This is a genomic window from Stenotrophomonas sp. Steno-C18 (assembly GCF_056393195.1).
Map to the genome: position 1 here is coordinate 56544 of NZ_JBWJOX010000003.1, position 230686 is coordinate 287229.

The 230686-nt window shown below is 68.0% G+C and carries 199 protein-coding genes, 1 other RNA gene, 1 pseudogene and 1 riboswitch (2 of these 202 only partly in view); of the genes and pseudogenes, 102 read left to right on the forward strand and 99 right to left on the reverse strand.

What is annotated here, in order from left to right:
• On the reverse strand, positions 1-31 hold the 5' portion of the coding sequence (gene gap / locus AC06FE_RS07570; RefSeq protein WP_192287497.1) for a type I glyceraldehyde-3-phosphate dehydrogenase. The gene continues 971 nt to the left of window position 1, outside the view; only the first 31 of its 1002 coding nucleotides appear in the window; it begins with the start codon at positions 29-31; its stop codon lies off the left edge, out of view.
• A 211-nt stretch (positions 32-242) separates the two neighbouring features.
• On the opposite strand from gap, the gene AC06FE_RS07575 reads away from it, so the two are divergent.
• Positions 243-887 (forward strand): OmpW/AlkL family protein, encoded by a 645-nt coding sequence (locus AC06FE_RS07575; RefSeq protein WP_132865437.1) that lies wholly within the window; start codon positions 243-245, stop codon positions 885-887.
• A gap of 105 nt (positions 888-992) precedes the next feature.
• Positions 993-1811 (forward strand): S1/P1 nuclease, encoded by an 819-nt coding sequence (locus AC06FE_RS07580; protein WP_313251966.1) that lies wholly within the window; start codon positions 993-995, stop codon positions 1809-1811.
• A 48-nt stretch (positions 1812-1859) separates the two neighbouring features.
• Here the strand turns inward: AC06FE_RS07580 and AC06FE_RS07585 are convergent, their stop codons facing one another.
• The 3 genes from AC06FE_RS07585 to AC06FE_RS07595 are packed head-to-tail and all read right to left on the reverse strand — an operon-like array spanning position 1860 to position 4325.
• Entirely contained in the window at positions 1860-2429 is a 570-nt protein-coding gene (locus tag AC06FE_RS07585) for a hypothetical protein (RefSeq protein ID WP_478072703.1), read from the reverse strand.
• Positions 2430-2431: 2 nt separating this feature from the next.
• On the reverse strand, positions 2432-3967 hold the full coding sequence (locus AC06FE_RS07590) for a TonB family protein (RefSeq protein WP_478072704.1): 1536 nt from the start codon (positions 3965-3967) through the stop codon (positions 2432-2434).
• Positions 3954-4325 carry a BlaI/MecI/CopY family transcriptional regulator gene (locus AC06FE_RS07595; protein WP_132866204.1) on the reverse strand — a complete coding sequence of 124 codons (372 nt, stop codon included), beginning with the start codon at positions 4323-4325 and terminating at the stop codon, positions 3954-3956. Before AC06FE_RS07595 ends, AC06FE_RS07590 begins: the two co-directional genes overlap by 14 nt.
• A gap of 121 nt (positions 4326-4446) precedes the next feature.
• Here AC06FE_RS07595 and AC06FE_RS07600 point away from each other — a divergent pair, with 121 nt between their 5' ends.
• The 4 genes from AC06FE_RS07600 to AC06FE_RS07615 all read left to right on the forward strand — a co-directional run bounded on the left by AC06FE_RS07600 (position 4447) and on the right by AC06FE_RS07615 (position 12166).
• On the forward strand, positions 4447-6405 hold the full coding sequence (locus AC06FE_RS07600; protein WP_478072705.1) for an acetyl-CoA hydrolase/transferase C-terminal domain-containing protein: 1959 nt from the start codon (positions 4447-4449) through the stop codon (positions 6403-6405).
• A gap of 300 nt (positions 6406-6705) precedes the next feature.
• Positions 6706-8436 (forward strand): M10 family metallopeptidase C-terminal domain-containing protein, encoded by a 1731-nt coding sequence (locus tag AC06FE_RS07605; RefSeq protein ID WP_478072706.1) that lies wholly within the window; start codon positions 6706-6708, stop codon positions 8434-8436.
• Positions 8437-8622: 186 nt separating this feature from the next.
• On the forward strand, positions 8623-10752 hold the full coding sequence (locus tag AC06FE_RS07610; RefSeq protein ID WP_478072707.1) for a type I secretion system permease/ATPase: 2130 nt from the start codon (positions 8623-8625) through the stop codon (positions 10750-10752).
• Between the two features lie 10 nt (positions 10753-10762).
• On the forward strand, positions 10763-12166 hold the full coding sequence (locus AC06FE_RS07615; RefSeq protein WP_478072709.1) for an HlyD family type I secretion periplasmic adaptor subunit: 1404 nt from the start codon (positions 10763-10765) through the stop codon (positions 12164-12166).
• A gap of 55 nt (positions 12167-12221) precedes the next feature.
• On the opposite strand, the gene AC06FE_RS07620 is transcribed toward AC06FE_RS07615, so the two are convergent.
• The 14 genes from AC06FE_RS07620 to AC06FE_RS07685 all read right to left on the reverse strand — a co-directional run bounded on the left by AC06FE_RS07620 (position 12222) and on the right by AC06FE_RS07685 (position 28629).
• Entirely contained in the window at positions 12222-12617 is a 396-nt protein-coding gene (locus AC06FE_RS07620) for a hypothetical protein (RefSeq protein WP_478072710.1), read from the reverse strand.
• Positions 12618-13023: 406 nt separating this feature from the next.
• Positions 13024-15030 (reverse strand): transketolase, encoded by a 2007-nt coding sequence (tkt, locus tag AC06FE_RS07625; RefSeq protein ID WP_478072711.1) that lies wholly within the window; start codon positions 15028-15030, stop codon positions 13024-13026.
• A gap of 171 nt (positions 15031-15201) precedes the next feature.
• A complete protein-coding gene (locus tag AC06FE_RS07630; protein ID WP_478072712.1) occupies positions 15202-16509 on the reverse strand; it encodes a dicarboxylate/amino acid:cation symporter in 1308 nt (435 codons plus the stop codon).
• A gap of 56 nt (positions 16510-16565) precedes the next feature.
• Positions 16566-18209, reverse strand: a complete 1644-nt coding sequence (locus AC06FE_RS07635; RefSeq protein WP_478072713.1) for a BatD family protein — start codon at positions 18207-18209, stop codon at positions 16566-16568.
• A 35-nt stretch (positions 18210-18244) separates the two neighbouring features.
• Positions 18245-20143 carry a VWA domain-containing protein gene (locus tag AC06FE_RS07640; protein WP_478072714.1) on the reverse strand — a complete coding sequence of 633 codons (1899 nt, stop codon included), beginning with the start codon at positions 20141-20143 and terminating at the stop codon, positions 18245-18247.
• Positions 20140-21141, reverse strand: a complete 1002-nt coding sequence (locus tag AC06FE_RS07645; protein ID WP_478072715.1) for a vWA domain-containing protein — start codon at positions 21139-21141, stop codon at positions 20140-20142. The genes AC06FE_RS07640 and AC06FE_RS07645 overlap by 4 nt, the downstream gene beginning before the upstream one ends.
• The gene (locus tag AC06FE_RS07650) at positions 21141-21596 is read right to left on the reverse strand and encodes a DUF4381 domain-containing protein (RefSeq protein WP_478072883.1); all 456 of its coding nucleotides are present in this window, start codon (positions 21594-21596) and stop codon (positions 21141-21143) included. Before AC06FE_RS07650 ends, AC06FE_RS07645 begins: the two co-directional genes overlap by 1 nt.
• Positions 21593-22519, reverse strand: coding sequence for a DUF58 domain-containing protein (locus tag AC06FE_RS07655; RefSeq protein ID WP_478072716.1), 927 nt, complete (start codon positions 22517-22519; stop codon positions 21593-21595). The genes AC06FE_RS07650 and AC06FE_RS07655 overlap by 4 nt, the downstream gene beginning before the upstream one ends.
• Positions 22520-22587: 68 nt before the next feature.
• A complete protein-coding gene (locus tag AC06FE_RS07660; RefSeq protein ID WP_192287512.1) occupies positions 22588-23607 on the reverse strand; it encodes an AAA family ATPase in 1020 nt (339 codons plus the stop codon).
• A gap of 97 nt (positions 23608-23704) precedes the next feature.
• Positions 23705-25594 carry a type IV pilus secretin PilQ gene (locus AC06FE_RS07665; protein ID WP_192287513.1) on the reverse strand — a complete coding sequence of 630 codons (1890 nt, stop codon included), beginning with the start codon at positions 25592-25594 and terminating at the stop codon, positions 23705-23707.
• Between the two features lie 19 nt (positions 25595-25613).
• Entirely contained in the window at positions 25614-26144 is a 531-nt protein-coding gene (locus AC06FE_RS07670; RefSeq protein WP_132865454.1) for a pilus assembly protein PilP, read from the reverse strand.
• Between the two features lie 3 nt (positions 26145-26147).
• Positions 26148-26819 carry a type IV pilus inner membrane component PilO gene (locus AC06FE_RS07675; RefSeq protein ID WP_243694036.1) on the reverse strand — a complete coding sequence of 224 codons (672 nt, stop codon included), beginning with the start codon at positions 26817-26819 and terminating at the stop codon, positions 26148-26150.
• Positions 26816-27571 (reverse strand): PilN domain-containing protein, encoded by a 756-nt coding sequence (locus AC06FE_RS07680; protein WP_192287515.1) that lies wholly within the window; start codon positions 27569-27571, stop codon positions 26816-26818. The genes AC06FE_RS07675 and AC06FE_RS07680 overlap by 4 nt, the downstream gene beginning before the upstream one ends.
• Positions 27571-28629, reverse strand: coding sequence for a pilus assembly protein PilM (locus AC06FE_RS07685; RefSeq protein WP_132865456.1), 1059 nt, complete (start codon positions 28627-28629; stop codon positions 27571-27573). Before AC06FE_RS07685 ends, AC06FE_RS07680 begins: the two co-directional genes overlap by 1 nt.
• A 213-nt stretch (positions 28630-28842) precedes the next feature.
• Between AC06FE_RS07685 and AC06FE_RS07690 the strand changes: the two genes are divergently transcribed.
• Positions 28843-31275: a penicillin-binding protein 1A gene (locus AC06FE_RS07690; RefSeq protein WP_478072717.1), complete on the forward strand. Its 2433-nt coding sequence runs from the start codon at positions 28843-28845 to the stop codon at positions 31273-31275.
• A gap of 77 nt (positions 31276-31352) precedes the next feature.
• Complete coding sequence (locus tag AC06FE_RS07695; RefSeq protein ID WP_478072718.1) at positions 31353-31973, forward strand: hypothetical protein; 621 nt, start codon at positions 31353-31355, stop codon at positions 31971-31973.
• Positions 31974-32222: 249 nt separating this feature from the next.
• Here the strand turns inward: AC06FE_RS07695 and AC06FE_RS07700 are convergent, their stop codons facing one another.
• The 7 genes from AC06FE_RS07700 to AC06FE_RS07730 all read right to left on the reverse strand — a co-directional run bounded on the left by AC06FE_RS07700 (position 32223) and on the right by AC06FE_RS07730 (position 42336).
• Entirely contained in the window at positions 32223-33497 is a 1275-nt protein-coding gene (locus AC06FE_RS07700) for a citrate synthase (protein WP_132865459.1), read from the reverse strand.
• A gap of 296 nt (positions 33498-33793) precedes the next feature.
• Positions 33794-34036 (reverse strand): type B 50S ribosomal protein L31, encoded by a 243-nt coding sequence (locus tag AC06FE_RS07705; RefSeq protein WP_132865460.1) that lies wholly within the window; start codon positions 34034-34036, stop codon positions 33794-33796.
• Positions 34037-34122: 86 nt separating this feature from the next.
• A complete protein-coding gene (locus AC06FE_RS07710; RefSeq protein WP_192287519.1) occupies positions 34123-35058 on the reverse strand; it encodes a nucleoside hydrolase in 936 nt (311 codons plus the stop codon).
• A 64-nt stretch (positions 35059-35122) separates the two neighbouring features.
• Entirely contained in the window at positions 35123-37228 is a 2106-nt protein-coding gene (gene recG / locus AC06FE_RS07715) for an ATP-dependent DNA helicase RecG (RefSeq protein ID WP_478072719.1), read from the reverse strand.
• A gap of 198 nt (positions 37229-37426) precedes the next feature.
• The gene (locus AC06FE_RS07720) at positions 37427-39844 is read right to left on the reverse strand and encodes a TonB-dependent receptor (RefSeq protein ID WP_478072720.1); all 2418 of its coding nucleotides are present in this window, start codon (positions 39842-39844) and stop codon (positions 37427-37429) included.
• Positions 39845-39900: 56 nt separating this feature from the next.
• A complete protein-coding gene (locus AC06FE_RS07725) occupies positions 39901-41091 on the reverse strand; it encodes an SO2930 family diheme c-type cytochrome (protein ID WP_478072721.1) in 1191 nt (396 codons plus the stop codon).
• Positions 41092-41100: 9 nt separating this feature from the next.
• Positions 41101-42336 (reverse strand): parallel beta-helix domain-containing protein, encoded by a 1236-nt coding sequence (locus tag AC06FE_RS07730; RefSeq protein ID WP_478072722.1) that lies wholly within the window; start codon positions 42334-42336, stop codon positions 41101-41103.
• A gap of 119 nt (positions 42337-42455) precedes the next feature.
• On the opposite strand from AC06FE_RS07730, the gene AC06FE_RS07735 reads away from it, so the two are divergent.
• On the forward strand, positions 42456-43487 hold the full coding sequence (locus AC06FE_RS07735; RefSeq protein ID WP_313252005.1) for an AraC family transcriptional regulator: 1032 nt from the start codon (positions 42456-42458) through the stop codon (positions 43485-43487).
• Between the two features lie 33 nt (positions 43488-43520).
• Here AC06FE_RS07735 and AC06FE_RS07740 read toward each other — a convergent pair whose 3' ends face one another.
• From AC06FE_RS07740 to AC06FE_RS07760, 5 genes are all read right to left on the reverse strand, one after another.
• Positions 43521-43904: a RidA family protein gene (locus AC06FE_RS07740; protein ID WP_132865465.1), complete on the reverse strand. Its 384-nt coding sequence runs from the start codon at positions 43902-43904 to the stop codon at positions 43521-43523.
• A gap of 720 nt (positions 43905-44624) precedes the next feature.
• Entirely contained in the window at positions 44625-46784 is a 2160-nt protein-coding gene (locus AC06FE_RS07745) for a RelA/SpoT family protein (RefSeq protein WP_132865466.1), read from the reverse strand.
• Positions 46785-46891: 107 nt separating this feature from the next.
• The gene (gene rpoZ / locus AC06FE_RS07750; protein WP_132865467.1) at positions 46892-47191 is read right to left on the reverse strand and encodes a DNA-directed RNA polymerase subunit omega; all 300 of its coding nucleotides are present in this window, start codon (positions 47189-47191) and stop codon (positions 46892-46894) included.
• A 123-nt stretch (positions 47192-47314) separates the two neighbouring features.
• Complete coding sequence (gene gmk / locus AC06FE_RS07755) at positions 47315-47935, reverse strand: guanylate kinase (RefSeq protein WP_313252010.1); 621 nt, start codon at positions 47933-47935, stop codon at positions 47315-47317.
• 132 nt (positions 47936-48067) lie between these two features.
• Positions 48068-48928 carry a YicC/YloC family endoribonuclease gene (locus AC06FE_RS07760; protein WP_132865469.1) on the reverse strand — a complete coding sequence of 287 codons (861 nt, stop codon included), beginning with the start codon at positions 48926-48928 and terminating at the stop codon, positions 48068-48070.
• A gap of 110 nt (positions 48929-49038) precedes the next feature.
• Between AC06FE_RS07760 and rph the strand changes: the two genes are divergently transcribed.
• The 8 genes from rph (at position 49039) to pepQ (ending at position 56774) form a co-directional block, all read left to right on the forward strand.
• On the forward strand, positions 49039-49767 hold the full coding sequence (rph, locus tag AC06FE_RS07765) for a ribonuclease PH (protein WP_192287526.1): 729 nt from the start codon (positions 49039-49041) through the stop codon (positions 49765-49767).
• On the forward strand, positions 49764-50153 hold the full coding sequence (locus tag AC06FE_RS07770) for a VOC family protein (protein WP_478072723.1): 390 nt from the start codon (positions 49764-49766) through the stop codon (positions 50151-50153). Before rph ends, AC06FE_RS07770 begins: the two co-directional genes overlap by 4 nt.
• Positions 50150-50749, forward strand: a complete 600-nt coding sequence (rdgB, locus tag AC06FE_RS07775; protein WP_478072724.1) for an RdgB/HAM1 family non-canonical purine NTP pyrophosphatase — start codon at positions 50150-50152, stop codon at positions 50747-50749. The genes AC06FE_RS07770 and rdgB overlap by 4 nt, the downstream gene beginning before the upstream one ends.
• A gap of 11 nt (positions 50750-50760) precedes the next feature.
• On the forward strand, positions 50761-51261 hold the full coding sequence (locus AC06FE_RS07780) for a hypothetical protein (RefSeq protein ID WP_478072725.1): 501 nt from the start codon (positions 50761-50763) through the stop codon (positions 51259-51261).
• Between the two features lie 41 nt (positions 51262-51302).
• Positions 51303-52532 (forward strand): radical SAM family heme chaperone HemW, encoded by a 1230-nt coding sequence (gene hemW / locus AC06FE_RS07785; RefSeq protein ID WP_446540075.1) that lies wholly within the window; start codon positions 51303-51305, stop codon positions 52530-52532.
• Between the two features lie 75 nt (positions 52533-52607).
• Positions 52608-55022: a DUF1631 domain-containing protein gene (locus AC06FE_RS07790; RefSeq protein ID WP_313252019.1), complete on the forward strand. Its 2415-nt coding sequence runs from the start codon at positions 52608-52610 to the stop codon at positions 55020-55022.
• Positions 55019-55366 (forward strand): PilZ domain-containing protein, encoded by a 348-nt coding sequence (locus AC06FE_RS07795; protein WP_192287532.1) that lies wholly within the window; start codon positions 55019-55021, stop codon positions 55364-55366. Before AC06FE_RS07790 ends, AC06FE_RS07795 begins: the two co-directional genes overlap by 4 nt.
• Positions 55367-55448: 82 nt before the next feature.
• Positions 55449-56774: a Xaa-Pro dipeptidase gene (gene pepQ, locus AC06FE_RS07800; protein WP_478072726.1), complete on the forward strand. Its 1326-nt coding sequence runs from the start codon at positions 55449-55451 to the stop codon at positions 56772-56774.
• Between the two features lie 140 nt (positions 56775-56914).
• Here the strand turns inward: pepQ and AC06FE_RS07805 are convergent, their stop codons facing one another.
• From AC06FE_RS07805 to AC06FE_RS07815, 3 genes are all read right to left on the reverse strand, one after another.
• Positions 56915-58900: an MGH1-like glycoside hydrolase domain-containing protein gene (locus AC06FE_RS07805; RefSeq protein ID WP_478072727.1), complete on the reverse strand. Its 1986-nt coding sequence runs from the start codon at positions 58898-58900 to the stop codon at positions 56915-56917.
• Positions 58901-59011: 111 nt separating this feature from the next.
• The gene (gene pepP, locus AC06FE_RS07810) at positions 59012-60337 is read right to left on the reverse strand and encodes a Xaa-Pro aminopeptidase (RefSeq protein ID WP_132865479.1); all 1326 of its coding nucleotides are present in this window, start codon (positions 60335-60337) and stop codon (positions 59012-59014) included.
• 8 nt (positions 60338-60345) lie between these two features.
• On the reverse strand, positions 60346-60891 hold the full coding sequence (locus AC06FE_RS07815; protein WP_192287535.1) for a YecA/YgfB family protein: 546 nt from the start codon (positions 60889-60891) through the stop codon (positions 60346-60348).
• Positions 60892-61018: 127 nt separating this feature from the next.
• On the opposite strand from AC06FE_RS07815, the gene AC06FE_RS07820 reads away from it, so the two are divergent.
• From AC06FE_RS07820 to AC06FE_RS07855, 8 genes are all read left to right on the forward strand, one after another.
• Positions 61019-61240, forward strand: coding sequence for a TIGR02449 family protein (locus AC06FE_RS07820; protein ID WP_132866209.1), 222 nt, complete (start codon positions 61019-61021; stop codon positions 61238-61240).
• Positions 61237-61536: a cell division protein ZapA gene (locus AC06FE_RS07825; protein ID WP_132865481.1), complete on the forward strand. Its 300-nt coding sequence runs from the start codon at positions 61237-61239 to the stop codon at positions 61534-61536. The genes AC06FE_RS07820 and AC06FE_RS07825 overlap by 4 nt, the downstream gene beginning before the upstream one ends.
• A gap of 85 nt (positions 61537-61621) precedes the next feature.
• Positions 61622-61806, forward strand: a non-coding RNA gene (ssrS, locus tag AC06FE_RS07830) — 6S RNA.
• Positions 61807-62005: 199 nt separating this feature from the next.
• Positions 62006-62596 (forward strand): 5-formyltetrahydrofolate cyclo-ligase, encoded by a 591-nt coding sequence (locus AC06FE_RS07835; protein WP_132865482.1) that lies wholly within the window; start codon positions 62006-62008, stop codon positions 62594-62596.
• Entirely contained in the window at positions 62593-63075 is a 483-nt protein-coding gene (locus AC06FE_RS07840; protein ID WP_132865483.1) for an EVE domain-containing protein, read from the forward strand. Before AC06FE_RS07835 ends, AC06FE_RS07840 begins: the two co-directional genes overlap by 4 nt.
• 139 nt (positions 63076-63214) lie before the next feature.
• Positions 63215-63862, forward strand: coding sequence for a ribose-5-phosphate isomerase RpiA (gene rpiA, locus AC06FE_RS07845; RefSeq protein ID WP_132865484.1), 648 nt, complete (start codon positions 63215-63217; stop codon positions 63860-63862).
• Between the two features lie 79 nt (positions 63863-63941).
• On the forward strand, positions 63942-64394 hold the full coding sequence (locus AC06FE_RS07850) for a DUF192 domain-containing protein (RefSeq protein ID WP_132865485.1): 453 nt from the start codon (positions 63942-63944) through the stop codon (positions 64392-64394).
• Positions 64395-64448: 54 nt separating this feature from the next.
• On the forward strand, positions 64449-65297 hold the full coding sequence (locus AC06FE_RS07855) for a SirB1 family protein (RefSeq protein WP_192287537.1): 849 nt from the start codon (positions 64449-64451) through the stop codon (positions 65295-65297).
• 155 nt (positions 65298-65452) lie between these two features.
• Here the strand turns inward: AC06FE_RS07855 and AC06FE_RS07860 are convergent, their stop codons facing one another.
• Positions 65453-65644 carry a rubredoxin gene (locus AC06FE_RS07860; protein ID WP_132865487.1) on the reverse strand — a complete coding sequence of 64 codons (192 nt, stop codon included), beginning with the start codon at positions 65642-65644 and terminating at the stop codon, positions 65453-65455.
• A gap of 68 nt (positions 65645-65712) precedes the next feature.
• Between AC06FE_RS07860 and thiE the strand changes: the two genes are divergently transcribed.
• Positions 65713-66342, forward strand: a complete 630-nt coding sequence (gene thiE / locus AC06FE_RS07865; protein WP_446540070.1) for a thiamine phosphate synthase — start codon at positions 65713-65715, stop codon at positions 66340-66342.
• Between the two features lie 186 nt (positions 66343-66528).
• Entirely contained in the window at positions 66529-67821 is a 1293-nt protein-coding gene (gene hemL / locus AC06FE_RS07870) for a glutamate-1-semialdehyde 2,1-aminomutase (protein WP_192287539.1), read from the forward strand.
• 219 nt (positions 67822-68040) lie between these two features.
• Here hemL and azu read toward each other — a convergent pair whose 3' ends face one another.
• On the reverse strand, positions 68041-68433 hold the full coding sequence (gene azu / locus AC06FE_RS07875; protein WP_478072884.1) for an azurin: 393 nt from the start codon (positions 68431-68433) through the stop codon (positions 68041-68043).
• Between the two features lie 194 nt (positions 68434-68627).
• Between azu and AC06FE_RS07880 the strand changes: the two genes are divergently transcribed.
• Entirely contained in the window at positions 68628-69221 is a 594-nt protein-coding gene (locus AC06FE_RS07880; RefSeq protein WP_478072728.1) for an HAD-IA family hydrolase, read from the forward strand.
• A 50-nt stretch (positions 69222-69271) separates the two neighbouring features.
• Here AC06FE_RS07880 and AC06FE_RS07885 read toward each other — a convergent pair whose 3' ends face one another.
• Positions 69272-75406 carry an autotransporter domain-containing protein gene (locus tag AC06FE_RS07885; protein WP_478072729.1) on the reverse strand — a complete coding sequence of 2045 codons (6135 nt, stop codon included), beginning with the start codon at positions 75404-75406 and terminating at the stop codon, positions 69272-69274.
• A gap of 465 nt (positions 75407-75871) precedes the next feature.
• Entirely contained in the window at positions 75872-77098 is a 1227-nt protein-coding gene (locus tag AC06FE_RS07890; protein WP_478072730.1) for an acetylornithine transaminase, read from the reverse strand.
• A 69-nt stretch (positions 77099-77167) separates the two neighbouring features.
• Between AC06FE_RS07890 and AC06FE_RS07895 the strand changes: the two genes are divergently transcribed.
• Positions 77168-78031: an ion transporter gene (locus AC06FE_RS07895; protein ID WP_192287544.1), complete on the forward strand. Its 864-nt coding sequence runs from the start codon at positions 77168-77170 to the stop codon at positions 78029-78031.
• Between the two features lie 44 nt (positions 78032-78075).
• Here the strand turns inward: AC06FE_RS07895 and AC06FE_RS07900 are convergent, their stop codons facing one another.
• Complete coding sequence (locus AC06FE_RS07900; protein ID WP_478072731.1) at positions 78076-78894, reverse strand: SDR family oxidoreductase; 819 nt, start codon at positions 78892-78894, stop codon at positions 78076-78078.
• Between the two features lie 118 nt (positions 78895-79012).
• Between AC06FE_RS07900 and AC06FE_RS07905 the strand changes: the two genes are divergently transcribed.
• Positions 79013-79693 carry a hypothetical protein gene (locus AC06FE_RS07905; protein ID WP_478072732.1) on the forward strand — a complete coding sequence of 227 codons (681 nt, stop codon included), beginning with the start codon at positions 79013-79015 and terminating at the stop codon, positions 79691-79693.
• Between the two features lie 58 nt (positions 79694-79751).
• Here AC06FE_RS07905 and AC06FE_RS07910 read toward each other — a convergent pair whose 3' ends face one another.
• Positions 79752-80414 carry a phosphotransferase gene (locus AC06FE_RS07910; RefSeq protein WP_478072733.1) on the reverse strand — a complete coding sequence of 221 codons (663 nt, stop codon included), beginning with the start codon at positions 80412-80414 and terminating at the stop codon, positions 79752-79754.
• A 126-nt stretch (positions 80415-80540) separates the two neighbouring features.
• Here AC06FE_RS07910 and AC06FE_RS07915 point away from each other — a divergent pair, with 126 nt between their 5' ends.
• Positions 80541-82550 carry a bifunctional DedA family/phosphatase PAP2 family protein gene (locus AC06FE_RS07915; RefSeq protein WP_313252046.1) on the forward strand — a complete coding sequence of 670 codons (2010 nt, stop codon included), beginning with the start codon at positions 80541-80543 and terminating at the stop codon, positions 82548-82550.
• A gap of 57 nt (positions 82551-82607) precedes the next feature.
• Here AC06FE_RS07915 and AC06FE_RS07920 read toward each other — a convergent pair whose 3' ends face one another.
• From AC06FE_RS07920 to AC06FE_RS07955, 8 genes and pseudogenes are all read right to left on the reverse strand, one after another.
• The gene (locus AC06FE_RS07920; protein WP_132865498.1) at positions 82608-83216 is read right to left on the reverse strand and encodes an LON peptidase substrate-binding domain-containing protein; all 609 of its coding nucleotides are present in this window, start codon (positions 83214-83216) and stop codon (positions 82608-82610) included.
• A gap of 80 nt (positions 83217-83296) precedes the next feature.
• On the reverse strand, positions 83297-84661 hold the full coding sequence (locus AC06FE_RS07925) for a DcaP family trimeric outer membrane transporter (RefSeq protein WP_478072734.1): 1365 nt from the start codon (positions 84659-84661) through the stop codon (positions 83297-83299).
• A 198-nt stretch (positions 84662-84859) separates the two neighbouring features.
• Positions 84860-85648 carry a 2-oxo-3-hexenedioate decarboxylase gene (gene dmpH, locus AC06FE_RS07930; protein ID WP_192287549.1) on the reverse strand — a complete coding sequence of 263 codons (789 nt, stop codon included), beginning with the start codon at positions 85646-85648 and terminating at the stop codon, positions 84860-84862.
• Positions 85645-86685, reverse strand: coding sequence for a 4-hydroxy-2-oxovalerate aldolase (gene dmpG / locus AC06FE_RS07935; RefSeq protein ID WP_478072735.1), 1041 nt, complete (start codon positions 86683-86685; stop codon positions 85645-85647). The genes dmpH and dmpG overlap by 4 nt, the downstream gene beginning before the upstream one ends.
• Positions 86686-86695: 10 nt before the next feature.
• Positions 86696-87634 (reverse strand): acetaldehyde dehydrogenase (acetylating), encoded by a 939-nt coding sequence (locus AC06FE_RS07940; protein ID WP_313252053.1) that lies wholly within the window; start codon positions 87632-87634, stop codon positions 86696-86698.
• A 40-nt stretch (positions 87635-87674) separates the two neighbouring features.
• On the reverse strand, positions 87675-88472 hold the full coding sequence (locus AC06FE_RS07945) for a fumarylacetoacetate hydrolase family protein (protein WP_478072736.1): 798 nt from the start codon (positions 88470-88472) through the stop codon (positions 87675-87677).
• Positions 88469-88672, reverse strand: a pseudogene (locus AC06FE_RS07950) (tautomerase family protein); the annotation flags it as partial. The gene AC06FE_RS07945 and the pseudogene AC06FE_RS07950, both read right to left, overlap by 4 nt.
• A gap of 19 nt (positions 88673-88691) precedes the next feature.
• Positions 88692-89957 carry an MFS transporter gene (locus AC06FE_RS07955; RefSeq protein WP_192287554.1) on the reverse strand — a complete coding sequence of 422 codons (1266 nt, stop codon included), beginning with the start codon at positions 89955-89957 and terminating at the stop codon, positions 88692-88694.
• A gap of 149 nt (positions 89958-90106) precedes the next feature.
• On the opposite strand from AC06FE_RS07955, the gene AC06FE_RS07960 reads away from it, so the two are divergent.
• Positions 90107-90775 (forward strand): hypothetical protein, encoded by a 669-nt coding sequence (locus AC06FE_RS07960; RefSeq protein WP_192287555.1) that lies wholly within the window; start codon positions 90107-90109, stop codon positions 90773-90775.
• A 62-nt stretch (positions 90776-90837) separates the two neighbouring features.
• Positions 90838-91683, forward strand: a complete 846-nt coding sequence (locus AC06FE_RS07965; protein ID WP_132865507.1) for an IclR family transcriptional regulator — start codon at positions 90838-90840, stop codon at positions 91681-91683.
• A 308-nt stretch (positions 91684-91991) separates the two neighbouring features.
• Here the strand turns inward: AC06FE_RS07965 and mpl are convergent, their stop codons facing one another.
• Both mpl and AC06FE_RS07975 read right to left on the reverse strand, forming a co-directional pair.
• Entirely contained in the window at positions 91992-93455 is a 1464-nt protein-coding gene (mpl, locus tag AC06FE_RS07970) for a UDP-N-acetylmuramate:L-alanyl-gamma-D-glutamyl-meso-diaminopimelate ligase (protein ID WP_313252059.1), read from the reverse strand.
• Between the two features lie 313 nt (positions 93456-93768).
• A complete protein-coding gene (locus tag AC06FE_RS07975) occupies positions 93769-94332 on the reverse strand; it encodes an adenylate kinase (protein WP_132865509.1) in 564 nt (187 codons plus the stop codon).
• A gap of 141 nt (positions 94333-94473) precedes the next feature.
• Between AC06FE_RS07975 and AC06FE_RS07980 the strand changes: the two genes are divergently transcribed.
• A complete protein-coding gene (locus AC06FE_RS07980; RefSeq protein WP_478072737.1) occupies positions 94474-95730 on the forward strand; it encodes a 6-phosphofructokinase in 1257 nt (418 codons plus the stop codon).
• A gap of 5 nt (positions 95731-95735) precedes the next feature.
• Positions 95736-96341, forward strand: a complete 606-nt coding sequence (locus AC06FE_RS07985; protein ID WP_478072738.1) for a YiiX family permuted papain-like enzyme — start codon at positions 95736-95738, stop codon at positions 96339-96341.
• Positions 96342-96389: 48 nt separating this feature from the next.
• Here the strand turns inward: AC06FE_RS07985 and AC06FE_RS07990 are convergent, their stop codons facing one another.
• Positions 96390-96896 carry a hypothetical protein gene (locus AC06FE_RS07990; RefSeq protein WP_225591804.1) on the reverse strand — a complete coding sequence of 169 codons (507 nt, stop codon included), beginning with the start codon at positions 96894-96896 and terminating at the stop codon, positions 96390-96392.
• Between the two features lie 243 nt (positions 96897-97139).
• Between AC06FE_RS07990 and AC06FE_RS07995 the strand changes: the two genes are divergently transcribed.
• Positions 97140-99167, forward strand: a complete 2028-nt coding sequence (locus tag AC06FE_RS07995) for a sodium-translocating pyrophosphatase (protein ID WP_478072739.1) — start codon at positions 97140-97142, stop codon at positions 99165-99167.
• Between the two features lie 257 nt (positions 99168-99424).
• Here the strand turns inward: AC06FE_RS07995 and AC06FE_RS08000 are convergent, their stop codons facing one another.
• Positions 99425-99826 carry a YbaN family protein gene (locus AC06FE_RS08000; RefSeq protein ID WP_313252590.1) on the reverse strand — a complete coding sequence of 134 codons (402 nt, stop codon included), beginning with the start codon at positions 99824-99826 and terminating at the stop codon, positions 99425-99427.
• Positions 99827-99869: 43 nt separating this feature from the next.
• On the reverse strand, positions 99870-100460 hold the full coding sequence (locus AC06FE_RS08005) for a biliverdin-producing heme oxygenase (RefSeq protein WP_446540053.1): 591 nt from the start codon (positions 100458-100460) through the stop codon (positions 99870-99872).
• Between the two features lie 279 nt (positions 100461-100739).
• Here AC06FE_RS08005 and ppa point away from each other — a divergent pair, with 279 nt between their 5' ends.
• Both ppa and AC06FE_RS08015 read left to right on the forward strand, forming a co-directional pair.
• A complete protein-coding gene (ppa, locus tag AC06FE_RS08010; RefSeq protein ID WP_132865514.1) occupies positions 100740-101285 on the forward strand; it encodes an inorganic diphosphatase in 546 nt (181 codons plus the stop codon).
• A gap of 175 nt (positions 101286-101460) precedes the next feature.
• Positions 101461-102576, forward strand: coding sequence for an HDOD domain-containing protein (locus AC06FE_RS08015; protein WP_192287562.1), 1116 nt, complete (start codon positions 101461-101463; stop codon positions 102574-102576).
• 195 nt (positions 102577-102771) lie between these two features.
• On the opposite strand, the gene AC06FE_RS08020 is transcribed toward AC06FE_RS08015, so the two are convergent.
• From AC06FE_RS08020 to thiC, 6 genes are all read right to left on the reverse strand, one after another.
• Positions 102772-105639 carry a TonB-dependent receptor domain-containing protein gene (locus AC06FE_RS08020; protein WP_478072740.1) on the reverse strand — a complete coding sequence of 956 codons (2868 nt, stop codon included), beginning with the start codon at positions 105637-105639 and terminating at the stop codon, positions 102772-102774.
• Positions 105640-105699: 60 nt separating this feature from the next.
• On the reverse strand, positions 105700-106602 hold the full coding sequence (locus tag AC06FE_RS08025; protein ID WP_478072741.1) for a helix-turn-helix domain-containing protein: 903 nt from the start codon (positions 106600-106602) through the stop codon (positions 105700-105702).
• A gap of 116 nt (positions 106603-106718) precedes the next feature.
• Complete coding sequence (locus AC06FE_RS08030) at positions 106719-109049, reverse strand: winged helix-turn-helix domain-containing protein (protein ID WP_478072742.1); 2331 nt, start codon at positions 109047-109049, stop codon at positions 106719-106721.
• A 253-nt stretch (positions 109050-109302) separates the two neighbouring features.
• Positions 109303-110016 carry an ion channel gene (locus AC06FE_RS08035; protein ID WP_192287564.1) on the reverse strand — a complete coding sequence of 238 codons (714 nt, stop codon included), beginning with the start codon at positions 110014-110016 and terminating at the stop codon, positions 109303-109305.
• Between the two features lie 12 nt (positions 110017-110028).
• Complete coding sequence (locus AC06FE_RS08040) at positions 110029-110604, reverse strand: DUF4136 domain-containing protein (RefSeq protein WP_192287565.1); 576 nt, start codon at positions 110602-110604, stop codon at positions 110029-110031.
• Positions 110605-110711: 107 nt separating this feature from the next.
• On the reverse strand, positions 110712-112586 hold the full coding sequence (gene thiC / locus AC06FE_RS08045) for a phosphomethylpyrimidine synthase ThiC (protein WP_478072743.1): 1875 nt from the start codon (positions 112584-112586) through the stop codon (positions 110712-110714).
• Between the two features lie 116 nt (positions 112587-112702).
• Positions 112703-112804: riboswitch (TPP riboswitch) on the reverse strand.
• Positions 112805-113022: 218 nt separating this feature from the next.
• Between thiC and AC06FE_RS08050 the strand changes: the two genes are divergently transcribed.
• Positions 113023-114600, forward strand: a complete 1578-nt coding sequence (locus tag AC06FE_RS08050) for a BCCT family transporter (RefSeq protein WP_192287567.1) — start codon at positions 113023-113025, stop codon at positions 114598-114600.
• Between the two features lie 194 nt (positions 114601-114794).
• Here AC06FE_RS08050 and ggt read toward each other — a convergent pair whose 3' ends face one another.
• Positions 114795-116501, reverse strand: a complete 1707-nt coding sequence (gene ggt / locus AC06FE_RS08055) for a gamma-glutamyltransferase (protein WP_478072744.1) — start codon at positions 116499-116501, stop codon at positions 114795-114797.
• Between the two features lie 152 nt (positions 116502-116653).
• On the opposite strand from ggt, the gene AC06FE_RS08060 reads away from it, so the two are divergent.
• The 15 genes from AC06FE_RS08060 to AC06FE_RS08130 all read left to right on the forward strand — a co-directional run bounded on the left by AC06FE_RS08060 (position 116654) and on the right by AC06FE_RS08130 (position 133994).
• Entirely contained in the window at positions 116654-117448 is a 795-nt protein-coding gene (locus tag AC06FE_RS08060; RefSeq protein ID WP_192287569.1) for a prepilin-type N-terminal cleavage/methylation domain-containing protein, read from the forward strand.
• 4 nt (positions 117449-117452) lie between these two features.
• Entirely contained in the window at positions 117453-118007 is a 555-nt protein-coding gene (locus AC06FE_RS08065) for a hypothetical protein (protein WP_192287570.1), read from the forward strand.
• Positions 118004-119383: a hypothetical protein gene (locus AC06FE_RS08070; RefSeq protein WP_478072745.1), complete on the forward strand. Its 1380-nt coding sequence runs from the start codon at positions 118004-118006 to the stop codon at positions 119381-119383. The genes AC06FE_RS08065 and AC06FE_RS08070 overlap by 4 nt, the downstream gene beginning before the upstream one ends.
• Positions 119380-119904, forward strand: coding sequence for a hypothetical protein (locus tag AC06FE_RS08075; protein WP_132865525.1), 525 nt, complete (start codon positions 119380-119382; stop codon positions 119902-119904). The genes AC06FE_RS08070 and AC06FE_RS08075 overlap by 4 nt, the downstream gene beginning before the upstream one ends.
• A complete protein-coding gene (locus AC06FE_RS08080) occupies positions 119901-120494 on the forward strand; it encodes a hypothetical protein (protein ID WP_478072746.1) in 594 nt (197 codons plus the stop codon). Before AC06FE_RS08075 ends, AC06FE_RS08080 begins: the two co-directional genes overlap by 4 nt.
• Before the next feature lies 1 nt (position 120495).
• Positions 120496-121278 (forward strand): type II secretion system protein, encoded by a 783-nt coding sequence (locus AC06FE_RS08085; protein WP_478072747.1) that lies wholly within the window; start codon positions 120496-120498, stop codon positions 121276-121278.
• A 73-nt stretch (positions 121279-121351) separates the two neighbouring features.
• On the forward strand, positions 121352-123040 hold the full coding sequence (gene mshL, locus AC06FE_RS08090; RefSeq protein WP_225591806.1) for a pilus (MSHA type) biogenesis protein MshL: 1689 nt from the start codon (positions 121352-121354) through the stop codon (positions 123038-123040).
• Positions 123037-123915, forward strand: a complete 879-nt coding sequence (locus AC06FE_RS08095; protein WP_478072748.1) for a tetratricopeptide repeat protein — start codon at positions 123037-123039, stop codon at positions 123913-123915. The genes mshL and AC06FE_RS08095 overlap by 4 nt, the downstream gene beginning before the upstream one ends.
• Positions 123912-125321, forward strand: coding sequence for an ExeA family protein (locus AC06FE_RS08100; protein WP_478072749.1), 1410 nt, complete (start codon positions 123912-123914; stop codon positions 125319-125321). The genes AC06FE_RS08095 and AC06FE_RS08100 overlap by 4 nt, the downstream gene beginning before the upstream one ends.
• Entirely contained in the window at positions 125308-127023 is a 1716-nt protein-coding gene (locus tag AC06FE_RS08105; RefSeq protein WP_192287576.1) for a GspE/PulE family protein, read from the forward strand. Before AC06FE_RS08100 ends, AC06FE_RS08105 begins: the two co-directional genes overlap by 14 nt.
• On the forward strand, positions 127020-128276 hold the full coding sequence (locus AC06FE_RS08110) for a type II secretion system F family protein (protein ID WP_313252092.1): 1257 nt from the start codon (positions 127020-127022) through the stop codon (positions 128274-128276). The genes AC06FE_RS08105 and AC06FE_RS08110 overlap by 4 nt, the downstream gene beginning before the upstream one ends.
• A 14-nt stretch (positions 128277-128290) precedes the next feature.
• A complete protein-coding gene (locus AC06FE_RS08115) occupies positions 128291-128971 on the forward strand; it encodes a type II secretion system protein (protein WP_192287578.1) in 681 nt (226 codons plus the stop codon).
• A 15-nt stretch (positions 128972-128986) separates the two neighbouring features.
• Positions 128987-131599, forward strand: coding sequence for a hypothetical protein (locus AC06FE_RS08120; protein WP_478072750.1), 2613 nt, complete (start codon positions 128987-128989; stop codon positions 131597-131599).
• On the forward strand, positions 131596-132687 hold the full coding sequence (locus tag AC06FE_RS08125) for a type II secretion system protein (protein ID WP_313252096.1): 1092 nt from the start codon (positions 131596-131598) through the stop codon (positions 132685-132687). The genes AC06FE_RS08120 and AC06FE_RS08125 overlap by 4 nt, the downstream gene beginning before the upstream one ends.
• Positions 132684-133994 (forward strand): type II secretion system protein, encoded by a 1311-nt coding sequence (locus tag AC06FE_RS08130; protein WP_478072751.1) that lies wholly within the window; start codon positions 132684-132686, stop codon positions 133992-133994. The genes AC06FE_RS08125 and AC06FE_RS08130 overlap by 4 nt, the downstream gene beginning before the upstream one ends.
• A gap of 93 nt (positions 133995-134087) precedes the next feature.
• Here AC06FE_RS08130 and AC06FE_RS08135 read toward each other — a convergent pair whose 3' ends face one another.
• Complete coding sequence (locus AC06FE_RS08135; protein WP_478072752.1) at positions 134088-134936, reverse strand: AfsR/SARP family transcriptional regulator; 849 nt, start codon at positions 134934-134936, stop codon at positions 134088-134090.
• A gap of 638 nt (positions 134937-135574) precedes the next feature.
• On the opposite strand from AC06FE_RS08135, the gene ilvC reads away from it, so the two are divergent.
• The 9 genes from ilvC to gdhA all read left to right on the forward strand — a co-directional run bounded on the left by ilvC (position 135575) and on the right by gdhA (position 146089).
• A complete protein-coding gene (ilvC, locus tag AC06FE_RS08140) occupies positions 135575-136549 on the forward strand; it encodes a ketol-acid reductoisomerase (protein WP_192287583.1) in 975 nt (324 codons plus the stop codon).
• A gap of 42 nt (positions 136550-136591) precedes the next feature.
• Positions 136592-138319 (forward strand): acetolactate synthase 2 catalytic subunit, encoded by a 1728-nt coding sequence (gene ilvG / locus AC06FE_RS08145; protein WP_132865538.1) that lies wholly within the window; start codon positions 136592-136594, stop codon positions 138317-138319.
• Positions 138303-138554, forward strand: coding sequence for an ACT domain-containing protein (locus tag AC06FE_RS08150; RefSeq protein ID WP_132865539.1), 252 nt, complete (start codon positions 138303-138305; stop codon positions 138552-138554). Before ilvG ends, AC06FE_RS08150 begins: the two co-directional genes overlap by 17 nt.
• A 207-nt stretch (positions 138555-138761) precedes the next feature.
• Positions 138762-139811 carry a threonine dehydratase gene (locus tag AC06FE_RS08155; protein WP_478072885.1) on the forward strand — a complete coding sequence of 350 codons (1050 nt, stop codon included), beginning with the start codon at positions 138762-138764 and terminating at the stop codon, positions 139809-139811.
• Complete coding sequence (locus AC06FE_RS08160; protein ID WP_446540036.1) at positions 139808-141361, forward strand: 2-isopropylmalate synthase; 1554 nt, start codon at positions 139808-139810, stop codon at positions 141359-141361. Before AC06FE_RS08155 ends, AC06FE_RS08160 begins: the two co-directional genes overlap by 4 nt.
• A 38-nt stretch (positions 141362-141399) precedes the next feature.
• On the forward strand, positions 141400-142818 hold the full coding sequence (gene leuC, locus AC06FE_RS08165) for a 3-isopropylmalate dehydratase large subunit (protein ID WP_478072753.1): 1419 nt from the start codon (positions 141400-141402) through the stop codon (positions 142816-142818).
• On the forward strand, positions 142818-143396 hold the full coding sequence (leuD, locus tag AC06FE_RS08170) for a 3-isopropylmalate dehydratase small subunit (RefSeq protein ID WP_446540034.1): 579 nt from the start codon (positions 142818-142820) through the stop codon (positions 143394-143396). Before leuC ends, leuD begins: the two co-directional genes overlap by 1 nt.
• Positions 143397-143561: 165 nt before the next feature.
• Positions 143562-144623 (forward strand): 3-isopropylmalate dehydrogenase, encoded by a 1062-nt coding sequence (leuB, locus tag AC06FE_RS08175; RefSeq protein WP_478072754.1) that lies wholly within the window; start codon positions 143562-143564, stop codon positions 144621-144623.
• A 116-nt stretch (positions 144624-144739) separates the two neighbouring features.
• Positions 144740-146089, forward strand: coding sequence for an NADP-specific glutamate dehydrogenase (gdhA, locus tag AC06FE_RS08180; RefSeq protein ID WP_478072755.1), 1350 nt, complete (start codon positions 144740-144742; stop codon positions 146087-146089).
• Between the two features lie 51 nt (positions 146090-146140).
• On the opposite strand, the gene AC06FE_RS08185 is transcribed toward gdhA, so the two are convergent.
• The 3 genes from AC06FE_RS08185 to AC06FE_RS08195 all read right to left on the reverse strand — a co-directional run bounded on the left by AC06FE_RS08185 (position 146141) and on the right by AC06FE_RS08195 (position 153476).
• A complete protein-coding gene (locus AC06FE_RS08185; RefSeq protein ID WP_478072756.1) occupies positions 146141-149083 on the reverse strand; it encodes a diguanylate cyclase in 2943 nt (980 codons plus the stop codon).
• A 97-nt stretch (positions 149084-149180) separates the two neighbouring features.
• The gene (locus AC06FE_RS08190) at positions 149181-152342 is read right to left on the reverse strand and encodes an efflux RND transporter permease subunit (protein WP_478072757.1); all 3162 of its coding nucleotides are present in this window, start codon (positions 152340-152342) and stop codon (positions 149181-149183) included.
• A 3-nt stretch (positions 152343-152345) separates the two neighbouring features.
• Positions 152346-153476: an efflux RND transporter periplasmic adaptor subunit gene (locus AC06FE_RS08195; protein WP_478072758.1), complete on the reverse strand. Its 1131-nt coding sequence runs from the start codon at positions 153474-153476 to the stop codon at positions 152346-152348.
• A gap of 111 nt (positions 153477-153587) precedes the next feature.
• Here AC06FE_RS08195 and AC06FE_RS08200 point away from each other — a divergent pair, with 111 nt between their 5' ends.
• The 3 genes from AC06FE_RS08200 (at position 153588) to AC06FE_RS08210 (ending at position 156416) form a co-directional block, all read left to right on the forward strand.
• Positions 153588-154250 carry a TetR/AcrR family transcriptional regulator gene (locus AC06FE_RS08200; protein ID WP_132865549.1) on the forward strand — a complete coding sequence of 221 codons (663 nt, stop codon included), beginning with the start codon at positions 153588-153590 and terminating at the stop codon, positions 154248-154250.
• A gap of 148 nt (positions 154251-154398) precedes the next feature.
• Positions 154399-155046 carry a protein-L-isoaspartate O-methyltransferase family protein gene (locus tag AC06FE_RS08205; RefSeq protein WP_132865550.1) on the forward strand — a complete coding sequence of 216 codons (648 nt, stop codon included), beginning with the start codon at positions 154399-154401 and terminating at the stop codon, positions 155044-155046.
• A 20-nt stretch (positions 155047-155066) separates the two neighbouring features.
• Positions 155067-156416, forward strand: coding sequence for a TolC family outer membrane protein (locus AC06FE_RS08210; RefSeq protein WP_132865551.1), 1350 nt, complete (start codon positions 155067-155069; stop codon positions 156414-156416).
• A gap of 73 nt (positions 156417-156489) precedes the next feature.
• Here AC06FE_RS08210 and waaA read toward each other — a convergent pair whose 3' ends face one another.
• A complete protein-coding gene (gene waaA, locus AC06FE_RS08215; RefSeq protein WP_478072759.1) occupies positions 156490-157785 on the reverse strand; it encodes a lipid IV(A) 3-deoxy-D-manno-octulosonic acid transferase in 1296 nt (431 codons plus the stop codon).
• Positions 157786-157807: 22 nt separating this feature from the next.
• Between waaA and AC06FE_RS08220 the strand changes: the two genes are divergently transcribed.
• Both AC06FE_RS08220 and AC06FE_RS08225 read left to right on the forward strand, forming a co-directional pair.
• Positions 157808-157966, forward strand: a complete 159-nt coding sequence (locus AC06FE_RS08220; protein WP_478072760.1) for a hypothetical protein — start codon at positions 157808-157810, stop codon at positions 157964-157966.
• 14 nt (positions 157967-157980) lie between these two features.
• Positions 157981-158910: an LpxL/LpxP family Kdo(2)-lipid IV(A) lauroyl/palmitoleoyl acyltransferase gene (locus tag AC06FE_RS08225; RefSeq protein WP_313252125.1), complete on the forward strand. Its 930-nt coding sequence runs from the start codon at positions 157981-157983 to the stop codon at positions 158908-158910.
• Positions 158911-158994: 84 nt separating this feature from the next.
• Here AC06FE_RS08225 and AC06FE_RS08230 read toward each other — a convergent pair whose 3' ends face one another.
• From AC06FE_RS08230 to AC06FE_RS08255, 6 genes are all read right to left on the reverse strand, one after another.
• Positions 158995-160299, reverse strand: a complete 1305-nt coding sequence (locus tag AC06FE_RS08230; RefSeq protein ID WP_478072761.1) for an O-antigen ligase family protein — start codon at positions 160297-160299, stop codon at positions 158995-158997.
• Positions 160280-161392, reverse strand: coding sequence for a glycosyltransferase (locus tag AC06FE_RS08235; protein ID WP_478072762.1), 1113 nt, complete (start codon positions 161390-161392; stop codon positions 160280-160282). The genes AC06FE_RS08230 and AC06FE_RS08235 overlap by 20 nt, the downstream gene beginning before the upstream one ends.
• Before the next feature lie 8 nt (positions 161393-161400).
• Positions 161401-161598, reverse strand: a complete 198-nt coding sequence (locus AC06FE_RS08240; RefSeq protein WP_132865556.1) for a zinc-finger domain-containing protein — start codon at positions 161596-161598, stop codon at positions 161401-161403.
• Positions 161599-161632: 34 nt separating this feature from the next.
• Entirely contained in the window at positions 161633-163768 is a 2136-nt protein-coding gene (locus AC06FE_RS08245; RefSeq protein WP_478072763.1) for a peptidase domain-containing ABC transporter, read from the reverse strand.
• Positions 163769-163798: 30 nt separating this feature from the next.
• On the reverse strand, positions 163799-166552 hold the full coding sequence (locus tag AC06FE_RS08250) for a M16 family metallopeptidase (protein ID WP_478072764.1): 2754 nt from the start codon (positions 166550-166552) through the stop codon (positions 163799-163801).
• A gap of 199 nt (positions 166553-166751) precedes the next feature.
• Complete coding sequence (locus AC06FE_RS08255) at positions 166752-167996, reverse strand: HlyD family secretion protein (protein WP_478072765.1); 1245 nt, start codon at positions 167994-167996, stop codon at positions 166752-166754.
• A gap of 278 nt (positions 167997-168274) precedes the next feature.
• Between AC06FE_RS08255 and AC06FE_RS08260 the strand changes: the two genes are divergently transcribed.
• Positions 168275-168640 (forward strand): helix-turn-helix transcriptional regulator, encoded by a 366-nt coding sequence (locus tag AC06FE_RS08260; protein ID WP_132865560.1) that lies wholly within the window; start codon positions 168275-168277, stop codon positions 168638-168640.
• 92 nt (positions 168641-168732) lie between these two features.
• Here AC06FE_RS08260 and AC06FE_RS08265 read toward each other — a convergent pair whose 3' ends face one another.
• Complete coding sequence (locus tag AC06FE_RS08265) at positions 168733-171024, reverse strand: NADP-dependent malic enzyme (protein ID WP_132865561.1); 2292 nt, start codon at positions 171022-171024, stop codon at positions 168733-168735.
• A 233-nt stretch (positions 171025-171257) separates the two neighbouring features.
• Positions 171258-172580: a dicarboxylate/amino acid:cation symporter gene (locus AC06FE_RS08270; RefSeq protein ID WP_132865562.1), complete on the reverse strand. Its 1323-nt coding sequence runs from the start codon at positions 172578-172580 to the stop codon at positions 171258-171260.
• A 283-nt stretch (positions 172581-172863) separates the two neighbouring features.
• On the opposite strand from AC06FE_RS08270, the gene AC06FE_RS08275 reads away from it, so the two are divergent.
• Positions 172864-175515, forward strand: a complete 2652-nt coding sequence (locus AC06FE_RS08275; RefSeq protein WP_478072886.1) for a hybrid sensor histidine kinase/response regulator — start codon at positions 172864-172866, stop codon at positions 175513-175515.
• 15 nt (positions 175516-175530) lie between these two features.
• Here the strand turns inward: AC06FE_RS08275 and AC06FE_RS08280 are convergent, their stop codons facing one another.
• The gene (locus AC06FE_RS08280) at positions 175531-176190 is read right to left on the reverse strand and encodes a response regulator (RefSeq protein WP_478072766.1); all 660 of its coding nucleotides are present in this window, start codon (positions 176188-176190) and stop codon (positions 175531-175533) included.
• 119 nt (positions 176191-176309) lie between these two features.
• Here AC06FE_RS08280 and AC06FE_RS08285 point away from each other — a divergent pair, with 119 nt between their 5' ends.
• The 8 genes from AC06FE_RS08285 (at position 176310) to AC06FE_RS08320 (ending at position 185609) form a co-directional block, all read left to right on the forward strand.
• Positions 176310-177455: an OprO/OprP family phosphate-selective porin gene (locus tag AC06FE_RS08285; protein ID WP_478072767.1), complete on the forward strand. Its 1146-nt coding sequence runs from the start codon at positions 176310-176312 to the stop codon at positions 177453-177455.
• A gap of 111 nt (positions 177456-177566) precedes the next feature.
• A complete protein-coding gene (locus tag AC06FE_RS08290) occupies positions 177567-178835 on the forward strand; it encodes an amino acid deaminase (protein WP_478072768.1) in 1269 nt (422 codons plus the stop codon).
• Positions 178836-178861: 26 nt separating this feature from the next.
• Positions 178862-180217: a GntT/GntP/DsdX family permease gene (locus tag AC06FE_RS08295; protein WP_132865567.1), complete on the forward strand. Its 1356-nt coding sequence runs from the start codon at positions 178862-178864 to the stop codon at positions 180215-180217.
• Between the two features lie 3 nt (positions 180218-180220).
• Positions 180221-181096, forward strand: a complete 876-nt coding sequence (locus tag AC06FE_RS08300; RefSeq protein WP_132865568.1) for a MurR/RpiR family transcriptional regulator — start codon at positions 180221-180223, stop codon at positions 181094-181096.
• Between the two features lie 3 nt (positions 181097-181099).
• Positions 181100-182536 carry an N-acyl-D-amino-acid deacylase family protein gene (locus AC06FE_RS08305; RefSeq protein ID WP_478072769.1) on the forward strand — a complete coding sequence of 479 codons (1437 nt, stop codon included), beginning with the start codon at positions 181100-181102 and terminating at the stop codon, positions 182534-182536.
• A 25-nt stretch (positions 182537-182561) separates the two neighbouring features.
• Positions 182562-182957, forward strand: a complete 396-nt coding sequence (locus AC06FE_RS08310) for a RidA family protein (RefSeq protein WP_192287605.1) — start codon at positions 182562-182564, stop codon at positions 182955-182957.
• 119 nt (positions 182958-183076) lie between these two features.
• On the forward strand, positions 183077-184282 hold the full coding sequence (gltS, locus tag AC06FE_RS08315) for a sodium/glutamate symporter (protein WP_192287606.1): 1206 nt from the start codon (positions 183077-183079) through the stop codon (positions 184280-184282).
• An 88-nt stretch (positions 184283-184370) separates the two neighbouring features.
• A complete protein-coding gene (locus AC06FE_RS08320; RefSeq protein WP_478072770.1) occupies positions 184371-185609 on the forward strand; it encodes an FAD-dependent oxidoreductase in 1239 nt (412 codons plus the stop codon).
• Between the two features lie 6 nt (positions 185610-185615).
• Here AC06FE_RS08320 and AC06FE_RS08325 read toward each other — a convergent pair whose 3' ends face one another.
• The gene (locus tag AC06FE_RS08325; RefSeq protein ID WP_225591809.1) at positions 185616-186887 is read right to left on the reverse strand and encodes a flavohemoglobin expression-modulating QEGLA motif protein; all 1272 of its coding nucleotides are present in this window, start codon (positions 186885-186887) and stop codon (positions 185616-185618) included.
• A gap of 23 nt (positions 186888-186910) precedes the next feature.
• A complete protein-coding gene (rsgA, locus tag AC06FE_RS08330; protein ID WP_192287608.1) occupies positions 186911-188008 on the reverse strand; it encodes a ribosome small subunit-dependent GTPase A in 1098 nt (365 codons plus the stop codon).
• 253 nt (positions 188009-188261) lie between these two features.
• On the opposite strand from rsgA, the gene AC06FE_RS08335 reads away from it, so the two are divergent.
• The 4 genes from AC06FE_RS08335 (at position 188262) to AC06FE_RS08350 (ending at position 191317) form a co-directional block, all read left to right on the forward strand.
• On the forward strand, positions 188262-189542 hold the full coding sequence (locus AC06FE_RS08335; RefSeq protein ID WP_192287609.1) for a pyridoxal phosphate-dependent aminotransferase: 1281 nt from the start codon (positions 188262-188264) through the stop codon (positions 189540-189542).
• A gap of 14 nt (positions 189543-189556) precedes the next feature.
• The gene (locus AC06FE_RS08340) at positions 189557-190204 is read left to right on the forward strand and encodes an SGNH/GDSL hydrolase family protein (RefSeq protein WP_313252594.1); all 648 of its coding nucleotides are present in this window, start codon (positions 189557-189559) and stop codon (positions 190202-190204) included.
• A gap of 23 nt (positions 190205-190227) precedes the next feature.
• Positions 190228-190899 carry a class I SAM-dependent methyltransferase gene (locus tag AC06FE_RS08345; protein ID WP_192287931.1) on the forward strand — a complete coding sequence of 224 codons (672 nt, stop codon included), beginning with the start codon at positions 190228-190230 and terminating at the stop codon, positions 190897-190899.
• An 82-nt stretch (positions 190900-190981) separates the two neighbouring features.
• Positions 190982-191317, forward strand: coding sequence for a DUF6172 family protein (locus AC06FE_RS08350; protein WP_192287611.1), 336 nt, complete (start codon positions 190982-190984; stop codon positions 191315-191317).
• A gap of 54 nt (positions 191318-191371) precedes the next feature.
• Here AC06FE_RS08350 and AC06FE_RS08355 read toward each other — a convergent pair whose 3' ends face one another.
• Positions 191372-192640, reverse strand: a complete 1269-nt coding sequence (locus tag AC06FE_RS08355; RefSeq protein ID WP_478072771.1) for a DEAD/DEAH box helicase — start codon at positions 192638-192640, stop codon at positions 191372-191374.
• Positions 192641-192674: 34 nt separating this feature from the next.
• Entirely contained in the window at positions 192675-193454 is a 780-nt protein-coding gene (locus AC06FE_RS08360) for a polysaccharide deacetylase family protein (RefSeq protein WP_446540014.1), read from the reverse strand.
• A 62-nt stretch (positions 193455-193516) separates the two neighbouring features.
• Between AC06FE_RS08360 and grxD the strand changes: the two genes are divergently transcribed.
• Positions 193517-194443: a Grx4 family monothiol glutaredoxin gene (gene grxD / locus AC06FE_RS08365; RefSeq protein WP_192287614.1), complete on the forward strand. Its 927-nt coding sequence runs from the start codon at positions 193517-193519 to the stop codon at positions 194441-194443.
• Between the two features lie 73 nt (positions 194444-194516).
• On the opposite strand, the gene AC06FE_RS08370 is transcribed toward grxD, so the two are convergent.
• Positions 194517-195056, reverse strand: coding sequence for a DUF924 family protein (locus tag AC06FE_RS08370; RefSeq protein WP_132865580.1), 540 nt, complete (start codon positions 195054-195056; stop codon positions 194517-194519).
• A gap of 244 nt (positions 195057-195300) precedes the next feature.
• Here AC06FE_RS08370 and AC06FE_RS08375 point away from each other — a divergent pair, with 244 nt between their 5' ends.
• The 3 genes from AC06FE_RS08375 to AC06FE_RS08385 all read left to right on the forward strand — a co-directional run bounded on the left by AC06FE_RS08375 (position 195301) and on the right by AC06FE_RS08385 (position 197326).
• The gene (locus AC06FE_RS08375; RefSeq protein WP_192287615.1) at positions 195301-196245 is read left to right on the forward strand and encodes a DegV family protein; all 945 of its coding nucleotides are present in this window, start codon (positions 195301-195303) and stop codon (positions 196243-196245) included.
• A 70-nt stretch (positions 196246-196315) separates the two neighbouring features.
• Positions 196316-196651: a hypothetical protein gene (locus AC06FE_RS08380; RefSeq protein WP_132865584.1), complete on the forward strand. Its 336-nt coding sequence runs from the start codon at positions 196316-196318 to the stop codon at positions 196649-196651.
• A 3-nt stretch (positions 196652-196654) separates the two neighbouring features.
• A complete protein-coding gene (locus AC06FE_RS08385) occupies positions 196655-197326 on the forward strand; it encodes a Dph6-related ATP pyrophosphatase (RefSeq protein ID WP_478072772.1) in 672 nt (223 codons plus the stop codon).
• A gap of 52 nt (positions 197327-197378) precedes the next feature.
• Here the strand turns inward: AC06FE_RS08385 and AC06FE_RS08390 are convergent, their stop codons facing one another.
• The 6 genes from AC06FE_RS08390 to AC06FE_RS08415 form a co-directional block, all read right to left on the reverse strand.
• Entirely contained in the window at positions 197379-198809 is a 1431-nt protein-coding gene (locus AC06FE_RS08390) for a GGDEF domain-containing protein (RefSeq protein WP_192287617.1), read from the reverse strand.
• Between the two features lie 136 nt (positions 198810-198945).
• On the reverse strand, positions 198946-199782 hold the full coding sequence (fghA, locus tag AC06FE_RS08395) for an S-formylglutathione hydrolase (protein ID WP_192287618.1): 837 nt from the start codon (positions 199780-199782) through the stop codon (positions 198946-198948).
• 1 nt (position 199783) lies between these two features.
• Entirely contained in the window at positions 199784-200113 is a 330-nt protein-coding gene (locus AC06FE_RS08400) for a hypothetical protein (RefSeq protein WP_478072773.1), read from the reverse strand.
• Between the two features lie 10 nt (positions 200114-200123).
• Complete coding sequence (locus AC06FE_RS08405) at positions 200124-201233, reverse strand: S-(hydroxymethyl)glutathione dehydrogenase/class III alcohol dehydrogenase (RefSeq protein WP_313252172.1); 1110 nt, start codon at positions 201231-201233, stop codon at positions 200124-200126.
• A gap of 60 nt (positions 201234-201293) precedes the next feature.
• The gene (locus tag AC06FE_RS08410) at positions 201294-201569 is read right to left on the reverse strand and encodes a metal/formaldehyde-sensitive transcriptional repressor (RefSeq protein ID WP_192287621.1); all 276 of its coding nucleotides are present in this window, start codon (positions 201567-201569) and stop codon (positions 201294-201296) included.
• 135 nt (positions 201570-201704) lie between these two features.
• Positions 201705-201920 (reverse strand): DUF4287 domain-containing protein, encoded by a 216-nt coding sequence (locus AC06FE_RS08415; RefSeq protein ID WP_478072774.1) that lies wholly within the window; start codon positions 201918-201920, stop codon positions 201705-201707.
• Positions 201921-202404: 484 nt separating this feature from the next.
• Between AC06FE_RS08415 and AC06FE_RS08420 the strand changes: the two genes are divergently transcribed.
• From AC06FE_RS08420 to AC06FE_RS08435, 4 genes are all read left to right on the forward strand, one after another.
• Entirely contained in the window at positions 202405-203076 is a 672-nt protein-coding gene (locus AC06FE_RS08420; RefSeq protein WP_313252597.1) for a class I SAM-dependent methyltransferase, read from the forward strand.
• Positions 203073-203396: a YkgJ family cysteine cluster protein gene (locus tag AC06FE_RS08425; RefSeq protein WP_132865593.1), complete on the forward strand. Its 324-nt coding sequence runs from the start codon at positions 203073-203075 to the stop codon at positions 203394-203396. The genes AC06FE_RS08420 and AC06FE_RS08425 overlap by 4 nt, the downstream gene beginning before the upstream one ends.
• A gap of 10 nt (positions 203397-203406) precedes the next feature.
• Complete coding sequence (locus tag AC06FE_RS08430; protein WP_192287953.1) at positions 203407-203676, forward strand: hypothetical protein; 270 nt, start codon at positions 203407-203409, stop codon at positions 203674-203676.
• A 117-nt stretch (positions 203677-203793) separates the two neighbouring features.
• Positions 203794-204153, forward strand: coding sequence for a hypothetical protein (locus AC06FE_RS08435; protein ID WP_478072775.1), 360 nt, complete (start codon positions 203794-203796; stop codon positions 204151-204153).
• Positions 204154-204247: 94 nt separating this feature from the next.
• On the opposite strand, the gene AC06FE_RS08440 is transcribed toward AC06FE_RS08435, so the two are convergent.
• A complete protein-coding gene (locus tag AC06FE_RS08440) occupies positions 204248-204535 on the reverse strand; it encodes a putative quinol monooxygenase (protein WP_478072776.1) in 288 nt (95 codons plus the stop codon).
• 253 nt (positions 204536-204788) lie between these two features.
• Here AC06FE_RS08440 and AC06FE_RS08445 point away from each other — a divergent pair, with 253 nt between their 5' ends.
• On the forward strand, positions 204789-206357 hold the full coding sequence (locus AC06FE_RS08445; protein WP_478072777.1) for a winged helix-turn-helix domain-containing protein: 1569 nt from the start codon (positions 204789-204791) through the stop codon (positions 206355-206357).
• Here the strand turns inward: AC06FE_RS08445 and AC06FE_RS08450 are convergent.
• Positions 206341-207450, reverse strand: coding sequence for a serine hydrolase domain-containing protein (locus AC06FE_RS08450; RefSeq protein ID WP_478072778.1), 1110 nt, complete (start codon positions 207448-207450; stop codon positions 206341-206343). The genes AC06FE_RS08445 and AC06FE_RS08450 overlap by 17 nt on opposite strands.
• 124 nt (positions 207451-207574) lie before the next feature.
• A complete protein-coding gene (locus AC06FE_RS08455; RefSeq protein WP_478072779.1) occupies positions 207575-208123 on the reverse strand; it encodes a cysteine hydrolase family protein in 549 nt (182 codons plus the stop codon).
• A gap of 101 nt (positions 208124-208224) precedes the next feature.
• Between AC06FE_RS08455 and AC06FE_RS08460 the strand changes: the two genes are divergently transcribed.
• Positions 208225-209199: a GlxA family transcriptional regulator gene (locus AC06FE_RS08460; RefSeq protein WP_478072780.1), complete on the forward strand. Its 975-nt coding sequence runs from the start codon at positions 208225-208227 to the stop codon at positions 209197-209199.
• A gap of 5 nt (positions 209200-209204) precedes the next feature.
• On the opposite strand, the gene AC06FE_RS08465 is transcribed toward AC06FE_RS08460, so the two are convergent.
• A complete protein-coding gene (locus AC06FE_RS08465; protein WP_478072781.1) occupies positions 209205-209528 on the reverse strand; it encodes an ArsR/SmtB family transcription factor in 324 nt (107 codons plus the stop codon).
• Between the two features lie 48 nt (positions 209529-209576).
• Here AC06FE_RS08465 and AC06FE_RS08470 point away from each other — a divergent pair, with 48 nt between their 5' ends.
• Together AC06FE_RS08470 and AC06FE_RS08475 are read left to right on the forward strand one after the other, a co-directional pair.
• The gene (locus AC06FE_RS08470) at positions 209577-210071 is read left to right on the forward strand and encodes an SRPBCC domain-containing protein (RefSeq protein WP_478072782.1); all 495 of its coding nucleotides are present in this window, start codon (positions 209577-209579) and stop codon (positions 210069-210071) included.
• An 18-nt stretch (positions 210072-210089) separates the two neighbouring features.
• On the forward strand, positions 210090-210452 hold the full coding sequence (locus tag AC06FE_RS08475; RefSeq protein ID WP_132865603.1) for a VOC family protein: 363 nt from the start codon (positions 210090-210092) through the stop codon (positions 210450-210452).
• 33 nt (positions 210453-210485) lie between these two features.
• Here AC06FE_RS08475 and AC06FE_RS08480 read toward each other — a convergent pair whose 3' ends face one another.
• Together AC06FE_RS08480 and AC06FE_RS08485 are read right to left on the reverse strand one after the other, a co-directional pair.
• A complete protein-coding gene (locus AC06FE_RS08480) occupies positions 210486-211187 on the reverse strand; it encodes a LytR/AlgR family response regulator transcription factor (protein WP_478072783.1) in 702 nt (233 codons plus the stop codon).
• Entirely contained in the window at positions 211175-212884 is a 1710-nt protein-coding gene (locus AC06FE_RS08485) for a histidine kinase (RefSeq protein ID WP_478072784.1), read from the reverse strand. The genes AC06FE_RS08480 and AC06FE_RS08485 overlap by 13 nt, the downstream gene beginning before the upstream one ends.
• A gap of 179 nt (positions 212885-213063) precedes the next feature.
• On the opposite strand from AC06FE_RS08485, the gene AC06FE_RS08490 reads away from it, so the two are divergent.
• A complete protein-coding gene (locus AC06FE_RS08490; RefSeq protein ID WP_478072785.1) occupies positions 213064-214566 on the forward strand; it encodes an alpha/beta fold hydrolase in 1503 nt (500 codons plus the stop codon).
• A gap of 83 nt (positions 214567-214649) precedes the next feature.
• On the opposite strand, the gene AC06FE_RS08495 is transcribed toward AC06FE_RS08490, so the two are convergent.
• Both AC06FE_RS08495 and bla read right to left on the reverse strand, forming a co-directional pair.
• Entirely contained in the window at positions 214650-216350 is a 1701-nt protein-coding gene (locus AC06FE_RS08495; protein WP_478072786.1) for a serine hydrolase domain-containing protein, read from the reverse strand.
• Between the two features lie 185 nt (positions 216351-216535).
• Positions 216536-217396 carry a subclass B3 metallo-beta-lactamase gene (gene bla, locus AC06FE_RS08500; protein ID WP_478072787.1) on the reverse strand — a complete coding sequence of 287 codons (861 nt, stop codon included), beginning with the start codon at positions 217394-217396 and terminating at the stop codon, positions 216536-216538.
• 239 nt (positions 217397-217635) lie between these two features.
• On the opposite strand from bla, the gene AC06FE_RS08505 reads away from it, so the two are divergent.
• Positions 217636-219318: a tetratricopeptide repeat protein gene (locus tag AC06FE_RS08505; RefSeq protein ID WP_478072788.1), complete on the forward strand. Its 1683-nt coding sequence runs from the start codon at positions 217636-217638 to the stop codon at positions 219316-219318.
• Positions 219319-219496: 178 nt separating this feature from the next.
• Here the strand turns inward: AC06FE_RS08505 and AC06FE_RS08510 are convergent, their stop codons facing one another.
• The gene (locus tag AC06FE_RS08510) at positions 219497-219883 is read right to left on the reverse strand and encodes an H-NS histone family protein (RefSeq protein ID WP_478072887.1); all 387 of its coding nucleotides are present in this window, start codon (positions 219881-219883) and stop codon (positions 219497-219499) included.
• A 149-nt stretch (positions 219884-220032) separates the two neighbouring features.
• Positions 220033-220914 (reverse strand): LysR substrate-binding domain-containing protein, encoded by an 882-nt coding sequence (locus AC06FE_RS08515; protein ID WP_132865611.1) that lies wholly within the window; start codon positions 220912-220914, stop codon positions 220033-220035.
• A gap of 167 nt (positions 220915-221081) precedes the next feature.
• Here AC06FE_RS08515 and AC06FE_RS08520 point away from each other — a divergent pair, with 167 nt between their 5' ends.
• Positions 221082-221711: an ankyrin repeat domain-containing protein gene (locus tag AC06FE_RS08520; RefSeq protein ID WP_313252598.1), complete on the forward strand. Its 630-nt coding sequence runs from the start codon at positions 221082-221084 to the stop codon at positions 221709-221711.
• Positions 221712-221760: 49 nt separating this feature from the next.
• On the forward strand, positions 221761-223215 hold the full coding sequence (locus AC06FE_RS08525; RefSeq protein WP_478072789.1) for an amidohydrolase family protein: 1455 nt from the start codon (positions 221761-221763) through the stop codon (positions 223213-223215).
• A gap of 95 nt (positions 223216-223310) precedes the next feature.
• Here the strand turns inward: AC06FE_RS08525 and AC06FE_RS08530 are convergent, their stop codons facing one another.
• The 5 genes from AC06FE_RS08530 to cyoA all read right to left on the reverse strand — a co-directional run bounded on the left by AC06FE_RS08530 (position 223311) and on the right by cyoA (position 227933).
• A complete protein-coding gene (locus AC06FE_RS08530) occupies positions 223311-224006 on the reverse strand; it encodes an SCO family protein (protein WP_478072790.1) in 696 nt (231 codons plus the stop codon).
• 78 nt (positions 224007-224084) lie between these two features.
• Positions 224085-224417, reverse strand: coding sequence for a cytochrome o ubiquinol oxidase subunit IV (gene cyoD, locus AC06FE_RS08535; protein ID WP_132865615.1), 333 nt, complete (start codon positions 224415-224417; stop codon positions 224085-224087).
• A gap of 2 nt (positions 224418-224419) precedes the next feature.
• Positions 224420-225040, reverse strand: a complete 621-nt coding sequence (gene cyoC / locus AC06FE_RS08540) for a cytochrome o ubiquinol oxidase subunit III (protein WP_478072888.1) — start codon at positions 225038-225040, stop codon at positions 224420-224422.
• A gap of 5 nt (positions 225041-225045) precedes the next feature.
• Positions 225046-227028, reverse strand: a complete 1983-nt coding sequence (gene cyoB / locus AC06FE_RS08545) for a cytochrome o ubiquinol oxidase subunit I (RefSeq protein WP_478072791.1) — start codon at positions 227026-227028, stop codon at positions 225046-225048.
• Between the two features lie 5 nt (positions 227029-227033).
• Positions 227034-227933 (reverse strand): ubiquinol oxidase subunit II, encoded by a 900-nt coding sequence (gene cyoA, locus AC06FE_RS08550; protein ID WP_478072792.1) that lies wholly within the window; start codon positions 227931-227933, stop codon positions 227034-227036.
• Between the two features lie 185 nt (positions 227934-228118).
• Between cyoA and AC06FE_RS08555 the strand changes: the two genes are divergently transcribed.
• From AC06FE_RS08555 to AC06FE_RS08570, 4 genes are all read left to right on the forward strand, one after another.
• Entirely contained in the window at positions 228119-229531 is a 1413-nt protein-coding gene (locus tag AC06FE_RS08555) for an aminotransferase-like domain-containing protein (protein ID WP_478072793.1), read from the forward strand.
• Between the two features lie 70 nt (positions 229532-229601).
• The gene (locus tag AC06FE_RS08560; protein WP_478072794.1) at positions 229602-229865 is read left to right on the forward strand and encodes a hypothetical protein; all 264 of its coding nucleotides are present in this window, start codon (positions 229602-229604) and stop codon (positions 229863-229865) included.
• Positions 229862-230467, forward strand: coding sequence for a DUF6436 domain-containing protein (locus tag AC06FE_RS08565; RefSeq protein ID WP_478072795.1), 606 nt, complete (start codon positions 229862-229864; stop codon positions 230465-230467). Before AC06FE_RS08560 ends, AC06FE_RS08565 begins: the two co-directional genes overlap by 4 nt.
• 195 nt (positions 230468-230662) lie before the next feature.
• A protein-coding gene (locus tag AC06FE_RS08570; RefSeq protein WP_478072796.1) for an aminotransferase-like domain-containing protein crosses the window boundary here: on the forward strand, positions 230663-230686 show its 5' portion. 1338 nt of this gene lie beyond the right edge of the window; only the first 24 of its 1362 coding nucleotides appear in the window; its start codon is at positions 230663-230665; its stop codon lies beyond the right edge, outside the window.

Below are 230686 nucleotides of genomic sequence, written 5' to 3' on the forward strand. Positions count from 1 at the left end.
CGAAACCGTTGATGCCGACCTTGATTGCCATGTTCACAAGCTCCTGCAGCCGCAAGCCCGTTGCGGCGGGGGTTGAAAGGGGCCGCCATTCTAACAGGTGCGGCCCCCCGGCCGTGGCGCTGCGGGGAGCGCGGCCAGATGACCGCCAGCTGAGTGCAAACGGCTGTTTGATCAGGATCAAAGCGCCTCGGCGGTGCGCCCCGGACACTGGCGCCACCTCCACCACGTAACGGAATTACAACATGCGCAAGACCTCCGCCCTGTTGCTCTCCGGCCTGGCCGCCGCCATGGCCCTGGCCGCCGCTCCCGCCATGGCCCAGTCCAAGGGTGACTGGACGCTGGGCGTCGGCGTGCACGCCGTCGACCCGAAGTCCGATGCCGGTGACCTCAACGGCGCCGCCCTGGGCCTGGGCGCCCTGCCGACCAAGGTCGACAGCAGCGTCCGCCCGACCGTCACCTTCGAGTACTTCGTCGCCGACAACGTGGGCATCGAAGTGCTGGGCGCCCTGCCGTTCAAGCACGAAATCAGCATCGACGGCGTCGGCAAGGTCGGCGAGACCAAGCAGCTGCCGCCGGTCGTCTCGCTGCAGTACCACTTCGCCAACAGCAGCAAGGTCACCCCGTTCGTTGGCCTGGGCGTGAACTACACCAAGTTCTTCAGCACCGACAGCAAGGGTGCCCTGGCCGGCACCAAGCTGAAGCTGGAGGACTCCTGGGGCCTGGCCGCGCACGCCGGCCTGGACTTCGCCTTGAGCGAGAAGGGCGCGCTGCGCGTGGACCTGCGCTGGGCCGACATCGACTCCAAGGTCAAGGTCAACGGCAACACGCTGGGGACCGCCAAGGTCGACCCGCTGGTCTACGGCATGGCCTACGTCTTCAAGTTCTGAGCCACACCGGAACCTGCCGTACCCACGCCCTCCCGGCCTTGCCGGGAGGGCGTTCTGCCATGAACGGCATGCTGCCCGGCCATCGGCTGCCGCTAGAATGCGCCGATGAACAAGCCGTACCGACTCTCCGTTTCCCTCCTGGCTGTCGCCTTCACCGCCCTGCTGCCCGGCCACGCCCTTGCCTGGGGCGCACAAGGCCATCGACTGGTCGCGCGCGTGGCCGAAACCCGCCTGGACCCGCAGGCCAGGGCCGAGGTGGATCGCCTGCTGGCCACCGAACCCGGCGCCACGCTGTCCAGCATCGCCCCGTGGGCCGATGACCTGCGTTCGCAGGACCCCGGCCTGGGCCGCCGCTCGGCCGGCTGGCACTACATCAACATGGCCGAGGAAGGCTGCGACTACGACCCGCCCAAGCACTGCCCGAACGGCAACTGCGTGGTCGAAGCACTCAAGGCGCAGTCGCAGATCCTGGCCGACCCGAGCAAGTCCGACGCCGAGCGCCTGCAGGCGCTGAAGTTCGTCGTGCACCTGGCCGGCGACGTGCACCAGCCCATGCATGCCGGCTACGGCCATGACCGCGGTGGCAACACCTATCAGTTGCAGTTCAACGGACGCGGCACCAACCTGCATTCGGTGTGGGACAGCGGCATGTTCTACCCGCTGCAGTTGAACGACGACCAGTTCCTGGAGCGGCTTGAAGCCCTGCCCGCCCCGCGCGACGTCGGGCGCCCGCAACTGCAGCGCGATGCCACGCGCTGGGCCGAGCAGTCCTGCAGGCTGGCCACCCGCAAGGGCGTGTACCCGGACACCCGCAAGGTCGGCGAGGAGTACGCCGCCACCTGGCGCCCCGTGGCCGAAGCGCAGGTCCGCCTGGCCGGCGAACGCCTGGCGGCCCTGTTGAACGACCTGCTCGACAGGCACTGATCACCAGTGCCCGTTCCCCGGCGGCCGCCCGCCGCCGGGAACATCGCCTCAGCGCACGCCCGACTGGCTGCGCACCACCGTCCTGCCTTCGATCACCTCAAAGGTGAAGGCATAGGCCAAGGTCACCGGCACTTCCTCGATGCGCGTCGCGCCGCTGCAGTCATCCGCCGCACGCGGCGATACACCGGCGGGAAAGTGGCACCGTGCCGCCGGCACGAACGTCCACCGCGCGGTGGCGGCCTGGGCCGCCTGCAACAACCTCTGGTTGGCGGGATCGGCACCCGCCGCGCAGGCCGAATGGCCCAGCAGTGGCTCACTGCGCTGCACCTGTCCAGTGGCATCCAGGATCACCTGCACGCACACCGTGGTGGCCGGCAGTGACGGTTGCCGTGGATCCTGCGGCAGCTGCGGCGACGGCACCTGCACCGGTCGGGGCATGCGGAAGCCCTCGCTCGCCGCCAGCGTATAGGCATTGACTGACCCACCTGCCGCGCCGCTTTCCGGTACCAGCAGCCGCCGGTCGACGCTGTAGCTCGACGCTTCACGTTCCTGGACGACCGCGTGGCCAGCACAGCCGGACAGCACCAGCGCCAGTACGGCACCTCTCCCCCCACGCATGCTCAGCCCTCCGTCGCGTCGTCGGTGTGGGTCACCTCTTCGTCGAGGTCAAACCAGATCGGCACGCGCACCTTGCCGGCAACCGCCAGCCCGTCCCGGCGCGCCGGGGTGAAGCGCCATTGCCGAGCGGCCGCGATCGAGGCCGCATCGAATACGCCTTGCGGTCGCGACTGCACCACCGTGACGTCCGTGGCCGTGCCATCGGCCGCCACCTCGATCTCCAGCACGACCTTGCCACTGATGCCCTGATCCATCGCATCCAGCGGATAGGAGGGCGGCGCCTGCTGCTTGCTGATCACCACCACCTCGGCATCCCTGGCCGTCGCCACCGGAGAAGCGCGCATTTCCAGCGCCCATACCGAACGGCCGTCCGGCGTGGAGACCTGGATGCCAGCGGGCACCTCGGCGTTCATCAACAGCATCGGCGAGGACACCAGCACGCCATCGGCCTTCAGGCTCCCGCTCAGGCGCAGCAACTTCCCCTCCGGTTGCAGGGTGAATTCGCCGATCCAACCCACGCCCTTCTCCGAGGTCATGCGGAATGAGAACGGCTGTCCCAGTGGCTGGCGCAGCTCAAAGGTCTGCCGCGTGCCATCGAGCGTGGCGGTCACCACCACGCCATACAACGACAGCGGCGCCGCCTCCGTGCTGCGCGCCGGCTGTGCCGCCCATGCCGCATACCCCAGGCCCGAGGCCAACAGCGCCGACACCACCAGCATCGTCGCCCATTGCTTCTTTCCGGGTACAGGTCGCTTCAGCATGGCAATGCGCTCCTTCAATGGATGGTGGTCGTGCCAATGGCAACCCACAGGCAACGGGGACAACGCCAGCCCGGTTTTCAGCATGGCGTTGCCGTAGCTGCGACGTGCGCCACGGCTGCCGGCGATGACGCGCTCGTCGCAGGAAAACTCCTGGTCCTCGCGACAGCGCCGCACGGCCAGTGGCAACAGCGGGTTGAACCAGTACAGGCAGCGCAGCGCGGCCCACAATGCGTTGATGAGGATGTCGCCGCGGCGCAGGTGCACCTGCTCATGGCGGACCACCAGCTGCTGTTCAAACCGCTCGTAACGGCGCTCGAAGTCCGCCGGCAGCACGATGCGCGGCCGCAGCACGCCCATCGCGGCCGGCAGGCCGACAGCCCCCTGCGCCTGCCACAGGCCGTCACCGCGGCGCTCGACCGGCCCAAGCCCACGCAGGAAGCGCCGCTGCTGCACCCACAGCCCGGCCGCCATGCACAGCACGCCGGCGGCCCACACGAGCAACCACGCAACCGGACCAAGTGCCGCTTGGACCGGCGCCGCCAGCACCTGGGTGACCGGCCCCACCATCGCCGCTGGCAGCATCGGCGTTGCCACGACCTGCGGCGCAGGCAGCAGCACCGCTCCCAACGCCACCGGCACCGCCAGCCACAGCAGATACGCCGCGCTGGCCCCCAGCCAGCGGCGCACCGGTCCGCGCAATGCCAGCACCAGCAGCATCGCCGCACTGCTGGACAGCGTGGTCTTCAGCAGCACCTGCAGCAGCTCAACGCTGTTCATCGTCCAACTCCTCCAGCAGGCGGCGCAGTTCGGCCACGTCCTCGGTGCTGAGCTTGCGGTGCTGGCTGAAATGCGCGACCAGCGGCGCGACGCGACCATCGAACAGGCGATCGATCAGGCTGCGGCTCTCTTCCTGCACCCATGCATCGCGCTGCACGAGCGGCGAGTACAGGTAACGTCGCCCCTCCTTCTCGGCGGCGATGGCGCCCTTGTTGAGCAGGCGGTTGAGCAGTGTCTTCACCGTGGCCTCGGCCCAGTCGTTGCCACCGGGCAGGCGCGCCATCACCTCATCTGCCGAGAGCGGGTGGTCACCCCACAGCACCTGCATCACCACTGCTTCGGCCTCGCTGATCCGGATCATCGTTTACGCCTGTAAATTTTATTCGATTACACGAGTAAACGAATCCCCTGTCAAGCGTCCACAGGGAGATTCAGGCCCTGCGTGCTGTAATGCAGCCGACCACGCAGGAACCGTGCCCATGCCGCAACACCTGACCGATCTGGATGCTGCCGTCGACTGGCTGCTGGCCCGTGTGGACGGCCCCCTGCGCATCGCCGCGCCGCTGGCATTGGGCAAACCGCATCGCCTGCTCAACCAGCTCTATGCACGCATCGAGAACGATGCCGCGCGCCCGCTGCAGCTGTACACCGCGTTGTCGTTGAATCCGCCGATGGCCAAGGGTGATGGGCTGGAGGCGCGCTTCATGCGTCCGTTCGTCGAGCGCCACTTCGGCACGGATTTCCCGCGTTTGGCCTACGCCGATGCGATCCGCCGCGACGCCCTGCCCGCCCATGTGCAGGTGGAGGAGTTCTACATGCAGTCCGGCGCCCTGCTCGGTTCGCGGCAGGCCCAGTGCGGCTACACCAGCCTCAACTACACCCATGCCGCCGACGCGGTGGCACAGCGCGCACCGCATGTCATCGTGCAGAAGGTGGCATTCCGCGAAGGCAACCGGCGGCTGTCGCTGTCCTGCAACAACGACATCACCCAGGACACGCTGGACGCCATCGCCCGCCGCGGCCTGCCGCGCCCCCTGCTCATCGCCGAAGTGGACCCGCAACTGCCCTGGCTGGGCGGCAGCGCCACGGTGGCCCCGGACTTCTTCGACCTGGTGGTGGTCCCGCCGGGGCCGTATCCGCAACTGTTCGGGTTGCCACGACAACCGGTGAGCGATGCCGACTACGCCATCGGCCTGTACGCCAGTGCCCTGGTGCGCGACGGCGGCACCCTGCAGATCGGCATTGGCACCCTGGCCGACGCGCTCAGCCATGCACTGGTCCTGCGGCATACCGACAACGCACGCTACCGGGCCATCATCGACGCGTTGGACCCGTCACTGGCCACGCACCCGCTGGTACGCGAAGCCGGGGGCCTGGAACCGTTCGAAGTCGGCCTGTATGGCTGCAGCGAGATGCTCAACGAGGGCTTCCGCGTACTGGTGCAACGTGGCGTGATCCGGCGCAAGGTGCATGAGGACCTGGCATTGATGCAGCGCCTGGCCAATGGCAGCGCCTACACCGCCGACCATGCGACCCTCGCGGCGGAAGGCGAGTACCTGCACGGTGCCTTCTACCTCGGCTCGCCGGAGTTCTACGACTGGCTTCGGCACCTGCCCGAAGAGGAGTGCCGGGCGATCGGCATGCGCCGCATCAGCGAGATCAACCAGCTCTATGGCGGCAATGAGGCACTGGAACAGCTGCAGCGCCGCGACGCGCGCTTCTTCAACTCCTGCATGATGGCCACCGCCCTGGGGGCAGCAGTGTCCGACGCACTGGAGGACGGCCGCGTGGTATCCGGCGTGGGCGGCCAGTACAACTTCGTGGCGATGGCCCACGCGCTGCCGGACGCGCGCAGCGTGCTGATGTTCCGCGCCGTCCGCGAGGAGGCCGGGAAGCCGGCCTCCAACGTGCGCTGGAACTATGGGCACACCACCATCCCACGTCATCTGCGCGACGTATTCGTCAATGAGTACGGCATCGCCGACCTGCGCCACCGCACCGACGAGGACTGCGTGATCGCCATGGCAGGGATCACGGATGCGGCGTTCCAACCCGCACTGCTCGAACAGGCCAAGGCCAGCGGCAAGCTGGCCACGGACTTCACCGCGCCGCCATCGTGGCGGCGCAATCGTGGCGATACCCTCGCTGCGGTGCTGGCGCCGTTCCGCGCCGATGGCGGCCTGCCGGACTATCCGTTGGGCAGCGATTTCACCGCCATCGAACAAGACCTGCTGCGCGCATTGACCTGGCTCAAGGCCAGCACCGCCACCCCCAAGGCCAAGCTGCGCACCGTCATGGCAGCGATGGCCCAGGCCACCGGCGACAACGATGCGATGTACCTGCAGCGGATGGGATTGGACACGCCCGGCACACTCGGCGACCGACTCAACGCACGACTGCTGCGGCTGGGACTGGCCCGCACGCTGCGCGCGGGTTGATGCCACGCGGTACCGTCGGGGGATTACCGTCGCTGCCGGCATCCCGGTGAGCTGAAGCGCAACACCATCGTCCCGGGACAGGCCATTCCAGACGTTTCCCATGGCATTGGCATGCCCGCAGGCATTCCATGGAGGTCGTGGCGCCGCCCCGTCGGTGGCCTCATCTGTACCGGACGCCCCATGCCCACCTCATCGTGACCCGACACCCGGGCATGCAGGTCGCCGGCAATCCGCAGGCCCTCATCCCGCCCTGCGCCTGCGGGGCGCGATGAAGGCGCATATCACGCAAGGAGATCCGCCATGTCCCTCGGCATCGAGAAGACCGTCGCATCCGGCATCAACGCTATCGACACGCTCATTTCCTACCGTCAGTGGAGCCTGGACGCGAGCCGCACCATTACCTGGACCATCACCCAGGCCGATGCGGTCTTCTCCAGCGACCCCTACGGCATCCGCGGCGAGCTGCCCTACTTCCGCGCGATTGATCGCGCCGCCGACATCGCGGTCATCAACCAGGCGATGTCGATCTACAGCAGCATCCTGGACATCAACTTCCAGTATGTGGATGAACGTACCGAGGGAGAGGCGGTGGTCCGTTTCAATGCCCATGCTGCCCCCTTTGGTGAGTATGCAGGGGGCGGCTGGGCCTACGGCCCCTACAGCCACTCGTGGGGTGGTGATGTCTGGACCTCCTGGCATACCGGCTACAACATGGAATTCACCCTGCACGAAATGGGCCATGTCCTCGGGCTGGACCACCCTGGGCATATCACTGGCCTCCCAGTCGCAGGCTTCACTACGCTGCAGCCCGTCATGTCCTACAGCGGCGGCCGGCCCACTGTGATGCTGGATGCCGCCGGGAACTACATCGGACGAGCCAGCACCGATAACCTTGGCATCTACGACATCGCCGCATTGCAGTATCTGTACGGCGCCAACATGACGCACAACAATACCGACACGGTCTATGCCTTCACCCCCGATGCCGGTTTCTACACCACACTATGGGACGGCGGCGGCACCGACACGCTGGACCTGTCAGCGTTCTCGCTGGGCGCGCAGATCAACCTTGCCGAAGGCAGCTACAGCTCCATCACCTACGCCACGCCCGCCGGCGTCAGCTCGCCCCTGCTCTACACCGGTAAGGACTGCATCGGTATCGCCTATGGCACCGTCATCGAAAATGCGATCGGCACGCGCGGTGACGACCTGATCCACGGCAACGCCGCCAACAACGCGCTGCATGGCGGTGACGGCAATGATGCCCTGTATGGCCATGACGGAGATGACCTGTTGGCTGGCGGCGCCGGCAACGACATCCTGGATGGCGGCACCGGCGCGGACCGCATGGTCGGCGGTTCCGGCAATGACGTCTACTACGTGGACAACATCAATGATGTCGTCATCGAAGAGGTGAACGGCGGCATCGACACGCTCTACACGACCGCTGACAATGGCAATGCGCGCGCATACGCCAATGTCGAGAATTTCCATCTGGTCGATACCGGCATTACTCGCGCTTTCGTCGGCAACGTGCTGGACAACAGCATCGTTGGCACATCGGCCAAGGACTACCTGATGGGCCATGACGGCGATGACACCCTCATCGGCGGCAAGGGCAATGACGTGCTGTACGGAGGACGCGGCAGCGACACCTTCATCTTCAATCGTGGCGACGGCAGGGATACCCTCATGCCCGGTGAGTTCGATCCCGACGATGTGGATACGCTCCGCTTCGGAAAGGATGTCTCCGCCAATCAGCTCTGGTTCGAACGCGCCCGTGGGACCGACAATCTGACCATCCGGATCATCGGCACCAACGACTCGGTGAAGGTTTCCAGCTACTTCACCCAGAAAGACGCCATCCTTGACCGGGTGCAGGATTCCGTCGGACGTGTACTCGACATCGCCGGCATCGACCGGCTGGTGCAGGCCATGGCCGCGTTCTCGCCCCCTCCCCTGGGCCAGACCACGCTCCCGGCGAACCAGCAGCAGGCGTTGGCACCGGTGCTGGCTGCCGCCTGGGCCTGACCATCGCATCGACGACGATCACTGTTCAACCGTAGTCCAGACACTTCCCATGGCCGGGCATTGCCCGGCCGCTTTATCCATGGAAGGCAGCATCACATGCGCGACAGCCGTCGTGTCACGGACCCTGCGTCCGTCGCACCACCGTGCAGCCGCGCAACTCCATGATGCGTCTGACAGGAAGGCAATGTGACCCCGCCGCACCCCGCTCCACCGTCCGACAGTGGCCTGGCCTGCCTGGTGACGCTGGCGAGGTTTCACCAGATCCCCGCAAACGCCGAGCAGCTGCGCCACGACTTCGGCGAAGGAGATACGCCGCTGGACATGCCTGCCTTGCTGCAGGCTGCCCGCGCCCTGGGAATGCGCACCCGGCGACTCACGGTACCCGTCGAACGATTGCCGCGCATGCCGCTTCCGGCGATCGGCATGGATGCCCGGCATGGATGCTTCATCCTCGCCCGCGCCGACGAGGACAAGGTACTGATCCAGCGCCCGGGAGCCGAGCAGCCGGAGGTGATGCCACTGGCAGCCCTGCGGACGTACTGGTCTGGCACCTTGATCCTGCTGCAACCCCGGGGTGCCAACGGCCGAGTCACGCAGCGCTTCGGCCTGCGTTGGTTCCTGCCTGCCCTGCACAGGCACCGCGGTATCCTGCTCGAAGTACTTGCCGCCAGCCTGTTCCTGCAGGTCTTCGCGCTGATCACACCGCTGTTCTTCCAGGTGGTGATGGACAAGGTGCTCGCGCACCAGGGCCTGTCCACCCTCAACGTGCTGATGTTCGGCCTGCTCGCGGTGGTGGTGTTCGAAAGCGTGCTCAGCGGGCTGCGCGGCTATGTCTCGGCGCACACCGCCAGCCGCATTGATGTCACGCTGGGCTCACGCCTGTACCGGCACCTCGTCCATCTGCCGCTGGCCTACTTCCAGGCACGCCGGGTCGGTGACTCGGTGGCACGGGTGCGCGAGCTGGAGAACATCCGCAGCTTCCTCACCGGCAGCAGCATCACCCTGGTGATCGATGTGCTGTTCTGTGCGGTCTTCCTGGCGGTCATGTTGATGTACAGCCCTGTCCTGACGCTCGTCGTCATCGGATCACTGCCACTCTACCTGCTGCTGGCGCTGGCCATCACGCCGCTGCTGCGCACGCAGCTGCATGAAACCTTTGGTCGCGGCGCGGAGAACCAGGCGTTCCTGGTCGAATCCCTGACCGGCATCACCACGCTCAAGGCACTGGCCGTCGAACCCCAGGCCAGGCGCCGCTGGGACACGCAACTGGCGGCCTACGTAGGCGCCAGCTTCCGGACCCAGGTGCTCTCGACCCTGGCCAATGAATCGGCCGGCCTGATCGGCAAACTGGTGACCGTGCTGACCCTGTGGCTGGGCGCTCGGCAGGTGATTGATGGCCACCTCTCCGTCGGCCAACTGATCGCCTTCAACATGCTCGCTGGGCGCATCGCCCAGCCGGTCATGCGGCTGGCGCAACTCTGGCCGAACTTCCAGCAGACCCGTCTGTCGATGCAACGGCTGGGGGACATCCTAGACGCGCCCACCGAATCGGCGGCGACCGGGCGCAACGTGCTGCCGGCCCTGCGTGGCGGCGTTGAGTTCCATCAGGTGCATTTCCGCTACCGTCCCGATGGTCCAGCCGTATTGCACGATTTCAGCCTGCAGGTCGCCCCCGGCGAGGTGATCGGCATCGTCGGCAGCTCCGGCTCGGGCAAGAGCACCCTGGCGCGCCTGCTGCAACGCCTGCATGTCCCGGAGCAGGGGCGCATCACGGTCGATGGCATTGACCTGGCCTTGACCGAGGCCAGCTCGCTGCGCCGTCAGATGGGCGTGGTCCTCCAGGAAAACATGCTGTTCCACCGCAGCGTGCGCGACAACATCGCGCTGACCGACCCTGGTGCATCACTGGATACCGTCGTCCACGCGGCACGACTTGCCGGCGCGCATGACTTCATCCTCGACCTTCCCGAAGGCTACGACACCGTGGTCGGCGAGCAAGGTGCTTCGTTGTCCGGCGGCCAGCGCCAACGCGTGGCCATCGCCCGCGCCCTGTTGCGCAATCCCCGCATCCTGATCTTCGATGAGGCCACCAGCGCACTGGACTACGAGTCCGAACGGCTGATCCAGGCAAACATGCGCCAGATCTGCGCCGGCCGCACCGTGCTGATCATCGCCCATCGCCTGTCGACCGTGCGCAATGCCGATCGCATCATCGTCCTGGAACGCGGGCGGCTGGTCGAACACGGCAACCCTGCGCAGCTGCTGGCCAGGCCGGACAGCCGCTACGCCCAGCTGCACCGGATGCAGCAGGGATGAGCCGCGCAGCATGAAGCCGTATACCGTCCTCCGTCACCGGCTGCATGTTCTGCTGCAGCACTTCCTGGCTCGTCGCCACGCGCGCAACCAGCGGGCGGACCTGGCTTTCCTTCCTGCCGTCCAGGCCCTGCAGGAGATGCCGATCCACCCCGCCCCGCGCTGCATCCAGTGGCTGATCATGGCCTTCGCATTGAGTGCCCTGGCCTGGTCGATGCTCGCACGCCTGGACGTGGTGGCCATCGCCGAGGGCCGCATCGTCTCCAGCGACCAAAGCAAGCTCATCCAGTCACATGAAGTGGCGGTGGTGAAAGCCATTCATGCCCACGACGGCCAGACGGTGCGGGCCGGCGACGTGCTGATCGAGCTCGATGCCAGCCAGACCACGGCCGACAAGGATAGGCTCAGCAATGATCGCGATGACGCGCAGTTGGACGCCGCACGCGCACGCATCCTGCTCGAAGCCATTGACCAGCAGCACCCACCGACCGACATCACCTCGCTGCTCCCGCAGGCAAGCCCGGAACAACGCTCGGCGGCCAATGCCTGGCTGCAGAGCCAGTACCACGAACTGCGCAGCGAGCTGGCCCAGAGTGAAGCGGTGATCACCCGCCGCAGCGCGGAGATCCGCGCCGCGCAGGTATCGGCCAATGCACTGGCGCAGATGCTGCCCATGACCCAGCGCATCACCGCCGACTACGCCAAGCTTGCCGGTGAAGGCCTGGTCTCCAAGCACCACTACCTGAGCAAGCAACAGGAGCAACTGGAGCAGGAGCGCCAGCTGGCCGAGCGCCGCAGCCATATCGTCGAGCTCAGCGCCTCGCACCAGGAGGCGCTTGAACGTCACCGCGGCACGCTCTCCCGGTACCGTCGCAGCGTGCACGACCTGCTGAACCAGAACGAGCGCCGCACCACCACCTTGCAGCAGGAACTGATCAAGGCCGAACGGCGCGACATGCTGACCCGCCTGACCGCCCCCGTGGACGGCACCGTGCAGCAACTGTCCGTGCATACCGCCGGCGGCGTGGTGACCGCGGCACAACCCCTGATGGTCATCGTTCCCAGCAACCAGCCGCTGGAAGTCGAGGCGCGCCTGCATAACCGTGACGTCGGCTTCGTGCGTGCCGGCCAAGCGGTGTCGGTGAAGGTGGAGACCTTCAACTTCACCCGCTACGGCATCCTGCACGGCACCGTGCTCAACGTCTCGCGCGATGCCATCGACGACGCCCGCCAGGGACCGCTGTACAGCCTGCGCATCGCCCTGCACGAAAGCCACGTGCGGGTAGGCCAGGAGAACGTACCGCTGGCACCGGGCATGTCCATCCGGGCCGAAGTGCGTACCGACCGGCAACGGGTGATCGACTACTTCCTCAGCCCGTTCAAGCGGCACGCCAGCGAAAGCCTGCGCGAGCGCTGAACGGCATCGAAGCTACGGGGTCACCAACTCACCAGCACGCCCGTCACCGGAGGGTTCACCCCTTGCTGCGGCGCCTGCCGCGATAGATCAGGAACGGCCAGAACGCAGCCATCGCGCCACCCAGCACGCTGACAAGCAGGCGCCGCAGCAAGCTGACATCGCTGCTCCATGCCATGCCGATCAGCATCAGGCCAAACACGATCATCGGCCCACCGATGAACACCAGGGCGAACGCGCGCATGCGGCTGCTGGCGGCCGGCTCCTGCAACTTGCCGATGACGTCGGTGGTGGCGAAATGGATCTGCAGCGGATCGGTGGTCGAACGTATCTGTACGTCAGCCACGTCCTGACGCGCCTGCACCGGCTGGTTCAGATCGATTTCGCGCGCGGTGGGTCCCAACAGTTGGTCGATGTTGGTACGTCCCACCAGTTCCTTCCGTTTGTCATCCATGCGTTGTTGTCCGTGTCATCGCCCAAGCCAAGCATGACAGGCCCCTGCCGTCGCCGCACCCTGCCACTCGGTCGCCCAGGCGATCGAGGTGGCCTGGAGGCGGCTGGCAGGCCCCACGTCTGCGTATTGCATCGGCACGGCAGGCAGCACATCACCACCACGTCGCATCGCGCTTGCCATTTATCCGCCTTTGATCCTGCACCTGCTGCGGCCCCGAGCGCCATTCACTCTCCGGAAGGATTCGTGGGGCGCTTCCGCTGCCCCTGCAGGGGCAGCGGAAGCAACGACGACGCAAAGGAGGAAGGCTTGGAAGTACGCGGCCATCCCTGCGCGTGACGCTGCAGGGCTGCAGATACGCAAAGGCCGGGTTTCCCCGGCCTTTGCTCCACCTCAGCTACAGCGTCGCTCAGTTCGCGACCTGCGCCTTGGCGGCGGCCACCACCGCGTCGACGGTGATGCCGAAGTGCTGGTACAGCTTGTCCGCCGGGGCCGAGGCACCGAAGCTATCCAGGCCAACCACCGCACCGTCCAGGCCCACGTACTGGCGCCAGAAACCGGTGACACCGGCTTCCACCGCCACGCGTGCGCGCACCGCGTTCGGCAGCACCGATTCACGGTAGGCCGCGTCCTGGCGGTCGAACACGTTGGTCGAAGGCATCGACACCACGCGGGCCTTGAGGCCGGCCGCTTCCAGCTCGGCCTTGGCGGCCATGGCCAGGCCCACTTCCGAACCGGTGCCGATCAGGATCACGTCCGGGGTACCGGCAGCATCGGCGAGCACGTAGCCACCCCGCTCGATCTGCTGGACCTGCTCGGCACTGCGCTGCTGCGGGGCCAGGTTCTGGCGGCTGAAGATCAGGCAGCTCGGGCCGTCCTTGCGCACGATGGCCGCCTTCCAGCTGACAGCGGACTCAGCGGCGTCGCACGGGCGCCACACATCGTTGTTGGGGATGTAACGCAGCGAGGACACGTGCTCGACCGGCTGGTGGGTCGGGCCATCTTCGCCCAGGCCGATGGAGTCGTGGGTGAACACGTGGATGACGTGCGCCGGGATCAGCGCGCTCATGCGCAGCGCATTGCGGGCGTAGTCGCTGAACACCAGGAAGGTGGCGTCGAACGGCAGGAAACCGCCGTGCAGGGCCAGACCGTTGGCGATGGCGCTCATGCCGAACTCACGCACGCCGTAGTGCACGTAGTTCGCCTGCGGGTCTTCGCCGACCACGGTCTGCGCGCCCTTCCACAGGGTCAGGTTGGAACCGGCTAGGTCGGCCGAGCCACCGATGATTTCCGGCAGCAGCGGCGCGAAGGCCTGGATCGCATTCTGCGAGGCCTTGCGCGAGGCGATGTTCGGCGCTTCAGCCTGCACCTGGGCGATGTAGGCATCGGCCTTGGCGATGAAGTCGTCCGGCAGCTCGCCGTGCGAACGGCGGGTCAGCTCTTCGGCCTGTTCCGGGAACTGTGCGGCGTACTTGTCGAACAGCTGTTCCCACTCGGCCTGGCGCAGCGTGCCGGTGCCACCTGCACGCCAGCCGGCGTAGATGGCTTCCGGGATTTCGAACGGGCCATACGGCCAGTCCAGTGCCTTGCGGGTGGCTTCCAGTTCGTCCTTGCCCAGCGGTGCGCCGTGGCTGGATTCCTGGCCGGCCTTGTTCGGCGAGCCGAAGCCAATGGTGGTCTTGCAGCAGATCAGGGTCGGCTTGTCGAACTGCGACAGCGCCGCATCGATACCGGCCTTGATGCTTTCCGGATCGTGGCCGTCCACGTCGCGCACCACGTTCCAGCCGTAGGCCTCGAAACGTTCCGGGGTGTTGTCGGTGAACCAGCCTTCCACTTCACCGTCGATGGAGATGTTGTTGTCGTCCCAGAAGCAGACCAGCTTGCCCAGGCCCCAGGTGCCGGCCAGCGACGCGGCTTCGTGCGAGATGCCTTCCATCAGGCAGCCATCGCCCATGAACACCCAGGTGCGGTGGTCGACGACTTCGAATTCCGGGCGGTTGTAGCGCTGCGCCAGCAGCTTCTCGGCCAGCGCGAAGCCCACGGCATTGGCGAAACCCTGGCCCAGCGGGCCGGTGGTGGTTTCCACGCCCGGGGTTTCATGACGCTCCGGGTGGCCGGCGGTCTTGCTGCCCAGCTGGCGGAAGGCCTTGAGCTGCTCGATCGGCAAGTCGTAGCCGCTCAGGTGCAGCAGCGCGTACTGCAGCATCGAGCCGTGGCCGTTGGACAGCACGAAGCGGTCACGGTTGAACCACTTCGGGTTGTTCGGGTTGTGGCGGAGATAGTCGTTCCAAAGCACTTCGGCGATATCGGCCATGCCCATCGGCATGCCGGGGTGACCGGACTTGGCGGCTTCGACTGCATCGGCGGCGAGGAAACGAATGGCATTCGCCAACTGGCGGCGGGTGGGCTGCGTCATGGTTCGTCGGAATCGGGAGGCTCCCGCGGAACTGCGGGCGGCCTATTGTCCCACAAGCCACCGCCCGGATCAGGCCGCATTCCCTGCCTTCACGCATCGCAAAGCACCTGCCCATGGCAAGACGGCCACCCTGTTCAGGATGGCCGTCGCCTGGATACCGTGGGTGCCCGCTCAGCCTTGCGGCGGCGGCGCCGGCTCGGTCCCGTCCTGGCTCTCGCCACGCGCCACCAGGGTGGTCAGGGCCAGGTCGCCGGTCACGTTGAGCGCGGTGCGGCACATGTCCAGGAAGTGGTTCACGCCCAGGATCAGGCCGATGCCGACCGGGTTGACGCCGACCATGGCACAGATCAGTGCCACCACCGGCAGCGAACCGGACGGCACACCGGCAGTGCCGATGCCGCCCAGGATGCAGACCACCATCACCATGAACTGCTGGCCGATGCTCAGGTCCACGCCGAAGAACTGCGCCAGGAAGATCACCGTCACGCCCTCGAACAGCGCCGTACCGTTCTGGTTGGCGGTGGCACCGACGGTCAGCACGAAGCGCGAGACCTTGTGCGGCAGGCCCATCTGGTCGGCCACGCGCATCGCGGTCGGCAGGGTTGCATTGGACGAGGCCGTGGAGAACGCCATCAGCGTCGCTTCCTGGGTTTCACGGAAGAACGCCATCGGTGAACGGCCGGCCAGCTTCACCGCAACGCCATAGCTGATGAACATGTGCACGGCCAACGCCAGCACCACCACGCCCACATAGGCCCCGAGCTTGACCAGCAGGCCGAAGCCGAAGATGGCCGCCAGGTTGAACATGAAGCAGGCCACCGCGTACGGGGCCAGGCGGATGACCAGGTTGATCAGGGTCATCGAGATTTCGAACAGGCCCTCGATCGCCTTGCGCAGCGTTGCCACCTTCTCCGCCGGCGACAGCACCATGCCCACGCCCAGCATCAGCGCGAAGAACATCAGCGACAGGATCTTGCCGTTGTCGGAGGCGGCCTCCAGCACGTTGTTCGGCACGATCGACAGCAGCATTTCCATGCCCTTGGGCTGGGAGCCGACACCGGCCACGATCTCCTTGCTGCGCTCGGCGTTCTCGGCCAGCAGCTGCGCGGCGACGCTCGGATCGACACCGGCGCCAGGCTTGAGCAGGTTGACCAGCACCAGGCCGATCAGCACTGCCAGGCCCGACAGCACGATGGTGTAAGCCAGCGACTTCCAGCCGATGCGGCCGAGCGAGCGGATGTCGCCCATCTCGGACACGCCCATCACCAGCGCCGAGAAGATCAGCGGCACGATCAGCATGAAAATCAGGCTCAGGAACAGGCCCGACACCGGCGTGGTGAGGTACGAGGTCACCCAATGCACCCATTCCGCACCCGGCGATACCAGGTGCACGATCAGGCCCAACAACAGGCCAACACCGAAGCCAATCCCGATCTTCCAGTGGAACGGCAGCTTGCCGGCAGTTGCTGGGTTGGTCATACGCGGATTCCCCTTGGTCAGTGAAGCAGCTTAGCAGACGCCTCCACGGCGCCTTTTCAGCTTTGTCCCGGATAGAGAGGGTCCAGGAGCGGTTTTTCCGCCACTTTGCCGGCATCGCGCCAACGCGGTCCCGCACGGAAGGCCTCGCGCAGCTGTGCCCGGGCCTGGCTGACATCGCCCTGGCCTGCCCAGCGCGCCCGTTGCATCCGCTCCAGCGCCTGACGTTGCCCGGCGTCGCCAAGGCGGGCCAGCACCGCATCCAGGTCCCGCACACCGGCCATCGCCGCGAGGATCTGCACCACTTCGTCCAGGCCACCGGCATCCAACGCACGCCGCAGGTCGGCCTGGCTGTAGGCGGGCGCGGCAGTGCTGGTCGTTCCGGACACGCCCGGGCGCCGCTCCCGCGCCGGTGCGTCGCGACGGCGCGACAGCCCCCAGATCAGCGTCACCAGCCACAGCAGCGCGAAACCCGCCGCCAGCGCCGGCCACAACCAGTCACGCTGACCGGCCGCCGCCAGTGCCAGGTCCGTGCCCTTCAGCGCCGGCGAACCGACCGCCACCTGCGCCACCGGCGGGGGCTGCACGCCACCGCTGCCCTGCTCGACCTGCAACTGCAGGTCCGGCAACGCGGTCACCTGCGCCTGGCCGGCCCGCACGTCCCACCACCCCAGCCTGATGCCCGGCACCGTCAACGGGCCGGTCTGCTGTGGCACCACCGAGTAACGGCGGGTCAACTTCAACTGCGGGCTGCCGCCGACGAAGCTCTCGTCGTACTGCGGCGGCTCGGCGAACACCTGCGCGGCATCGCCCAGCGATGGCACCGGCAGGTCCGGGAACTGCGCCTTGGTCACGCCGGTAGCAGTGGCCTCGACCACGATGTTGGCCGCTTCACCGGTACGAGCGCTGTTGGGTGCCGTGGTGTAACGCAGCTGCAGGCTCTTCAGCGGCAACCACGGTTGCGATGCATTGGCCGGGACCGCCCGGACCTGCAGGGTCTGGTCCGGGGCACGTGCGCTGAGCTGGCCACTGTCGCGGCCGAGGAAATCATCGAAGAACCCGCCCACGCCCTGCCCGCTGAAGCGCGCGCCGGGCACCTGCAACGCCCCGCTGCGCTCGGGCACCAGCATGAAGCGGCGTTCGACCACGTTGTAGCGACGTCCGCCGATATCGCGGGTGGAGGTGGCATCCTCGCCCACGCGTTGCAACGAGGCACCGGCCGGGGTGTCGAGTACCAGCTCGCCGGACGCCAGCTGCGTGGCGAAGTACAGCCGCACCACCACGCCCACGGTCTGCTGCACGTAGGGCTGGGTGTCGTCCACGGTGGTCTCGACGAAGGCCAGCGCGTTGCTGTCACGGGTGGCCAGCGGTGCCTGCGCGACCACCAGCCGCAATGGCGCGGTCTGCGCATTGCCCACCCGCAGCGCCGGGATCTGCAGCTCGCCATTGCGGCGTGGCGACAACGCGACCGAGAACAACGCACTGCTGCTGACCGTTCCGTTGCTCATCTGCATCTGGCGGTTGGTGTTCTGCCGGCTCAGGTCGAACTCGGCCCGCAACGGGCCGTAGTCCGGCTGTCCGGACTGGTCGGTCTCGATGTTGAGGATGACCGTTTCCCCCAGGCTGATGCTTTCGCGGTCCAGCCAGGCGCGGGTCTGTGCCTGTGCCATGCCCATGCACGTGAGCAGCAGCCACAGTGCCATCCAACCCCTGCAGCAGAGCCGCCCGATCTTCGTCTTCATCGCTGTTCCCGCATCCGTCGCTCGTACTCGAGCTGGAATTTCGCCTTCAACAGATTGCCCGGCTCATCCGGCACGCGCTGCATCCAGGCGTCCAGCGCCTGCTGGCGCTCGCGCTGCTCCGGCGTCATCGCCGCGCGCGCCGCCGCGGCGGCACGCTCACCTTCACGCGCAGCGTCGGCCTGCTGGCGCATCGCCTGGGCCATGCGCTCGCGCTGCGCCGCATCGGCCTGCTGCTGCGCGCCGCCGTTCTCCGCATCCAGCGGCTGCTGCGGTTGCGCCTGACCGCTGCCGCCCTGGTCCCGCCGCTGCTGGCCGTCCCTTCCCTGCTGTCCCTGCCGGGAGCCATCCTGCGGCTGTTGTTGATCGGACGGTGATTGCCGCCCCTGCCCTTGCTGTTGTGAGCGAGGGTCATTGCCATTCTGCCGCGGCTGCTGCCCGGGGTTGTCCTGCTGCTGTTGCCCGGATTGCTGCTGCCCCGACTGTTGTTGTCCTGACTGCTGTTGTCCGGATTGCTGCTGCCCTTGCCGGTCCTGTTGATTCGGCTTGCCCTGCTGGCCTTGTTGACCCTGCTGGCCACGCCGTTTGCGCGCTGCATCCACCGCCTGGCGGTTGGCCACCGCATCCGGCATCCCCGGATGCAACTGCAGGGCGCGGTCATAGGCCTTGATTGCATCGTCGTACTTGCCCTGTCGGGCCAACGCATTGCCCAGGTTGTACCACCCCTGGTCGGTATCGATGCCTTCGAAGCGCTTCTGCGCCGTACCGAAATCACCTGCGCGATAGGCATCCACGCCATCGTTCAAGCGCTGGTGCTGGCGCTGGTCGGCACGCTGCCACAGGGTGCCCGGCTCGACGGCCGCGCGTACCGGCGTGGCCGCATGCGCCGGCTGCAACGTCGGCAGCAGCAGGCACAGCACGACCGCCGCAGCTCCCTGTCGCGGACGCCGGAATGCCAATGCCCCCAGCACCAGCAGCGGCAGCAACAACCAGTAGCCTTCGTCCTGCCAGGAGGTTCCCTGCGGCACCTGCCCGCGTTCGGCCTTGCCCACCTGCGGTTCCAACACATCCAACGCCTGCAGGTCCGCATCCGTGGGCGCGATGCGCCGGTAGCTGCCGCCACCGGCGGCGGCCAACGCATGCAGCGAGGTCTCTTCCAGGTGCGCGTGTTCGATCTCGCCGCGCACGTCACGGTAGGACGCGCCCTGCAGGCTGCCCAGGCCCAGTACCGACACCCGATACCCCGCCGCCCGCAGCGGTGCTGCCGCGGCCAGCGCAGCGCCGTCGGCATGATCGGTGAGCACCAGCACGTCGCCCTGGTGGGCCCCGGACTGCTTCAGCAACGTGCCGGCCCAGGCCAATGCCTTGTCCAGCTTCTGTCCATCCACCGGCATCACTTCCGGCGTCAATGCGTCCAGGAACAGGGCGACATTGGCAGCGTCATCGGTCAACGGCGCCACCGTGAACGGCTCCCATGCATAGGCCACCAGCGCCACCTCGCCTCCCTTGCGCTCACGCAGCAGGGTGGCCAGCTTGGCCCGCGCCTGCAACAGGCGCGAGGGCGGCAGGTCGGGCGTGCGGATGCTGCTGGACAGGTCCAGCAGGATCACCAGCGGTGTCTTCGATTCCCACAGCGGCTGTTCCACCTGGCGCCAGCTCGGGCCTGCCAGTGCCAGCACTGCCAGCAACAGCCCAAGCAGCAATGCCAGCGTTCCCCAGCCGCCACCCCGCGCCTTGCCGCCGGTAGTCACATGCGGCAACAGGTGTGGATCCACGGCGTCATGCCAACGCGCGTGGCGACGGCGGCGGTACCATCGCGCCAGCATCGCCAGTGGCAGCAACAACAGGGCCCACAACCAATCCGGGCGGACGAAGTGCAGTGCGTCGAGCAGGTTCATGCGCGCAGCCCCCGCCAGGCCAGGCCCAACACGCCCAGCACCAGCGCACAGGCCAACGGCCACGGATAACGTTCGATGCGCGGGCGCACCGCGGGGCCCACGCTCTTGATCGGCTCCAACCGGTCCAGTTCGGCATAGATGCCAGCCAGTTCATCGGTATCGCGTGCGCGGAAGAAACGGCCGCCGGTTTCGCTCGCCACCTGGGTCAAGGTGGCTTCATCGACCTGGTCGTCGCCGCCGGCCAGTTGCACGCCGAACAACGACATCCCGCCGGTACCACCAAACGCCACCGTGTAGACGCGGACCCCTTCGGCCTTGGCCAGCTCGGCAGCCTTCAACGGCTCGAGCACGCCGGCGGTGTTGACGCCATCGGTCAGCACGATCAATACCCGCTGTCCTTCGGGCTGTTCGCGCAGGCGCTTGACCGCCAGCCCGATCGCATCGCCCAGCGCCGTCTCACGACCGGCCAGGCCGACCACGCTGTCGCGCAGCTGCTCGCGCACGGTGGCACGATCGGCCGTCAGCGGCGTCAACGCATAGGCCTGCTGGCCGAACACCACCAGGCCGATCCGGTCACCTTCGCGGCGGTCCAGGAAGTCGGCCAGCACCGCCTTCGCGGCGGTTAGACGATCAACCACGCGCCCACCCAGTTGCATGTCCGCTTCGCTCATGCTGCCGGACAGGTCCACCGCCAACATCATCTGCCGCCCCTCGCGCGGCGGCTCGACCGGCTCACCCAACTGCTGCGGACGCGCGGCAGCCGCACACAGGCACAGCCATGCCAGCCACAACAGCACGCCGGCAAACCACGCTCCGGCACTGGACGAGGACGCCTGCAACTGCAACCGGGCAGGGTCATACGGCACCCGCAACGCAGGAGCCTGGCTGTCGCGCAGCGGCCACCAGCGCATCAGCACCGGCAAGGGCAGCATTAGCCAAAGCCAGGGCCAGGCGAACGGCGGCAACCATCCGGCGACCAGATCGAGCCACTGCTGCATCAACGTTTCCCTTCCATCAGTTCCAGGAAACGCGCGCGGGCAAGGGCACGTACCTGCTCCACGCCCTGCACGTCCACCTGCGGGCGGTATGCCCCCTCCAGCAGGAGGCGGCCCTCGCCGTCACTGAACTCCCGCCCCTGACGGCCATCCAGGAACCTCAGCCAGGCTTCGCCCTGCAACTGTGCGGCACGGGCATCCGCGCGGCGCGCGGCCCGGCGCAACAGGTCCGATATCGCCGCCAGGCGTACCGGCCCCTCCAGCGCGGCGGCGACCTGTCCGTCGAACAGGGCCAGCCAGCGCCGGCGGCGGCGACGGCGCAGCCACAACAGTCCGGCCACGACCACGGTCACGACCAGAACCGCACCAATGACCATCCACCAGCCCGGTGGAAGTGGCCACCAGGACGGCGCGGCGGGAAGATGCACGTCCCGCAACGGCAGTTTCGCGGCCATCAGTACGCCCCCTGTGCGCTGGCACCCAGCCATGCGTCGCTGGCCTGGTCCGACGCCAGCGGTGTCACCCGCACGCGTCGCCCCGGCAACTGCCGCAGCAATGTCTCCATCGGCCCGACCAACGCCTCATGCCACGACTGGCGCACGCCTTCGGCAGCCAGGTCGAAACGCATCCGTCCCGCCGGCGTCGCGACCGGCAACAGGCAATGGGGCGGATCGGTTTCGAGTCGGTCCACCAACAGGATCAACTGGACCTCCACGTGCATCGACAGCGCCGACCATACCGCTGCCGGGACCGCCAGGGCGCTTGCCGGGTCAGCCAGGACGACGGCCCGTGCCCCCGGGTGCAGGACGCGCGCGGCGCGCTCCAACGCCAATTGCAGCCCCGCGTCGTCGGCGGGCGGCTCGGCGTACCAGCGCACCAGCGCATCCAGCACGCGCAACACACCGCGCGTACCACCGGCGGGCGGAACCAGGGGTTGCTGCCGGGCACCACGCAACGCTGCAAGCCGGTCACCGTCGCGCATGGCCGACCACGCCGCGACCGCGCCGGCACGCGCCGCCTGCACCGACTTGAAGCGCACGCGGGTACCGAAATACAAGGCCGCCGACGTATCGGCGATCACCAACGTCACCCGTTCGCGCTCGGTCTGGAACGTCTTGGTATGGGTGGCATCGGTGCGCGCGGTCAGCTTCCAGTCGATATGACGGGCATCGTCTCCGGCCACGTACTCGCGCGACTCGGCGTATTCCATGCCACGCCCACGCATGCTCGATGCCGCGCGGCCGCTGACCGCATAGCGACCGCGCCGCGCCTGCCGCCCCTGCACGCCGGCCTGGCGCAGGGCGATCAGCTCCGGCAGCGTCGGGCGCAGGCCGGCGCCAATCGCCGGCTCCCGTGTGGATTCCCTCGCCGGAGCGCTCATCGTCCGCCCCCGCTCAGGATGCCCGGACCATGGGCGCATCGATCCTGTCCATCACCTGCGGCCATGGCTCAGGGCAACGGCACGCTGTCGAGCAGCGCGGCGACCAGGCGCTCGCCATCCCAGCCTTCGGCAGCAGCCTCGTAGCTGGGCAGCACACGGTGGCGCAGCACGTCCGGGGCAACCGCGCGGATATCGTCCGGGGTGACGAAGTCGCGGCCAGCCAACCACGCCCGGGCCCGAGCGCAACGCTCCAGGGCAATGGAACCGCGCGGGCTGGCACCCCAGGCAATGCGCCGTGCCAACGCCGCGTCGTATGCACTGGCATCGCGCGAGGCCAGCACCAGCGCCACCAGGTAACGTTCCAGCTGCGGCGCCATGTGCAATTCCAACACCGCACGGCGTGCCTGCTCGATCTTCTCCAGCGACAGCTTGCGCGCAGGTGCGGCCTTGGGCTGCATCGCCTGCAGGGCACGCTCCCGCGCCAGGCGCAGGATCTCGGTCTCGGCGCTGGCATCGGGGTAACCGATGCGCACATGCATCAGGAAACGGTCCAGCTGCGCCTCCGGCAGCGGGAACGTACCTTCCTGCTCGATTGGATTCTGGGTCGCCATGACCAGGAACACCTGCGGCAGCGCATAGGTGTTGCGACCCACGGTCACCTGCCGCTCGCCCATGGCCTCCAGCAGCGCCGACTGCACCTTGGCCGGCGCGCGGTTGATCTCGTCGGCCAGCAGGATGGGATGGAAGATCGGCCCGGCCTGGAATTCGAAACGCCCTTCCTGGGCGCGCCAGATATCGGTACCGGTCAGGTCGGCCGGCAGCAGGTCCGGGGTGAACTGGATACGCGCGAAGCTGGCATCCACGCGCGAGGCCAAGGCCCGGATCGCGGTGGTCTTGGCCAGGCCCGGCGCGCCCTCCACCAACAGGTGGCCGTCGGCCAGCAGCGCGATCAACAGGCGGTCGATCAGCAGTGACTGGCCGACGATCTCGGCGGCCAGTGCATCGCGCAGCGCGGTGAATTCCTCGTGCAGGGCGCTGGTCACGACCGCTGCGGTGGTCTCGTTGGGCAATTCGGGAGGCAGGTTCATAGGCGCAGTTTGACTGATCCGGCGTGAAATGGTTCCAACAATGGCCAACAACGAAAAAGGGCCGCTTGCGCGGCCCCTTTTCCAAGTGCGGTGAAGATCAGTTCGCGGCCTTGGCCACGCGCAGGATCTTCGGCGTCACGAACACCAGCAGCTCAGCCTTCTCCTTGCTGGTACCGCGCTTCTTGAACAGGTTGCCCAGGAACGGGATATCGCCCAGGAACGGCACCTTGCTCACGCTGCTGCGGTCGGAGAACTCATACACGCCACCGATCACCACGGTCTGGCCATCCTCGACCAGCACGGCGGTATTGATCTCGCGACGGTTGATCGACGGGACCACGCCGTAGCCGTCCAGCTCCAGGAGTTCGTCAACCTCGTCCTTCTTGACGTTCATGTTCAGGAACACACGGTTGTCCATGGTGATCGTCGGGGTCACCTTCAGCTCCAGCAGCACTTCCTTGAACTGGACGCTGGGAGTGGCCGCGGTACCCGCGGTGCCACCGGTGATGGTGACGTAGCCGATTTCCTTACCCTGCTTGATCACGCCTTCACGCTGGTTGGCGGTGACGATGCGCGGATTGGAAATGACTTCGCCACGTCCTTCTTCCTGCAATGCGGACAACTCCAGATCCAAGTTGAAGTTCGCGCCCAGCAACGTGTAGGCCAGGCTCGGCTTGCTGGTACCCGTGGTGAAGCTGCCGGCCGGCAGATTCACGTTGAGCCCGCGCCCCGCGTTGCCGCCCCCGCTTGCACCGCTTCCGATCGTGGCGGTGTTGTCGCCATTGTTGTAATCACGCGTGCCGCCGATGCCGAACTTGGCACCCAGGTCACGTGCAAACGTATCCGAAGCAATGACGATCCGCCCCTCGATCAGCACCTGATCCACCGGACGGTCGATCACGTTGATCAGCTCACGCATCTGCGCGACCTTCTTCGGGATGTCGCTGATCATCAGGGTGTTGGTGCGTTCATCGGCCACCAGACGGCCACGCGGTGACAGGAAGCCATTCTCCTGCGTCCCGTTACCCGCCCCGCCGCTGTTGCCACCGTTCGAGCTACCGATTCCCTTGGCCTCGGTCAGCGCCTTGAAGATGGCTTCGGCGCTGTGGTAGTTGATCTGCACGTAATCGGTGATCAGGTCCTCGCGGTTCTCGATGGCGATACGCGCGTCTTCCTTGTCCTGCTCGAACTTGGCCAGCTCCGGCTGCGGCGCCACCCAGACCACGCCGCCGTCACGACGCTTGTCCAGACCCTTGGCGCGCAGGACGATGTCCAGCGCTTGATCCCACGGCACGTTGACCAGGCGCAAGGTCACGTTGCCCTGCACGGTGTCCGAGGCGACCACGTTGAGGTTGGACTCCTCGGCGATCAGCTGCAGGACCGTGCGCACCGGCACGTCCTGGAAGTTGAAGGTCACCGGACGGCCGCTGTAGCCGCGTGCCGCCACGGTCGCCGCCGCCTGCGCCACGGTCCTGGAGGTCACCGCACCGGTGGCGACATCCTCCTTGCGCGGCGTGATCTCGACCACGTACTCGTTGCCGGTCTGGTAGGCCAGCGATTCATACGGACCATTCGTGCTCAGCACCAGTTGCGAACCATGCCCGGAGGGCTTGGCGTCGATGCGCTGGACCGGTGTCGCGAAGTCGGTGACGTTGAGCGGACGCTGCAGTTCGGCCGGCAGTACCGCGTTGCCAACGTCCACCACGACGTTGCCGCCCTGGTTGCGCAGGTCCGGGCTGGCTCCCTGGCCATCGAACTGCAGGATCAGGCGACCCGCGCCGTCATTACCCCGCTTGAAGTCGATCTTGGTCACGGAAACCGCGGACGTCGCCTGCTGCATGCCGGTGGCCATGCCACCTGCTGCCACCGGCGGCGTGGCCGCGAACGAAGAGCCGCACACCGCAGCCAACGCCACTCCCAGGGCGCAGACGCGGACCAGTGCATGGCGCCGGATGGGACGCAGGCTCAGGGCTTTGGTAAAAGTCATCGTGCTATCCCCTAATCAATCAACGATCGTCCAGTGCGAGCGAGGCTGGACGTTCCAGCCAACCGCCAGCACCGTCCGGCACCAGTTCAATCAGTTCAATCCCGTCTTCGCGCACCGCCGTGACACGGCCATCGCTCTGGCCCATGTACACCCCCGGGCGCACGCGATAGGTGACCTTGTCCGGCCCCATCACCAGGGCAACGATGCCGTTGCCCCCGCCGATGGTGCCGACCATGTCGAGACTGTCCAGCGGATACGCCTCCAGCGGCTCCTTGCGACGGTTCGGATCCGGGCGCAGCTGGTTGCCGCCATCAGCGGACACCCACGCATCACTGAACGGATCGCGCAAGCCCTGCGCGGCGTACTCAAACGTTTCGAACTGCTGCATCACCGGCAGCGGCTCCAGCGGCTCGGCAGGACGTGCACGCACATCCGCCACCCACCTCTCGAGATTCGGCGCCTCACCAGGCGTGCTGCTGATGCCTCGGGCGCAACCGGCCAGGGCCAGCACGCACAGTGCGCCAAGCATGAAGGAAGAAGTCCTGCTCATCGCTTACCTGCCCCCCTTCTTCTTGCCCTTCTCAGCCTCGGCGGCCAGCCGTTCCTGCTCCTCGAGCTCGGTGTCGTCAAGGTAGCGGTAGGTCTTGACCGTACCGGACAACTCCAATGCCCCACCGGGACTGATCACGCCGCTGCCACCCTTGGGTTTCAGGTTGATGTCATGCATGGTCAGGATCACCACGCGCGGCAACGAGGCCACGCCACTGACGAACGCACCGAACTGGTGGTAACTACCGACCAGGCGCAAGGCGATCGGCTTCTCGGCGTAGAACTCCTTCACCGACTCCGCACCCGGCTGGAACAGCTCGTTGTTCAGGCCGCTGGACAGCGCGGTCTGCGACACGTCGATGATCAGGTCCGGCATCTCGGTCTTGCTGGGCAACTGCCGCAGCATCTGCTGCAGCACCTGCTCCATCTGCGCCAACTGCTGCTTCAGCGGCTCGAGATTGGCAGCACGCTGCTGCTCCTTCTCGAAATCGCCGCGCAGGGTACTCTCGCGGCTTTCCAGCGTCGCCAGCTCCTCGCGCTGTCCACTGACCACCAACAGGTAGGCCAGGATCAGGATCAGGAAGGCCAACACCGCGCAGAACACCATCTTCGCGTTGCGCGGCCAATTGCCGATGTTGTTGAAATCCAGGTCTTTGGCGTTGAACTTCTTGCTCACGAGCGGGCCTCCTTCGGAGCAGGGGCAGCCGCCGGAGCGGTCTCGGCCTTCGGCTTGTCTGCCGCGGGTGCGGCAGCCGGCGCGGGGGCTGCTGCCGGTGCGCTGGTCGCTTCCGGGGCGGCCGGCGCAGTGCCTGCCGCGGCGCCACTGGCCTCCACGCCCGTCACCTGCGCCGGATTGGTCTCACCCGGGGCGGGCAGCTTCACACGCAGGGTGAACACGTACGGCAGGGACTTGATATCCACGCCGACGCCACCGCCCTGCTGGGCACGTGCCTCGATGATCGACAGTTCCGGATTGGTCATCCAGCCGGAACCTTCCAGATTGCGCATGTAGGTACTGACGCGCGCATTCGACTGGGTCCGACCTTCCAGGGTCAGCATCTCGCCTTCCTGCTTCAACGCGGTGAGCACCACGCCGTCCGGAATCGTGCGCACCAGCGAATCGAACAGGTGCACCATCTGCGAACGCTTGCCCTGCAGCTCCTCGATCACCGCCTTGCGGGCCAGCAATCGCGCCTTCTGCTTGTCCAGCCGCTCGATTTCCTTGTTCTGCTCCTTGACCTTGGTGATCTCGGCTTCAAGGAACGCGTTGCGGTCATTCTGTCCGCTGATCTGCTGGCTGTAGTAGAACCACAACAGGCCGGACAGGACCACACCGGCCAGCGCGGCGAAGCCGAGCATGCCGTAGAACTCACGCTGCCGTTGCTTGCGACGCTCCTCGCGCCACGGCAGAAGATTGATCCGTGCCATCAGTCGAACCCCCTCATGGCCAGACCGGTCGCGATCATCAGCGCAGGTGCATCCTGGGCCAGTGCGTGTGCCTGCACCTTCGGGCCCAGGGTCATCTGCGACAGCGGGTTGGCCACCGATGTCGCAACGCCCAGCTGCTCTTCAACCATCGTCGGCAGGCCCGGCAACGCGGCACAACCGCCGGCCAGGACCACATGATCGACGCGGTTGAACTCGCTGCCGGCATAGAAGAACTGCAACAGGCGGCTGATCTGCTGCACCGTCGCTTCCTTGAACGGCTCCAGCACCTCGACCTCGTAGCTTTCCGGCAAGCCGCCCTGGCGCTTGGCCAGACCGGCTTCCTCGTAGCTCAGCCCGTAGCGGCGCATCACCTCATCGGTCAGCTGCTTGCCGCCGAAGACCTGCTCGCGGCTGTACAGGCTGCGGCCGCTGCGCAACACGTTGAGGGTGGTCATGGTCGCGCCGATGTCCACCAGGGCCACCACCGCGTCACTGCCCACCGCCAACTCACTGGCCACCAGCGCGTACGCGTTCTCGATGGCGAAGGCCTCCACGTCCATGACCTTGGCGGTCAGGCCGCCAAGTTCCAGCGCGGACTGGCGCAGCTCGACGTTCTCCGAGCGCGACGCGGCCAGCAGCACCTGCACCATCTCGGGATTGTTGGGCACCGCGCCGATCACCTCGAAATCGAGGTTCACTTCGTCGATCGGGTACGGGATGTAGTTCACCGCCTCCAGCTCGACCTGCGCCTCCAGCTCGTCCTCGTCCAGGTCGGCCGGCATCGGGATCACCTTGGTGATCACGGCCGAACCGGCCACGGCAGCCGCAGCGCTCTTGGCCTTGCTGCCTGAACGGGCGACGGCGCGACGAATGGCTTCGCCAACCGCCTCGACTTCGACGATGTTCTTCTCGACCACCGCATTCGGCGGAAGAGGTTCCACGGCGTAGTGTTCCACGCGGAAACGATTACCGCTGCGGGAAAGCTGTAGCAGCTTCACCGCAGTAGAACTGATGTCGACGCCAATGATTGGCGCCTGACTTTTTGGGATAAGCCCCACGGATTCTCCCCTGCCGACGGGCACTTGGACGCAAGTGTTGCGTCCGCGCATTAATAACGGATTTTTCTGAAATGGCAACCATCCCGGGCACGAGACGCGATCCGCATCACACGCTCCGAAGACCCCCTTTGCACTCCCCAAGGATCCGGCCCCAGCCGTTCCCCTGCGTAATCTATACTCTGCGGCCACAAAAACCGCAATTGGGACCTTTGGATGGCACGTTTCCGTCGCTGGCTGCGCTGGCTGCTGGCCCTGTTCGTCGCCTTCGCCCTGATCGGGGTGATCGCCGCCGGAGCGCTCTATTACGTTGTCTCCTCCAAGCTGCCCGACGTCCAGTCGCTGCGTGACGTCGAGCTCCAGGAGCCGATGTATGTCTATGACAGCGAAGGGAAATTGATGGCGGTCTTCGGTGAGACCCGGCGCTATCCCATCCAGATGAAGGACGTCCCCGAGCGCCTGAAGCAGGCGTTCCTGGCCACCGAGGACGCCCGCTTCTACCAGCATGACGGCGTCGACTACAAAGGCGTGGGCCGCGCGATCTGGCTGCTGGCCACCACCGACGCCAAGCGCGTGCCCGGCGGCTCGACCATCACCCAGCAGGTCGCCCGCCAGTTCTTCCTGAGCTCGGAGTACAGCTACACCCGCAAGCTGGCCGAGATCCTGCTGGCCCGCAAGATCGAAAGCGAGCTGAGCAAGGACGAGATCTTCGAGCTTTACCTGAACAAGAGCTTCTTCGGCAATCGCGCCTATGGCATCGGTGCCGCGGCCGAGTACTACTACGGCAAGAAGCTCAACGAACTGGACCTGGATGAGATGGCCTCGCTGGCCGGCATCCCCAAGTTCCCGTCCAGCGGCAACCCGATCAGCAACCCCGAGCGCGCGCGCCAGCGCCGTGACAACTACGTGCTGCAGCGCATGGCCGAGTTGCACTTCATCAGCCAGGCCGAAGCCGACGCGGCCAAGGCCGTGCCGATGCATGCCGCCCCGCATGAGCCGCCGGTGGAGGTCTACGCGCCCTACGTGGCCGAAATGGTCCGCCAGGAGATGATCGCCAAGTACGGCGGCGACGTGCTCAACAAGGGCTACCACGTCACCACGACCATCAATGGCACCTGGCAGGAAGCAGCCAACATCGCCGTGCGCGATGGCCTGATGCTGTATGACCATCGCCATGGCTGGCACGGCGTCGAGCAGCATTTCGATGTCGCCGCCGATGCCGATGCCGCCACCCTCGCCCGCCAGATCGCCGGCATTCCGGCCCAGGCCGGCCTGCTGCCGGCGGTGGTCTCGGCCACGCATGCCGACGGTGGCATCAGCGTGGTGCTGGCCGACCGCACCGAACTGACCCTGCCGGCAGCCGCCAGCCGCTGGACCAACCGCACCCCGGCCAAGCTGGCCACCCGCGGCGACCTGATCCGCGTGCGCGCGGGCAGCAAGGAAGGCGAGTGGCTGATCGACCAGCTCCCACGCGGCCAGGCCGCACTGGTGTCGCTGGACGCCGAGAGCGGCGCGCTGCGCGCCCTGGTCGGTGGCTTCAGCTTCGCCGGCAACAAGTTCAACCGCGCCACCCAGGCCCGCCGCCAGCCCGGCTCGAGCTTCAAGCCGTTCATCTACGCCGCCTCGTTCGACAAGGGCTTCAACCCGGCCTCGATCGTGCTCGACGCACCGGTGGTGTTCCGCGACCGCCGCGGCAAGACCTGGCAGCCGCAGAACGACGGCGGCGGCTTCCGTGGCCCGATGCGCCTGCGCGAGGCACTGGTGCAGTCGCGCAACCTGGTCTCGGTGCGCCTGCTCGACAGCATCGGCGTGGACTATGCGCGCAAGTACATCAGCGAGTTCGGCTTCCAGGAAGCCGAGCTGCCGCCGAACCTGTCGATGTCGCTGGGCACGGCCTCGGTGACGCCGCTGTCGGTGGCGCGCGGCTACGCCGTGTTCGCCAACGGTGGCTCGCGCGTGGATACCTGGGTGATCGATGAGGTCAAGGACCGCGACGGCACCGTGATCTTCAAGGAGAACCCGGCCATGGCCTGCCGCGGCTGCGGCGGCCTCTCCGGCCCGGGCGCCGCGCCGGTCGCGCAGGTGGTGGACGGCTTCAATTTCGGTGCCGAAGCCGCCCCTGCCCCCGCCCCGAAGCCCGACAGCGCCACGCCCGACGCGGTCCAACCGCCGAAGCCGGTCAACCCGGATGCACGCACCGCGCCGCGCGCCATCGACGAACGCACCGCCTACCAGCTGGTATCAATGATGCGTGACGTGGTCCAGCGCGGTACCGGCACTGCGGCCAAGGTCCTGGGCCGCGAGGACGTCGGCGGCAAGACCGGCTCGACCAACGACCACCGCGACGCCTGGTTCTCCGGCTTCGGTGGCCCGTTCGCCACCACCGTGTGGGTGGGCCGCGATGACTTCCGCTCGCTGGGGTACCGCGAATACGGTGGCAAGGCCGCCCTGCCGATCTGGATCGACTACATGCGCGTGGCCCTGAAGGATGCGCCGATCGCGCGCAATGACCCCCCGTCGGGCATGGTGCAGGCCACGCTCAACGGCGCCACAGAATGGGTCAAGAACGAGGACCTGGACCGCATGCAGGAGTTCGACTTCGAGCAGCAGGACCAGAGCGCCGACGACGCCGCGTTCGACATCTTCTGACGCATTGCCGCAGGCGGCGGGACGCACACCCCGCCGCCTGCCTACAATCGGGCCGCACCCACCGGGAGGAGCCCGCGATGCCATCACCCCCACAGAGCGCCCAGCGCAACGCACGTGGCCGCCAGCGGATCGCCCAGGAAGCCGCGCGCCTGATCGCCGAGAGCGGCATCCAGGACTTCGAACACGCACGCCGCAAGGCCGCCAGCCGGCTGGGCATCCACGAAGAAGTACTGTGGCCACGCCTGGCCGATGTCGAGCAGGCGCTGCGCGAGCACCAGCGCCTGTTCGCCTCCACCACCCAGCCGGGCGCGCTGCGGCAACGGCGTGCATCGGCGCTGCAGGCGATGCAGTTCCTGCAGGCGTTCCAGCCGCGCCTGGCCGGCCCGGTACTGACCGGCCTGGCCGGTGACAGCAGCCCGGTCATCCTGCACCTGCACTGCGACGACGCCGAGGCCGTGCAGCACTTCCTGCATGACCAGAAGATTCCCGCCGAGGCACGCGCGTGGCCGCTGCAGCTGGCCGGGCATGCCTCGCGCCAGCATTACCCGGGGTGGGAGTTCGCCGCTGATGGGATTGCCTTCGAGCTGGTGATCCTGCCCGAGGACGCGGTGCGGCAACCGCCAGTATCCGGCGATGACGGCAAACCCCTGCCGCGTGCCACGCTGGCCCAGCTGCGCCAGCTGCTGGCCGACGAGTAGGAGCGCCCTGGGGCGCAAAACCGGAAACCTGCCGGCGCCGGTAATCCCGCGCTCGAGGAACGCCTGGTTCCCGGCAGTGCGTCAGCGGATGCCGTTTCTGCTTCGCCGCTGAAGCCGCTCCTACCGGGACCCCTCGTTGTAGAAGCGCCCGCGGGCGCGAAGCTGGAACGCCCGGCACCCCGGAACACAAAGGCCCCGCATTGCGGGGCCTTTGTCGTCATGGTGCGGCGCATTGCTGCGCCGGTGCCATTACTTGTAGTCGCGCACGTCGTGGCCGGTGTAGACCTGGCGCGGACGGCCGATCTTCATTTCCGGGTCGACCTGCTGTTCCAGCCAATGCGACACCCAGCCGGCGGTGCGGCCGAGGGCGAACATGACGGTGAACATCTCGGTCGGGATCTGCAGCGCCTTGTAGATGATGCCGCTGTAGAAATCGACGTTCGGGTACAGCTTGCGGGCGACGAAGTACTCGTCCTGCAGCGCGGCCTGTTCCAGCTTGACGGCCACGTCCAGCAGCGGATCCTGCACGCCCAGCTGCTTGAGCACCTTGCTGGTCATCTCGCCGATGACCTTGGCGCGCGGGTCGAAGTTCTTGTAGACGCGGTGGCCGAAGCCCATCAGGCGGAAGCCGGAGGTCTTGTCCTTGGCCTTGACCACGGCGGACTCGACGTTGTCGGCGGTGCCGATCTCTTCCAGCATCTTCAGCACGGCTTCGTTGGCGCCGCCGTGTGCCGGGCCCCACAGCGCGGTGACGCCAGCGGCGACCGAGGCGTACGGGTTGGCGCCGGTGGAACCGACCAGACGCACGGTCGAGGTCGAGGCGTTCTGCTCATGGTCGGCGTGCAGGATGAACAGCAGGTCCAGCGCCTTGACCACGTCCTGGTTCAGGTCGTACTTGCCATCGGCCGACTCGAAGGTCTGCTTCAGGAAGCGGCTGACGTAATCCAGCGAGGTGTCCGGGGTGTTGGCCGGCAGGCCCTTGCCATGGCGGTAGATCAGGGCCGACAGGGTCGGCACCTTGGCGATCAGGCGCACGGCGGCCTGGCGGCGCTGCTCGGCGTCGGCCAGGTCCAGCGAGTCGTGGTACTTGGCCGAGAGCTGCGCGATCGAGGCAGCCAGGATCGCCATCGGATGGGCATCCTTGGCGAAGCTGCCGATCAGCGTGTTGATCGAGGCGTCAACGCCGGCTTCGGCGGTGAGTTCGGCTTCGAAGGCCTTCAGCTGGGCGGCGTCCGGGCGCTCGCCATTGATCAGCAGGTAGGCGACTTCGACGAAGCTGGACTTCTCGGCCAGCTGTTCGATCGGGTAACCGCGGTACAGCAGCACGCCATTGTCGCCATCGATGTAGGTGATGGCCGACTTGCAGCTGGCGGTGGCGGTGTAGCCCGAGTCGTAGGTGAAGAGACCGGTTTCCTTGGTCAGCTTCGAGATATCGACACAGTTATTGCCCAGAACGGGTTTGACGACAGGCAGAACGACCGACTTGTCGCCGGCGTTGAGCGTGACCTGATCAAGATCGGACACAGTGTGCGCTCCTCAAGTGGAAGGCGCCGACCATGGATCAGAGAGGTGACCGTGGCCAGACGCGTGAAGGAAATCCGCAGCTTTTCATGCTGTTTCCGGCTGCGGTTGCCACTATTATCGCACAGCAGCAATTCCAGATTGCGCAGACGAAAGTCTTATAGCAGCCCCGGCAATGCGACACAGCGTTATCGGCAATGTCAGTCGGATTGAGCATCGATTCAGCAAGCTGCAGACAGCACAAAACATCGGCCACGCAATGCGCGGCCGATGTTTGTGTGCGTACAACAACAACCAGATTAGCGGGCGTAGCGCTTCTGGAACTTGTCGATACGACCGCTGGTGTCGATGACCTTGTGCTTGCCCGTGTAGAACGGGTGCGAGGCCGAGGAAATTTCGACCTTGATCAGCGGGTAATCTTCACCATCTTCCCACTTGACCGTCTCCTTGGAGGACATGGTCGAACGGGTCAGGAACTTGAAGTCGGAGGTGACGTCGTGGAAAACGACGTTGTGGTAATCGGGATGGATATCGGCCTTCATGGGCTCGCACCGTGTGGGCTGGTGGTCAAGAGCGGCATTATAGTCCCGGCTTGCCTCGGGAGCAAGCCGGGAATTCAACCCGGGTTTCAGGCGCCCAGGGCGCGCTGCACCTGGGCTTCGAACCGCGCCTGGTCGTAGCCGACCAGCAAGGTGGTGTTGTCCGGCGCGCCGGTCTGGCGGTTCCAGTCCACCACGGTCGCACCGCGGGTCCGCGCACCGGTCAGCTCGATCGACAGCGGGCGCTGCTCGAGCTGCGTGGCGCCGTCGGGCTGCAGCGCCCATGCCATGGCCAGGGCATCGGCGGCATACCAGTGCTCGCCGCGGCTGTCTTCCGACCACAGACGCGTCTTGCGCGAGATCAGTTCATAGAAGCGCGCCTTGTCCGAATCGGCGGCCAGCCACGTCTCCACGCTCCGGTGCAGCATGCCGTGGGCGATCGTGGCTTCCCAGTCGGCCACTTCGATATGCGGGAAGCTGGTGAACACGATGTGCGCCGCTTCCGGATCGAAGGCGATGTTGAACTCGGCCACCGGGGTGATGTTGCCGTGACCATTGATGGCACCGCCCATCACCAGGAAGCGCTTCACGCGCTGCGGCAGGGTCGGGTCCAGCTTCAGCGCCAGCGCGATGTTGGTCAGCGGGCCCAGCGCCACCAGCAGCAGCTCGCCGGCGTACTGGTGCGACAGGCGCAGGATCGCCAGCGCGGCATGCTCGGCCTGGACCTGGCATGCGGCATGCGGCAGGTCGACGTCGCCAAAACCATCGCGGCCATGCACGTGGGCGGCGTCCTCGGCCGGGTAGACCAGCGGGTCGGGCGTGCCGGCAAACACCGGCACGTCTTCACGGCCAGCCACTTCGCACAGCTTCAACGCATTGCGCACGGTGTACTCGAGCCCGACGTTGCCGGCCGCTACCGTCAGACCGATCACCTCGTGGCGTTCGTCGGCAAAGGCCATCAACAGCGCCAGCGCGTCGTCCACACCCGGATCGGTATCAATCAGCAACGGTATCTTCTTGCTCATCTTCTGCTTCACTTTGGTTGGCAATGGAGTCTGTCATCTCCTCCATGACAGGGGAAGCACGCGATCAGGCCGATGCGTAGCGCACCGCGCCACCGATCCAGCGCCGGACCACCCGGTCGGCCAGGTCCGGCGACTGCGCCAGCAGGCGCTCGGCCAGGTCGTGAACCGCCGGCAACATGCCCGCATCGCGCGCCAGGTCGGCCACGCGGAACGCGGCCAGGCCGGTCTGGCGGGTGCCCAGCAGTTCGCCGGGACCGCGCAGCTCCAGGTCCTTCTCGGCGATCAGGAAGCCGTCGGCGGTGTGGCGCATGGTTTCAAGCCGTTCCCGCGCCATGTTCGACAGCGGCGCCTGGTACATCAGCACGCAGCTGGAGGCGGTGGCCCCGCGCCCCACCCGCCCGCGCAGCTGGTGCAACTGGGCCAGGCCCAGCCGCTCGGCGTTCTCGATGATCATCAGCGAGGCATTGGGCACGTCCACGCCGACCTCGATCACGGTGGTGGCCACCAACAGGTCGGTCCCGGCGGACTTGAAGGCACGCATGGCCGCCTGCTTCTCGGCCGCCTTCATGCGCCCGTGCACCAGCCCGATGCGCAGTTCCGGCAACTGCGCCGACAGCGCCTCGAAGGTGGCCTGCGCGGCAGTGGCAACGACCTCGTCGCTTTCGTCGATCAACGTGCACACCCAATACACCTGGCGCCCCTGCTGGCAGGCGACACGGATGCGCTCGACCAGCTCGGGACGACGTTCGGCGCTGATCACGATGGTCTGCACCGGCGTGCGCCCGGGGGGCAGCTCGTCGATGGCCGAGACATCCAGGTCCGAATACGCGGCCATGGCCAGCGTGCGCGGGATGGGGGTGGCGGTCATCACCAGCTGGTGCGGCACGACGCCGGCGCTGGCGCCCTTGTCGCGCAGGGCCAGGCGCTGGTGCACGCCGAAGCGGTGCTGCTCGTCGACGATGGCCAGCGCTAGGTCGTTGAACACCACGTTGTCCTGCATCAATGCATGCGTGCCGACCACCACCTGCGCGTGCCCGGAGGCGACGTCCTCCAGCACCTTGTTGCGCGCCTTGCCGGTGACCTTGCCGGCCAGCCACGCGACGCGCACGCCCAACGGCTCCAGCCAGCCACGCAGGTTGGCCAGATGCTGTTCGGCCAGCAGTTCGGTCGGCGCGGCCAGCGCCACCTGCTTGCCGCGTTCCACCGCCAGCATCGCCGCCAGCGCGGCGACCACGGTCTTGCCCGAGCCGACATCACCCTGCACCAGCCGCAACATCGGGTGGGCCCGCGCCAGATCCTTGCGGATCTCGTCGAACACGCGCTGCTGGGCACCGGTCAGCTTGAACGGCAAGGCGTCGAGCAAAGCCTTGACCAGCCCATCACGGCCACGCAGCGACGGCGCGCGATGCTGCTGCAGGGCGATGCGCTGGCGCCGCAGGCTCAGGTGATGGGCCAGCAGTTCCTCCATCGCCAGGCGACGCTGCGCCGGATGCGTCCCGGCGGCCAATGCGGCGATGTCGGCCGTGGCCGGCGGGCGGTGCATGGTCAGCAGGGCGTCGCGTAGCGATGGCAGGTTCAGGCCGGCCAGCAGATCGGCCGGCAGCAGTTCCAGCCGTGCGTCCTCCGGCAGGCGATCCAGCGCCTGCCCGATCAGCTTGCGCAGGCCGGCCGGACCGATGCCTTCCACCGCCGGATATACCGGGTCCAGCGCTTCGCCCAGCCCGGCCTCCTCGGCGTCGCCGAGTACCCGATAGCTGGGATGGACGATTTCCAGCCCGTGCTGCCCGGGGCGCGGCGTGCCATAGCAACGCAGCCGCGTGCCGACGCTGAACTGCGCCACCTGCGCGGCGCGGAAATGGAAGAAGCGCAGCACCAGCGTGCCGCCAGAATCATCGCCGATGGCCACGCGCAGCATCGGCCGGTAGCGGAAACCACGCTCCACCGCCTCCACCCTGCCCTCCACCTGCGCGGCCAGGCCCGCCTTCAACGCGCGGATCGGCAGCAGCGTGGTGCGGTCCTCGTAGCGCAGCGGCAGGTGCAGCCACAGGTCCTGCAGCGTGGTCAGCCCCCGCGCCTCCAGCTTGGCGGCCACCCGCGGTCCGACGCCGGCAAGGCGGCTGAGCGGTTCGGTGGACAGGTCAAGGGATACGGCGTCACGACGGGCAGACATGTGACAAGGATGCCGTCATGTGCCCAAAACAGAAACCCCGGCCGCGGTGGGCGCCGGGGTTTCCTTCCCCTTGCAGCGTTGGAAGTCCGAGGTGAAAGGTGGGATGAGGGCTGTGTCTGGGCGCCTTCGGGGGACCTGCCTGTCCCCCTGCCCTCATCCCGGCCCTTCTCCCGTGCACGGGAGAAGGGCTTGGAACGCCTAGAACTTCACGGTCATTTCCAGACCGTAGGTGCGCGGATCGGTGATGGTCGCGCCGACCACGCCCAGCGGGCCACGGCCGTAGGTGTTCAGGCCGCGCACGTACTGCTTGTCGAACACATTGTTGGCGTACACCGCCCAGTTGAAGTGGCCCAGCGGCGAGGTCCAGGCGATGCGTGCATCCGTGCGTTGCCGCGATTGGCCCACGTTGAGCAGCCTGCTGATGCCGCAGTCACCCTGCAGGTCGGAGGCCTCGTTGCAACGCTGTGCGCCGCGGTACGCCTGCCGGACCGAGAAGCGCAGCTGGCCGTTGCCACCGAGATCAGCCTGGTATGCGGCACCGGCCGAAGCGGTGAAGCGCGGTTCGCCGGTCGGCTCGCCGTCCAGGTCGACCCCCTCGGGCGTCACGTAGTTCTTATACTTGGAGTCGATCCACTCGGCCTGCGCATCCAGGCTGAAGGCATCGGTGACTTTCCAGCGCATGTCGAAGTCCACGCCGGTCGCCTCCAGGTCACCGGTGTCGAAGACGTAGCGCGGGATATCGACCGGGTTGTTCGGGTCCGGGTCGACCAGGCGGATGGCCTGGCGGTTGTCATAGCGGTAGTGGAAGACCGAGGCGTTGTACGAGAAGCGGGCGAAGCTCTGCTTGATGCCCATCTCCAGGTTCCACACGTCCTCGTTCTCGAACGCCGGGCCGATCTGCAGCGCGTTGAAGCCACCGGCCTTGTAGCCCTTGGCCAGCGACGCGAACACCATGGTGTCGTCATTGACGTGGTAGTCGATGACGAAGCGCGGGCTCCAGTCGCTCCAGCGCTTCTTGTCGCGGACCAGCTTGCCCTTGTTGACCATCGCCGGCGCATCGATGAAGGCCATGTCGAAGGTCAGCAGTTCACGGGTGATCGGAACGCCCATGCCGGCCAGCGCCTGGAAGAAGCCCAGCGCCTCCAGCGTGTCCAGCTTGGCCTCCAGGCCGGGCGCGTTGCGCGGCGTGTTGAGCCAGGTGAAGTCCTTCTCGTCGCGCGTGTAGCGCAGGCCGAAGGTCAGGTTGAGGCGGTCGGTGGCCTTCCAGATCACGTCACCGAACACCGCATAGGACGTGGTGTCGAGCGTGTTGAGGAAGCGCTCGTTCCACTTTTCGCCCACCAGCGAGATCGGGATGCCGTTCATCTGCGCCAGCATCGAGGTGAAGCCGAACAGGCTGCCGTCGGGCGTGGGGGCGATGCCCATGTTGCGGACGATGTTGTCCACCGCCTCGGTGTTGGTATTGACCTCGCTGGTCTGGCGCGCGTCCTCGTTGAAGTAGCTGGCGCCGGCCACCCAGTCGATGTGGTCGTTGCTGCCGGAGAACTTGAACTCCTGGTAGAAGGTCTCGTTGCTCTCGGTGTTCTTCGAGTCCACGTACAGGTCGGCGCGGTTGGTCCCGTCCTCCTCGGTGTGGTTTGTCGAGTCGTACTTGCGCCAGGAACTGGTCGAGGTGAAATTGCCCCAGGCCAGCGCATGGTCGACGATCAGGGTCACGCCATCGAACGTGCGCCATTCGGCATTGTCGGCATCGCTGTAGGTCTTGACCTTGCGCGGGTCCAGGTAGTCGTTGGGATCCACTGGCACGGTGGGGCGTGCCGGGTAGTCCGGCAGGGCCACGATGCCGGTGGTGACGCGGCCATTCTGGTCCAGGCTTTCATGGTCCCAGGTGATGTAGGCGGTGGTGTTGTCGCCAAAGCGCGACTGCCAGGCCGCGCGCGTGGCCCAGACATTGTCCCCGCCCAGGTCCTTGCCGGTGGCACCGTCCTGGAACCAGCCATCGCTGGTATTGATCAGGGCGTTGAAGCGCAGCGCCGAGTTGTCACCGGTGGGAATGTTCCACATCGCATCGGCGTACTTCTTGCCGTAGTTGCCGACCCGCACCGTCGCGCGCGCTTCCACGTCGGCCTGTGGCCGGCGGGTGATCAGCGAGATCGCACCGGCGGCGGTGTTGCGGCCGAACAGCGTGCCCTGCGGGCCCTTCAGTACTTCGATGCGCTCAACGTCGACGAACGGCAACAGCACCCCGCCGCCGCGCCCCCCGTACACGCCGTCGACGAAGATGCCCACGGCCGGATCGGTGCCGATGCCGAAATCGTCGGTTTCCACGCCGCGCAGCCGGAACGAAGGCTGGGTCGGCTGTACCGCATCGATCACCAGGCCCGGCACGAAGGCGTCGATGTCACCCAGGTTCTCGGCGGCCACGTCGCTGAGCAGGTTCTGGTCGACCACCTGCAGGGCGATCGGTACGTCCTGGATCTCCTGCTGGCGGCTCTGCGCGGTGACCGTGATCCGGTCCAGCGTGGTCGCCGCGTCCTCCGTCGCCGATTGCGCCATGGCCGTACCGGCCGTCCCCAGCACCACCAGCCCGGCCATCGCCCGCTGCAGCCCTGTCACCAGACTCCGTTGTTTCACTCGCATCGCCTCTCTCCCAGCAGTGGGTGAAACCGACCTCAACCGGCCGGCGGTCCCGTCGTGTTGACCGGCCCCGCGCCGGCCGTCGTATCGCAACTACCTTCAAGCCCATTGATCCATTGCCGGATCAATGCCAGACCTTCCTTGTGCACCACCGCCCTGCCCAGCTCCGGCATCATCACCGCCGGATCGTCGCTGTCCATGCGGAAGGCGATGATCGAGGCATCGGCGTCACCGGGCAGCACGTCATACAACCGGTTGCCGGTGCCCTTGCCGGCGGCGATGGGCTGCTTGCACAGGCCGAGTTTCAGGTGATCGCGGGTGGGCGCGTCCAGCCACAGCCCGGAGGTGATCGCCGGGCCGGTGCGGCTGTGGCAATGCCCGCAGTTCACGTCCAGATAGGCGCGTGCACGCGCATCCAGCGATGCCTGCGGATCGGTGGCATCGGCGGCCCGTGGTGCCTGCGCCGGGGCCGGCGCGCCCTGCAGGTAACCCACCCGTGCCAGGTGCGCCAACTGGTTCTCGCGCCCCCCGGCGTAGTCGAAGTCACGGTTGAGGTTCCGGGCCTTGGGACCGATCGGCAGCAACTTGCGCGACCGGTTGTCGGTGATGTGGCAGCCGCCGCATTGATTCTGGTCCGGGACCTGGTAGCTCAGCGCCTCGCGCGCGCCGGCCGCGTCCACCAGCTCCAGTTCAACCGTATCGCCGGTGCGCTTGAGCGTGGCAACGGTCTGCTCGCGGTTCCATACATATGGCAACGCCACCCAGCCCTGTTGGCGATGCACCAGCAGCCGCGTTTCGATCAGGCGCACCCTGGACAGGTCCAGTGCCTCACCCTGCAACGAGGACTGCGAGGGCGGCGTGCGCGCCACCGCCATGGCATCAGCGCCGTCCCCTTCCGGCAGCGGGTAGTAGAACGTCTTGCTGAGGATGGTGCCGACCGGGAAATCGAAGGCATTCTCCGGCTGATAGCCGGCGGCCTTTCCTTCCGGCATCCACACCGTGCGCAGCTTGTGCGCGTAATCGCTGAACAACGGGGTGTTCAGGTCATACGGCACCACCCCGTCATTGAGTCGCAGCTTGCCCCCCTCGACCCGCAGCACGTGCCACTGGTCCAGCGTCGCAGGCTGGCCCTCGTCGAAGAAATGCACCGCCGGCTTGCCGCTGCACCCCACCAGGGCCAGCAGTACGCCGATCATCATGCCTACCCGCACACGCATCGCACGCATCGGTCGTCCTCAACCCCGCTTCAGGTCGATTGCCGGCAGGCGCGGCAATTCGCAATCGAACGGCTTGAGGTCCTTGCTCGGATTCTTGTAGCCCCCGGGGCCATCGGCGTTGATCACGCCGTTGACGTCGCGCAGGCAGATCTGCGGGCCCATCCGGACCCCGTCGACCACCCGGTTGGCATTGAAGTAGCCATCCCACAACACGTCCGGGAAGTTGCCGGTCAGGCCGAAGGTGGCGACCTTCAGCGCCTTCAGGTCCAGGCCATCGGGGGAATCACCGCCGCCGGACAGCGTGTTGTTGTGGATGTAGATGCGCTCGGGGTAGGGGTCGAAGCTGGCCGACGCGCTGCTGTCCTTGTAGCCGGTGGAATAGACGCTGGAGACGATGATGTTGGCGGTGGCGTTGTCGCGTATCTCGTTGTCGAACACCTCGATGTCATCGTTGGAATTGATGACCACCCCCGAACCGGCCGGCACGCTGGCCACCGGCGTGCCCTTGGCACCGAAGTTGGCGTGGTTGTTGGCGATGACCTTGTTGTTGAACACGCGGATGTTGGCGCCCTGCTGCGACAGCCCGGGCATGTTGAACACCAGGATGCCGCCGGTGTTGCCGGTGGCCACGTTGTTGTAGACATCGGCGTTGCGGGTGTTCTCCACCTCGATGCCGGCCACGTTCTGCTCGGCGCGGCTGTCGCGCACGATCACCCCGTCGGACTGGCCGATGTAGATGCCCGCATCGGATGCACCGATGGAGATGGTGTTCTCGATCAGCACGTCCTTGGTCAGCACCGGGTAGATGCCGTAGGCACCGTTCTTGGTGCTCGGCCCGCCGGTCCACTGCACCTTGATGCCGCGGATGGTGATGTGCTCGGACTCGCTGATCTTCAGGCCGTCGCCCCTGGAGTCCTCGATGGTGAGGTTCTCGATGGTGAAGTTGTCACCATTGACCAGCAGCCCTTCGGCACCGGCCTTCTGCCCCTTGAAGCTGAGCACGGTCTTGTCCATGCCGGCGCCGCGCAGGGTCACCCCATCGGCGCGCAGGGTCAGGCTGCGCTCGAACTGGTGCCGGCCGGCCGGGATCTCGATCACGTCCCCGGGCTTGGCGTCGAGCAGGCGTTCCTGCAGGCTGGCCGCAAATGCCCCATCGGCGGCGGCCACGGCCGGACCCGGCTCGGCCTGCTTCTGGCAACCGGACGCCAGCACCGCCACTGCGGCTGCCACCGCCCATTTATTGCTGCGCTGCATGATTCGGCCTCCCATACGCCGCCAGATGTTGCCGCAGTCTGGCTTTCAGCCAGTGTTCACGCGAAGGGCAGGAGCGGCATACTTGGGGGGGCAAAGCGGACAAGCTGGAGGGAGCTTCGATGCATCGCAGATCCGGGGACCGGCTGGCCATCGCCGATGTCCCCACCAACATGCTGTGTGGCCTGTTGCTGATGGGCCGCGAACTGGGCGTCAACAGCGAGAGCTGGCTGGCCGGCCTGCGCCTGAGCGTCACGCAGCTGGACGACCCGCGCACGCGCATTTCCTACCGGCAGGCGATCGAGGTCATCCGCCGCGCCCTGCCCACGCTTCCCATCGACGGCGTCGGACTGGCGATGGGCAGCAGCCAGAACGGCGGCAACTTCGGCCTGCTCGGGCTGGCGATGAAGACCGCGCGCACTTTCGGCGATGCGGTGCGCATCGGCCTGGACTACCAGCGCAACCTGGGCCCATTGATGACATTGAGCCTGCATGAGCACGATGCCCAGACCCTGGCACTGGTGGCCACCGCGCCGGAGGAATCACATGACCTGTTGCCATTCCTGTGCGAGGAGTTGTTCTCCAGCGTGCTGATGCTGGGCCGTGAACTGGCCGGCGAGCGCTTCAGTCCGCTCTGGATGGAGCTGGGTTATCCCGCGCCCGGCTACGCGGCCCAGTACGCAACGCTGTTCCGCTGCGAGGTCCGCTTCGAGCAGGCGCGGCATGCGGTGTTGCTCGACCGGCGCTGGATGGACCTGCCTTTCGCCAGCTACAACCCGGTGACCTCGCAGCAGGCCCTGGCGTTGTGCCATGGCCAGCTCGCCAGCCTGTCGATGCGCGGCGAGACCACCGCGGCGGTGGAGCGGCTGCTGCGCCCGCAGTTGCGGGACAACCCGCAGATGAGCGATGTGGCCCTGGCCCTGCACCTGAGCGAACGCACGTTGCGCCGGCAGTTGGCCGAGGAGGAAACCTCCTTCAGCGAGGTACACGACCGCATCCGCACCGAACGGGCCCTGGAACTGCTGCAGGATCCCGAACTGGGCATCGCCGCGATCGGCAACCAGCTCGGCTTCAACGACGCGCGTGAGTTCCGTCGCGCCTTCAAGCGTTGGACCGGGCAGACGCCGAGCCAGACCCGGCGTCCCCTGGCCTGAGGGCCTGCACGCAGGCCCCCGCTGGCCGCTGGATTACTCCAGCACCATGATGGCGTCGACTTCGAACGCGGCGCCCTTCGGCAGGCCCGACACTTCGATGGTCGAACGGGCCGGGAACGGCGCCTGGAAGTACTCCTGCATCACCGCGTTGACCTTGGCGAACTCGCCCAGGTCGGTCAGGTACAGGCCCAGGCGCACCATCTTGTCCAGCGAACCGCCGGCTTCCTCGGCCACGGCCTTGAGGTTGTCGAACGCACGACGGGCCTGTGCGGTCACGTCGCCGGCGACGATGTCACCGGTGGCCGGGTCCAGCGGGATCTGGCCGGAGAAGTAGACGGTGTTGCCGGCACGCACGGCCTGCGAGTACGGGCCGATGGCGGCCGGGGCGTTGGCGGTGTTGATGATCTGGCGGGACATGGGCAGCTCCACATGGGAAAAAGGTCGGCCATTGTAACGTCGGCCCATGACGGCCCACTCATCACCCGCGCAATGGCCGGTTCATGCACATGGACAATTCTTCACCACACGCTGCAGAGCCTTGCAGCGCAAGGGCCGTGCACGCTTATCCACAGGTTCCACCCGGGGTGCCGCACACGCGTTGTGGAAAAAAGCCGCTCCGGCCCGCATCCGCCGCGCGTGGCACGGTGCTACCGGTGGGCGGGATGCCGCGCAGGCGGAGGTGGAGCCCCCTGGCCAAACCAATTTGACGCGCGATGCTGAGGACGCCGGGATTGCGCCCCTGCCTATGGCGTCGTCCGGCTGGACAAATCTTCACCACACGTTGCGAAGCCTTGGGACACAAGGGCTGCGCACCCTTATCCACAAGTTCTCCGTGCAGTGCCGCACACCGGTTGTGGAAAAGCGGTTCGGGCCTGCATTCGCCACGCACGGCTCGGCGCTACCGGCGCATGGTGACCACGCAGGCCGGGCTGGACAAATCTTCACCACACGTTGCGAAGCCTTGGGGCACAAGGGCTGCGCGCCCTTATCCACAAGTTCTCCGTGCAGTGCCGCACACCGGTTGTGGAAAAGCGCTTCCGGCCTGCATTCGCCAATGCATGACCCGGCGCTAACGGCATATGAGGGCTGCATGGAAGGGATGCGCTCCCCGCCACGCTTGCCCAGGCCAAGCGCCGACTACTGCCGGCGCACTGCCTGCACCACCTGCAACCGACGCAGGCGACGCATCACTTCGGCCAGGTGGTTGCGGTCACGGACCTGGATGTTGAAGCACAGCACCGCCGCGTTGAAGTCGCGGTCCAGGTAATCCACGCGCTCGATGTTGGAGTGGCTCTGCGCGATGGCCGCGGCCAGCTGCGCCAGCACGCCGGTGCCGTTCTCCACTTCTACCACCAGCGCGGTGTCGTAGTCGCCCACCACGTTGGTGTCCCAGCCGATCGGCACCCAGCGCTCGGGCGACTTGCGCAGCTCGGCCAGGTTCGGACAGTCCAGCCGGTGCACCACGATGCCCTTGCCGGCGGTGTGGTAACCCATGATGTCGTCGCCCGGGATCGGCTGGCAGCAGCCGGCAAAGCTGACCACGCCACGCTCGCTGCCGTTGATCAGGATCTTCTCCTGGCGGCGGCTCGGCGCATTGCCACCGCGCAGCTCGGCGTAGGACATCAGTGCCTGCGCGGCCTGGGTGGGCATCCAGTTGCCCAGCGCCACGTCGGCCAGGAAAGCCTCCAGGCGCGGATAACGCTGCTCGGCCAGGAACGCATCCAGGCGGCCCTTGGGCAGGCGCTCGATCGAGCTGTCCATCGCTTCCAGCGCGCGGTCGAGCATGCTGTGCCCCAGTTGCACCGCGTCCTCGTGCTCGAGCTGCTTGAGCTGGTGGCGGATGGCGGTACGTGCCTTGCTGCTGACCACGAATTCCAGCCATTGCGGCTTGGGCGAGGCCGAGCGCGCGGTGATGATCTCCACCGTCTGCCCGCTGACCAGGCGCGTGCGCAGCGGCACCAGTTTCTTGTCCACGCGCGAAGCCACCGCGCGGTTGCCCACGTCGGTATGCACCGCATAGGCGAAGTCCAGCGCGGTGGAATTGCGCGGCAGCGCCAGGATCTTGCCCTTGGGCGTGAACAGGTAGACCTCGTCCGGGAACAGGTCGACCTTGACGTTGTCCAGGAACTCCAGCGACGAACCGGCGGTGCGCTGGGAGTCGATCAGCTCCACGATCCACGCGTGCGCGCGGCTCTGCGCGCTGTTGGGGCTGTCGCCACCGAACTTGTAGGTCCAGTGCGCGGCCACGCCGCGCTCGGCGATCAGGTCCATCTCCTCGGTGCGGATCTGTACCTCGATCGGCGAGCCGTACGGCCCGAACAGCACGGTGTGCAGCGATTGGTAGCCGTTGGCCTTGGGGATGGCGATGAAGTCGCGGAAGCGCCCGTCCAGCGGCTTGAACGCGGCATGCACCGCGCCCAGCGCGTGGTAACAGTTGGGCACGTTGCGCACGACCAAGCGGAAGCCGAACACGTCCATCACCTGGTCGAAGGTTTTGTTCTCCTCGCGCATCTTGGTGTAGATGCTCCAGGGCGTCTTGATGCGGCTGATCAGGCGGTGCTCCAGCCCTTCGCGCGCCAGCCGCTGCGACAACTGCACCTCCACCTGCGCCATCGCCTCGCGGCGGACCACCGGCTGGCTGCGGATGTGCTTTTCGATGATGGCATGGCGCCACGGGTACAGCGCGCGGAAGCCCAGGTTCTGCAGCTCGGACTTGATCAGGTTCATGCCCAGGCGCTGGGCGATGGGCGCGTAGATGTCCAGCGTCTCGGTGGCGATGCGGCGGCGCGCCTCGGCACTCTGCGCGCCCAGGGTGCGCATGTTGTGCAGGCGGTCGGCCAGCTTGATCATGATCACGCGCAGGTCGCGCGACATCGCCAGCAGCATCTTGCGGAAGCTCTCGGCGGCCGCTTCCTGGCGGTCGCGGAACTTGAGCTTGTCCAGCTTGGTGACACCGTCCACCAGGTCGGCCACGGCCTGCCCGAACTCGCCGGCCAGTTCCGCGGCGGTGAGCGGGGTGTCCTCGATGGTGTCGTGCAGGATCGCGGCGATCAGCGTTTCCACGTCCAGGCCGAGCTCGGCCAGGATGCGCGCGACGGCGACCGGATGGGTGATGTAGGGCTCGCCGGACTTGCGGGTCTGGCCCGCGTGCGCGGTCGCGCCCACTTCCCAGGCGCGACGCAGCAACGGCAGCTGCTCGGCGGGCAGGTAGCTGGCTGCGCGTTCGAGTTGGAGTACGTAGTCAGGTACCGCCCCGCCCGCGGGCGTGGCTACCTGGGCGGAAGGGCCTGGGTTCATGGCGGAAGACTATGCCAGCAGGCGATCTTCGGCAAACCCGGAATGCAGAACAGCCCGCACGGGGCGGGCTGTCCGATGTACTGCAGCGATGCGCTTGATCGAGCCGATCAATCGTCGTTCTTGGACATGTCTTCGTCGGCGACCACTTCGGCGGCGGCCCACTCCAGCGCTTCGCGCTCCACGCGCTCACGCTCGGCCTTCTCGACTTCCTCGATCAGCTCGTTGTCGATACGGCGGGCGGCGATTTCGCGCAGCGCCAGCACGGTCGGCTTGTCCTCGGTCTCGCTGTTGTCGATCGTCGCCTGGACACCATTGGCCAGCTGACGGGCGCGCTTGGACGCCATGATGACCAGCTCGAAACGGTTGTTAACGACTTCCAGGCAATCTTCTACGGTGATGCGGGCCATGCGGGCTCCCGGCGACCTGCACGGCCGCTCGAACGAATGAGGGAAAGGGGAGCGATTGTAGAGGCCCGGCCGCCCGGAAATCAAGCCGACGGCTGAACAGCCCCTTGTGAATCAATCGCTTGCTCAGTTTTCAGGGGCCAGCAGGGAGGCGATCAGGTCGGCATTTCGCCGCTGCTGGGGCTCCAGCCGCAACCGGCTGGCGGCGAAGATCGCGCACATCTCGCCCACGGCGGTGTCGAAATCCTCGTTGACGATGACGTAGTCGAACTCGTCGTAATGCAGCATCTCCTCGCGGGCGGCGGCCAGACGCTGGGCCATCACCGCCTCGCTGTCCTGGCCGCGCTTGCGCATGCGCTCGTCCAGCGCCTGGCGCGATGGCGGCAGGATGAACACGCTGACCGCACCCGGTACCTTCTGCCGCACCTGGCGTGCGCCCTGCCAATCGATCTCCAGCAGCACGTCCTTGCCGGCGGCCAGCTGCGGCTCGACCGACTGACGGGCGGTTCCCTTCCAGTCGCCATGCACCCGCGCGTGCTCGAAGAAGTCGCCTTCACCGATCATCCGCTCGAACTCGGCGGCGCTGACGAAGTGGTAGTGCTTGCCGTTCTCCTCGCCCGGGCGCATGGCCCGCGAGGTGAAGGAGATGGACAGGGAGATCTGCGGGTCGCGCGCCAGGGTGGCGTTGACGATGCTGCTTTTGCCGGCCCCGGACGGGGCGGCGACGATATAGAGGGTGCCACGCATGGAAGGGTGGGCCAGCGTCGGAATGGCCCGGCATTGTAACGGGACGGGCCGTTTCGTGCCGAACGCGCCCTGCCGGGGACGCCGATTCCGGCTGCCGTGCCGAGCAGGGCCCGGCACGGCTGGACCGGCATGTCACTCGATGTTCTGGACCTGCTCGCGGATCTGGTCGATCAACACCTTCAGCTCGACCGAGGCGTTGGAGGTGCGGCTGTCCACCGACTTGGAGCCCATCGTGTTGGACTCGCGGTTGAACTCCTGCAGCAGGAAGTCCAGGCGACGGCCGACCGGCTCGCGCTGGCGCAGGATGCGGCGGATCTCGGCGATGTGGCTGCCCAGCCGGTCCAGCTCCTCGTCCACGTCCAGCTTCTGCAGCCACAGCACCAGTTCCTGCTCGGCGCGGCCCGGGTCCATCGGGTGCGGCAGGTCGGCCAGGCGTGCGGCCAGCTTGGCGCGCTGGCCTTCACGGATCACCGGGATCAGCTCGCGCACCTCGGCGGCGATGCGCTCGATGCTGTCCACGCGCTCGCTGATCGCCGTGGCCAGCTTGTCGCCTTCACGCTCCCGGGCCTGCACGAAGCCATTGATCACCTCGTCCAGCAGCGCCATGGCCTCGGCCTGCAGCGCGGTGGTGTCGGTGGCCTCGGTACGCAGCACGCCCGGGTACTGCAGCAGCTCGGTGAACTCGACCCGCAGGTTCGGGAAGCTCGAATGCAGCCGGACCGCCAGGTCTCCCAACTGCTTCACCAGCACCTCGTTGACCGTCAGCGAGGTCGCCGCCTCCGGGCTGCGCAGGCGCATGACCAGGTCCAGCTTGCCGCGGCTGATGCGGCCGGACACGCGCTCGCGCAGCTGCGGCTCCAGCGCGCGCAGCTCCTCGGGCAACCGTACCCCGACTTCGAGGAAACGGTGGTTGACCGAGCGCAGCTCGCAGCCCAGGGTGCCCCAGGGCGTGACGCGTTCGCCGCCGGCATAGGCGGTCATGCTTCGAATCATGTGGAATTCCGGTGCGTTGCAAAGGGCGAATGGTACCCTAGGCGCCCCCGGACGCCGGCCCGTCGGCCGCCCGGGCGCCCCATTGAATACCCCTGTCATCCGGACCTTTCATGACCTTTTCCCGTCCCAGCGGCCGCCAGGCCGATCAGCTGCGCACCGTCACCATCGAACGCGCCTTCACCCGCCATGCCGAAGGTTCGGTGCTGGTGAGCTTCGGCGACACCCGCGTGCTGTGCACCGCCAGCGTCGAGAACCGCGTGCCCGGCTTCCTGCGTGGCAAGGGCGAAGGCTGGGTGACCGCCGAGTACGGCATGCTGCCCCGCTCCACCCATACCCGCTCCGACCGCGAAGCGGCACGTGGCAAGCAGGGCGGCCGCACCCTGGAAATCCAGCGCCTGATCGGCCGCACGCTGCGCGCCTGCATCGACCGCAATGCGCTGGGCGAACGCACCATCACCCTGGACTGCGACGTGCTGCAGGCCGATGGCGGCACCCGCACGGCGGCCATCACGGGTGCCTACGTGGCACTGGTGGACGCGGTCAACCTGCTGCTCAAGCGCGGTGACATCAAGCGCAACCCGCTGTTCGGCGCGGTGGCCGCGGTCTCGGTCGGCGTCTACAAGGGCCAGCCGGTACTGGACCTGGACTACGCCGAGGACAGCGACTGCGATACCGACATGAATGTCGTGATGAACGACGGCGGCGGCTTCATCGAGCTGCAGGGCACCGCCGAGGGCCATGCCTTCCGCCGTGACGAGCTGGACGCGCTGCTGGTGCTGGCCGAAAAAGGCATCCGCGAATTGTTCGAGGCCCAGCAGGCGGCACTGGCCCAGGCATGAGCCGGCGCATCGCCCTGGTCACGCTGGTGGTGGCCGACTACGACGAGGCCATCGCCTGGTACACCGGCAAGCTGGGCTTCCAGCTGCTGGAGGACATCGACCAGGGCCGCAAGCGCTGGGTGGTGGTCGGGCCGGCTGACGGTAGCTCCGCCGCGCTGTTGCTGGCCCGCGCCAGTGACGCCGAACAGCACAGCCGCATCGGCAACCAGACCGGTGGCCGGGTCGCCTTTTTCCTGAACACCGACGACTTCCGGCGCGATCACGCCGCCATGACCGAGCGCGGCGTGCAATTCCTCGAGGCCCCGCGCGAGGAGCCCTATGCCACCGTCGCGGTGTTCCGCGACCTGTACGGCAACACCTGGGACTTGTTGGAGCCCAAGCAATGAAACTGGTACTGGCCAGCGGCAACGCCGGCAAACTGAAGGAACTGCAGGCCATGCTCGACGCGCTGCCGCTGCAGATCGTGCCGCAGCGCGAGCTGGGCGTGGACGATGTGCCGGAGACCGGCCTGACCTTCGTCGAGAACGCGCTGATCAAGGCGCGTCACGCCTGCGCGGTGACCGGACTGCCGGCGTTGGCCGACGACTCCGGCCTGATTGTCGATGCACTGGACGGCGCCCCCGGCCTGTACAGCGCACGCTATGCCGGCAGCCCGACCGACGATGCCGCCAACAATGCCAAGCTGCTCGACGCCCTGCGTGATGTCCCGGCCGAACGTCGCAGCGCCCGCTTCTACGCGGTGATCGTGCTGCTGCGCCACGCCAACGACCCGCAGCCACTGATCTGCGAAGGCAGCTGGGAAGGCCGCATCATCGATGAACTGCGTGGCACCCACGGCTTCGGCTACAACCCGGTGTTCCTGGATGAGGAACTGGGCCTGACCGCTGCGGAAATGCAGCCGGAGCAGAAGAACGGCCGCAGCCACCGTGCCAAGGCGCTGCAGCAGCTCAAGCAGCAGCTGGCCCGGGTCAGGCTCGACTGAGGTCACGGCGGATGACGGTGCGTCGCTACCGGCCCCGGCTGGGACTCGTGCAACTGTTGGCGATGCTTGGCGGCATCACCGGGGCGATCCTGGGCGGCGTGCTGGCCTACAACGGCGAACAGCCGTGGTGGGCACCGCCGCTGTGGGCGTCGGGCTGCGCACTGGTCATCACGCTGATCGGCGCGCCGATCATCTGGCAGCGCGTGGTCCTGGATGAAGCCGCCGGGCACCTGCGTTACCACAACATCGGCACCCTGCACCGATGGCGGCAGGTCCGGCTCCACGACGTGCTTGAAGTCCGCTACGACGATTTCGCCGACCAGCGCAGGGCCATGGTCTCCGGCCTGCTGCTGTATATGCGCAACGGCAGCCGCCCGGCCTACCACCGGCTGATGGACAACGATGCGGGAAGCGACCGAGGCGCCTCGCCGATGTTCCATGACATCACCGCGGCCGTGCTGCGCGCGCAGCCACGCTCACTGGTCGATCCGATCCTGCTGGACAGGCGCTGACCCGCCTCGCCCCCGCCCCCTCATTCCCGCCTGACCTGCCCATGTCGCACTCCCACGCCCATTGCCACCACGCGCCCGGTGAATCCTGTTCGGGCGACCACGGCCACGCTGCCGGCCCGCAGCTGGTGCCACCACCGTTGTCGCTGTACGTGCACCTGCCCTGGTGCGTGCGCAAGTGCCCGTACTGCGATTTCAACTCGCACGCGGGCAAGGGCGCGCTGCCGTTCGATGCCTACATCGACGCGCTGATCCGCGACCTGGACCAGGACCTGCCACTGGTCTGGGGCCGGGTGGTCAGCAGCGTGTTCTTCGGCGGCGGCACGCCCAGCCTGTTCCCGCCCGAAGCGATCGATCGTTTCCTGCAGGAGGCCAGCGCACGGCTGCGTTTCGCGCCGAACCTGGAAGTGACGCTGGAGACCAACCCCGGCACCGCCGAGCACGGCCGCTTCGACCGCTACCGCGCGGCCGGCGTGAACCGCATCAGCTTCGGCATCCAGACCTTCAACGATGACGCGCTCAAACGCCTGGGCCGCATCCACGACAGCAACGAGGCCGAACGCGCGGTGAAGCTGGCCCAGGACGCCGGCTACACCAACTTCAACATCGACCTGATGTACGCGCTGCCGGAGCAGACCCTGGCCCAGGCCGAGCATGACCTGGAGCGCGCCTTCGCGCTGGACCCCACGCACATCTCGCATTACCAGCTGACGCTGGAGCCGAACACGGTGTTCTTCGCCCGGCCGCCGCAGGGCATCCCCGACGAGGACAGTGCCTGGGACATCCAGGAGCACTGCCAGGCACTGCTGGCCCAGGCCGGCTACGGCCAGTACGAGGTCAGCGCCTATGCCCGGCCCGGCTACCAGTGCGCGCACAACCTCAACTACTGGCGCTTCGGCGACTACCTGGGCATCGGTGCCGGTGCCCACGGCAAGATCAGCTCCGGCGCCGGGCAGCACGTGCTGCGCCGCTGGAAGCACAAGCATCCGCAGGCCTTCATGGACAGCGCCGGCACCCCGGCCAGCATCGGCGGTGACGACATGATCAGCCCCGAGCGGCTGCCGTTCGAGTACATGCTCAACCTGCTGCGCCTGCACGAAGGCTTCACCCTGCGCGATTTCACGTCCCGCACCGGGCTGCCCGCCGCCGCGCTGCAACCTGCGCTGGCAATCGCCGGCGACCGCGGCTGGCTGGCGATGGAGGGCGACCGCCTGCTCCCGACCGAGCTGGGCCGGCGTTTCACCAACGACGTGGTGGAGCTGTTCCTGCCCTGATCGTAAGAACCAAAGTGGCGAAGCTGTCACCAAAATGATAGAAAGCGCGGTCTAACGGGGGCAGAACACACCACGATGTCAGGGACCGCATCCAGTTCGTCCAGTCAGGCGCCTGCCCGGATCGCAGACGCGCCGGTCCCCGCCCGCGTCCGCCAGTTGCTCGAAGCCGTCTGGCAGGCCGCCGACGACGTCCTGCGCACGCCCCTGCAGCTGTGCATGGTGGAGCTGGAACGTGCGCTGTTCCAGCATGCCGAGAAGGCCCGCAACAGCCAGATCCAGTCGGACATCTACGCCCAGATGCGCACGCTGCGCGAGCAGGCCCCGCAGTTCCCGGGCCTGTTCCTGGATGCCCTGGCCGGGCAGCTGGCCAGCTTCAGGGATGCCCCGCAACCGATCGGCAACACCCAGGCCACGGCGTTCAAGACCATGACCCTGGTCGAGGACACCGACATCGACCGCGACATCGTGCTGCACGAGATGGCCCGCCGCGAAGGCACCCGCGGCATCACCGCCCTGCAGCTGCTCGGGCAGCGCTTCGCGGTGCTCGCCGCGCAACCGGCCTTCGACATCGAGCGGCTACCCACCGGCCCGTATGCGCTGTGCCGCGCCCTGCGCGAGGCCGGCGAGCGGCTGCAGCTCAACCTGGAAAGCCAGCTGGCGTTGTACCAGGTGTTCGAACGCCAGGTCATGGACCGCCATACCGAGCTGGCCGACCGCCTCAACATCCTGTTCGCGCGCGAAGGCGTGCTGCCCGGGCTGGTCTACCGCCCGTACCTGGTCCGCCCCTCCGCGCCGCGCGGCAACGCCCCCGCCGGCAGGGACACCGGCAACGGCCTGGGCCCGGGCAGCCGTTCGGCCGGACAGGGCCCGCTGACCAGTTGGCAGGGCCAGGCCCCGGCGGCCTCCTGGGCCAGCAGCCTGTCGCAGGAACTGCAGCTGCCGGGCGGCCTCGCCGGTGCCGCCGCCGGTGCTGCCTCGGCGCCTGCGGTTTCCGGGGGGGGCACTGGTGGCGGCTCCGATGCCGCCGCTCCGGCCGGCAACCCGGTGCTGTCGGGCCTGCACAACCTGCTGGATGCCGCCCGCCATGGCGTGGCCGGCGGCGCGGTCGGTTCCGCCAGCGCGGTGCCATCGGCCCTGGCGACCGGCGGCAGCACCGAGGGCTCGCATGCCGTGGCCGTGCCGAGCAGCGCCGTGATGGACCTGCTTGGCAAGCTGCAGAGCGCCGCGGCCGGCAACCGCCGCAGCATCGGCGACATCCACGGCGCGCTGCTGTCACAGATCAAGGCCGAACACGGCCCGACCGCGGCACTGTCCTCGCAGGACACCGACACGCTGGACCTGCTGGGCATGCTGTTCACCCAGATCCAGCGCGAGGTGCGCAGCGACGGCCCGGCCACCGGCCTGCTCACCCAGCTGCAGGTGCCGCTGCTGCGCGCGGCCATCAGCGACGCCAGCTTCTTCCAGCGCGACCAGCACCCCGCGCGCGAGCTGCTCAATGCCGTGGCCGAGTCCGGCGCGGTGTGGCTCAGCGACGACGACAGCGACCCGGTACTGCTGCAGAAGCTCAACGAATCGGTCGCCACGGTGGTCAATGACTACCAGGGCGACGAAACCGTCTTCACCGAGGCCAACGAGCGCATCCAGACCCACCTTCGCGCCGCCGCCCGGCGCGCCGAGGTCACCGAGCGCCGCCAGGTCGAGGCCGCGCGCGGCAAGGAGCGGCTGGAGGCCGCCAAGCAGCTGGCCAGCCGCACCATTGAGGACGTCTGCGCCAACAGCAACCCGCCCAAGTTCGTGCAGACCCTGTTGCGCAAGGCATGGTCGGACGTATTGACCCTCACCCTGCTGCGCCAGGGCGAGCAGTCGGAGGAATGGAAGCAGCGCGAGCAGTCCACGCGCCGCATCAGCGAGATCACCGCGCTGAAGTCCGGCACCCCGGACATCACCTTCGGCGACGAGATCGAGCAGTCGCTGCAGCAGGTCGGCTACCACCGCGACGAGGCCGGCGCGATTGCCCGCCGCCTGTCCTCGCCCGGCGGCGAGGACGACATCACCTCCAAGACCGAGCTGACCGCCAAGCTCAAGGCGCGCTCGCGCCTGGGCGAGGCCGGCGACCGTGACGAGGACGAGGAGCGCCGCCGCAAGGAGCAGCCCGAGCGCACCCCGGCCGAGGAAACCCATTACCGGCAGCTGCGCACCCTGCCCTTCGGCACCTGGTTCGAGTTCGTGGTCAACCAGCAGGGTGACAGCCGCCGCCAGCGCCTGTCCTGGTACAGCCTGATCACCGACAACGCCCTGTTCGTGAACCAGCGCGGCCAGAAGATCGCCGAGCTCTCGCTCGATGCGATGGCCCGGCTGATGGCCAAGGGCCAGTTGCGCATGGTCACCGAGGACCGCGGCCGCCTGATCGACCGCGCCTGGCAGGCCACCCTGCGTACCCTGCGTTCGCTGGCCGGCAAGGCCCCTGCCGCTGCGGAGGAAAACGCATGATCACCGAAACCCGCCGCGCCCCCCGCATGCCGGTGCCGGAACTGGTGCCGGTCCGCGACATGATGACCGACGGCGTGATCGGCCGGCTCAGCAACATCTCCGAAAGCGGCATGCTGCTGATCGCCTCCGGCCCGCTGCAGGACGACGCGCTCTACCAGCTGCAGTTCACCATTCCTGACGGGCGCGGCGGCCAGCACCAGATCGATGCCGGCGTGCACCTGCTCTGGCGCGAGCCGGCGCACGCCCCGGAACAATCCTGGGCCGGTTTCCGCTTCCTGACCATGGACAAGGCCCAGCGCGAACAGCTGGTGCACTGGATCGAAAGCAACCTGCCGAAGGCCTGAGTGACGAAAACGGCACAGCAGCCGTGGGCCGATTGCGGCAGAATCGTGGCCCCGCATCACGTCATCCAAGCGAGCCACCGCGATGAACCAGCACGATTCCGCCGCCCTGTATTCCGACCATCTGGGCGTGCTCATGCGCCGCGCCGATGAGGCACTGGCGCGCGGCGGCTTCGATCACCTGGTCGTCCCCAGCGGCACCCTGCACTACCAGGCCTTCGACGACCGCGACTACCCGTACGCGGTGAACCCGTTGTTCAAGACCTGGCTGCCGCAGACCCGGCTGCCCTGCAGCTGGCTGGTGTACACCCCCGGCAAGCGGCCGACGCTGGTGTTCTTCCAGCCCTTCGACTATTGGCACGTGGTCCCGGATGCCCCCAGCGGCTGGTGGGTCGAGCACTTCGACATCCACATCATCCGCAAGCCGGAGGATGCGCTGCCGCTGCTGCCCAGGGACCCGGCCCGCTGCGCGATCATCGGCGAAGCGCAGAGCGCGCTGGGCGGCTTCGTGCCGAACAACCCGGAAGCGGTGATCCATTACCTGGACTGGTACCGCGCCTACAAGACCCCCTACGAAGTCGCGCTGATGCGCCAGGCCCAGGTGCTTGCCGTGCGCGGCCACAAGGCCGCCGAGGCCGCGTTCCGCGCCGGCGCCAGCGAATTCGGCATCCACATGGCCTACTGCAGTGCGGTCGGCCAGGACAGCAACGAACTGCCCTACGGCAACATCGTCGCGCTCAATGAGCATGCCGCGGTGCTGCACTACACCGAGCTGGGCCGCGTCGCCCCGCAGCCGCTGCGCAGCTTCCTGATCGATGCCGGTGCCTCCGCGCATGGCTACGCCAGTGACATCACACGCACCTACGCCGCCGCCGGCCATGACGAATTCCAGGCCTTGATCGATGCCGTCGACGCCGCGCAGCGGAAGATGTGCGCGGCCGTGCGCAACGGCTTCGACTACAAGCAACTGCATGTGGATGCACACCTGTCGCTGATGGGCATCCTGAAGGACTTCGGCGTCATCAACGTCTCACCGGAAGCCGCACTGGCCACCGGCGTCAGCGCCGCGTTCTTCCCGCATGGCATCGGCCACCTGATCGGCGCCCAGGTACATGACGTGGCCGGTTTCGCCGCCGGCGACCACGGCGGCCGCGTCGAGCGTCCGGCCGGCCACCCTTACCTGCGCATGACCCGTGTGCTGGCGCCGGGCATGGTGGTGACCATCGAGCCGGGGCTGTACTTCATCGACATGCTGCTGGACGAGGTGAAGCAGGCCGGCAACGCAGCCAGCGTGAACTGGGAGCGCGTGGACTTCTTCCGCCCCTACGGTGGCATCCGCATCGAGGACGAGGTGCTGTGCACCGAGGGCGAGGCCGACAACCTGACCCGCCCGGTGTTCGCCGCCGCCTGATCGGTCACGGCAGCGATGCCGTCCACCGCAGGGACAGGAAGCGCCGCGATCGCGGCGCTTCCTTTTTCACCTGAACGAGGCGCCGACGTCTGCCCTCATCTTCGACGACGGGGCGCGCCAGGCAGGCCCGCCGCCCACCCTCACTCGCGTCCCACGCCCAGCAGCCACAGGTAACTCGCCGCCGACCAGCTGAAGTTGCGCGCCTGGTAGCCCTTGCCGGTGGTCGGGTCGTAGTTCTCGTACATCGGCGCCTGCGCATCCAGCCCCTCGGCATTCAACAGCAGGCGTGCGGTCAGCTGGTCGGCCTCGCGCACGTGGCCATGGCGGCGCAGGGCTTCGACTCCGAATCGCGCCTGGTCCAGCCACAGCGGCCCGCGCCAGTAGCCCTTGATCGGCGAGAAGCGCGGATCATCGGCCGCCAGCGTGGGCAGCGGCATCGGCGTGGCGAAACGCTTCGGATCCAGCATCGTGGCGATCACCCCACGCGCCTGTGCATCACTGGCCAGCCCCGCCCACAACGGCGTCCAGCCCTCCGAGCCGAACACCCGGATATGCGCACCACTGCCCAGCCGCGCATCGAAGAACCAGCCCGCCTCGGCATCGTGGAAGCGCGCACCGATGCGCTGCTTCATCGCCTCGGCATCACGCAGCCAGGCATCGCGTTCGTCCGGCTTGCCCAGCACGCCGGCCAATGCCGCCAGGTCCAGCTTCTCGCGATAGAGATAGGCGTTGAGGTCGACCGACTCCTGGTCCAGCGACCAGGCGTTCTCGCCGTTGCGCAGCATCTTCGCGTCATCGAAGCGCACCGCGTTGTCCATGCCGCTTTCCCACGCGGCGGCCAAGCGGGTGCCGTCGGTGGCACCGAATTCGGCCAGGCCGTTGTGGTCGTGGTCGCGCTCGGCGAACCACCAATGGTGATAGCGCACCAGCTTGTCGTACATCTCGGCGACGAAACCGGCATCGCCGGTGGCACGGTGGATTTCCAGCGTCGCCCAGGCAGCCAGCGGCGGCTTGGTGTTGCGCCAGTTGTTCTCCTTCGCATCGAGGTAGACGCTGTCGGCGACCATGCCGTTGGCGGCCTGGTAGTCGAACATCGCGCGCATCTGGTCACGCGCCAGGTCCGGTGCGAAATGGGCCAGCGCGACCGCGTGCTTCCACGAATCCCATGCCCAGAAGCCGTTGAAGTAATCGGCCGAGTAGGAGGGAATCACCCCGTCGTGGCGCAGGTCGCCGCGCGCCGCGCGCCAGTTGCCGATCAGGGTCTGCACGGCCTTCAGCGCGATGCGCTGCGCGGTCGCATCCGGCACGCCCGGCACGTGGCTGGGTTTGATCGCCTGCAGGTAGCCGTTCCAGCGCGCGCGGTTGCGTGACCAGGCGGCGTCGGCGTCGACCTCGACGGCCGGTCCCGGCCCTGCCGACAACTGCTGTTCCAGCACCAGCACCAGTGGCTTCGCCGCCTCCAGCTGCACCGGCTGGCTCGACGCGAAGACGACCTGGTTGCGCGCCTGCCGTGGCAGCAGCTGCACAACGTCCTGGTGCAGGCGGGTCAGCACGGTCTCGGCGCTGCCGGCGAACGTCTGCGTCACCGCACCGGAATGCAGCACGAGCCGATCCCCCGGCGCCAGCATCGCTTCGTTCTCCACCGCCACGTCCAACGCGCGCGAGGTCGACGATTCCAGCTCGATGCGCACCAGCGCGCGCTGCGCATCGGCGAAGAACAGGGTCTGCCGCAGTTGCAGGCCCTGGCCCTGGAAATGGCGCTGCAGGTAGCCCGGCCCGGCTTGGCTGCCGACTTCGCGCAGCGTGATCACCGCGCCGCCTCCGGGCGGGGCCAGCGTCACCTGCGCGAGCCGCCGTCCCGCCCAGCGCCCGGCGCCGATGCTGTGCACGAAGGGCCCGGAGAAACCACTGCCGGCGTCGCTGGCAAGCGGCAGGCTGTAGCCATGCCAGGCGCCGGCATCGAAGAAGATGTTGAAGCCGCGATCGGCCGCACTGGCCGGCGTGCCATGCATGTCCAGCACATCGACGGCGGCATCGGCCACCGGCGGTGCCGCAACGGCTGGCCCGGAAAGTGCAAGGATCAATGCCGCGGCCAGCAGCCGGCGCAGGTGTGTGGTGGCACTCATCGGTTGTCCCCCGTGGATCGAACCGGGGAGTCTAAGCGTTCGGCCACGCAGGCGGCAGCGACGGCTTCCGCAACTTCGCAGGGCCATGCTCCCCATGGCCCTGGCGCGGCCTCAACGTCGCGCCATGAACGCTTCGATCTCCTCGGCGCTGCGCTCCAGCGCACCGGTCAGCACGTGGTGCCCCGCTGCGGTGATCAGCACATCGTCCTCGATGCGGATGCCGATGCCGCGCCAGCGCGGCTCCACGTCGCGATCGTCCGGCGAGATGTACAGGCCCGGCTCGATCGTGAACACCATGCCCGGTTCCAGCAGGCGCGACTCGCCGGCCACCCGGTAGTCGCCCACGTCGTGCACGTCCAGCCCCAGCCAGTGCCCGGTCTTGTGCCGGTAGAAGCGCTGGTAATGGCGCTCGATGATGTTCTCTTCCAGGTCGCCCTTGAGCAGCCCCAGCCGCAGCAGCCCCTCGGTCAGCACCTCCACCGCGGCCAGGTGGCCTTCCTCGTAGGCGATGCCCGGCCGCGCCTGCTCCAGCGCCGCCGCCTGCGCGGACAGCACCAGCTCGTGCAGCAGGCGCTGCTCCGTGCTGAAGCGGCCGTTGACCGGGAACGTGCGGGTGATGTCGCTGGCGTAACCGCGGAACTCGGCGCCGGCGTCGATCAGCACCAGGTCGCCCTCGCGGCTGCCGCCGTTGTTGTCGCGGTAGTGCAGCACGCAGCCGTTGGCACCGGCACCGACGATGCTGTTGTACGCCGGCCACGCATCACTGGCGCGGAACTCGCGTTCCAGCTCGGCCTGCAGTTCGTACTCGTGGATGCCCGGGCGGGCGACGCGCATCGCGGCACGGTGGGCCCGCACGCTGATGTCCGCCGCGGTCTGCATCAGCGCGATCTCGTCGTCGGACTTGTACAGGCGTTGCTCGTGCAGCAGGTGGCCCAGCTCCAGGAATTCGTGCGGCGGCTGCGCGCCGTGCCGCACCTGCGAGCGCACCCGGTTCACCCAGCCGATCAGCTTCAGGTCGAAGTCCGCGTCGCGGCCAAAGTGGTAGTACACCCGCGAGCGGCCTTCCAGCAGGCCCGGCAGGATTTCGTCCAGGTCCTCGATGGGATAGGCGTCGTCCATCCCGTAGCGCGATACCGCGCCGTCCTGGCCGGCACGCGGGCCGTCCCACGCTTCGCGGTCCGGGTCGCGCTCGCGGCAGAACAGGATGCTCTCGCCGTGGCGACGCCCCGGGATCAGCACCAGCACCGCCTCCGGCTCCTGGAACCCGCTCAGGTACCAGAAGTCCGAATCCTGCCGGTACGGATAGAACGTATCGTGGCTGCGCACGCGCTCGGGGGCGGCGGGCAGCACCAGGATGGCGTCATCGCCGGCCGCTTCCATCAGCTGGCGACGGCGGCGGGCGTACTCGGCGGGGGTGATCCCGGACAGGCGCTTCATGCCGCTCCTCAGTTCAGGCGCTGGCGGTGCCGCGAGCCCATCACGCAGTCGCCGTGCAGCAGCAGCGCCGCCACGCGCACGAACTCCTCGATCTCGGCCAGCGCGTCCTCGTCCTCGTCGGCGCTGTCGAACTGGTCACTGGAGGACTGCGCCAGGCGTGCCAAGTCCTGCAGGGCCTCTTCACCCTCCTCGCTCAGCGCCGGGCGCTTGCCCGAGGCCAGGCCAAAACCGCCCAGGAACGCGCGGCACCATTCGAACAGGGCATCGGTGCGCACCTGCAGCGGGGCCGAGGCGTCGGCCAGGACCAGCTCGAAGGCGAAGTCGCGGTCTTCCAGCTGCGCCACGGTGGCCTGTCGCAACCGGTCCAGCACGCTGCCCGGCTCCAGTGCCGGCAGGTTGTCGTCGGCCAGCACCTTGGCCGGCCAGTCCGGCAGGTCATCACCGCCGGCGGCAAGCCAGCCGGCCAGCGCGCCGTGGAGTTCGGCCGGGGAAGCACCCAGGCCCAGCGACTGGCTGGCCTGGAGGATGTCGTTGACGACAGGAAGATCGGTCATGTCACGGGTCTGTAAAGCGGGAAAAGGATCGCCACCACGCCGTGCGCGGCAGCGGCTGCACAGTGTAGCAACCACGCGGTGTTGCCCTCCTTGACCGGCCCCTGCCTGCATGCCTATCGTGCCGACCATGGATGCCTTCGATCCCGCCGGCCAACTGGTCGCCCTCGCCGCCCGCCTCGAGCTGCTGCTCGAGCGCAACCAGCGGCTGGCCGACGAGAACCGCAGCCTGCGCCAACAGCAGGAGCAGCTGATCGCCGAGCGCTCGCAGTTGCTGACCAAGAACGAACAGGCCCGCTCGCGGGTGGAAGCCATGATCACCCGCCTCAAGTCGCTGGAGCAGCACACGTGAGCCAGAACGAGCCGGTCAGCGTCCGCCTCCTTGACCGTGAGTACACCGTCGGCGTGGAGCCGGACGAACGCGACAGCCTTGCCGCCGCCGCGCGCATGCTCGACCAGAAGATGCGCGAGATCCGCGGCAGCAACCGCATGGCGGCGGTCGACCGCGTGGCGGTGCTGGCCGCGCTCAACCTGGCCCATGAACTGCAGCAGGTGCGCGACGAGCAGGCTGCCCAGCAGCAGCGTTTCCAGAGCGCGCTGAACGATCTGAACCGGCGCCTGGACATCGCCATCGACAACGCCCGTTGAACAGTCTGAGCGGCTAAGCCAGATGAACTCGCCGGACGGGCAAAAAGACTGCCCCCGCGCACGCAACCCCGCTATACTGGCCCCGCGTTCTCTGCTGTGAACGACGGCGTGTGCAAACATTCGCCTTGTCCCTTAATGACGACCACGGGGGCGCGACGGAGCCGGGTGTGCAAGTCCGCCTTGTAGCGGGAAGCCCGATGGCCCCCCAACGCTCCCACTTGAACCCCGGGTTCAAGGTCGTTTCGCACGCATCGTCACCGCGGAGAATGCAATATTCCAGAACGGCGCCCAATGGGCGCCGTTCTTTTTTGTCCTTCTCCCACCGGGAGAAGGTGCCCGGAGGGCGGATGAGGGTGCGGGAAGAACCCGGTGAGACCAGCTGCATGAGGCTGCGCCATTGCCCTCTCCCCAACCCCTCTCCCGCCTGCGGGAGAGGGGCTTCAGGTCCTGATTCCGATACCCTGTGTCGATGACTGACGATCCTCGCCAACGGCTGCGCCAACAGCTGCGCCAGCGCCGCCGTGATATTCCCGCCGCCGACCGCATCGCCGCCGCCGAAGCACTGGCCGCGCACCTGCTTGCCCTGCCCTTTGCCCACGCCAGCGGCCATGTCGCAGGCTACTGGGCGATGGATGGGGAAATCGCGCTGCACCGCTGGCAGATGCAGTTGCCGCCGCAGCAGACCTACTGCCTGCCGGTACTGCACGGCAAACGGCTGCGCTTTGCGCCGTGGCGGCCCGGGCAGCCACTGGTCAGCAACCGCTATGGCATTCCCGAGCCCGCCGTGGACCCTTCCACGGCGCTGCACCCGGAAGAAATGGCGCTGGTCGTTGCGCCGCTGGTGGGCTTTGATCCGCACGGCCGGCGGCTGGGGATGGGGGGCGGCTGGTATGATCGCAGCTTCGCATTCCGGCAGCGCCAGGCCGCGCCGCCGTGGTTGGTCGGGGTTGGTTTTTCCGCCCAGCAGGTGCCGTCGCTGCCGGTCGAGGACTGGGACGTGGCGGTCGATGCGATCTGTACCGAGCAGGCCACTCTCTACCCGGAACCGTTGAACGCATGACCGCCCGCAAGCGCTACTGGCTGATGAAGTCCGAACCGGACGCCTTTTCCATCGATGACCTGCAGCGCGTGGGCACCGAACCGTGGAATGGCGTGCGCAACTACCAAGCGCGCAATTTCATGCGCGATGGGATGAAGGTCGGCGACGGCATCCTGTTCTACCACTCCAATACCAAGGTGCCGGGCATCGTCGGCCTGGCCACGGTGGCCAGCGAGGCCTACCCGGACGACACCCAGTTCGACCCCAAATCCGATTACCACGACCCCAAGAGCACGCGCGAGGAACCGCGCTGGATGCTGGTGGACGTGGCCTTCGAGCGCAAGCTGGCGCAGGTGATCGCGCTGGACGAGATCAAGCTGCATGCCGACGAACTGGGCGAAGGCTTTCCGCTGACCGCCAAGGGCAACCGGCTGTCGGTGTTCCCGGTCACCGCCGCGCAGTGGAAGCGCCTGCTGTCGCTGGAAAAGAAATCAAGCTGACCCCGTAGGAGCGGCCTCGGCCGCGAAGCATGCGCTGTTCCCGCTGCGGGTATGCATGCAAGCGTTGGCGACACCGGCTTCGCGGGCAAGCCCGCTCCTACCCGCTCCACGCATTCCTCCAACTCCATCGAGTCCCACCATGTCCGAAGCCAAGCGCCTGGCCGCCGAAAAAGCCATCGAGTACGTCCAGAAGGGAATGATCGTCGGTGTCGGTACCGGCTCCACCGTCGCCTACTTCATCGAGGCACTGGCCCGCATCAAGGACCAGATCGAAGGCGCGGTATCCAGTTCGGACCAGAGCACCGCCCTGCTCAAGGGCCACGGCATCGAGGTGCTGGACCTGAACCACACCGGCGGCCTGTCGCTGTACGTGGACGGCGCCGACGAGTGCGACGGCAACAAGAACCTGATCAAGGGCGGTGGTGCCGCGCTGACCCGCGAGAAGATCATCGCCGAGGCCAGCAAGCAGTTCGTCTGCATCGTCGACCCGAGCAAGCAGGTCAAGGTGCTGGGCAAGTTCCCGCTGCCGGTGGAAGTGATCCCGATGGCACGCAGCCTGGTCGCCCGCGAGATCATGGCCCTGACCGGCGGCCAGCCGGTGTGGCGCGACGGCGTGGTCACCGACAACGGCAACCTGATCCTGGACATCCACAACCTGTCCATCACCGATCCGGTCAAGCTGGAACAGCAGCTCAACCAGATCCCGGGCGTGGTCACCGTGGGCCTGTTCGCGCGCCGGCCGGCCGACGTGGTGATCGTCGGCGGCGAACCGCCGCAGGTGCTTTGACCTTATGCGGGGCCCGGGGACAGGCCACGGCCGTCCCTCGCCCCGCACTGCCACCCACTCCTTCCCGACAGAGCCTTCCATGTCCCTACTGCGCTCCCTGTTGCTGCTCTCCCTGCTGACCCTCGCCGGCTGCGCCAGCGCCGATGGCAAGCATTGGGTGGAACTGGCCGGTACCCGTTACCAGGTGGAACTGGCCCAGAACGATGAAACCCGCGCCCGCGGCCTGATGTTCCGCGACCAGATGGATACCGGCAGCGGCATGCTGTTCATCCATGACTTCGAGGAACCACAGGCGTACTGGATGAAGAACACCCGCATCCCGCTGGACATCCTGTACTTCGACAGCCAGCGCCGCCTGGTCAGCCAGCAGCGCGACGTGCCGCCGTGCTCGGCCGGCGACATGTGCCCGCCCTACCCCAGCTTCAAGCCGGCCCGCTACGTGCTGGAGCTGAATGCAGGCCAGGCTGCCCGGTTGAAGCTGGAGGATGGCGCCGAGCTGACCTTCGGCCCGGGCATCCCCAAGGCGGATTGAACCGTCCCGGCGCCCGGCCTTGAACCGGCCGGGCTTTGCCCACAGTCTTGGGGCATGTCTGATACACGCATCACCCTTCCGCACTGGGACGAGCTGGCCACCTTGGCCGATGACGCCCTGCCACTGCTGCCGACCGCGCTGCTGATTGCCCGTGACGAGTATCCCGAGCTGGATCCGGCCGCCTACGAGCGCCTGCTGCAGGCCCATGCCGACCACCTGCGCGTGGAGGTGGACGCCACTCGCGAGTGGCCGCTGAAGATCGCCGCCATCAACCACCACCTGTTCAACGAGGTGGGCTACAGCGGCAACAACGACGAGTACTACGACCCGCGCAACAGCTACCTCAACGAGGTGTTCGAGCGGCGCCTGGGCAACCCGATCTCCTTGGCGATGGTACAAATCGAGGTCGCGCGCCGGCTGGGCCTGCCGCTGGAAGGCATTTCCTTCCCCGGCCATTTCCTGGTGCGGCTGCCGGTGGATGACGGCGTGCTGATCATGGACCCGTTCAACGGCGGTCGCCCGCTCGGCGTGGATGAACTGCGCGAGCGGGCGCGCACCAACCTGGGCGGGCAGGCACCGGACGACAGCGTGCTGGCGCAGATCCTGGACCCGGCCCCGCACCGCGCGATCCTGATGCGCATGCTGCGCAACCTGTATGGCGTGTACGCCGAGCGCGGGGAATGGGACCGCGCCGCGCGCAGTGCCGACCGCGTCCTCAAGCTGGCCCCCGAACAGGCCGATGCGGTACGCGACCGTGGCCTGGCCTACCTGCAGTTGGAACACCTGGCCGGCGCCCGCGCCGACCTGGCGCGCTACCTGAAGATGGAACCGGAGGCCAGTGACGCGGCCAGCATCCGCGACCGCCTGGTCGAGCTGGGCGGCGAGCGCCCCAAACTGCACTGATCCCGCAGGAGCGGCCTCGGCCGCGAAGCCGGTACCGCCCCGGAGCTGCAAGCAACGCCAACCCTCCCGAGGAGGTTACCTGCGACCCGCAGGCCCGCGCCTGCCGTCACCGGAGCCACCGCCGGCTCCGCGGCCAAGGTCGCCCCTGCCGGGGCTCAGTCCAGCTCGACCATCTCGAAGTCGTCCTTGGTCACGCCGCAGTCCGGGCAGGTCCAGGTGTCGGGCACGTCCTCCCAGCGCGTGCCCGGGGCGATGCCCTCTTCCGGCAGCCCATCGGCCTCACGGTAGATGAAACCGCAGACGACGCACATCCAGTTGCGGAAGGTGGAGGCCGTGGCATCAGACATCGGGGATAATCGCCGCAATGAGAAACGGCGTTGATTGTCACACTCCCGCCGCCGTACCGGTAGCCATCATGTCCCCAGCTTCTCCCGCCGCCCGCGGCGTGTACCTGATCACCCCCGACGAAACCGACAGCGCGCGCCTGCTCGCGCGCGTGCAGCCACTGCTGGCCGGCACCACCTGGCTGCAGTACCGCAACAAGGCGGTGGATGGCCCGACCCGGCTGGCCCAGGCCACGGCATTGCAGGCGCTGTGCAGCGCGGCCGGGGTGCCGCTGATCATCAACGACGATGCGGCGCTGGCGCAGCAGGTCGGTGCCGCCGGCGTGCACCTGGGCGAGGACGATGGCGACATCGCCGCGGCCCGCGCCCTGCTCGGGCCGCAGGCCATCATCGGCGCCTCCTGCTACGACGAACTGGCCCTGGCCGAACGTGCCGTGCAGGCCGGGGCCAGCTACGTCGCCTTCGGCGCATTCTTCCCCAGCCGCAGCAAGGTCACTCCCCGCCGCGCAAGCACCGACCTGCTGCGACAAAGCGCCGCACTGGGCGTGCCGCGGGTGGCGATCGGTGGGCTGACCCCGGACAATGCAAGGCCCGTTGTCGAAGCCGGTGCGGACCTGCTCGCGATCATCAGCGGCGTGTTCGCCGAGGATGATCCGGTGGCTGCGTTGCAGGCGTACCGGCGCTGTTTCCACACTGATTGAATTCACCTGACAGCTGAAAGGCACGGCTTTTCCCTTCTCCCGTCGGCGGGAGAAGGTGCCCCGAAGGGGCGGATGAGGGGAGCTTTTTGCGCCTGGAAGCCCCCTCCCCCCCCTCTCCCGCAAGCGGGAGAGGGGCTTTGAATCCGCGCGCTTCAACGCTGTTGGAACCTTACAGAGGAGTTACCCATGAACCACGCCCAATCCCACGCCCTGTTCGCGCGCGCCCAGACGCTGCTGCCAGGTGGTGTCAATTCACCGGTGCGCGCGTTCAAGTCGGTCGGCGGTGAACCGTTCTTCGTGGAACGCGCCGACGGCGCCTACCTGCATGACGTCGATGGCAACCGCTACATCGATTACGTCGGCTCATGGGGCCCGATGATCGTCGGCCACAACCATCCGGCCGTGCGCGACGCCGTGCAGCAGGCCATCGGCAATGGCTTGTCGTTCGGTGCGCCGTGCCCCGCCGAAGTGACCATGGCCGAGACCATCACCGCGCTGGTGCCGTCGTGCGAGATGGTGCGCATGGTCAACTCCGGTACCGAAGCCACCTTGTCGGCCATTCGACTGGCACGTGGCGCCACCGGCCGCAACAAGATCGTGAAGTTCGAGGGCTGCTACCACGGCCATGGCGATTCGTTCCTGGTCAAGGCCGGCAGCGGCATGCTGACCCTGGGCGTGCCGACCTCACCGGGCGTGCCGGCCGGGCTGAGCGAACTCACCCTCACCCTGCCCTACAACGATTTCGAGGCGGCCACCACGCTGTTCGAACAGCAGGGCACGGACATCGCCGGCCTGATCATCGAACCGGTGGTCGGCAACGCCAACTGCATCCCACCGCGCGATGGCTACCTGCAGCACCTGCGCGCACTGTGTACGCAGTACGGCGCGCTGCTGATCTTCGACGAAGTGATGACCGGCTTCCGCGTCGCCCTGGGCGGTGCGCAGGCGCATTACGGCATCACCCCGGACCTGACCACCTTCGGCAAGATCATCGGCGGCGGCATGCCGGTGGGCGCGTATGGCGGCCGTCGCGAATTGTTGTCGCAGATCGCCCCGGCCGGCCCGATCTACCAGGCCGGCACGCTCAGCGGCAATCCGGTGGCGATGGCGGCTGGTTTGGCGATGTTGCAGCTGATCCAGGAACCCGGCTTCCATGACCGCCTCACTGCGGCCACCGCCAAGCTGTGCGATGGGCTGGAAGCGGCTGCGCGCGATGCCGGTGTTTCGGTCACCACCAATCGCGTCGGCGCGATGTTCGGCCTGTTCTTCACCGATGAGAAGGTGGAAACGTATGCGCAGGCCACTGCCTGCGACATCCCGGCGTTCAACCGCTTCTTCCACGCGATGCTGGAGCGTGGTGTGTTCCTGGCACCGTCGGCGTACGAAGCCGGCTTCCTGTCCAGCGCGCACGATGATGCGGTGATCGAGGCCACGCTGGTTGCAGCGCGCGAGGCGTTCAAGGTGGTGGCAGCGGGCTGAGCCTGCGGCACGATCTGCAGATAGAAAGGCGAAAGCCCTCCCTCATCCGCCCTGCGGGCACCTTCTCCCGCGTGCGGGAGAAGGGCTTGGTCTATCGCGAACTGAAATCGTGCAGCATCCCTGGCGCTCACGCTGCCCCCATCCCTTCTCCCGTCTACGGGAGAAGGTGCCCGCAGGGCGGATGAGGGCCGCTCCACGTGTGCTGCTACCACAGCCCGCTCAGCCGAAAACGAGCTTGCCCTTCATCAGTCCCCAATGCCCCGGGAACGAGCAGAAGAAGGTGTAGTCCCCCCCGCGCGCCAATTTGCTGGTCGGGAAGCGCACCCGGGTGGTCTGGCCACCACCGATCACCGGCGTGAACGCGATCACCCGCGCATCGTTCTTCGGCAGATAACTGTCGGCCAACGTCGCGCGCATGCCGGCCGTGGCCACCGGCTGGAAGTCCGGCGTACGGGTCAGCACCCAGTTGTGGCCCATCGCCGTGGCGCCCAGCTTGCCGGTGTGGCGCAGCGTCAGGTCGACCTGGGTGCAATCGGCGGCAACACGGATTTCCGGCAACGAGAACTGCATGCGGTCATTGCCCTCGATGGTCACCGCACAGGTGCGGGCCATGGCGGGTGCGGCGGGCAACAGGACCGCAAGGGCCAACAGCAGGGAATAACGCTTCAAGCACAACTCCGTGAATACGTGGGTTGCGGTGATTCTAGGCAAGCTGCGCGGATGGCACCTGCGACGGGATGTCGCAGGGATGCAGGAACCGGCGCGCGCGTCGATACTTCCCCTCCATCCCACCTGCCCCCGCCTTGATGCCTGCTCCCCATGCACTGCTGCTCGACTTCGATGGCCTGCTGGCCGACTACGACCACCGTCGGTTCCTGCAGGTGCTGGCAACCGCCGCGGGCGTCGAATCACCGCAACTGGATGCCGTGCTGCGCGGACAATCGTTGGAACTTGCCCATGCCCGCGGTGCATTGGCCGGCGGGGCATTGCTGGAGGCGCTGAACGATGCACTGGGCAGCACGCTGCAGGCCAAGGACTGGCTGGCCGCACGCCGAGCGGCGAGCACGCCGCGGCGTGACTGCATTGCCCTGCTCGGTCGCATTCCAGCCCACGTGCGCGTTGCGGTCCTGACCAACAATGGCGCGCTGACGTTGCCGCTCATCGCGCAACTGCTGCCGGACATCCGGGTGCTGGGCAGCGCCCAACTAGGTATGCGCAAGCCTGATCCCGCCACCTATCAAGCCGCCTGCGACATGCTCGGCTGCCCGCCGTCGCGCACGTTGCTCGTGGATCACTTGTTCCGCAACGTGCAGGGCGCGCGTGCGGCAGGCCTGCTGGCCGATACCGCCTATCACGCGCAGTCGTTGCGGCGGCTGTTGCAGCGCCACCGCCTGCTCTGAACGGCATCGCTGGCTGATCGCGCCGGCCACCGCCGGCGCGATCCTACGCATCACGGCAAGGGCGTCCCGCTCCCGCTACCGGACGCCGTACACGTCGCCGCGTCGCCATGGCAGCGACGACGTGCGCCATCGCCGACGCCGAGCTCATCGCCTTCGCCGAACATCGGCACGCTGGCACCCTGCTGGCCGAACCGCACCTGCAGGCCAATGCTATTGCTGCGCATCGCATTGCGGCCCTGCTCGTGCCCGAGCAGCAGCGAGAACATCCAGCCGCTGTCCAGCTGCAGGTCCATCCCCGCCCCCAGCGCCAGCATGTCGTCGTTGTAGCTGCGCATCGCCAGCACGTAATCGGAGCCCTGCGGCCGCTGCACGTAGTTCATCGCGACATCACCGCGGTTCTCCAATGCGCTGCGGTACTCGATGCTCCAGTACGGACGCCAGTTCAGCCGCTCGCGCTTGAAGCTCAGGCTGCCTTCCAGGCCCACCGCCAAGGCACTGTTGTCCACGCGCTGGCGGCCATAGTCCAGGTCGTAGATGCCCAGCCCATGCTCGCGGTAGCCATCCAGGGTCGCGCGGTGGCCGTCGTAGCGGCCATACCCGGTCACGCTCATGCCGTTGGCATGGCGATGCTCATAGCCGACCGTCAGTGACCCGAACCACTGGTCTCCCTTGCGCGAGGCCTGTGCGCTGGCATTGGCCGGCTCGCTCCAGCGGGTCAGGTCGAAGTCCAGCCGGCCGTTGGCCAGCAGGCCGTCCACGAACAGGTGCTCGCCCAGCCGCCACAGCCCATAGGCCGCCAGCGAAAGCTGGTCGGCATCGGCCTTGGAAGGGCTGCCATCGAAGTCGGTGCCCTGCCGGCCCCAACTGCCGGCCATGCCGAACAACAGGTTCTCGCCCACCGCGCGGTCGGCGCCGAGAGTGATGCCGCCGGTGTCGAAATCGAAGCCACCGCCCGCGCGCCCGTTGCGGCCAACCTTGCCGAAGGTGGCGGTACCGGCCAGCCACAGCCCCCAGCCCTGCGGCAAGGCCGGCAGCGCCGCCTCCGCCGCCTGGCCGACCGGCAGGGTCAGGCCCGAGGACTGCTGGCTGCCCGCATAGGCCAGCGCGAAGTTGAAGTTGCTGGCGTTGGTACCGCTGCGTACCTGGCGCAGGCGCGCGCGGATGTTGTCTCCCTGCACCTGGGCAAAGCGCACGCTGGCATCGACCTGCGCCTGCAAGCCACCACTGACCTGCCCGTCATGGGTCGGATCGGGGCGAGCATTGACGGTCAGCTGCAGCTGCACCGTGGCCGCGGCGAAGTTGTTGGTCGCCGCCTGGGTCGCCACCAGCACGGTGGTGCCCTCACCGACCAGGGTGACGGTACGCCCGCTGATCGTGGCCACCGCCGGGTTGCTGCTGGCATAGCTGAAGGCACCGGGACTGCTGCTATGCGGTGCCGGCAGTTCGAAGGCATCCTCGCCCTGGGTCCGGGTCAGGTCGCCCAGCCAGGACAGCTGCGGCGTCCCCACCGCGATGTTCACGTCCAGCCGGACCTGCGTGGCCGCCTGGTACATCGCGTTGCCGGCCTGGTCGGCGGTCAGCCCGCAGGTGCCGGCAGCGAGCATCGTCACCGTCGTCCCGCTGACCGTGCACACCGCCGGCGTGCTGGAGGCGAAGCTGACCGGGTTGCCCGAACCGCCCCCGTTGGCGCCCAGGGTGAAGCTGCCGCCCTGCACGTAGACCGGTTCGGCCGGCGTGGCGACGAAGGCGGAGATCACCTGCGCGCCGGCCTGCACCTGGAAATGATAGGCCTGCACACCGGTGAAGCCGTTCGCGTCGGTGACCTGCACGCTGAAGTCGTAGTTTCCGGCCGCGCTGGGCTCACCTTCGATGCGGCCGGACTCGAGCAGCGTCAGGCCCGGCGGCAACGCGCCGCTGGACAGACTGAAGCGGTACGGGCGGGTCCCCCCGCTGGCACCGAGCTGCTGCTGGTAGCCCACGTCGGCGGTGGCCGGCGGCAGTGCCGGGTCCAGCTGCAGGCTGGGCGCTGCCACCACCAGCGTGTAGTGGCGGGTCACGGAGAACGGACCGGCGCCGGTGCTGCTGTCGGTGACGGTGATGTCAAAGCCAAAGCTGCCCGCGCCGGTGGGCACGCCGGACAACTCACCATCGGCCGACAGGACCAGACCGGTAGGCAATGTGCTGGCCGCATAGGTGTACGGCGCCGTACCGCCACTGGCGGTCACGCGCTGCGTGTAGGCGTTGGACGCGGTGGCCGCTGCCAGGCTGGTCGGGCCCAGTTCCAGGGGCGGCACGCTCACGGTCAGGCTGACCCGCGCCGGCGCGGAGGTTCCGCCGGGGCCGGTGGCGACATAGGTGAAGGTGTCCGGGCCCGAATAACCGGGTGCGGGCACGTAGCTGACTACATCGCCGGCGATGCTGGCGGTGCCGTGCTGCGGTGCGGTGGAGATGGCGATCGCGGCGTGCACGCCGGTGATCGAGGACGCCAGATCGATCGGTGTACCCGGGCTCTGATACGGCACCATCACCGCCCTGTCCGCAGCAACCGGCGCGGCGGGGGTGGCGACGGTCAGGCTTACCGTGGCGATGTTGGACGTGCCACCGGTCCCGGTGGCCGTAAAGGTGAAGCTGTCCGTGCCGAAGTAGCCGGCCGTGGGCGTGTAGGTCACCACATCGCCAGCGACGCTGGTGGTGCCATGTGCCGCCGCGCTGCCGATCGCGATGCTGTGGTGCGTGCCGGTGATCGCGCCGGAGAGGTCGATCGCCGTGCCGGTGCTGTTGTACGGCACCGTGACGCCGGTCGTGTCCGCGGCCACCGGCTTGTCGATGAAGGTGTAGGTGGCGTTGCTGGTACTGGCCTGGCCGTTCACCGCGACGGTCACCGCAACCGGGCCGCTGCCGGCCGCCGGTGTGGTGACCGTCAGCGAGGTGGCCGACGCTGCCGTGACGGTGCCGTTGCCGGCGCCGCCGAAACTGACCAGGTTGTTGCCCGGCGTCGTGCTGAAACCGGTGCCACTGATCGTGACCACCTGGCTGGCCGGACCGGCATTGGGCGAGATGGTGCTGACCGTCGGCACGACGGCGAAGCTGTTGCCGATCGTCGACTGCGTGGTCGGATAGCCGCTGGGCGTGAACGCGCCCAGCACGAACCCCATGGCGGAACCCGCCGTGGTCCCGTTGTAGCCGAAGGTGACGGTGCAGCTGCCCGCCGGCACCACCACATTGGTGAGCTGCACGGTGTTCATGCTCGGCACCGATGCGGAGCCGACCAGGCAGCTCCCCCCCGGTACCGCGGGAATCCGCGAGACGAGCACCGGCGAAGTAAGCAGCACGCTGAAGGCGGGGCTGCTCGATGCATTCGGATTGGTGAAGGTGATCGTGACCTGTCCGGCCGCGCCGACACCGATCTGACCGGGTGAGAAATCGACCGCTGCGGCGATGCCGCCGGCCGCACCGATGTTGATGCTGTGCTGGGCCTGCGCGGCCGCGTTCCAGTTGCTGTCGCCCGCCTGGTTGGCGTTGATCATGCAGGTGCCGACAGCAGTGAAGGTCAGCGTGCCGCCCGCAAGCACGCAGCCACTGCTGCCTGCAGCCAGCGACACCGTCGGCGTCAATCCCGAACTTGCCACCGCGGTCACGCTGTAGGGCGCCCCGCCCACCTGCACCAGGCTGGGCAGCGATGGCATGAAGCCGACCGTCTGGTTGCCCTTGGCGATCGTCACGCTGACGATCGCGCCGACCGCGATGGCGGATGGAGCCTGGCTGTCGGTGACCCGGAGCTGATAGGCGAAGCTGCCGGCGACGGTCGGCGTGCCCGACACCAGTCCGGTCGACATGTTGAGCGAGGTGCCCGGCACCAACGCGCCGGCGTTCAGCGCATAGGTATAGGGCGCGGCACCGCCGGTTGCCACATTGCTCTGGCTGTAGTTGTCCCCCACGCGCGGAGCGGACGCCGCGCCGGCGTTGAGCACCAGGTTCGCCGGCGTCACCGTGAAACTCCGCACGACGTCAGCCGCAGGGGCCCAGCCGGCATCGCCGTCCTGGCTGGCGATGATCGAGCAGGTACCCGGCTGCAGCAGGGTCACCGAGGTACCGACGACCGAGCAGACCCCCATCGTGATCGAGGTGAAACCGACCGTGAGACCCGAGGATGCGGTGGCCGACAGCGCCAGCGGCGAGGCGCTGAGCGAGACATTGGGCAGCGCATTGAACGTGATCGTCTGGCTGCCCTGGGCCACGCTGACACTGTAGGACTGCACCCGGCTGTAGGGGCCGCCACTGCCGGCGCTGGAAGCGTCGGTGACGGTGATGTCGAAGTTGTAGGTTCCGGCGACGGTCGGCGTACCCGACAGCGTGCCGTCCGCCAGGGTCAGGCCCGGCGGAACCGCGCCGGACGTTCGCGCATACACGTAGGGCGTGGTGCCGCCGTTGGCGGTGAAGGTCTGCGAATAGGCGACACCGGCAGCGCCACCCGGCAACGCGCCGGACGCCGGCGACAGGCTCAGCACCGGCGCGGCGATCGTCAGCGACAGCGCGCCGGTGGTCTGCGAGAAGGGCCCGATGCCGAGCGTGCTGTCGGTCACCGTGGCGGTGAAGTTGAAGGTACCGCTGGCCGCCGGCGTGCCACTGATCGTGCAGTCGGTGTTGAGCTGGGTGCCCGCGGGCAGCGCGCCCGTGGCCAACAGGTTCGAGCAGTTGTAGGGCGCCCTGCCACCGGACGTGCTGATCTGCACGCCCGACAGCGCGACGCCCCGTGTCCCGTTGCCGATCAACGTCGAGGACAGCACCGGGTTGCTGACCGGCACGGTGACCGTGGCCGGAGCGGAGGTACCACTCGAGTTGGTCGCGGTGAAGGTGAAGCTGTCATTGCCGCGGAAGCCGATCGGCGCGAAGTACATCACCAGCCCCGCCGGATCGACCGCCACCGAGCCCCCCTGCGCGGTGGTGGTGGAGCCGACGGCATAGTTTGTCGGCGCGTGGGTGGCATGGCCGGCCAGGCTGAGCGGCACGCCGCTGGCGTTGTAGGTCACCGCCGCGGACGTGAACGAACTTGCGACCGGTACGTCCAGGTAGCTGTACTGGTTCGCGCCACTGGTCGCACTGGTACCGCCCGGTGTGGTCACCGTGACGTGATAGTTGCCGACCAGGTTGGCCGGCGCGGTGGCGGTGATCTGTGTGTTGCTGTTGATGGTGTAGCTGGCAGCGGCCCCACCAAACCACACCGCACCGGTTCCCGGAGCGGCAGCGAAACCGCTGCCGATGATGGTCACCGTGGTGCCGCCGACGCTTGGCCCGGAGGCGGGCGACACCGTGGTCACCGTGGGCGCGGCGACATACGTGTACATGTTCGCGGTAGCGGGCGCGCTGGCGCCACCCGGCGTGCTCACCCTGATGTTGTAGGTACCGGGCGCATTGGCTGGCGCGATGGCGGTGATCTGCGTGTTGCTGTTGATGATGTAGATGGCAGTGGCACCACCAAACTGCACCGCGCCCGTTGCCGGCGCGGCAGAGAAACCGGTACCGGTGAGGATCACCGTGTCACCGCCAACGGTCGGACCGGCGGTGGAGGACACCGCGGTCACGGTCGGCGCGGGCACATACGTGTACTGGTCCCCGAAGTGGGTCGTGCTGGTTCCGTTGGGCGTGGTGACGGTGATGTCGTAGGTGCCCGCTGCGTTCGCCGGGGAGGTGGCGTTGATCGACGTGTCGCTGTTGATGACATAGCCGGCCGTGCTGGCGCCGAATTTCACCGCCCCGGTCAGGTTGGCAGCAGCGAAGCCGCTGCCCACGATGCTCACCGTCATGCCGCCCCCCGTCGGCCCCGCATTGGGCGCCACCGACTGGATCACCGGCAGCGACATCACCGAAATGGTGAACGCCTTCTCGTAAGTGGCGTTCTGCGAATTGGTGCTGCGGACGCGGACGCTCTTCTGCGTCCCTGGGGTGAACGTCGATGGATTGTTGGCCAGCAGGCTGTTGCCGGAGATCTGGAAGGCCGGGTTGTCGGTGTCGCCCGCCCCCGTCACCAGCGTGTACGTGAAGGTCTCGCCCACCCCCGCATCACTGGTGGAGAACGTTCCCACCGTCGCATTGAAGCCGCCTCCGACGCCCACGGACTGGTTGCTGAGCTGGATGTCGGTGGGCACGGCATGGGCCAGCTGCGGGACGCACAGCAGCAGCGCCAATACCAGCGCGACGCACCCTCCCGTCAGCCCATGCGCGCGGCCATATGCATGGCGAGCCGATTCCGGCTGCCATGCCGCCAACCAACGCGCAACCGTTCCGCTCCCTGCCAAGAGCCGACTCGCCTGATGCATACAATTTCCCCCTGTTGACAACCACACCCGAAGACGGCCCACCCAGCGGGTGCCCGACCATGAGAACGCTCTTATCCAATCAACCGTAGAAACCGGGGAAATCCAATCACGCTCCTCCCGGGGGAGCGGAAGCTGCCAGCGGCATGCCCCATCGGCTCGAATCCGCCAAGCCAGCCAATACATCGGCCTGACCCGGCCGCACTGTAGTGCATCCGGGTTCTCGCCATTGCCTGCCCAACCGAGCGCCCCCGCTCGTAAGTGGGCAAGAAAAAGGCAGGGTGCATCGCACCCTGCCCTCACTCAACGTGGCTGCACCCGGTCGCCCGGGCGCCCTCAGCGCCCCGCCATGTAGGCCGCAATCGCCTCACGCACGCGCTTGAGGCCTTCGGCGACCTCCTCGTCGGTGATGTTCAACGCCGGCACGAAGCGCAGCACGCTGGTGCCGGCCTGCAGGATCAGCACCTGCTTCTCGGCGGCCAGGTCCAGCAGCGCGCCGATGTCGGCCACGTACTCGGGCTTGAGCACCGCGCCGATCATCAGGCCCATGCCGCGCACCTGCTCGAACACGCCGAATTCTTCGCCGATGGCCTCCAGCCCGGCCTTCAGCGCGGCCGACTGGCGCACCACGTTGGCCTTGATCTCGTCGGAGGACAGCTTGCGCAGCGCCACGCGGGCGACCGCCGCAGCCAGCGGGTTGCCGCCGAAGGTGCTGCCGTGCGCGCCCACGCCCATCACCTCGGCCACCTTCGGGCCGGCCAGCATCGCGCCGACCGGGAAGCCACAGCCCAGCGCCTTGGCCAGGGTGACGATGTCCGGGGTGACGCCCCAGTTCCAATGCGCGAACAGTTCACCGGTGCGGCCCATGCCGACCTGGATCTCGTCCAGCACCAGCAGTGCGTCGTGCTGGTCGCACAGCTCGCGGGCACGGCGCATGAACTCGGCGCTGGCCGGCATCACGCCGCCTTCCCCCTGCACCGGCTCGAACATCACCGCGGCCACGTCGCCGCCGGCCATCGCCGCTTCCAGCGCGGCCACGTCGTTGAAGTCCACGTAACGGAAGCCGCCGGGCAGCGGCTCATAGCCTTCCTGGTACTTGGGCTGGGCGGTGGCGGTCACCGTGGCCAGGGTGCGGCCATGGAAGCTGCCACGGAAAGTGACGATGAAGCGTTTGTCCGGCGCACGGCCCTGCGCGGTGGCCCACTTGCGCACCAGCTTGATCGCCACTTCGTTGGCCTCGGCGCCGGAATTGCACAGGAATACGCGCTTGGCAAAACGCGAGGCCTCCACCAGCTCCTGCGCCAGGTGCAGCGGCGGCTCGCTGTAGAACATGTTGCTGGTGTGCCAGAGCTTGTCGGCCTGCGCGAACAGGGCCGCCTTCAGGTCGGCGTCGTTGTGGCCCAGGCTGCACACCGCGATGCCGGCCGCCAGGTCGATGAACTCCCGCCTCTGCGTATCCCAGACCCGCGCGCCCTGGCCACGCTCCAGCACCAGCTGGCGCGGACGGTAGACCGGAAGGTAGTAGTTGGACAGGGACAACAGCGGTTCAGCGGCGGCAGTCATGGCGTTCCGGAGGGGTGGGTGTGAAAGCCGCATTGTCCCCCATTCCACGGGCTGCGGCACAATGTACGGATGCGCCTGTTTTCTGCCCCCCAACTGAACCCCGCCAGCGAGTCCGGCTGGCGCCGCCGCTGGTTCGACATCATCCACCGCACCGACACCCCGCCTTCGCGCCGGTTCGACCTGCTGCTGGTCTGGGCCATCCTGGCCAGCGTGCTGGTGGTGATGGTCGACAGCGTGCAACGCATCCACGTGGCCTGGGCCAGCTGGTTCTACGTGGTCGAGTGGGGGTTCACCCTGCTGTTCACCGCCGAGTACGTGCTGCGCCTGCTGGTGGTGCGGCGGCCGCTGCGCTATGCGTTCAGCATCTGGGGGATCATCGACCTGCTGGCGATCCTGCCCTCGTACATCTCCTTCTTCGTGCCCGGCGCGCAGAGCCTGCTGGTGGTGCGCGTGCTGCGCCTGCTGCGGGTGTTCCGCATCCTCAAGCTGACCCGCTACATCGAGGAAAGCGGCGTGCTGATGCTGGCGTTGTGGCGCAGCCGGCGCAAGATCCTGCTGTTCCTGTCGATGGTGGTCACCATCGCGATCATCGCCGGCGCCCTGATGTACGTGATCGAGGGGCCGGCCTACGGCTTCAGCAACATCCCGACCAGCATGTACTGGGCGGTGGTGACGATGGCGACGGTGGGTTTCGGCGACATCGTCCCGCACACCACGCTCGGCCGCTTCATCACCTCGGCGTTGATCCTGGTCGGTTACAGCATCCTGGCTGTACCGACCGGCATCTACACCGCCGAACTGGCCGGCACCATGCTGCGCGAGCGTCGCCAGGACACCCGCGGCTGCGTGGTCTGCGGCCATGAGGGCCACGAGGCCAAGGCCCACTACTGCAACCGCTGCGGGCATGAGCTGCCCGAGCCGCTGGAGCCCTGAGCACCTACCGTGCTTCACGGCCGAGGCCGCGCCTGCGGGGTTGCTCAGTCGAGGAACAGGTCCGGCAACAGCGGCCTGGACGGGTCCACCGCATAGCCGGACAGGTCGGTGACACCGGCCTCGGCCAGCACTTCATCGTCGATCAGGAACTTCCCGGTCAAGCCGGCCGCCGGACGGGTCAGCACCGCGTGCGCGGCATCGGCCAGGATCTCCGGGCGGCGGCAGCCGGCCGGGTCCACGCCGGGAATCATGTTGATCGCGTCGGTGGCGATGATGGTGCGCGGCCACAGCGCGTTGACCGCCACGCCCTGCGGGCCGAACTCACCGGCCAGGCCCAGGGTGACGAAGCTCATGCCCATCTTGGCCAGCGTGTAGGCGGTATGCGGCGCCCACCACTTCGGGTCCAGGCTCGGCGGCGGCGCAAGCGTCAGGATATGCGGGTTCGGGGCCTTGAGCAGGTGCGGCAAGCAGGCCTGCGCGCACAGGAAACTGCCGCGTGCGTTGACCTGCTGCATCAGATCGAAGCGCTTCATCGGCGTGTCCAGCGCACCGCGCAGCCAGATCGCCGAGGCGTTGTTGACGAGGATGTCGATGCCACCAAAGGCATCCACGGTGGCGGCCACCGCCGCGTTGACCTGGTCCTCCTCGCGGATGTCGCACTTCAGCGCCAGCCCCTGGCCACCGGCGGCAGTCACCGCCTCGGCGGCGCTGTGGATGGTGCCCGGCAGCTTGGGGTTGGGCACCGCCGACTTGGCGGCGATGGCCACGTTGGCACCGTCGCGCGCAGCACGCAGTGCAATGGCCAGGCCGATGCCCCGCGAGGCGCCGGTGATGAAAAGGGTCTTGCCTTGCAGGCTGCTCATGCGCACTCCAACGGGTAGGAAACCTCCCGCATTATGCCGGTGCATCATGCCTGCGGTTCGACACTTTGCGTTCATGCATCATGCCGATACTGGTGCGGCATTCTCCCCCTGAGATCCAATGATGAAAACGCTGTACCGCACCACCCCGCTGCTGCTCGTGCTCGCCCTTGCCGCCTGCCAGAACCGGCAATCGGCCGGCGAAGTCCCGCCGGTGGTGCACGATGTCACCGCACACACCACCGGGCTGGGCAGCACCGGCGGCAAGCTGGACGCCAGCGCGGTGTGGGATGGGTCGCTTGATGCCTGCCGCAACGCTGCAACCGCCAGCGATACCTGCCTGATCGACACCCTTCGCAAGGGCGGCGCCTCGGCCGCCGCACTCATCGCCGCGCGCAATCTGGCCGCGCAGGACAATCCGGGATATGTCAGCGCCTGGCAGAGCGTGGAAGGCGTGGGCGTGGCGACGCTGGAGTTCCCGTTCCGCGCCAACACCAACGAAGGCACCTGGCTGGTTGACGCCAGCGGCCGGACCGTCGACGTGGACCGGGACGTGCTGGACGACAACACCCGCAGCCTGCCTGAATACAAGGCGTTCATCACCGGGCACCCGGACGCGGTCCCGTTCGCGCCGGCCATCGCCAGCGGCAGCGATGCACTGCCCGACGGCGGCGTGCGCCTGCGTTACCGCACGCCGCTGCGCAGCTGCCACGCCTGTGCCGACGAGGGCATGCTGACCATCGGCTACGACTTCGACGCCAAGCGGAATTTCAGGGGCAGGCAGTTGGTCGAGCTGCGCTGAGTCCCTTCCGGGCACCGGTGCCGGCCACGCCGGCCGGTGCCCCGTCCCTCGCTGCGGTTCAAGGCTTCGGCCCCTGCCCTTCGTTGTCTTCCCAGTGCAGGATGCGCCGGGTGACGAAGCGGTACACCGGCTTGCCGGTGGCGAACCACAGTTCGCGCACCCAGGAATGGCGCTTGAGCAGCCGCCGCTCCACCGGCGTCAACGCCGCGCCGCAGTACATGCGCTTGTGCTTGAGCAGGTGGCGCAGGTCCTCGCGGGCCAGCAGCCGCATCCAGCGCGAGCGCGGGTTGCCGCAGACCGCCAGCTGGAAGTCGATCAACGCCGGCGAGCCATCCTCGCGCACCAGCCAGTTGGCCTCCTTGGCCAGGTCGTTGTGGGCGATGCCCTGGCGGTGCACGCGCTGCAGCAGGCGCCGCGCGGCGCGGAAATAGGCCAGGTCACCTCGGGGCGGGCGCTGGTACATGGCCGCCCCCTCCATGTAGCTGCGGTCCAGCCAGCGGCCGTCCCAGCCGAGCAGGCGCGGCGTGGCCTCCATGCCATCCAGCCTGGCCAACGCCCGCGCCTCGCGCCGGGCCAGCCACCAGGCCGGCAGGCGCAGCCACGGCGGCGTGGCCCCGAGGTCACGGCGGACAAAGCGGCCGTGCTCCCCGTCGACCAGCAGGATACGGCCGAAACTGTCGGCTTTCAGCGTAGTGAAGGTGTCAGGCGAAGAGTCCAGCATGCCCCCATTCTAGTGGCCTGCCGGGCTTTCATTCACCGACACGGCAGGTGAACGACCCGCCGCCACGCCAATGGAACCTGCAACGGAAGCAGCGGTCTGAACGGGCCCTGCCACTATAATCGCCCGATGAATTCTTCCTGGATCGACGCCACGCTTGCGTGGATCGCCGCTCATCCGGTTTTGGCCGGTGCCGCGATTTTCGCCATCGCCTTCTGTGACTCGGTAATCATCCTCGGCACCATCGTGCCGGCGTTGCCGCTGATGATCGCGGTGGGCGTGCTCATCGGCATGGGCGAGCTGTCCGGTCCCTACGCGATCGCCTGCGCCACGCTGGGCGCGTTCGCCGCCGATGGCCTGAGCTACTGGGTCGGCCGTCGCTGGGGCGACCGGCTGCGCGGCGTCTGGCCGGTCAGCCGCTACCCGCAGCTGCTTGACCGCGGCGAGCTGATGTTCCGCCGCAACGCCTTCAAGAGCATCCTGGTGGCGCGCTACGTGGGCGCGATCCGCCCGTTCGTGCCAGCCATCGCCGGCATGGCGAACATGCCCTTCCGCAACTACCTCAAGGCCAGCGGCATCGCCTGCCTGTCCTGGGCGGTGCTGTTCCTGCTGCCCGGCTGGGCGCTGGGCCAGGCCTACGACGCGGTGGCGGCGGTCGCCGGCAGCCTGTTCCTGGTGCTGGCCCTGCTCGGCGCGATGCTGGGCCTGGTCTGGGCCATCGTGCTGTACAGCTACCGCTGGTCGGCCGCGCGCATGGACGGTTGGCTGGCGCGCGTGCTGGCCTGGTCGCAGCGCCACCCGCAGTTGCTGGGCCGTTCGCTGACCGACCTGTTCGACCCCAAGCGGCGTGAATCGGTGCCGCTGGCGATGCTCGCCCTGATGCTGCTACTGCTCGGCTGGGGCTGGTTCGTGCTGCTGATGGTGGTGGTCGCGCATGGCGAACCGCTGGCGCTGGACCTGGCCGTGCACAAGCTGATGCTGGCCCTGCGCAACCCGCTGGCCGACTATCCGATGGCCGCGCTGGCCTCGCTGGGCGACTGGCAGGTACTGCTGCCGGCCATCGGCGCGGCCATGGGCTACCTGGCCTGGCGCCGGCGCTGGATGGCGGTGGTGCATTGGCTGGCGGCGCTGGCCTTCGGCCTGGCCCTGACCAAGCTGCTGGGCGCCACGGTGGACGTGGTCCGCCCGCCCTCGGCCAGCAGTGGCTTCGGCTTCCCGTCGGTGGCGGTGACCATGGCCACGATCACCTTCGGCTTCTTCGCCGTGCTGATCGGCCGTGAGCTACCCGGCCGCACCCGCGTCTGGCCGTACCTGCTCTCCGGCGTGGTGGTCACCGCGATTGGCTTTGCCCGCATCTACCTGGGCGCACACTGGCTCAGCGACGTCATCGGCGGCATGTTGTTCGGCATCTTCTGGCTGTTGTTGCTGGGCGTGGCCTACCGCCGCCGCTTCAACCGTTCGTTCTGGGTCAAGCCGGTGGCCTGGCTGTTCTACGGCGTGTTCGTGCTGGCCGGCTTCTGGTATGCACCGCGCAACGTGCCGGCCAAACTGGCCAAGTTCGAGCCGGTGGCCGCCGCGCCGCAATCGATGGTGTCAACGCATTGGTGGCAGGACGGCTGGCGCGAGCTGCCGGCCCGTCGCAACGAGTTCGATGACGACCAGCGCTGGCCGCTGGACGTGCAGGTCGCCGGCCCGTTGGCACCCCTGCAGCAACAGCTGGAGCGCAAGGGCTGGACCGTGCAGCCGCAGGCCGGCTGGCAGCAGGCGCTGGCGATGCTGGAGCAGAAAGCCTCGCCGCAGGACGTGCCGGTGCTGCCGGCCACCCTGGACAGCAACGTCGAGGCACTGCTGTTGCTGCACCCGGGCACGCGACCGGACGAGGTCTATGCGCTGCGGCTGTGGCCTTCGGCCGTACGCCTGGAGCCGGGGCAAGCCCAGGTCTGGCTGGGCAGCGCGCAGACGCTGCGCTTCCAGCGCCACCTGAAGCTGTTCGGCATGTGGCGCCCGCTGCGCGGCGTGGATCCCGCGCTGGATACGCTCAAGCAGTCGCTCGACGGCATGCCCAACCAGCAGCAGGTGCAGCCGGAAACCGGCCTGCCGTTGCTGATGATCCGCAGCCAGGAAACACCGGCGCCGTAACAGCGGTGATGCCCGCGGCGCCGGATCCGGCAACGTGGATGGAGCTCCTGGCGGAGGTCAGAGATCCTGTTCCTGCGGGATGTCGAAGCCGGGGATCCATTCGAGCAGGCGCTCCAGGCGCCGGTGCGGATCGTCTTCGTGCAGCAGCATCACCCGCTGCTGCTCCTGCAACGGCAACAGTTCCGCCAATCGCCAGCCCACCCAGGCCGCCTGGTCGAACTGTGCCGGGCCGGCCGAGGCATACTCACCGCCCGCCTGTTCAAGAATGCGTTCGAGCAGGATGCCGAGCAGCGCATGCTCCGGCTGCAGTTCATCGTCGCTGTCACGCTCGCGCCATTCCACCTCGGCCACGACCAGGCCGTTGTCACGCACGCGCGTCTGCCGCACGTGGAAGCGACGACCGCCACGCAGGCGCAGCACCAGGACGCCATCGGCACCCACGTCGAAATCCTCGACCAGGGCTTCCACGCCCCACGCGGCGGGCGTTGCCGGCGTGCCGACCTCCTCGCCCTCCAGGATCAGGCAGACGCCGAACGTGCCGCCCTTGCGCCCGCATTCGCGTACCAGGTCCAGGTAACGCGCCTCGAACACGCGCAACCCCAGCGAGGCACCCGGCAACAGCGTCGAATGCAAGGGAAACAGCGGCAGGCTTTGCGTGGCAGTCATCGGCAACAGAAACGGCGGACCGGGGCTGATGGTACCCCAGCCCGCCGTGGGCCATCGTCGCAGGCGCCGGCAGGACGCCGTCAGAAGTTGTACTTCACGTGCGTGTGCACGCGGTTCATGTCGCCCTTCTCGCCATTCTCCAGGCGACGCTGCGCATGGCTCAGCTCCACGCCCAGGTCCAGCTTGGGGAATGGCGAATAGATCAGGTTGGCGCGCACCGACTGCGCCTTGTCGGTGACTTCATAGCCGGTCCAGGCCGTGTCGTTGTCGAGCACGGCGACCGAATAGACCAGGTTGCCGCGCAGCTTGGGCGAGAACGCGTGGCGCCACGCGGCGAAGCCACCGTAGCCGTCCATCGCGTGCAGGCGTCCTTCCTCATCCAGCACGGTGTCGCTGCCCAGCGCGAAGCCGAGGTAACGGCCCACACCGGCACCGCCACTGACCATGTAACGCAGGTCGTCATTGGCCCCCATGTTGAACTTGCCCGACACGCTCAGGGCACCGCCGCTTTCGTTGTGCCCGTCGTAGCGGAAGTTGCGCAGCAGCGCGGCAACGGTGAAGTGGCCCCAATCACCGCGGGTGAGCCAGCGCGCGGTCAGGTCGGGCATCACGTCGGTGCTGCTGTTGATGCGCGCGCCCTTGCCGCCGAACGGGGTGATCGTGGTCTGCGGGTTCTCCGCCGAGAACGACCACGCGCCGCGGGTGTAACGCAGCTGTGCCTGGCGCGAGAAGATGGTGCCTTCCGACGGACCGGTGAAGTCCACCGTGTCCGGCAGCGCCGCCACGTCCTGGAAGTTGGACCAGGTCTGGCCGGCCAGCCAGTTGTTCCAGCTCACGTAGGCCTGGCGCAGGGTGAGCGCGTAGGTGTTGGTGATGACCTCGTTGCCGGCGAAGGCGTTGCTGCCACCGCCGTACATGTCCGCCTCGATGTAGGCCTTGAGCTTGTCGCCGCGCTCGGTGGTGGTATCGGCACCGAGCCAGAAGCGCGAGAACTGTGCATGCACGTCGGTATAGCTGGCGCTGCGCCCCTTGCCATCGACCGCCACCGGCGTGGCACCGGGGAAGTAGAACAGGCGCCCGGCCGAGCCGTCGGCGATCTCGCCGTCACTGGTACGGGTGTACATCGAATCGAGCTTGATGAAACCGCCGAAGGAGAACTTCGTGCCTGGCATCGCGTTGGGCATCACGACGGCCGGCGCCGCCGGTGCGGCAACGCGGGTGGCGTCGAGCGTTGTCGCCGTCGGCGCCGTAGCGGCATTGGCATTGGCAGCATCACGCTGCTGGTAGGCCTGCAGCATGTCGCGCATCTGCTGCATCTCCTGCTCCAACTGCGCCATGCGTGCCTCCATGGCCTGCGCATCCATGGCCTGCGCCAGCGCGCTCAGCGGCATCGCCGCCAGTACCGCCGTGGTGGCCAGGGCGGCCAGTTTCTTGTTACCGATCATCGTTTTCCCCTCCCAGGGCAACAGGACACCGTTCCGGCGCCCGGTGGGCCGCCGGTCATGAAGAACGTCGTTTTCTTGCCATGGCCGTCCGGGCAGACCGAACGGCGTTCAGCGCGTCATTCCCGCCTGCGCGGGAGTGACGTGATACGGGCAGGCAGGCGTGGCTGACGCCTCAACGGCTGCCCGGCCTTCGGGCCCTCACACAAACCGCATCGCCGTCGTACCCATGCCATCGGCGCGTACCAGCACGTTGTCACCAGCAGCCACCGCAACCGCTGCGGTGATCGCGCCGGACAGCACCACGCTGCCGGCCGGCAGCGCCTGGCCGCGCTCGGCCAGCATGTTGACCAGCATCGCCACCGCCTCGGCCGGATTGCCGAGCACCGCGGCGCCGGCGCCGACCTCGACCACCTGGCCGTTCTTCTCCATCACCACGCCGAGCGTCTCCAGGTCCAGGCCCTGCACCGCCGTCGGGCGCGAGCCCAGCACGTAACGCGCGGCCGAGGTGTTGTCGGCGATCACGCTGGGCAGGTCGAAACGGAAATTCTCGTAGCGCGAGTCGATCAGCTCGATCGCCGGCACCACGTAATCGGTGGCCGCCAGTACCTGGGCGACGTCGCACCCGGGCCCGGTCAGGTCCTCGCGCATGACGAAGGCGATCTCGGCCTCTACCTTCGGGTGGATCAGGCGCGCGGTGTCGACCACCGCGCCGTCGTCCACGGCATTGTCAGCGCCGAGGAAGCCGTAGATCGGCGTGTCCACGCCCATCTGCTGCATCTTCGGCTTCGAGGTCAGGCCCATCTTCATGCCGACGATGCGTATGCCAGCTGCCTGCTTGATGCCGCGCAGGCATTCCTGGATGTCGTACGCCGCGTTGACGTCGATCTGCGGATGCGCATCGGTGATTCGGGTCACCTCGCGCACTTCCTGCTCGGCGGCCAGCAACTGCAGGGCGCAGTTTTCGATGATGGAGCGATCCAGCGTCATGCCTGTGCCTCCTGCGGTTGCTCGCCGCGCGCACGCAGCATGTCCAGCGCGACGTCCACGATCATGTCTTCCTGGCCACCGACCATGCGGCGCTTGCCCAGCTCGACCAGGATGTCAGCGGTTTTCAGGCCAAAACGCGCGGACGCGATCTCGGCGTGGCGCAGGAAGCTCGAATAGACGCCGGCATAGCCCAGCGCCAGGGTTTCGCGGTCCACCCGCACCGGGCGGTCCTGCAGCGGACGCACGATGTCGTCAGCCGCATCCATCAGCGTGTACAGCTTGCAGCCGTGGTTCCAGCCCATGCGCTCGGCGGCGGCGATGAACACTTCCAGCGGCGCGTTGCCGGCGCCGGCGCCCATACCGGCGAGGCTGGCATCAATGCGGATCGCGCCCGCTTCGACCGCAGCGATGGAGTTGGCCACGCCCAGCGACAGGTTGTGGTGTGCATGAATGCCGATCTGGGTATCCGGCTGCAGCGCCTCGCGCAGCGCGCCGACCCGGTCACGCACATCATTCATGTTCAATGCGCCACCGGAATCGACCACGTACACGCAGGACGCGCCGTAGCTTTCCATCTTCTTCGCCTCCACCGCCAGCGCCTGCGGCGTGGTCATGTGGCTCATCATCAGGAAGCCGACCGCATCCATGCCCAGTGCATTGGCCGCTTCGATGTGCTGGCGCGAGATGTCGGCCTCGGTGCAATGCGTGGCCACCCGCACGATGCGCGCGCCGGCGGCATGGGCGTTCTTCAGGTCATGCACGGTGCCGATGCCGGGCAGCAGCAGCGTGGCGATCTTCGCGTGCGAGACCGAATCGGCCGCGGCCTCGATCCACTCGATGTCGCTGTGCGCGCCGAAGCCGTAGTTGAACGAGGAACCCTGCAGGCCGTCCCCATGGGCGACCTCGATCGAATCGACCCGGGCCTGGTCCAGCGCGGTGGCGATCGCGCGCACCTGTTCCAGGCTGTAGCGATGGCCCACGGCGTGCGAGCCGTCACGCAGGGTGACGTCGGAGATGTAGAGCTTGTTGGCGGTCATGTTCATGTCCTCACGCCGCTGCACGCGCGGCCAGCACCGAGGCGGCCATGCGCTCCCCGGTGGCCAGCGCGGCCGACGTCATGATGTCCAGGTTGCCGGCATAGGCCGGCAGGTAGTGCGCGGCGCCTTCCACTTCCAGGAAGATCGAGGTCTTCAGGCCGGTGCTCGGGCCCACGCCCGGCACGTTGACCGGCTCGTCGATGAGCTCGAACTGCACCTGCTGCTTGAGCCGGTAGCCCGGCACGTAGGCGGCCACGCGTGCGGCCATCCCGGTGACGGCCGCTTCAATGAGGGCGGTGTCGACCACCTCGCTGAGCACGTACACGGTATCGCGCATCAGCAGCGGCGGCTCGGCCGGGTTGAGCACGATGATGGCCTTGCCGACCTGCGCACCGCCCACGCTCTCGATCGCGCGCGAGGTGGTCTCGGTGAACTCGTCGATGTTGGCGCGCGTGCCCGGGCCGGCACTCCTGCTGGAGATGCTGGCCACGATCTCGGCGTAGGCGACCTTGGCCACCGACGCGACCGCCGCCACCATCGGGATGGTGGCCTGGCCACCGCAGGTGACCATGTTGACGTTGGCCGCCTCGATGTTGTCCTCCAGGTTCACGGTCGGCACGCAGTACGGGCCGATCGCCGCCGGCGTCAGGTCAACCACGCGGATGCCCGGCTTGGCCGCGCGCAGCAGCGCGTCGTTGGCCACGTGCGCCGAAGCCGAGGTCGCATCGAACACGATGTCGATGTCGGCGAACAGGTCCGATTCGATCAACCCGGCCACGCCGCTGGAAATGGTCGCCACGCCCATGCGCGCCGCACGCGCCAGGCCGTCGGACGCCGGGTCGATGCCGACCAGTGCCGCCATCTGCAATTGCTTGCCGTGGCGCAGGATCTTGATCATCAAGTCGGTGCCGATGTTGCCGGGACCGATGATGGCCGCTTTCAGGGTCATGCAGAACTCCTGTCGTTCAAGGTGGGGGAGGAAGCAGGCGTCATGCAAAGCGGATCTCGGCGCTGCCCAGCGCGCCGACGCGCACGCGCATGTGGTCACCGGCGTTCACCGGGATCAGCGGCACCAGCGCGCCGGACAGGATCACCTCGCCCGCCTTCAGCGGCGTGCCGAGACGGCCGAGCGTGTTGGCCAGCCACGCCACGCAGTTGACCGGCGAGCCCAGCGCGGCGGCACCGGCGCCGGTGGCCACCAGCTCGCCGTTCTTCTCCACCACCATGCCCAGCGTGCCCAGGTCCAGGTTCTTCGGCGGCACCCGCAGTTCGCCGAGCACGTAGGCCGCGGCCGAGGCGTTGTCGGCCACGGTGTCGGTGATGCCGATGCGCCAGTCGCGGATGCGCGAATCGACGATCTCGAAGCACACCGACAATGCGTCGGTGGCGGCGAGCACGTCGTGGTGGGTGATGCCCGGCCCAACCAGGTCACGCTTGAGGTGGAAGGCGATCTCGCCCTCGGCACGTGGCGCGATCATGCCGGCGGTGGACAGCACGCCACCGTTGGCGACCTGCATGCGATCGGTGAGGAAGCCGAAGTCCGGCTGGTCTACCTTCAGCATGCGCTGCACCGCCACCGAGGTGGCGCCGATCTTCTTGCCGACCACGCGCTCGCCATCGGCAAGACGGCGCGCCAGCAGGTCGTTGGAGATCGCATAGGCATCGCCCAGCGACAACCCGGCGATGCGCTCGCTCAGCGGCTCCACCGCCACGCCGCTGCGCAGCGCGGCGTGCAGTTCGGCACCGTGCCGCGCGATGGCGTCGGCACCCAGGGACACAGCACTCATGCCTTCACTTCCTTCGCATCGCTCTTGAGCACGTCGCCGACCGCGAAACGCTGCGGCGGCACTTCGTTGACCATCACCCGGATCGCACTCATCGGCGCCTCCAGCTCGGCATGCGCCACCTGCGCCACGGCGCGGATGAAACGCTGCACTTTCTCTTCGTCACGACCCTGTACCAGGGTCACCTGGATGATCGGCATGGGGTTACTCCTGCGGTTGCAATCAGGTCAGCTCGGCGCCCTTGGTCTCGGGCAGGAACAGCAGCACGATCACCGCGGCCAGCCCGAAGAACCCGGCAGTGGCCATCAGTCCGCTGGCCACGCCGTAGCTGTTGGCCAGGAACCCGATCAGCGCCGGTGCGATGGCGGCGATGGCGCGGCCGCCGTTGTAGACGAAGCCCTGCGCGGTGGCGCGCACGGTGGTCGGGAACATCTCGGCGAAGGTCGGCGCGAAGCCGCTGTAGAAGCCGGTGCCGAAGTAGGCCACGACGATGCCGAATGCCATCAGCGCCATCGGCGACTTGATCATCACGAACACCGGCACGGTCAGCGCCGAGCACACGAAGAACAGCATGAAGGCCTTCTTGCGGCCGATCGCGTCGGCGATGTAGCCGAAGGTGACGAAGCCGAATGCCGCACCCACCTGCATGATCACGATCCAGATCGTCGACTTGACCATGTCCAGGCCCGGGCCGCCGTCGGCGACCGGCGTGGCCAGGTAGGTCGGGATCCAGGTGAACAAGCCCCAGTAGCCGCACATCGCCGCGGTGACGAAGGCCAGGCCGACCAGGGTGCTGCGCGCATGCGCGCCGAACAGCTGGCCCATGGTCTGGCCGAAGCTCAACCGCTGGGCCTGGTTGACCCAGATCTCCGGCTCCTTGACGTGGCGGCGCACGTAGAACGCCAGCAGCGCCGGCAGCAGGCCGACCACGAACACCCAGCGCCAACCCAGCGTCGGCACCACCAGCGCGGCGACGATCGCCGCGGCGGCGTAGCCGGAGGCGAACGCGCTCTGGATCCAGGCCAGGATCTTGCCGCGGTGCTGTGCCGGCCAGCTTTCGCTCACCAGCGCCGAACCGGCGGACCACTCACCACCGACGCCCAGGCCGACGATGATCCGGAACAGCATCAGCTGGCCGAGCGTATCGGACAGGCCGCACAGCGCGGTGCCGATCGAGTAGCAGATGATGCTCAGCATCATCGACTTGGCGCGGCCCATGCGGTCGGCCAGGTAGCCGAACACCAGCCCGCCGAACGCGGTGGCCAGCAACGTGGCCGACATCACCATGCCGGCCTGCGACTTGTCGAAACCCAGGTCCGCACTGACGTGCTTGAGCACCATCGCGAACAGCATCAGGTCCATCACATCCAGCATCCAGCCCAGGTAGGCCGAACGGAACGTGCCCCACTGCTGCTTGCTGGCCCCCTGCCACCAGCGGCCGCTGCTGGCGGCCGGTACCTCTTGGATCGTTGAACCACGCTGCGCCATTGGCTTCCCCTCCGGAATCTTGGCTGATACGAAAGTATCGGTGAACGATACTGCGAGCACAAAGTAACTCACTTTTCTCGAAAATGGAACATGACAAACGTTTTCGTCTCGATATACGATACCTGCGTCGTAACAAACGCGAGATTCCGATGTCCGAGCTGATCCTCCGCCTCCACGAAGACCACCTGCCGGCCGGCTGCCCGCCGGTCTATCTGCCCGCCGGCCCCCGTGCGCTGTACGTGCGCGAAGGTGGCCTGATGGTTGAGTCCCCACAGGACGCACAGTCCCTTGACCCGGCCCAGGCGCGGGTAGGCCAGGAGCCGCTGACCCTGCTCAGCGGCGAGCAGGACACCGTGCTGTGGCGCTGGGATCTGACCGATGCGCGCCAGCCAGCGGGCGCCCTGCCCTCGGCCCCGGCCACCCGCAGCGAGCTCAAGCTGGAAGCGCCGATCACGCTGGATGCGCGCTTTGAGTGGCTGATGCGTTGCGATCGCGTTGATTTCCCGAAGGGCGGCGTTGCCCTCACCCACGTCCACCAGGGCCCGGGCATCCGCATCTGCGACTACGGCAGGATCAGCATCGAGACGCTGGGCCAGCGCCACGATCACCCGGCCGGCCACGCCTGGTTCGAGCTGGGCCATGCACCGGTGCTGGCGCCGACCACCGAGGACGAGGAAACCCGCTTCATCCGCTGTTTCCTGCTGCCGCGCCAGCTCAAGGGGCGCAGTTCGATCCGCTACGTGCGCCCGGAGGACGCCGCCGCGCAGAAGACCCAGCGGTACAAGGTTTTCGCAGAGCGATACATCGACCTGCCATAATCGGCACATGGGCGCGGCGTCCCGAGGCCGCGTCCACCCCGCCACCGCCGAACAGGTAGCCGATGCCCCGCAACACCGCGCCCGACAACAAGGATTTGCCCCATGCCGCCCCCGGCGTGGACGCCCAGGACGACACCGCCGAGCAGGGCCTGCCTACCGCCATTGTTTCGCTGAAGGTGATCGAGGCCCTGGCCTCGGCCCCGAACGGGCTGGGCGTCACCCGCCTGGCGCAACTGCTCGGCATGCCCAAGGCGCGCGTGCACCGGCACCTGAGCGTGCTGCGCGAGCATGGCTACGTCGACCAGGATCCGGATACCAACCAGTACCGCGTCGGCTGGCAGATGTTCCTGCTGGGTCGTGCCTGCACCAGCCGCTTCGACGTGATGAGCCTGGCCAAGCCGATCCTGGAACACCTGCGTGACCAGGTCGGCCAGACCGTGGTGATCTCCACGTTCTCCGACAACGAAGTGGTGGTGATCGACCTGCTGCGCGGCACCGCGCCGGTGGAAATCAGCCTGCGCCCCGGTACCCGCTTCCATCACAACAGTGTGGCGCAGGGCAAGATCGCCCTGGCCTACGGTGCGGAGAAGCTGCGCCGCGCCTATCTGGCGCAGGCGCTGCCGGCCAGCACCCGGCACACCATCGTCGACCCCGACCGGCTCGCCGCCGAGATCGAGCTGGTGCGCAGGCGCGGCTGGGCCGATGCGCCGGAAGAGCTGTACATCGGCATCAATGCGCTGGCCGCACCACTGATGCAGGCCAATGGCGAATTGTTCGGCACGCTGGCCATCGTCGGCTCCATCCACTACCTGCCCAGCACGCCGGACCCGGCGCACGTGCAGGCGCTGCTGGAAGCAGCCGCGCAGATTTCGGCAGCGATGGGCTACAACGGCAAACCGGCACGCTGAAGCCGCCACCACTGTTTTTCAAGGCGCGCGGCGGTTGCAGGAGCGGCGTACGCCGCGAAGCTGACAATGGCCAACGCTGCACAGAAATCTGCAATTGCTGGGCACGTGCGTGACCGATGCCGCCCCGACATCGCAGCTGAAACCGCTTCTACAAAAGAAGCCGCTCCCTCGTAGGAGCGGCCTTGGCCGCGAAGCTGGTGATACCCAGACAATGGCACCAACCGCAATCCCAGGATTGCCAACCTCATGCCGCATCCACCGGTACCGGCTTCGCGGCGTACGCCGCTCCTGCATTGAACCGCGCGATATCAGCCGTTCTGCAGTTGCGCCAGGAACCGGCGCGGCGCGCCGTCGAAGCCACCGTTGGACATGAACACCACGTGGTCGCCGTCGCCTGCCACGCGCCCCAACTGCGCCAGCAATGCATCGGTATCGGCCACCGCCTGCGCCTCACCGCGTACCGCGGCGATCACCCTGGCTGCATCCCAAGGCAGCTCGGGGCGCGCCAGGAACACCACCGCATCGGCGATATCCAGCGACGGCGCCAGGGCGTCCGCGTGCGCGCCCAGCCGCATCGAATTGCTGCGCGGTTCCATCGCCACCACGATGCGCGCAGCGCCAACCTTGGCGCGCAGGCCTTCCAGCGTGGTGTGGATCGCGGTGGGGTGATGGGCGAAATCATCGTAGATGGTGACCCCGTGCGCCTGTCCGATCACTTCCATGCGTCGCTTGACGCTGTGGAAGCGCGCCAACGCCGGCGCGACAGCGGCCACATCCACGCCCACCGCATGCGCGGCGGCCAGTGCGGCCAGCCCGTTGAGTACGTTGTGGCGGCCCAGCAGCGGCCATTCCACCGTCGCCACCGCCACGCCACGGTGCAGCACCGTGAATGCGCTGCCATCCTGGTTGACCAGACGCGCGCTCCATTCCAGCGCGGGATCGAAGCCGAACCGTTCCACCGGCGTCCAGCAGCCCATCGCCAGCACCTCGGCCAGGCGGGCATCCTCGCCGTTGACGATCAACCGCCCATTGCCGGGCACGGTGCGCACCAGGTGGTGGAACTGGCGCTGGATCGCCGCCACGTCCGGGAAGATGTCGGCGTGGTCGAACTCCAGGTTGTTGAGGATCGCCACCCGCGGACGGTAGTGGACGAACTTGCTGCGCTTGTCGAAGAAGGCGGTGTCGTACTCGTCGGCCTCCACCACGAACAGCGGTCGATCCGAAAGCGCCGACGCGTTGCTCCCTTCCCCCTCCGGGGGAAGGGGGTGCGCAGCGCCGGATGGGGGTACGGCATCACTCCCCGCCCGGGGAAGCTCGCGCCCCAACCGCGCCGACACCCCGAAATCCTCCGCTACGCCGCCAATCAGGAAGCCCGGCGCGCGCCCGGCGGCCTGCAGCAGGAACGACAGGATGGTGGTGGTGGTGGTCTTGCCGTGGGTGCCGGCCACCGCCAGCGTGTCGCGGCCAGGCAGCACGTTCTCGGCCAGCCACTGCGCCCCGGAGGTGTAGCGCCGGCCCGCATCCAGTACCGCTTCGACCGCCGGGTTGCCGCGCGAGAGCGCATTGCCGACCACGACCTCGTCGCAATCCCCTGCGATATTGCCGGGCAGATAGCCCTGCGACAGCGTGATGCCCAGCGTTTCCAGCTGGGTGGACATCGGCGGGTAGACCGCCTGGTCGCTGCCTTCCACCTGATGACCGAGTTCGCGTGCCAAGGCGGCCACGCCGCCCATGAAAGTGCCGGCAATGCCGAGGATATGGATCTTGCTCATCCGCCGATTGTCGCCGATGCGCTTGCGAACGGGTATCTGCGTAGGAGATACCGAAGCGTATGTAAGGGAATCCCCGATACCGTCACATCGGCTTCATCCGCACAATACATGACGCCAGCCGCAGTATCCCTCAGGTCCTACTCCCCAAGAGGCCATCCCCAGGGAGCTCATGCTGCGGGGCTCTGAGCAAGCTCATCTGCTGGCCCCTGCAAACGGAAACGCCCGGATCCTCACGGATCCGGGCGTTTCTGTAGGGGCGCACCGCGGCGGCGGGGCCCTGCGGCTGCGGCGGCAGGCGCCGCAGCCACCTGGGTCAGCGCTTGATCGCGGCCAGGATGCGGGCCAGCACTTCGTCCAGCGCACCCACGCCGTCGACGCGGGCCAGGGTGCCCTTGGCAGCGTAGAAGTCGATCACCGGCGCGGTGGAATCGTTGTAGACCTGCAGGCGCTGGCGCACCGATTCCGGGTTGTCGTCGGCGCGGCCCTGCTCCTTGGCGCGGCCAGCGATGCGCTCGACCAGCAGCTCGGTCGGCACGTCCAGCTGCACGATCGCGTCCAGCGGCTGGTTCAGCCTGGCCAGCAGTTCACCCAGCGCATTGGCCTGGGCCACGTTGCGCGGGTAGCCATCGAGGATGAAACCCTTGGCGGTGTCGGCCTGGGACAGGCGCGATTCCAGCATGCCCAGCAGGATGTCGTCGGACACCAGGTTGCCAGCGTCCATCACGGCCTTGGCCTGCTTGCCCAGCTCCGTGCCGGCGGCCACTTCGGCGCGCAGCAGGTCACCGGTGGAAATGTGCGGAACCTGCAGTTGTTCCTTCAGGCTCGTCGCCTGCGTGCCCTTGCCCGAACCGGGCGGTCCCAACAGAACCAATCGCATTCCTGACTCCCATATGTTTGAGGAAACGGGACGGACAGCGGCGTTAGACTCCATGGGCCGATTCACGCTGCACCGCAATATGTGCAGCTTACCGCATCCGGCCAATGTCCCGGAATGTCCCCCGTCCAGAGAGTATCCACCATGTCCCAAGGCACCCTGCTGTACGCCCAGTCCGGCGGCGTCACCGCCGTCATCAACGCCACCGCCTCTGCCGTCATCAGCGAAGCAAGGGCAAGGAAAATCAAGGTGTTGGCAGCGCGCAACGGCATCCTGGGCGCGTTGCGCGAAGAGCTGATCGACACCTCGAAGGAGTCGGCGGCCAGCATCGCCGCGCTCGCCCATACGCCGGGCGGTGCATTTGGATCGTGCCGCTACAAGCTCAAATCGCTGGAGGCCGACCGCGCCAGGTACGAGCGCCTGCTGGAGGTGTTCAAGGCGCATGACGTGCGCTGGTTCCTCTACAACGGCGGCAATGATTCGGCCGATACCGCGCTGAAGGTGTCGCAGCTGGCCAAGGAGTACGGCTACCCGCTCACCTGCGTGGGCGTACCCAAGACCATCGACAACGACCTGGCCGTGACCGACACCTGCCCGGGCTTCGGCTCGGCGGCCAAGTACACCGCGGTATCGGTGCGCGAGGCGGCGCTGGACGTGGCGGCGATGGCCGAGACCTCCACCCGCGTGTTCATCTACGAAGCCATGGGCCGCCACGCCGGCTGGCTGGCCGCTGCCGCCGGGCTGGCCGGCGAGAGCGCCGACGACGCGCCGCACATCATCCTGCTGCCCGAGCGCGCCTACGAGGAAGCCACCTTCCTGGCCAAGGTGAAGCAGGTGGTGGCCAAGGTGGGTTACTGCGTGGTGGTGGCCAGCGAAGGCATCCACACCGCCGATGGCCAGTTCGTCGCCGATGCCGGCGGTGCCAAGGATTCGTTCGGGCACACCCAGTTGGGCGGCGTCGCCTCGTACCTAGCGGGGCGGGTCAAGGCCGAGCTCGGCTACAAGGTGCACTGGACCCTGCCCGACTACCTGCAGCGTTCGGCCCGCCACATCGCCTCCAGGACCGACTGGGAGCAGGCACAGGCGGTCGGCAAGGCCGCGGTGCAGTTCGCGCTGAAGGGACAGAACTCGGTGATGCCGGTGATCGTGCGCACCGCCGACGCGCCGTACCGCTGGAAGATCGAGGCCGCGCCGCTGTCCAAGGTGGCCAACCACGAGAAGAAGATGCCGGCCGGCTTCATCCGCAAGGACGGCTTCGGCATCACCGAGAAGGCACGCCGCTACCTGCAGCCGCTGATCCGTGGCGAAGCACCGCTGCCTTACGGCCGCGATGGACTGCCCAAGTACGTGACGCTGAAGAACGTGGCCGTCGCGAAGAAGCTGCCGGGCTGGGAAGGCTGATCACGATGTATCCGCGCCTGGGCCTGTGGGCGTTGCTGGTGCTGCCGGCGTGGTGGGCGCAGCCGGCATCGGCCTACACGCCGCAGGACGGCGACATCGTGTTCCATACCTCGACCTCGCGCCAAAGCGTGGCGGTGCAGGCCGCCACGCATTCGCCGTACAGCCACATGGGCATCGTGCTGTTGCGCGGCGGTGCCCCATACGTGCTGGAAGCCGTGCAGCCGGTGCGCTACACGCCACTGCAGGCCTGGCTGGACCGTGGCAGGCACGGCCACTATGTGATCAAGCGGCCCGCCACGCCTCTGGACGCCAACGCCAAGGCTCGCCTGCATGCCGCGGCCACGCCCTATCTCGGCAAGCCTTACGACCTCACTTTCGAGTGGTCCGACCAGCGCATCTACTGCTCGGAGCTGGTGTGGAAGCTGTACCGCGATGCCGCCGGCATCGGCCTGGCACCGCTGGCGCGGCTGGACAGCTTCGACCTGCAGGCACCGGCCGTGCAGGCCAAGCTGCGCGAACGCTATGGCGCGAACATCCCACGGGGCGAACCGGTGATTTCGCCGGCGGCCATCTTCGCCTCGCCCCTGCTGGTCACCGTGGACCAGCGCTGAGGCCCGGGCGTCCCGCCGGTTGAAACCGATGGGCGCCCTTCAACGCGTTCAGCGCGTGCAGGCGGCGCCTTCCATCGACAACCTGGCCGAGTACGCCGGCAGCGCCGCCAAACGGCCCGCTGCGGCCTGGGCCTTGGCATCCTCCAGGTAGACGCGGTTCTGGCCCTGGCCATCCAGCGCCACGCGCTGCCCGGCCGGCTTGCGCCAGACCTCGATCAACGCCTGCTGTGTGCTGCAGGCCGCCGAGGGCACGCGCACCACTTCGTTGAGCTTCCAGCCGGCCGCCTCGCTCGGCGTGACCTTGCCCGCATCCAGGAACACCGCGCGGGCCTGGCACTGCGGGTTGGTACGCACCAACTGCATGTCATAGGGCTGCGCCGCGGTGCCGGTGAAGCGGCCTTCGATGCGGGTACAGGCTTCGGGAATCTGGCGCACGGTATGCACCGCACCCACCGCCTGCGCCGCGGCCGCCGGCCGCTCGATCTCCGGCGTGGGCAACGCCGCCAACGCGGTCAGGGGCAGCAGGGCCAGCAACACGGGGGCGATGGCTTTCATCGGGCAACTCCACAAGACGGACGCCGCACGTTGCCACTGTCGCGCTGAACGGGCAGGCAAACGCGGCCATGGCTAGCGGCGGAGACAGCTGGCAGTCATACTCGGCCGGCCTCAGGAGTGTTTGAACACAGCGACACGTACCACAGCCGCAGCGCGGCCCGGGTCTGTTCCAGTGCTTCGATCTACCCGGCGTGTCCCCGCTTCATCCACAGCTGGATGGCATCCACCAACGCTGGAGGGGTCATGCTCGAACAGTACGGTCTTGTGCTCTCGCTGGTCTGCGCCGCCGTCGCCATCATCTACGGCATCATCTCGGCCCAATGGGTACTGCGGCAGCCTGCCGGCAATGCCCGCATGCAGGAAATCGCCGCTGCCATCCAGGAAGGCGCGCGGGCCTACCTCAACCGCCAGTACCTGACCATCGCCATCGCCGGCGTGGTGCTGTTCGTGCTGGTCGGCTTCTTCCTCAGCTGGTACACCGCCATTGGCTTCGCGGTGGGCGCGGTGTTGTCCGGCGCGGCCGGCTACATCGGCATGAACGTGTCGGTGCGCGCCAACGTGCGTACCGCCGAGGCCGCACGCAACGGCATGAGCGCGGCGATGGACGTGGCGTTCCGCGGCGGCGCGATCACCGGCATGCTGGTGGTCGGGCTGGGCCTGCTCGGCGTGGCCGGCTACTACCTGATCCTGCAGCGGCTGGGCCTGAGCCAGGCCGACAACCTGCATGCGCTGGTCGGGCTGGCGTTCGGCAGTTCGCTGATCTCGATCTTCGCGCGACTGGGCGGTGGCATCTTCACCAAGGGCGCCGACGTGGGCGCGGACCTGGTCGGCAAGGTCGAGGCCGGCATCCCCGAGGACGACCCGCGCAACCCGGCGGTGATCGCCGACAACGTCGGCGACAACGTCGGCGACTGCGCCGGCATGGCCGCCGACCTGTTCGAGACCTATGCGGTGACGGTGATCGCCACGATGCTGCTCGGTGGGCTGATGGTGGCCGAGGTCGGGCGCAATGCGGTGCTGTACCCGCTGGTGCTGGGCGGGGTGTCGATCATCGCCTCGATCATCGGTGCGTTCTTCGTCAAGGTGAAATCCGGCGGCTCGATCATGGGCGCGCTGTACAAGGGCGTGATCGTCTCCGGCGTGCTGGCCGCCATCGCCTTCTGGCCGGTGACCACGCAGCTGATGGCCGATTCCCGCCATGGCGCCACCAACCTGTACCTGTGCGCGCTGATCGGGCTGGTGCTGACCGGTTTGATCGTGTGGATCACCGAGTACTACACCGGCACCCAGTACAAACCGGTGCGGCACGTGGCGCAGGCCTCGACCACTGGCCATGGCACCAACATCATCGCCGGCCTCGGCGTATCGATGAAGTCGACCGCGCTGCCGGTGATCGCCGTGTGCGCGGCGATCTGGGGCGCCTTCCACTTCGGCGGTCTGTACGGCATCGCCATCGCCGCCACCGCGATGCTGTCGATGGCCGGCATGATCGTCGCGCTCGATGCCTACGGGCCGATCACCGACAACGCCGGCGGCATCGCCGAGATGGCCGAGCTTCCCGCCGACATCCGCGACATCACCGACCCGCTGGACGCGGTGGGCAACACCACCAAGGCGGTGACCAAGGGCTATGCGATCGGTTCGGCGGCACTGGCCGCGCTGGTGCTGTTCGCCGACTACACGCACAACCTGCAGGCCGCGCATCCAACCGAGGTGTTCACCTTCGACCTGTCCGACCACACGGTGATCATCGGCCTGCTGATCGGCGGCCTGATCCCCTACCTGTTCGGCGCGATGGCGATGGAGGCGGTGGGCCGTGCGGCCGGTGCGGTGGTGGAGGAAGTGCGCCGCCAGTTCCGTGACATCCCCGGGATCATGCAGGGCACCGGCAAACCGCAGTACGACAAGGCGGTGGACATGCTGACCCGCTCGGCGATCAAGGAGATGATCGTGCCCTCGCTGCTGCCGGTCGCGGTGCCGGTGGTGGTGGGCCTGCTGCTCGGCCCGAAGGCGCTGGGTGGCCTGCTGATCGGCACCATCGTCACCGGCCTGTTCGTCGCCATCTCGATGACCACCGGCGGCGGCGCCTGGGACAACGCCAAGAAGTACATCGAGGATGGACACTTCGGCGGCAAGGGCAGCGAGGCACACAAGGCGGCGGTGACCGGCGACACCGTCGGTGATCCGTACAAGGACACCGCCGGGCCGGCCATCAACCCCCTCATAAAAATCATCAATATTGTCGCGCTGCTGTTGGTGCCATTGCTGTAGTCGAAGCCGACTGCGCATGGCACCTTCGCCCTTCCCCCGTTCACGGGGGAAGGGAACGGGATGGGGGGCGCCGAAGGCGCAGATCAAGATCATCAACATCGTGGCGCTGTTGCTGGTGCCGTTGCTTTGATGCACATCGCGTGACCGGCGGCGTCACCCTTCCCCCGCCCGGGGGAAGGGTGGCTGGCCTTGCACGCAGGGAGTCCGCCTGGCTTCATTCCAGCGCGGAATCTTCGGTCACACGGTGTGCGGCCCGCTCATCCCGGGTGATCGCGGCGCGGTTCGGCCAGGTGCGCGTCTTCCTGCGGTCGCGGCCGCGACAGCACGTAGGCGGCACTGGCAACGAAGAACAGGCCCACGCCCAACGCCAGCTTCCAGTCCGGGTGGGCGCCGATGAAGAACAGCACATAGCCCAGTGCCATGCCCCCGCCGGCAAAGCACTTGCCCTTGCGGCTGATCGCGCCGTGCTCCTTCCACTGCCGCAGCGGACCCCCGTAGCGCGGGTGGTTGAGCAGCCAGGCCTCCAAGCGCGGCGAGGAACGCGAGAAACACCACACCGCCAGGATCAGGAAGATCGTGGTCGGCATCACCGGCAGCAAGGCCCCGATGATGCCCAGCGCGACCATCAACCAACCCACGCAGAACCAGAACCAGCGGATCATCGCTGGCTCTCCGGCACGGCGGGCCTGGCCCGGGGGTTGGTCACACGAACTCCTCCTCGACATACCCGCGCACCGTACGGAACGCGGCATTTGCACCTTCGATGGCCTCCGCTTCCTGCCCGGCAGTCAGCGGCACCGCATCCAGTGCCGCGGTGAACTGCCGCCAGTGACGGGCCGCACCGTCCGGGTGCGCCGCCAGGTGGCTGGCACCGAACCGCGCGCCCAGCCCCAGCTTGGCGGCCATCTTGAACAGAATGGTACCGCCCAGGTTGGAGCCTTCGGCGACATACAGCCACCCCAGTGCGTGCGGCAGGTCGACAGCGGCGGGCAGCGCCGTGGGTGCGGCCGCCGGCAGGCCCTGCTCCAGATCGCCCAGGTCCTGGGCGATCTGCTCCAGCCGGCAACGCTCGGCCAACCCGGGCAGCAGCGCTACCAGCGCCGGCACCGCGTACAGCGCCTGGATGTCACGGTGGAAGCGGTACTGCACGCGCACGAAGCGGGCAAACCGCGCACGGCTGGCGAAGATGTCCTCGGCCATGATCCGCTTGTCCAGCGAATCATGCGTGCCGTGGGTCGCGGCCTTCAGGCGTTGGCTGCGGGTCGGGAAGGCAGGGGTTTCGGTCGTGTTCATGGCGCGCGGAGGGGTAGCGGTGGGGTTCGCCTTCGCCTGCGGCACAGGCGCGGCCTCGCGGGGGAAAAGCCAGGGCCGGAAGATCGGCCGCGCACGGCCGGTAGCCGCCGTTGTCCGGCATTCCAGGCGCCGGGCGATCCTCCTGCCGGCAGGCTGGCAAGCATATCGCAAACGATAATGCTTCCCATGCGCAAATAATCCTTGCCTTTGGTGCGCCGCAATAGCCGTGCGCGTAGAATGGCCCTCTTTTTCAACCAAACACGATTCGGAGTCAGCGCAATGGGCCTGAAACTGGTCTCCCCGGGCAAGAACCCGCCGGAAGAAATCAACGTCATCGTCGAGATCCCGAAGGATTCGGAGCCGGTGAAGTACGAGATGGACAAGGAAAGCGGCGCGATCTTCGTCGACCGCATCCTCTCCACCCCGATGCGCTACCCGTGCAACTACGGCTTCGTGCCGCAGACCCTGTGCGGCGACGGCGACCCGGCCGACGTGCTGGTGGTCCTGCCGCTGCCGCTGGTGCCGGGTTCGGTGGTCCGCTGCCGCCCGGTCGGCGTGCTGAAGATGACCGACGAGGCCGGCAGCGACGAGAAGATCCTCGCCGTGCCGGTGGCCAAGATCTTCAATGGCTACGCCCACGTGGAAGACATCAACCAGGTGTCCAGCCACTGGCTGGAGCGCATCGGCCACTTCTTCGAGCACTACAAGGACCTGGAAAAGGGCAAGTGGGTCAAGATCGAAGGCTGGGGCGACGCCGCCGAAGCCAAGAAGATCCTGGTCGACGCCCACCAGACCTTCCTGGCCAAGCAGGAACAGGAAGGCTGATCCACGCCGCGGGCGGGGCCACGTTCCGGCCCGCCCGCAGCGACTGCGATCACGTTTCTCCGGCGTCGCGCATGACCCGTCGCCAGCGATTCGCTACATTTACAGGCCGGTTGATCCGGCCTGTTTCCGTTCTGCCCGTTCGTCGTAATCGCGTGTTTTGCCAAGGGGAAGTGTCTTGCGAATCCTGTTAGTCGGTGGCGAAGCCACGCTGTCGGCCGAGTTGCTCGAGTACATCGGCGATCTGGGCGACGAGTGGGAGGTGCAGTCGGTCCCCGATGGCAGTGCCGCGATAGTGGCGGTTTCCTCGGCGACCATCGACGCGATCATCGTCGCCCCGACCCTGAACGACCTGTCCCCGGCGACCCTGCTCGGCCAGATCCGCACCCTGCGTCCGGAAACCATCCGCATCGCCCTGATCGAGGGCGGCGAGAACCAGCGCGTGCCGTCGGCCCGCATCATCGGCCTGGCCCACCGCTTCCTGCCGCTGCCGCTGGCCCCAGAAATGCTGCTCGAGGCGCTTACCAGCCTGGAAGAGCTGCGCGAGCTGCTGGACAGCCCGCGCCTGCGTGCGGCGATCGGCCGCATCGAGAAGCTGCCCTCGCCCCCGCACCTGTACCTGAGCCTGATGCATGCGCTGGAGGACGACGACGAGAGCAACGCAGCCGACATCGCCAAGCTGGTCTCGGCCGACCCGGCCATCGCCGCCAAGGTGCTGCAGCTGTCCAACTCGGCGTTCTTCAACAACGGCCGCGCGATCTCCGACCTGCGTGGCGCGGTGACGCGGCTGGGCCTGTCCACCCTACGTGACCTGGTGCTGGCCAGCGAGGTCTTCGCCCTGCCCGGCGCGTCCAGCGCCGAGCGCAACGCGCTGCAGACGCGCGCCCTGCTCGCCTCGCGGCTGGCGGCCAGGATGCTGCCCCAGTCCAGCGCCGAGCTGGGCGCCACCGCCGCGCTGCTGGCCGACATCGGCCAGTTGCTGCCGGGCGTGCGTGACGAACACCTGCCGCTCGAATCCGGCGATGACCGCCCCGGCCACGCCGAGGCCGGCGCCTACCTGCTGGGCCTGTGGGGCCTGCCGATGCCGATCATCGAGGCCGTGGCCTTCCAGCTGCAGCCGCTGCGCTCGAACGTACGCAGCTTCTGGGTCGCCGGTGCCGTGCACGTGGCCACCGCGCTGGCCGCCGGCCGCGAGGTCGACGAACAGTACCTGGCGCGCGTGGGCGTGCTGCCCAAGCTGGAGCAATGGCGCGAGATGGCCGACGGCATGATGGGGCTGACGCTGGAGGCGTGAGCTTCCCCGTTGGTGTGGTGAACGACGGCCGCCTCGTGCGGCCGTTTTTCTTGGGCGTCCGCCGGCAGGCCACCCACATGCCGGCGTCCACGACAGCCCGCGCCGGGTGCGTGCCCCGCGCCGCGCCATCGCAGGCAAAGAAAAAGGGTGGGCCTTGCGGCCCACCCTTTCCTTGTTTCACAGGGCTTCGATGGATCAGAAGCGCTGGGTGTACTTCATGTAGACGAAGCGACCGATGTCGAAGCCACCGTAGTACGAGAAGCTCGAGTTCGGCTGGCTGTACATGACCGGACCTTCGTGGTTGAACACGTTGTTCGCGCCCAGCGAGATGGTGGCATCCCACGGAGCATTGTAACGCACCTGCACGTCGTGGAAGGTGTTCGAGCCCAGCTGACGGGTCGGCTGTGCCAGCGTGTACGACGAGCTGAAGTCCGGCATGTTGCACTCCGGGCCACCGTCCATGTCGTACGAGCAGGCTTCCTTCATGCCCGAGTAGTAACGCACGCCCCAGTTCACGCCGAAGTTGCCGTAGCTCCAATCGACGTTCAGGTTCGAACGCACGCGGAAGTTGCCCGCCCAACCGGTGGACTGCTCGATCGGGGTTTCGGCTTCGTTGTCGCGCTTGTACTCGAGGTAATCGACGTAGGTGGTCTTCCAGTCGATGACGAAGTTACCGATCGCCAGTTCCGGCAGGCGGTACTTGACGCCCAGGTCGTAACCTGCGGTTTCCTGGTAGCCGCCGTTGATCAGCGTACGGGTCACGTCCACCACCTGGCCATTGGTACGGCCCGAGGTGCCACGGCTGAAGCGGTCACAGGCCGAATCGATGCCCAGCACGTAGCACTGGTTCAGGATCGAGGTCACCGACTCGGCGGCGATCACGTCGTCGATGCGGATCTTCCACCAGTCCAGGCTGACGTCCAGGCCCTGCACGAAGTTCGGGCTGTACACGAAGCCGGCAGTCCAGGTCTTGGAGGTTTCCGGCTTCAGCTCAGCATTGGAACCGGACTCGAAGGCGCTGTAGGACTGGGTGCCCGGGCCGGTCGACAGGGCGCCGCCGGAGGTGATCTGACGGAAGTCAGCACCCAGGCCAGCGGCCTGGCAGGCAGCTGCCACGGACGGGTTGCGCACGGCTGCGCCGAAGCTGCTGTCGCACGGATCGGTGTAGCTGTCGAAGGTCTGCGAGACGCCGCCGTACATGTTGGAGATGTTCGGCGCACGGAAGCCCGTGGCGTAGGTGGCGCAGACCAGCAGGTCGTCGATCGGCTTCCACTTCAGGCCGAACTTCGAGTTGATGGTGTCACCGAAGGTGTTGTAGTCCGAGTAGCGACCCGCCAGGTCCAGGGACAGTTCCTTGGCGAACGCCATGTCGGCCAGGATCGGCACGTTCATTTCGAGGTAGAACTCGTCCAGCTCGTAGTCGCCCTTGGTCGGGGCGCCGGCCAGGCTGGTGCTCAGGCCCGACTGCAGCATCGCGTCCGGGTTGTACTCGCCGCTTTCCTCGCGGTGCTCGTAACCTGCCGCGAAGGCCAGGTCACCGGCCGGCAGGGTGAACAGCGAGCCGGACAGGTTGGCGCTCAGCACCTTGGTGGTGTTGGTGTAGGTGTCGTGGCTCGGCAGGAACAGGTAGTCCTGCAGCGCCTTGTTGCCTGCCAGGCTGCCGATGCCGGCTTCGCCGTAGCCCAGCAGCGGGTTCCACGGGGTGCAACCAGCGATCACCTTGGCTTCGGTACCGCAGTAGGCGACGCCGTCCTTGATGAACGACGGGCCGACAGCGTTGGCGACGTTCGGCGTGAACAGGTCACCGGTACCGGTCTTGACGCCCTTGTTCTGGTTGTAGACGTAGCCGACGTCCCAGTCGAAGTACTTGTCGGCGAACTCGAACGAGCCTTCCAGGCCTGCGCTGAAGCGGAAGGTCTCCTGCTCGGACTCGGTCTGGCGCGGCATTTCCGAGGTACGACGGATGAAGTGTGCTTCTTCGCCCAGCGGGTTGAAGGCGCTGTCAGCCGACATCGGGGTGTCGAAACGCTCGGACTGGTACGGATAACCGGCGATCTGCGAGGTGGCCGTGCGCTTGGTGTACAGGGCGCTGGCGGTGGCGCGGATGTTCTCGGTCACATCGAAGTTGCCGTTGGCAAAGACCGAACGACGCTTCAGCTTGTTCTGCAGCCACATCTCCGAGCTCGGGTTGCTGTAGTCAGCCAGGCCGAAGTCGTGGAAATCAGCCAGCGTGTCGCCAGCCGCACCCGGGTTCTTGACGTACCAGAGGTCGTCGTCGTTCGGGTCGATCAGCACGCCCTTGTTGGTCGCGGCCGACCAGCCGTTGGCGCCTTCTGCCTCGTTCGGGAACGGGTGCCACTGGCCATTGCCGTAGCGGCTGTAGCGACGGTCCTTGGCGGCAACCGGCTTCTCCGAGCTGTACTCGGCGCCGAAGGTCAGCGAACCGCGTTCACCGGTCTGGCCGTAGACGAAGTTGTAGGTTTCCTTGTCGCCGTCGCCCTGGCCGTACTGGCCGCGGTAGACGCTGGCTTCCAGGCCGTCGAAGTTCTTGCGGGTGATGATGTTGATCACGCCGGCGATGGCGTCGGAGCCGTAGATGGCCGATGCGCCGTCGGTCAGCACTTCAATGCGCTCGACCACCGAGGTCGGGATCGAAGCCAAGTCGGAGTAACCGCCGGTGCTGGTGCCCATACGCTTGCCGTCGAGCAGCACCAGGGTGCGCTCCGGGCCGAGGTTGCGCAGGTCAACGTACTGGCCACCCACTTCCTCGCCAGAGGTCAGGGCGTCAGCGCGGCTGATGGCCGGCGAACCGGTGGCAGCCAGGTTCTGCACGATGTCGGCGACGCTGGTGAAGCCCTGCTTCTCGATGTCGGCGCGCTGCAGCGCGATGACCGGCTGGGCGGTCTCCATGCTGGCCTGGCGGATGCGCGAACCGGTGACTTCCAGGCGGTCCAGGGTGGTGGCACCGGCGGCATCCTGAGCGGAAGCGAAGGCAGGCGTCAGGGCAATGGCGATGCCGGCCGGGAGCAAACCCAGCCGCACTGCGGAATTACGAAGCTTCATCAATCTCTCCAAGGAAGCAAATAACAACAACGTTAGTGGTGTGTTAAACACCCCTGAACGTTACGATTGCATCGCCCCGATTGATTTGCGCGAGCCGCCCTTAAACTTTGCCGAATCTGGCCTCAACGCTTCGCGCATGTCGCGGTAGTGCGTGGCCGAGGTGCCGAAGCGGGCGCGGAATGCGCGCGCGAAACTGCAACAGTTGTCAAAGCCACTGGCTGATGCAACTTCGCCGACCATCATGTCGGTATCGCGCAACAGCATCGCGGCACGCTCCAGTCGCAACCGCGCCGACAGCGACTGCGGGCTTTCCTCGTACAGGCTCTGGAAGGTCTTGGACAGGTACCAGCTGGAGAAGTTGGTCAGTTCGGCCAGCTCGCCGATGCGTACCACGCGGTGGCTGTTGCCCTCCAGGTACATGCGCGCACGCTGCATGCGGCCGAACACCTGGCGCTTGCGCATGCGTGAACGGCCGGGGCAACGCTGCACCGTCACCGACAGCTCGCGCTGCAGCGAGGCCAGGTGCAACAGCAGCGGCCGCAGCTGGTGGATGGTGGCACCGGCGCCCTGGGCCTCGCGCCACAGGCGCAATGCCAGCCGCGCCTCGGCATGGCTCATGCGGCCACGGCCGGTGTAGACGCTGCAGTCGGCCAGCGTACCCAGCATGCGCAGGGCATCGGCATCCAGGCTCACACCGATGCACACGCCGTCACGGCCGGCCTGGATCAGCGGACGGGACTCCTTCTCGAAGGCAATCCATTCACGTTGGTGCAGACGGAACTTGCCTTCCTTGGACTCCACCCATGCGGTGCCACGCAGCTGCATCCATACGGTGAACACGGTGCCGGAGGTCTGCAGGCTGCCCAGCCGCGCGACGCCCACGCAGTTCGGGCGCGGCCCGTCATCGACATGCCTGTCGAACGTCACCGATTGCCCGCGATCCACCCAGGTCACCTGCCGCATGCTGCTCACCATCTGTTTGCCTTCAATGGGCGATGGTTTTGCCAACTCTGGCGGCGAAGGTCAGGAAGATCCTGCGAGATTGCTCCGAAATTATCCGGAAGCGACTTCCGAAAGAATCACGAAGGATGTTTTCCCAACCACGGCAACCACTTGGCCACGCCCATCAGCCGCCGCGGCGGGCGCCTGGGGACCGGCATCACGCCGATATCGGCGCCGTCGGCGACTGCCAGCGCGACGAAGGCGGCACTGCCATCGGGCGCCAGGCTCAAGCCGTTGCCGGAGCTGTAGCGCACGGCGTCCAGGCACTGGCTGAGCCCGTTGGCACCGGGGTTGATCGCATCCAGCCGGGTGGCGCATCGCGGCCCGATGTTCAGGTACTGCACCGTGCCGTTGTCGGCCACCGCCCAGGTCCGGTAACGCCAGCGCGTCGGCACCTCGCGATTCACCGGCCGGGCACTGCTCAAGGCCAGGCTTGAATCCACCTGCCACAGGCCGGGACTGCCCAAGCGGGTGAACAACACCTGCCCACCGGTCTTATCGACCCGCACCTGGGACACGCCCTCCAGCGCCGCCAAGCGCTTCCAGGGCGTCTGCGTGCGATCGAACAGGGCCAGCACCATGCGGTCATTGGCGGCACGCTCGACCACCAACACCGTGCCGGGCTGCCGTCCATAGACGGCCTGCAACGGCTCGCTCACCGGCACGGGCAACTTGCTCCACTGCCCTTCCTCCGGGATCACCTCGTAGATGCCGGGCAGGCCCTGCGCGTCACGCCCGGTGACCAGCAGGTGGCGGGCATCGGCGGACCAATCCATCGGCTGGCGCGCCTCGGGCCGGAAACCATCGATCATTTCCAGCGAATCAGGTGCCTCCAACCGCGCCCACCACAATGCGAACGCACCGGAACGGTCCGAGGTGAAAGCCAGCTGGCGGCCATCGGGCGACACCATCGGCTGGCCATCGCGACCGGAGGAAGCGAACAGCCGCTGCGGCTCGCCGCCAGCCACGCCCAGCGGGAAACGGAACAACCCGTACTGCGGCTGGTCGCGCATGAAGGCCAGGTTGCTGCCCTGGCGCGAGACCGAGGGACTCTGCGCATCGCCGATGCCCAGGTCGCGCAGCAGGCGGGTGCCCAGGTCCAGCCCGAACAGGCGCGACTCGCTGTCCACGCGCCGGCCGAATACCATCTCGCTGGAAGTCAGCCACGCCCAGCCGCGGATCTCGGCGGCTTCCTCGGTGAGGCGCTCGGCGTTGCTGCCGTCGGCGTCCATCACCCACAGATCGCCCACCTGCGGATTGCGCACGAAACCGATGCGCTTGCCGTCGGGCGAGTAGCGCGGTGCGTAATCAAAGTCGTCACCGGACATCGCATAGGAGAACGACGTCCAACGCCCGGATGCCAGCTCCAGCGTGCGGATACCGCGGCTGGCCTGGCTGCCGGTCATCGATCCGAAGATCAGGCTGCGCCCGTCCGGTGCCCAGTCGAAGCTGAGCATCTCGGTGCCGTCGCAACGGGTCACGCGGCGCGCGGTTCCGCCGGTGGCGGGCATCACCAGTACTTCGCAGCCACCATCGGCGAGAAAGCGCGCGAAGGCGATTTCCCGTCCATCCGGCGACCACGCCGGGAAACGGTCCGAACCGCCTTCCGGCGGCGTGACCAGCTGCACCGGCGTCGCGGTGCCGGTGCTCTGCACCCACAGGCTCGAAAGCCCATCGCTTTCCTTGGCGAACACCACCAGCGCGCCGTCCGGCGACAGGTCCGGATGGGTTTCGAACGCCGACGTCGAGGTGATCAAGCGGTACGGGCGCTCGGGACTGCCCAGCACCCGCGTACCACTGACGGTTTCCTGCGGTGCCGGCGGCTCCGGCTGCTTCCACAGCAGCCAGGCCATCACCAGCGTGCTGGCCAACAGCAGTACGCCCACGCCACCCAACACGTAGCGCCGCACCACCCGTCGTTGTGGCGACCGCGCCGGAGCCGGCCTGGCGGCAGCCTCGTCCTGTACCGCGGCGACGGGTTCGACGACCGCAGGCTGCGACGCATCATCCGACGCCTCCGCGTCCACCACCGCCGCGTCAGCGTCGGCATCCTCCCAGGCAACCGGCACCAGCAAGCGGTAACCGGTCTTGGAAATCGTCTCGATGTAGGCCGCGCCTTCGCCATCGACCGCGGCCGATGCAAACGCCTTGCGCAGCTGGGTGATCGCCTGGGTCAGCACGTCGTTGGTCGGCATGGTGTCCGGCCACACTTCGGCGAACAGCTCATCGCGTGTGACCACCTGGCCGGCACGACGTGCCAGCGCCAGCAATACGCCGATGCTCTTGGGGGTAAGTCGCTGCACCTTGCGTGCATCCGGCGGATGCACCTCGCGTGAGGACAACACCACCAGACACTCGCCAATGCGAAGCCGATCACCGGCAGGCTTCTCGTTGTCGATTGTTTGCATCGGGATCAGGGTCAAAGCCGTCTTGGACACCATTCCTGTGTCCGGTTGAACGACCCGGGGGAGAGTCGACCAACCGCCAGATTCCGCAAATGGCTGCAACGGAAAGCGCAAAAGTTCAAACGGGTGCGAATACTACTCTAAGCAAGTTAACGGTGTGCCCCCACATCGACGACATCAGGCTCTCTCTCGCCGACGAATCCACATAATCCGTTACAGAATTCGCGCCGCAAGGCGCGATTTTTTTAGCTGGCGTTCAGCCTTTTCGCGCCTTGCTGATGGTCAGCCCGACCAGTCGCGAAACCACCAGAGCCACGTACATCACGCCTGAAAACTGCTCCAGCATCACCAACGCGCGTGCCTGCGGATGCACCGGCGTGACGTCGCTGAGCCCGACCCCGGACAACAAACTGAAGCTCAGATAAAGCAGCTCCACCCAGCTGCGTATTTCCCCCTCGCTGCTGGCGATGAAACTGCCCGGATACCACTGCTGGCAAACTGAATAGGCGAACGCAAACGCCCATGCCAACAGCGTGAATGTCGCACCCGCGGCGAACAGTTCGTCCCGCGTGACTTCATGGTCCTGCAACATGTAGGCGATGAGGCTGCAGGTCGTATAGAAGTACAGCAGGCATTCGAGCACCTGCGAGGTGGTGGTGAACGCGTGCCGCTGCAGCACCGCACCGGCCACCGAGAACACCACCGCCGGGATCGCCAGCGTCAACGCCATCCAGATGCCCAGCGGGCTGCGTCGCACCACCCACACCGACAGGCCGAGCACCGCCATGCCAAACGCGTTGAACAGCACGCGGCCGGCGGTCATGTGCTCCATCGCCGGGTACAGCAGCACGCCCAGCAGCTGCACCGCCAGCAGCCACGCCGACGGATGCCGGCGGGCCAACGCCAGCCAGCGCAGGTGCGCGCGTACGCGCAGGCCTTCCGGCCGCGCTCCCTCCGGACCGACGCTCATCGAGGGCGATCCTCAGCGCGCGGCGCGGTACGGGTATTGCGCGAAGATTGCCGCGACCGCCGCATCGATCTGCGCGCCACGCTTGTCCGGAGTGCTGCGGCCCACCGTACCCACCGCCACGCCTTCCCAGACCAGGCGGTTGCGCTGCACGTCGACCACGTCCACGTTGAGCGTGCCCTCGGTGTACTGGTGCACGTCGGTGCGGTCGCGCCAGTACGGCACGGCCACGTAGCCGCGTGCGCGGTAGCTGTAGTAGTAGTCGTAGTCCACCTGCGGCATCGTGGTCACCCGCGTCTTGTCCTGCAGGTAGGCATTGAGGTTGACCCACAGGTCGGGCTTGGCTTCGTCGAGCACATAGCCACGCGCCTGCATCTGTGCCTGCACCGCCGCACGGATGCGATTGCTGGTGATGGTGGTGTAGCCGTTCTGTTCCAACGCCAGCGGCGAGTAGAACGCAAAGCTGCGGTAGCGGCCGAAGTCGCCGCTGGGATCGGCCTGGCTGCTGACCCGGGGCGTGCTGGCACAGGCCGCCAGCAACGAGGACAGCAACAGCACCGTGATGAGCCGGAACGCATTGCGAAGCTTCATGGCGACCTCCCCTGCGATGGACGGCTGCACGCTACCACGACCGCCGCCCCATCCGCGTCAACCCTGCCCCGGGAAGCCGGCGGGCTCCCCGGGAGCGGAACCGGCGGTCAATCCGGCCGGTACACCTGCGCGCCCTGTTCGCGGAACTGCGCCGACTTCTCGGCCATGCCCGCTTCCAGCGCGCGCGCCTCGTCCACGCCCTGTTCGGCGGCGTAATCACGCACGTCCTGGGTGATCTTCATCGAGCAGAAATGCGGGCCGCACATCGAACAGAAGTGGGCCAGCTTGTGGACGTCCTTGGGCAGGGTTTCGTCGTGGAATTCCCTGGCTTTCTCCGGATCCAGGCCGAGGTGGAACTGGTCCTCCCAACGGAACTCGAAGCGCGCCTTGGACAGCGCGTTGTCGCGCACCTGCGCGCCCGGGTGACCCTTGGCCAGGTCGGCCGCGTGCGCGGCGATCTTGTAGGCCATGATGCCGTCGCGCACGTCCTGGCGGTTGGGCAGGCCCAGGTGTTCCTTGGGCGTCACGTAGCACAGCATCGCCGTGCCGTACCAACCGATCATCGCCGCGCCGATGGCGCTGGTGATGTGGTCGTAGCCCGGCGCGATGTCGGTGGTCAGCGGGCCGAGCGTGTAGAACGGCGCTTCGCCGCACTCGTGCAGCTGCTTGTCCATGTTCTGCTTGATCAGGTGCATCGGCACGTGGCCCGGACCTTCGATGATGGTCTGCACGTCATGCTTCCAGGCGATTTTGGTCAATTCGCCCAACGCTTCCAGCTCGCCGAACTGCGCCGCGTCGTTGGCATCGGCGATGCAGCCCGGGCGCAGGCCATCACCGAGGCTGAAGGACACGTCATAGGCCTTCATGATCTCGCAGATGTCCTCGAAGTGCGTGTAGAGGAAGTTCTCCTTGTGGTGCGCCAGGCACCACTTGGCCATGATCGAACCACCACGCGAGACGATGCCGGTGACGCGCTTGGCAGTGAGCGGCACATGACGCAGCAACACGCCGGCATGGATGGTGAAGTAATCCACGCCCTGCTCGGCCTGTTCGATCAGGGTGTCGCGGAAGATTTCCCAGTTGAGTTCTTCGGCACGGCCATCCACCTTTTCCAATGCCTGGTAGATCGGCACGGTACCGATCGGCACCGGGGAATTGCGGATGATCCACTCGCGGGTTTCGTGGATGTGCTTGCCGGTGGACAGGTCCATCACCGTGTCGCCGCCCCAGCGGATCGCCCACACCAGCTTCTCCACTTCCTCGGCGATACCCGAGGACACCGCGCTGTTGCCGATGTTGGCGTTGATCTTGGTCAGGAAGTTGCGGCCGATGATCATCGGCTCGCTTTCCGGGTGGTTGATGTTGTTGGGCAGCACGGCGCGCCCACGCGCGATCTCGTCACGCACGAATTCCGGGGTGATGACCTTCTGGATGTCGGCGCCGAAGCTCTGCCCCGGGTGCTGCGCGAGCAGGCCGGCATCACGTACCGCCTCCAACTGCTGGTTCTCGCGGATGGCGACGAACTCCATCTCCGGGGTGATGATGCCGCGGCGCGCGTAATGCATCTGGGTGACGTTGGCACCGCCAATGGCACGACGCGGCAGCACGCGTGCCGGGAAACGCACGGCATCGAGCCTGGCATTGCCTTCGCGCGAACGCCCGAACGCCGAGCTCAGGCCCGGCAGCTGCCCGGTATCGCCACGCTCCTGGATCCAGCGTGCGCGCAGTGGCGCCAGCCCGGCGGCCAGGTCGATGCGCGCCTGCGGATCGGTGTACGGGCCGGAGGTGTCGTACACCGTGATCGGCGGGTTCTCCTCGCCGCCGAACAACGTGGGCGTGCGCGTCTGTGCGATCTCGCGCATCGGCACCTGCAGGTCGGCCCGCGAACCGGGCACGAAGATCTTGCGCGAGCCGGGGATCGGCTGGGTCACGGATTCGGAGAGTTGCTGGGCCTGCTGCTGCAGGCTGGGCTGGGCGTTCATCGGCATTCGTCCTGGTCAAGCCGCACCGGGAGGTGCGGGCCATGCGAGGGATTCGCATGACGGAACGAAGCGAAGGCGCACGCCGATGGCGGTTGTCCCCTGTGAACGGAACGCATGCCGTGGCACACGAAGCTTCCCTACGCCGGTATGAGCCGGATCAGGTTCGAAGGGTATGTCTCAACCGTGGCCCGATGGCCGCGGTACCCCCGCTTCGGGCGGCATTAGACCACAAAGCGGTGCCACCTGGCCCGGTGCGCCGCGTCATCGCCTGCTAACGGAATCGTGACGTGCCGTTCAGTAACATCCCGCCCGGTGCGATGCCCTGCTGGCCGCGCCACGGTGCTCGTCCACCTTTCCCTGCCCGGCCCTGGCGCCGGCCCTCGCTGCAAGCCCCGGCTCGCTCCCCTCAATCGCTCTTGATCGGAGACGCTCCTTCATGGTGTTTCGTGTTTCCATCGCACTGGTCGCCGTACTGGTGCTCCTGGCCGGCATTGCGCCCGGCCCCTTCAACGACGTGGTCCAGGCCACGCTGACGCACGTCGTGCGCGGCGCGGGCTGGATGTACCTGTTGATCGTGTTCCTCACCCTGACCTTCCTGCTGTACCTGGCGTTCGGCCGCTTCGGCAACCTGCGCATCGGCGGCGAGGACGCCGAGCCGGACTTCTCGCGCGCCAGCTGGCTGTCGATGCTGTTCGCCGCCGGCATGGGCATCGGCCTGGTGTTCTGGGGCGCGGCCGAGCCGATCTCGCACTTCGTCACCCCGCCGGAAGGGCTGCCGCCACAAGGCATGGACGCGGCGCGTGCCTCGATGCGCTACGCGTTCTTCCACTGGGGCCTGCACCCGTGGGCGATCTACGCGCTGATCGGGCTGGCGATGGCCTGGTTCCAGTACAACCGCAATGGCCGGGGGCTGATCAGCGACATGCTGCAACCGGTGATCGGCCGCCATCACCGCGGCGCGTTCGGCAAGCTGGTGAACATCGCCGCGGTGGTGGCCACCGCGATCGGCGTCGCCACCACGCTGGGCTTTGGCACCATCCAGATCTCGGCCGGCCTGCAGCGCGTGTTCGGCATCACCGCCGATGTCCCGCTGCAGATGACGGTGATCGCGGTCGCCTTCGTGCTGTACATGATCTCCACCACCAGCGGCGTGGAGCGCGGCATCAAGTGGCTGTCCAACTTCAACCTGGCTCTGGCCGCGCTGCTGTTGGCCGCGGTGCTGGTGCTGGGCCCCACCGGCTTCATCTTCGACACCTTCACCACCACGCTGGGCTCCTACCTCAACCAGCTGGTGACGATGAGCCTGCGCATGTCGCCATTCTCCGGCAGCACCTGGGTGGCCGACTGGACCATCTTCTACTGGGCCTGGTGGATTGCCTGGGCGCCGTTCGTCGGCGCCTTCATCGCGCGGGTGTCACGCGGCCGCAGCGTGCGCGAGTTCGTGGTCGGGGTGGTGCTGGCACCGACCGTGCTCGGCTTCCTGTGGTTCTCGGTGTTCGGTGGCACCGCGCTGTGGTCGCAGCTGTTCGGCCACGCCGACCTGGTGCAGGCGCTGGGCAACGGCTACGAGACGGTGCTGTTCACCCTGTTCGACAGCCTGCCCGGTTCGCTGCTGCTGTCGTGCCTGGCACTGGTGCTGCTGATGATCTTCTTCGTCACCTCGGCCGACTCGGCGGTGCTGGTGTTGGCCAGCATGTCCACCGACGAGGCCGGCGACCCGCCGCTGTCACGCAAGCTGGTGTGGGGCGTGGCGGTGGCGCTGATCGCCGCGGTGCTGCTGCTGGCCGGCGGGCTGGACGCACTGCAGGGCATGATCACCATCGCCGCGTTGCCGTTCGCGCTGCTGATGGTGCTGGTGATGGTGTCGCTGTACCGCGTGCTGGACGCCGAGTCCAACCGCCAGCGGCGGCTGGCGCAGCGCGGACGGCACCTGATCGAGGCCTGGATCGAACGCGAGCAGGCCGCGCAGGAGGATGCACGCGCGGAAGCCGCGCGGAACGTGGGCGGGGATTGAGGCAAGGGCCTTACCCCTCCCCGACCCTCCCCTTCGCCTGTGGCGAAAGGGAGGGGGCGAAGCAGGAGCAGAAGCGGAGCGCAGGCGACACAGGGAGCTTTCAGCTCCTGGCTCTTGGCTCTTCCCCCTCCTTTTCGCCGCAGGCGAAGGGGAGGACCGGGGAGGGCTGCTTCTGCTTCCCCGAACAGCCCAGCTCAGTACCCGGCCGCCTGCCCGTCCTTGCGGCTCTCGGAAGCGCCGTAGTACACGCCGCTCTCCGGATCCCGCATGATCGCCTGGTAGCCGCCATACGGACCATCGGCGAACGTCACCCGGTGTCCCCTGCGCATCAGGCTGCGCACGGTTTCCCAACTGAAGCCGGTCTCCAGGTTCACTTCCCCACCGTCGCTCATCGCCGTGCCCTGCCCGGTCGGTTCGCTGGAGCCTTCGTGCTGGATGCGCGGCGCATCGCCGGCTTCCTGCAGGTTCATGCCGAAGTCCACCAGGTTCATCACGATCTGCGCATGCCCCTGCGGCTGCATCGCCCCGCCCATCACGCCGAAGCTGGCAAACGGCTTGCCGTCCTTGGTGATGAACGCCGGGATGATGGTCTGGAACGGCCGCTTGCCCGGCGCGTAGCCGTTGGGATGGTCCTTCTGCAGCACGAACATCTCGCCGCGATCCTGCAGGATGAAACCCAGCCCCGGCGGGGCCATGCCGCTGCCCATGCCGCGGTAGTTGGACTGGATCAACGACACCATCATGCCGTCGGCATCGGCCACGGTCATGTAGATGGTGTCGCCCTGCTCCAGTTGCTTCGGCGTGCCCGGCTGGACTTCCTTCAACGCCTTGTCCATCGAGATCAGCGCACGCCGCTGCGCCGCATAGTCCTTGGACACCAGGCGTGCCACCGGTGCCGGCGCGAACGCCGGATCGGCGTAGAAGCGCGCACGGTCGGCGAAGGCCAGTTTCTTGGCCTCGACGAACAGGTGGATATGCTCGGGTGATCCGAACGGGATCTTCGAGAAGTCGTAGCCTTCCAGGATGTTGAGGATCTGCAGCGCGGCGATGCCCTGGCTGTTGGGCGGCAGCTCCCACACGTCATAACCCCGGTAGTTGCTGCTCACCGGCTCGACCCATTCACCGTGGTGCGCGGCCATGTCCTCGTAGCTGAGGAAACCATCGTTGGCCTTGAAGTAATCGCCAATGGTGCGGGCGATGTCACCCTTGTAGAACGCATCGCGGCCACCGTCGGCGATCTGCTGCAGGGTGTTGGCGAGATTGGGGTTGCGCCACATCTCGCCCTTGCGCGGCGCATGGCCATTGACCGTGAACTGCTCGGTGAAGCCGGGGTACTGCGACAGCCGTGGTACCGAGCGGTCCCAGTAGTAGGCGATCACCTCGGCCACCGGATGGCCGTCGCGCGCATAGCGGATGGCCGGGGCCAGGTTGTCGGCCATCGGCGTGCGGCCAAAGCGCTCGTGCAGCGCGAACCAGCCATCGACCGCACCGGGCACCGATACCGGCAGCGGCCCGGTGGCCGGGATTTCCTTCAACCCGCGGCGCTGCAACTCGGCCAGCGTCAGCGAACGCGGCGAGCGCCCGGAACCGTTGTAGCCGTACAGGCGCTGCGTCTTCGGATCCCAGACGATGGCGAACAGGTCGCCGCCCACACCGTTGCCGGTGGGCTCCATCAGGCCCAATGCGGCATTGGCGGCGATGGCCGCGTCCACCGCCGAACCGCCGCCCTTCATCACGTCCAGCGCGATCTGGGTAGCCAACGGTTGCGAGGTGGCTGCCATGGCATGCGGCGCGATGACTTCCGAGCGCGTGGCGAATGCGTGACCGGTGACACGGTCGGCGGCGGACGCCGCGCACAACGAGACGGATGAGACCGCCAGGAACAGGATGGGACGCAGCATCGGCGGGCTCCGGTGGGATGGTCCGGCGAAAGTAGCCCACCGCGCTGTCTTACGCACGTCTTACGCCCGCACCGTATCTAGCTCCTCCGAAACAAACCCGTCGCCCTGCATGGCCACGGCGGCATCCGGTTCTTCCAAAAGGGGCTCTTCCAATGCAAATGCGATCCAAGCGCCATCAGGGCGGCTTCACTCTGGTCGAGATGGCCGTGGTCCTGGTCATCATCGGCGTGATCATCGGCGCGGTGATGATCGGCCGCGACGTGCAGCGCAACGCCGAATACACGCGCATCAAGCAGAAGTTCGTCGACCAATGGGTGGTGGCCTACAACAGCTACCACCAGCGCTTCGGTGCTCCGGTGGGTGACAACCAGGCCGCGCCGCGCCTGATGGTCGCCGGCAAGGAGTACGACATCGACATGGCCAACAACACCGCCAGCAAGGGCGCGATCTGCAATGGCTCGGCCTCGACCAAGAGCGACCAGCCGGTGACCGCCGCCTCGCAGGACGGCGACAAGCTGCGCGACTTCATGCGTGGCGCCGGCATCAGCCTGCCGCCGGGCCGCGGCGAGGGCTTCGAGGACCGCTACGTCTACCTGGACACCAACGGCAACCCGCAGGAAATCCAGGTCTGCTTCCAGTGGAACCCGGCCGAGACCGCCTCCGGCGCCGGCAACGTGATGGTCATCTCCGGCCTGACCCCGGACCTGGCCCGCTCGCTGGACCAGATGATCGACGGCAAGCCCGACCCGCAATCCGGCGCGTTCCGCCAAGTGGGCCTGAACAAGCGCAGCGTGGGCAGCAACGCCGACGCCGAGAGCATGGAGTGGAAGGGCAACAACACCAACAAGGCCGGCTCGGCCGGCGCGGCCAACTCCAACGTCGCCGGTGGCGGTGATGACACCGACCAGGTCATCACGCTGGTCGCCCATTACAAGATGAACCAGTAAATCCATGGACATCGCCTCCCTGCTGGGCCGGCTGCGCCGGTCCCGACGTCTCTCCCTGATGATCTTCGCGGTGACGTTGCTGGCACTCGTGGCCACGGCCGTGTGGTTCATCTCCGCACGCAGCAGCCTGGCCCGTGCCTACGACCAGCTCAGCACCCGCAACGAGCTGCTGTCGCAGGCGCGGATGGCCCAGCAGGAGGCGCAACTGAAGGTCGACAACGCCGGCTCCGCCCGCCAGCTGCTGGAGCAGCTGGAAGGGTTGGGGATGGAGCCCACCGGCTGGGGCGAGCGCCTGATCAACCTCAACCAGACCCAGCTCTCGCGCATGGATGCCGACGCCCTGCTGGGCGGCATTGCTCCCAGCCCCGACCGCATCTTCGGTGCGGACGTGTTCGAGCTGTCGGTGACCGACCCGACCGAAGGACTGTTCCACCTGCCCACCACGTTGTCCGACCGCCCGCCGGCGCCGTTGTCGCTGACCCTGCGCGGCAGCCTGCTGTTCCGCACCGCCGGTGGCCCGCTGCCGCCCCAGAGCACGCCGGGAGGCGCGCAGCCATGAGCATGCAGAACATCGTCCAGTTGCCCGGGCGCTGGCTGACCTTCGACCAGGACCGCGTGACCGTCAGCGACACCCGTCCGCGCCTGGAAGGGCCGGCCTGGCTGTTCGCCGAATTCGAAGGAGGCAACAGCGGCGTGATGTCGCTGGAAGGCAGTTCGGCGCACGCCGTCGCGCTGATCGAGAAGCGCCTGCGCGCCGATGGCCTGATCGACGGCGAAGGCAAGATCCTGATCCACAAGAACCGCTCGATGGGCGCGGGCTACCAGACCCTGTTCACGGCGGTGCCGCTGGATACCTGGCAGCAGACCTATGCCTGGGCCGAAGCGCAGCCGGACCATTGCCTGGTGGTGCCGCTCACCTCGCTGATGTGGCGCACGCTCAAGGCCGGCGATGGCCTGGTCGTGCACAGCGGACGGCAGATGAGCGTGCTGGCGCTGCGCAAGCACGACATCATCCACCGCGCCTCGATGGCCTACAGCGAGGACGCCTCGGACCTGTCGATGACCGCCGGCGCGCTGGCCCAGCAGGTGGCCGACGACCTGTCGCGCAACGACGAGGAAAGCGAACCGCTGCAGTTCCGCTGGTGCTCGTTGTTCGTGCCGGCGACCGAACCGGGCCAGGCCCCGGCCAACCAGCAGCTGGCCGAGATCTTCGCGGTCAACACCGGCTGCCAGGTCAAGCAGGTGCCGATGCAGGTCTACCACGATGCGGAAGGCCAGGCGTGGTCCAGTGGCATCGCGTGGATGGCCGCACAGGCGTCGCCGCGCGATGCGGTCAACCCCACCGCCAGCCGTGCGGCCTACCTGGCCGAATGGGCGCTGCCGCTGGCATCGGCGGCCTCGCTGCTGATCGCCATCGCGCTCGGCACGCTTGGCACACGCTGGATGCTCGCCGCGCACGACGCCAACGAGCGCAGCGAAACGATCAGCCAGGAGATCGCCTCGCTCGAGGAGCAGGCCCGCCAGCTGTCCGGCAAGGCCGCCATGCCGCCGGGGTTCGATGCCGCCATGCAGTTCGTCAACAAGGCCAAGACCCTCACCGACGGATTGGATCCGGTCACCGGGCTGGAGTCGATACGCCTGGCCGCGCAGGACGAGGTCCGCGTCCTGCGCGTGCGCGTGGAACAACCCGCACCGGGGCAGGCCACCGCCGCGCCGCGCACCCTGCGCGTGGACGGCATGGTCGACGCCGACCGCGGCACGCCGGGCATGCAGATCGCCACCTTCGTCGAGCGGTTGCGCCGCGAAGGCTTCGACCCCGAGCCGCTGGATCCGCAGTCCGGCGGTGCCACGCGCGCCGGTGGCGGCGTCTTCTCCTACCTGCTCAAGCGCCCCACCCCGGCCGGCACCGACACCGCCACGGAGCCCACCACGTGAAGAAGAAATACATCGCAATGACGGCCCTGTGCTGCTGGCTGGGGGTCTCCGGCTGGTTGGCCTCGATGGTCGTGGCCAAACCGGCGGTGTTGTTCATGGGCAACAACGCCGAGGAAAGCCCGGAAACCGCACGGCTGCGCGCCTCGATCCAGCGCAACCGGCAGGTGCTGGACATGGCCAGCACGCTGCGCCCGCAACCGCGCTTCGAAAGCGCCGGGCTGATCGCCGTTCCCGAACAGGCCGCGCCCGGCAGCCTGCCCGGCGGCGCAGGCGCCGCCGCTGCCGCCGCGGTGCTGCCGGTCGCGCCGGCGTCCCTGTCACTGGTGGTCACCGCGGGCGGACGCTCCACCGCCGTCATCAATGGCACGCCGGTCCGCCAGGGCTCGCGCCTGGAGGACGGCACCCGGGTGCTTGCCATCGGCAACAACTGGGCGCGCGTGCGTGATGCCGCCGGCAACGTGAGCACGCTGCGCGTGCGCCACATCGGCCAGGCGCCGGACGCCAGCGAGGGCAGCCTGTGAACGCCCACCTCAAGATCGTTTTCGTCGCAGGGGTGGCCATCCTGATCGGCGCCGCGCTCGTGCTGGCACTGCGCAAGGGTGAGCCCGCGGCTCCGCCGGCGCCCGCGCCGGCCGCCGTCGTCGATGCGGCACCGGCACCGGCAGCGCCCACGCCGCCCCCGGCCGATGCCGCGCCCGCGCCGTGGGAAACCGGCCCGGCCCTGCCGACGGCGGCGGCACCCGCCACCGCGGCGATGCGCGTGCCGCCCCCGCCGACGTCCCCGGACGCACAGATGCGCACCGCCATCGCGCAGATGGAGCGGCAGATGGCGCAGAACGAGGCGCAGGCCCACGCCATGCTGCGCCAGCTGAACACCGCGCAGGCCACCGGCAGCCTGCCGCCGGGAATGAACGTCGAAGCGGCGCGCACCAACATCCAGATCGCGTTGAAGGCGCAGCAGCTGGGCCGCGAGATGGTCGCGCTCAGCCAGCAGCCCGATTCGCCGGCGCGCCAGCAGCGCATGAACCAGATCAGCACCGAACTGATCGCGCTGCGCGAAGGGCTGCGCTACGACGTCAACACGCCCGCCGCGGCGAAGGCAGCGCCCTGACATGCGCAACCTCCGCCGACAACGCGGATTCAACCTGCTCGAGCTGACGGTCGTGGTGGGCGTGCTTGCCCTGCTGACCAGCGCGGCGACGGGCACGTATGAGATGTTCCAGCAGTCCCGCAGCCATACCGCCAGCCGCGCGCAACTGGGTCAGGCCCGCCTGGCGCTGCGCGCCTTCACCCTCCGCAACAAGCGCCTGCCCTGCCCGGACAGCAGCCCGCAGGGCGACGCCGGGCGCGAGAACGGCGGGGCCAGTGGCTGCGCCGCGGGACTCACGGTTGGCTGGCTGCCATACGAAAGCCTGGGCCTGGCCCTGCCCGACCGCAACGCGCGCATCCGCTACGCGGTCCACCGCAGCAGCACGGCGGACCTGGCCAGGCCGTCCGCGGCCAGCGCCGAGTTCAGTGACCAGGACGGATCGGGCGGGCTGCTGGCCGCGCTTGCGCGGGCCGCGCAGGCCACGCCCGTCACCGCGTTGCCGTTCTACAAACTGCCCACCGCCAACGTCGCCTACCCGACCGAAACCCCGTCGAGCCCGGACCTTCCCTGCGATGGGGGGGGCGAAACCGTCAACCCTGCCTACGCGCTGATCGCCCCGGGAATGGACATGGACCAGTCCTCGGGCAACGCGCCCGGCTTCGACACGATGAACAACGCCATCGCCCGCGGGACCGCCCTGTGCATGGCGCCGCCGGAACGGCCATCGAGCTTCCGCTACGACGACCAGGTCCTGGCCGAGTCGAGCACCACGCTGCTCGGCTGGCTGACCTCCCTTGAACGATAAGCAACCGATCCCGCATACCTCCGAGGCCTTGGAAATGACTAGCTGCCACCGCAGAAACCCCCACCAGCCGCAGTTGCGCCATCTTCCCCGGCTGCTGGCCGGCGGCATCGGCTCGCTGATGCTGGCGGCATGCACCAACATGCCGCCGCGCAGCGTGCAGGACCTGCCACCGGTGGAGCACAAGGCACTGGAACGCACCAGCACCGCGCTGGCCGAAGAGTCGGCCAAGTTCCTCGAGGCCCAGGACAAGCGCCTGGCCAGCCTCGAGCACAAGGGCACCCGCACGCCCACCACCACGCCACTGGCACCGGTCTACGACCCGCTGGAGCACAGCGTGGTCAGCATCAGCATGTTCGATGCCGACGTCGGCCAGCTGCTGTGGGCGCTGGCCGGCGAGCTGAAGATGAACCTGATCGTGGACCCCAGGGTACTGGAGCAGAAGCAGCGCTCCAGCCTGCAGCTGAGCAATGTCTCCGCGCGCGAGGTGTTCAACCACATCCTGGATGCGTTCGACCTGCATGGCGAACTGCGCGGCGGTGCACTGGTGGTCAGCCAGACCAAGGAGCGCATCTTCAACGTGGACATGCTCAACTCGGTGACCTCGCTGGAGCTCAACAGCGGTGGTGACGTGTTCGGTGCCGGCATGCAGGGCGAGGGCGGCGCGGGCCAGTCCCTGCGGGGCTCGCTGTCGATGAGCGGCAGCGTCGGCAAGGACAACGACCCCTACAAGCAACTGGCCGCCGCGCTGGACGTGATCCTGGACGCGGACAAGAGCAAGCAGGCGCCCGCCCCCACCGCACCGGACCAGCCCAAGCCGCCGGCGGTCGCCAGCTACAACCTGGATGCCGGCAGCGGCACCCTGTTCGTGCGCGCCCGCCCCTCGCAGATGCGCGCCGTCGAGCAGCTGATCGAACACAACAAGCAGAAGCTGCGCCGGCAGGTGCTGGTCGAGGCACAGATCCTGGACGTCTCGCTCAATGACAGCAGCAACTACGGCGTGGACTGGAACCTGCTGCGCGACCGCGTCGCCGGCATCTACGGCGACACCGCCGCCACCATCCTGCCCGATGCCAACACGCCGCTGTCCTACGACGGCCTGACCCGGCTGGGCCAGCAACCGCGCACCATCACCTTCCCCAACCAGACCCTGGGCTCCAGCCTCGGCCGGGCGATGGGCCTGAGCTACACCACCGACACGTTCTCGGCGGCGGTCAACGTGCTGCGCGGCTTCGGCAACGTCAAGGTGCTGTCCAACCCCAGCGTGCGCGTGCGCAACGGCAGCCCGGCCTACCTGAGCGTGGGCACCAACATCCGCTACGTCACCAAGTCCACCAGCAACTTCTCCAACACCGGCGGCAGCGGCGGCTCCTACAACCAGTCCACCGACATCCAGACCGACTCGCTGTTCTCCGGCGTGGTGATCGGCGTGGCACCGATGATCCACGAGAACGGCAGCGTCGAGCTGCTGGTGCACCCGATGCAGACCGAGGTCGATGCCAGCAGCCTGACCCTGCGCGAGTTCCCCAACGGCAACGCGGTCACGCTGCCGCAGGTCAACGTCAAGGGCATCACCACCACCTTGAACCTGCGCGACGGCGACACCGTGATGCTCGGCGGCCTGATCGACCAGAACGCCTCGCTCGATGACAAGGGCATCCCCGGCCTGTCCGACGTGCCGGTGTTCGGCCGCATGTTCGGCTCGCGTGCCAAGACCCACACCACCCGCGAACTGGTGCTGGTACTGCGGGTGAAAGTGCTGTGAGCCTGATCTACGACGCATTGCGCCAGAACGGCACGGCGTCGCCCCAGGCCACGGCCACGCCGGTAGCACGGGCCCGCGGCGGCGGCCGGCGCACCGGCTACCTCTGGCTGGGCGCGACCGGCAGCATGCTGCTCGGCTATGCGCTGGTGCATGCGCTCTCCGGCAATGCCGCGCCGCCGGCGGCCGCCACCGCGACACGGGCACCACTGGCCGCGCCTGCCGCAGCGCCGGCAACAGCATCGGTGACGGTACCGGTTGCGGTCGCAGCGCCGGCACCGGTTGCCGCGACCGCGCCCATCCCCCCTTTGCCGCCACTGGCAACGCGGGACACCACCCGCACGTCGGCAGCGCCCGTCGCCGGCAGCGACGTGCCCGCGCCGGCAACGCCCGCCCCACGCCTGGCCACCACGCCGTCCGGGCAGGAGGTGGTGCACGTGCAGTCGCAGCAGATGAACATCACCGTCAGCACCCGCCGGCCGGCCCGCGACGCCGCCCCTGCGGCGGACACCAGCGCCCGGATTCCCGATGCACTGGCCTCGCTGCAGCGCGCTGTCGCGCAGGGCGACGCCGCTGCCATCGAGCAGCAACTGCAGGCGTTGCGCCAGCTGCTTCCCGCCGACAGCCTGACCCTGCTGCGCAACGAAGCCTGGGTTGCACACAACCGCGGCGACCTGGTCACCGCCGAGGACCGCTACCGGCAGATCCTGTCGCGGGTCCCGGAGGACACCCAGGCCGGGGTCAACCTCGCGCTGCTGGAAGCCGGACGCGGCCAGACCGACGTCGCGCAGGGCCGGCTGCTACGCCTGGCAGCGGAGAACGGCGACTCCAGCGTCATCGCCCAGGCGCTGGCCCAGATCCGTGGAACGCCGCAATGAACCCGGCCACCCGCCAGCACCTGCAGCAGCTGGGCCTGGACCGCTCGCCGTTCCCGCCCACGCCCGACAGTGCCGCCTACTTCCAGACCGATGCGCTGGAGCGCGAGCTGGTCGAGGCAACGCATTGCCTGCGCACGCGCTCGGGTTTCGTGCTGCTCACCGGCGAGGTCGGCACCGGCAAGACCACTTTCCTGCGCCGCCTGATGTCCACGCTGGAACGCGAGGACATGGTGGTGTCGCTGGTGTTCAACACCTACCTGCAGGGCAATGACCTGCTGGCGGCGGTGCTGCGTGACTTCGGCCTGCCCGCCGAGGGCAGTGCCGCGGACAACATCGATCGCCTCAACCGCTTCCTGCTCGAGCGCTGGCAGCGCCAGACCACCTGCGTGCTGCTGATCGACGATGCCCAGAACCTGGACATCGAAAGCCTGGAACTGCTGCGCCTGCTCACCTGCCTGGAGTCGGGGCAGGAGAAGCTGTTGCAGATCGTGCTGGCCGGCCAACCGGAATTGCTGCAGGTGCTGGCGCAACCGGCGATCCGCCAGCTCAGCAGCCGCATCAGCAAACACGCCCAGCTCTGCGCCCTGGCCCGCGACCGCACCGGCGACTACGTGCGGTTCCGGCTGGACAGCGCCGGTGCCGACGGCGCCATCGCGCTCGATGAAGCGGCGATCACCGCCCTGCACCGCGCCAGCAACGGCAACCCACGCCATATCCACCAGATCATGGACCGCTGCCTGTATGGCCTGTATGGCCAGGCCGCCGGTCCACGCCGGATCGATGCCGCGCTGATCCGCACCGCCGCCGCCGAAGCCGGTGTGCAGCGCCGCGCGCGCGCACGTCGCTACCCCCTGGCACTGGCGGCATCGCTGGGCGGGCTGCTGGCCGTGGGGGGGCTGGTCCTGTCACTGCGTCCGGGCGACACCCATGCCGAGCCGGCATCGACGGTGACATCGGCATCGCCCGCAGCGGCCAGCGCCGCAACCGCGCCCCCACCGCAGCACTGCCTTGCACGCCTGGGTGACGGCGCACGGCGCCAGGTCCAGGTGCCTTCCGGCGCTGCCCCCTACCTGCGCCAGCACGACGACCTGTGCGTGCAAGCCACCGCGCAGGGCGCACTGGTCACCTTCGTGCCGCGTTTGCCCGACGCCGACCTGCTGCAACAGCAACCCAATACCCGCCTGCAACAGTTGCAGTACCGCCTGCGGCAGCAGGGGCACTACGACGGCCAGCTCGATGGCCGCTTCGGCCCGCTGACGCAGCGGGCGCTGCGCCGCATGCAGCAGCACAACGCCCTGCCGGCAACCGGGACCCCGGATGCACTGACCCTGCACCTGCTGGCCCTTCCCGCCGCGCACGCCGACTCCCCGAACGACATGGATCCTTCCCGCAATGGCCACGGTTGATTCCCGCATCCCCTCCGCCTCCGCCAGCTCCACGCAGGGACTGGTCAGCCTCGAACAGGCCAAGCTCGGCGTGCTGCTCAACGAGCAGGGGCTGCTGGACCCCATCCAGCTGCTGTACGCCCGCCAGAAGAACCTGGTCGAGCAGACCAGCTTCGGCCGCTTGCTGATCCGCCACGGCCTGGCCAATGAATCGGACATCGTGCGCACCCATGCCGGCATGCTCGGCATCGAGTTCACCCAGGTTGAAACCCTGCCGGTGGCCGAGCCACAGATCCTGGCCATGTTCAACCGCGAGCTGTGCCAGATGCGGCAGTTCCTGCCACTGCGCCGCGACGGCGAGCAACTGGAGGTGCTGCTCGGCGATGCCGACCCCACCGCGGTGGCGCAGCTCGTGCTGCAACGCTGCGGCCTGCGCTGCCGCTTCCTGCAGGGCGAGTACGGCAAGGTCGCGCGGCTGATCCGGCAAACCTACTACTTCGCGCAGAACCCGATCGAGGCGCTGCTGGAGAAGGAGATCCGCCGCCTCGCCACCGACAACGACCACGCCTACAGCCCGGAGAAGCTGCTGGACTACCTGCTGCACCTGGCCGTGCGCGAACGCACCACCGACATCCACATTTCCCCGTCCGAGCACAGCCTGCACGTGCTGTTCCGCGTCGATGGCGTGCTGCGCCCGATGTGGGCCATGCCCAACTCGCTCAGCCGCCTGCTGGGCTACATCAAGCTCGCTTCGGAAATGGACATCTCCGAGCAGCGCCGCCCGCAGGACGGCAGCTTCCGCGCCACCGTGCTGGACTCGGCGCTGACGGTGCGCGTGTCCACCCTGATCACCGAATCCGGCGAGCGCATGGTGATGCGCCTGCTGCCCGAGCACAGCGACCTGGCCGGGCTGGAGGAACTGGGTTTCTTCGCCGAGGACGTGGCCCTGCTCGAACGCCTGTTCGCCAAGCCGGCCGGGCTGATCCTGATCACCGGCCCCACCGGCTCGGGCAAGAGCTCCTCGCTGCACGCCGCGCTGCGCATGCAGTCGCTGATCGAGCGCAATGTGCTGACCGTCGAGGACCCCATCGAGTACCGCGTGCCCGGTGCCGGCCAGACCGAGGTCAACCGCCGCGCCGGCTACGAGTTCGGCTCGGCCCTGCGCCACTTCCTGCGCCATGACCCGGACGTGATCCTGCTCGGCGAAATGCGCGACGCCGAAACCGCGCAGGCGGCGGTGGAGGCGGCGGCCACCGGCCACCTGGTGCTGTCCACCCTGCACGTCACCACCGTGTTCGGCGTGGTGCCCCGCCTGCGCCCGCTCGGCCTGGAAGCGCAGGTCATCGCCGACAACCTGCTGGCCGTGGTGAACCAGCGCCTGGTCCGCCAGGTCTGCCCTTTCTGTGCCACGGACGTGCCGTTCACCGACAAGGAGTGCGCATGGCTGGAGCTGCCCGTGGGCAGCAGCGGCCGGCGTGGCGGCGGCTGCGACCGCTGCCGCGGCAGCGGCTACTACGGGCGCCTGCCGGTCTACGACATCATGGTGGTCGACGAACCGCTGGCCAACGGCATCGCCGATGACGTCAGCCGCGAGACCCTGCGCGGGCTGGCGATGGGCGCCGGCTTCAAGGGCATCGAACAGGTCGCGCGCGCGCGCGTCATCGCCGGCCAGACCACCAGCGAGGAAGTCCTGCGCGTGGTCGGCGTGGGCCCGGCGCCATGAACGTCTACTACTACCGGCTGCTGCTCTCCAACGGCCGCGTGCGCGCCGGCGTGACCCAGCTGGCGGTCGAGCACGACGCCTCCGCGCGCCTGTGGCTGGAGAAGAACTTCGATGCGGTGGTGCTCAAGCTGTATCGCTTCCCCGGCTGGCTGGCCGAGACCCAGCGCTCGCTCACCCACCTGATCAAGCCCAGCATCAAGCCGGTGGAACTGGCCGGCATGCTGCGCGACCTGGCGGTGATGACCAGCAGCGGCATCCCGGTGATGGAGGCGCTGCGTGCGGTGGCCAACGAGATCAGCACCGGCCGCGTGTCCAATCCGGCCCGGCTGGCACGCCGGCTGCTGGACGAACTGGATGCCGGCGCCTCGCTGAGCGATGCATTCGGCCGCTATCCCGACGCCTTCCCGGAAACCGTCCGCAACCTGGTCATGATCGGCGACGAGACCGGCTCCATGGACAGGATGCTGATGGAGGCCGCCGACCACGTCGAGCGCATCTCGCGGATGACCGCCGATACCCGCCAGGCGCTGATCTACCCGGCGTTCGTGTTCTCGGCCATCTTCGCCGCCGGCGGCTTCTGGATCTACTACGTCATTCCCAACCTGTCCGACCTCTTCAAGCAGATGAACGCCAAGCTGCCGCCGCTCACCATCTGGGTGATACGCAGCTCGGAGTGGCTGATCGGGCACATCGTGATGATCCTGGCCGGGCTGGCCGCGCTGGCGTTCGTGCTGTGGGTCACCTGGCGCTACAGCCGCCGCTTCCGCCGCGCCATCCACTACACGCTGCACCGGCTGCCGATCGCCAAGACCATCATGTTCTCCTCCGGCCTGGCCTTCTTCACCGAGTACATGGCGCTGCTGATCCGCGCCGGCGTGGACATGGTCAGCAGCCTGCAGGTGATGGAGCGCGCCATGCGCGACGAGTACTACCGCGACCGCATCATCGCGATCCGGCAGGTCCTGGAGCGCGGCGACCGGGTGTCCTCGGCGATGCGCCAGGTCGGTGGCTTCCCTTCGATGATGGTGCGCATGATCAGCGTCGGCGAGGACACCGGCACGCTGGACAGCCAGTTCTCGCGCCTGTCCGAGGAATACAGCCTGCGCCTGCAGCGCCTGATCACCAACCTGTCGGAAATCATCAAGCCGGTCGTCGTGCTGTTCGGCGGCGGCATGTTCGTCTTCCTGATCGTCGCCCTGCTGCTGCCGGTCTATGACCTGGTGCAGCAGGCGATCACCTCGCCGCAGCTGTAAGGAACCACGCCACCATGAAACCCATCAACCACAGCCGCGGCTTCACCCTCATGGAGATGTCGGTGGTGCTGGTGATCATCGCGTTGATCCTCGGCGCGGTCACCGTGGGCCGCGACGTCTACCGTGGTGCCGTGGCCGAGCGCATCAGCAGCGAGTTCGTGCAGGGCTGGATCCTGGCCTACGACCGCTACGCCAGCCAGACCGGCCGGGTCCCCGGCGACAACGCGCTCACCGGCATGATCGGCGGTGGCACCGCCGCCACCGCGCTGTGCGGCACTGCGCTGGTCGACGAGATGCTCAAGGCAGGCGTCACCCTGCCCCAGGGAGCGATGGAAGGCCGCCAGGAAACCTACGTCTACCAGGACCGCAACGGCCTGCCGCAGCGCCTGCAGGTCTGCCTGCAGGCCATTACCGACTGGCACGAGCCGATCAGCGCCAGCGGCTACGCCGCTCGTACGCGCAACGTGCTGGTGCTGCATGGGCTCACCCCCGAACTGGCGCAGCAGCTGGACCAGCGCATCGACGGCAAGGTCGACGCGCGCGTTGGCCGGGTGCGCGAGAAGCGCCCGGGCACCGGCAAGGTCGCCGCGCCGACCGAGGATGCCGCCTGGTCGCGCGATGAGACCAGCAACGCCAACACCAGTGCCGATGCCGCCAGTGCCACCGTCATCGCCTACATCAAGATGAGCCAGTAACCGGATATCGCCCGCATGCATACCCCTTCCCGCGATCATCTCCCCATCCTCGGCTGCATCCCCGGCGACCACCCGCAGCGGGGCTTCAGCCTGCTGCAGGTGATGCTGCTGCTGATGCTGGTCGGCGTGGCCGTCGCCGCCGGCGCGCTGCTGCTCAATGCCCGGCGCCCGGCCGAACAGGCCGTCCAGCAGCAGGAATACCTGCGCTGGGCCGATGATGCGCTGGCCGCCTACGCCGCCGCGCACGCCCGCCTGCCCTGCCCGGCCACGCGTTGGACCGAGGATCCGGCCGCGGTCATCGAGGACTGCAGTGCCGAGGCCGGCACCAGCAATGCGGTCGGCTTCCTGCCCATCGCGTTGTTGCCCGGCGCGCGCGAGATCGGGGCCGGCGCCGCGCCGATCCGCTACTCGGTCTCGCGGGGCGTCACCGGCATCGCCGGCGGCGGCACCAGTGCCCGCCAGCCCGCGCTGTCGGCGACCGGCGATGCGTTCATCCCGCTCGACCCGAGCGGCGAGCCCTTCGAGGACTACGTGGACCCGGCCGAAGGACACGGCAACGGCCTGGACTTCTGCGCCGCGCTGGACCAGAACGCGCTGCCCGGGGCCACCGCGGACACCTACGCCACCAGCACCGACGCCCAGGGCAATGCCCTCAACATCGCCTATGGGCTGGTCGCCGCCGGCCCCGTCGCCGGAACCCAGGGCCGCTTCGACAGCGCTGCCTCGGCCGCATTGCCCAGCCCGGCCCGGCCCGGCGACATCGACTACGACGATCGCACCCGCCTGCGTACCTTCGCCTCGCTGGCACCGCTGGTCGGCTGCCGCCAGTACGCGGCGATGGCCGCCGCCGACGCCCCCACCAACGTCTCGCTGCTGTCGATGGAAGTGCTGGCCGGCGCGGTCGCCAACCACGCCACGGTGGCCGACTTCCAGGACACCAACCTGGGCAACGGCGAGGCCCAGGTGCGTGATGCGGCGTTCGCCCAGGCCATGGCCATCACCGGGTTGACCCTGAGCGTGCTCGGCGCGGTCGACATCTTCGACTCGGCGGTCTGGAACGCCATCTCGCTGACCACCTCGGTGATCACCTGCATCGCCTCGCTCGGCACGGTCTGCGTCGGCGTGCCGTTCGACACCGCCGCCGTCATCATCAGTGCCATCGCCATCAGCTACTCCGCCGCCGCGGTGGCGCTGAACTCGGCGGCGCTGGCCCCGATCGGGCTGGCGCTGGATGCCAACGTCAAGGCGCGTGACCGTGCCGCGGCATCGATCAAACCCGCCACCTCGTCCGTCGCCGACGTGCTGGAGACCATGCGCCAGACGCTGTACGGCGGCACCCGCGAGTACTGCAAGCAACGCCTGGACCCGAAGACCAAGCTCCCCGTGCAGAAGAAGGACAGCAACGGCGAGCCGGTGTGGCAGGCCAACGGCGCGCCGGAGTTTGAATGCGACTGGGTGACCGAGGACCAGCCCGGCATGGCCGCGCAGATCGACAGCGCCAAGGCGGTCGAGGCCAAGCTGGTCGATGCCGCCGCGGTATACCAGGACAAGCGCATGTCGCACTTCAGCGACACCTGGATCTCCTATCGCATGCACCTGGGCAACTCCGCCGGCAAGTACAAGGAAACCGTATGCGTGGCCGCCACCGGTGGCAGCTACGATTATGTCAACGGCAGCTGCGTCGTGCTGCCCACCGAGAGCCACGTGGGCGGCTACACCTGGGTGACCCGCTTCAAGCCGATCGCCTACCAGGACGCCCGCAGCAAGCGCGACCTGGCCCAGCGGTGGGCCGACATCCAGCGCACGGTGGAAGAGCTGGAAAGCGCCTACCAGCAGAAGGTGGACGCCGTGAAGCAATGGGTGAAGCTGGTCGACAGCGCGCACAAGGACGCCGAGGACATCTGCCGGCAGGCCACCAACGCCGAAAGCCAGCAGGTCTGCCGCAACTCGCGCGACAAGGTGACCTACATGCGCAGCTGCACCTACACGGTCATCAACGACGACGGCAGCACCGCCATCGTCGATGAGATGCACCCGCCCGCCGGCCAGGAGATGAACGAGGGCGCCCAGTGCACGCCAATGCTCGAGCGCGACCGCGACCTGACCAAGGCGGCGCTGGACGACGCCAAGCAGCGGCGCACCAGCGCCAAGTCCAACTACGACAGCCAAAGCTCGCCCTACCTCCAGTACCCGGGCGATTGGAGCAAGGCCATGATGGAGATCGATGGCGAGCAATCCACGTTCACCTGGATTTCCGGCACCATCCGCCGCTATGCCGACATGCCGACCGACGGCAGCAATGGCCAGCGCCTGATCGAGGACATCAACTACGACGGTGATTTCCGCTGCGTGCTTGACCCCGGCAGATGCGGCACCGAGAAGAGCACCTATTCCTATGCGCGTGCCTACTCGGACTGGGTGCGTGCAAGGGATGCCGCCGCCGAAGCCACGCGCAACCGCATCGAGAACGAAACCCGCTTCAAGGAACTGGAAGCCCAGTACAACGCGCTGAAGGACATGGCCCCGCCTGGCTCCGTCGAGGACTACAGCATCGCCGTGGGTGCCGGCGCCATCCTCGGCAAGGCCGACACGCGCGGCGCGGTCGGCGCCCGCAAGGCAAGCCCATGAGCGGCCCGTGCGTGCGGCGGCAACGCGGCTTCAGCCTGGTCGAGATCGCCGTGGCCCTGCTCATCGCCGGCCTGGTCAGCGCGGTGGTGTTCACCCTGATCCCGATCGGTGGGCAGGTACTCAAGGCCGACCACGACGAACGCCTGCTCGCGCAGGCCGAACAAGCGCTGCTCGGCCATGCCCGCGCGAAGCTGCACCTGCCGGCGGCCGACAGCGATGGCGACGGGCGCCCCGATCCGGGCAGTACCTCGGGCTGGTTGCCGGTGCGCGAGCTCGGCCTGCCGGGTGACGCGCGCATCCTCTACAGCGCCCATGCCGCGCTACTGGCGGCACCGGGCAACGTGTATGCACCGCACTTGGCCGGCGCGGAGGTCAGCTCGCCGACCAACGGGTTGGACCTGTGCCTGCACCTGCAGCAGGTCCAGGCCAATGGCACCCCGTTGGCCGGGTTGTCCATGCCGGCGGCCTACGCGCTGGGCATGCCGAACGAACGCGGCCAGGTCGGCGACGCCCAGGCCGCCGCGCGCGCGCTGGCGCTGCCGGGCGCCGCGCCCGTGGCCGGCAGCCTTCCCGGCCTCACGCTGGCCGCCGGCGTCGGCGAGCTGTCCAGCCGGCTGGCCTGCGCCGACCGCCTCGGCCGCGCACAGGGCGCGGCCCAGTCCGCCGCCGCGGCCTACAGCATCGCCGAGGTGGCACAGTTCAACTACCGCTTCCGCAAGTTCGACGTGCGCACCAACGAAGCGCTGCTCAAGGCCGCCGAGACCGGCGTCGCCGCCGCGGCCGCGTCGCTGGCATTCGCGATCTTCGACGAAGCCATCGCGGTGTTCCTGACCACCACCGGCAATTTCGAAACCGGCTTCAAGATCGCGCTGGCGGTGATGGAACACGCCAATGCGCTCGCGTCCGTCGGCTATGCCGTCTTCCTGGTGAAGATGGCCGATGACGACCTCAAGGGCGCGCGCGAGTCCCTGGCCACGGCCAAGGACATCGCCGCCCGTGCCAGCACCCGCAACGACCTGGCCGCGCACGCGCGCGACCAGGCGCTGCAACAGGCCAAGGCCCTGGACATCGCGGGGATCGACAAATGACACACCGGCAGATCCGTGTGCCGCGCCGCAGGCCGGCGGGCTTTTCGCTGATCGAACTGACCATCGCCTTGGTGGTGCTGGGCATCATCGGGGTGTTCCTGGCCCGTTGGCTGATGCAGAGCAACCAGGAGGCCCGGCAGGTCACCCAACGCAGCCTGCTGCAACGCGCCGACGATGCGCTGCTGGCCTACGCCGCCGCCAATCATCACCTGCCGTGCCCAGCCACCGGTGACAGCGGCGTCGGCGACTGCAGCGTCGCCCAGGGCTTCCTGCCCTACCGCGAGTTGGGTTTGCCGGACCAGCGCGCCGCACGGATCGCCTATGGCGTATTCCGCGACAACGCGATGTCCGGCGTGGACCCGGACATCGCCAGCATCGACGCCGACCTCACCCGTGCGGTGGATCGCGCGCCGTCCCTGCAGATGCTCAACAACGCCACCAGCAACAGCGTGGCCGCGCTGGTCAAGCTGCAGGACACCTGCGCCACGCACCCGGAAGCGGGCTGCGCGTCGGTGCCGAACCTGCAGGTCAACGGGCTGGACTTCTGCTACGCGCTGCGCAGCGGCATGAACGCCACCGGCAAGGACAGCTTCCTGCACAGCCGGCGCGCCGAAGGGGCCGGCAGCGCGGTGCTCGGCAACATCGCCTACGCGCTGGCCACCACCTCGCTGGACGCGGCGGCCCCATCGGACCCGGCGATCGACTCCCCGCGCGCCGGCAGCAACGTCGGCCAGCTGCGCCGGGCGGTCGGCTTCGAACAGCTGTGGAGCCGCCTGCGCTGCGGCGAGGCCACCGGCGCGGCCCTGCACGCGCATGCCAATGCCGCCGTCGCCGCCGCGCTCAACGTGCCGGCGATGGTCGACTACAAGGAGCAGCTCTCCATCATGACCGAGCTCGCCGAGGCCGGGAACAAGAGCGCCGACGCCGACATCGTGCTGGCCACCGGGCAGATCGCCTCGGCGGTCGCCGGCATGTTCGACACCGCCTCGGAGGTCAGCCAGACCAAGTTCGTGTGGACCTGGCGCACCGGCTTCGCCGCCGCCGGCCTGGGCAGCGCGATCGGCGGCGTGGTCGCCGCCGCCGCGATGAAGGGCATCGCCGTCTCCAACGTCAACATCGCGCGGACCACCCAGAGCGCCTTCGGCACCGGCCAACCCACCGGCTCGGATGCGGACCAGACCGTCTACGCGCTGGACCAGAAGGCACCGGTCATCGCCCGCCAAGTGGACCTGGAAGCGCGCCGCGCCGACCTGCTCGGGCTCTCCCCCGGCAAGGCCCAGCATGACGCGGCCGACGCACTGCGCTGAGCCTGCCGGCTGCCACCGCCTGCCACCGCTGCAACAGGCGAAGGGCGTGCCTGCGCACGCCCTTCACTGCCACCGCGAGGGGAGATCGGGGCGTTACCCCAGCACCACGCCGCTGATCCGCCCGCGCTCCATCCGCAATCCGGACGTCACCTCGCCGGCCAGCGCGCCCACCCCGTTGGAGATCTGCGCGAGCAGCTGGCGCAGTTCCACGCTGGTGTCCAACCCCAGTTCGGCGCGGAGCATGACTTCGAACCGCTGGTACGCCTTCACCGCCGCCGCCCGCATGCCTCCCCCGGCATGGGCCCGCATCACCCGCTGTGCATGCGCCTCGTTCCACGGGTCGTGCAGGCTCAGCGACCGCGCCATCATCGCCGCGCGCTCCCACTGCTGGCTGGCCAGCAGCTCGTCACAGCACTTCTCCGCCGCGTCGATCAGGCGGCCGTCCAGCTCCTGGCGGGTGGTTTCCAGCCAGCTGTGGAAGTCGATGCCGGCGATGTCATCCATCCCGTCGAGGAAGCAGCTCTGCCGCGCCAGCATGTACACGGCCTGGCAGGGCGCCAGCTGCAGCAGGTCGATGTCGAAGCGCACTTGGTCGTCGCGGAACAGCCCCACGCTGCCGCGCTCGATGCGCAGGGCGTCCGGTCCCAGCGCGTTGCTGCAGTAGCGGTTGAGGTTGCTCAGCACCTGGCGCAGGTTGGTCAGCGCGCTGGTTTCGCTCAGCGACGGCCACAGCAGGGCCGCCAGCGCGATGCGCGAATGCTTGCGGTTCGACTCCACCGCCAGGTAGCCCAGCAGTGCCCAGCCCTTGCGGTAGATCAACGGTGCCGGCAACCCCTGGCTGGCGCCCATCAGCTGGACCAGCCCACGTTCGGTCGCCACGTGCGCGCCGCCGCAGGATGCTTCGCACCCGGCGTGCGCCGCCTGTTCCGATACCAATGCCATGATTTCCCCCGGATGGGCCTCAGCCATTGAGCCCCTTACCTGTTAAACCGGCAAAAGCGTCCCGATCCCATCACCCCGGCGCGAAAAACGTTCACGCGCGCTCGACAAACGTCCGATTCCCGCGCAACGCGGGCGCCGCCAAGCCGCGCCGCGGGTAGGTTTCAACCGCAACCAAGCAGCCGTGGCGGGGCTTGCGCGCCGTTCACCGGCAATCACAACTGCAAGCATTGACAGCGCCGGCGGACGGTGGTTATCTCGACCCCATGCTGCAACGCCACAACGCCACCGCCCACCTGACTTCGACCCCGGCTTCCGCCGCGGCGTCGCTGCTCGTACTCGTACTTATTACCGAGCCAACAGGTGCGGGGCAGACTGGCGCGTAGCAGAAAAACAGCCAGATTCGACTAAAGACCCCGCGCCGACCCCGGTGCGGGGTTTTTCGTTTCCAGCTTCTATTTCATCTGAAACCATGTATCCGACCGATTCCACCATGCACAAACACACCGCCTGCAACGCCCCGTGCGCCGCATCGGCCTGCATGGCGATCGCCCTCCCCGACCCGGCCGCCGCGTCCTGACGCGACGGCCGTTTCTTTTTTCACTGCACGTTTTCTCTTCATCGCAAGGAACCCAAGCACCATGAGCACCAACGAACTGCCCCAGATCAAAATCGCCGTCATCGGTTACGGCAGCCAGGGCCGCGCCCATGCACTGAACCTGCGTGAATCCGGTTACGACGTGGTCGTGGGCCTGCGCGCCGGTGGCCCGACCGAAGCCAAGGCCCAGGCCGACGGCTTCACCGTCAAGGCGCCGGCCGAGGCGGTCAAGGAGGCCGACCTGGTCGCCGTGCTGACCCCGGACATGGTGCAGAAGAAGCTCTACAACGACGTGCTCGCGCCGAACATGAAGCAGGGTGCATGCCTGCTGTTCGCCCATGGCCTGAACGTGCATTTCGGCATGATCGCGCCGCGCGCCGATCTGGACGTGGTGCTGGTCGCGCCGAAGGGCCCGGGTGCGCTGGTCCGTCGCGAGTACGAGATCGGCCGTGGCGTGCCGTGCATCTACGCCGTCTACCAGGACACCAGCGGCAAGGCCGAGCAGTTCGCGCTGGCCTACGCCGCCGGCCTGGGCGGCGCGCGCGCCAACATCATCAAGACCACCTTCAAGGAAGAGACCGAAACCGATCTGTTCGGCGAGCAGGCCGTGCTGTGCGGTGGTGCGTCCTCGCTGGTGCAGGCCGGTTTTGAAACGCTGGTCGAAGCCGGCTACCAGCCGGAGATCGCCTACTACGAAGTGCTGCACGAACTGAAGCTGATCGTGGACCTGTTCTACGAAGGCGGCATCACCCGCATGCTGGAGTTCATCTCCGAGACCGCGCAGTACGGCGACTTCGTCAGCGGCCCGCGCGTGATCGATGCCTCGGTCAAGGCGCGCATGAAGGATGTGCTGACCGACATCCAGAACGGCACCTTCACCCGGAACTGGGAAGCCGAGTACGACGCCGGCCTCCCGAACTACAAGAAGTTCCAGCAGGCCGACAAGGAGCATCCGATCGAGAAGGTCGGCAAGGAACTGCGCGCCAAGATGGTCTGGTTGCAAGGTCAGACCGCGTAATCACGCGGCGGTCCCCCACCCGCTCAACGCAAAGGTCGCTGCATGAACACTTCCACCCACGATGCGCCACGCAACGGCGCACGCTGGCTGACGCAGGCCCTGGAGGCCGAAGGCGTGCAAACGCTGTTCGGCTACCCAGGTGGCACCATCATGCCGTTCTACGACGCACTGGTGGATTCCAGCCTCAAGCACATCCTGGTACGCCACGAGCAGGGCGCGGCGCTGGCCGCCAACGGCTATGCCCGCGCCAGTGGCAAGGTAGGCGTGTGCGTGGCCACCTCCGGCCCGGGGGCCTCGAACCTGGTCACCGGCATCGCCGATGCGATGCTCGACTCGGTGCCGATGGTGTGCCTGACCGGCCAGGTCGGCACGCCGCTGCTGGGCACCGATGCGTTCCAGGAACTGGATGTGTTCGGCATGACCATGCCGATCGTCAAGCACAGCTGGCTGGTGCGCAGCGTCGATGAGCTGCCGCACGTGGTGGCCGAGGCATTCCGCCTCGCCCGCGAAGGGCGTCCCGGCCCGGTCCTGATCGACCTGCCCAAGAACGTGCAGCTGGCCGATGCCTCGCATCTGCCCGACCACGTGCCGGCGGCGGTCGATCCGGTGCCGGCACCGGCCGCCGAACGCCTGGCCGAGGCACTGGCCGCCATCGCCCAGGCCGAGAAGCCGGTGATCTACGGCGGCGGCGGTATCGCCCTGGCCGATGCGGTGGAGGATTTCCGCCAGTTCGTCGAGGCCAGCGGCATCCCGACCGTGCTGACCCTGCGTGGCCTGGGCGCACTGCCGGCCAACCATCCGCAGTACCTGGGCATGCTGGGCATGCACGGCACCCGCGCGGCCAACATGGCGGTGCAGGAATCGGACCTGCTGGTCGTGGTCGGCGCACGTTTCGACGACCGCGCCACCGGCAAGCTGGCCGAGTTCGCCCCGTTCGCACGGGTCATCCACCTGGATGCCGATGTCTACGAGATCTCCAAGCTGCGCGGTGCCGACATCCCGGTGCCGGGCAATGTCCGCGACGGCCTGCGCGCCCTGGCCGGCGAACGCGCCCACTGCAACGCCTGGCGGGCCCGCTGCGCCGCCAACCGCGAGAAGTTCACCGCCCGCTACGACGCACCCGGCGAGCAGATCTACGCCCCGCGCCTGCTCAAGCGCCTGAGCGAAGTGGCCCCGCCGGACACCGTCATCGCCTGCGACGTCGGCCAGCACCAGATGTGGGTGGCCCAGCATTGCCGTTTCAACGACCCGCGCAATCACCTGACCTCCGGTGCGCTGGGCACGATGGGCTTCGGCCTGCCGGCGGCGATGGGCGCGCAGTTCGCCTGCCCGGACCGCACCGTGGTGCTTGTCTCCGGCGATGGCAGCTTCATGATGAACGTGCAGGAGCTGGTGACCATCGCCCGCTGCAAGCTGCCGATCAAGATCGTGCTGCTGGACAACTCCTCGCTGGGCATGGTGCGCCAGTGGCAGGAGCTGTTCCATGCCGAGCGCTACAGCGAGATCGACCTGTCCGACAACCCGGACTTCGTCGCGCTGGCGCAGGTGTTCGGCATCCAGGCCAGGCGCATCATCCACCGCAACGACGTCGAGGACGGCCTGGCCGAACTGTTCGACGCCCCCGGCCCGATGCTGCTGCACGTGGCCATCGATGCCCGCGCCAACGTCTGGCCGCTGGTGCCGCCGAACAACGCCAACAGCACCATGCTGGACAGCAACCCCGCCCACGCCAAGGCAACGCAGGAGAGTTCCAATGCAATACCGGCTTGACCTGGTGCTGAAGCCTGCCGAGGGCGCGCTGGTGCGCGTGATCGGCATGGTCGAACGCCGCGGCTTTTCCTTCAGCAACATCGCCGGCAGCCGCAACGCCGACGATGCCGGACGCTGGCACGTGCAGATGGACATCGACGGCACCCGGCCGCCGGAAACCCTGCGCCACCAGCTGGAAAAGGTCTACGACTGCGAATCGGTACGCGTGGTACCGGTCGCCGGTGCCAGCGCATGAACAGCGACGTAGGTGTACGACCGGGGAATCGGGAGCAGGGGCTGCAGGCCCCGCGTGCCAATGCGGCACGGGTACAACGGAGGCGTCTTCTTCAACGCTCCGGCCACGACCTTCACCCCCGGTTCCCCCTTCCCCGTTCCCCGCTCCACGGCCACCTCGATGCCTGATCGTGGCCGCCCCGCCGTAACCGCCGAACCCACGGGCGAGATGCACGTCAGCGTCGCCGACGTGCTGGCCGCGCAGGCACGCCTGCGCCGCTTCCTGCCGCCCACCCCGCTGCACTACGCCGAACGCTTCGGCACCTGGCTCAAGCTCGAGAACCTGCAGCGCACCGGCTCCTACAAGGTCCGTGGCGCGCTGAACGCGATGCTGGCCGCGCTGGAACGCGGTGACGAACGCCCGGTCATCTGCGCCTCGGCCGGCAACCACGCCCAGGGCGTGGCCTGGGCGTCGTTCCGCCTCGGCGTGCAGGCAATCACGGTGATGCCGCACGGCGCGCCGGACACCAAGATCGCCGGCGTCCAGCATTGGGGCGCCACCGTGCGCCAGCACGGCACCAGCTACGACGAGGCCTATGCCTTCGCCCGCGAGCTGGCCGAACACCATGGCTATCGCTTCCTGTCCGCCTTCGACGACCCGGACGTGATTGCCGGCCAGGGCACGCTGGGCATCGAGCTGGCCCCGCATGCACCGGACGTGGTGATCGTGCCGATCGGCGGCGGCGGCCTGGCCTCCGGCGTGGCGCTGGCGCTGAAGTCACAGGGCGTGCGCATCATCGGCGCGCAGGTCGAGGGCGTGGACTCGATGGCCCGCGCGATCAAGGGCGACGTGCGCGAGATCGCCCCGGTGTCCACGCTGGCCGACGGCGTCAAGGTCAAGATCCCCGGCTTCCTCACCCGCCGCCTGTGCGCCAGCCTGCTCGACGACGTGGTCATCGTGCGCGAGGCCGAACTGCGCGAAACCCTGGTGCGGCTGGCGCTGGAGGAACACGTCATCGCCGAGGGTGCCGGTGCGCTGGCGCTGGCCGCCGGCCGCCGCGTGGCCGGCAAGCGCAAGTGCGCGGTCGTCTCCGGCGGCAACATCGATGCCACCGTGCTGTCCACGCTGCTGTCCGAAGTCCGCCCGCGGCCACCGCGCAAGCCCCGACGGCGCAACGGCGAGCGACTTAGAAGCCGCGCCACCTCGCCCCCGCCACGCACCCTCAAATCCGATTCCCCCCCCATTTCCGTTACCGCTGTCGAGGAGACCCTCTGGTGAATACTCCAACCAACAACACCCCGCGAATTACCATCTTCGACACGACCCTGCGTGACGGCGAACAATCCCCGGGCTGCAGCATGACCCCACCGCAGAAGCTGGTGATGGCGCGCGCCTTGGCCGAGCTGGGCATGGACGTGATCGAAACCGGTTTCCCGGCAAGTTCCCAATCCGACCGCGAGGCGATGGCGCTGATCGGCCGCGACGTCCGCGGCCCGGTGCTGGCGGTGCTGTCGCGCTGCCTGGCCGCCGACATCGAGACCTCGGTCAAGGCGCTGGAGGCGGCGGCGCGTCCGCGCCTGCACCTGTTCCTGTCGACCAGCCCGCTGCACCGCGAGCACAAGCTGCGCATGAGCAAGGAGCAGGTACTGGAGTCGGTGCACAAGCACGTGACGATGGCCCGCGGCCATGTCGACGACGTGGAGTTCTCGGCCGAGGACGCCACCCGCACCGAACTGGACTTCCTGACCGAAGTCGCCCAGGTCGCCATCGCCGCCGGCGCGCGCACCATCAACCTGCCCGACACGGTCGGCTTCACCACGCCGGACGAAATCCGCGCGATGTTCCAGCACGTGATCGGCCATGCCGCCGGCGCCGACAAGGTGATCTTCAGCGCCCACTGCCACAACGACCTGGGCCTGGCCGTGGCCAACTCGCTGGCCGCCATCGAAGGCGGCGCACGCCAGGTCGAAGGCTCGATCAACGGCATCGGCGAGCGCGCCGGCAACTGCGCGCTGGAAGAGATCGCGATGGTGCTCAAGGTACGCAATGCCTTCTACAACTTCGACACCGGCTTCGACACCCAGCGCATCGTGCCCACCTCGCAGCTGCTGCAGCGCCTGGTCGGCATGCCGGTCCAGCGCAACAAGGCCATCGTCGGTGCCAATGCGTTCGCGCACGAGTCCGGCATCCACCAGCACGGCATGCTGCGCAACCGCAACACCTACGAAATCATGCGCCCGGAGGACGTGGGCTGGGAGTCCTCGCAGATGGTGCTGGGCCGCCACAGCGGCCGCGCCGCGGTCGAAGCCCGCCTGCGGGCGCTGGGCTACTGGCTGGAAGAGGAAGAACTGAAGCTGGTGTTCGAGCAGTTCAAAGCCTTGTGCGAGCAGCAGCGCGTGGTCACCGACGCCGACCTGCAGACCCTGATGCAGGGCACCTCCAGCAGCGACGGCTACCGCTTGGCCTCGATGACCATCAGCGACGTCGGCAGCCGCGCCAACGCACTGGTCGAGCTGTCCGATCCGGAAGGCAACCGCGTGGCCGAGACCGCGCAGGGCGATGGCCCGGTGGATGCGTTGTTCTCGGCGTTGTCGGCCGCCACCGGCATCCAGCTGACCCTGGACAGCTATCACGTGCACAGCGTCGGCATCGGTGCCGATGCGCGCGGCGAAGCCAACCTCAGCGTCCGCCACGAAGGCGAGATCCTGGAAGGCACCGGCACCAGCCGTGACATCATCGAGGCCAGCGCGCTGGCCTGGCTGGATGTCACCAACCGCCTGCTGCGCCAGCGCGAGAGCGCTCAGACCCAGGAAGCCGTCAGCGCCTGAGCGCGATGGCCCTTCATAGGCAACGGAACCAGAAAGCAATGAGCTCCGCACCCAAGACCCTGTATGACAAGCTGTGGGACGCGCATGTCGTCGTCCCCGAATCGGACAGCGCGCCGGCCGTGCTGTACATCGACCTGCACCTGATCCACGAAGTCACCTCGCCGCAGGCCTTCACCGAACTGCGCGAGCGCGGCCTGAAGCCGCGCCGCCCGGACCGCACCAAGGCGACGATGGACCACTCCACCCCGACCCTGCCGGCCGGCCCGGACGGCAAACTGCCGTACGCGAGCAAGGCCTCCGAGGCGCAGGTGGAGATGCTGGCCAAGAACTGCGCCGAGTACGGCATCGAGCTGTTCGACCTGGCCTCGGCCAACCGCGGCATCGTCCACGTCATCGCGCCGGAGCAGGGTTTCACCCAGCCGGGCATGACCATCGTCTGCGGTGACAGCCACACCTCCACGCACGGCGCGTTCGGCTCGCTGGCCTTCGGCATCGGCACCAGCGAGGTCGGCCACGTGCTGGCCACGCAGTGCCTGCTGCAACGCAAGGCCCGCACCATGGCCATCACCGTCGATGGCGCGCTGGCCCCGGGCGTCGGCGCCAAGGACGTGGTGCTGCACATCATCGGTGTGATTGGCGTCAACGGCGGCACCGGCCACGTGCTGGAGTTCCGCGGCTCGGCGATCCGCGCGATGGACATGGAACAGCGCATGACCCTGTGCAACATGTCGATCGAAGCCGGCGCGCGCGCTGGCATGGTCGCGCCGGACCAGGTCACGTTCGACTGGGTTGCCAATACCCCGCGTGGCCCGAAGGGCGCCGCCTTCGACAGCGCCGTCGCCCACTGGAAGACCTTGAACAGCGATGCCGGCGCACGCTTCGATGCCGAAGTGCACATCGATGCCGCCGACATCCGCCCGACCCTGACCTGGGGCACGCACCCGGGCACCGCCATCGCCGTGGATGCGCCGATCCCGGCCGCCAACGACGCGGCCGCGCAGAAGGGCCTGGACTACATGAAGTTCGAGGCCGGCCATGCGTTGGCCGGCACGCCGGTGGACGTGGTGTTCGTCGGCTCCTGCACCAACGGCCGCCTGAGCGACATGCGCGAAGTGGCGCAGGTCCTGCGCGGGCGCCGCGTCGCCGACGGCGTGCGCATGCTGGTGGTGCCGGGTTCGGAGATCGTCAAGCGCGACGCCGAGGCCGAAGGCATCCACGAGATCGTGCGTGCGGCCGGCGCCGAGTGGCGCGAGCCGGGCTGTTCGATGTGCATCGCCATGAACGGCGACCTGGTCGCACCGGGGCAACTGGCGGTGAGCACCAGCAACCGCAACTTCGAAGGCCGCCAGGGCCCGGGCTCGCGCACCCTGCTGGCCTCGCCGATGAGCGCGGCCTGGGCCGCGGTCAACGGCCACGTCGCCGACCCGCGTGAACTGTTTGCCAAGGAGGTGGCCTGATGGCCGCACTGACCCGGATCGTTTCGCGCAGCGTGGTGCTGCGCCAGACCAACATCGACACTGACCAGATCATCCCGGCGCGGTTCCTGTCCACCACCGAGCGTGCCGGGCTGGGCAAGAACGCGTTCAACGACTGGCGTTGGCAGGCCGACGGCTCGCCGAACCCGGAGTTCGCCTTCAACCAACCGGAGAATGCAGGGCGCTCAATCCTGCTGGCCGGTCGCAACTTCGGCTGCGGTTCCTCGCGCGAGCATGCGCCGTGGGCGCTGACCGACCTGGGCCTGCGCGCCATCGTCAGCAGCGAGATCGCCGACATCTTCCGTGGCAATTCGCTGAAGAACGGCCTGCTGCCGATCGTTCTGGACGAGGCCGACGTGCAGGAACTGATGCAGCACCCGGACGACGAACTGACCGTGGACGTTGCCGCACGCGAACTGCGCACGTCATCCGGCAAGGCCTATGCGTTCCCGCTGGATGGCTTCTCGCAGACCTGCCTGCTGGAAGGCGTGGACCAGCTGGGCTGGCTGCTGGGCCGCGTGTCGGAAATTGAAGCCTACGAAGCCGCCCGCGCGGCGTGAGCCATAAACCCTTCTCCCTCCGGGAGAAGGTGCCCCGAAGGGGCGGATGAGGGTAAGCGCGAGGACTACTGCGGCCAGACACAACGCGTGGTCCTCCCTACCCTCTCCCCAACCCCTCTCCCTCAGGGAGAGGGGCTTCAAAAGAACAGCAATCGGAAGCCCTACATGCAAGCCAACATCGTCGTACTGCCGGGTGACGGCATCGGCCCTGAAATCACCGTCGCCGCCGTGGACGTGCTCAAGGCCATCGCCGCGCGCTTCGGCCACAGCTTCACCTTCAGCGAACACGACATCGGCGGCATCGCCATCGACAACCACGGTGAGCCGCTGCCGGCCAGCACCCTGGAGGCCTGCAGCAAGGCCGATGCGGTGCTGCTCGGTGCCGTGGGCGGCCCGAAGTGGTCCGACCCGAACGCCAAGGTGCGCCCGGAACAAGGCCTGCTGGCCATCCGCAAGGCGCTGGGCCTGTACGCCAACCTGCGCCCGGTGCGCACGCATCCGGCAGCGCTGAATGCTTCGCCGATCAAGCCCGAGCTGCTCACCGACGTGGACTTCATCGTCGTGCGCGAGCTCACCGGCGGCATCTATTTCGGCGACAAGACCCGCGATGCCGACAGTGCCAGCGACCTGTGCCGCTATACCGTGGTCGAGATCGAGCGCGTGCTGCGCAGCGCCTTCCGCCTGGCGCAGCAGCGTCGCGGCAAGCTCACCTCGGTGGACAAGGCCAACGTGCTGGAAACCTCGCGGCTGTGGCGCGACACCGCCGCGCGCATCGGCCGCGAGGAGTTCCCGGAGGTCGAACTCGAACACCAGCTGGTCGACTCGATGGCCATGCACCTGATCGCCAAGCCACGCGCCTACGACGTGATCGTCACCGAGAACATGTTCGGGGACATCCTCACCGACGAGGCCTCGATGCTGGCCGGCTCGCTGGGCCTGCTGCCATCGGCCTCGCTGGGCCAGGAAGGCAAGGTCGGCATCTACGAACCCATCCACGGCTCGGCACCGGACATCGCCGGCAAGGGCATCGCCAACCCCTACGCCACCATCCTCAGCGCGGCGATGCTGCTGCGCCATTCGCTCGGGCTGGAGGCCGAAGCGGCGGCGATCGAACAGGCCGTCACCGCCGCACTGGATGGCGGCCACTTCACCGCCGACCTGGCCGCGCAGGGCCAGGCGCTCAGCACCGGCCAGGCCGCCCAGGCCGTGCTTGCCCAACTGCAGTAATGACATCCGGACGCGGCCTTTGGGCCGCGTCTTTTTTTGGCGGCCTCTTGTCGCCCGGTGGATAGACAGCCTTTCCCTTATTGGATCCCCGTTTTCGGATCCCCCATCCTTGAGGAATGCCCTTGAACTACCGTAGCCCCGACGACTTCCTGGCCCACGTGGCCAAGCGCGACCCGCACCAGCCCGAGTTCCTGCAGGCGGTGAAGGAAGTGACCCTCAGCCTGTGGCCGTTCCTGCAGCAGAACCCGAAGTACACCCGCTACGGGTTGCTGGAACGCCTGGTCGAGCCGGAGCGCGTGATCCAGTTCCGCGTCGCCTGGGCCGACGATGCCGGCCAGACCCACGTCAACCGGGCCTGGCGCGTGCAGCACAGCTCGGCGATCGGCCCGTTCAAGGGCGGCATGCGTTTCCACCCGTCGGTGAACCTGTCCATCCTCAAGTTCCTGGCCTTCGAACAGACCTTCAAGAACGCACTGACCACGTTGCCGATGGGCGGCGGCAAGGGCGGCTCGGACTTCGACCCCAAGGGCAAGAGCGACGGCGAGGTGATGCGCTTCTGCCAGGCGCTGATGCTGGAGCTGTACCGCCACCTGGGCCCGGACACCGACGTGCCGGCCGGTGATATCGGCGTGGGCGCGCGCGAGGTCGGCTTCATGGCCGGCATGATGAAGAAGCTCAGCAATGATGCGTCCTGCGTGTTCACCGGCAAGGGCCTGGCCTACGGCGGCAGCCTGATGCGGCCGGAGGCCACCGGTTTCGGCACGGTCTACTTCGTCGAGCAGATGCTGCACCACGCCCGCCGCGAAACGCACGGGGCCAAGGTGCTGATCTCCGGCTCGGGCAACGTCGCCCAGTTCGCGGCGATCAAGGCCGCCGAACTCGGCGCGCGCGTACTGACCTTCTCCGATTCCGGCGGCACGCTGTACGCGCGCGACGGCTTCGACGAAGACGGCCTGCAGGCGGTGATGACCCTGAAGAACGAGCGCCGGGGCCGCCTGTCCGAGCTGGCCGACGATGCGCGCTTCGAGTTCCTCGCCGACCGCCGCCCGTGGCATATCCCGGCCGACATCGCCCTGCCCTGCGCCACCCAGAACGAACTGGACGAAACCGATGCGCGCACGCTGGTCAGCAACGGCGTGCTGTGCGTGGCCGAAGGCGCCAACATGCCTTCGACGCTGGAAGCGGTGGACGTGTTCCTGCACGCCGGCACGTTGTACGCGCCGGGCAAGGCCAGCAATGCCGGCGGCGTGGCCACCTCGGGCCTGGAGATGAGCCAGAACGCGCTGCGCCTGTCCTGGCGCCATGCCGACGTGGACGAGCGCCTGCACGTGATCATGAAGGAGATCCACGCCAACTGCGTGCGCCATGGCGTGCGCGCCGATGGCAGCGTCAACTACGTCGACGGCGCCAACATCGCCGGCTTCGTCAAGGTCGCCGACGCGATGCTGGCACAGGGCCTGTACTGAGCCTGCCGCCAACGCCGCGCCGTGCGACACGCACGGCGCCTTGGCCGCAACTCAGTGCGCGACGCGGTTGCGGCCTTCGTGCTTGGCGCGATACAACTGGCGGTCCGCCGCCGCCAGCAGGGTCCGCACGGTCTGCTGCCCCGGGCCCAGGCTGGCCAGGCCCATGCAGACGGTGATATGCGTGTCCGCGCCCAGTTCCTCCAGACGCAACCGCGCCAGCTGCATGCGTACCGCCTGCAGCTGTTCGGCCGCGGCCGGCAACGACATGCCGCGCAGCACGATCAGGAACTCCTCGCCGCCATGGCGTGACACGAACTGGTTCTCGCCCAGCTGCAGCTGCAGCAGGCTGGCGACGTCACGCAACACCTGGTCACCGGCCTCATGCCCGTGGCCGTCGTTGATCTGCTTGAAATGGTCGATGTCCAGCAGCGCCACGTGCAGCGGCGCACCGTCGCGCTCGGCCTCGCGCATGGACTGCTGCAGGTAGGCATCACCGGCGCGCCGGTTCGGCAGGCCGGTCAGCACGTCATGCATGGCCATGTGTTCCAGCCGCCGCAGCAGGTTGTCGCGCTCGGCGTCGGCCTGCTGCAGCGCGCGGTTCTTCTCGCTCAGCTCCTGCGTCCGCGCCGCGATCTCGGTGCTGAGCAGGCGTTGCCGGCGGCGGTAGCTGGCCGTGCGCCAGGCCACCAGGACCAGCACCAGCCCGAGCAGCGCGACCACGCCCATCGCCATCACCCACGGCCGTCGCCAGTACGGCGTGGCCACGCTCAGCTGCAGGCGTGCTTCGCCGACGCGGCGCGCATCCTGCCAATCCAGCGGCAGGGTCATCGCCTGCACCCGCAGTTGGTAGTTGCCCGGGGCCAGGTTGGTGTACACCGCCTCGGTACGCTCGCCGGCCTCGACCCAGTCGGCGTCGAAGCCCTCCAGCCGGTAGCGGTAGCGCATCTTGTCCGGCGCCCGGAACCCCAGCCCCGTGTAGGCGACCTCGATCCGCTCCACTTCCGGCGGCAACGCATAGCGTTCCTGCGGGGCCTGCGGTGTACCGTCGATCACCACCCCTTCGATCACCACCGGCGACCGGCGCAGACGGGCGTTGCCGTCCACGCGCAGCGGGTCGATCACCGCCAGCCCTTCGGCGGTGGGAAACATCAGGCGCCCGTCACGGGCGAGCCAACCGGCCGGCGAGGACGCACCGTTGGCCTGGCTGCTCGGCATGCCGTCGGTGTGGTCGATCACATGCACCGCCAACTGGCTGCGCGCCCCTGCCGCCACCCCGACCAGGTCATTGCGGTCGAGCCGGAACACGCCCTGGTTGCTGGGCAACCACAGGTGCCCGCGGCCGTCGTCGATGATGCGGAACACCTTGTCGCGCGGCAGGCCCCTGCGGTGGTCGAACACCTGCACGTCCAGCCCGCGCTTGCGCAGCAGGCCATGGTCGGTGGCGATCCACAGGTCGCCGTTGCCATCGCCGAGGAAATCGAACACGTAACTGGCCGGGAAACCGCTCTGCACCGACCAGCTCTGCAGCTTGCCATCGGCACCGAGCGAGGCCATGCCGGCATTGGTCCCGATCCACAGCACGCCGCCGGCATCACGGTACAGCGCATGCACCGCCGCGCCGGGCAGGCCTTCCTCCAGCCCGTACAGGCGGAGGCGACCATCGCGGTAATGGAACAGCCCTTCGGCGCTGCCGATCCACAGCCCGCCATCGGCATCCACGCACAGCGCGCGCACCAGCGGCTGCACCGTGCCCGGCAGCACCACCTGCTGCCGCACCGTGCCATCGGCATCCAGCCGCAGCACGCCATGGTTGTAGGTACCCGCCCACAGCGTGCCGGGGGCCACCGCCAACGCCAGCACCGAGGCATCGCGACGGGCACCGGGAACCAGCGGGACCCGCCGCAGCTGCCCGCCATCGAGCCGGTCCAGCCCCTCGGAGTGGCCGATCCACAACGTGCCATCGGCGGACTGGATGACCGCGCGGACGTAGTTCGAACCCAGCCCCTCGGTCTCGGTCAGCCCCTGCGCGGCGCCTTCGTCGATCCGGAACAGGCCATCGGTGCTTCCGGCCCAGACCAGTCCTTCGCGGTCGATCATCAGCGCCGGGCTGACCTGGCCGGGGATGGCGATGCGCTCGCGCTGGCCTGCGCCGAAGCGTTCCAGCCGTCCGGCCGAGAGGCTCAACCACAGGTCGCCGCCGGCATCGCGGCGCAGCCGCTCCACGCGCTCACCCGGGTACAGGTGCTCGCGCGTGCCATTACCGCGCAGCCAGTGCACGCCGTCATCGGCCGCGACCAGCCAACCGCCCTTTCCATCTCCCACCAGGTCACGCACCACCCAGCCGGCGCTGTCCTGCCAAGCCGTTGCCTGACTGCCCCGGAGCTGGAACACGCCACGCTCGGTGGCCACCAGCATCGTGCCGTCGGCCGACTGCGCCAGGGCGGTGATGGTGGCTTCGGGCAGGCCCGGGGACAGGCCGACGTCGCGCAGCTCGCCCTCGGCGGACAACCGCAGCAACCGTTCCTTCGCGCCCACCCACAGGGTGCCGTCGGCGTCGCGCAGCAAGGCGGTGATCGACAGGTGGCGGGCCTGCTCCCCGCCGAGCGCTTCCCAGCGCCCGCGGTGGTAGCGGTACAGGCCGTTGTTGATGGTGCCGAACAGCATGCCGCCGTCGCGGTCGGCCAGCAGGGTGGGCACGCCGGACAGCTCCACGCCCGGGGTGTTCTGGCGGTCGAACACGGTGAAGCTGCGCCCGTTGAAGCGGACCACGCCTTCCCACGTCCCCAGCCAGATGAACCCTTCGTTGTCCTGCGCGACCGCCTGCACCAGGTTGTGCGGCAGCCCCTGCTCCATGTCCCAACCGGCCACGGTGTGGCGCGCGGCCTGCGCCAGCGGCGCGGCCAGCACCGCCAGCAGCACCCACAGGCAGCACCCGGCGACCCGCGCGATGGCGCGGGTGACGGGGTTCGGGAAATGGTGAAGCGGTCTGGGCAAACCTGCCTCCCGCAGGTCCTCCCGGCCAGCGGCCGGCCGCTTCAATTTAGCATTCCGGCGTGAGATCCGCCCCTTCCAGGGACGGATCTCCCACCGCTTACTGGGCCGCTTCGTCCGGGCGCACCCGGAACCAGGCCGCGTACAGCGCCGGCAGGAACACCAGGGTCAGCACCGTGCCGACGATCAGCCCGCCCATGATCGCGATCGCCATCGAGCCATAGAAGGCACTGCGCGAGAGCGGGATCATCGCCAGCACCGCGGCCAGCGCGGTCAGCACGATCGGCCGGAAGCGGCGCACGGTGGCGTCGATGATCGCGTGCCAGCGGTCGTGCCCGGCGTCGATGTCCTGCTGGATCTGGTCGATCAGGATCACCGAGTTGCGCATGATCATGCCGGCCAGCGCGATCGTGCCCAGCATCGCCACGAAGCCGAATGGCGCGCGGAAGATCAGCAGGAACAGGGTCGCGCCGATGATGCCCAGCGGTGCGGTGACGAACACCATCGCCGCCCGCGAGAAGCTGCGCAGCTGCAGCATCAGCAGCGTGGCCACCACCACCAGGAACAGCGGCATGCCGGCATTGATCGAGTTCTGGCCACGGGCCGAGTCCTCCACGGTACCGCCGGTCTCCAGCAGGTAGCCGTCCGGCAGCTCGGCGCGGATGCCCTCCAGCGTCGGCAGCAGCTGCTGCACCACCCCCACCGGCAACATGCTGTCGCCGATGTCGGCGCGCACGGTGACGGTCGGCAGGCGGTTGCGGTGCCAGATGATGCCGTCCTCGAACACCTGCTCCAGGCGCGCCACCTGCGACAGCGACACCGGCTTGCCGCTGCTGGTGGGAATGGCCAGGCTGCCCAGCATCTCCAGGTGCGCACGCTCGTCCTCCGGGCCGCGCAGCAGCATGCCGATCTGGCGGTTGCCTTCACGGTAGGTGCTGACGCTGGTGCCGGACAACGAACTGCTCAGGAACTGCGCCAGCTGCGCGCTGCTCACGCCCAGCGCGCGCGCGCGGTCCTGGTCCACGACCAGCCGCACCACCTTGCTCGGCTCGCTCCAGTTGAGGTTGACGTTGGTGGTGTGCGGGTTCTCGCGCACCTTGTCCGCCACCTGCCGGGCAATGGCCTGCACCCGCTCGATGTGCTCGCCGGACACCCGGAACTGCACCGGGTAACCCACCGGCGGGCCGTTCTCCAGGCGGGTGACGCGCATCTGCACGTCGGAGAACTGCGGCACCACCTCCTTGAGCAGCCACTCGCGCACTTCCTCGCGGGCATGGGTGTCTTCGGCCAGCACCACGTACTGGGTGAAGTTGGTGGCCGGCAGCTGCTGGTCCAGCGGCAGGTAGAAGCGCGGCGAACCGGTGCCCACGTAGCCGACGAAGTTGGCGATGCCGGCATGGCCCTTGAGCAGGGCCTCGAACTTCTCGGCCTGGGCCTGGGTGGCGGTCAGCGAGGCCCCTTCGGCCAGCTCGATGTCCACCATCAGCTCCGGCCGGGTCGAATCGGGGAAGAACTGCTGCGGCACGAAGCGGAAGATCACCAGCGAGAACACGAACAGGCCGATGGTGGCGAAGATCACCAGCCAGCGGCGACGCAGGCAGGCGTCGAGGAAACGCCGGAAGCGCTGGTAGAACGCGGTGCCATACGGGTCATGGTCGTGCGTCAGTTCCTTCGGCGCGACCAGGTTGGCCAGCGCCGGGTTGCGGTCGGCCCAACGCTGGCGCAGCGCACGCACGCGGCCGGCGATGCTGGTCGGCTTGGGCGGCTGCGGGTTGTGCAGGTCCGGCAGCATCTTGTCGCCCAGGTACGGGATGAACAGCACCGCGGCCACCCAGGACACCAGCAGGGCGATGGTCACCACCTGGAACAGCGAGCGGGTGTACTCACCGGTGCTCGATGCCGCCGTGGCGATCGGCAGGAAGCCGGCGGCGGTGATCAGGGTGCCGGTCAGCATCGGGAAGGCGGTGGACTCCCAGGCGAAGCTGGCCGCACGCATGCGGTCGTAGCCCTGCTCCATCTTGGTGGCCATCATCTCCACCGCGATGATCGCATCGTCCACCAGCAGGCCCAGCGCCAGCACCAACGCGCCCAGCGAGATCTTGTGCAGGCCGATGTCGAACTGGTGCATCAGGAAGAACGTCATCGCCAGCACCAGCGGGATCGACACCGCCACCACCAGGCCGGTGCGCAGCCCCAGCGAGAAGAAGCTCACCAGCAGCACGATCACCACCGCCTCGGTGAGCACCTTGACGAACTCGCCCACCGAATCCTTCACCGCATGCGGCTGGTCGGACACCTTGCGCAGTTCCATGCCCACCGGCAGGGTCTTCTGCAGGCGCGCGAACTCATCGTCCAGCGCCTTGCCGAGCTTGATGATGTCGCCGCCGTTCTTCATCGCCACCGCGATGCCGATGGCGTCCTCGCCCATGAAGCGCATCTTGGCCGAGGCCGGGTCGGCGAAGCCACGCTTGACCTGGGCGATGTCGCCCAGGCGCACGGTGCGGTCACCGGCGCGGATCGGGAAGTCGCTGATCTCCTGCACCGAGTTGAACTGGCCGGTGATGCGCAGCTGCACGCGGTCGCTGGCGGTCTCGAACCAGCTCGCCGGTGCCATCGCGTTCTGTTCGGACAGCGCCTGCTGGACCTGCTGCATCGACACGCCCAGCGTGGCCAGCTTGGTGTTGGACAGCTCGATCCACACCTTCTCGTCCTGCAGGCCGACCAGGTCGACCTTGCCGACATCGGCCACGCGCTGCAGCTCCAGCTGGATGCGGTCGGCGTAGTCGCGCATCACCGCGTAGTCGAAGCCCTTGCCGGTCAGCGCATAGATGTTGCCGAACGTATCGCCGAACTCGTCATTGAAGAACGGCCCGATCACCTCGGCCGGCAGCTGCGAACGGATGTCGCCCACCTTCTTGCGCACCTGGTAGAACAGCTCCGGCACGTCCTTGGAGGCCATCGCGTCGCGGGCGCTGAAGATCACCTGCGATTCGCCCGGCCGCGAGTACGACTGGATGAACTCGAACTGCCCGGTGTTCATCAGCGCCTTCTCGATCGGCTCGGTCACCTGCCGCGACACCTGCTCGGCGGTGGCGCCCGGCCACGAGGTCTGGATCACCATGGCCTTGAACGTGAACGGCGGGTCCTCGGACTGCCCGAGGTGTTTGTAGGACCAGGTGCCGATGATCGCCAGGGCGATCATCATGAACAGCACCAGCGGGCGGTTGGTCAGTGCCCACTCGGAAAGATTGAAGCGGCGCACGCCTCATTCCCCCTTGTTCGCGGCGGCAGCCGGCGCCGGTGCCAGCACCGGGCGGTTGCTGCGGTCCACGGCCCGCACCACCTGGCCTTCGCGCAGCAGGTGGCCGCCGGCGGCCACCACCCACTCATCGGCGCGCAGCCCCTGCATCACCGGCACCGACTCGGCGCCGTAGGCCCCCAGGGTCACCGCGCGCGACTGCAGTGCGCCGGTGGCCGGGTTGACCACCCACACGCTGGCCTGCTGCGGCTGCTTGCCTGCCTGCACCGCCGACAGCGGCACGCTCAGCGCCGCCCCCTTGCCGTGCCCGATGTAGACGCGGGCGCTCTGGCCCAGCTCGACCGAATCCAACGCGTCGGCCGCCAGCTGCACGCGCGCGGCGTAGCTGCGGGTCTGCGCATCGGCGCCGGCCGCGATCTCGCGGATGCTGCCGGACAGGCGCTTGCCTGCCTGGTTCCACAACTCCACCTCGACCGGCTGGCCGACGCTGAACTCGCGGATGGCGCTTTCCGGCAACGCGATGGCCACTTCGCGGGCGCCGTCGGCGGCCAGGGTGAAGATCGTCTGCCCGGCGGCGACCACCTGCCCGGCCTCGGCCTCGCGCGCGGCGATCATGCCGTCGGCCGGTGCCCGCAGCTGCGCATAGCTGGCCTGGTTGCGGTTGACGTCCAGGTTGGCCCGCGCCGCGTCGGCCTGGCCCTGCGCCGCCTTCAGCGCCGCGGTCTGTGCGTCCAGCGCCGAACGGCTGACCACCTGCTGGGCGGCCAGCACCTCATAGCGGCGGTGCTCGTCGCGGGCCTTCACCAGGTCGGCCTCGGCCGCGGCGTACTGTGCCTGTGCGGCACGGGCCTGCAGCGCGTAGTCGGCGACATCCAGTTCGGCCAGCACCTGGCCCTTCTTCACCCGCTGGCCGGCATCGACCTCACGCCGCAGCAGGTTGCCGGCCACACGGAAGGACAGCGCGGCCTCCTCGCGTGCATGCACTTCGCCGGGATAGGCCGTGACGGTCACGTCCTGTCCGCCGGCCGGTTTGACCACCATTACCGGCAAGGCCGGCACCGCGGCGGTTTCGGTTTTGCCACACGCAGCAAGCACGGCCAGCAACAGGCTGCCGCCAATCCATCGGAGGTTGTTCATGGTGATCAGGGTCGCGAACGCAGGGGGAAGGGAGGCGGCCGGGGTTTCACCGCCATTACTGAACGACGCGGTATAGTATAAATATCGAACCAGCTGGTCTAGTATTCCCTCATGTCTTCCAAATCCTCTGCCACCAACGTCTCCCGGGAGCCTGCGCGCAGCAGTGGGCCGGGCCGTCCGAAAGACCTTGGAAAACGTGCCGCCATCCTCGATGCGGCCAAGGAAATGTTCGTGGAGCTGGGCTTCAACGGCGTCAGCATGGACGGCATCGCCGCCAGTGCCGGCGTATCCAAGCTCACCGTGTACAGCCATTTCGGTGACAAGGAGACCTTGTTCCGCGAGGCCATCCAGGCCAAGTGCGTGGAAATGATGCCCGACGCCCTGTTCGTCACCGACAGCGAAGGCCCGTTGCGCGACCAGCTGCTGGGCATCGGCCATGCGTTCTTCACGCTGATCAGCAGCGACGCGGCCCTGGCCACCCAGCGGATGATGATGAGCCCGGACACCGACGACCGGATCCGGCAGATGTTCTGGGAGGCCGGCCCGGCCCGCACCGAGACCGCGCTGTCGGACTTCCTGGCCGCCCGTGTGGCCCGGGGCGAACTGGACATCCCCGACCCGATCGTCGCCGCGCGCCAGTACTTCTGCATCATCAAGGGCGAGCTGCACTCCCATATGATGTGCGGGCTGTGTGCCGCGCCCGGCCAGCTCGACCAGGATGCCCACGTGGCCGCCAGCGTCGACTTCTTCCTGCGGGCGTATGCACCGCGCTGACACCCGCCCCTGCCAAGCTGAACAGACCGTAGGTCCGAATGACTTCCGGCACTGCGGCCGCCCGAGCGGCCACGGCGATGCTTGGCCCGCATCGCGCCCCTAACCGGTAAAATGGCCGGCCCACCGCGCTGGAATGACGAGCTTTCCCATGACGATCAACTACTCCCACGTCCGCGAATTGATGGTTGAACAGCAGATCCGTCCCTGGGACGTGCTGGACATCCGCGTGCTGGACGTGCTGGCCCGCCTGCCGCGCGAGGCCTTCGTGGCCGAGTCGCACCGCGCCCTGGCCTATGCCGACATCGAGCTGCCGCTGGGCCACGGGCAGAAGATGATGAAGCCGGTCATCGAAGGCCGCACCCTGCAGGCACTGGACCTGCAGCCCAGCGACGAAGTGCTGGAAGTGGGCACCGGCAGCGGCTTCCTCAGCGCCTGCCTGGGCGAACTGGCCCGCGAAGTGCTGAGCCTGGAGATCCAGCCGGAGCTGGCTGAACGCGCCCGCCAGAACCTGGACAGCGCCAAGCTGGGCAGCAACGTCCGCATCGAGGTCGCCGACGCCCTGAACTGGGACAGCCAGCGCCAGTTCGACGCCATCTGCATCACCGGTGCGGTAGAAACGGTCCCGACCCACCTGCTCAAGCTGCTGCGCACCGGTGGCCGCCTGTTCGTCATCAAGGGCACCTCCCCGGTGATGGAAGCTGTGCTCGTCAAGGCAGACGGCAGCGTGGAATCGCTGTTCGAAACCGACATCGACTACCTGCAGGGCGCTGCTCCTGCACCGCAATTCCAACTCTGAAACCTTCCAAGGAAGCCGCAATGATCCGCCGATCCCTCACCCTTGCGCTGGCAGTCGCCCTGCTCCCGATGACGGCCCACGCCGCCGACCTGCTGCAGGTCTACGAAATGGCCCGCAATGGTGACCCGCAGTTGTCGGCCGCCGAATCCAACCGCCTGTACACCCAGGAAGGCCAGGTGCAGGCACGCGCGGCGCTGCTGCCGCAGATCAACGGCGAGGCATCGCTGGACCGTACCCGTACCAAGGCCGACGGCGTCAGCGGCAGCACCACCAGCAAGACCCGCACCTACGGCGTCAACGGCAGCCAGACCCTGTTCAACTGGGGCCAGTTCGCCGACCTGCGCGCGCAGCGTGACCTGAGCAAGGCCGCCGACTACACCCTGGAATCGGCCAACGACAACCTGATCATCCGCACCGCGACCGCCTACTTCAACGTGCTGGTGGCGATCGAATCGCTGAGCGCGGCCGAGACCAACGAAGCGGCCGGCAAGAAGCAGTTCGACTACGCCGACAAGCGCCTGGAAGTGGGCCTGGCACCGATCACCGACGTGCACGAAGCCCGCGCCCAGTACGACCAGGCGCGCGCCAACACCATCATTGCCCGCAACACGCTGGAAGACGCCTACCAGGCCCTGACCGAACTGACCGGCCAGCCGGTCCGCGACGTGCGCGGCCTGCCGGAAGACTTCCGTCCGGCCATCCCGGCCAACCGCGGCAACATCGACCAGCTGGTCACCGACGCCATGTCCCGCAACCCGGACCTGAAGGCCCAGGAACTGCAGGTCAGCGCCGCCGAATCCAGCGTGTCCTCGGCCCGCGCCGGCCACTACCCGACCCTGTCGCTGGGCGGCAGCTGGGGCAAGAGCGCCCGCTGGGGCGACAGCACCGGCGGCAGCTCCAACACCCCGGATGCGACCACCAACTCGATCGGCCTGACCCTGAACGTGCCGATCTTCGCCGGTGGCGCCACCCAGTCGCGCGTGCGCCAGGCCCTGGCCACCCGTGACATCCAGCAGGACACCTACGAGCAGCAGAAGCGCGCCCTGGACCGCAACACCCGCAATGCCTACCAGAACCTGGTCGCCGGCATCAGCGAAGTGGAAGCCCGCCGCTTGGCGGTGGTCTCGGCACAGAGCGCCTACGACGCCTCGCAGGTTGGCCTGGAAGTCGGTACCCGCACCGTGCTGGACGTGGTCCAGAACCAGCGGACCCTGTTCCAGGCGCAGCTGGACTACGCCCAGTCGCGTTACAACTTCCTGCAGGCACGCTTGGCCCTGAGCCAGGCCGTGGGCGACCTGGAGATCGCCGAAGTGCAGGACATCAACCGCCTGCTCACGGTCGATGCCACCGCAAAGCTGCAGGCCCAGTAAACCGTCCTGCAGTACTTGCGAAAAAGCGGGCCATGCCCGCTTTTTTGTTGCCTGCCATCTGCCTCCCCGGCGGTCAGCTGCGCGGTGGCAACTGCGGGGTGATCAGTTCCAGCGTGCGTTCCAGCGCGCCACGCCCGTTGGCGACCAGCGCGCGCCCGGCCTCGATCATGCGCTCACGCTCGACGTCGTTCTCCAGCAACTGCTCCACCGTCGCCCCCACCGCCTGCGCATCGGCGCAGATGCGCAGCGCGCCGGCCTCATCCATGCGTCGGGAGATCTCGGCGAAATTGTGCAGATGCGGCCCGGTGATCGCCGCCACGCCCATCGCCGCCGGCTCCAGCAGGTTGTGCCCGCCGATGGGCTGCAGGCTGCCGCCGACGAAGGCGACCCGCGCGCACGCATAGAACGCCATCAGCTCACCGAGCGTATTGAGCACGAACACCTGCGTGCCGGGTTCCGGCCACTGCTGTGCCTTGCGCGTGGCCACGCGCCAGCCCTGCTCGCGTGCCACCGCTTCCACCTTCGCGAACCGCTCCGGATGCCGTGGCGCCCACAACAGCAGGGCATCGGGGTGCCGCTCCAGCAGGCGCCTGTGGATATCCACCACGGCCTGCTCTTCGCCTTCATGGGTGCTGGCGGCGATCCACACCGGTCGCGTGTCCGGCACATGCTGGTGGAAGCCTTCCAGCACGGCGGTGGGATCGGGCGGATGGATCTCGAACTTCAGGTTGCCCAGCGCGCGCACCTGTTCCGGCCGCGCGCCCAGCGCGATGAAACGTGCCGCGTCATCGGCGGACTGCGCCGCCACGCAGGTGACCGTGCGCAGGGCCCGCGAGACCAGCGCCCTGAGCACACGGTAGCCCTTCAACGAACGTGCCGACAAGCGCGCGTTGAGGATGTACACCGGAATGCCGCGGTCCCGGCACCCGAACAGCATGTTGGGCCACAACTCGGTTTCCAGGATCAGCGCCAGGCTCGGGCGGAAGTGCGCCAGGAAGCGGTTCACGCTGCCCGGCACGTCGTACGGCAGGTAGACATGGTCCACCGCGTCCCCCCACAGCGCACGCACGCGTTGCGACCCGGTGGGGGTGATGGTGGTGATGATCCAGCGGATGTCCGGGCGCAGTTCGCGCAGCGCATTGACCACCGGCGCAGCGGCGTTGACCTCGCCCACCGACACCGCATGCAGCCATACCCGCGGTTGACCGCCGCTTTCCGGGTACGACGCATACCGCTCGTCCCAGCGCTTGAAGTACTCGCGCACGCGGAAACCGCGCCACACCAGGTGGTAGACGGTGATCGGCAGCAACAGGTAAAGCACGGCCGAATACAGGCCACGCAGCAGAAGTTCGACAGGATCCCTACGCATCGGCGAAGGATACGGGAGAACGATGGAAACCAGTGAGGACGCCACGATGATCCGGCTGCAGGCCGATGCCGCAGCCGGCGGCGCGGTCCTGCCGGAACCCACGCCTGCCTGGCATCCGGCGCAGCGAGGATTGCCGGAGACGGCGTTGCCGCCTCCGCTCGCCCTGCCTTTCCCCCGGTGACTTAGAATTGCCCCATGTCCGATTCACCCACCACCGCCACCCGGCCCTCGTTGCTGCAACCCCGGCACTGGCCGACGTTCGCCTGGCTGGGCATCGCGATGCTCGCGGCACGGCTGCCATGGACCCTGCAACGCGCACTGGGGCGTGGCCTGGGCTGGCTGGCGCTGCATCTGGCCGGCAGCCGCCGGCGCGCGGCCGAGGTCAACCTCAGGCTGTGCTTCCCGGAGCAGGACGACGCCTGGCGTCAGCGCCTGCTGCGCGACAGCTTCGATGCACTCGGCGTGGGCGTGTTCGAGTTCGCCCGTGCCTGGTGGGGCAGCATCGACCGCATCCGCCCGCAGGTGGAGATCGAGGGCCTGGAGCACCTGCGTGCCCTGCAGGCCGAGGGCCGCGGTGTGCTGCTGGTCTCCGGCCACTTCATGACGCTGGAGATGTGCGGCCGGCTGTTGTGCGACCACGTACCACTGGCCGGCATGTACCGCCGCTACCGCAACCCGGTGATGGAGTGGGCGGTCAAGAGCGGCCGGCTGCGCTATGCCTGCGCGATGTATGCCAACGAGGACATCCGCGCCACCGTTCGCCACCTCAAGAAGGGCGGCTTCCTGTGGTATGCGCCGGACCAGGACATGCGCGGCAAGGATTCGGTGTTCGTGCCGTTCTTCGGCATGCCGGCCTCGACCATCACCGCGACCCATCAGTTCGCGCGCATGACCGGCTGTGCGGTGGTGCCCTACTTCCATCGTCGCGTCGGCAGCCGCTACGTGCTGAAGATCGCCCCGCCGTTGCCGGACTTCCCCACCGATGACGCCGTGGCCGACACCGCCAAGGTCAATGCTGCCATCGAGGACATGGTCCGCGAAGCGCCGGCGCAGTACCTGTGGATCCACCGCCGCTTCAAGCGCCAACCCGAAGGCCTGAGCAACTTCTACGCGCGCAAGGACTGAGCCCGCGTCGGTGCCTGGCACCCGCGCCGTGGTACATCCCCGGTCACCTGGCCGTGCGCCACCCGCTCCGGCGGCGCGCCAGCCTCACTCCTGTTCGTCGGCCAGCAGTGCGCCGGCATACAGGGCCGCCAGCACCACCAGCACGCCTCCCCAGAACGTGGAATAGAACGCCAGGTGCGTGTTGAGCGGGAACACCGTGGTCGCCAAGGCCAACGCCGCCGGCCGGGCCTGGTCGCGGGCCAGCGGGGAGGCATAGATCCAGGCACGGATGGCCATCGCCGCGCCCGCCATCCACAGCAGCAGGCCGAGAACACCGGTTTCGGCCAGGATCTCCAGCACGATCTGGTGCGCATGCAGGGCCGGGCTGTCGCCCCAGGCCGCGGTCCTCTGCGGTGACGGATCACACTGCGGGTAGGCCCGCCGGAAATCGCGCACGCCCACGCCGTTGAGCGGGTGCTCGCGCACCATGCACAGCGCCGCTCCCCAGATCTGGCTGCGCCCGGACAAGGCCTGGTCCATGCCGCCGGCATCACCGCTCAAGGCCATCTGCGTGCGGGCAAAGCGCTCGCGTACCTGCGACGACCCCAGGCCCAGCGCCACCGTACCGGCCACGCCGGCGAGCACCACCAGTGCCATCCGCTTCGCGCCCAGCAGGCGCCCGCCGGAGAACAGCACGACCAGCGCATAACTGATCCAGGAGGCACGCGAACCGGCCAGCACCAGCACCACGCCGACCCATGCGGCAGCCAGCAACCAGCCCCAGCGCCCCATGCGCTGGCCCACGAAGAACAGCAGGAACGGCGACACCGCCGCCAACACCTGCCCGAACTTCAGGTTGCACGGGCCGAACACGCCCGGCAGGCGATCTGCCGCGGCGACCTCCTGTGCGGTGCACAGGCTGTGTCCACTGATCAGCCACTTGAGCTGGTCCATCGACCAGAACAATGCGCTGGTGCCGAATACGGCCTGCATCAGCGCATCCAGCGTCCACGCCGCGGTCACCAGCGCCAGGCCGGTGAAGGTGATCCGTCGCCGTTGCGGCGTGGCCACGGCAATGGCGACCAGCCACATGAACGGCAGGTAGCGCAGCGCGGCGGCCACCTTGCCCCAGGTCCTGCCCGGATCGGCCGCATCGAACGCGGACACCGCCTGGGGCAGCCAGTAGGCCAGGAACAACACGCCGGTCAGCGCCCATGCCGGGATGCTCAGCAACGGCCGGATGCCGCCACGCAGATGCAACTGCACCAACCGCACCGCGGTGAACAAGGCCCCCAGCACCAGCACCGCTTCGGCAATCCCGGGCGCCGGCCAGCAAGCGACGAAGGCAATCACCCATGCCGGTGCCCAACGGGCACTGGCACCTGCACCATCAGCGCGTGAGTTCGGCATAGACATCCAGGGTGGCACGCTGCATGGCCTGCAGGGTAAAGGGAATCCGGCCGGGCAATGCCGGCGGTTGCCGCAGCATCTGCAATGCCTGTTGCAGCAGGCCTGCATCGTCACCCAGCGCCACCGCCCCCTCGGGCTGCAGTTGCGCCAGCAGTTCACCGACGCCGCCGTGGGCCCAACCCAGTACCGGTCGACCGACTGACAGCGCCTCAAGCACCGTGCGACCAAACGCTTCCGGCTTGTCGGACAACTGCAGGACCAGGTCACTGGCCGCATAGGCCTGTGACATGCGGTCGGTGGCCTCGCTGAAGACCACCTGCCCGGCCACGCCCAGTCGTTCCGCAAGCTGTTCCAGTTCCTGCAGGTAGCTTTCCCGGCCAGGCGCGCGTGCCCCCGGCATCCACAGCAGCGCCTGCACCTGTTGCTGCTTCAGCGCCGCCAGCAGCCCGATGGCGTGCGCATGCCCTTTCAGCCGGGTGCCACGCCCCGGCAGCAGCAGCAAGGGCGCATCGCCGGCCAGCGCCGGGTGCTGGCGTGCCACCTCCAGGCGCGGACGCCGGTCGGCGCGTGGCGTGCGCGGGAACTGGCTGGCGTCGATGCCACGCGGTATCACGCGCAGCTTGCCCGGGTCAGTGGCCGGGTAATGCTGCAGCAGGTAGGCACGCACCGTCTGCGATACGCAGATCACGCGTTCACCGCTGGCCATGATGCCGCTGTAGCGGCCCGGTGAATTCAGGCCGTGCATGGTGGTCACCCAATGCGGCCGCTGGGGCGGCTTGATGCCGCGCAAGGCATACCCGCCCAGCCATGCCGGCAGGCGCGAACGCGCATGCACGATGTCCGCGCCGGTTTCCACGAACAGGCGGCGCAGGCTGGCCACGTGCCGCAGGGTCAGCAGCGACTTGCGGCCGATATCCAGTGTCAGGTGTTCGGCACCGCTGTCCAGCAGCGGCTGCACCAGCCGGCCGCCGGCCGATACCACGATGGCGCGATGGCCCGCCGCGACCAGCGCGCGGGCGATCTCAAGGGTCGAGCGCTCGACGCCACCGGCGTGCAGCGCCGGCAGCAACTGCACCACGGTCAGGCGGCGCATCGTCCGGTTCAGTCAACCAGCACGAAGACCGAGCCGCAGTACGGGCAGGCGGCTTCGCCGTTGGGTTCCTTGTCGATCGGCAGGTAGACGCGCGGGTGCGAGTTCCACAGCGCCATCTCCGGCGTCGGGCAGCTCAACGGCAGGTCGGCGCGGTGCACGGTGTAGCGCTTCTCGGAGTTGGCGGGTGCGGTGGCGGTATGGCTCATGGCGTCGTTCAGCGAAATCAGGGACCGGCCAATTCTACCAGTGCCACCCCGGTGCCGGACCGCCCGCCGGCGTCTCCTCCGCGCGGCCGTCACCGGCCGTGGCCACCTGCGGTGGTTCCCGGCTCAGCCGGCCGGCCTCCAGGCGCAGCACCCGATCAGCGCCGACGACCGCCCCGGGTCGATGCGCGACGAGCAGCCGGGTCAGGCGCAGCCGGCACACGGCCACGTTGACCTGCTGCTCACCGCATGGGTCCAGATGGCTGGTGGCCTCGTCCAGGAACAACAACCGGGGCTGCCGGTACAAGGCGCGCGCGAGCAGGATCCGTTGCTGCTGGCCCGCGGACAGGGCGTTGCCCCGATCGCCGACCTGCCCGTGGTAGCCCGTTGGCCGGGCGATGATCTCCGCATGCACGGCGGCCAGGCTGGCAGCGACCTCGATCCGCGCCGGGTCCGCGTCCGGGTCGAAGAAGCTGATGTTGTCGGCGATGCTGCCACTGAACAGCTGATCCCCCTGCATCACCGCACCGATGATGCGGCGCAGCTCGTGCCGTCCCAGCGCCTGCAGCGCATGGCCCCCGATGCGGATGCTGCCGCGGGTCGGCGTCAACACACCCAGCATCAGTTTCACCAGCGTGGTCTTGCCGCAGCCCGAAGCACCGGTGATCGCCACCGACTCCCCGGCAGCGATGCTGAAACTGCATCCCTCCAGTACCCACGGCGCGTCATCGGCATAGCGGAAGCACAGGTCCTCCACTTCGATCCGGCTGTCCTCGGGCATCGCCGCAGGCCCGGGCAGTTCCGGTTCCGGCTCCGGCATGGCCGACACGACCCCTGCCAGGCGTTCACGGTGGAACCGGAACACGCGCAGCGCCAGCCATTGGTCGATCAGGGCACTCATCCGCGCCATGAACAACTCCCCGTAGGCCAGGACGGCGATCAGCATGCCGGCCGTCAAGGCACCGTCCAGCACCCGCGCGGCCGCGATCCAGATCGAAGCGATGCGTGCCAGACCGAACAGCAGCTGGCGCGTGCCACGAAAGGCCACGTCGAAATGGGCGAGCCGCGCCTCGTACTGGGCCGCCTCCCAGCGCAGCAGGTCATGACCGTCGCGCCTGCGCGATTCCGCGCCTGCCACCTTCACGCCCTGCATGCCCTGCAGCGTCTCCAGCAGGTACGCCTGCTGGCGGGCATCCACCACCCACTGCCGCTCGCGCTGCATGTGCTGTGACTTCGCAGCCGACAGGCGCACGCCCGCATACAGCACCACCGCTAGCACGGCCACGCCTGCCAGTCCGGGGCTGTACAGCAGCATCAAGCCAAGCAACGGCACCACCAGCAGACCATCGACCAGCCCTTCGAGCGCGCCGCTGGCCGCGGTCCGCTGGATCTGGCGCAGCGAGGCCAACCGCGCGACGACGCCGGCCGGGCCGTGTCGCTCGAAGAAGGCCAGCGGCAGCCTCGACAGGTGCGCAAGCACATTGCCGGTCCACTGCTCGCCCAGCCGCGCGCACAGGCGAACCACGGCCACGCCTCGCACCGCGTCGATGCCCACCTGCAGCACCAGGGCCAGGCCAAAGCCGAGCGCCAACACCGCGAGCAGGTCGCGGTCGGCCGCGACCAGCACCTGGTCCACCACCCATTGCATCAGCAGTGGCGCCAACAGCACGAACACCTGCAGCGCCAGCGACAACACCAGCACCTGCGCGAGCACCGTTCGCAGGCCGGGGACCGGTCCGGCCAGGCGGCGCAGGCTGATCAAGGCCCCTGTTTCAGGGGAGGCCAACATCGCCGCCGGCTCCAATACCAGCGCCGCGCCACCAAAGCAGCCGGAGAGTTCGGACCGCGACATCCGGCGCGTCCCCGCGACCGGGTCCAGCACCGTGGCACGATTGCCCCGCAACTGCTGCAGGACCACGAAATGACCCCGCTCCCCCTGCAGGATGCAGGGCAGGTCCACGCTGGCCAGTGCGGCGCCAGGCTGCCGTGGCCGTGCATGGAAGCCCAGTTGCCGGCTGGCGTCGACCAGCCCAGCGAGCGTCGCGCCGTTCGCGCACCCGGGGAAACGTCGCCGCAGCTCCGGCAGTCCGACCGGGCGCCCATGGGCCTTGGCCACCATGGCAAGGGAAGCGAGGCCGCTGTCGGCAGCCTCGGATTGGACAATGCTGTTCATCCGTGGCCGTCCCTGGCCGCTCCTTCGTCGTTATTTGAAATCGCCGGCAACGAACACGCTCAGCTGGCCGGGATCCAGGTGCTTGCGGATGGCGGCATTGACCTGCTCGACCGTCAACGCGCGATAGGCCGCATCCCGGTCGATCTCGAACTGCATGGCACGCGCGTAGTACAGGTGGTCGGTGAGCAGGTTGGCCACCGCGCCATCGCTGGCACGCGACTGCTCGCGCACCACCAGCCGCGCATTGACCGCATCACGCAGTTCCTGTTCGGTGACCCCATCGGCCACGAGCCGGGCCAGTTCCTCGCGCACCGCGCGCTCGACCTTGTCCATGTTCTCCGGCGCGGCAATTGCCTGCACGGCGATGCTGCCCGCATCGTCACGTCCTTCCCGGCTTTCGTCGGCATGCAGCGCGGCACCCACGCTGTAGCTGAGGCCTTCCTTCTGGCGGATGCGGTCGGCCAGCCGTGCCTTCAGCGGATCGCCACCAAGGATGTTGACGGCGATGTTGAGCGCGGCGAAGTCCGCATCGGCCAGATTGATCGACAGGTTCTGTCGTGCCAGCAATACCGCATTGGGCTTGTCCGGCGTGGCCAGGCGTTGCTGCATCGCCGCGCGTGGCTGGTAGTGGGTGCTGATCGGCACATAGGCGCGTGGTGCCTTCCAGTCCACGAACAGGGACTGCAGTTGTGCCTTCACCGCCTCGGCGTCGAAGTCGCCGACGATGGCGATCTCGCCCACGCTGGTGCCGTAGAAGTCGCGGTGATAGGCGGCCAGTTCCTGCAGCTTCACCGCATTGAGCCGCTCCAGCGCGGTGTCCAGCGTTTCCACATGCAGCGGATGGCCTTCCGGCCACGGGTCGAAGTAGCGGGCCAACGCCAGCGATGCCACCGCACCGGGTTCCCTGCGCCGTGCTTCGGTCGCGGTGACGGCCTGCAGGCGAAGCTGTTCGAACGAGTCTTCCGGTAGCGCCGGGTTGCGCAGCACGTCCGCGGCCAGGGCCAACGCCTCTGCCAGCGTGTCGCGTCGGCCCGACAGGCGGATCTGCGCACTCTGCATGCCCCCGCTCACCTGTGCCTGAGTGGCCAGCGCATCGAAACGCGCCGCGATCCGGCCCCGGTCCATGTGCGTGCTGCCCATCATCAGCATCGAGCCCAGCAGGCTGCCCGCCATGCCGCGGCCGGTCATGGCCTTCTCGTCACCGAAGCGGAACGTCGCATCCACCGTCACTGTCTGCCCGCGGTTCTTCTTGGGCAGCAGCGAAACCTTGAGCCCCTCGCCCAGGGTGAAGGTCTCGGTGCGTGCCTGGATGTTCTGCGGCGTGGCTTCGAACGCCTCTCCGGCGGCGACCGCTTCACGCCCCACGTAGCCATCGACCAGGCTGGCCACCGCCGGTGCCGGTGGGATCCCGGCGCGATCGATCGTGGTCGTCGGCACGAACCGGCCCAGGGTGCGATTGCTGGGCTTGAGGTAAGCCGCCGCGACGCGGTTGACGTCGGCGGCGCTGACCTTGGCGATCGCATCGCGCTGCACGAACAGCAGCCGCCAGTCACCGGCCGCCTGGTACTCGGAAAGCGCCATCGCCACTGCGTTGACGTCGCTGGCCAGCTTCTCCAGCCCGTTGGCGATGCGTTGCCTGGCTGCGGCCACCTCCTCCTCGCTCACCGGACGCGCGGCGACCTGCTCGGCCTGGCGCAGCAACTCGGCCTCGGCCTTGGCCGCGTCACCGGCCTTGGGCAGGACGCCGATCAGGGTGAACAGGCCGGGATCGCGCAGGCTTTCCCCGCTGGCAGTGGCGAAGGCCGCCAACTTCGGCTCCATCAGCGCCTTGTACAGCCGCCCGTTCGGGTTGTCGCCCAACACGTTCGCCAGCACCGCCAACGGCGCGCTGTCGGCCTGCGCCAGCGCCGGCACGTGGTAGCTGGCCGCCACCAGCGCCAGGTCACCACTGCGGCGCACGGTGACCTCGCGCTCGCCATCCTGGGCAGGCTCCACCGTATGCAGCACCGGCAGCACGCGGGCGGGCCGCTTCAACGGGCCGAAGTGGGCGGCCACGCGCTGCAGTACCTGGCCCTCGTCGATGCGGCCGGCAACGATCAACAGCGCGTTGTCCGGCTGGTACCAGGCGCGGTAGAACGCCTGCAGGTTGTCGATCGGCACGTTCTCCACGTCCGAGCGTGCACCGATCGGCATATTGCCGTAGTTGTGCCAGTCGAAGGCCACCGAGCGCATGCGCTTCATCAGCACGCCGACGGGGCTGTTGTCGCCGGCTTCCATCTCGTTGCGGACGACGGTCATCTCGCTGTCCAGGTCGGCCTTGGCCACCCTGGAGTTGACCATCCGGTCAGCCTCCATCGCCAGCACCCACTCCAGCGTTTCATCGCTGGCCGGGAACGAGGCGAAGTAGTTGGTGCGATCCAGCGAGGTCGTGGCGTTCTTGCTGATGCCGCGCTTCTGCATCTGCCCGGGAATGTCGGGGTTGCGCGCGGTGCCCTTGAACAACAGGTGTTCGAGCAGGTGCGCCATCCCGGTTTCGCCGTAGTTCTCGTGCAGCGAGCCCACGCCGTACACCAGGTTGACCGTCACCGTCGGCTTGCTTGCGTCGGGGAACAGCAACACGCGCAGGCCATTGTGCAGCTGGTACTGGCAGATCCCCTCCACGCACGGCCCGGCCTCCACCGTCGCCGGCAAGGCCGGGGGCGCCGGCGTGGCCATCGCAACGCCCACGCCCACGCCCGCCAACGACAGGACCAGCGCCACTGCACAACGCGAAACTCCGATCATCCATTTCCCCTGGGGTTCATTCCTTCCATTCCTGTCCAGGCCCGATGGCGGGGGAAGCTCCCCGCGCCCGACCTTCCCTGCGCGATCCCGTCGTCGCGCGGCTTCCCTTGCCCATCCCTCTGTGGAGATACCGCATCGGATGCACTGGCATGTTTCCAGAAACATCCCCATGCGTACACCGTGCAGAGGCCAACGCCGCTCATCCTTCCCACCGTGCCGACATGCCAAGCAGGGGCTCGAACAGCCATTCGAACAGACGACGCCGTTCGCCCATGATGTCCGCTTCCAGCGGCATGCCCGGGCGCAGCGGCTCGGGCTTGCCGTAGGCCACGACGTGTTGCCGGGCCAGGCTGACGGTGATCCGGTAGGCGACCTCGCCGCCGCGGCCGGCCGCATCGTCGGGCAACGCGCTCAGGCTGATCCGTTCCACACGGCCGCGCTGGTGCCCGAACTTCTGGTAGGGAAACGCACGGTAGCGCAGCAGCACGTCATCGCCGGGCGCGATGAAGCCGATCACGCGACTGGGAACACGCAGCTCCGCTTCCAGCCGCCCGTCACCGGGCAACAGCACCAGCAGCGGCTGGTTGGCACGCACCGCCTGGCCGGGCTTGACCAGATGTATCCCCACCGTCCCGGCGACCGCAGCCTTCACCAGCCGTCCATCGGCGGCATCGGCCTGCAGGCGCTCCTGCTCCAGCCGCGCCTGCGCACGCGCATGCCCGGCGTCGTTGGCCCGTGCCTGCGCCGGCATCTCGTCCAGCTCCTGCTGCAGGCGCGCGATCAGCCGCCGTGCACCGCTGGCCTGTCGCTGCAGCGATCGCCACTGCGCGGTATGGTCCAGCAGCGCGGCTTCCTGCTGCTGCAGTTGCAGCTGCCCCACGTATCGCCCTTCTTCAAGCCGGCGCAGGCGCTGCAGCCTGTCGGCGGCGGTGCGGATCTGCTGCTGGCGGACCTGCACCTCGGCCTGGACCAGTTGCAGTTCGTCACGGGCGCGGCGCAGGCGTCGGATCAAGCCCTGCCGCTGCGCCTGCATGCGCCCGTGCCCGGCCAGGCGCTCCTCCTCCAGCCCGCGTTCGCGCTCGCGCAGGTGCGCATCGATGGCGCCCTGTGCATCACCGACGTCCACCGTCGCGCGTGACATGCTCACCAGCGCAAGGCTACCGCCCGCGCGGACGCGCCCGCCTTCGGCCACGTTCAACCAGGCCACCACGCCATCGGCCGGAGCGGTCACGGTCAGCATGCCCTGCACCGGGACCAGTTGGCCCTCGACGGTGGAGCGGCAGGTGTAGCTGGCCGAGCACAGGAAAACCAGCACGGCGATGGCGGCGATCATCGCCAGGCCGGCGAGCCCGCCCAGGCGCAACGCCGGTGACGTCCCCGCGCTGGCCGGCATGCGGTCCGGCGGCACCTTCGACGTGACCTCCCTGCATGATGATTGCGGCATGGCTGCCCCCCCGGAAAGCGAGGCGCGAATGTGTCGAAGCGGAGGCCTTCGTTCAAGGCCTTCGCAGGGTCATTCGCACTGGCACCAGACGCCCATCGCCCATGGCACCGGGGACGCGGGCTGGGCGTCAGCCGCGCTGACCCGAAAAGTCAGACTTTCTGACGAAAACCCACTTTTCCTTGCATTGTCTCAATTTCTCACACTTGTTCGCACATTGTATCCCGCTTGCGATATAGTCGCCGGGCACTCACGCAGCAACCTCATGGAGGAGAACCTGGATGCCCAACCAACTGGCTAATCGCATTCGCCGTGCCCGTCGCAGAAAGGGCATGACCCAGGCCGAGCTGGCCGCCCTGCTCAAGGTCAGCCGCAGCGCGGTGGGCAACTGGGAGAGCCCCACCGGGATCATGCCGTGCACTACCCGCATGATCACCATCGCCCTGGTCACCGATGTTTCCTTCGAATGGCTGGCCACCGGCCGTACCGGGCTCGAGGCCGTCCCGGCGAGCCCGCCTCCGGCCGGCATGGAGCTGGTCGACGACCCGCACGAACGCCGCCTGCTGGTGGGCTATCGCACCAGCCGCGCCGCCACCCGCAAGCTGGTCCTGCAGATCGTGGAAGGCCAGCGCGCCTCGCCGCTCTGACCGCCGGGGCCAGCCAGGCTGGCCCCACCTTCCCACGGAAACGAAGAAAGCCGGCTTGCGCCGGCCTTCTTCGTTGCATCCGGACCCCGCCATCAACCGGCGCGGTCGGCTTCCATCTGCTTGCGGATCTGCGCGTCCACGGCCGCGATCGCGGTCATGTTCAGCACGCGGCGCGAACTGGCGCTGCTGGTCAGGATGTGCACCGGCTTGGAGATGCCCATCAGGATCGGGCCGATCGCCACGCCATTGGTGAACACGCGCACCAGGTTGTAGGCGATGTTGGCCGCTTCCAGGTTGGGCAGCACGAACAGGTTGGCACGGCCCTTGAGCGTGCTGTTGGGCAGCAGCTTCTCGCGCAGCGCCTCGTCCCAGGCCGTGTCGCCCTGCATCTCGCCGTCCACGTTCAGGCGCGGGTTGCGCTTGAGCAGCTGCTCGCGCACCTGGCGCATCTTCAGCGCGTCCTTGGAATCATGGCTGCCGAAGTTGGAGTGCGACAGCAGCGCGATCTTCGGCTCGATGCCGAACAGCTTCATGCGGTAGGCCGCCTGCAGCGTGGATTCGACGATCTGGTCGACGCTGGGGTCTTCCTGCACGTGGGTATCCACGAAGAAGAACACGCCCTGCGAGTTGATCACGCCGGTCATCGCCGAGGTCGAGCTGACCCGCTGTTCCAGCGGGATCACGCTGCGCACGTAGCCCAGCTTCTTGTGGAAGCGGCCGACCAGGCCGGACAGCATCGCGTCGGCCTCACCACGGGCCACCATCACCGCCGCGATCAGGGTCGGGCGCGAACGCATCAGGTTCTTGGCGGCGGCCACGGTGACGCCCTTGCGGCCGGTCATCTCGTGGTAGTACTGCCAGTACTCGTTGAAGCGCGGGTCGTCGTTGATGTTGGTGATCTCCACGTCCACGCCCGGCTTCATGCGCAGGCCCAGGCGTTCGATGCGCGACTCGATCACTTCCGGGCGGCCGATCAGGATCGGCGCGGCGACGCCTTCGTCGATCACGTTCTGCACCGCCTGTAGCACCACTTCTTCCTCGCCCTCGGCGTAGACCACGCGCTGCTTGTCCGAACGGGCACGGTCGTAGACCGGCTTCATGAACAGGCTGGTGCGGTAGACGAACTGGGCCAGCTTCTCGCGGTAGGCCGCCATGTCGGCGATCGGGCGCGTGGCCACGCCCGAATCCATCGCTGCCTGGGCCACCGCCGAGGACAGCTCGACCAGCAGGCGGCGGTCGAACGGGCGCGGGATCACGTAGTCACGGCCGAAGCTGGGGGTGTCACCACCGTAGGCAGCGCCCATGTCGGACGCCTCCTTGCGGGCCAGCGCGGCGATGGCGCGCACGCAGGCCACCTTCATTTCCTCGTTGATGCCGGTGGCGCCGACGTCCAGCGCGCCGCGGAACAGGTACGGGAAGCACAGCGCGTTGTTGACCTGGTTCGGGTAGTCCGAACGGCCGGTGCCCATGATCACGTCCGGGCGCACCGCCTTGGCGTCCTCCGGCAGGATCTCCGGGTACGGGTTGGCCAGCGCGAAGATGACCGGGTTCGGCGCCATGGTGGCGACCATTTCCGGCTTCAGGATGCCGCCGGCCGACAGGCCCAGGAAGATGTCCGCGCCGTCGACGATCTCGGCCAGCGTGCGCTTGTCGGTGTCGCGGGCGTAGCGCGCCTTTTCCGGGTCCAGGTCGGTGCGGCCGGTGTGGATCACGCCTTCGCGGTCGTAGGCCAGGATGTTCTCCGGCTTCAGGCCCAGCTGTACCAGCATGTTGACGCAGGAGATGCCGGCCGCGCCCATGCCGGTGGTGGCCAGCTTGACGTCCTCGATCTTCTTGCCGGTGATGCACATGGCGTTGAGCACGGCGGCGCCGACGATGATCGCGGTGCCGTGCTGGTCGTCGTGGAACACCGGGATGTTCATGCGCTCGCGCAGCTTGCGCTCGACGATGAAGCACTCCGGCGCCTTGATGTCTTCCAGGTTGATGCCGCCGAAGGTCGGCTCCAGCGAGGCGATGATGTCGACCAGCTTGTCCGGGTCGTTCTCGTCCACTTCGATGTCGAACACATCGATGCCGGCGAACTTCTGGAACAGCACGCCCTTGCCTTCCATCACCGGCTTGCCGGCCAGCGGGCCGATGTTGCCCAGGCCCAGCACCGCGGTGCCGTTGCTGATCACCGCGACCAGGTTGCCGCGTGCGGTCAGTTCGCTTGCCTGCGAGGGGTCGGCAACGATGGCTTCACAGGCATGCGCCACGCCCGGCGAGTAGGCCAATGACAGATCCCGCTGGGTCAGCATCGGCTTGGTCGCCACCACCTTGATCTTGCCCGGCGGGGACATGCGGTGGTAATCGAGGGCGGCCTGTTTGAAATCTTCGTTGGACATCGATCTGTTCGGCATGAATGGGCAGAAGGGACTCGGGATGATACCGCGTTGCGCTGTCTGGACCTGTCGCGCAGCTGTCACTGGTCATGCTGCAACCGCACAATCCGGAGGCGTCCGGTGGACATGATCCGAGCATTGCGGGTCGCTGCAATGACAACAGGTGGATCGGGAAAGCACACGCAGGGCCATACCCTGTCCCGGGCAGGCCCCGCGCCACGCGTTGGCAGGCTTGCTCAGCGCACCGCGACCTCGCCCACCGGTTCGGGCGTGGCGCCATCGAGCACCTGGGCAAGGCGTTCGCTGTCCAGTGCGCCCTCCCAGCGCGAGACCACCACGGTTGCGACGGCATTTCCGAGGAAATTGGTCAAGGAACGGCATTCGCTCATGAACCGGTCCACGCCCAGGATCAGCGCCATGCCGGCCACCGGCACTTCCGGCACCACGGCCAGGGTGGCCGCCAGGGTGATGAAGCCGGCGCCGGTCACGCCCGCCGCACCCTTGGAACTGAGCATGGCGACCAGCAGCAGCATGATCTGGTGGCCCAGGGTCAGCTCGGTGTTGGTGGCCTGGGCGATGAACAACGCGGCCAGGGTCATGTAGATGTTGGTGCCATCCAGGTTGAACGAATAGCCGGTCGGCACCACCAGGCCCACCACCGACTTGCTGCAGCCGGCCCGCTCCATCTTCTCCATCAGCGAGGGCAGCGCCGATTCGGATGAGGACGTGCCCAGCACCAGCAGCAGCTCAGCCTTGAGGTAACGGGCCAGCTTGATCACCGAGAAACCGCACATCCGGGCCACCGTGCCCAGGATGACCACCACGAACAGCAGCGCGGTCAGGTAGAACGAGCCCACCAGCCAGGCCAGGTTGACCAGCGAGCCGATGCCGTACTTGCCGATGGTGAAGGCAATCGCGCCGAACGCGCCGATCGGTGCGGCCTTCATCAGCAGGTGCACCAGCTTGAACACCGGTGCGGTCAGCGCTTCGAGCAGGTTGAGCACCGGGCGGCCCTTCTGCCCGACCATCGCCAGCGAGATGCCGAACAGCACCGCCACGAACAGCACCTGCAGGATGTTGTCGCCGACGAACGGGCTGAGCAGGGTCTTGGGGATGATGTCCATCGCAAAGCCGACCAGGGTCAGCTCATGCGACTTGGCCACGTAGTTGTTGACCTCGGTCTGGTCCAGGTCGGCCGGGTTGATGTTCATGCCGGCGCCGGGCTGCACCACGTGCGCCACCACCATGCCCACCACCAGCGCCAGGGTGGAGAAGAACAGGAAGTAGACCATCGCCTTGGCGAACACCCGGCCGACGCTGCGCAGGTGGGTCATGCCGGCGATGCCGGTGACGATGGTCAGGAAGATCACCGGGGCGATGATCATCTTCACCAGCTTGATGAAGGCATCGCCCAGCGGCTTGAGCTGTGCGCCCCAGGCCGGCTCGAAATGTCCGAGCAGCACGCCCAGGGTGATGGCGACCAGCACCTGGAAGTACAGCTGGCGGTACAGCGGGGTGCGACCACCCGGGACCGCGACGACATCGGTGGAAACGTGCATGCGACACCTCGAAGGAGAACGGCTTCGAGCGGTGTTGTACGCGCGGGCGGCGGGCACGCCGATAACGCATTGGTACTAGCTAATCCATTGGTATTAGGCCGCTTTTCCCTACTGGCGACGTTCCGGCACCCGCCTCGACCGCACCCTGTGTACCAATCCCAATGGCCACGGGCACTTGCCGCACGTTCCCGCCCGACGCCCCTGCCGGATGGACCAGCGGCCGCGCGTCAACGTCGCAGATTCCGCGCTGGAGAAACCCGCCGGTCTGCGTGACCATCCGCGCATGCCCTTCCTGCGCCGCCCACGACGACGTATCCACACCTGGCTGCTGCTGGCCGGCCTGGCCGTGCTCGTCGCCCTGGTCAGCCTGGCGGTGATGCGCCACCTGGAGCGACGCAGCCTGCAGGCCGACGCGGCGCAGGCGCGCGAACAGCTGCGCCTGAAGGCCGATGCGATGCAGGCGCTGATCGAACGCTACGGCGTGTTGCCGGCGGTGCTGGCGCTGGACCCCGACATCCGCGCCGCATTGCTGCGGCCGGACGCCCCGGCCGGCGTCTTCGATTCGCTCAACCACAAGCTGGAAGCGGTCAATGGCGCGGCCACCACCTCGACGCTGACCCTGCTCGATCGCAACGGGCTGGCCGTGGCCGCCAGCAACTGGCGCATCCCCGGGTCCAGCAACGTCGGCAACAACTACCGCTTCCGCCCCTATTTCCAGCGCGCCATGCAGGAAGGCAGCGGCACCTTCTACGCCGAGGGCGTGACCACCGCGGTGCCCGGCTACTTCCTGTCCGAGGCAGTCCGCGACGCCCAGGGCGTGCCGGTCGGGGTGGTCGTGGTCAAGGTGGTGCTGCGTCCGCTGGAAGCCAGTTGGGGCGAGATGCCCGAGACCGTGTTCGCCAACGACGGCAATGGCGTGATCTTCCTGTCCAGCCGCCCCACGTGGCGCTACCGGGTGCTGCACCAGCTCGATGCCGCCATCCGTGGCCGGCTGGCCAACACCCGCCAGTACGGGCCAGTGCCGCGCGAGCAGTTGGAGTACCGCCTGATCGAGGACCTCGGCGACGGCGTGCGCCGGGTGCGCCTGCCCGACGCCGGCGACGTCATCTGGATTTCGCAGCCGCTGCCACGCCAGGGCTGGACCCTGAACCTGCTGCGCGCCAGCCACGACAGCCTGGCCACCGCGCGCACCCAGGCCGCGCTGATCGGCGCCGGCCTGCTCGCGCTGGCACTGCTCGGCTTCGTGCTGTGGCAACGCCGCCGGCTTGCCCAGCTGCGCGAGCGCAGCCGCGTCGAGCTCGAACGCATGGTCAAGCACCACGCACAGGAACTGCGCACCGCCCAGGATGGCCTGGTACAGGCCGCGCACGCCGCCGACTACGGCGAAAGCCAGAGCCTGCAGCACCTGCCGCAGGGCGTGTGCGTGGTGGACGCCCAGCTCAACCTGGTGGCGTGGAACCGCCGCTATGTCGAGCTGTTCCGCTTCCCGCCCGGCTTCATCCACGTCGGCCGGCCGATCGCCGATGTCTTCCTGTTCAACGCGCGCCGTGGCCTGCTCGGTCCCGGCCCCATCGACGAGGCCATCGAACGCCGGCTCAACCACCTGCGCTCGGGCAAGCCGCACATGCATGAGCGCGAACGCAGCGATGGCAGCGTCATCGAGATCCGCGGAAACCCACTGCCGGACGGCGGCTTCGTCACCAGCTACGCCGACATCACCGCCTACAAGAACGCCGCGCGCGACCTGCGCTCGCTCGCCGATGCACTGACCCAGCGCGTGGACGAGCGTACCCGTGACCTGGCCGGCGCCAAGCGCGAGGCCGAGGATGCCAACCGCTCCAAGACCCGTTTCGTCGCCGCGGCCGTGCACGACCTGCTGCAGCCACTCAATGCCGCGCGCATGTTCCTGTCGGCGCTGCGCGGACGCCTGCCCGACGAGGGCACGCGCCAGATCGCCGAACACATCGACAGTGCATTGACCGCGCAGGACGGCATCCTCAACAGCCTGCTGGACATCTCGCGGCTGGAGTCCGGCGCGCTGGAAACCCGGATCCAGGACTTCGCGCTGGACCCGCTGCTGGATGCCCTGGCCAAGGAATTCGGCATCCTGGCCAGCGCGCGCGGGCTGCGGCTGGACTACGTCCGCACCCACGCGGTGGTGCGCTCGGACCGCGCCCTGCTGCGCCGCGTGCTGCAGAACTTCCTGTCCAACGCCATCCGCTACACCCCGCGCGGGCGCATCGTGCTGGGCTGCCGCCGCGAAGGTGAGCGCATCCGCATCGAGGTGCACGACAGCGGCCCGGGTATCGCCGAAGCCCGCCACCGGGAAATCTTCGAGGAATTCCACCGGCTGGACGGCAACGACGCCAGCGAGCGCGGCACCGGGCTGGGCCTGGCCATCGTCGAGCGCATCGCACGCCTGCTCGACCACCCGATCCGGCTGCGTTCGGTGCTGGAGCACGGCAGTGTGTTCGCGGTCAGCGTGCCACGCGGCGAACATGCCGGCACCGCCCTGCCCGCTCCCGTCACCGCGGCCGAGGAGCTGCGGGGTGACTCATTGCTGGACGGCTGCCGGGTCTGGTGCGTGGACGACGACCCGCTGGTCAGCCGCGCCACCCGCGTGCTGCTGGAGCGCTGGGGCTGCCAGGTACTGATGGCCGGCAATGCCGACGAGGCACTGGCCCGCGCCGCGCCGGGCAACGCGCCGGACCTGCTGTTGCTGGACGTGCGCATGGGGCCGCTCAGCGGCCCGGCGCTGCTGCCGCTGCTGCAGCAGCGCTGGCAGCAGGCCCCGGCGGTGATCCTGTACACCGCCGAACAGGACCCGGCGCTACGTGCACTCGCCCGCGAGAACGGCTGGCACTTCCTGTCCAAGCAGGCGCGCACCTCGGCGCTGCGCGCCCTGCTGACCCACGCCTGCCAGCGCGCACGCTGAGTCGGTGCTCGTTGCTCAGGCGCCCGCGTCGGGCAGGCCGGGGTCGCCTTCCGGCTCCAGCGCCTTGACCAGCAACGCCGCCTGCGTGCGGCTGTTGCATTCGAGCTTCTTCAAGATCGCGGTGACATGCACCTTGACCGTGTTCTCGGCCAATCCCAGCTCGTAGGCGATCTGCTTGTTGAGCAGGCCATCGGCCACGCATACCAGCACCCGGAATTGCTGCGGGGTCAGCCGGGCCAGGCGCGCGGCCAGCAACGCATCGCGCTCGGAGCGCTCGGCCGCCAGCGGCGGGAAGCAGGTGTCACCGGCCATCACCGCGGTGACCGCGTTGCGGATGGCCTCCACCGGCGCCGACTTGGGAATGAAGCCGACCGCACCGAACTGCTGCGCGCGCCGGATCACCCGCGGGTGGTCGTTGGAGGAAATGATGATGACCGGGATGTCCGGGCGCTCGCCGCGCAACCACACCAGCGAGGAGAAGCCGCGTGCCCCGGGCATGCTCAGGTCGAGCAGCACCAGGTCCACCTCCGGGTGCTCGTCCAGCGCCTGGGTCAGGGCCGAGGCGCTGGCCACCTCCAGCGTCTGCCCGACCGCCACGCCATCGCGCAGCGCATGCAGCACCGCCGCGCGGAACAGCGGGTGATCATCGGCGACGAGGACCTTGACCAGGTTCATGCCGCCAGTGTGGCACGCACCCCGGCCGCTCGCCCTACTACCAATGCGTTATTGGCCGCCACGGCCAGGTTGCTATGGTCCGCCTCCCGACCCGGTATCCCCACAGGCACAGCCAGCCCATGCAACGCTCCCGCATCCTGTTGTTGTCCGCCCTGTTGCTGCCGGCCCTCGCACCGGCCGCGCATGCCAGTGATGATGTCAGCATCAAGTTCAGCGGCCGCCTGTACTACGACGTGGCGCGCTTCGACAACGATGACCGCGGCAGCCGCGAGCGTGACAACGATGACTTGCGTGCCGCGTGGCTGGCCGCCTCGGGCAGTTTCCACGGCGTCGACTACAAGTTGGAGGGCGACTTCGCCGGCCACCGCCCGGTGGCGCGCGATGTCTACCTGGCGCGCCGCTTCGGCACCACCACGGTGACGGTGGGCCAGTTCAAGCAGTTCTTCACCCTGGACGACCGCGCCAGCGCCAACCACATCCCGACGCTCGAGCGCAGCTACCTGGCGCAGACGCTGGCCCCGACCTACCGGCTCGGCGTGGGCGCAAACGGTTACCGGGACGGCCTGTTCTGGAGCGGCAGCGCCTACAGCCTGGAAAGCATCGACGCCTGGAAGGTGAAGGGCCGCGGCCTGGGCGGGCGCGCCGGCTACGTGCCGTGGAGCGAGCCTGGCCACGTCCTGCACCTGGCCGCCGCGGTCGCCCGCGAGGACTACGACAATCCCGGCCGCAGCGGCGCGGCGGCCCTGCGCGTGCAGCCGCGCGTGGCCGGCTACTTCGGTGACAACAGCCGCCTGTTGCTGCTCGACTTCCGCAACGGCCGCGACGTGCAGGTCGACAAGTACGGGCTGGAGGCCGCCGGCGTTCACCAGGCCTGGTCCTGGCAGGCCGAGTACGGCGCCGCCCACTACGACGACGGCCAGCAGAAGGCCAGGGTCCGCTCCGGCTACGTGCAGGGCAGCTGGCTGTTGACCGGCGAACCACGCAGCTACGACGCCCGCACCGGCCGCTTCGTGCAGCTCAAGCCTGCCCGGGAGGGCGGCGCCTGGGAGCTGGTGGCACGCTATGACCACATCCAGGGCGAGCAATGGCCCCAGACCCGCCGCGACCTGTCTGCCGATGCCTGGACCGTGGGCGTGAACTGGTATGCGGTCAAGCACCTGCGGGTGATGGTGGACTGGACCGACACCCGCCGCCGTGATGAACTGGCCGCGCGCACCCTGGACCACACCGGCGTGCTCGCCGGGCGCGTGCAGCTGGACTTCTGAGCCACGGCCGTCGCCCGTACACTGCCGCAAAGAAAATAATTTTCACACAACCCTTCCTGTGATACACAATAGGCCGCCGCGAATCAGGCGCGCCAGCACGGGGAAAGGACGTTGTCCAAAGAAAATTACTTTCATTCCGAAGCACCCCTGGAAGGCAAGGGCCTGCCTGCCGGAGGTCCGTGGACACCGGCGGGCCTCGCCGCACGGGGCGCCTCGATCCTGGATGAGGACGTCAGCCTGCCCGCAGCGGTGCTGAGCGAACCGGCGCTGCGGCACAACCTGGAATGGATGCGCCGCTTCTGCCTGGCCTATGGCTGCCAGCTGGCGCCGCACGGCAAGACCACGATGAGCCCGGCCCTGTTCCGGATGCAGCTCGACGCCGGTGCGTGGGGCATCACCCTGGCCACCGCCGCGCAGACCGCCAGCGCCTACGCGCACGGCGTGCGCCGCGTGCTGATGGCCAACCAGCTGGTCGGCCGCGGCAACTTCGACCTGATTGCGCAGCTGCAGGCGCAGGACCCGGACTTCTGGTATGCCTGCGTGGTCGATTCGGCCGACAACGTGGCCGCACTCGGCCGCTATTTCCGCCAACGCGGGCAGACCCTCAAGGTGTTGCTGGAAATCGGCATGGCCGGTGGCCGCACCGGTGTGCGCGACCCGGCCCAGGCGCAGGCGGTGCTGGACGAGATCCGCCGCTGGCCCGATGCGGTGGCGCTGGTCGGCGTGGAGGTCTACGAAGGCGTGGCCAAGGACGAGGCGGGCGTACGCGCCCTGCTGCAACGCAGCCTGGCGCAGTGGCAGGCGATCCAGGCAGACGCCGGTTTCGCGGCCAGCCCGGCCCTGCTCAGTGGCGCCGGCTCGGCCTGGTTCGACGTGGTGGCCGAGGAGTTCTCGGCGCTGTCCGGCCGCCCCGACGCGCAGGTGGTCCTGCGCCCGGGCTGCTACCTGAGCCATGACGTGGGCATCTACCAGCAGGCAATCACCCGCATCCAGGCCAGCAACCCGGTGGCGCGCGACATCGGCAGCAGCCTGCAGCCGGCGCTGCGGCTGTGGGCCTGCGTGCAGTCACGCCCCGAACCCACCCGCGCGATCATCGCGCTGGGCAAGCGCGATGCCGCCTTCGATGCCGGCTTCCCGGTCCCCGCCCTGCGCCACCGCCCCGGCGACACCGCGCCCGGCGCCGCCGCCGTGCATTGGCGGATCAGCGCGATGATGGACCAGCACGCCTTCCTCGACGTGCAGGCCGACGACGACCTGCGCGTGGGCGACCTGCTCTGCTTCGACATCTCCCATCCGTGCCTGACCTTCGACAAGTGGCGCCACCTGCTGGTGGTCGATGACGCGCAGCGCGTCGTCGGCGCCGTTTCCACGCAGTTCTGAGTGCCGCCACGGGGGAGCTTGCCTGCATGACCGCTGGAAACCTGCTGTTGCTCTACGCCGGCCTGTCGATCCTGGCACTGATCGTGCTGATCGCCCGCTTCCGGCTCAATCCCTTCATCAGCGTCACCCTGGTTTCGGTAGGCCTGGCCCTGCTGGCCGGCATGCCGGCCCCGGAGATCCTGCCCGCCTACGAACAGGGCGTGGGCAAGACGCTGGGGCATATCGCGCTGATCGTGGCGCTGGGCACCATGCTCGGCAAGATGATGGCCGAGTCCGGCGGCGCCGAACGCATCGCGCGCACGCTGATCGCCCGCTTCGGCCCGAAGAACGTGCACTGGGCGATGATGCTGATCGCCTTCTGCATCGGCCTGCCGATCTTCTTCGAGGTCGGTTTCGTGCTGCTGATCCCGATCGCGCTCAACGTCGCCCGCCGCACCGGCGTGCCGCTGCTGCTGGTCGGCCTGCCGATGGTGGCCGGGCTGTCGGTGGTGCACGGGCTGGTGCCGCCGCATCCGGCCGCGATGCTGGCCGTGCATGCCTACGGCGCCGACGTCGGCCGCACCGTGTTCTATGCACTGCTGGTCGGCCTGCCCACCGCGGCACTGGCCGGTCCGGTGTTTGCCAGGTTCGTTGCGCCACGGGTAACGCTGCCCGCGCACAATCCGATGGAAGCGGCACTGCTGGACGAAGGCCACAGCCGCATCCCCGATGACCAGCTGCCCGGCTTCGGCATCACCCTGGCCACGCTGCTGCTGCCGGTGCTGCTGATGCTGCTCGGCGGCTGGGCCGACCAGATCGCCACGCCCGGCTCGCCGCTCAACCACGGCCTGCGCTTCATCGGCCACTCGGTGGTGGCGCTGCTGCTGGCCACCTTGATGAGCTTCATCACCCTAGGCCTGCTGCGCGGCTTCAACCGCGACCAGATCCTGAAGTTCTCGCAGGAGTGCCTGGCCCCGACCGCGGCGATCACGCTGCTGGTCGGCGCCGGCGGTGGCCTCAACGGCATCCTGGTCCACACCGGCGTGGCCAGCGAGATCATCGGCCTGTCACAGCGCTTTGACCTGTCCCCGCTGTTGATGGGCTGGACCATGGCCGCGCTGATGCGCATCGCCACCGGCTCGGCCACGGTCGCCATGACCACGGCATCCGGCATCGTCGCCCCGATCGCCGCGGCGATGGGCTACGCCCATCCGGAACTGCTGGTGCTGGCCACCGGCGCCGGCTCGGTGGTGCTGTCACACGTCAACGACGGCGGCTTCTGGCTGGTCAAGGAATACTTCAACATGAGCGTGGCCCAGACCTTCAAGACCTGGACCGTGCTTGAAACCCTCATCTCCGTCACCGCGCTGCTGCTGGTGATGGCTCTCTCCATGGTGCTTTGAACCATGTCCCAGAACACCTTCGACATCGTCTACGAACTGCGCCAGCGGCTGCATGAGTTCAGCCCGGTGGAAGCCCGCATCGCCAACGCCATCCTCGCCGACGTCGATGCCGCCGCGCAGTACGGCGTCAGCGAACTGGCCGAACGCGCCGAAGTCAGCGCCGCGGCCATCTCACGCTTCGCCAAGGCGCTGGGCTGCGAACACGTGCGCGAACTGCGCGCGCGACTGGCCTCGGCCAGCGCGGTCGGCAAGCGCTTCCTCGAACAGCAGAACGCACCACCGGTGTCGGCGCTGTACGCGCAGATCTGCGACGACATCCAGGAAAGCCTGCGCCACAACATCGCCAACCTGAAGGAAGACGTGGTGCAGGCGCTGGCCGATGCGCTGTGCAGCGCGCGCATGATCCACATCTTCGGCCTGGGCGGCTGTTCCACCGTGTTCGCGCAGGAGCTGCAGAGCCGGCTGGTGCGCTTCGGCCGGCCGGTGTCGGCGTGCAGCGATGCGCTGATGATGAAGATCATCGCCGCCACGCTCGGCCCGGACGACCTGGTCCTGGCCCTGTCGGTCAGCGGCATCACCCCGGAAATCGTCTCGGCGGTGGACATCGCGCGTACCTATGGCGCGCGCGTGGGCGCCATCACCCAGGCCGACACCGCGCTGGCCGAACGCAGCGACTGGCTGCTGCCGATCCAGATCGAGGAGACCGATTTCGTGTTCAAGCCCTCGGCATCGCGCTACGCGATGATGCTGGCCATCGACGTGTTGTCCACCACCACCGCGCTCAATGGCGCCAATGCCAACCACGAGCACCTGCGCCGCATCAAGCTGGCGCTGGACCGCCACCGTGGCGGCGACTCGCGCCTGCCGCTGGGTGATTGATCCATGCACGACGTACTGATCCGCAACGCGCTGGTCCTGGATGGCAGCGACACCGCCGGCGTCCACGCCGACCTGGCCATCCGTGATGGCCGCATCGCCGCCATCGGCCAGCTCGATGCCCCGGCCCGCGAGGTGATCGACGCGCAGGGGCTGGCGCTGGCGCCCGGCTTCATCGACGTGCACACCCACGACGACCTGGAAGTGATCCGCAACCCGGACATGCGCAGCAAGCTGTCGCAGGGCGTGACCACCGTGGTGGTCGGCAACTGCGGCATCAGCGCCAGCCCGGTGCGCATCCACGGCGAGGTGCCGGACCCGATGAACCTGCTCGGCGAGGCCGACGATTTCCGTTACGCCGATTTCGCCAGCTACCGCGATGCCGTGCAGCACGCCCGGCCGGCGGTCAACGTGGCCGCACTGGTCGGCCACACCGCGCTGCGCCAGAACCACATGGACCGGCTGGACCGTGCCGCCAGCGCCGCCGAGATCAGCGCCATGCGCGCACAGCTGCGCGAAAGCCTAGCGCAGGGCGCACTGGGCCTGAGCAGTGGCCTGGCTTATGCCTCCGCCTTCGATGCCCCCTCCGCCGAAGTGGCCGAGCTGGCCGCCGAGCTGCCGGCCGGCGGCCTGTATGCGACCCATCTGCGCGATGAGTTCGCCGGCATCCTGGCCGCGATGGAAGAAGCCTTCGACGCGGCGCGGGCACCGCAGGCCGGCGTGCGCGTGTCGCACCTCAAGTGTGCCGGCATCGACAACTGGGGCCGCAGCCACCAGGTGCTCGATTCCCTGCAGTCCGCCTCGGCCACGCAGGATGTCGCCTGCGACTGCTATCCCTATGCGGCCAGCGCCTCGACGCTGGACCTGAAGCAGGTCACCGACGCCTACGACATCCTGATCACCTGGTCCGAGGCCGAGCCCGGCCAGGGCGGACGCCTGCTCGCCGAGATCGCGGCCGACTGGAACCTGTCGCTGATGGACGCCGCGATCCGCCTGCAGCCGGCCGGCGCGGTCTACCACTGCATGGACGAGGCCGACGTACGCCGCATCCTGGCCCACCCGCTGACCATGATCGGCTCCGACGGCCTGCCGCGCGATCCCCGCCCGCACCCGCGCCTGTGGGGCACGTTCCCGCGCGTGCTCGGCCACTACGCGCGCGACGAACAGCTGTTCCCGCTGCATACCGCCGTGCACAAGATGACCGGCCTGCCCGCCTCGCGCTTCGCGATGGGCGCGCGTGGCCAGCTGCGTACCGGCTGGTGGGCCGACCTGGTGCTGTTCGACCCGGCCCGCATCCGCGACACCGCCAGCTTCCACGACCCGATCCGCGCGGCCGAAGGCATCGCCGCGGTCTGGGTCAACGGCCAGCTGGCCTACGACGGCCGGCAGGTCGTCGCCCGGCCGGGCCGCTTCATCCGCCCCGAGCCGGCGCCGGCCCCCTGATTGCAATCCAACCGAGGAACCCCCCATGAGTGACATCACACGCTATGGCGCCGAAGGCGGCGTCGGCCAGGGCAAGCAGCACATGCCGTTCTCGCGCGCGGTCCAGGCCGATGGCTGGCTGTACGTGTCCGGGCAGGTGCCGATGCGCAACGGCGAACTGGTCGGCGGCACCGTCACCGAACAGGCCCACGTGGCCATCGGTAACGTGCTGGAGATCCTGGCCGAGGCCGGCTATGGCCCCGAGCACGTGGTCCGCTGCGGCGTCTGGCTGGACGATGCCCGCGACTTCTACGCCTTCAACGGCGTGTTCAAGCACTACTTCGGCGAGCACCCGCCCGCCCGCGCCTGCGTGGAGAACCGCATGGTGGTGGACTGCAAGGTGGAAGTGGACTGCGTGGCCTACAAGCGCCCGCAACGCTGAATCCGCTGCCCGTACCGGTATACACGCCGGCACGGAAGGGACCAGTGCCATCGGGCCCGGGTTGATCTTGGCCGCCAGTCACGACAAAGTCGCGGATTGTCTGGTTGAGGGGCCTGCCCATGATCCATCTTGATGCCGTACAGACGGTGGCCTTCGCGGGCCTGACGCTGTTCGCGGGATATGCGCTGTGCCGCGTCATCCCCTTCTTCCGCCGCTACAACCTGCCTGAACCGGTGGTTGGCGGCCTGCTGGTCGCGTTGGCGGTGTGGTGGGCCCATGGACAACAGACCACGCTCTTCGAGCTGGACACCACGCTCAAGACACCGCTGATGGTGGCCTTCTTCACCACCCTGGGCATCAATGCCAGCGTGCGCCTGCTGCGCGTCAGCGGCAAGCAGGTGATGTTGTTCCTGCTGATCGGCAGCGTGTTCGCGGTGCTGCAGAACCTGATCGGCATCAGCGTGGCCAAACTGTTCGGCCTGAACCCGATGTTCGGCGTGCTGGCCGGCTCGGCCACGCTGACCGGTGGCCCGGCCACCGGCCTGGCGTTCGCGCCCCTGTTCGAGAAGGCAGGCCTGGCCGGTGCCGAGAGCCTGGCGGTCACCGCCGCGATGGCCGGCATCATCTGCGGCGGCCTGGTGGGTGGCCCGGTGATCACCGTGCTGATGCAACGCTTCAAGGTGCAGCACCCGAACAAGAAGGTCACCGAAGCCGAGCAGCTGGCCGAGGAATCGGTGGTGGTGCGCTACCCCAGTGAATCGGCCCGCGAGTTCGACGCACTCAAGAGCATCGTCGTGCTGCTGATGGCGATGTGGCTGGGCGTCTGGGTCGGCAAGGGCTTCGAAGGCATCGGCCTGACCCTGCCCACCTACATCGGCGCGATGCTGGTCGGCGCGGTGATCCGCAACGTGGACGACTACACCGGCTGGGTCAAGCTGTCGGTGCCGACCACCGACCTGATCGGCAACATCTGCCTTGCGCTGTTCCTGGCCATCGCCCTGATGGACCTGAAGCTGTGGGAACTGGCCGGCATGGGCCTGCCTCTGCTGGTCAACCTGGTCATCCAGGTGGCCGTGGTCGCGTTGTTCGCGGTGCCGATCTACTGGCTGATGGGCCGCGACTACGACGCGGCGGTGATGGGCGGCGGCTTCATCGGCTTCATGCTCGGCACCACCGCCAACGCGATGGCGGTGATGCGCCGCCTGGCCCAGCGCTATGGCCCGGCACCGCGTGCATTCCTGGTGGCACCGCTGGTGGGCGCGTTCTTCATCGACTTCATCAACGCGCTGATCATCACCGGCTTCCTGAACTTCTGGCCGCACTGAGCGGCCGGTTCCGTGCGCCACACCCGTGCCCATGGGCGCGAGTTGGCGCGACAATGGCCAACTCCGCCCACCGCGTGCGTTTCCCCCGATGACCGCATCCGCTGCCCCCCTTGCCACCGGCCATGACCTGATCATCATCGGTGCCGGCGTGGTTGGCCTGGCCAGTGCCTACGCCGCTGCACGGCGCGGCGCATCGGTGTTGCTGGTGGACCGCAACGCCGGTCCTGCGCTGGGCACGTCCTTCGCCAACGGCGCGCAGCTGAGCTACGTCTACACCGACGCGATGGCCGGCCCGACCACGTGGGGGCAGCTGCCGCAGATGGCCTTCGGCCGCAACGGCGCATTCCGCACGCACTGGTCGGCGGACCTGGACTTCGTGCGCTGGGGCCTGTCGTTCCTGCGCCAGGCCAATGCCGGTGCACTGCGCCGCAATACACTGGCCACGCTGGAACTGGCGCTGGAATCGCGCCAGGCCATGCAGGCCTTGCTGCAACGCCATCCCATCGCCTTCGAACACGTCGTCTCCGGCAAGCTGCACCTGTATCCCAGCAGCGAGGGTGTGCAGGGCGCGGCCGGCATGATCGCGCTGAAGCAGCCCTACGGCGTGCACCAGCGGCTGGTCGATGCCGAGGAGGCACGCCGCATCGAACCGGCGCTGCACGGCGCGCCGTGGCTGGCCGGCGCGGTGTACTCGCCCGAGGAGGAAGCCGGCGACCCCTACCTGTTCAGTACCGGATTGCTGGACATCCTCACCGGCCAGTATCCGGTGCAGGCCGCGTTCGACTTCGACACCCGCGCCCTGCAGCGCCGCGACGGCCAATGGCAGCTGCAGGCCGCCGACGGGCGCCGGGCGCAGGCACCACGCGTGCTGGTCTGCGCCGGCATCGACAGCGCGCGCCTGCTGCGGCCCGCCGGCATGCGCGTGCCGGTGATGGCGATCAAGGGGTACTCGTTCACCGCGCCCTGCGGGGCCAACGCGCCGCAGGTCAGCATCACCGACACCAAGCGCAAGCTGGTGTTTTGCCGGCTGGGCGAGCGCATCCGCGTGGCCGGCCTGGCCGACCTCAACGACTGGGACCCGACGCCCGATCCGACCCGCATGGCGCAACTGGTCGCCATGGCCCAGGCCTCGTTGCCGGAAGCGGCGGACTACACACGCATCGAAAGCCGCTGGGCGGGCCTGCGCCCGGTCACGCCGTGGACCTCGCCGATCATCCGCAACCTCGGCGACGGGCTGGGCTGCAACATCGGCCACGGCATGCTCGGCTGGACCCTTGCGATGGGCAGCGGCGAACGCGCGGTCAGCCAACTGCTCGGCGCGCCCTGAGCCGCGTCAGCGTTCGCCGATCTGGTCCATGCGGATGCGGTTGGCGAACAGCGAGAACGCCAGCGCGCCGGCCAGGCCATTGGCGCGGGTGATCCAGTGCGGCAGCCAGCGCGGCGGTGCCAGCACCCCGGCCTCGAACAGCGGCGCCAGTGCCTGCGCGTCACCCAGCGTCATCTTGCCGGCGAACAGCCAGCGGCAGACCTGAAGCTTTTCCTCGCGCAGCATCTGCCGGAAGAAGGTATGCACCGAGACCAGGCCACGCAGGTACACCGTGTCCTTGGTGAAGGCCGCGCCCCCGCCGGTAGGCACGCCACGGAACACGCGCTGGGCCGAGGAGAAACTCTCCTCGGCGGTCTGCCCGGCCTGGCGGAAATACTCGAACACCTGGATGAAGTCCGCGCCGTCGCGCGCCATCGCGATCGCCTCGATGCGCAGGCTGATGCGCTTGAGCCGCTGGATGTCGATGCTGCCGGTGATCTGCTCGGCGAACGTGGCCAGGCCTTCCTGGGTGGTGGTGATGCGCGGCGAGGACAACGCCAGGCTCGGCAGCACCGCCTGCTCGCGGCCGTTGAGCGCGGTCAGCGAATGCACCAGCGCTTCATGGTGGAACAGCTGCGCGCGGTCATAGGCGCTGAAGCAGGCACTGGTGCGCACGCGGATGCGGGTGGCGCCGGCGGCGGCCTTGGCGATCAGCGCCGGGTCCAGTTCGACGCTGATCACCCGCCCGCCGAAGAAGTCGTCCAGGTCCCCCTGCAGCTGCAACTGCAGCGCGATGGACGACACCGGCACCTGCTCCTCGGGGGCAAGCAGTTCGTGGTCCAGCTCCTGCGCGATCTGGATGAAGTGCTGTGCCGCCTCGCGCGTGGTCGGGCCGTTGCCGGGCATCGGCTGCTCGGGCACGCCGAACAGTTCGGTGGAGTAGCGGTCCACCTCCGGCGTTCCCAGCGCTTCGAGCAGGCGCGCGGCCAGGTCCCAGCTGCGCGCGGAGTCCTGCACGTAGGCACCGAGCGGGTGGCTCCCATCACACTGGCCCAGGATCGCGTCCAGCTCGCGCCGTGCATCACTGAAATCCAGCCGGGGGTAGGCCACCTGCGGCAGCTCGGGCCGGCCACGCGCCACGCTCTGCAGGAACGGCGCCTGCGTCGATGCCGGCCAGCTGGTCAGGCCGAGCAGGCGGATGCCGCGCACGGCCTCCACCATGCGCGCGTCCAGTGCCGCGTGGTGGGTGATGGCCGGGTCGTGGTTGCGGATGGTCTTGCCCATGGTTGCCTCGAACATTGCCCCGTCACCGGCCGCGACGCTCAGCGCCGCTTGCCCTTGCCGACCGGGCGCCACTGCGCGCCACGGCCGCTGTTCCTGCGCTCGCTGGCCTGCTCGGCCTGGCGCTGCGCCAGCTTGGCCGCGGCGATGGCCACTTCCTCGCGCAGCTTGAAGTAGTTCAGCACCCGGCTCTCTTCGATCTCGCCGTTCTCGATCGCCTCGCGCACCGCGCAGCCAGGTTCCTGCTGGTGCGCGCAATCGCGGAAACGGCACTGCGTGGTCAGCGCCTCGATGTCGGCGAAGCCGCCCTCGGAAAGCATTTCCTCGCCGGTGGGCTTCAACTCGCGCATGCCTGGGGTGTCGATCAGGCAGGCGCCGGTCGGCAGCGGCATCAGCGCACGGTGCGTGGTGGTGTGGCGGCCGCGCGAATCGTTCTCGCGCACGCTGTTGGTCTTCATCCGGTCTTCGCCCAGCAACGTGTTTGTGAGCGTGGATTTGCCGGCGCCGGACGAGCCCACCAGCACCACGGTGTTGCCCGGCTGCAGCCAGGGCTCCAGCGCGGCCACGCTGGCCGGGTCCTTGCCGTTGATCGCCAGCAGCGGGATCTGCTGGGCGGCCAGGTCTTCCAGCACGGCCAGCGCGTCTTCGCTGTACTCGGTCTGGTCGGCCTTGGTCAGCACCACCACCGGTGCCGCGCCACCCCCGCCCACCAGCAACAGGTAGCGCTCGATGCGGCGCGGGTTGAAGTCCGCATCCAGCCCGCAGACGATGAACACCGTGTCGATGTTGGCCGCGATCACCTGCTGGTGGTAATGCTCGCCGGCCGCGCCGCGCTTGATCGAGGTGCGCCGCGGCAGCAGCGCGACGATGCGGATGCCGTCCAGCAGCACCCAGTCGCCCACCGCCGCGCGCTCGTGGCTGGGGAAGCGCGGCCGCTGCCATTCCGGCGGCGATTCGGTCTTCAGGCTGTGCTCCGGCGCGTCGGCCACCACGTAGCCGGAACGATGCTGTTCGATCACCCGCCCCGGCCGGGCCTGGGGGTGCGCGGCGAAAGCGGCCTGCCAGGCCGGGTCCTCGGGAGCGCCGGGCCAGGGCCAGCCGATGCTGCGGAGCGGGGTGAAATCGAAGGCTTCTGTCATCGAGCAATTCTACAAGGCCAGAGCGACCGCTCCCGGACCCGCCCCTTCCGTTGCGCTGGAAGATAGGGGGAACGGCGACGGCCACGGCCAGAGCGCCCCCTCCCCGGCCGTCCCCTTCCGCTGCGCTGCAAGGGTGGGGGAAGCCCTTCGGAACGGTTGCGGCACGGGGCGTTGGTTCGCATTGGAACCTTCGCCCCGCAACGCAACAATTCCGCTACCATGCAGGCTCCATGCCCTTGATGGCCCTGCAGAAATGTCAAGCCCCGCCAAACCGCTCGCCACCCGTGAACGCCTGTCCGAAGTCCGCTACGAGATCCGTGGTGAGCTGGCCCGGCGAGCCCGCGAGCTGGAGGCCCAGGGCCGCAAGCTGATCAAGCTCAACATCGGCAACCCCGGCAACTTCGGGTTCCGTGCGCCGGCGCACCTGCAGCACGCCATCGCCGACGACATGGGCCGCACCGACCCGTACACCCACCAGCAGGGCCTGCCGGTGGCACGCGAGGCGATCGCCGCCGCCTATGCCCGCCGTGGCGCCCCCGATGCGGTGGCCGACCGGGTGTTCCTGGGCAACGGCGTGTCCGAGCTGATCGACCTGTCGCTGCGCGCCCTGCTCAACCCGGGCGACGAAGTGCTGGTGCCCTCGCCCGACTACCCGCTGTGGTCGGCGGCCACCATCCTCAATGACGGCCGCCCGGTCTACTACCGCTGCAAGCCGGAGAACGGCTTCCTGCCCGACCCGGTGGAGATCGAGACGCTGGTGTCCTCGCGCACCCGCGCCATCGTGCTGATCAACCCGAACAACCCGGCCGGCGCCAGCTACCCGCGCGAGCTGCTGGAAAAGATCGTCGCCATCGCCCGCAAGCACAACCTGCTGCTGATGGTGGACGAGATCTACGACCAGATCCTCTACGACGGCGCGCAGTTCCAGCCGGTCGCACCGCTGGCCGGTGACCACCCGTGCCTGACCTTCAGTGGCCTGAGCAAGGTGCACCGCGCCTGCGGTTGGCGCGTGGGCTGGATGCTGCTGTCCGGCGCCGCCGAGCGCCTGGGGGAGTTCCGTGCCGCGCTGGACCTGCTCAGCGCGCTGCGCCTGTGCGCCAACGTGCCCGGCCAGTACGCCATCGAGGCCGCGGTCAACGGCCCGGACACCATCACCGAGCTGTGCTCGCCCGGTGGCCGCCTGTACGAGACCCGTCGTGCGGTGATCGACGCCTGCGCCGCCAGCGAGCACCTGTCACTGGTCGCGCCGTCCGGCGCGCTGTATGCGTTCCCGGCGGTGGTCGGCCCGGCCGCGCAGGGCTTCGACGACCACGATTTCGCCCTGCAGCTGATGGAGGAGGAAGGCGTGCTGGTGGTGCCCGGCTCCAGCTTCAACGTGCCCTACCGCAACCACTTCCGCGTGACCCTGCTGCCGGAGGCCGGCGTGATGCGCGAGGTATTCGGCCGCATCGACAAGCTGCTGGCCCGCCGTGCCGAAGCGGTGACCAAGGTGGTCCCGTTGAAGGGCCGCGCCGCCGTCGCTCGCGCAGGGTGAGCCGCGTGAGCGGAATCCCCGGGACCAGCATCGAATCGGCCGCACCGCGCTATCTCGCGCTGGGCGATTCCTACACCATCGGCGAAGGCGTGCCGACCGAAGGCACCTGGCCGTTCCAGTTGGCCGCCGCGCTGCGCGCGGACGGCATCGCGCTGGCCGACCCGGAGGTGATCGCCACCACCGGCTGGACCACCGACGAGCTGGCCACGGCCATCGATACCGCCGCGCCGCAGGGCCCGTATGCCCTGGTCAGCCTGCTGATCGGGGTCAACAACCAGTACCGCGGCCGCCCGCTGGCCGAGTACCGGCAGCAGTTCGAGCAATTGCTGCAGCGCGCGATCGCGCTGGCCGACGAGAATCCGGCGCGGGTGCTGGTGCTGTCCACGCCGGACTGGGGCTTCACCCCTTATGCGCAGCACAACGGCCGCGACGCGGCGCAGGTCGCCCGCGAGATCGACGACTTCAACGCCGCCGCGCATGCCTGTTGCGGCGATTACGGCGTGGCCTTCGTCGACATCACCCCGGCCAGCCGCGACGGCGGCGCGGAACCGGCGATGCTGGCGGACGACGGGCTGCATCCTTCCGCGCGGATGTACCGGCGCTGGATGGAACAGGCCCTGCCGGTGGCCAGCGCACTGCTCAAGGCGCCCCCCGCCGCGTGACCGGGCACGGTGCCAAGGTAGCCCTGTCGGCCGAGGATGCCCGCGCCATCGCCCGCGCCTTCGCCCCCGTCAGGCCCTGGGGCAACCGCTGGGACTACTACTACACGCTCTCCAAGTTGCGCAGCGACCCGTTGTATCCCGGCGTGCTGGACGCCCTGCGCGGCACCCGCGCGCCGGTGCTGGACATGGGCTGCGGGCTGGGCCTGCTGGCCCACGCATTGCGCCGTGACGGCCAGCACCTGCCCTATCACGGCGTGGACAACGACGCGGCCAAGGTCGACCGCGGCCGTGACGTAGCCGCGCGCAGCGGCCTGGACGCCACCTGCTTCGAACGGATGGACCTGGCCACCACCTTGCCCGAGCACCGCGGCAGCGTGGCCATCCTCGACGTGCTGCAGTACCTGCCGGCCGCGGCCCAGGCCCACCTGCTGCAACGTGCCGCGGCCATGCTCGATGACGACAGCCGGCTGGTGATGCGCATGGCGCTGGCCGACCACACCCGGCGCGGACGGATCTCGCGGCTGGGCGACCGCGCCGCCCACCTGATCGGCTGGATGCAGTTCCGCCCCCGCCACTACCCCGACGCCGACAGCCTGCAGGCACAACTGCAGCAGGCCGGGCTGTCGGTGCGCATCACCCCCCTGTACGGGCGTACCCCGTTCAACAACTGGCTGGTGGTGGCGCAACGCAGTTGAGGCACGACTCAGCCGTTTGCGCCGATAATCGCCCAATTCCATTCCTGCCGCCCGACCGGGCCGGCACACCAACGAGATCCACGTGAAGAGAACCTACCGCCTCGACATCGAAGGCAAGCATCCCGACCGCCTGCTGGAAGCCAGCAAGCACGACATCCGCAAGTACATCAAGCGCGAGCGCGGCAAGACCCTGCCCGCCGGTGCCGATGTCTGGGAGTTCGACAGCAAGGCCGGCGTCGACGAAGCCAGCGCCGAGCCGGTGGAATTCGGCACCCTGATCCGCGCGGTGGACGCACTGGTGGCCGCCGGCAACACGCAGTTCTACGTCGAGGTGGTCAGCAAGCCCGGCAAGCGCACCCCGCGCCCGAAGCCCGAGCCGACCCCGGAAACCTCGCCGGAAAGCGATTTCGAGGATTGAAACCGGTCGTGCCGGGCCCTGCCCGGCAACGCCCCGGCGGAGCATGGCTCCGCCCTACGGGTTCGGGGCTGGATCCGGCCTGGCATTCGCCGCCGCGCGCAGGCGGTCCTTCTTGCTCGGCCGGCGGCCCTTGATGCCGCCGTTGTCGGCGGCCACCACGCTGGCCTGCACCGGTGCGTCCTTCGGCGCGAAGCCGTCCCGTTCCTCCAGCGCCACCTGCATGCCGTTGCGCTTGCCGATCAGGCGCCAATGCGCCAGCGCATCGGCATCGACGAAACTCACCGCCAGGCCCTTTTCGCCGGCACGGCCGGTTCGACCGATACGGTGTAGGTAATCGGCCGGCGAGCGCGGCAGCTCGTAATTCACCACCACCGGCAGACGCGCGATGTCGATGCCACGCGCCGCCACGTCGGTGGCCACCAGTACCCGCAGCTGGCCGTCCTTGAAATCCTGCAGCATGCGCACGCGCCGTCCTTGTGACTGGTCGCCATGCAGCGCCTGCGCACTGATGTCGGCGGCACGCAGCTGCGCGGCCAGGCGGTCGCTGTCACGACGGCTGCCGACGAACACCAGCACCTGTGTCCAACCCGGGTCGTCCAGCAGCGACAACAGCAGCTCACTGCGCCGGCCCGCATCGACGCGGATCGCCCGCTGCGCGATCTCCGGTTGTGCCTGGTCGCGGATTTCCACCCGCTGCGGATCGCGCAGGCCGGCCGCGGCCAGCGCCGCGATGTCCGGCGGGAAGGTCGCCGAGAACAGCAACGTCTGCCGGCGCACCGGCAGCTCGGCCAGGATCTGCCGCAGCTCGTCGCCGAACCCGAGCTCGAGCAGGCGGTCGGCTTCGTCCAGCACCAGCAGCTGCACCTGCCCGAGCGAGAGCGCGTTGTGCGCCACCAGGTCGAGCAGGCGCCCGGGCGTGGCCACCACGATGTCGGCGCCGCCGCGCAATGCCATCAGCTGCGGATTGATCGACACCCCGCCCACCGCGCACACCAGGTGCGGCCGACGCGCCATCTGCCGGCCCAGCGTGTTGAACACATCGCTTACCTGCAACGCCAGTTCGCGCGTGGGGACCAGCACCAGTTGCAGCAGCGGGCGCGGCTTGCGCGCCTGGCCCATGGAAAAACGCTGCAGCGCCGGCAGCACGTAGGCCGCCGTCTTGCCCGAACCGGTCGGCGCCAACGCCACCAGGTCACGCCCTTTCACGATCAGCGGCACCGCCTGCTGCTGGATCGGCGTGGGTGCGGCATAGCCGGCCTGCTGCAATGCCTGCTGCAACGCAGGCAACACATAGGGCGAGAGGCCGAGCTGGGAGAAAGGCATCGAACGGGATTCCGGGAAAAGACGGGATGCGAGTCTACGCGCTTGCCCGTGGCAGGCGTGCCTGCAGGCCCCGCGCCTGCAACTGCTCAAGCACGCCCTCGATGATGGCCAGGTTGTGCCCGTGCGCCGACCCTTCGTGCAGCAACACGATCGCGCCGGGCCGCAGGTCGGCGGCAATCCGACGCACCACGTCCTGCGGCTGGCAGGCCACGCCGTCGAAGCCGCGCGCGCTCCAGCCCACCCGCGTGAGCCCGTGGCGCTTGAGCGCGGCGGCGACGAACGGGTTGGTCATGCCCACCACCGAGCGGTACCAGCGCGGCGGGCTGCCGGCCAGTTCGCCCAGTGCCTGCTGGCATCCCTGGATCTGCGCCGCCATCGCCGCCGGGCCCAGTGCCCAGAACCGCGCCTGGGGGTGGGAATGGCTGTGGTTGCCGATGCCGTGGCCACGGCGCAGCACCTCGTGCACCAGCGCCGGCCGTGCCTGCGCACGCTCGCCGACCATGAAGAAGGTGGCCTTGGCCTGGTAGCGATCAAGCAGGTCGAGCACGGCCAGGGTGTCGTCCGAGGGGCCATCGTCGATGGTCAGCCACACGTCCGCGCCCGCCACGCGGCTGACCACCGGGGCGTAGAAACGGCTGTTGGGCAGGAACACCGGCACCACGAACAGCGCATGGCTGGCCAGCAGCAGCGGCAGCCCCCAGGCCCAGCCCAGCACCCACCAGGCCAGTGCCACCAGCCCCTGCGAAACCACCAGCCACGGCACCCAGCGCCAGGGGCGCACGGGAACGCGATACAGGGTTTCCTTGGCGGTCATGCCCGGGGGTGCCTCACAGCGTAGAATCGGACATTGTCACAGACCACTTCCACGAGTTCACGATGTCCCTGGATCCCGCCCTGCGCTCGCGCATTGAATCCATCCTCGGCGCCAACCGCGTCGTCCTGTTCATGAAGGGCCAGCCGACCATGCCGCAGTGCGGTTTCTCGGCCAAGGCCGTCGGCGCCCTGCAGGACCTGGGCGTGGAGTTCGCCCACGTCAACGTGCTGGCCGACCAGGAAATCCGCGAAGGCATCAAGGCCTATGGCGACTGGCCGACCATCCCGCAGCTGTACGTGGGCGGCGAACTGGTCGGCGGCAGCGACATCATCCTGCAGATGGCCAACAGCGGTGAGCTGAGCAGCCTGCTGGGCGTGGCCGCACCGGACCGCACCCCGCCGACCATCACCGTCACCCCGGCGGCGGTGGAAATGCTCAAGGGCGCGCTGGCCGACGCCCCGGGCAGCGCCCTGCAGCTGAGCATCGACGCGCGCTTCCAGCCGAACTTCCAGCTGGCCCCGTTCGACGCCAACGCCATCGCCGCCGAATCCAACGGCCTGCGCGTGCAGTTCGACGTTTCCAGCGCCCGCCGCGCCAACGGCATCACCATCGACTGGGTGGACGACATCCGTGGCCAGGGCCTGGCGATCAACAACCCGAACGCCCCCCGGCCGGTGCAGGAGCTGGACGTGCGCAGCGCCGATGACCAGCTGCGTGCCGGCGCCATCACCCTGGTGGACGTGCGCCCGGCCGACGAGCGCGCGATCGCCGCGATCAACGGCCCGTTCGAAACCTTCGACGGCGACAACCGCGCCCGGCTCGAAGCCCTGCCCAAGGACACCCCGCTGGCGTTCCTGTGCCACCGCGGTGGCCGCAGCGCGCAGGCTGCCGACCATTTCCATGGCCTGGGCTTCAGCAACGTGTTCAACGTCACCGGCGGCATCGATGCCTGGTCGGAGAACGTGGACAACAGCGTGCCGAAGTACTGATCACCGCGATCAGGCTGCACGACAGAAAACGCCGGCAATGCCGGCGTTTTTCATACCTGGTGGCGTGCGCCGGTCAGCCGGCGAAACCGCCCTCGGCCAGGAAGTGCAGTTCTTCCGGCGTGGGAATGCGGCCCAGCACCGCATTGCGGTGCGGGAAACGCCCGAAGCGGCGGATGATGTCGCGATGCAGCTCGGCGTACTTCAGGTATTCCAGGTCGCCCAGCACTTCGAACATCGCCACCGAGCGCTCCTGGTCATGCGGGTCTTCCGAATGCTCGAACGGCAGGTAGATGAAGGCCCGCAGCTGCGGGGTCAGCTCGCGGTCCAGGCCTTCCTCGATGGTGCGCATGGCGTAATGCCGGGCCAACCCATCGGTGGCATAGGAGTGCGCGGTGCCACGGAAGCAGTTGCGCGGGAACTGGTCGAGCAGGACCTGCAGGGCCAGCGCGCCCTCGGCGGTCTGCAGCCACTCCTCGCAGCCACGGCGTGCAGCCTGCCAATGCAGGTCGAGGAAACGCTGGCCGAACTCGGCGTCGAACGCATCGTCCCGCGTGAACCAGCGTTTCGGCCCGGCCGCACGCCAGAACTCCACTACAGACTTTGCCGTTTCCATTTCCTTCCCCAGAACCCTGCCCGTATTCAGGCAGCGGTGTTCCCTGCCATAACCCTGTCGCCTTGGCCGGAAGCCGCGCCGACGTGGTCGCTAGCTTAATGGCCCGCAGCAGGGCTGGGTATGACCAACTTGTGAAATAACCGAACCGGGATTGAGACGTACGCCGCATAACAGGGCAACTTGACGGCAAATTTTGAGATAGGGTTCTAACCTTTAAGAACATACGGACCCGGAGGGGGCCTGCATGCGCATCGGAATTGTGGTCGACTCTGCCTGCGACCTGCCCGTTGGATACCTGCAACGCAACAATCTCGTCCTGCTGCCCATCACGGTACGCATCGGCGACACGATCCTGCCGGACAACCGCGACGAAGAGGCCACCCTGGCCTTCATCAAGGGCCCGCTCAGCGACCAGGGCGCCGAGGCCGAAACCACCCCCTACAGTTCCGAGCAGATCCGCGACCTGTTCCTGCACCGCCTGGTGACGGACTTCGACCAGGTCTTCTGCATGACCATCACCCGCACCCGCAGCCCGCTGCATGACAACGCGGTGCAGGCCAGCTACGCCATCCTCAGCGAGTACAAGCCGATCCGCCAGGCCGCCGGCTACAACTCGCCTTTCAGCCTGCGCGTGATCGATACCCAGAACCTGTTCGCCGCCCAGGCGGTCAGCGCGGTGGAGGCGGTGCGCCTGCGCGACAGTGGCGCCACCGTGCCGCAGATGCGCGAGCGGCTGGAACTGGTCGCGGCCAACGTGCACGGCTACATGATCACCCGCGACCTGTACTACATGCGCGCCCGCGCCCGCCACAAGGGGGACCGCAGCGTCGGGCTGTTCAGCGCGGCGCTGGGCAGCGCGCTGGACATCAAGCCGGTGCTGCATGGCTACCGCGGCAACACCGAGCCGGTGGCCAAGATCAAGGGCTTCGACAACGCGGTGCAGTCGCTGTTCGGCTTCGTCGGCAAGCGCGTGGCGGCCGGGTTGATGACGCCGGTGGTATGCGTGAGCTACGGCGGCCCGCTGGAAGAACTGCGCACCCTGCCCGGCTACCGCGAGCTGCGCGACACCTGCGACCAGCACGGCGTGACGCTGATGGAAGCGCTGATGAGCCTGACCGGCATGGTCAACGTCGGCAAGGGCGCGGTGACCATCGGCTTCGCCGACGGACCACATGCTTTCTCGGCCTGATCCGCCGCGAATCGTGTACGGAATCACGACGCCGTTCGTGCAAGACTGCGCCACCTGAAAGGAGACTCCCATGCCCGTGTATTCGATTTCGCTGCCTGATCCGAGCAAGGCCCGCGGCAGCGATCCGCGCCTGTCCTTCACCGCCAGCGGCGCCGACGCTTTCGCCGAGCAGTTGCAGGCGGCGCTGCGCACCCCGGAGCTGTTCGAGCGCTGGAAGGCCACCCAGGACGAGCCCGATGACGTGGATCCGTCCCTGGGCGCCACGGACCCGGCCGCCACGGTCACCGGCCAGCAGGCCGACCTGCGCATCAACCTGCAGGCCACCACCACGTTGGCGGGCGATCTGTTCAAGCATCGCCTGCGCCTGCTGGCCGGCAGCAACTGGGAACTGCGCGACGTGCGCTGAGCCTTGGGCACGCCTGTCCTGTTGTCCTGGAGCGGCGGCAAGGATGCCGCCTGGGCCCTGCACGAACTGCGCCAGCGCGACGAGGTGGAGGTCGTCGCGCTGCTGAGCACGCTGACCGAGGGGTATGACCGCGCGTCGATGCAGGGCGTGCGCCGCGAGGTGCTGCAGGCCCAGGCCGAGGCGGCCGGGCTGCCCCTGCTGGAGGCGTGGATCCCACAGGCCTGCGACAACACCCTGTACCTGCAGCGCATGGCCGACGCCCTGCTGCAGGCACGGCTACGTTGGCCCGGCCTGCACACCCTGGCGTTCGGCGACCTGTTGCTGGAGGACATCCGGCGGTGGCGCGAACAGCAATACGCACCGCTGGGCTGGCAGACGGTGTTCCCGCTGTTCGGCCGCGACACCGCACAGCTGGCGCGGCAGATGATCGCCGGCGGCCTGCGCGCCCGGTTGTGCTGCGTGGACAGCCAGCGGCTCGACCCCGGGTTCGCCGGCCGGGCGTTTGATGTCGCCCTGCTCGATGCCCTGCCCGGCACGGTCGACGCCTGCGGCGAGAACGGCGAATTCCACACCTGCGTCAGCGACGGGCCGATGTTCCTGCACCCCCTCACCCTGCACCAAGGACAGACCGTGCTGCGCGATGCGCGCTACGTCTATACCGACTTCCACCGCTAGCGCCGCCCTGGCGGTACCGCCTGCGACCGCACGGCGCCACGGGGGGCTTCCGTCAACAGGCGACCGGCCCGCCCAGTGCCCCGCGCACCATCACCCGGTTGCGGCCGGCGTGCTTGGCCGCATACAACGCGGCGTCGGCATCGGCCAGCAACTGCCCGCTGTCCGGCATGACCGGGGGATGCAGGAATGCCACGCCGATGCTGATGCTGACCGGCCCCTCCGGCAGGCGCAGGGCCTGCACCGCCACCCGCAGCCGTTCGGCCAACGCCAGCACCCCGTCCAGGTCGCACCCTGGCACGATCACCGCGAACTCCTCGCCGCCATAGCGCGCCACGCGGTCGGCCGCGCGTTGCACGGTCGCCTGCAACTGCGCCGCCACCGCCTGCAGGCAGCGATCTCCCGCCGGATGGCCGTGCGCATCGTTGAATGCCTTGAAGTGATCGATGTCCACCAGCAGCAGCGCCAGTTCGGTGCCGCTGCGCCGGGCCCGGTTCCATTCATTGCGCAGCGTCGCATCGAACTCGCGGCGGTTGGCCACGCCGGTGAGGCCGTCCTGCCGCGCCAGCTGGTCCAAGGCCGCCTGCCGCTCCAACAGGTGGATCTGCAGCAGCATGCTGCGCAGGCCGAACCCCAGCGTGGCGACCACGAAGCCGGCCAGGGCCAGCGGCCGTGCATGGTCCACCACCAGCGTGCCGACCACCAGCAGCAACAGCGGCAGGATCATCGGGCCACCGGCCTGCACCAGCCGTGACAGGCGCGAGTGCCGTGCCGGCGCCGGTACCAGTGCAGGCGCCGGCGCAAGCGCAAGCACCCCCAGCAGCAGGAATGGCAGGTCGATCAGCAGGTCGTTGTAGGCGCCGAAGGCGTCCTCCGACGTGAAGTGGTTGATGTAGCCGGCCACCAGCAGATAGGCCACCGCGTACAAGGCCAGCGCCCGGAAGAAGCTGCGCCGCTCGGGCACATCGCCGGCCAGCCACCGCACCACCGCGAAGCCGGCGATGCACAGGTTCTGGATGTCGAACATGTAACGCATGTTGGCCATCGCGTGTTCGTCGACATCGATGCGACCGGCGAAGAACCCGGCATGCACGAAGAACAGCACGCCCAGCAGTGCCGCCATCGCGGCGTCGATCAGGCTGATGCTCAGGCGCTCACGCCGCGCGCGGGCCAGGATGAACACCAGTGGCACGCCATACAGCACATACAGCAGCAGGCTGACGCGCGGGGTGACGTCGGCACGGCCCGCGCCCAGCGCATCGACCATGTTCAGGGCCATGCCACCGGCCCACAACAGCAACGCCAGTGCGGTGGCGCGCCAACCCGGTGCCGCGCGGTCACGCCGTGCCCGCCACAGGCAGGCCCCGGCAGCCAGCAGCGGTGCGAGCGTCAGGAACACGAACGAACCCGCGCCGGTCTCCCCCGGCCACAGGGTCATGACCAGGGCATGACAGGCCACATACAGCAGAACCAATACCACCGGCATGCATCCCCCGTCGACCAGGCCGCATGCACGGACGATAGCGCGGCCGTCGCCACGACCGCGTGATCCACACCCCCGAATGGCGTGCCGGCGAACGGCCGGCACCCATGTACCGCAAGGAACCTCGGGTCCCCGCCCCTCAGCCCTTCAGCGCGCGGGCGTGATGGACGATGTGCTCGCCGATGAAGCTGGCGATGAAGTAGTAGCTGTGGTCGTAACCGGGTTGCAGGCGCAGGGTCAGCGGATGGCCCACGGCGGCACATGCCGCCTGCAGCAACTGCGGACGCAACTGGGTCTGGAGGAATTCATCCGCGTCCCCCTGGTCCACCAGCAACGGCAGGCGCTCGGCTGCGTCGGCCACCAGTGCGGTGGCGTCGTACTGCTGCCACGCCATCGCGTCTTCGCCGAGGTAGGCGGTGAATGCCTTCTGCCCCCACGGCACCTGCGACGGTGCCACGATCGGCGAAAACGCCGACACGCTGCGGTAGCGCCCCGGGTTCTTCAGCGCGACAGTCAACGCGCCGTGCCCGCCCATCGAATGGCCACTGATCGCACGCGCGCCATTGGCCGGCAGGTTGGCTTCCACCCAGGCCGGCAGCTCGTCGACGATGTAGTCGTACATGCGGTAGTGCCGCGACCACGGCTCGCGCGTGGCATTGACGTAGAAACCGGCGCCCTTGCCGAGGTCATAGCCCTCGGCATCGGCCACCGCCTCGCCGCGCGGGCTGGTATCCGGGGCGACGATGATCACCCCGTGTTCGGCGGCATAGCGTTGCGCGCCGGCCTTGGTGATGAAGTTCTGCTCGGTGCAGGTCAGCCCGCTCAGCCAGTACAGCACCGGGCACGGGCCGTGCTCGGCCTGCGGCGGCAGGTACACGCCGACCGTCATCTCGCAGCCGAGCACGTCCGATGCGTGCCGGTAGACATCCTGCCAGCCACCGAAGCAGGCGCGGTGTTCGATGCGTTCGGCCGCCATCTCAGTTATCTCCCGATGCCGACGGCAACCGGATCTCGCAGGTCTTCAACGCCTCCAGGCTGCCCTTCACCTCGATGCGTGATTCGCTGGCCAGGCTGCCGATGCGCAGTACATAGAACGACTCCGGGATATCCTCGTACTCGTCGGGTGCCGCGATCAACACACCTGCGGCGACGAAGCCCGCATTCTTCCAGGTGTTACCCAACGACGACAGGATCGACTGATCGATCTTCACCAGGTCCTGCGCCTGCAGTCGCTCGATCGCCTCACGCGCGTCCTGGTTGTCACCCGTGTCGGCCAGCGCGGCGGCCAATGCTTCTTTGTTCAACATCGTGCTCACCTCAGTAATGAATGACCGAACGGATCGACTTGCCTTCGTGCATCAGGTCGAAGGCTTCGTTGATCTTGTCCAGTTCCATCGTGTGGGTGACGAACGGCGCCAGTTCGATGTCGCCCTTCATCGCGTCCTCGACCATGCCCGGCAACTGGCTGCGGCCCTTCACGCCACCGAACGCGGTGCCCAGCCACTTGCGGCCGGTGACCAGCTGGAACGGACGGGTGGAGATTTCCTGGCCTGCGCCGGCCACGCCGATGATCACGCTCTGGCCCCAGCCACGGTGCGCGCATTCCAGCGCCGCGCGCATCACATTGGTGTTGCCGATGCACTCGAAGCTGTGGTCCACGCCCCAGCCGGTCATTTCCACGATCACCTGCTGGATCGGCTTGTCATGGTCCTTCGGGTTGACGCAGTCGGTGGCACCGAACTGCCTGGCCAGCTCGAACTTGGACGGGTTGGTGTCGATGGCGATGATGCGCCCGGCCTTGGCCTGGCGTGCCCCCTGGATCACCGCCAGGCCGATGCCGCCGAGGCCGAACACGGCCACGCTGTCGCCCTCGGCCACCTTGGCGGTGTTGTGCACCGCGCCGATACCGGTGGTGACGCCGCAGCCCAGCAGGCAGACGTGCTCCGGATTGGCTTCCGGGTTGACCTTGGCCAGCGACACCTCGGCCACCACGGTGTACTCGGAGAAGGTCGAGCAGCCCATGTAGTGGTAGATCGGCTCGCCGTTGTAGGAGAAGCGGCTGGTGCCGTCCGGCATCACGCCCTTGCCCTGCGTCGCGCGCACGGCGGTGCACAGATTGGTCTTGCCGCTCTTGCAGAACAGGCACTGGCCGCACTCGGCGGTGTACAGCGGGATGACGTGGTCACCCGGCTTCACCGAGGTCACGCCCTCGCCCACCTCGACCACGATGCCGGCGCCTTCATGGCCGAGCACGCACGGGAACAGGCCTTCCGGATCATCGCCGGACAGGGTGAAGGCATCGGTGTGGCAGACGCCGGTATGGGTGATCTTGACCAGCACTTCGCCCGCCTTGGGCGGGGCGACGTCGATCTCGACGATCTGCAGCGGCTGGCCCGGGCCAAAGGCGACGGCGGCACGTGATTTCATGGGGTTCTCCTGCGCAATGATGGAGCGCGGCACGACGCACCGCGCACTGATTTGAAGGGGTTACTTGAGATAGGAGCGGATCAGGCTGGACATCTCGGCCACGCGCGTGGCGCGCTGCGCATCGGACTGCGCGGGCTGGCCGAATTCCTCGCGCAGGTGCGCCTCCATCACCTCGGACATCAGCCCGTTGACGGCACCGCGGATGGCGGCGATCTGCTGCAGCACCGGGTTGCAGTCCGCCCCGGCCTCCAGCGCGCGCTCCAATGCATCGCACTGGCCCCGGATGCGTTTGACCCGGGCCAGCACCTTCTTCTTTTCCTCGGGCGAGTGCGGCACCGGCCGGCCCCTATCCTGTACTGGGGGATAGTATATTGAGGTGACCCCGGGAATGCCAATGACCTCTTGGCTGGCTGCAGTCATCGGCAAGCGCGCCCAGCAAGGCTGACGCTACCGGGACGCCCCCCTGCCCGATCAGGCCGGTTTCCCGGCCTTGTGATGCGCGACAAGCGCATTGGCATGGCCGTGGCCAAGCTTGTGCTCGGCCTTGAGGAAGGCCACCTGTTCCATGTGCTTCCGGTCCTGGACGGTGTCCAGCAGCGCGAGCCAGTGCGCCACCGGCTTTCCGTAGGTCTTCTCGATGGACGGGAAGTAGGACGCCGGGCCCTTGACCTTGGTATCTGTCGTCATGAACGCTCCTCGTTGTTGTGGTGAGGCCGGCGATCCACCCCCTTGGCGGACCTGACCGTGCTTCTTCTTCCCCGACGAATGAGAGGGCCCGGAATCGACACTCGATTCCATGGATACATGCGCCCCCGCGGTCGGTTTCATTCGCGGAGCTCTTCTCCTCGCCCGTAGGGCCCGTGCACCTGCTGCCTGATCCAGTGCGCAGGCCCGCCCTCCTCCAAACGTCGCCCCCCCCTTCGGATGATGCCCGAGCCGGAATCCTTCATGGCCAACACCCATCAGTCGCATCATGTACAGAAACAGCCTTGACGGATTCAGCTTCCCATCCGTGGATTGCCGGCCTGCATCCATCGTGACGTGCTAGCATGAAATCGCTGGCATGGCCCGCTACGCGCGCTTTGCGCAACTGTCTGGATTGTTGCCCACTTCGCTCCCTTTCATGCGTTACCTGCCCAGATGCATGGGCGGTCGCTCGGCGGAGTGCGCGATGCCCGGCTATACGACACGCAATGTGAAGGTCACCGTCGGTGGCCAGTCTTACCTGCTGCGCATCCTCAGCGACAAGCAGCAATTCAGCGATCCGGACGGCCATGGCGAACGCCTTGGCATTTCCTCGGCGCAATGGAGCCTGTTCGGCCAACTGTGGCCATCCGGACACGTGCTTGCCCAGGCCATGTCCCGCTTCGACATCCAGGGCAAACGCATACTCGAGCTGGGTTGTGGCATTGGCCTGGCCAGCATCGTGCTGATGCAGCGAGGTGCCGATGTGATTGCTTCGGACATGCATCCGTTGGCCGAACCGTTCCTCGCCTACAACGCCGCACTGAACGCACTACCTGCCGTGCACTATCGCCAACTACGCTGGGACAGGGAACTGCCCGCGCTTGGCACGTTTGACCTGATCATCGCCAGCGACGTGCTCTACGAGCGCGCGCAGACCGACTTGATGGCCGATGTCATCCTGCGTCATGCCAAACCCAGCGCTGAGGTGGTCATCACCGACCCCGGCCGGGGCAACAGCGCACGCTTCAGCCGGATGCTGGAACAGCAGGGCTTCGCCTTCCTGTCGACAAGATGCCCGATGGATGATGCCGATACCGAGCCTTTCCGCGGACAGCTGCTTCATTACTCGCGCGGCATGACCGCGGTGGCGACATGAACCGGGTCGAGCGCGAGAAGCGCGCCAAGATCACCTGCGCCACATGCGATGCGCTGTGCTGCCAGCTCACCGTGGTTCTGGATGAGAAGGATGACGTGCCCGCCCACCTGACCACGCATCTTCCCGGCGGCCTGCATGTCATGGCCAAGGATCAGGAGGGGTGGTGCGTTGCCCTGGACGGGCTGCACATGCAGTGCCGCATCTACGCCAGCAGGCCAACCGCCTGCCGATCCTTCGTGATGGGCGGCCCCTACTGTCGCGCCGAGCGCGACGAACATGCCCGGCAGGGCGCTCGCACGATCGCATTGCAACTTATATGAGGAGCACTCCATGGCGACACCTCCCCGCAAGTCGGCCCGCTACCCCGCAGTGAAGACCACTCCGTTCTTCAGCCCGAACGTGCAGAAGCACGACCTGAGTCGTGAGCGCATCGCCGAAGACATGGCCGCATTCCGAAGCGCCGGTGGAAAGATCGAGGTGCTCGGCAATACGCCCTTCCGGATGAAGACCTCGCCGGACAAATCCGCGGCCAACCCGCAGGCGCCGCCCACCGCAGCCGGTGACAGCGCCACGCCCGCCAGGTCGCACAAGCGCAAGTAATCAGCTGGGCCGGGCGCGTGTGCCCGTCCACGCCGCTGCCGGAATCGCATCCGTTCCTGGCGCAGGCCGCGTGCACCGTGGGCTGGCATGCGTGCCGGGCCGCGGATCCGGGCTGCCATGTCACCGGTAGAACATGACTTCCATCACATTCCTGTCGACAAATGCGCGGGATATGCATGGTTGGCACGTCATACCGCGCTGACCTGGTGCATCAGCCCTCTCCGTCCGGAACAACACCGCATGAAGCACGCCGCTATCGTCAACTGCATCGTTGCAATCGCCCTTTCCAGCGCGTCGGTGGCCTGTGCTACTTACGACGACTCAGCAATGAACCAAGCCTGCAATGACTCGGTTTTCGTGAAGGACCTCCCGCCCCAGGTCGCCGCCCGGGAAAGCAAGTGCCGCTCCGCGCAGGTCTGGTCGTCCAATCGTGCCGAAGATGACAAACCGATCGACTTCGGGGGCAAGAAGGACTAACCGCCCACCGCACGCAGGCACCACCGGGCGCCCATCCCCTGATGTGGCGCACCGGCCTGCAAGCACGCATGCCCGGGTGGCGCACCTGGCGGGATCACCGGAACGCGTCCATCAGAAGATAGGTTCCCGGGGCACGCTGGTATTGGTCGATCAAGGGCACCAGCCGCCGGAAGTGCTCCGTACTGCAATGCGCGTCCAGCGCTGCACGGTCCGGCCACTCTTCGATGAAGACGAAATGCCCCGGATCCTTTTCGTCGACGTACAGCGCGTAGGAGATGCACCGTGGCTCCTGGCGGGTGCGCTCGACCAGCTCGCGATAGAGCGGTGCGACCGTCGCGATGTGTTCGGGCTTGATGAAGTCCTGGGCAATCACCTTGAGCACTGCATTGTCATCCTGTGTATCGACATGGGTACCGGCCCACTGCGCGTGCCCCGTGCAAGTCGACCGATGATAGGCCAGTGCCGCGTGCAATACGCCGGGATTTCCGGGGTTGGCGATCCGATACTGCGACAACCACGACAGGATGCCTGCGGATGCCGGGTATCGGTGCCGACCGGGCAAGCTGCATGTACCTGCCCGAAGCGCCACCACGCTGCTGATACTCTTGCCGCTCCCGGATACCCCACCGCTCCCGATGCCAGACGCCCCGCCCCCGCAGTACCGGCTCGACGACCTGCGTATCGACGTGGCTCGCCAGCGGGTGACGCGCGAGGACGGGCAGCTGCTGGACGTGAGCGGGCTCAGCTTCCGCCTGCTGCACTACCTGCTCACGCAAGGCACGCGCGTGGTGGGCTTCGATGAGCTGATCGCGCAGGTCTGGGCACCTGCGCATGTCAACGAGAAAACCGTGACCCAGCGCGTGCGCCTGCTGCGGCAGGCACTGGGCGAGGACGGCCGGCAACCGCGCTACCTGCGCTCTGTGCGCGGCCAGGGCTACCAGCTGTGCAGCGAACCTTCGCTCGACGCGCCACCACCGCCGGCCCCCGCGCACGCGCGACGCGGCTTGGTCATTGCCGGTGCCATCGTGTTGTTGGCGGCAGCAGGCATCGCCTGGTGGCAATGGCCCGACGCCGGCAACCCGGCGCACTCCCCGCTACTGCAGCGCGCCGACTACTACGCCGGCATCGGCCAGCGTGACAACAACGAACGCGCGCTTGCGCTGTACCACCAACGCCTGCAGGAAGCGCCGGATGACGCCCTGGCCACGCTGGGCGCGGCACGCGCCCTGGCCGCGCGCCTGTGCCTGTACAGCGGCAGCCGCGACGATGCCGACCAAGCCCAGGCGATGGCCGAAGCGGTGATCGCCCGCCAGCCGCGGCTGGCTGCCGCGCATGCGGTGCTGGCCTATGCCCATGACTGCCGCGGCGCGGTCGATGCGGCCATCGCCGGCTACGAGCGCAGCGTGCAACTGGATCCCGACGCCGATGCCAGTCGCGCCTCGGCGGCCTACCTGTACGCCCGGCAGGGTCGCCTGGCCGATGCACTCGACGCCAATCTCGCCGTGCGGCATCCCGGGCAGGTGCGCTTCTGGGAGCTGCAGGTGGCCTCAAACCTCGACCTGCTCGGGTACGCCGCCGCAGCCGAAGCACGCTACCGGCGCAGCTTCCAGCTGTACCCGGACAACGTGTTCTCCAACCAGGCCTGGCCCACGTTCCTGTTCGAACATGGGCGCATGGAGGAGGCCCGTGCGGCACTGGCCGAAGCACGGGCGCGTGGCACCGCGCATGCTGGGTTGCACCTGCTCGGTGCGGAACTGGCACTGCTGCAGGGCGATGCCCACGGCGCGCAGGTGGAAGCAGGCAAGGCACGGGCACTGAAGCCGCACGCCAGCCTGCCGCGGACGGTCGCCTGGATCACCGGTGCCGCCGTCCGGCCTACGTCGGCCGAACTGTTGGTGCAATCCAACGCCCTGCGCGAGGGCCTGCAGGGCAGCGATGCCTTCGATGGCATCGACGCCGCCCTGCTGGCCGACCTCGCCGGTGACCGCAGCGCTGCATTGGCAGCGCTGCAGGCAGCCGTTGCCGCGGGCTACCGCGATGCCAACTACCTGCGCGTGTCACCGCTGCTCGCGGGCCTGCGCAGCGACCCCGGCTTCACGCCGGTGCTGGCAACGATCACGTCCGCCGTCGCCGCCGAGCGGGCACGCATCAACGCGTCCGGGCGGTTGCCGGCCGACGCGAAGGACGTCACGGCAACGCGCTGAGGATGTAGTCCTGCAGCAGCTTGCGGGTTTCCTGGTGCATGCCGCGCTGGTTGTAGCGGGTGCGCGTGACCACGACCACCAGTTGCTTGTCCGGCACCACGAACACCGCATTGCCACCATTGCCTGACATCGTCCACGCATGCAGCTCCTGCGTGCCCATGGTGATGGTGAAGCGCCACATCTGGTAGCCGTAATCGGCGTCGAACGGGGTCTGTGCGCGCACCTGCATCATCGCCTGCACCCAGCCCGGCGACAGCACCTGTCGTCCGTTCCAGCGACCACCGTCGGCCAACAACTGGCCGAGCCTGGCCAGATCGCGGCTGCGGTACTCGGTGCCACCGCCGCCCATGCCGACGCCTTCGGAGGCGTGTTGCCAGACCGAGCCGCTGATGCCCAGCGGGCGCTCCAGCGCGTCTGCCGCGAAGCGCTCCAATGGCATCGCGCTGGCGCGCTCGACGATGGCGCCGAGCAGGAACGAATTGGCGGTGCAGTAGGCGAACGCACGGCCGTGCGGACTGTCCGCCGGTCGCTTCACCCACGGCGCGTAGCCGCGTTCGGGCAGGTCCAGGGTGAAGCCGGTCCAATCGGCGCTGACATACATGCGCTCCTCATGCCCGGCCGAGTATTCGTTGTTGTCATCACATTCCCACTGCGCGCTCATGCTCAGCAGGTCCTCGACGGTGGTGGCGTCCTTGAACCTGCCCGGGTGCGCGGGCGTGCGCTCGGGGAAGAAGCCAAGCACCTTCGCGTCGACCCCGGTGATCAAGCCACGGTCGATGGCCGCCCCGACCAGCATCGCGGTCACGCTCTTGGTCAACGAGCGGGTGTTGTGCAGGGTCGTGCGGTCGGCACCGTTGAAGTAGGCCTCGTGTACCAGCTTGCCGCGGTGGACGACCAGCACGCTGGTGGTGTCGGGCGCCTCGCCGCCACGGATCGCGGCATCCAGCGCGGCAAGGCGAGTGGCATCCAGGCCCTGGCTGGCGGGGTCGGCGACGGTCCAGTCAGGGGACGTGGAGGCCGCGGCGGAGGCGGCCAGGGAGGGAACGAAGGAGGCAAGGACGGCAAGCAGGGCGAGGCGGATCAGGCGGGGCATGGAGGCGCTCCAGGTAGGGAGCGCCCAGCCGACCATGGCCCCGAATGAAATGCCTGATGTGCGGATGAAGATTAATGAAGTCGTTTCCAATCAAACGGTTGCACCGCATTCGCGCTCACTGGGATCAGCCAGCGAGCCAGGCGTCCGTCGAGGTCACGCGCGCATAACCGAAGGCGAAGGCCGCCATCATCGCCGCATGCACCTGCGCCGCCGGGGCGGTGACGCCGTTGAACGCCAGGTCCAGCGTGGCGCAGGCATCGTGCAGCACGGTGACCGTGTAGCCGAAGTCGGCGGCGGCCCGCACGCAGGCGTCCACGCACATATGGCTCATCGCACCGATGACGACCACCTCGCCAACACCGCGGGCATCCAGCTGCTGCTTCAGGTCGGTGTCGCGGAACGCATTGACGAAGTGCTTTGTGATCACCGGCTCGCCTTCCCGCGGGGCGACGGCGGCCTGTATCTCCACCCCGTCCGAGCCCGGCACGAAGATTGGCGCTTCGTTGCTGGCCGATTCGTGGCGGACATGCAGCACCGGGATGCCGGTGCGGCGGGCTTCGGCGATGACCGTCACCGCATGAGCGACGGCGGCCTCGATGCCGGTGAGTGGCAGCTTGCCGGTGGGCAGGTATTCGTTCTGCAGATCAATGACGATGACGGCGCGCTTGTGCATGGGGCTCCCGGTTCACGTATGGAAAACGTGGGAGAATTTTCCGCCGCCGGCCGCACGCAGCGAAGGGGCATTACCGACATTCTTGAGGGCTGCACCGACAGATGCACCACGACCGCCACATCGAGATCGGGATACTGCGCTACCCCGGCGCACAACTGGCGGCCGTACTCGGACTGGCCGACCTGCTCGCCCTGGCCGCCAGGATCGCCCACCGTCACGCGCCCGCAGGACCGCCGCAGCTGCATGTCACCCAATGGCATATCGCCGTACCGGGGCAGCGCCCAGCGCCGGATGCACCTTCCCCCGCGCAGGGCAGCCTGCGACCGCACGTATTGATCCTGCCGCCGAGCCTGGAGGAACCACCCACCGCCGAGGCGGCCGCGCCCTACCTCGATTGGCTGCGTGGCCTGCATGACACCGGCAGCACGCTCGCCTCGGTCTGCGCCGGGGCCTACCTGCTGGGCGAAACCGGGCGCATCGATGGCCGCACCATCACCACCAACTGGGCGTTCAACGACAGCTTCGCCAGCCGCTTCCCTGCGGTGCGGCTGGACACCGACCAACTGGTCATCGACGACGGCGACATCCTGACCGCCGGCGGGGCGATGGCCTGGATCGACCTGGGCCTGCGCCTGGTGGAGCGCTACCTCGGCGCGGCGGTGATGCTGGACACCGCACGCACCCTGCTGGTTGATCCGCTCGGACGCCAGCAGCGTTACTACAGCAGCTTCGCGCCCCGCGTCTCGCATGGCGATGCAGCGGTGCTGGCAGTGCAGCAATGGCTGCACGAAACACATGCCAAGGCGGCGGCCCTGCCCGAGCTTGCGGGCCGCGCCGGGCTGGAGGAGCGCACCTTCCTGCGCCGTTTCCAGAAGGCCACCGGCATGACCGCCACCGAGTACGGGCAGCGCGTGCGCGTGGCCCATGCACGCGACCTGCTGCAGTCCACCCGGCTGCCACTGGAACGCGTGGCCTGGGACGTCGGCTACAGCGACCCGGGCTCGTTCCGCAACGTGTTCCACCGCATCGTCGGCCTGACCCCGGGCGAGTACCGGCGGCGGTTCAACGCGGGCTGAGGTCCTCAGCCTTCCAATCCGGATTTGAGCCGGTCCAGCAGGGTCAACGCATGGGTGGTGTACTGGCTGATCCAGCGCTCGTGGATGTGCTTGATGGGCAGCGGATTGAGGTGGTTCCAGCGTTCGCGCCCTTCGCGCTGGACGATCACCAGGTCGGCCGCTTCCAGCACCTTCAGGTGCTGCATGACCGTGCAGCGGTCCATGTCGTCGAATGCCTCGCACAGCATGCCGGTGGTGCGTGGCTGCGCCTTCAGGCAGTCGAGCAGCGCCCGCCGCCGGGGGTGGGCCAGCGCCTTGAAAACCGTGTCTTCCGCATCGCCATCCATCATGTTATATATTTATAACACATAGCCACCCAGTGCAAGAGGAGCAGTGCCATGAAGCCTGAATTCCGGGTATCCGCACGCATCGCCAAGCCGGTCAGCGCGGTGTTCGATGCGGTCGTGAATCCTGAAACGCTCAGCGCGTACTTCACCACCCTGGGCGGCGCCAGCGCACCGCTGGTGGCCGGTACGACGGTGCTGTGGTGGGGCGACGTGCCGGTGGACGTGGCCGAGTTGATACCGGACAACCGCATCGTCCTGCATTGGGATGGCCCCCGCGCCGCCGATGGCACCGCCACCTACAAGACCCGCATCGAAATGAACTTCACCGCACTCGATGGCGACGCCACCCTGGTCACCATCGCCGAGACCGGTTGGCATGAGGACGTGCAGGGCCAGCGCAGCGCCTACATCAACTGCGAAGGCTGGTCGCAGATGCTCAGCTGCATGAAGGCATTCCTGGAGTACGGCATCAACCTGCGCGCGGGCTACTACCCCAGCGAACTCAATGGCGAACCGGCGCGCGCGCCGCTCGTGGACGACGAATAGAACCCCGGAGCATCCGCCATGCATACGACCTTCCAGGGCGGCATCGACATCGCCATCAAGGTGCCGCCGCATCAGTACGAGGCAACGCTGCAGTTCTACCGGGACGTCATCGGCCTGACCCCCATCACCGACAAGCTGCCGGACATCGGCTTCGCGCTGGGGCCGACCCGGCTGTGGATCGCCGAAGCACCGGGAATGAGCCAGGCCGAAGTGTGGCTGGAGCTGTTCACCGAGCGCTTCGAGGACGCCGCGGCACATCTGGCCAAGGCCGGCGTCGTCCGCTGCGACGCCATCGAACCCCTGCCGGAAGGCTTCCGGGGTGGCTGGATCACCAACCCCGCCGGCATCGTCCACATGGTCCGCGAGCCGGATGCGTGGTGACCGGCGTGGCAGCGGTGCCAGGAGGCTGCGTGTTCAATCCAGCCCGAGCTCCTGCCGCAATGCCGCGACATGGGCACGGCCAACGGTAAGCGCCGCACCGTCGCTCAGCACCAGCCAGTAGCGACTGCCCGAGCCGGCATGCAGGCTACGTACATGGCGCAGGTTCACCAGGTAGGAGCGGTGGCAACGCACGAAATCGGGGGGCAGCACCGCGCCCAGGCCGGCGAGCGACTTGTCGTGCAGTTCGCTGCGCCCGTCGGACATGTGCAGTTCGCTGTAGTCGCCATCGGCACGGATCCACATGACATCCGCCAGTTCGACCAGGGCCGTGCCCTGGGCCCGCCAGATGCCGAGATAGCGGGCGCGACCGGAGCGGTAGCGCCCCACGTCCAGCAACCGCTGCAGGGCCTGGCCCAACCGCTCGCGCGAGAACGGCTTGGGGACGAAATCCAGCACGCCATGCTCGAACGCCTGCAATGCACGCTCACGATGCGCCGAGACCACCACGCAGTGGTAGCGCCCGGACACGGCCTTCCGCAGCAGTTCAAAGCCGTCCTCGCCGCCAAGATTGAGGTCCAGCAACAGGCCGTCGTAGACGCTGCGCCCCAGCCTGTCGCCCGCGGACTCCAGGTCCTCCACCACATCGAAGCGTGCGCGGGCACCGGCCAGCTCCGCGCACAGGCGCAGAAGGCGTTGGCGTACCAGCGGCTCATCCTCGACGATCAGGATGCGCATGGCAGCTCGATCCGGCCACGCCAATCGGCGCCATCGGCCCCTTGGGTGAACTGCCAGCGGCCGGGCCAGGCGACCTCCAGGCTGGCCTCGATGTAGCGCGTGCCGGTTCCCCTGCCGCGATGTGGCGATGATCCGCGCACACTCCGCAGCTCCAGGACCCAACGGTCATTCTCCCGATGCACGCGCAGACGGAACGGATGCTGCGCGCAGGCGACGGCCCCGGCATGGGTCAATGCGTTCTCGACCTGGGCGTGCAGTACGCCGGGGGGCAACGACACGCCAATGTCGGCGGCCTCCACCTCCAGCGCGATGGGCCGATCCAGCGCCAGGCCAACGATGTCCAGATGACTGCGGCACAGCGCCAGCTCATCGGCCAGGGGCACGCTCGGCCGGGCGCTGCTGTCGCGAAGGCGATCGAACTGGTCAGCCAATGATTCAACCATCCGGCTGGCGCGTGGCGGCTCGCGTTCGATCAGTTCCTGCAGGCAGGTCAGCGTGTTCATGAGCCAATGCGGCTGGATGCCCCGTTGCAGCAGTTGCAGCGACAGCTGCGCGCGCTCCTCGCGCAGTCGCGCGTTGTTGCGGTCCAGCGCACGCAGTTGCGCGGCGTGCCGCAGCAGCAGGAAGACCATCAGCACCGACAACAACAGGAAGTACGGCCCATCAAGGAACGCACCGCGTTCGATCGCCAGGGCCATCGCACCGGCCAGCAGCAGGGCCAGGATCGGCCAGCGCTCCTCCCGCGCTTCACGGGCGCGCAGCAAAACCCCCGCCGAGGCCAACAGGCTCAGCAGCAGCACCACGGTGGAGCGGGCGTCGAAGCTGGGCATGAAGATCGCCGCTGCCACCAGGCCCGCCAGGTACACGGCACAGGCACCGGCTGGCACGGCAACACGGAAGCGCTGGGCCAGGTAGGCCGGCAACAACGCCGCCGCGGCCACGTGCAGGCACAGCAGGGCGAGCAGGCGTGGGCCATGCCACGGATAGGCATAGCCCAGCAGCGACCGCCACGCCTCCACAATCGGCAACACCAGGCCGACCGCGCACAGCACCAGCAGCAGGCGCGTGTCCGCCGTGCGCGGACGCCCACGCTGCACCGCCAGGAAGTACAGGCATGCCGCCGCCAGTGCCCCCATGGCGAACGCCGCGATCAACCAGGGCCGGAGCAGATGGCCAAACAGCAGCTCCGGCGGTGCCACCACGGCAACCGCATCGGCGCTGCGCAGCGCGATGCCCTGATGGTGGCTGGAGGCAAGTACCAACAATTCGTCCACGCCCGCGTCAGGAGATGCAGGCAGTATCCGGACGATGTCGACGCGGCCGGGGTGCTCTGCTTCGGCGGTACGGCCCACGACGCCGTTGCCCGGCAAGGGCTGCCCGTTCCAGTACAGCTGGCTGGCACCGCGCAGCGACAGGCGAAGTGCACGGCTGGCCCCGTGCTGTTCCCCCGGCGTCCCCGAGTGCCAGCGCAGCCAGTACGGCCCCCGCCAACCGGCCAGGACGCCCTGGTCCAGTGGGCGCCAGTCCGCCGTGGCTGGCGGGTGCCGCGGCAATGCCCCGGACGCCGGCAGCACCGCCGGCGCCATCTCACCGTCCAACACCTGCACCTTGGCCATGTCCGGCGTAGCAACGGCCATCCACGCCGCAACGGCGGCGGTCAGTACCGCGAGTACGGCCAGGGTCCGGAAGATCTGCATGCGCCCATCGTATCGGCTGGGCGGAGACATTGGACGGCCAGCTGGAGACGTTGGGCGGACCGGCGCGGCCGGATCGACGCGTACGGGGCGATGGTGGTCACGCCCCCTGCACCCGGTACCACTTCCGCCGTCGTCAGGGCCAGTTCCACACCCACGCTTGCCCACAACCGGAGTCCGCCATGTCCCGCACACTGCGCACCGTTCCCCTCGACCGTCGCCCATCCCCGCATCGGGCCGGCGTACTGGCCACCCTGTGCCTGGCCCTGGCCGCAACTGCAGCGGCACCGGCAGCAGCCGGCAATGCCCCGACGCCGCTGGTGTTCTCCCCCTATGCCATGGTCACCAAGAGCCACGGCACGATTGCCACCGAGGAGGCCTTCCTGGAGGTGCCGCGCCGACACAGCGAGCCCGACGGGCCACGCATCCGCCTGCGGGTGGTGCGCTTGCCCGCCACCGGCGGCGATGGCCGCGCCGCACCGGTGGTCTACCTGGCCGGCGGCCCGGGTGGATCGGGTTTCGGGACGGCGCTTGGGCCGCGCTGGCCGGTGTTCGATCGCGTCCGTCGCCAGACCGATGTCCTGCTGCTCGACCAGCGCGGCACGGACTTCTCGGAAATGCCCCCGGAATGCTCGCACGCACATCGCTTCGCCGACGCCGAGCCATTGCAGCGTGAGGCCGCATTGGCCGCGCTGCGCAGTGCAGCCACCGAATGCATCAACGAATGGCGCAATGCCGGCGTCGATCTCGGCGCGTACACCACCGCCGAAAGTGCCGACGACATCGACGACCTCCGGCGCGCCATGGGGCTGCCGCGCATCAGCCTATGGGGCATGAGCTACGGCACGCACCTGGCCCTGACCACGGTTCGCCGCCACGGCCCGCAGCTTGAGCGGGTGGTGCTGATGGGAACCGAGGGCCCGGACGATACGATCAAGCTGCCGCTGGCGGCGGACACGCTGCTGGCAGACCTGTCCACGGTCGCGCGCAAGGACGGCTTCGACGACCTGCAAGGCGCCGCCCGACGCGTGCTGGCAAGCTTGCGCCAGCACCCCGTGCAGGCAAGCAGTACGTTGCATGGCGGCAGAACCGTCACCATCGGCGAGTTCGATGCGCAGATCGCCATCGCAAACGCGCTTGGCCGGCGCTCGACGCAGCGGATGCTGCCACTGCTGCTGCGCGAAGCCGAAGCAGGTGACTACACGTTGCTGGCCGGGTTCGTGCTGATGATGCGCGAGGACATGGGCAGCTTCCGCGCCATGCCGTTGGCGATGGACGTTGCTTCCGGACAGAGCCCGCAACGGCGCGCACTGGTCCAGGCGCAGGCACGCGAAAGCCTGTTTGGCGACGCGTTGAACTTCCCGCTTCCGGAACTGGCGGACGGCCTGGGGTTGGCCGACCTGGGTGAAGCATTCCGTGCGCCGCTGCGCAGCGATATCCCGACGTTGTTCATCAGCGGCACGCTCGATGGCCGGACCCCGCCGGCCAATGCCCAGGCCTTGCTGCCCGGCTTCAGCAAGGGCCAGCACCTGCGCGTACGCGGCGCCAGCCATGACAACGAACTCTGGCTGGGCAACGCCGCCATCGCCGACCGGATCGCGGACTTCCTCGCCGGCCGGACGGTCAGCGCGGACGCACTGGACGTGCCATTGCCCGTGTTCATCACGCGCAAAAGCGAGCTGTAGTAGCGCTCCGTGCAATGCCGGTCGCCGATCGGCATTGCACGCTTCCGCAGCGCGCCCCGATCAGCCCATGCCCCGCACCGCGCTCACACGCGCTGCAGGCGAAGATTGCGCCAGGTGGGCACCGGCCCGCGGAAGTCCACCGCCTCGCCGTCGCTGGTAAAGAACAGGCCGGGCTCGGTTTCAACGACCAGCCGTGTTCCATCCAGGTACAACCACCCCGAGCGCCGCTCCACCTCAACCACCATCGAGGAGCGGCCCCATTGGTCGATGCGGTAGCGGCCCAGCCAACGATCCCACTGCGGCGTGTCCGGACCGCGTGGCAGGTCCGGGCCGTCATTGTGGTCAAGGCTCTCCTCGCCCGATGCACATTCAAGATGCGCTGGCTGGTCGCCGGTGGCAGCGTGGTAGCGATAGCTGACCACCTCACCCTCCGCATCCACCGTGAACACCGCATCGACATCCATCACGCCGAGCGCGACACCGGGCTCGCCCTCCGTTCGATGCAGGTGCAGGCGTCCCTCGTCATCGCTGCGGATCTGCGCGCGCACGTTGCGGCCGATCCAATGGCCAGCGAAGGTACGCACCCGCGCCGGGGTCGGCTGGATCGTGGCCAGCGCCGAGGCTGGCAACCGCGGTGCACGTGGCCCGAAGCGGGCCGCCAGCAGTTGATCGATCAGCGCGTCACCAAAGCGATAGCCGGCCGAGGTGGCGCGATTGAACATGGCTGCGAAGCCCACACCCGCTTCCTCGCAGTAGGTGAACACGCAACCGAAGCCAAAACCTCCGCCTCGATGGTGCAGCAGGCGCACCGGGCTCTGGCCGTAGCGTCGCTCGGTACGCATCACGCCCAGCCCGTAGTCACCGCCCAGCCCGAAGCCGTGCATCTGGTTCCATGACGCCGGCGCCAGCAGCTGGCGGCCCGCGTGGCGTCCGCCGGAAAGCATGAACGCCAGGTAGGTCGCCATGTCGCGGGCACTGGTCCACACCCCGCCGGACACGAGCAGCGGCGTCACCGAAGGCACTTCCGCATGGCCCTCCTGGAGACCGCGCGCGCGGTTGGCGCGCGCCTGGTGGACCGCCGCGTCGGCGGTGCTGTCCTGCATGCCGAGCGGCGCGAACAACCGCCTCTGCAGCCATTGCGCATACGGCATGCCCACGGCCCGCTCCAGGATATGCCCGGCCAGGTCGAAGCCGAGGTTCGAGTAGCGGTAACGCTCACCCACCGGGAAGCGTAGCCAGGTCTTCTCGATGCTGCGCACGTGCGTCTCGAAATCGGGAGAAGCGGCCTCATAGTTGTTGCCCACCGGTGCTTCATGGGTGAAGCCGGCGCGGTTGGCCAACAACAGGCGCAGGGTGATCCGCTCCTGCGGCGCGCGCTCGAAGCGGCTGTTCACCGTGAACGTCGGCAGGTAGCGGGTGATGGGCGCATCCAGATCGAGCAGGCCATCCTGCACCGCCAGCAGCACCGCGACGGCGGCGAAATGCTTGGAGGTGGACTGGATGCTGAAAAGCGTGCGGGCATCGACCGCCTGCCCGTCCACGTCGGTGGTGTGGCCAAACCCTTCCACCCACTGCGGCGTCCCATCCTGCACAAGGCAGACCGCGGTCGCGCCGATCCTGCTGCCGGCCATGGCGGACACGATGGCGCTGCGCTCTCCATCGATGAGTGAAGCCGTGCCGGCAGGTGCCGCGGCGGCGAAGGCGGCACTGGCAGGAACCAGGCCCACGGCCGGCAGCGCGGCCGTGCTGGCCAGGAAGGAGCGGCGATTGAGCGTGTAAGCCATGGATGCACCTGCCCTCTGCAAAGGGGCGATGCTTGCACTCCAGCAGCGCGCGGACATGTGTCGTTGGACACAGAAGCGGAAACTCCCCCGATTGCTGTCGCCCAACCACACCAGCTCGATGTCTCCGATCATCGCCTGCAGCGAGGCTGCGCCATGCCGGCACCCTCACCGGCCCCGGAGCATTCTCAGGGCTGACTGGCCTTGGCCAGCGTCTGCTCGAATTCCTGGCTGAACTGCCGCACCAGCCGCGGCAGCAACGCCGGATCGATGAATGCATCATCGTCCCCGCGCGCACGCTGCTGCTCCCGCTCCAGTACCTCGGCCACCGACGGGTGGCTGGTCAGCACGATGTCGGCGCGCATCACCGCCAGCTTGGCGAAAGTGGCGCGGTAGTCCTCGACGATGCGGGGATAGGCACGATTGCCGACCAGGGTATTGCCGGCCACGGTGATGCTGCACAGGAACAGCACCTCGCGCGGCGTGCCCCGGTCGTTCACCGTCATGCTCCAGCTGGTGCAGCCACGCGTATGCCCCGGCGTCAGGTGCGCGGTCAGTTCGACATCGCCCAGGCGCACCCGTTCGCCGTCGCTGACCACCTGGTCGACCCGGATCGGCTCGAATGGCTGGATGCCGTAGTTGTTGTCGCCCTGGTTGCGTCCGTTTTCCAGGGCCCAGCGGTCACCCTCGCTGGCGATCATGCGCGCGCCGGTGTCGCGCTTGATCCGCGCCATCGCACCGACATGGTCGGCATGGGCGTGGTCGCTGATCAGCAGCTTCACCTCGGCCAGGCGTACGCCCAGGCTCTCGATGTTGCGTTCGATCAGCGCCGCGTTCTCCGGTAGGGTGGCATCCAGCAGGATCGCCCCCGCCTCCGTGGTGATGAGGTACGCGGACAATCCTTCGGTACCGACGTAGTGCACGTTGCCTGCGACCTGGAAGGGCGCGACCGGTGCCGACCATTCCGCCGGATCGGCCGCCAGCGCCGGCCAGATGCTGGCCGCGGCCAGTGCGGTGGCGAGGATGCCAAACCCGTTGCCAATCTTCATGCGTCCGCCTTCGTTTTGTGGATGGAACCGAACGATGCGCCGCACCGGCATCGCCCACAATCGAGCAGATTTCGGCCCAGCCATCAGGTTTTCTCATGCCACGCCGGGCGCGGTGGCGCGCGGCACCGGACAGGCGCCGATGTGCCGGAATCAACATTTGGCGCGTGCTTAACGCGGCGCTATCACATCCCGCATTCGCCGGCAGTATCGTCCGCCGTGCCTGTCATGGAGTGACCCCGATGACCCGTCGAACCCCGCTCCTGCTGTCCCTCGCCGCGCTTGCCACGCTGTTGTCGGCCAGCTGCGACCGCGGCACATCGCAACCGGCCGGGACCGCGGCGGCACCGCCCGGCACGGCCGTGCCACTGTTCGAAACGTTCGGGGACCTGCATCGCGACGTTGGCACCCGCGTGCCCGCTGCCCAGCGCTATTTCGACCAGGGCCTGCGCCTGGCCTACGGCTTCAACCACGAGGCCGCGGCCCGCTCCTTCGCCGAAGCGGCGCGGCTGGACCCGCAGTGCGCGATGTGCGTGTGGGGCCAGGCACTGGTGCTCGGGCCGAACATCAACCTGCCGATGGATCCGTCGCTGGCCGGTGACGCCGCGACGCTCGCGGCCAAGGCCGCCGCACTGGCCGGCAATGCGCGCCCCGCCGACCGTGCGCTGATCCAGGCGCTGCAGGCCCGCTATACCGCGCCCGCACCGGAAGACCGCAAGCCGCTGGACCGGGCCTATGCCGATGCAATGGCGCGCGTGGTCCAGGCGTTTCCCGCCGATGACGATGCCGCGACGCTGTACGCCGAAGCCCTGATGGATATCTCGCCCTGGGCCTACTGGAGCGCGGACGGCACGCCCGCCGAATTCACCGCACGCCTCGTCGGCGAATTGGAGCGCGTGCTGGCCCGCAATCCGCGCCATATCGGCGCCATGCACTACTACATCCATGCAGTCGAAGCCTCCCCCGACCCACGCCGCGCCGAGCGCCACGCCGACGCCCTTGCCGCGCTCGCCCCCGGTTCCGGCCATCTGGTGCACATGCCGGCGCACATCTACATCCGCCTGGGCCGCTACCACGATGCCACCCTGACCAATCTGGCAGCGAGCACCGCGGACAAGGACTTCCTCGCGGTCTGTCGCGGCAGCAATGGCGTCTATCCGCTCGGCTACGTGCCACACAACTGGCACTTCGCGACGATGACCAGCGGCCTCACCGGCTCGCGCACGCTGGCGATGGAAGCGGCCAGCCAGACCGCGCGACGTGCCGACCAAGCCGCGATGGGTGAGGCACCGATGCAGTTCATGCAGCAGTTCGTGATCACGCCGTTGCTCACCCAGGTGCGCTTCGGTGACTGGGACGCCATCCTCGCCGACACCGCGCAGGCACCGGCATTGCCGTATCCCTCGGCGATCGGCCATTTCGCGCGCGGCATGGCGCAGCTGCGCAAGGGGGCCCTGGCCGATGCCGCGCGCGAAGCCGAGGCATTGCACGCGATCACGCTGGATCCGGCGATGGCGCAGGTGAGTTTCTTCGACATCAACCACGCCGATGCCGTGTTGCGCATTGCCGACGCCCTGCTGCGCGGCGAACTGCTGCGCGCACAGGGCAAGCCCGCCGACGCCATTGCCGCACTACGTGAGGCCGCCACCGCCGAGGACGCACTGGCCTACAACGAGCCCGCCGATTGGCCGCTGCCGATCCGTCCCTACCTGGGCGCCGCCCTGCTGGAAGCGGGCGATGCCAAGGCCGCCGCCGATGTCTTCCAGCAGGACCTGAAGACCTATCCCGCCAACGGCTGGTCGCTGTTCGGCCTGGCGCAGGCACAACAGGCGATGGGCCAGGCCGACGCCGCACGCGAGACCTCGCGCCAGCAACGTGACGCCTGGCAATGGGCCGATGCGCCGCTGACCGCGGCGCGGTATTGAGTGCCTGCTGCCATGTCACGATACGGACGTAGCCGCACTTCGTCCGAGGTGCACTTCATCGCGCGCCATCACGACGCGGACCGGCGCCGGCGTCGAGATGCCTGCGCGGTGTGCCCTGCCCTCTGTTCGTCGTCATTGACATGCCCTTGCCGCATATGTGCGCAAGGGGCACGAGCCATCAGCCCTGCTTGAACAACTTGCGCTTCGGGTTGGCCGGGGCCGCCTTGGGCGTGAGCTTGGCCACGCCGGGGACGAGGAAATCGACCGGGTCCTGGCCGAAGCGAACCTTGGAGGCGAGCCAGCGCGGCATCTTGCCGCGACCGGTCCAGGTGTAGCGGCGGTTCTCCGGGTCACGGTACTTGATGGCCACCTTGGGCAGCTTGCGGCGGCGCGTACGCGGTGCTGCGCCTCCGTCCATGCCTTCTCCGAACACTTCCTCGATCGTGTAACCGGCCTTCCTGGCCAGCGCGGTCAGCTGCTTCTTCACCTTCTCGGCAGGTGGGCGGCTGACAAGCGCCTTGCGCGTCTGTTCCGCGGTGCGGATCAGTTGGTTCAACTCCCGCACGCTCAAGGAAGTCAGGTCTATCGTCATTGGTAGGGATCCCATGAAAAACAGGCCGGGGGCATGGACACCCGGTTGCAGGCAGTTTAGCGCGTCGCCGCCTTCGTCCGGACATGCGGCGGCGGATACCCCGCCAGCACCGGCACCCGCGATCAGGCCGGCTCCTCGCCGAGCATCCGCACCAGCATCGCCGCCAGCGTCTTGACCTCCGGCTCGGCCGAGGGGCGCTGCAGCAGCACCCGCTCGATGCTGTCCACCACCGGCAGTCCGCTCGCCGGACCCAGCACCACGTGCGCGGCGGTCACCGCGCGTGCCGGCAGCAGGCTGATGCCCAGGCCGTCGGCGACCGCGGCCTGGATCCCGCCCAGGCTGGAGCTGGTGAAGCTGATCCGCCAGCGCCGGCCCAGCGCCTCGACGGCATCGATCATGTCCTCGCGGTACAGCCCACGCGGGGGGAAGGCCACCAGCGGCACCGGATCCTGCGCGAAGGTGGGCGCGGCGGCGGCGTCGATCCAGCACATCGGCTCGGGCCAGCAGGCCAGGCCCTCGCGGCTGCCACGGCGCTGCTTGACCAGCACCAGGTCCAGTTCGCCACGGTCGTAGCTTTCGGCCAGGCCGCGGCTCAGCCCGCTGCTGACCTCCAGCTTCACGCGCGGGTGGTCACGGCTGAAGTCGGCCAGCAGCCGGGTGGTGCGGCCGGCGGCGAAGTCCTCGGGCACGCCGATGCGGATGGTGGTGCCCGCCCCTTCGCCGGACAACGCGGCGGCCAGTTCCTCGTTCAAGGCCAGCATCCGGCGCGCATAGCCGAGCACCGTCTCGCCGATGTCGGTGGGGCGCGCATCGCGCACGCCACGGTCGAGCAGGCGCTGCCCGGCCAGTTCCTCCAGCCGCCGCACCTTCTGGCTGATGGTGGACTGGGTCGAGTGCAGGCGCGTGGCCGCGGCCGTGAAGCTGCCGCAGTCGGCCACCGTCACCAATGCACGCAGCAGGTCGAGGTCGAAGATCGACCTATTTGATTTCTGAATATCACCCATCGCCATATTTCATTTCTGGATGGAACGGCCGACTTGTAGCATCGGCGCCAGCCCCGGGCAACTGCGCCGGCGGCCTGGAACGGCAAGCGGCGCGCCCGCGTCACGCATCTGGAGACGACATCATGGCTACCCGGCATTGGGTCACCACGCATGCATTGGCCGCGGCCATGCTGACCTCCTGTTCGGCCGGCGCCGGCGAGCCGGCGCTGGCTGAAGCGCTGCACCAGGCCGCCACGCACGGCGACGCCCGGCAGGTGACTGCCCTGCTCGAACGCGGCGCCCCGCTGGAGGCCCGCGACGGGGAAGGCCGTACCCCGCTGCTGGCCGCCGTGCGCCAACGCCGCGCCGATACCGCGCGCGTGCTGATCCATGCCGGTGCCGACGTCAACGCCAAGGACCGGATCCTGGACAGTGCCTACCTGCTCGCCGGTGCCAGCGGCCAACGCGAGATCCTGGAACTGACGCTGCAGCATGGCGCCGACCTGCGCAGCACCAACCGCTATGGCGGCACCGCGTTGATTCCGGCGGCCGAACGCGGGCACGTGGAGGTGGTGCGCACGCTGATCCAGGCCGGTGTCGATGTCGACCACGTCAACCGGTTGGATTGGACCGCGCTGCTGGAGGCCATCATCCTCGGCGACGGTGGCCCGGATCACGTGGCCATCGTGAAGCTGCTGATCGACGCCGGGGCCGACGTCAACCTCGCCGACGGCAATGGCATCACGCCGCTGCAGCATGCCCGCCAACGCGGCCAGGCCGAGAACATCCGCCTGCTGCTCGCCGCCAACGCGCGATGAGCACGGCGTCCTTTCCCCTGCGCACCCGCGCGGCCCACGAGAACCCCTGATGAAGACCACGCTTTCCCTGGCCATTTCGGCCCTGTTCGCGGTTGCGCTGCCGGCGCTGGCTGCCCCGTCCAGCGCCGATGTGCTGATCCGCCATGCCACCGTGGTCGACGTGGAGCACGCCCGCCTGCAGCCCGGCCAGGCGGTGGCCATCCGCGGCCAGGACATCGTCGCCGTCGGCGATGACGCCACCTTGGCCCGGCAGTGGCAGGCCACGCAGGTGGTCGATGCCGGCAACCGTTACCTGATCCCCGGGCTGTGGGACATGCACGTCCACTTCGGTGGTGGCCCGGCCCTGGTCGAGGAGAACAAGGCGCTGCTGCCGCTGTACGTGGCGCATGGCATCACCACCGTGCGCGACGCCTCCGGCGACCTCCCCGAGCAGGTGTTGTCGTGGCGCGGGCAGATCGCCGCCGGGCAGTTGTTCGGACCGCAGCTGTTCACCTCCGGCGCCAAGATCGAAGGCATCGCGCCGGTCTGGAAAGGCACCCTCGAGGCCGGCGACGAAGCCGGCGTGGACGCCGCGCTGGACCGCGAGCAGCGCGACCAGGTCGACTTCGTGAAGATCACCGACAGCACGCTCAAGCCCGAGCTGTTCCTGTACGCGCTGCGCCAGGCCAGGCAGCGTGGCCTGCGCACCTCCGGCCACATCCCGATGGCGCTGACCGTGGAGCAGGCCGTCGATGCGGGCATCAGTTCGATCGAACACCTGGACTACGCGTTCAAGGCCGGGGTGAAGGACGAGGCGGCCATCGCCGCCGACTTCGCCGCCGGGCGCATCGACCGCGCCGAGGCCAACCGCCGGCTGCGCGGCGGCTTCGACCGCGACACCGCGATGGCGGCTTACCGCCGCTTCGCCGAACACGGCGTGGCGGTGACCCCGACCCTGGACGGTGGGCGCATCATCGATTTCCTCGACGTCGAACCGCATGCCGACGACGCCTACCTGGCGTATATCGGCCCGGGCCTGCGCAAGACCTATGCCTGGCGCGTGGACCGTGCCGCCAAGGCCACGCCGCAGCAGATCCAGGACCGCCATGCGCACTACGCGCAGGTCGCCGCGGTATTGCCGATGCTGCAGCAGGCCGGCGTGCAGATCATGGCCGGCACCGATGCGGGCTTCCTCAACTCGTACAACTATCCCGGCATCGGCCTGCACAACGAACTGGCGTTGTACGTGCGCGAAGGGTTGAGCGCACCGCAGGCGCTGGCGGCGGCGACCCGCGCCGGCCCGGCCTGGTTCGGCAAGCTCGACCGCTACGGTGCGGTGCAGGCCGGCAAGGCCGCCGACCTGGTGCTGCTGGAGCGCAATCCGCTGCAGGACATCGGTGCGACCACCGCGATCAACACGGTAGTGCTGCGCGGCCAGGTCCAGAACCGCGCGGCGCTGGATGCACTGCTCGACGCCACCCGTGCGCAGGTGAAGGCCTGGAACGCGGCCGACGCCGCCGATTGAACCGGCACTTCGGCCGGCGCGCGTGACCGCATGGCGCACGCGCGCCATCCGTGGATTCGACCAAGGGGACGTGCAGGCGTCCCCGCCTGACCGGCTCAGCCCTTGCCGGCCACGCCCGGGCACTGCCCCGCACCCGGTGCCTTGACCGGATGGTCCGGCTCCAGCGTGAGCCGCTGGATGTCGGAGAACAGCTGCTCCACCGGCATGCCGAACGGCACGAACAGCCGCACCCTGCCCTGGCGGTCGAACAGGTAGCCGCCCGCGGTATGCGTCATCGCGTACGCGCCGGGCACCGGGCCGTCCTCGCGCTCATAGAACGCCTTGAAGCGCGACGCCATGGCGGCCAGTTGATCGGCATCACCGACCAACGCGGTCGCGCTGGGATCGAAGGCTTTCACGTAAGTCTGCGCGACCGCGGGCGTATCCCGCTCGGGGTCGACGGTGACGAACACCACCTGCAACTTATCCGCGTCCGAGCCCATCAGGTGCTTGACCTGGCCCAGCTCGACCATCGTGGTCGGGCACACGTCCGGGCAGCTGGTGAAGCCGAAGAACAGGTAGGTGACCTTGCCCTGGAAGTCGGCCGGCGAGCGGCTGACGCCGGCGCTGTCGGGCAGCGTCCAGTGCTGGCCCAGGTCCTGGCAGGAGATGTCCTTGCCGTAATAGTCGAGCTTGGGCTTGGCCGCGCAGGCGACCAGCAGCAGGCTGGCGGCGGTGACCAGCACGACCGGAAGGGAGAGCTTGCGTGCCAACGCGGCCAGGCCGGTGGCGAGGGGGAAATGACGGGACATGGCGTTTGCAATGCGAGGGACGGCCCACCGACGGACACGCAACGGGCCGGCAGTTGCCTGCCAGCCCGTGCGACGGCGTCAGTTGACCATCATGTGGAAATGCATGCTCCAGATGATCCAGACCGAGAGCGCGACCACGATGAAAAGGATGACCAGCGTGAAAACGAAACTGGCCAGGTTCCAGCCCCCCTCCGAGGAGCGGTTCATGTGCAGGAAGTAGACCAGCTGCACGATGATCTGCACCACGGCGAAGGCCACCAGCAGGAACAGCGTCAACGGCCGCGACAGCGTCGGGTTCATCACCAGCAGGAACGGGATGACGGTCAATACCGCGCAGATCACGAAGCCGATCAGGTAGGAACGGGTGGAACCGTGGCCGCCACCGGCGCGGGAAGTATCGATGTCGGACATGCTCAGAACGCTCCAACCAGATAGACGAAGGTGAACACGCAGATCCAGACCAGGTCCAGGAAGTGCCAGAACAGGCTCAGGCAGGAAATGCGGGTGACGTTGGTGGCGGTCAGGCCGCGGCGATGCACCTGGTGCATCACCACCGCCATCCACAGCAGGCCGCTGGCCACATGCAGGCCGTGCGTTCCGACCAGCGCGAAGAACGCCGACAGGTAGGCACTGGTGCCGGGACCGGCACCTTCATGGATCAGATGGCTGAACTCGAACAGCTCCATGCCGATGAAGGTGGCGCCGAGCGCGAAGGTCACGCCCAGCCACGCCAGCACCGCCCGCTTGTTCTGGCGGTGCATGGCCAGCACGGCCTGGCCGTAGGTGATGCTGGAGAACAGCAGCACGAAGGTTTCCACCATCACGAACGGCAGCGAGAACAGCTCCTTGCCGGTCGGCCCGCCCGCATAGGCGGTGCTGAGCACCGCGTAGGAAGCGAACAGCGAGCCGAACAGCACCAGGTCGGACATGAGGTAGATCCACATGCCGAAGACCTTCATGCCGCCCTGTGCATGGCCGTGGTCGTCGTGACCGTGGCCGGCCACCGGCTCGGTGATGGCGGCGGTGTTGGACATCAGGTTCATGCGGTCACCCCGTGCTGCTTGAGCTTGCTCTGGTGTTGTTTCTCGATCTTTGCCACTTCATCGGCGCTGACGTAGTAATCCACGTCCTCGTCATAGGAGCGCACGATCAGGGTCACGATCATCGCCACGAAGCTGGCGCCGGCCATCCACCAGATATGCCAGATCAAGGCGAAGCACAGCACCAGGATCCAGACGTTGAGGATCAGCGGCACGCCAGTGTTCTTCGGCATGTGGATCGGCGCGTAGGCCTTCGGTGGCGGTGGCAGCCCTTCCTTCTTGGCCTCATGGAAGGCATCGAGCTGGTCGGCCTTGGGCACCACGGCGAAGTTGTAGAACGGCGGCGGCGACGGCGTGGCCCATTCCAGCGTACGTGCATTCCACGGGTCGCCGGTGACGTCCAGGTTCTTCCTGCGGTCGCGGATGCTGACGTAGATCTGCACCAGCATCAGCACGATGCCCGCGAACACGAACAACGCACCGACGAAGGCCACGATCAGGTACGGCGTCCACGCCGGGTTGTCGTACTGGTTCATGCGCCGGGTCATGCCCATGAAGCCGAGCATGTACAGCGGCATGAAGGCCAGGTAGAAACCGATCACCCAGCAGGCGAAGGACCACTTGCCCAGGCGCTCGTTGAGGGTGAAGCCGAACACCTTCGGGAACCAGTAGACGAAGCCGGCCAGGTAGCCGAACAACGCGCCACCGATGATGGTGTTGTGGAAGTGGGCGACCAGGAACAGGCTGTTGTGCAGCAGGAAGTCCGCGCCCGGGATGGCCAGCAGCACGCCGGTCATGCCGCCGATGGTGAAGGTCACCAGGAAGGCGATGGTCCACAGCATCGGCACGCTGAACTCCACGCGGCCGCCGTACATGGTGAACAGCCAGGTGAAGATCTTCACGCCGGTGGGGATGGCGATGATCATCGTCATGATGCCGAAGAACGCATTGACGCTGGCGCCCGAGCCCATGGTGAAGAAGTGGTGCAACCACACCACGAACGACAGGATGCCGATCGCCAATGTCGCACCGACCATCGACTTGTAGCCGAACAGCTTCTTGCGCGCGAAGGTGGCGGTGACTTCGGAGAAGATGCCGAACGCCGGCAGCACCAGGATGTACACCTCCGGGTGGCCCCAGGCCCACACCAGGTTGACGTACATCATCGGGTTGCCACCCAGGTCATTGGTGTAGAAGTGGAAGTCCAGGTAGCGGTCCAGCGTCAACGCACCGAGCGCGACGGTCAGGATCGGGAACGCGGCGATGATGATCACGCTGGTGACCAGCACGGTCCAGGTGAACACCGGCATCTTCATCAGGGTCATGCCCGGCGCACGCATGCGCAGGATGGTGATGAACAAGTTGACGCCGGTCAGCAGTGTTCCCACGCCCGACGCCTGCAACGCCCAGATGTAGTAATCGACACCCACCCCTGGACTGAACTCCAGCCCCGACAGCGGCGGATAGGCGACCCAGCCGGTCATCGCGAACTCGCCCACGCCCAGCGAGATCATCATCAGCGCGGCGCCGACCACGAAGATCCAGAAGCTGAAGGCATTGAGGAACGGGAACGCCATGTCGCGCGCACCGATCTGCAGCGGCACGATGATGTTCATCAGGCCGACCACGAACGGCGTGGCGACGAAGAAGATCATGATCACGCCATGCGCGGTGAAGATCTGGTCGTAGTGCTCCGGCGGCAGGAAGCCGTCGCTGCCGGGGCCGGCGGCGGCCAGCTGTGCACGCATCATCAGCGCGTCGGCGAAGCCGCGCACCAGCATCACCAGCGCCACCACGACATACATGATGCCGATCTTCTTGTGGTCCACGGTGGTGAACCAATCGCGCCAGAGCGTGCCCCAGAGCTTGAAATAGGTCACCGCGCCGAGCAGCGCGAGGCCACCGAGCACCATGCCCAACAATGTCACCACGACGATCGGCTCGTGCAACGGCACGGCGTCCCACGTCAACTTACCGAACATGCTCATTACTCCTGCGAGGCCTGTGTTTCTGCGTGATGGCCCGAACTGGCCGCGGTGTTCTCACCCACGCCGATGAACTGGTCGATGACCTTCTTGAACAGCAGCGGTTCGACCGAGGCGAAGTGACGCACCGGCTCCTTGCGGCTGGGTGCGGCCAACTGCTTGAACGCATCGAAGCTGAGCTGCTCCGGTGCGCTGCGCACCTCGGCGACCCACGCATCGAACTGCGCATCGGTCATCGCGGTGGCGGTGAACTTCATGTTGGAGAAGCCGTGGCCGCTGTAGTTGCCGGACATGCCGCGGAACTCACCCGGTTCGTTGGCCACCAGGTGCAGCTGCGTGCGCATGCCGGCCATCGCGTAGATCTGCCCGCCCAGCTGCGGGATGAAGAAGGTGTTCATCGTCGAGTTGGAGGTGATGTCGAACGCCAGCTGGCGCTTGGCCGGGAAGTTGAGCTGGTTGACCGTGGCGATGCCCAGGTCCGGGTAGACGAACACCCACTTCCAGTCGGTGGCGATCACTTCCACGTGCAGCGGCTCGCCGGGGATGTCCAGCGGCTTGTAGGGGTCGAGGTCGTGGGTGGACTTCCACACGATGGCGGCCAGCACCGCGATGATGATCAGCGGCACGCCCCACACCACCACTTCCACCTTGGTCGAGTGCGCCCAGTCGGGCATGTAGCGGGCGGCGGTATTGCCCGCGCGGTAGCGCCAGGCGAACACGAAGGTCAGCACGATGGCGGGGATCACCACGATCAGCATCAGCCCGATGCAGATCAGGATCAGGTCGCGCTGGGCCAGGCCCACGTCCCCCTTGGAGTCCAGCAACACCCAGTTGCAGCCAGCCAATCCCACGCATGCCAAAGCGGCCAGCGCTGGGCGGATGCGTTTCCAGCAGATATTCATTGAAGGTCGACCCGGTTGAAGGAGCTGCTTGACCGGGGACATCCAGCGCCCGGCGCGGGCGCGCGGAGCGGCTACACTGTCCGTACGGCGGCACCTACAAAAGGAACTCCGCTCCAGTCAAGTCCATACAAGATACATCATTGTATGGCTTGATGCACATGCCATGTATGGAAGGTGCCTCCCCGATGCAGCAACACGCCACTGGCCGACGCCTGAAAAAGCCGAACCGGACCTGGGTCCGCCCATTCACCGAGGGCGCCGGCCCGCTGTACCTGCAGATCGCCCAGCAGGTCCGCGCCGCGGTCGATGACGGCGTGCTGCAACCGGGCGACCGGCTGCCGCCGCAACGCGACCTGGCCCAGCAGATGGGGGTGGACCTGACCACGGTGACCCGCGCCTATGCCGAGCTGCGCCAGTCCGAACTGCTCGACGCACAGGGCGCCGGCGGCACCTTCATCGCCCTGTCCGCCGGCAACGGCGCCACCTCGGTGGACCTGAGCATGAACATCCCCCCTTTGCTGGGCAGCGGGTCGTTCGCGCAGGGCATGGAGCGCGGCTTCCAGCAGCTCAGCCAGCAACTGGGCCAGGGCGAGCTGATGAGCTACCACGTCGGCGCCGGCTCGCGCGAGGACCGTGCCGCGGCCGTGCAGTGGCTGGCCCCGATGCTGGGCACCGTCGCCCCGGAACGGGTGGTGATCTGCCCCGGCGCCCAGACCGCGCTGTGCGCGATCCTGCTGGCCAGGACCCAACCCGGCGACGTGATCGCCGCCGAACAGCTCACCTACCCCGGCCTGCTGGCCGCCGCGCGCGTGCTGCAGCGGGGCATCGCGCCGATCGCGATGGACGCCGAAGGCATGCTCCCGGAGGCGCTGGAAGCGGCCTGCCAGCAGCGCAAGCCGAGCCTGGTCTACCTGATACCCACCATCCAGAACCCGACCACGGCGACCATGTCCCAAGGCCGCCGCAGCGCCCTGCTGGCGGTCGCCCGCCGCCACGGCGTGGCCGTGGTCGAGGACGACCCGTACTGGCTGCTGGCCGGCGATGCCGCCGCGCCGCTGGCCATCGACAGCAGCCCGCAGGCGCCGGTCTACTACGTCTCCACCCTGTCCAAGTGCCTGGCGCCGGGCCTGCGCACGGCCTATCTGGTGGTGCCGCCGGGCGAGCCGATGGAACCGGTGCTCGACGCGTTGCGTTCGATCGCGCTGATGCCGACCCAATCGATGGTGGCGGTGGCCTCGCACTGGATCCGCAGCGGCCAGGCCGACGAGATGGTGCGCCGCTTCCAGCAGGAGCTGCGCCAGCGCCAGCAGATCGCCGCACGCCTTCTGCCCACGCCCTACCAGGCGCATCCGGCCGGCCTGCACCTGTGGCTGCCGCTGCCCGCGCGGCTGGACCAGTACCGGCTGATCCAGACCGCGCAGGCCCAAGGCCTGGGCATCGCCAACTCCGAAGCATTCAGCATCGAGGAGCAGGCGAGCAACGCGATCCGCCTGTCGCTGGGCGGGGCAGTCGACCAGCCCAGCCTGGCCACAGCGCTGACCCGCCTGACCGAGATAATCTCGACAGCACCTGAGACGCGGGCCCAGGCCATCGTCTAGCCTCTCCCCGGTCATATCCATACAAAAATGATACATTTGAATTCTTGTATGGAAATGCGTGTGCTTCGTTATGCGTCGGGACAAGCTGAAATTCCACCTGGTCATGTTCGGCTGCGCCGGCTTCGTCGGTCTGGCCCTGGCCTCGCTGGCCTATGTCTGCACCCGCCCGCAGACCGCCAGCGTGCAGGCCGCCGAACAGGCCGCCATCACCCAGTGCTGGGAGCGCAGCCGCGCGCCTGACCGCACCGAGATCTACCGCCGTGCCCAGGCTGATTCGTGCCGGGAAATGGTCAAGCAGTACGAGCACAAGTTCGGCGCAGGCACTGCGTCGTGAACACCCCTGCCGCGACGCCTGCGCGTCGCCGTGGCATGCGCCTGCTGATCGCCGCGGCCTGCGTCTTCATGCTCGGCGTGGGCGTGGCGCTGTGGCAGTACTTCGGCTTCAGCGAACAGGCCAGCTTCGCCGAGCAGGCCATCGTGTTCGACGACGCGCAACTGCAGCTGCCGCCTGACCTGGCCGGTGCCAATGGCCGCATCCGCGTGGTGCATTTCTGGGACCCGGCGTGCACGGTCTGCAATCGCGAAACCGGTGCGCACCTGAGCTACCTGATCAGCATGTACCGCCGCGCCGGCATCGACTTCTACGCAGTGCGCCGCCCCCGCACCACCGGTGAACTGCCCGACTACCTCAAGGGCCGCCTGCAGGAACTGCCCACCCTCGCCGGCGTGGAGCAGATCCCGGCCAGCCCGGCGGTGGCGATCTGGGACCGCGACGGCCACCTCGCCTACGCCGGCCCGTACAGCATCGGCATGGTGTGCAACTCGGCCAACAGCTTCGTCGAGCCGATCCTGGACAAGCTGGTCGCCGGCAAGCCCGTGCGCCCGCGCGGCCTGCTCGCCGTCGGTTGCTATTGCCGCTGGCAAACCACGCCCTGACAGCGCCATGTGCCTTCCCTTCGCCCTCGGTGCGCGGCGCCGTCGCACGTCCACGAAGAACAGCGGGCACCCACTCCAACCGACCGATGGTTGTGAGCAGGCGCCCGCCGCTGAGGTAAACGATAGGGCACGACATCCTCCCTACATGGCGCGACCGTTTGTCGCAGCCCTGCCCCGCTTCCACGAAGGTGCGCGATGACCTGGATCGACAACGCGCTG

Bases quoted from the DNA above. Each gene is read 5' to 3' on its own strand.
- AC06FE_RS07575 (WP_132865437.1), top strand. From the start codon at position 243: ATGCGCAAGACCTCCGCCCTGTTGCTCTCCGGCCTGGCCGCCGCCATG.
- AC06FE_RS07580 (WP_313251966.1), top strand. From the start codon at position 993: ATGAACAAGCCGTACCGACTCTCCGTTTCCCTCCTGGCTGTCGCCTTC.
- AC06FE_RS07585 (WP_478072703.1), bottom strand. From the start codon at position 2,429: ATGCGTGGGGGGAGAGGTGCCGTACTGGCGCTGGTGCTGTCCGGCTGT.
- AC06FE_RS07590 (WP_478072704.1), bottom strand. From the start codon at position 3,967: ATGAACAGCGTTGAGCTGCTGCAGGTGCTGCTGAAGACCACGCTGTCC.
- AC06FE_RS07600 (WP_478072705.1), top strand. From the start codon at position 4,447: ATGCCGCAACACCTGACCGATCTGGATGCTGCCGTCGACTGGCTGCTG.
- AC06FE_RS07605 (WP_478072706.1), top strand. From the start codon at position 6,706: ATGTCCCTCGGCATCGAGAAGACCGTCGCATCCGGCATCAACGCTATC.
- AC06FE_RS07615 (WP_478072709.1), top strand. From the start codon at position 10,763: ATGAAGCCGTATACCGTCCTCCGTCACCGGCTGCATGTTCTGCTGCAG.
- AC06FE_RS07620 (WP_478072710.1), bottom strand. From the start codon at position 12,617: ATGGATGACAAACGGAAGGAACTGGTGGGACGTACCAACATCGACCAA.
- tkt (WP_478072711.1), bottom strand. From the start codon at position 15,030: ATGACGCAGCCCACCCGCCGCCAGTTGGCGAATGCCATTCGTTTCCTC.
- AC06FE_RS07630 (WP_478072712.1), bottom strand. From the start codon at position 16,509: ATGACCAACCCAGCAACTGCCGGCAAGCTGCCGTTCCACTGGAAGATC.
- AC06FE_RS07635 (WP_478072713.1), bottom strand. From the start codon at position 18,209: ATGGCACTGTGGCTGCTGCTCACGTGCATGGGCATGGCACAGGCACAG.
- AC06FE_RS07640 (WP_478072714.1), bottom strand. From the start codon at position 20,143: ATGAACCTGCTCGACGCACTGCACTTCGTCCGCCCGGATTGGTTGTGG.
- AC06FE_RS07645 (WP_478072715.1), bottom strand. From the start codon at position 21,141: ATGCAGCAGTGGCTCGATCTGGTCGCCGGATGGTTGCCGCCGTTCGCC.
- AC06FE_RS07655 (WP_478072716.1), bottom strand. From the start codon at position 22,519: ATGAGCGCTCCGGCGAGGGAATCCACACGGGAGCCGGCGATTGGCGCC.
- AC06FE_RS07660 (WP_192287512.1), bottom strand. From the start codon at position 23,607: ATGAACCTGCCTCCCGAATTGCCCAACGAGACCACCGCAGCGGTCGTG.
- AC06FE_RS07665 (WP_192287513.1), bottom strand. From the start codon at position 25,594: ATGACTTTTACCAAAGCCCTGAGCCTGCGTCCCATCCGGCGCCATGCA.
- AC06FE_RS07670 (WP_132865454.1), bottom strand. From the start codon at position 26,144: ATGAGCAGGACTTCTTCCTTCATGCTTGGCGCACTGTGCGTGCTGGCC.
- AC06FE_RS07680 (WP_192287515.1), bottom strand. From the start codon at position 27,571: ATGGCACGGATCAATCTTCTGCCGTGGCGCGAGGAGCGTCGCAAGCAA.
- AC06FE_RS07690 (WP_478072717.1), top strand. From the start codon at position 28,843: ATGGCACGTTTCCGTCGCTGGCTGCGCTGGCTGCTGGCCCTGTTCGTC.
- AC06FE_RS07695 (WP_478072718.1), top strand. From the start codon at position 31,353: ATGCCATCACCCCCACAGAGCGCCCAGCGCAACGCACGTGGCCGCCAG.
- AC06FE_RS07705 (WP_132865460.1), bottom strand. From the start codon at position 34,036: ATGAAGGCCGATATCCATCCCGATTACCACAACGTCGTTTTCCACGAC.
- AC06FE_RS07710 (WP_192287519.1), bottom strand. From the start codon at position 35,058: ATGAGCAAGAAGATACCGTTGCTGATTGATACCGATCCGGGTGTGGAC.
- recG (WP_478072719.1), bottom strand. From the start codon at position 37,228: ATGTCTGCCCGTCGTGACGCCGTATCCCTTGACCTGTCCACCGAACCG.
- AC06FE_RS07725 (WP_478072721.1), bottom strand. From the start codon at position 41,091: ATGCGTGCGATGCGTGTGCGGGTAGGCATGATGATCGGCGTACTGCTG.
- AC06FE_RS07730 (WP_478072722.1), bottom strand. From the start codon at position 42,336: ATGCAGCGCAGCAATAAATGGGCGGTGGCAGCCGCAGTGGCGGTGCTG.
- AC06FE_RS07735 (WP_313252005.1), top strand. From the start codon at position 42,456: ATGCATCGCAGATCCGGGGACCGGCTGGCCATCGCCGATGTCCCCACC.
- AC06FE_RS07740 (WP_132865465.1), bottom strand. From the start codon at position 43,904: ATGTCCCGCCAGATCATCAACACCGCCAACGCCCCGGCCGCCATCGGC.
- AC06FE_RS07745 (WP_132865466.1), bottom strand. From the start codon at position 46,784: ATGAACCCAGGCCCTTCCGCCCAGGTAGCCACGCCCGCGGGCGGGGCG.
- rpoZ (WP_132865467.1), bottom strand. From the start codon at position 47,191: ATGGCCCGCATCACCGTAGAAGATTGCCTGGAAGTCGTTAACAACCGT.
- gmk (WP_313252010.1), bottom strand. From the start codon at position 47,935: ATGCGTGGCACCCTCTATATCGTCGCCGCCCCGTCCGGGGCCGGCAAA.
- AC06FE_RS07760 (WP_132865469.1), bottom strand. From the start codon at position 48,928: ATGATTCGAAGCATGACCGCCTATGCCGGCGGCGAACGCGTCACGCCC.
- rph (WP_192287526.1), top strand. From the start codon at position 49,039: ATGACCTTTTCCCGTCCCAGCGGCCGCCAGGCCGATCAGCTGCGCACC.
- AC06FE_RS07770 (WP_478072723.1), top strand. From the start codon at position 49,764: ATGAGCCGGCGCATCGCCCTGGTCACGCTGGTGGTGGCCGACTACGAC.
- rdgB (WP_478072724.1), top strand. From the start codon at position 50,150: ATGAAACTGGTACTGGCCAGCGGCAACGCCGGCAAACTGAAGGAACTG.
- AC06FE_RS07780 (WP_478072725.1), top strand. From the start codon at position 50,761: ATGACGGTGCGTCGCTACCGGCCCCGGCTGGGACTCGTGCAACTGTTG.
- hemW (WP_446540075.1), top strand. From the start codon at position 51,303: ATGTCGCACTCCCACGCCCATTGCCACCACGCGCCCGGTGAATCCTGT.
- AC06FE_RS07790 (WP_313252019.1), top strand. From the start codon at position 52,608: ATGTCAGGGACCGCATCCAGTTCGTCCAGTCAGGCGCCTGCCCGGATC.
- AC06FE_RS07795 (WP_192287532.1), top strand. From the start codon at position 55,019: ATGATCACCGAAACCCGCCGCGCCCCCCGCATGCCGGTGCCGGAACTG.
- pepQ (WP_478072726.1), top strand. From the start codon at position 55,449: ATGAACCAGCACGATTCCGCCGCCCTGTATTCCGACCATCTGGGCGTG.
- AC06FE_RS07805 (WP_478072727.1), bottom strand. From the start codon at position 58,900: ATGAGTGCCACCACACACCTGCGCCGGCTGCTGGCCGCGGCATTGATC.
- pepP (WP_132865479.1), bottom strand. From the start codon at position 60,337: ATGAAGCGCCTGTCCGGGATCACCCCCGCCGAGTACGCCCGCCGCCGT.
- AC06FE_RS07815 (WP_192287535.1), bottom strand. From the start codon at position 60,891: ATGACCGATCTTCCTGTCGTCAACGACATCCTCCAGGCCAGCCAGTCG.
- AC06FE_RS07820 (WP_132866209.1), top strand. From the start codon at position 61,019: ATGGATGCCTTCGATCCCGCCGGCCAACTGGTCGCCCTCGCCGCCCGC.
- AC06FE_RS07835 (WP_132865482.1), top strand. From the start codon at position 62,006: ATGACTGACGATCCTCGCCAACGGCTGCGCCAACAGCTGCGCCAGCGC.
- AC06FE_RS07840 (WP_132865483.1), top strand. From the start codon at position 62,593: ATGACCGCCCGCAAGCGCTACTGGCTGATGAAGTCCGAACCGGACGCC.
- rpiA (WP_132865484.1), top strand. From the start codon at position 63,215: ATGTCCGAAGCCAAGCGCCTGGCCGCCGAAAAAGCCATCGAGTACGTC.
- AC06FE_RS07850 (WP_132865485.1), top strand. From the start codon at position 63,942: ATGTCCCTACTGCGCTCCCTGTTGCTGCTCTCCCTGCTGACCCTCGCC.
- AC06FE_RS07855 (WP_192287537.1), top strand. From the start codon at position 64,449: ATGTCTGATACACGCATCACCCTTCCGCACTGGGACGAGCTGGCCACC.
- AC06FE_RS07860 (WP_132865487.1), bottom strand. From the start codon at position 65,644: ATGTCTGATGCCACGGCCTCCACCTTCCGCAACTGGATGTGCGTCGTC.
- thiE (WP_446540070.1), top strand. From the start codon at position 65,713: ATGTCCCCAGCTTCTCCCGCCGCCCGCGGCGTGTACCTGATCACCCCC.
- hemL (WP_192287539.1), top strand. From the start codon at position 66,529: ATGAACCACGCCCAATCCCACGCCCTGTTCGCGCGCGCCCAGACGCTG.
- azu (WP_478072884.1), bottom strand. From the start codon at position 68,433: ATGGCCCGCACCTGTGCGGTGACCATCGAGGGCAATGACCGCATGCAG.
- AC06FE_RS07880 (WP_478072728.1), top strand. From the start codon at position 68,628: ATGCCTGCTCCCCATGCACTGCTGCTCGACTTCGATGGCCTGCTGGCC.
- AC06FE_RS07890 (WP_478072730.1), bottom strand. From the start codon at position 77,098: ATGACTGCCGCCGCTGAACCGCTGTTGTCCCTGTCCAACTACTACCTT.
- AC06FE_RS07895 (WP_192287544.1), top strand. From the start codon at position 77,168: ATGCGCCTGTTTTCTGCCCCCCAACTGAACCCCGCCAGCGAGTCCGGC.
- AC06FE_RS07900 (WP_478072731.1), bottom strand. From the start codon at position 78,894: ATGAGCAGCCTGCAAGGCAAGACCCTTTTCATCACCGGCGCCTCGCGG.
- AC06FE_RS07905 (WP_478072732.1), top strand. From the start codon at position 79,013: ATGATGAAAACGCTGTACCGCACCACCCCGCTGCTGCTCGTGCTCGCC.
- AC06FE_RS07910 (WP_478072733.1), bottom strand. From the start codon at position 80,414: ATGCTGGACTCTTCGCCTGACACCTTCACTACGCTGAAAGCCGACAGT.
- AC06FE_RS07915 (WP_313252046.1), top strand. From the start codon at position 80,541: ATGAATTCTTCCTGGATCGACGCCACGCTTGCGTGGATCGCCGCTCAT.
- AC06FE_RS07920 (WP_132865498.1), bottom strand. From the start codon at position 83,216: ATGACTGCCACGCAAAGCCTGCCGCTGTTTCCCTTGCATTCGACGCTG.
- AC06FE_RS07925 (WP_478072734.1), bottom strand. From the start codon at position 84,661: ATGATCGGTAACAAGAAACTGGCCGCCCTGGCCACCACGGCGGTACTG.
- dmpH (WP_192287549.1), bottom strand. From the start codon at position 85,648: ATGACGCTGGATCGCTCCATCATCGAAAACTGCGCCCTGCAGTTGCTG.
- dmpG (WP_478072735.1), bottom strand. From the start codon at position 86,685: ATGACCGCCAACAAGCTCTACATCTCCGACGTCACCCTGCGTGACGGC.
- AC06FE_RS07940 (WP_313252053.1), bottom strand. From the start codon at position 87,634: ATGACCCTGAAAGCGGCCATCATCGGTCCCGGCAACATCGGCACCGAC.
- AC06FE_RS07945 (WP_478072736.1), bottom strand. From the start codon at position 88,472: ATGAGTGCTGTGTCCCTGGGTGCCGACGCCATCGCGCGGCACGGTGCC.
- AC06FE_RS07955 (WP_192287554.1), bottom strand. From the start codon at position 89,957: ATGGCGCAGCGTGGTTCAACGATCCAAGAGGTACCGGCCGCCAGCAGC.
- AC06FE_RS07960 (WP_192287555.1), top strand. From the start codon at position 90,107: ATGTCCGAGCTGATCCTCCGCCTCCACGAAGACCACCTGCCGGCCGGC.
- AC06FE_RS07965 (WP_132865507.1), top strand. From the start codon at position 90,838: ATGCCCCGCAACACCGCGCCCGACAACAAGGATTTGCCCCATGCCGCC.
- mpl (WP_313252059.1), bottom strand. From the start codon at position 93,455: ATGAGCAAGATCCATATCCTCGGCATTGCCGGCACTTTCATGGGCGGC.
- AC06FE_RS07975 (WP_132865509.1), bottom strand. From the start codon at position 94,332: ATGCGATTGGTTCTGTTGGGACCGCCCGGTTCGGGCAAGGGCACGCAG.
- AC06FE_RS07980 (WP_478072737.1), top strand. From the start codon at position 94,474: ATGTCCCAAGGCACCCTGCTGTACGCCCAGTCCGGCGGCGTCACCGCC.
- AC06FE_RS07985 (WP_478072738.1), top strand. From the start codon at position 95,736: ATGTATCCGCGCCTGGGCCTGTGGGCGTTGCTGGTGCTGCCGGCGTGG.
- AC06FE_RS07990 (WP_225591804.1), bottom strand. From the start codon at position 96,896: ATGAAAGCCATCGCCCCCGTGTTGCTGGCCCTGCTGCCCCTGACCGCG.
- AC06FE_RS07995 (WP_478072739.1), top strand. From the start codon at position 97,140: ATGCTCGAACAGTACGGTCTTGTGCTCTCGCTGGTCTGCGCCGCCGTC.
- AC06FE_RS08005 (WP_446540053.1), bottom strand. From the start codon at position 100,460: ATGAACACGACCGAAACCCCTGCCTTCCCGACCCGCAGCCAACGCCTG.
- ppa (WP_132865514.1), top strand. From the start codon at position 100,740: ATGGGCCTGAAACTGGTCTCCCCGGGCAAGAACCCGCCGGAAGAAATC.
- AC06FE_RS08020 (WP_478072740.1), bottom strand. From the start codon at position 105,639: ATGAAGCTTCGTAATTCCGCAGTGCGGCTGGGTTTGCTCCCGGCCGGC.
- AC06FE_RS08025 (WP_478072741.1), bottom strand. From the start codon at position 106,602: ATGCGGCAGGTGACCTGGGTGGATCGCGGGCAATCGGTGACGTTCGAC.
- AC06FE_RS08030 (WP_478072742.1), bottom strand. From the start codon at position 109,049: ATGCAAACAATCGACAACGAGAAGCCTGCCGGTGATCGGCTTCGCATT.
- AC06FE_RS08035 (WP_192287564.1), bottom strand. From the start codon at position 110,016: ATGAGCGTCGGTCCGGAGGGAGCGCGGCCGGAAGGCCTGCGCGTACGC.
- AC06FE_RS08040 (WP_192287565.1), bottom strand. From the start codon at position 110,604: ATGAAGCTTCGCAATGCGTTCCGGCTCATCACGGTGCTGTTGCTGTCC.
- thiC (WP_478072743.1), bottom strand. From the start codon at position 112,586: ATGAACGCCCAGCCCAGCCTGCAGCAGCAGGCCCAGCAACTCTCCGAA.
- AC06FE_RS08050 (WP_192287567.1), top strand. From the start codon at position 113,023: ATGGTGTTTCGTGTTTCCATCGCACTGGTCGCCGTACTGGTGCTCCTG.
- ggt (WP_478072744.1), bottom strand. From the start codon at position 116,501: ATGCTGCGTCCCATCCTGTTCCTGGCGGTCTCATCCGTCTCGTTGTGC.
- AC06FE_RS08060 (WP_192287569.1), top strand. From the start codon at position 116,654: ATGCAAATGCGATCCAAGCGCCATCAGGGCGGCTTCACTCTGGTCGAG.
- AC06FE_RS08065 (WP_192287570.1), top strand. From the start codon at position 117,453: ATGGACATCGCCTCCCTGCTGGGCCGGCTGCGCCGGTCCCGACGTCTC.
- AC06FE_RS08070 (WP_478072745.1), top strand. From the start codon at position 118,004: ATGAGCATGCAGAACATCGTCCAGTTGCCCGGGCGCTGGCTGACCTTC.
- AC06FE_RS08085 (WP_478072747.1), top strand. From the start codon at position 120,496: ATGCGCAACCTCCGCCGACAACGCGGATTCAACCTGCTCGAGCTGACG.
- AC06FE_RS08100 (WP_478072749.1), top strand. From the start codon at position 123,912: ATGAACCCGGCCACCCGCCAGCACCTGCAGCAGCTGGGCCTGGACCGC.
- AC06FE_RS08105 (WP_192287576.1), top strand. From the start codon at position 125,308: ATGGCCACGGTTGATTCCCGCATCCCCTCCGCCTCCGCCAGCTCCACG.
- AC06FE_RS08110 (WP_313252092.1), top strand. From the start codon at position 127,020: ATGAACGTCTACTACTACCGGCTGCTGCTCTCCAACGGCCGCGTGCGC.
- AC06FE_RS08115 (WP_192287578.1), top strand. From the start codon at position 128,291: ATGAAACCCATCAACCACAGCCGCGGCTTCACCCTCATGGAGATGTCG.
- AC06FE_RS08120 (WP_478072750.1), top strand. From the start codon at position 128,987: ATGCATACCCCTTCCCGCGATCATCTCCCCATCCTCGGCTGCATCCCC.
- AC06FE_RS08125 (WP_313252096.1), top strand. From the start codon at position 131,596: ATGAGCGGCCCGTGCGTGCGGCGGCAACGCGGCTTCAGCCTGGTCGAG.
- AC06FE_RS08130 (WP_478072751.1), top strand. From the start codon at position 132,684: ATGACACACCGGCAGATCCGTGTGCCGCGCCGCAGGCCGGCGGGCTTT.
- AC06FE_RS08135 (WP_478072752.1), bottom strand. From the start codon at position 134,936: ATGGCATTGGTATCGGAACAGGCGGCGCACGCCGGGTGCGAAGCATCC.
- ilvC (WP_192287583.1), top strand. From the start codon at position 135,575: ATGAGCACCAACGAACTGCCCCAGATCAAAATCGCCGTCATCGGTTAC.
- ilvG (WP_132865538.1), top strand. From the start codon at position 136,592: ATGAACACTTCCACCCACGATGCGCCACGCAACGGCGCACGCTGGCTG.
- AC06FE_RS08150 (WP_132865539.1), top strand. From the start codon at position 138,303: ATGCAATACCGGCTTGACCTGGTGCTGAAGCCTGCCGAGGGCGCGCTG.
- AC06FE_RS08155 (WP_478072885.1), top strand. From the start codon at position 138,762: ATGCACGTCAGCGTCGCCGACGTGCTGGCCGCGCAGGCACGCCTGCGC.
- leuC (WP_478072753.1), top strand. From the start codon at position 141,400: ATGAGCTCCGCACCCAAGACCCTGTATGACAAGCTGTGGGACGCGCAT.
- leuD (WP_446540034.1), top strand. From the start codon at position 142,818: ATGGCCGCACTGACCCGGATCGTTTCGCGCAGCGTGGTGCTGCGCCAG.
- leuB (WP_478072754.1), top strand. From the start codon at position 143,562: ATGCAAGCCAACATCGTCGTACTGCCGGGTGACGGCATCGGCCCTGAA.
- gdhA (WP_478072755.1), top strand. From the start codon at position 144,740: ATGCCCTTGAACTACCGTAGCCCCGACGACTTCCTGGCCCACGTGGCC.
- AC06FE_RS08195 (WP_478072758.1), bottom strand. From the start codon at position 153,476: ATGAACAACCTCCGATGGATTGGCGGCAGCCTGTTGCTGGCCGTGCTT.
- AC06FE_RS08200 (WP_132865549.1), top strand. From the start codon at position 153,588: ATGTCTTCCAAATCCTCTGCCACCAACGTCTCCCGGGAGCCTGCGCGC.
- AC06FE_RS08205 (WP_132865550.1), top strand. From the start codon at position 154,399: ATGACGATCAACTACTCCCACGTCCGCGAATTGATGGTTGAACAGCAG.
- AC06FE_RS08210 (WP_132865551.1), top strand. From the start codon at position 155,067: ATGATCCGCCGATCCCTCACCCTTGCGCTGGCAGTCGCCCTGCTCCCG.
- waaA (WP_478072759.1), bottom strand. From the start codon at position 157,785: ATGCGTAGGGATCCTGTCGAACTTCTGCTGCGTGGCCTGTATTCGGCC.
- AC06FE_RS08220 (WP_478072760.1), top strand. From the start codon at position 157,808: ATGGAAACCAGTGAGGACGCCACGATGATCCGGCTGCAGGCCGATGCC.
- AC06FE_RS08225 (WP_313252125.1), top strand. From the start codon at position 157,981: ATGTCCGATTCACCCACCACCGCCACCCGGCCCTCGTTGCTGCAACCC.
- AC06FE_RS08230 (WP_478072761.1), bottom strand. From the start codon at position 160,299: ATGCCGAACTCACGCGCTGATGGTGCAGGTGCCAGTGCCCGTTGGGCA.
- AC06FE_RS08235 (WP_478072762.1), bottom strand. From the start codon at position 161,392: ATGCGCCGCCTGACCGTGGTGCAGTTGCTGCCGGCGCTGCACGCCGGT.
- AC06FE_RS08240 (WP_132865556.1), bottom strand. From the start codon at position 161,598: ATGAGCCATACCGCCACCGCACCCGCCAACTCCGAGAAGCGCTACACC.
- AC06FE_RS08245 (WP_478072763.1), bottom strand. From the start codon at position 163,768: ATGAACAGCATTGTCCAATCCGAGGCTGCCGACAGCGGCCTCGCTTCC.
- AC06FE_RS08250 (WP_478072764.1), bottom strand. From the start codon at position 166,552: ATGATCGGAGTTTCGCGTTGTGCAGTGGCGCTGGTCCTGTCGTTGGCG.
- AC06FE_RS08255 (WP_478072765.1), bottom strand. From the start codon at position 167,996: ATGCCGCAATCATCATGCAGGGAGGTCACGTCGAAGGTGCCGCCGGAC.
- AC06FE_RS08260 (WP_132865560.1), top strand. From the start codon at position 168,275: ATGCCCAACCAACTGGCTAATCGCATTCGCCGTGCCCGTCGCAGAAAG.
- AC06FE_RS08265 (WP_132865561.1), bottom strand. From the start codon at position 171,024: ATGTCCAACGAAGATTTCAAACAGGCCGCCCTCGATTACCACCGCATG.
- AC06FE_RS08270 (WP_132865562.1), bottom strand. From the start codon at position 172,580: ATGCACGTTTCCACCGATGTCGTCGCGGTCCCGGGTGGTCGCACCCCG.
- AC06FE_RS08275 (WP_478072886.1), top strand. From the start codon at position 172,864: ATGCCCTTCCTGCGCCGCCCACGACGACGTATCCACACCTGGCTGCTG.
- AC06FE_RS08280 (WP_478072766.1), bottom strand. From the start codon at position 176,190: ATGAACCTGGTCAAGGTCCTCGTCGCCGATGATCACCCGCTGTTCCGC.
- AC06FE_RS08285 (WP_478072767.1), top strand. From the start codon at position 176,310: ATGCAACGCTCCCGCATCCTGTTGTTGTCCGCCCTGTTGCTGCCGGCC.
- AC06FE_RS08295 (WP_132865567.1), top strand. From the start codon at position 178,862: ATGACCGCTGGAAACCTGCTGTTGCTCTACGCCGGCCTGTCGATCCTG.
- AC06FE_RS08300 (WP_132865568.1), top strand. From the start codon at position 180,221: ATGTCCCAGAACACCTTCGACATCGTCTACGAACTGCGCCAGCGGCTG.
- AC06FE_RS08305 (WP_478072769.1), top strand. From the start codon at position 181,100: ATGCACGACGTACTGATCCGCAACGCGCTGGTCCTGGATGGCAGCGAC.
- AC06FE_RS08310 (WP_192287605.1), top strand. From the start codon at position 182,562: ATGAGTGACATCACACGCTATGGCGCCGAAGGCGGCGTCGGCCAGGGC.
- gltS (WP_192287606.1), top strand. From the start codon at position 183,077: ATGATCCATCTTGATGCCGTACAGACGGTGGCCTTCGCGGGCCTGACG.
- AC06FE_RS08320 (WP_478072770.1), top strand. From the start codon at position 184,371: ATGACCGCATCCGCTGCCCCCCTTGCCACCGGCCATGACCTGATCATC.
- AC06FE_RS08325 (WP_225591809.1), bottom strand. From the start codon at position 186,887: ATGTTCGAGGCAACCATGGGCAAGACCATCCGCAACCACGACCCGGCC.
- rsgA (WP_192287608.1), bottom strand. From the start codon at position 188,008: ATGACAGAAGCCTTCGATTTCACCCCGCTCCGCAGCATCGGCTGGCCC.
- AC06FE_RS08335 (WP_192287609.1), top strand. From the start codon at position 188,262: ATGTCAAGCCCCGCCAAACCGCTCGCCACCCGTGAACGCCTGTCCGAA.
- AC06FE_RS08355 (WP_478072771.1), bottom strand. From the start codon at position 192,640: ATGCCTTTCTCCCAGCTCGGCCTCTCGCCCTATGTGTTGCCTGCGTTG.
- AC06FE_RS08360 (WP_446540014.1), bottom strand. From the start codon at position 193,454: ATGACCGCCAAGGAAACCCTGTATCGCGTTCCCGTGCGCCCCTGGCGC.
- grxD (WP_192287614.1), top strand. From the start codon at position 193,517: ATGTCCCTGGATCCCGCCCTGCGCTCGCGCATTGAATCCATCCTCGGC.
- AC06FE_RS08370 (WP_132865580.1), bottom strand. From the start codon at position 195,056: ATGGAAACGGCAAAGTCTGTAGTGGAGTTCTGGCGTGCGGCCGGGCCG.
- AC06FE_RS08375 (WP_192287615.1), top strand. From the start codon at position 195,301: ATGCGCATCGGAATTGTGGTCGACTCTGCCTGCGACCTGCCCGTTGGA.
- AC06FE_RS08380 (WP_132865584.1), top strand. From the start codon at position 196,316: ATGCCCGTGTATTCGATTTCGCTGCCTGATCCGAGCAAGGCCCGCGGC.
- AC06FE_RS08390 (WP_192287617.1), bottom strand. From the start codon at position 198,809: ATGCCGGTGGTATTGGTTCTGCTGTATGTGGCCTGTCATGCCCTGGTC.
- fghA (WP_192287618.1), bottom strand. From the start codon at position 199,782: ATGGCGGCCGAACGCATCGAACACCGCGCCTGCTTCGGTGGCTGGCAG.
- AC06FE_RS08400 (WP_478072773.1), bottom strand. From the start codon at position 200,113: ATGTTGAACAAAGAAGCATTGGCCGCCGCGCTGGCCGACACGGGTGAC.
- AC06FE_RS08405 (WP_313252172.1), bottom strand. From the start codon at position 201,233: ATGAAATCACGTGCCGCCGTCGCCTTTGGCCCGGGCCAGCCGCTGCAG.
- AC06FE_RS08415 (WP_478072774.1), bottom strand. From the start codon at position 201,920: ATGACGACAGATACCAAGGTCAAGGGCCCGGCGTCCTACTTCCCGTCC.
- AC06FE_RS08420 (WP_313252597.1), top strand. From the start codon at position 202,405: ATGCCCGGCTATACGACACGCAATGTGAAGGTCACCGTCGGTGGCCAG.
- AC06FE_RS08425 (WP_132865593.1), top strand. From the start codon at position 203,073: ATGAACCGGGTCGAGCGCGAGAAGCGCGCCAAGATCACCTGCGCCACA.
- AC06FE_RS08430 (WP_192287953.1), top strand. From the start codon at position 203,407: ATGGCGACACCTCCCCGCAAGTCGGCCCGCTACCCCGCAGTGAAGACC.
- AC06FE_RS08435 (WP_478072775.1), top strand. From the start codon at position 203,794: ATGTCACCGGTAGAACATGACTTCCATCACATTCCTGTCGACAAATGC.
- AC06FE_RS08445 (WP_478072777.1), top strand. From the start codon at position 204,789: ATGCCAGACGCCCCGCCCCCGCAGTACCGGCTCGACGACCTGCGTATC.
- AC06FE_RS08450 (WP_478072778.1), bottom strand. From the start codon at position 207,450: ATGCCCCGCCTGATCCGCCTCGCCCTGCTTGCCGTCCTTGCCTCCTTC.
- AC06FE_RS08455 (WP_478072779.1), bottom strand. From the start codon at position 208,123: ATGCACAAGCGCGCCGTCATCGTCATTGATCTGCAGAACGAATACCTG.
- AC06FE_RS08460 (WP_478072780.1), top strand. From the start codon at position 208,225: ATGCACCACGACCGCCACATCGAGATCGGGATACTGCGCTACCCCGGC.
- AC06FE_RS08465 (WP_478072781.1), bottom strand. From the start codon at position 209,528: ATGATGGATGGCGATGCGGAAGACACGGTTTTCAAGGCGCTGGCCCAC.
- AC06FE_RS08470 (WP_478072782.1), top strand. From the start codon at position 209,577: ATGAAGCCTGAATTCCGGGTATCCGCACGCATCGCCAAGCCGGTCAGC.
- AC06FE_RS08475 (WP_132865603.1), top strand. From the start codon at position 210,090: ATGCATACGACCTTCCAGGGCGGCATCGACATCGCCATCAAGGTGCCG.
- AC06FE_RS08480 (WP_478072783.1), bottom strand. From the start codon at position 211,187: ATGCGCATCCTGATCGTCGAGGATGAGCCGCTGGTACGCCAACGCCTT.
- AC06FE_RS08485 (WP_478072784.1), bottom strand. From the start codon at position 212,884: ATGCAGATCTTCCGGACCCTGGCCGTACTCGCGGTACTGACCGCCGCC.
- AC06FE_RS08490 (WP_478072785.1), top strand. From the start codon at position 213,064: ATGTCCCGCACACTGCGCACCGTTCCCCTCGACCGTCGCCCATCCCCG.
- AC06FE_RS08495 (WP_478072786.1), bottom strand. From the start codon at position 216,350: ATGGCTTACACGCTCAATCGCCGCTCCTTCCTGGCCAGCACGGCCGCG.
- bla (WP_478072787.1), bottom strand. From the start codon at position 217,396: ATGAAGATTGGCAACGGGTTTGGCATCCTCGCCACCGCACTGGCCGCG.
- AC06FE_RS08505 (WP_478072788.1), top strand. From the start codon at position 217,636: ATGACCCGTCGAACCCCGCTCCTGCTGTCCCTCGCCGCGCTTGCCACG.
- AC06FE_RS08515 (WP_132865611.1), bottom strand. From the start codon at position 220,914: ATGGGTGATATTCAGAAATCAAATAGGTCGATCTTCGACCTCGACCTG.
- AC06FE_RS08520 (WP_313252598.1), top strand. From the start codon at position 221,082: ATGCTGACCTCCTGTTCGGCCGGCGCCGGCGAGCCGGCGCTGGCTGAA.
- AC06FE_RS08525 (WP_478072789.1), top strand. From the start codon at position 221,761: ATGAAGACCACGCTTTCCCTGGCCATTTCGGCCCTGTTCGCGGTTGCG.
- AC06FE_RS08530 (WP_478072790.1), bottom strand. From the start codon at position 224,006: ATGTCCCGTCATTTCCCCCTCGCCACCGGCCTGGCCGCGTTGGCACGC.
- cyoD (WP_132865615.1), bottom strand. From the start codon at position 224,417: ATGTCCGACATCGATACTTCCCGCGCCGGTGGCGGCCACGGTTCCACC.
- cyoC (WP_478072888.1), bottom strand. From the start codon at position 225,040: ATGTCCAACACCGCCGCCATCACCGAGCCGGTGGCCGGCCACGGTCAC.
- cyoB (WP_478072791.1), bottom strand. From the start codon at position 227,028: ATGTTCGGTAAGTTGACGTGGGACGCCGTGCCGTTGCACGAGCCGATC.
- cyoA (WP_478072792.1), bottom strand. From the start codon at position 227,933: ATGAATATCTGCTGGAAACGCATCCGCCCAGCGCTGGCCGCTTTGGCA.
- AC06FE_RS08555 (WP_478072793.1), top strand. From the start codon at position 228,119: ATGCAGCAACACGCCACTGGCCGACGCCTGAAAAAGCCGAACCGGACC.
- AC06FE_RS08560 (WP_478072794.1), top strand. From the start codon at position 229,602: ATGCGTCGGGACAAGCTGAAATTCCACCTGGTCATGTTCGGCTGCGCC.